We start from the raw sequence: 219,890 nt of genomic DNA, 5'->3' as shown, positions 1-219,890 counted from the left end.
CGGTGCCCTCGATGCCGACGACCAGCAGTAGCCCGAACGAGCGCAGCCAGTCCAGCAAGTCGAGGTAGCCACGCCGCGAGGCCGGGAACTGACGATGCCCCAGGAGCCGGCCGGCGGTGTCGATCACTGCAGCGGTGTGGATGTCCTGGTGGGTGTCAACGCCCGCAGCGACCTCGATTTGGTCTGTCTGGCTCCGGTCCGTCTTCGTGACGGTGTCCTTGCATGCGATGGTGGTCATCGCCGTCCTCTCACTCGACCTGGCAGGGCGGCACGCACCCGCCGAGGTGAGCGGACAAGACAGTGATGGGTGCCTGCTGGCACAGGCTCCTATGAGGTCACGACCCTCGTCTGGTGAGTGCAAACGAGCCCCGCAGCGGATCGACCGACAGATCCTGTTAAAGACCCTCAGTCAGTCAGACGCTGAGTCAGGACGACCGCTGCGGGGCTCACTCACATCATCACTGTCAGCCGTGGGCGCGGCGACGACCGAGACGCACCAGCAGGGCGCCCACCCCGATCGTCCCGAACGCGAGGGCGGACAGCTGCGGCGCCTCGAAGCCCGTCTGCGCCAGCGTGCCCGAGCCGCGGGGTCCCTCGTAGGACTCGCACGCGATGCCGTCACCGTCCCGGTCGAGGTCGGCGCGGTAGAGGGGGTCGCCCGAGGGGATGCTCGAGCGGCCCGACGCCCGCAGCGCGTCGCAGCTCTGGCCGCCCGTGGTGGTGGTCGAGGCTGTCGTGGCGCCGGGCGTGACGGTGGCCTGGTTGGTGGTCTGCGGGGCGGCGTTGACGCGGTTGCCACCGAGGTTCACCGCGCCGTCGGCGCCGTTGCTCTCGCAGGCGATCCCGTCGTTGTCGCGGTCCAGCGCCGCCCGGTAGTCCGAGTCGAGGCGGGACACGTCCGTACGTCCGAGCGCGGTGCAGGAGCTGGTGTCGGCGGCAGGGCGCGACACGGTGGGCAGCCTCAGGGCGCCTGGCGTCGCGGCGCGGGCCGGCGACACGGGCGAGCGGGCCGCGCGCCTCAGGTCAGGAGCCGAGGCGGCCGGAGCCTGCGCCGACGGCGCTGCCTTGGCCGCAGGGGCCTTGGCTGCGGGGGCCTTGGCTGGCGGGGCCTTGGCCGAGGTGGCGACCGTGGCGGCGGGCGCCAGGGGAGCGGCCGGCCGGGTCCGAGGCAGGGGCGCGGACCCGGCGGCGCGCGCCACGACGAGCGCCGGGGTCGCGGAGGTCGCTGCGGCGGCGACCAGGCCTCGGCCTCCGGTGACGTGCAGGACGGCGCCAGAGGGGGCGGCGTCCGGCGACTGGACCCGATAGACGTCCACCTCGCCGGGGGTGGTCAGCGACGCGTCGTCGACGAGGCGGTCCGTCATGGCCCGCAGGAGGGCGGTCTGCCGGGCGTCTGCGGCATACGGCTGGTCTGCGGCGAGCGTGACGCCGCAGGAGAGCCCCCACACGGCCAGCTGGGCCGCCTGCAGGACGAGCCGGTCGACGTCGGCGGGGCTCCCCAGGCTGCCGAGGCCGGCACGCTGCGCAAGCGTCGACCGGGACCGCTGGTCCGCGACCGCGCGGGCGATGCCGGCGACGCGCGGGGCGATCCGGTCCCATGCGGCCGGGTCGGGGACGGCCCGGGCGGACGAGTCGCTGGACCACTCCTGCTCCACGCCCAGGGTGACGTTGGCGCCGGTGGGCACCGGCAGGTCGGCCTCCATGACCAGCGCGGTCGACTCGCGGACGCCGTCGTGGTCACGGTCGAGGGTGTAGGGGAGGGCCAGTACGGCGCGTCGCTCGCCCGTGCCCGGCAGGACGATCGTGACCGGAGCGACGCGTGCGGCCGGCGTGGGCTGCAGGGCGGCGTCCGCCGGGGTCAGGTCGGGGAGCGCGGGCAGCGCCGGAGAAGCGGCGGGGGGAGCGGACGGCGCGGCGGGAGCCGGTGCGCTCGGGCTCGGCGAGCCGGAGGCGGGGGGGATGCCGGTGACGGCGGAGCTGCCCATGACGCTCGCGGGGGTGGGCGACGGGGCCACCGGTGAGGGTGAGGCCAGCGCCGGAGCGGTGCCGGCCGCCGTCAGCGCAACGAGCAGGACGGTGGATCCCAGGGCGGAGCGAGCGCTCAGGGGCTGGTGCATGCGCGTCCTTCGGTCGTCGACGGTCCGTCGCAGGATAGCGGATAGAACGGTCAAACCGTTACGCAAAGTGCGCGTGCTAGGCCGAACGGGTTATCGTCCCCGAGCCCCGGCCATCTCCGGTCTGGCGGGGGCATGCCGTGACTCCCGGCTCACGGCTCGCGGCGTGCCAGCTCCTCGCGGCACCGCTGCTCGAAGGCGTCGAGCTCGCGCATCGACTCCTGCAGGTCCGCCAGCCGCCGCTGCAGGTCGGCGCGCCGGTCGTCGATCTGCTCCAGCACATATCTCAGCTGTGAGGTCGGGCCCTGCGCCTCGTCATACATGTTGACGATCGTCCGGATCTCCTCCAGCGGGAAGCCCAGGCGCTTGCCGCGCAGGATCAGTGACAGCCGGGTGCGGTCGCGACGGCGGTAGACGCGCTGCGTGCCCCGCCGCTCGGGCGCGAGCAGCCCCAGGTCCTCGTAGTGCCGGACGGTGCGGTGGGTCACGCCGAAGTCGTCGGCGATCTGCGCGATCGTCCACTCCTCGGGGGTTGTCATGGGCGCCATCGTGCTTTACGTTTACGTCAACGTCAAGCAGTCGTTCGTATGCCGGCACCGCCCGCCATCGCCCAGCCCCGTTCGCCACCGCCGCCCGAAAGGCCCACCCCGTGTACGAGCTCAGCCAGGACCACGAGGACTTCCGCCGCACCGTGCGCGACTTCGCCGAGGGCGAGATCGCCCCGCACGTCGCCGAGTGGGACCGCGAGCACCACTTCCCGGCGCACCTGATCCCCAAGATGGGCGAGCTCGGGCTCTTCGGCCTCGTGGTCCCCGAGGAGCTCGGCGGCCACAAGGACGCGGACGGGGAGGGAGGCGAGTTCACCTACCTGTGCCTCGCGATCGAGGAGCTCGGCCGCGTCGACCAGTCCATGGGCATCACCCTCGAGGCCGGCGTGGGCCTCGGCATCAACCCGATCCTGACCTACGGCACGCAGGAGCAGAAGGAGCGCTGGCTCCCCGACCTGGCCGCCGGCCGCACACTCGCGGGCTTCGGCCTCACCGAGCCCGACGCCGGCTCGGACGCGGGCGGCACCAAGACCCGCGCCGAGCTCCGCGACGGCGAGTGGGTCGTCAACGGCGCCAAGTCGTTCATCACCAACTCCGGCACCGAGATCACCTCGGTGGTCACCGCCACCGCGCGCACCGGCACCCGCGAGGACGGCAAGCCCGAGATCAGCGCCATCATGATCCCCTCCGGCACACCGGGATTCGAGGTCGCGCCGCCCTACCACAAGCTCGGGTGGAACATCTCGGACACCCACGGGCTGTCCTTCACCGACGTCCGCGTGCCCGAGGACAACCTGCTGGGCGAGCGCGGCAAGGGCTTCGGGCAGTTCCTGGCCACCCTCGACGACGGCCGCATCGCCATCGCCGCCCTCGCGGTCGGCTGCATCGCGCGCATGCTCGAGGAGTCGATCGCCTACTCGCGGTCCCGCCTGGCCTTCGGCAGGCCGATCGCCGTCAACCAGGGCGTGTCCTTCCAGATCGCCGACATGGCCGTCATGCTCGAGAACGCCCGGCTGCTCACCTACAAGGCCGCCTGGCTCAAGGACGAGATGGACGCGGGCCGCCGCAGCCTCGCCGAGGTCAAGCAGGCCGCCTCCATCGCCAAGCTCTACACCTCCGAGGCGGCGGTGACCTCCACCCGGATGGCCACGCAGATCTTCGGCGGCAACGGCTTCATGGAGGAGTACCCCGTCGCGCGCTTCTACCGTGACTCCAAGATCCTCGAGATCGGTGAGGGCACCTCCGAGGTGCAGCGCATGCTGATCGGTCGCGGCCTGGGTCTGCCCACCGCCTGACCCGGCGCGCCCGACATACGACAACCGAAGGGAATCCCATGGCCTATCAACCGGATCCGAAGGTCGCCGACGTCCGGGAGCGGCTCGAGGCGGCGCTCGAGGCCTCGGCCACGCCACCCGACAAGGCCGCCGCCAAGCTCGCCTCGCAGGGCAAGCTCTATGTGCGCGACCGGATCTCGTTGCTGTTCGACGAGGGGAGCTTCGTGGAAGACGGGCGCTACGCCAACGCCACGGCGACCGGCCTGCCGGCCGACGGGGTGGTCACCGGACGCGGTCTCGTGGACGGCCGACCGGCCATCGTCGTCGCGAACGACCCCACCGTCAAAGCGGGTTCGTGGGGTGCGCGGACCGTGGAAAAGATCGTGCGCGCCACCGAGAGCGCGCTGCGCGAGGAGCTCCCGGTCTTCTGGTTCGTCGACTCCGCGGGCGCCCGGATCACCGACCAGGTCGAGATGTTCCCGGGGCGGCGCGGCGCCGGTCGCATCTTTCACAACCAGGTCGCGCTGTCCGGCAAGGTGCCCCAGATCTGTTGCCTCTTCGGGCCGTCCGCGGCCGGGGGCGCCTACATCCCGAGCTTCACCGACATCGTGATCATGGTCGACGGCAATGCCTCGATGTACCTCGGGTCGCCGCGCATGGCCGAGATGGTCGTGGGGGAGAAGGTCTCGCTGGAGGACCTCGGTGGGGCCCGGATGCACTGCACCGTCTCGGGGGTCGGCGACCTGCTGGCGGGCAGCGACGAGGAGGCCATCGAGCTGGCCAAGGAGTACTTCTCCTACATGCCGCTGTCCTGGCGGCAGCCGACGCCGCACTTCCACCCGGAGGAGCCGAGCTCGCCACTGACCCGGGACGACGTCCCCGAGGTCGAGTCGGTCCCCTTCGACATGCACGAGGTCATCGACCGCCTCGTCGACGACGAGCAGTTCTTCGAGGTCAAGCCGATGTTCGCCGCCGAGCTGATCGTCGGCTTCGGCCGGATGGCCGGGCAGACGGTCGGCTTCGTCGCCAACAACTCCGCCGTCAAGGGCGGCGTGCTGTTCAGCGACTCCGCCGACAAGGCGACGCGCTTCATCACCACGTGCGACGCCTACTCGATCCCGCTGGTCTACCTCGCCGACGTGCCGGGCTTCATGATCGGCTCCGAGGTCGAGCGCGGCGGGATCATCCGGCACGGCGCCAAGATGGTGTATGCCGTCTCGGCTGCCACCGTGCCGCAGCTGTGCGTCGTGGTGCGCAAGGCGTATGGCGCCGGCCTCTACGCCATGGGGGGCCCGGGCTTCGCGCCGGACGCGACCATCGCGCTCCCGACCGCCCGGATCGGCGTGATGGGTCCGGAGGCGGCGGTCAACGCGGTCTACGCCAACAAGATCGCCGAGATCCCCGAAGTGCCCGAGCGGGACGCGTTCGTCGCCGACAAGCGCGCGGAGTACGAGAAGGACATCGACCTCGAGCGCCTCGCCGCCGACCTGGTCATCGACGACATCGTCGAGCCGGAGTCCCTGCGGGACAGCATCATCCTCCGTCTCAGCTATGCCGGGGGCCGGTCCCGCCACTTCACCGAGCGCCACACCGGCATCTCGCCGGTCTGACGGCGAGATGCCGGCGCCCAGAGCGCGCCGCGCGGGGCGCTCTGGGCGCTCTGGGCGTAGGAGCGTCAGCGGCGCACCGGCTGCTGCAGCTCGGTGACCCAGCTCGACTGGTCCTCGCCCTCGGCCTGCAGGTAGTCCTCGCGGCAGGGGCCGAGCAGGTCCCAGCCGCTGGTCTCGGCGTGCTGCACGAGCGACTGCCACGCCGCGCCGATCCCCGTCATCGCGCCGAGGTGGACGCAGCAGACCGCCTGCTCGACGGCGGGCAGCTCGACGATGGCGGTGCCCTCGGGAGCCGGCCCGTCGTGGGCGTAGCCCACCGTGATGTGCATGCCGGCAGGCCGCACGTCGTAGGAGGCGATGGCGGTGCGCAGGCTGCCGCCCGCGCGCGCGACGGCCGCCCCCGCCCGCTCGAAGAGCGGACCGACGACCTCGCCGATCGCCTGCCCCTCCTCGAGGTCGGCGCTGCAGGCGGCCAGGCGAACGGCGGGCAGGGACTTGGTGACGTACTCGATGGACATGTCGTGCTCCTTGTCGATGAGGTGGAGGCGCGCCTCGACGCCGGCCAGGCGCTGACGCGCCTGCTCGTGGTCCCGCTCCAGCTCCATCCGCCGCTCGTGCAGCATGACGCGCAGCTCGTCCCCGTCGAGGTCGCCGTCCAGCAGCACGGCCACCTGCGCGAGCGGGAAGCCGAGGTCCTTGAGCGCCACGATGCGGTTGAGCCGGGCCAGCTGGCCGGCGGAGTAGCTGCGGTAGCCCGTCCACGGGTCGACGTGGTCGGGCGTCAGCAGGCCGAGCTGGTCGTAGTGCCGCAGCATGCGCATCGACACCTGACCGAGCCGGGCAAACTCTCCGATGTGGATCATGACCTCAGTCCAGGCCTTGCCACGGTGTGAGGGTCAAGACCCCGGCTGCGAGCGCTCGAGGTCCCACCACCCGATCCCCAGCTCCAGCAGCAGCTCCCGCACGAGCGGCAGCGAGACGCCGACGACGTTGTGGTAGTCGCCCTCGACGGCCGTGACGAACGCCCCGCCCAGTCCGTCGACCGTGAAACCGCCTGCCACGCGAAGGGGTTCCCCGGTGCCGACATACGTCTCGATCTCGGCGTCGGACACGTCGGCGAAGTGCACCACCGTCGACGCGGTGCGCGAGACCTGCTGGCCCGTGCGCAGATCCGTGAGGGCGTGCCCCGAGTGCAGCACCCCGGAGCCGCCGCGCATCCGCCGCCACCGCGCGACCGCGACCTGCGGCGTCTCGGGCTTGCCGTGCACCTCTCCGGCGATCTCCAGCACCGAGTCGCAGCCCAGCACGACCTGCGGACCGTCGTGCGGCGCAAGGGCGTTCGCGACGTCGTCGCACTTGGCGCGCGCCAGGGCGAGCGCGTGCTCCGCCGGCGGCAGGACGCCTCCCCGGGACTCGAGGTCGGCGATCACGGCGGGTTCGTCGACCCCGGACACCTGCACGTGGGGCGCCAGCCCTGCGGCCCGCAAGGTCGCAAGTCGGGCGGGGGAGGCGGAGGCGAGGACGAGCTGGACGGCCATGGCGCCGACCCTACCGGCGGCGAGGGCATCGACCGGCCGTCGTTCGCCAGGCTGATGCCCCTACCCCCGGCGAGGGCATCGACCGGCCGTCGTTCGCCAGGCTGATGCCCCTACCCCCGGTAGGTCTGCGCGGCCCGGTCGAGCAGACCCCGCAGGTGCCTGGCGCATACCTCCGGGTGCGTCAGCGGCAGGAAGTGCGTCGCCCGCGGCACCGTCACCACGCACGCGCCGGGGCAGGCCGCGGCATACGCGCGCACCCCGAGGCGCATCTGGTCCAGCCCACCGTTGAGGAGCAGGACGGGTATGTCGAGCCCGCCGAGCAGGTGAGGACCGCACTGTGCCATCACGGCCGACCAGGCCGCGGGCATCGCCGCGTAGCCCTGCCCGTCGTCGGTGACCTGGCCGATGTCACGCCCACCGGCGAGCCGGCGCATGACGGCGCCCGCGACGCGGGCCACGCGCTCGGCCCCGACCAGCGGCACCAGCTGGGCGAAGCCCCGGTAGACGGCGGCGCCCGCACCGGCCGGGACCCCGGTGGCACCGACGAGCCCGAGGCCCGCGAGACGGGTCGGCTGCGCGGCGGCATACGACATCGCGACATAACCGCCGAGGCTGTGACCGGCGAGGACCACCGGGCCCGCCGGGGGCAGGGCCGACTCGACCGTCGCGAGGGCGGCCTGCCAGGTGAACTCCTCGGAGCCGCGCGCGCCGTGGCCGGGCAGGTCCGGCGTCACGACGCGGACCCCGGGCAGCAGCGCCGGGTAGTCGCGCCAGAAGCCGGCGTTCATGCGGGTGCCGTGCAGCAGCACCAGCGTGGGGGTCGGGGTGGGGCTCATGCGCGCCTCAGTAGCCGGAGGCCAGCAGCCCGTCCACGAAGCACCAGCGCCAGGACTCGCCCGGCTCGAAGGACCGCATCGTCGGGTGCCCGGTCGCCTCGTAGTGGCGGGTCGCGTGCCGGCCCTCGGAGGAGTCGCAGCAGCCGACATACCCGCAGGTCAGGCACAGCCGCATGTGCACGGGCGTCGTGCCCTCGGCCTGGCACCCGATGCACTCGCCGTGGGTGCGGGGCTCGACGAAGGTCGGGGACTGCTCCAGGTGCTCGCACGGCGCGTCAGGCAGGGCGGGGGACAGGGCCCGCAGGCGGCGCACCCGCTGCTCGACGCGCATCAGTGAGGTCTCCTCGAAGTCCAGCGAGGCCAGCACCGCCGAGATCACCTCGGACTCCACCTCGCCCTCGCTGCGCACGCGCAGGACCTCCTCGCGCTCTGCCTTGATCGCGGCGGTCCGGAGCCGACGGTAGGTCTGGCTGGGCGTCTCCTTCTGGTCGTCGGGGCGGCCGAGACGCTCCCAGATGGCGTTGACGCGTCGCTCGGTCTGGTCGCGGAGCGTGGCGATGGTGGCGGCGTCGTCCGGCCCGGCCTCGCGCTCCATGGCGCGGCGGCCGGCCTCGACCGCGCGGGCATAGACGGTGGCCTCCTGCAGGGCGTCCTCGCGAGGGTCGGGGCCGTGCACGTCGAGGCGGCGGGCCAGGACGGGCAGGGTGAGGCCCTGGATGAGCAACGTCCCGGCGGTCACCACGAGGGCGATGAGCACGAGGACGGCCCGGTGGGGCGTGGCGAGCGGCAGGGTGAGCGCGGCGGCCAGGGTCACCACGCCGCGCATGCCGGCCCAAGAGATCAGCGCCGACTCCTGCCACGGCGTCACCCCCTGGCGCTGCCGCACCCGCACGACGAACCTCGTCGCCATGATCCACACGACGCGCAGCAGCATCACGCCGAGCAGCACCAGCAGGCACGCCGCGATGATGCGTCCCCACCCGAGCGGCGAGCTGGACGCTGCCGACACGATCGACCGCGTCTGCAGCCCGACGAGCAGGAAGACGGAGTTCTCCAGCAGGTAGGTGATGGTCTTCCAGTTGATCCGGGTGGTGACGCGCGACTGGGCGGTCTCGACGACCGGTGCCATGTGGCCGATCAGCAGCCCGGCGACGACCACGGACAGCACCCCGGACGCGTGGAAGTGCTCCGCCGGCGCGAACGCGATGAACGGCAGCAGGAAGGACAGCGCCGTGGTCGCGACCGGGTCGCTGGTGCGCCTGAGGACGTATGACGCCGCCTTGGCCACGACCACGCCGACCACGACGGCGATGACCACCGCCTTGGCGAAGTCGAGCAGGACCGCGCCGACGGTGACCGCCGCGGTGAGGGCCCCCGTGGCCGTGCGGAGCGAGACCAGCGCCGTGGCGTCGTTGACCAGCGACTCGCCCTCGAGGATGGTCACGACCCGCCTCGGCAGGCCGATCTGCTTGGCGACGGCGGTCGCGGCGACGGCGTCCGGCGGGGCGACGATCGCGCCCAGGGCGAACGCCGCGGCGAACGGCAGGGGCAGCAGGGCCCAGGCGAGGAGGCCGATCCCGGCCGTGGTGAACAGCACGAGGCCGATGGACAGCCACCCGATCGCGGACAGGTTGTCGCGGAAGTCCATCAGGCTGGTGTTGTGGGCCGCGGTGTAGAGCAGGGGCGGCAGGATCCCGACCAGCACGAGCTCGGGGGACAGCGTCGGCTTTTGGATGAACGGCAGGTAGGACCCGACGAGCCCGACGACGATGAGCACCAAGGGCGCCGACAGGCCCCAGCGGTTGGACAGGGTCGTGACGGCGAGGACGGTCAGGGCGAGGCCGACCACGAGCGTGAGGATCTCCACGGCGCACATCCTCCCACCTGGGCGGCGATGACGCGGTCGGCGCTCATGCCCCTACCGGGGGCGGGATCATCAGCCTGGGGGACGAAGCCCGGCTGATGCCCCTACCGGGGGCGGGATCATCAGCCTGGCGAACGAAGCCCGGCTGATGCCCCTACCCCCGGCGGGATCATCAGCCTGGCGAACGAAGCCCGGTCGATGCCCCTACCCCCGGCCGGATCATCAGCCTGGCGAACGAAGCCCGGCTGATGCCCCTACCCCCGGCGGGATCATCAGCCTGGCGAACGAAGCCCGGCTGATGCCCTTACCCCCGGTAGGTGTGGAGGACGGCGGTGCGGAGCGTGTCCAGGCCGACACCGCCGATGTCCAGCGCACGCCGGTGGAACTCCTTGAGCGAAAAGGCGTCCCCCTCGTGCCGGCGCACCTCGTCGCGCAGCTGCAGCCACAGGCGTTCGCCCACCTTGTAGGACGGGGCCTGCCCCGGCCAGCCGAGGTAACGGTCCAGCTCGAACCGCAGCACCGCCTCCTCCATGTTGGCGTGCGCCGTCAGGTAGGCCCACGCCTTGTCGTAGGTCCACTCGCCGCCACCGACCTCGGCGGGCGCCTCGAAGCCGCAGTGCACGCCGATGTCGATGACCACGCGGGCCGCCCGCAAGGACTGCCCGTCCAGCCATCCCATCCGGTTGCCCGGGTCGTTCATGTGCCCGAAGTCGGCCATGAGGCGCTCGGCGTACAGAGCCCACCCCTCGCCGTGGCCGGAGGTCCAGGAGAACTGCCGGCGCCAGGTGTTGAGCCGCTCGCGGTTGTGCACGGTCTGGGCGACCTGCAGGTGATGGCCGGGCACTCCCTCGTGGTAGACGGTGGTCAGCTCGCGCCAGGTCGTGAACTCGGTGACCCCCTTGGGGACCGACCACCACATGCGTCCGGGCCGCGAGAAGTCGTCGGACGGGCCGGTGTAGTAGATGCCGCCGGTCTGGGTGGGGGCGATGCAGCACTCGATCTCCCGCACGGGTGCGGGGATGTCGAAGTGCTCCCCGTCGAGCAGCCGGACGACCTCGTCGGCCTCGTCCTGCATCCACCGGCGCAGCGCGTCCGTCCCGTCCAGGCGGTAGGCCGGGTCCTCGTCGAGCAGCGCGATCGCCTCGGCCACCGTCGCGCCCGGGCGGACCTGGTGGGCGACGTCTTGCATGGCCGCGGTGATGCGGGCGAGCTCCTCCTGGCCCCAGCGGTAGGTCTCCTCCAGGTCGACCTCGGCGCCGAGGAAGTAGCGCGAGCACAGGGCGTACTCGTCGCGACCCACCGCGTCCTCGGTCGGTGCCTCGTCGAGCAGCTCGTCCCGCAGGAACTCCGCCATGCGGGCGTAGGCGTCGCGCGCCGCCCCCACCTCGCGGGTCAGTCGCTCGCGCAGCTCCGGGGGCAGGGCGCGGTGAGGTGCCAGCGCTCCCTTGAGGAAGCCGTCGAAGTAGCCCTCAGCCTCGACCAGGTCGTGGCACTGCTGGATGCACGCCTCGACCTGACGGCGGGCGGACACGGTGCCCTTGTCGCGGGCGCAGACCAAGGACTCTTGGTACTGCTCCAGCGCGAGGGGGATGCGGCCCATCCGCAGGGCGATGGTCGCCCAGTGCTCCACCGTCTCGGCGGGCATCAGGTCGAAGGCCGCGCGGATGTCCTGCAGCGGCGAGGCGATGACGTTGAGGGAGGACTCGACGATGCCCGCGGCATACATCTCCTCGGCGAGCCCGAGCCGCTCGGTCATGGCGGTGATGGTGATCCGGTCCGCGTCGCTCGCCGGCTCGACCGCGGCCAGCGCGGCCAGGGTGCGGCGCCGCAGCTCGGACTGGGCGCGGAGCCCGTCCGGGGAGAAGTCGTCGATCTGGTCGTCGTGGCCGGGGATGCCGACGTAGGTCGCGGTGAGCGGGCTCAGCTCGAGGCTCTCGCGGACGAACTCGTCGGCGATGCGGTCGACGGCGCTGGGGCGGGAGGCGGGGGCGGTCTCCGGAGCACGGGTCACCCCGCGCACGCTACCCAAGGTCACCCGCTCCGGCTCGTCAGCGCGCAGAGCGCCACCCCCACGACGACCGTCGGCGCGCACCGAGGGAGGAGACCCCGAGGTTGCGGGCCCGGCTCGCCCAGATGCCGGTGGGCTGCTCCTCGGGGGCCGGCTCGCCGCCCGAGGCGGCGGCGACCACCAGCAGCAGGGCGGCGAGCTCCTCGTCGGTCGGGTTGCCCTTGGTCACGGACAGCAGGGGCGGTATGGCGACCGCCGCCGCCTCCTGGGGCGTGGCCACGGCGGCGGACCCGCCGGGGGTCTCGTTGGTCATCGGGTGCTCCTCCTTCGCCGGTCGCCGGACGACGGCAGCCCGGTCACAGCGGGATGTTGCCGTGCTTCTTGGGCGGGTGGTTCTCGCGCTTGGTCTGCAGCGCCCGCAGCGCCTGCACGACGTTGCGGCGGGTCTCCTGCGGGGCGATGACCGCGTCGATGTAGCCGCGCTCGGCCGCGATGTAGGGGTTGGCGAGGTGGTCCTCGTACTCCTTGATGAACTGCGCGCGCGTCGCGTCGACGTCGCGGCCCTCCGCCTCGGCCGCGGCGATCTCCTTGCGGTAGAGGATGTTGACCGCACCCTGCGCGCCCATCACGGCGATCTGCGCGGTGGGCCAGGCGATGTTGACGTCGGCGCCGAGGTGCTTGGACCCCATGACGTCGTACGCCCCGCCGTAGGCCTTGCGGGTGATGACGGTGACGAGCGGGACGGTGGCCTCGGCATACGCGTAGATGAGCTTGGCACCGCGGCGGATGATGCCGTTCCACTCCTGGTCGGTGCCCGGCAGGAAGCCCGGCACGTCCACGAAGGTCAGCACGGGGACGTTGAAGGCGTCGCAGGTGCGCACGAAGCGCGCGGCCTTCTCGGAGGCGTCGATGTCCAGGCACCCGGCGAACTGCATCGGCTGGTTGGCGACGATGCCGACGCTGCGCCCCTCGACCCGCCCGAAGCCGGTGATGATGTTGGGCGCGAACAACGGCTGGACCTCGAGGAAGGCCTGGTCGTCGAGGATCGCCGTGAAGACCTCGTGCATGTCGTACGGCATGTTGGGCGAGTCCGGGATGATCGTGTCCAGGGCGACGTCCAGCTCGTTGATCTCGAGGTCCACCTCGGCCTCGAAGACCGGCGGGTCCTCGTGGTTGTTGCTCGGCAGGTAGGAGAGCAGCTCCTTGACGTAGTCCATCGCGTCGGCCTCGTCGGAGCCCATGTAGTGGGCGCAGCCGGACTTGGAGTTGTGCGACATCGCGCCGCCCAGCTCCTCCATCCCCACGCTCTCGCCCGTGACGGTCTTGATGACGTCGGGACCGGTGATGAACATGTGGGACGTCTGGTCGACCATGACCGTGAAGTCGGTGATGGCGGGGGAGTAGACCGCCCCGCCGGCGCAGGGACCCATGATGAGCGAGATCTGCGGGACGACGCCGGAGGCCAGGACGTTGCGGCGGAAGATCTCGCCATACATCCCGAGGGAGGCGACGCCCTCCTGGATCCGGGCGCCGCCGGAGTCGTTGAGGCCGACGACCGGGCACCCGATCTTCATGGCGAAGTCCATGACCTTGACGATCTTCTCCCCGAAGACCTCGCCCAGGGACCCGCCGAAGACCGTGAAGTCCTGCGCGAACACGCACACCTGGCGGCCGTCGACGGTGCCGTAGCCGGTGATGACCCCGTCGCCATACGGCCGGTTCTTGTCCTGGCCGAAGGCCGTCGAGCGGTGGCGGGCGTACTGGTCCAGCTCGACGAACGAGCCCTCGTCGAGGAAGGCCTCGACGCGCTCCCGAGCGGTCTGCTTGCCGCGGGCGTGCTGCTTCTCGACCGCCTTCTCGGAGGCCCCGTGCAGGACCTGCTCGTTGCGGTGGTGCAGGTCGGCGAGCCGACCTGCGGTCGTGGCCAGGTCGAAGGTGTCCGTCGTCGGAGCGTCAGCCATGGCGACACCATAGCCTTGGGCTCGTGACCTCCGCTCTGCGACAAAGCGCTCTGACCAGGCATGTGACGGACGCCATGTCGCCGTGGCTCGATGTGCGGGTCCGCGACGCGGTCGGCAGCACCAACGCCGAGCTGCTCGCCGACCCTCGGCCATGGCACGTGCTCACCACGGACCACCAGCAGGCGGGACGCGGTCGGCTGGCCCGGTCGTGGGAGACCCCGGCCGGGACGGCCGTGGCCCTGTCCGCCTGCGTGCCGGTCCCATCGGCTCGTATGCCGGACGCGGGGTGGCTGCCCCTGCTGACGGGCCTGGCCGTGCGGGACGCCCTCGCGTCCCTCGCCGGGCCCGGGCGCGCCGAGGCCTTCGTGCTCAAGTGGCCCAACGACGTGCTCGTCGCCACCGACGACGACCGCAAGGTGTGCGGGGTGCTGTGCGAGCTGGCGCCGGCCCCTGGTCCTGGTGATGGGGTCGCCGTGCTCGGGCTCGGGATCAACGTCCACCAGACCCGCGAGCAGCTCCCCGTCGAGACCGCGACCTCCTTGCAGCTGTGCGGCGTCGAGGTCGGGCGGGAGGACGTCGTGGTGGCGGTGCTGCGTGCCCTCGCCCACCGGCACGGCCAGTGGGCGACGCCGTCGCGGATGCCGGCCCTGCGCGCGGACTACACCGCGGCCTGCGCGACCCTCGGGCGCGAGGTCGACATCCACCTGCCCTCCGGTGCGGTGGAGCCGGGCCGGGCGGTGCGGGTCGACGGGGCCGGCCGTCTCGTCATACGCACCGCTGGGGGAGAGCGCACCCACGCCGCCGGTGACGTGGTGCACGCGAGGCTGTCGGGCTGAGGCATCATGGCGGGAGCGGTCGGCGGCGAGCGTCGTCCCGCGGGACGGCGAGGAGGCGACGGTGGCGGACCACGGTGACGAGTCGACCCGGCTGTCGCAGGCCCCGGTGCGGCTGGACCCCCTGGTCGAGCAGGTGCAGCGAGAGCTGCTCGGCGGCCCGCTGGACCTCGACCGGCGCGACGTGTCCCGGACCGTCGGGGTCTCCCTGCGCACCGCCGAGCGCTTCTGGCACGCCCTCGGGTTCCCGGGCAACGAGGACGGCGAGGCGGTCTTCTCCCAGCTCGACCTGACCGCCCTGCGCGGCGTCGCCGCGCTCGTGCGGCGCGGAGAGCTCGACGAGGACTCGGCCCTCAGCCTGACCCGGGCCTTCGCCCGCACCGCGGACCGCCTGTCGGTGTGGCAGTGCTCGGTGTTCGCCGAGTCGCTGAGCCCCTGGGCGCAGGGCGAGGTCGACCTCGGGCGCGTGGCCGTCTCCGACGAGAGCCACGACTCGACCCGCGCCGAGCCCGACGAGGACACCGCGCTGGCCGCTGCGCGCAAGGTCGCCGAGCTGGCCGACGAGCTCGAGCCGTTGCTCGTCTACGCCTGGCGCCGGCACCTGGCCGCCGCCACCGCCCGCATGGTCGCCGACGCCGACCCGTCGGTGGGGGAGCAGGGGCTGCGACGCTGCGTGGGCTTCGCCGACCTCGTGTCCTTCACCTCGCTGGTGCGGCGCCTGTCGGAGCGCGAGCTGGCGACCGTGGTGCAGAGGTTCGAGGCGCTGTGCAGCGACGTCATCACCGGGCACGGCGGCCGGGTCATCAAGACGGTCGGGGACGAGGTCCTGTACGTCGCGAAGGTGCCCGCCGAGGGCGCCCGGATCGCCCTGGACCTGGTCGACGCCATCCGCTACGACGACATGCTGCCTCCCGTGCGGGTCGGCCTCGCCTACGGCCACGTCGTGTCGCGGCTCGGCGACGTCTTCGGCACCACGGTCAACCGCGCCGCCCGCCTCACCGCAGTCGCGCCCTCCGGCAAGGTGCTGGCCGACGAGGGGCTCGTGTCACGGATCGCCGACGCGCCAGACCTCACCGCGGTGCGGCAGCGCACCCGCACCCTGCGAGGGGTGGGCGTCGTCGCCCCCTCCCTGCTGCACCGCACCGTCGCGATCCCCGACGGCCTGCCCGGCGCGTTGCCCCACCCAGCACAGCCGGCGTTCCTCGACTCTGACGACCTGGAGGTCCGATGACCGACTACGACAACGTGACGATCACCCGCCACGGCGAGCACGGCCACGTCGCCGAGCTCGCCCTGGACCGGCCCGAGGCGATGAACGCCGTCTCGACCGCGATGGCGCGCGACCTCGGCGCCGCGACCACGCAGCTGTCCGCGCTGGCGCTGCGCGGCGAGGTGCGGGCGGTGGTGGTGAGCTCGACGCACCCCAAGGCCTTCTGCGTCGGGGCGGACCTCAAGGAGCGCAACGGCTTCACCGACGCCGACCTGATGGCCCAGCGACCCGTGGCGCGCGCGGCCTACGGCGGGGTGCTGGCGCTGCCGGTGCCGGCCATCGCGGCCGTGGACGGCTTCGCGCTCGGCGGGGGCTTCGAGATCGCGCTGTCCTGCGACCTGATCGTCTGCGGGGACGGCGCGACGGTGGGCCTGCCCGAGGTGTCGGTCGGCGTCATCCCCGGCGGTGGCGGCACGCAGCTGCTGACCCGTCGCGTCGGCTGGTCGCGGGCCTCCCGCATCATCTTCGGCGCCGCCAAGATGCCGGCGGCCGAGGCGCTCTCGCTCGGCGCCGTCGACGAGGTGGTCGACGCCGGGACGGCCCGCGAGCACGCCCTGGAGCTGGCGTCCCTGGTCGCGACGCACTCGCCCGTCGGGGTGCGCAACGCCAAGCGGGCCATGCGCCTCGGCTCCGACGTCGACCTGGCGGCCGGGCTGGAGATCGAGGACGGCTGCTGGCGGGCGACGGCCTTCAGCGGGGACCGGCGCGAGGGCGTCGCCGCCTTCGCCGAGAAGCGCCGCCCCGCCTGGCCCGGAGTCTGACGGCGAGGGCGGAGCCGGGCGCCCCCGGCTCCCGCCGGCTCAGACGACGTGTGTGTGCTCCGTCAGCTCGTCGTCCCCGGCGGCCTTGCCCGCAAAGACCCAACGGCGGTAGGTCAGGAACCGGAAGACCGTCCCCAGCCCGATGCCCACGAACCTGGCGACGTTGTCGGCCAGCTGGGAGTGCTGGTCGAGGGCGTACCGCGACAGGTACAGGCAGGCGAACGTGATCACCAGCGCGATCGCGTTGAACAGCACGAAGAGCATGAGCTCGTGGTGCGCCTTGTCGCGCCGCTGGTCGCGGTAGGTCAGGTAGCGGTTGCCCACCCAGGAGAACAACGTGGCGATGGCCGTGGCGGTGACCGACGCGCGCCCGGGGATGCCGTGCATGGGTCCGTCGCCCGGGCCCGGCAGGCCGAACACCAGCAGGTTGTAGCCCCCCATGTCGACCACGAACGCGAGGGCGCCGACGAGCCCGAAGGCGGCGACCTCGCGCCACAGGCGGGCCGCGAGCGCGCGCAGGCGACCGATGAGGGAGGTGGTGGGCACCGCAGCACCGTACCCTGTCGCCTGTGACAACTCCGCGCACCGCACCAGGTGGTTTCCCCGTCGTCGGCATCATCGGGGGTGGACAGCTGGCTCGTATGACGGCCCCTCCCGCCGTCGGGCTCGGCGTCACGCTGTCCGTGCTGGCCGAGTCGGAGTCCGCGTCGGCCGCGCAGGTCATCCCGTCCTCGCCCGTCGGGGATCACACGAGCGTCGAGGACGTCGTGGAGTTCGCCCGCCGCTGCGACGTCGTGACCTTCGACCACGAGCACGTGCCTCCGGAGGTGATCGCCGCCGTGCAGGCCGCCGGGGTCCGGGTCGAGCCGTCGCCGGAGGCTCTCCTGCATGCCCAGGACAAGCTGGTCATGCGGCGTCGGCTGACCGAGCTCGGCATCCCCTGCCCGGACTGGGCCCACGTGACGAGCCGTTCCGACCTCGAGGCCTTCGGCGAGCGGGTCGGCTGGCCGCTGGTGCTCAAGACCCCGCGGGGAGGCTACGACGGCAAGGGAGTCCGGGTCGTCACCGGCCCGGACGACGCCCGCGACTGGCTCGACGCCGTCGAGGCCGCCGGTGCCGGTGGGACCGACAGCGAGCACGGGGCCACGATGGCCGACGGGCTGCTGGCGGAGGCCATGGTCGGGTTCACCCGCGAGCTGGCGGTCCTCGTGGCGCGCTCGCCGTCCGGCCAGGCCGCCGTCTGGCCGGTCGTGGAGACGGTGCAGACCGACGGGATCTGCACCGAGGTGCTGGCTCCCGCACCGGACCTCGACCCGGAGCTGGCCTCGCGAGCGAGCGAGTCGGCGCTGCGCATCGCGGGGGAGCTGGGTGTCACCGGCGTCATGGCGGTGGAGCTGTTCGAGACGCGTGACGGCGACGACCGTCCGACATACCTGGTCAACGAGCTGGCGATGCGCCCGCACAACTCGGGCCACTGGACCATCGACGGCTCGGTCACGAGCCAGTTCGAGCAGCACCTGCGGGCGGTCCTCGACCTGCCGCTCGGCTCGACTCGAGCGAGGGAGCGCTGGACCGTCATGGGCAACGTCCTCGGCGGCGACTATCCCGAGCTCTACGCGACCTACCGCCACCTGATGGCGCGCGACCCCGCGATGAAGTTCCACCTCTACGGCAAGGACGTCCGCCCCGGACGCAAGATCGGCCACGTCGACGTGAGCGGCGACGACCTCGACGACCTGCGGGCACGAGCGCGCCACGCCTGCGACTACCTCCAGGGAGTGATCACCGAATGACCCTGTCCAGCAACGTTTCTCCCGGCATCGCCGTCGGGCTCGTGATGGGCTCCGACTCGGACTGGCCGGTGATGGAGCAGGCGGCGCTGGCCCTCGACGAGCTCGGCATCGCCTACGAGGCCGACGTCGTCTCGGCGCACCGGATGCCGACGGCGATGATCACGTATGGCGAGCGGGCCGCCTCGCGCGGGCTGCAGGTGATCGTCGCCGGCGCCGGCGGCGCGGCCCACCTGCCGGGGATGCTCGCGTCGGTCACCCCGCTGCCGGTGATCGGGGTCCCGGTGCCGCTGAAGCATCTCGACGGCATGGACTCGCTCCTGTCGATCGTGCAGATGCCGGCCGGGGTGCCGGTCGCGACCGTGTCGATCGGGGGCGCGCGCAACGCCGGCCTGCTGGCCGCGCGCATCATCGGCTCCGGCACAGGTGAGGAGGCGCGGCGCGTGCGCGAGGCGATGGTGGCCTACCAGGCGGCGCTGCGCGACGAGGCGCACGCCAAGGGCGAGAAGCTGCGCGAGCGCCGAGCCTGACCAGCAGCCCCGCCGGCGCCGGCCCCACCAGCGCGGTGACGCGGCGGCGGGCACGGCGCGCCCTATGCTGGCCGTCGTGACCTCCGCCCCCCGCATCGCCTGTGTCGTCCCGTGCTACAACGAGGAGTCCGCGATCGCCAAGGTCGTCACCGACCTGCGCGCGTCGCTGCCCGAGGCCGAGATCTACGTCTACGACAACAACTCGACGGACCGCACCGCCGAGGTGGCTCGCGAGGCCGGCGCGATCGTGCGCAGCGAGCCGCGCAAGGGCAAGGGCAATGTCATCCGGCGGGCCTTCGCCGACGTGGAGGCCGACGCGCTGCTGATCATCGACGGTGACGACACCTACGACGCGTCCCGGGCGCGCGACCTAGTGGACCTGCTCTTCGAGGGCCCCTACGACCACGTGCTCGGCGCTCGCCGCGAGACCGTCGAGGGCGCTTACCGCCCCGGGCACGCGACCGGCAACAAGATGCTGACCGGCGCGGTGCGGGTGCTCTTCGGCAACGAGGTCACCGACATGCTGTCCGGCTACCGCGTGTTCTCCCGCCGCTTCGTCAAGTCCTTCCCCGCGCTGTCGCGGGAGTTCGAGACCGAGACCGAGATGACCGTCCACGCGCTCAACCTGCGCATCCCCTCGGCCGAGGTGCCCATCGACTTCAAGGACCGGCCGGCCGGCAGCGAGAGCAAGCTGCGCACCTATCGTGACGGCTGGCGCATCCTGCGGCTGATCATGACCCTCGCCCGTCGCGAGCGACCGTCGCTGTTCCACGGCGTGGTCGCGGGCCTGATCGCGCTTGTCGGACTGGCCCTGGGCCTGCCCGTCGTCGCCGACTTCCTGCGCACCGGCCAGGTCGAGCGCTTCCCGACGGCCTTCCTCGCCTCGGCGGTGATGATCATCGCCGCGCTCGTGCTCCTCGTCGGCTACGTGCTCGACTCGATCATGCACATGCGGCAGGAGCAGACCCGGCTGACCTACCTGTCCTACGACGCCCCCCGTCGTCACCGACAGGCGCGAGACGTCGCCGACGAGCGCGGCTCGTCCCGCCACCCGGCATGACCCTCGGCCGGCGGCTCGTGGCGCTCGGGTGGCCCGCCCTGGCCGTGCAGCTCCTGCTGCCCCTGGTGCTTCTCGTCGGTATGACGGCCGCCATGGCCACGCCCAACCGCGTCGTGGTGCAGAAGCTCTCCCAGGACGTGGCGAGCAGGGTGTACGGACCGAGCTATCTCGGTGACGCCGTCGGTGGCCGGCTCGACCGGTTCACCGAGTGCATCGCGGCGAGCCAGGGGAGCGCCATCCGGGGTGACTACTCTCCCCTCGAGCGCGCCATCTCGAGCCCCCGGCTGCCGTCGTGCGACCAAGGCGCCGGCGTGGTGCGTGAGCTGGCAGCCCATGGGGGCAGCGTCCCGGGGGAGCACGACCACAAGCTCGAGTACTCGCGCTACTGGAACGGCTATGCCCTCGTCTCCCGCCCGGTCATCGCCCTGTGGGGTCTCGCAGGTGCGCGCCTCGTGTCCTTCGGCCTCCTCGCCGCGAGCGTCGTGGGCCTGTGGGAGGCCGTCCGGCGCCGTCGGGGAGGCCTGGCGGCCGTCGCGCTCCTCGCCCCGCTCGTGCTCGGCACCAACCTCGTCACCTCGCCGCTGGCCTACACGCACGCGCTATCGCTCGCGGCGGCCCTCGGCCTGGCCGCCGTCGTGCTCCGCTGGGGCAATCCCGTGCCGAGGCTCCTGGCCCTCACCGTGCTGTCCGGGGGCCTGTACGTCTTCATCGACTTCCTGACCAACCCCGGGCTCGCGTGGAGCCTCACCGCGGCGGCCGCCGTCCTCACCGCCCGCCGCGACGAGACGGCGTGGGGCCGGGTCGGCCGGCTCGTCTGCGGCGGAGCCGGGTGGGCGGTGGGCTACGGCGCCACCTGGATGGCCAAGTGGCTGATCGTCGGGATCCACTCGGGGTTCGGGGCGATCCGTCGTGAGATCAGCGAGGTGGGCGGCAGCCGGCTCAGCGGGACGATGGAGGGCCGCGTCGACCTGAGCCCCGGCGCCGCCGTCCTCAAGAACTGGCGCACCTGGATGGAGGTGCCCACCGCCGGCACCCTCGCCGGGGCCTGCCTGGTCCTGCTGGTCGTCGGGCTGGTCGTGGGCCTCGTCCGGCGCCACGCGTTGCTGGAGCCGCTGCTGCTGGTCGTCTGCGCCGCCATCGTGCCGGTGTGGTACGAGGTGCTCAAGAACCACAGCCAGATCCATGCGTTCTTCACCTACCGCAGCATGGCCGGCGCCGCGGGGATCCTGGCCATGGCCGGCGCGACGCTGCTCGCCTCTCGACGCGTGGGGTCGTCGCGACGGCATACAGCCGTATCGGAGCAGCCGTGAGGCGCGCCCTCCCGCTGCTCGTCGCCCTGGTCATCTCGATCGCGGGCAGCTGCTTCGCCGTGGCCCAGCCCCAGGTCTGGGGCGCGGACGAGGCCGCCCACCTGTTCCGGGCCTACCAGGTCTCGACGGGGGGCTGGGTGCCGCAGCGGCTGGAGGAGCGCGGTCCGATTCCCCGCTACGGCGGCCAGGTGCCTGCGTCCTTCGTCCGGCTCGCCGACTCCGGCACCGCGCGACAGTGGTCCAAGCCCCAGCGCGGTCCGGTCATGGGCAACCCCGACGCGCGCCGCCCCCTGCTGGACGCTCCCGTCGGCACCGAGACCACCGAGGCCAAGTTCGTCAACACGGCGGCCTACGCGCCGACCAGCTATGCGCCGGCCGTGGTCGGGCTGTGGACGTCCAGGCTGGCCGGCCTCGACGTGGGAGGGACCATCCTGGTCGCGCGGCTGCTCGGGGTCCTGACCGCGGCGGTCGCCGGCGCGCTGGCCGTCCGGCTCCTGCGGGGCACAGGCTGGGAGTACCTCGCCGCCGTGGTGGCCTGCCTGCCCAGCGTCATCTTCCAGGCCGCGACCGTCTCCGCGGACACCATGACCAACGCCGTCACCCTCGTGCTGGCGGCGTCCTTCGTGCGGCTCACGCTGACCGACTCCCCGCCCTCGCGCGCCGCCACCTGGGCCCTGGCCCTCAGCGTGCTCCTCGTCGGCGTGGCCAAGCCGACATACGCGCCGATGGCCCTGCTGCTGCTCGTGGTCCCGGCGTCCAGGCTGGCCTGGCGGCGGAGCGCGACCGGGCGCGGCCCCTCCCGAGCCGTAGGTGCCGGGGTCGTGGGGACGTCCCTGGCCGTGTCCGTCGGGTGGCTGTCGCTGGCTGCGGGCACCACAGCGGGGATGGGGGTGGTCTGGGACCCCCGGGACCCGACGGCCGTGCGTCCGGACGACCAGCGCGCCTTCGTCCTGGGGCACCTCCCCGAGATGGTGCGGATCGCGTACCGCACCCTCGCGGACAGCACCCCCAAGTACCTCCGCGAGCTCTTCGTGCAGACCGGCTACCAGGTGGAGGGCTCGGGAGGCGCCATGATCCTGGTGCTGATGGCGCTCGCCCTGGCGTGGTTCCTGGCGCCCCGGCCGGTCGTCAGCCGCGCTCGGCTGGCGACGGTCGCGCTGGTCGTCGCCGCCTCGGGAGCGTTGATCTTCGGAGCGCTGTACCTCTCGTTCACCCCAGTCGGGCTGTGGGCCGTGGCAGGCGTTCAGGGCCGCTACTTCTACCCGCTCCTGCTGCCGGCTCTGCTGTGCCTCCGGGCGCTGCTGCCGGCACGCCTCGTCGGTGATGGCGCGACAGGGGCCGACGACGGGCGGGTCGCCGCCAGATGGGTCGTGGGCCTGGTCGTGGGAGCCTGCGCCCTGGCCGTCCTCAAGTACGTCCTGCTCACCTGGGCCACCGTCTCCTGAGCCCCGCCGGACGGTCAGCTGTCGACCGGGGTCGCCGACCCGCGACCGGGAGGCCGGATGCCGTCCGTGGTCGCGCACGCTCGGAGCCTAGGCGCATGACTTCCACCCCCATCAGCATCGGCCGGCACGTCATCGACCGGGACCACGCTCCCTGCGTGATCGCCGAGATGTCCGGCAACCACAACGGCCAGCTCGAGCGGGCGCAACCTCCACCAGATCTACCAGGAGGCGCACACGCCCTGGGAGTGGCCCCAGCCGATCTTCGACCGGGTCCGCGAGCACGGGATGATCCACTTCTCCAGCCCGTTCGATCCGACCGCCGTCGGATTCATCGCGGGTCACGTCCGCCCGGGACACCCGGGCCCCCGCGCAGGGCGCTCGGGGTCAGGTGGGGTACGCCGCAGGTGGGGCCCGCGCACGTCGCGGGAGCCCCACCTGCGGGTGCCGTCGTCAGGACTGCCAGACGTAGGCCAGGCCCCCCGAGCCCACCTGCTGCTGGTAGCTCGTCCATCCGAGCAGCGATTCGTCGACGAAGGGGACGTCACGAAGGACGCCGTCCTTGGCCATCATCAGGGCGCTCGCGTACCACCCCGTGAATCGCTCGGGGGCGGTGATCTGCGAGAGACCGCCGAGGCTGCCGCCCGGGAGCGGGTCGTACACGCTCTTGAAGGAACCGGCGGCGACCCCCTGAGAGGTGTAGACACGAAGGGTCCCGTCGGCGCGGTTGCGGGCCAGCAGGTCGAAGTGGTTGTCATAGCTCGCGTCGCCGATCCCCAGGATCACGTCGAAGGCGCCCCACCCGCTGGACAGGGCCTTGCGAGGGAGGAACATGCCTGCGCCGGGCGAGCTCACCTTGCCGTTGCCGGGGTACAGCCACAGGACCCCGGCGGCGTCGCGAGCGACGAGGTCGGGCTTGGTGTCGCCGTTCCAGTCGCCCCCGAAGGCCGGGACGTACTGCTGCCAGCCCCCGCCGAGCGACAGTCGCGCCTGCAGGCCACCTGCCGCGTTGCCGCGGTAGAGCCACAGGGCACCGTTGGGCTCACGTGCGGCGAGGTCGCCGTGCCCGTCGCCGTCCCAGTCGCCGACCGAGAACACGTGGTTGTAGATCCCCCAACCCGACCCGAGCGACGTGCGGCCGGCCGACAGCGGCGCCTGGGGGTTGGTGCTGTTGCGGTAGAGCCACAAGGTCCCCGAGGCGTCCTTGGCCACCACGTCGTTGTAGCCGTCCCCGGTGAAGTCGGAGGTCGACTTCGGCGAAGTCTGGCGCACGTCGAAGTACTTGGCGATGGCCTGCGGGTCGGCGACGGAGGCACCGGCCCGGGTCAGCTCGGGGGTGGTGCCGCTCAGCCGGTAGATGCCGGTGTAGGCGTCGCCGTTCCCCGTCTCGGCCGGCGTGGGGTCGGTGTCGATGCGCAGGTAGTAGGCCTGGCGGTCCTGGGTGAGGCGCGGGTTGGACACCTGCTGGCCGACGACGCCCCGCCACCGGACCGTCGCCTCGCCCGTGGCGCTGACGACGACGAGGGAGGACGACCGGCCCGTGTTGCGGACGGCGGCCAGGATCGCGCCGTTCGGGGCGACCGACACGTCATAGGCGCCGGGCGCGCCGAGGGTGGACTGCGCGCCGGTGGCAGTGCTCGTGCGCACCAGGACGCTCGAGCCGTCGGCGGCGTAGCGCACGCCGACCGCGGTGGTGCCGTCCGCGAGGAAGGTGGAGCGTTCCGGCACGACGCTGCCCGTGGGGCGCGGGACGGTGGTCGTGGCACCGGTGTCGAGGACCCGCACCATCGTGCGCAGGGGCATGCCCTGGCTGTCGTACACCGTCCACAGGAGCTTGCGCCCGTCGGGGGAGAAGGACGGCTCGGAGTGGTAGTCCGTCCCGCCGGCGGAGACGGCGGTCACGGCCCCGGTGCCGTCCGCGCGACGCAGGACCAGGTCACCGCCCTGGTCGGCGTTGGCGCGGGTGACCGCGAGCCACATGCCGTCGGGCGAGAACGCCGGGGTCTCCGTGCCGGCGTCGGAGCCCACGGGGATCCCGGCCGAGGTGTCGTTCTGCATGAGCAGGGGGCCGTTGTCCCACGTCGACACGGCGAGGTCGGGCGTGCCGCGACCGGCGTCCTCGAACATCGCCAGGCCGTCGACCGGGGTGCCGCTCGGGTCGGCGAAGACGCAGGTCTGCGTCCCGGTGGAGAAGGGCACCACCAGGCGGTACGCCACCGGGGCGTTCGGGGCCGTGTCTCGGTCGACGGCGATGCCGGTGGCCCCCGCGGCCACCGTCACGGTGCGCCACTGGGTGCCGGTCGAGATGCGGCGCTGCACCGTGATGCTGCCGGTCGGGGCGGCCGAGGGCTTCCACAGCAGCGCGGTGCGGTCGCGCAGCTGGGAGAGGTCGATCTCGAGCGCCGCGCACTGCGGGCTGACCGCCGCGGTGGTGGCGCGGGCCGAGCCCTGCGTGGTGCCGCTCGACTTGCGTGCGGCGGGGCTCTGCTGCAGGCGACCGGAAGTGACGTCGACGGTCTCGGGGGCGGTGGACGGCCGCGCCGGTGCGGGTCGGAGCCGCTCGTGCGACGACGACGTCGTCATCCGGTCCCTGACCTTGTCGTGACCATCGACGGCGGAGGCGAGCCCGACGGTGGGCGCGCCGAGCGCGACGACGAGCGAACCGGCGATGGCGAGGCCCAGGCGGGACCTCCCGCGCTGCAGGCGATGACGCTGATGCATATCTCCCCTTGTTACTACGAGTGATGAATGATTACATAGTGTCATCCCTGGGAGAATTCTGGCAGGCGGCCGGCGAGAGTTGTTGGCCGGGGTGTCGCGGGGCGCTCGTTAGGGTGTCGGCCATGACCTCGGGACTCAGGCACCAGATGAGCTACTTCGACGCGGTCCGGGGTCTGTCCGCGCAGCTCGTCGTCCTGGGCCACGCCGCCGTGCTGGCCTTCCCGGTGCTGTTCGCCGTCCGCGGGACGGACGGCCGGTTGGGCGCCCGCCCGGACCAGTTCCACGTCCAGTCCTACGGCGTCGTGATCTTCCTGGTGCTGTCGGGCTACCTGATCACCATGTCGGTGCAGCGACGGCGTCGGGACCCTGCCTACGGCTTCCGGGCGTACCTGGTGGACCGGTGGGCCCGCATCTTCACCCCGCTGCTGCCCGCCATGGTCGCCGTCGTGCTCATCGACCGGCTCGTCTTCTCCGGCGGGGCCACCTCGCGCTTCATCGTCCTTCGTCACGACCTCACCACCGTGGTGAGCAACCTGCTGATGCTTCAGGACAACGCGGTGCTGCGCCAGGCGGCCGCCGCCACCGGCCAGCCGCTCGCGGCGCGATCCCTCGGCAGCGCCGCCCCCTGGTGGACGGTCGCCCTCGAGTGGTGGATCTACGTCGGGTTCGGGGTGGTCGCCCTGGTGCTGTTGCACCGGCCCACGACCGCTCGCGGCCTGCTGGCCCTGCCCGCGCTGGTCTTCGCGGCGGCGACGGTCCTCGGGACCGTGGAGGGAGGCAGCGGGCTGATGCTCGCCTGGCTGGTCGGCTTCGCGTACGCCTGGTGGGCACCCGCGATGCAGGCGATCCCGCGGTCCGTGCACGCCGGCCTCACGCTGCTGACCGTCCTGTGGTTGTGGTGGTGCTTCGACGTCGTCCACCTCGGCGTCTACGCCCCCACCGTGTGCGTGCTCACCGGCGTCGCCGTCGTGTCGGGCTTCCACATGCTCGACTGGTCCGCGGTCCTCGGCCCCGTGCGCAGGCCGGTGGCCTTCGTCTCGGAGTTCTCCTACTCGCTGTACCTCGTGCACTTCTCGGTCATGATCTGGCTGGTGCACCTCGTCGAGGGGCGCGTGACGGGGCCGGAGCTCTACGTCCTGCTCGTGGCCGCGGGCAACGGGGCGGGCCTGCTCTGGTGGTGGTCGTTCGAGCGCCACTTCGGTCGGGTCCGCAACGCCCTGCGCCCGCTGGTCACCAGGCGGTCCAGCCCCCGTCCACAGCGATCACCTGTCCTGTGACATAGGCTGATTCGTCCGACGCCAGCCAGCGCACGACGCCCCGGAAGTCGCCCTCGGTGGCCATGCGGCGCAACGGGGTCAGGCCCTCGTAGCGCTCCACGAACTCGTCGGCCTGGCCGCGCGCGATCCCGCCCGGCGCGAAGGCGTTGCACCGGACCTCGGGGGCCAGCACGGTGGCGAGATAGCGCGTCAGCTGGGCGATCCCGCCCTTGGAGGCCCCGTATGCCGCGGGGTTGCCCATGACGGTCCCGGCATACAGGCCCATGTTGGGGCCGACCAGGCCGTAGATGCTGGAGACGTTGACGACGCTGCCGTGACCGGTGCGTCGCAGGAGCGGGAGCAGCCGCCGGGTCAGGCTGAAGGGGACGGTGAGGTTGAGCCGCAGGGCCAGCTCGAAGGCGTCATCGGTCTGCTCCTCGAACGGGACGGCGTAGCCGGGCACGCCCGAGGTGCCGGTGAAGGCGGCGTTGTTGACGAGCACGTCGCACGCGCCCAGCCGCTCGACCTGCGACACCACCGACCCCAGGGCGTCGGCGTCGAGCAGGTCCGCCGTGACACCACGGTGGTCGCCGTCAGGCAGCTCGGCCAGGGCCTGGTCGACGAGACCGCCGTCGCGGTCGACCACGACCACCCGGGCACCCCCCTCGGCGAGAGCGGCGCACAAGGTGCGACCGAGCGGTCCGCCGCCGCCCGTCACGACCGCGGTCCGGCCCGTCAGGGCCGAGGCGCCGCCGCTCATCGTCCGGCCTGCTGCTCGTCGTCGGCGTCCAGCCACGGCAGCTCGAGCAGGCCGGCACCGAGCAGCGCCTCGATGAGCCGGAACTCGTACTCGTCGTCGATGGAGAAGGCCTGCGGCTCGGGGATCTCGTACATCCCGTGGCGTCCCTCGTCGAACCAGGACACCTGCAGACGGCGCACGAAGTCCGCGCGCCAGACGTAGAAGTTGCCGTTGATGCGCAGGAAACGACCGGTGTCCTGGCGGCGGGTCACACCCCTGCCCTCGGCGTAGTAGCGCTCCACGGGGCCCGACGGCGTGGTCTCTCGGACCCCGACCCAGGTCGGCTGAAAGGTCGGCTCGGACACGCTGATGACGCCGTCGAGGTCCGGTGACCCGTGCAGCTGCGAGATGGCCTCGGCGATCTGCTGCGGGACCCGCGAGGGGCTGGTCGGGTCGAGCAGGACGAAGACGTCGTAGGGCGAACCCTCCTGCTGCTCCACCGTCTCGAGCGCGTGCTGCATCACCGGGCCCATGGGGGTCCAGTCGGTGGCGAGCCGGTCCGGGCGCAGGAAGGGCACGTCCCCTCCGTGCGCGCGGGCCACCTCGGCGATCTCGGGGTCGTCGGTGGAGACGATGCAGCGGGTGATGCCCGGGCACAGGGCGGCGGCCTTGATGCTGTGGCAGATCAGGGGCAGGCCCGCGAGCTCACGGACGTTCTTGCCGGGCAGGCCCTTGGAGCCGCCCCGTGCGGGGATGACGGCCAGGACGCGCGGCGCCGCCACGCCGACGCCGTCGTCGGCATCTCCGGGGGCGGGGGCGGGGGCGGGAGCAGGGGTCGGGTCGGTCACGAGGTCCTCCGATCGGGACGGGTGGGGGTCGACCGGTGGTCGGCCCCACGGGCGCGGTCGCACAGACGCATGGTCTCGAGCGCCTCGGGGAGCGTGGGGGGCGCTGCGGGGTCCTCCTCGGCGCTGCGGTCGCCGAGGACCGCTGCGGCCTGACGGGCCATGACGACGTTGCGGTCGGCGTCGTCCGCGAACGCGTGCTCGTGCCGCCGTCCGTCGGCGCTGACATGGACCACCGTGTGGGACAGCAGGTCCCAGTCCAGGCGGAGGTCCGGGCCATCGAGGCTCAGGTGCCGGCGACCGGGGCGGGACACGTAGTCGAGCCGGGCCAGGACCCGGTCCTCGTCAGGCGTGGTCCAGGCGAGCGTGGCGGCCTGCTCGGCCGGCATCTGCAGTGGGCCGGATCGGTCCAGCGCCGCCCAGGACAGGTCAGGGGGGCCGAGGAGCGCCGTGGCGTAGTCCAGCTCGTGGACGAGGTCGCGCAGCACCCCGCCCTCGTCGGCGCGCGCCGAGTAGCTCTCGCGGTAGTCCCTGCCGGGCCGCCAGTCGGGGAGCCAGGACTGGCAGGCGACGTGGGCGGACAGCGGCCGGGCGGCCGCGCGCACGAGGCCGAGCACCAGGGCGTACGCCCGGTGGCCGCGCAGGGGGGCGGCCACGCGGACCCGGTCGGCGCGGTCGTGACGCGAGAGGGGGTCGGCGTCGACGGCGGCGGGGGACAGGGGCTTCTCCACCAGGACCCGGGCCGCCCCCGCGTCCAGCGCCACGAGCGCGTCGGCGACGTGCCGCCCGGTGTCGGTGGCCACGACGACGAGGTCGGCCGTGGCGCAGGCTGCCGGCCCGCCGTCGTCGCCCACCACCCCGTCGGCCTCGGGACGCGGCCGGACCGGCCAGAGGTCGACCGACAGACCCAGGGACCGCAGGACCTCGACGTGCCGCGCACCGATCGACCCGCCGCCTCGGACGACTGCGTGCACGGGCACCTCCTGGCTGTGATGTGCGCCCCATGCTGCCATGCGCCTCCGGGGCCGGCCGGGTCACACGCCGCCGCCCGGCGCTCGACCGGGGAGGGGCGCCGTCGCAACTATGCTGGGCGGGTGCCCGCACCCAGCCCTCAGACCGACGCCCGTTGGGCGGTGCTGGGGGCGGGGGGTCACGCGCGCAGCGTGGCGGACGTCCTGCGCCGCAGCGGGAAAGCGGTCGTCGCCGTGAGCGGAGCCCCCTCGGGGCCCTGGCCGGACGACGTCGAGCTGCTGGCCGACGACGCGCAGGCGCTGTCCTACGCCCAGCGCCACGGGGCCGCGCTCGTCCCCGGGATCGGCGCCAACCACGTGCGCCTCCGAGTGGTCGACCGCGCCCGGTCGCACGCCTGCGTGCCGCCCGTCGTGGCCACCACCGCCACCGTGGCACCGGACGCCGTCCTCGGCGACGGCACCGTGGTCCTGGAGCACGCGCACGTCGGTCCCCAGGCATCCCTGGGCCGGGCCGTCGTGGTCAACACGGCCGCTGTCGTGGAGCACGACGTCGTCGTGGGGGACGGGGTGCACGTGGCGCCGGGGGCCGTCGTGCTCGGCGGGGCGAGCGTGGGCGACCTGACCCTCCTCGGCAGCGGGGCGCGCATCCTGCCCGGCGTCCGCGTCGGGGCGGGGTGCGTGGTGGCGGCGGGCGCGGTCGTCATACGCGACGTCCCCGAGGGCGCCCGAGTGGCCGGTATCCCGGCCCGACCCATCCACGACCGGCAGGCCGAGCAGACCGAGGAGCAGCAGTGAGCGTGCGAGCAGCGAGCATCGGGGCGCGAACGATCCCGACCGAGCGGGACGTCTACGTCATCGCCGAGGCGGGGGTCAACCACAACGGCGACCTGGAGATCGCCCACCGCCTGGTGGACACCGCCGCGGACGCCGGTGCCGACGCCGTGAAGTTCCAGACCTTCGACGCGGCCAAGCTGGTGTCGAGCGTCGCGGCCACCACCCCCTACCAGCGGGACCGCGGCGGCGCCCAGGACCAGCGATCGCTGCTGGAGGCCCTGACCCTGCCGATGACCGCGTGGGCGGAGCTGCAGGCCCACACCCACGAGCGCGGGCTGGAGTTCCTCTCGACCCCCTTCGACGTCGACAGCGCCCACGCCCTCGCCGAGCTGGGCCTGCCCGCGATGAAGGTGTCCAGCGGCGAGCTCACCAACCTGCCCTACCTGCGCGAGATCGCCGCCCTCGGCGTCACGATGCTCGTCTCCACCGGGATGGCCACGGCCGACGAGGTCGCGGCCGCCGTGCAGGCCTGCTCCGCGGCCCCCGGGCTCGTGCTCTTCCACTGCGTCTCCGCCTACCCCGCCCCCATCGAGGAGTGCAACCTGCGCGCGATCCCGGCGATGCAGGAGGCCCACGAGGTGCCCGTCGGCTGGTCCGACCACACGCCCGGCCTGCAGACGGCCCTCGGCGCTGTCGCCCTGGGGGCACCCGTCCTCGAGAAGCACTTCACGCTCGACCGCACCATGCCCGGCCCGGACCACATGGCCAGCCTGGAGCCCGCCGAGCTCGCGGACTACGTGCGCTCGACCAAGGCCCTCGCCGTCGGGCTCGGCGACGGGGTCAAGGTGCGCCAGCCGTCCGAGCAGGACAATGCCGTGCTGGTCCGGCGCAGCTGGCACGCCGGGCGCGACCTCCGCGCCGGGGAGCGCCTGGAGGGCGCCGACCTGTCGCTCCTACGTCCCGAGGGGGGCATCAGCCCCGCCGTCGACATCCGCGGACGCGTGCTCGTTCGCGACGTCGCCGCGGGGGCCCAGATCGTCGACGCCGACCTCGCGGACGTCGCACCGCAGGCCGGGGCGGCCCGATGACGCAGGGATCCCGGACGGTGGCCGTCTTCGTCGGCACGCGGGCCGACCTGGGGCCGCTGTCGCCGGTCATCTCGGCGCTCGCCGACGACCCCGACGTCGAGCTGCACATTCTGACGGGCGTGGCCTACGACGTCGGCTCGCTCGCGTCGACGCTGCAGGACGTCGCGCCTCGCGCCCGGACCGAGGGGCGGCTGCACGCCCTCTGCCCCCCGGTCGAGCACCTCGACCCGCACGCCGTGGTCCGGCACGGCGCGCGCCTCGCCGAGGGGGCGGCGCGGCTGCTGCCCGAGCTGCGTCCCGACACGCTCGTGGTCCTCGGGGACCGCTGGGAGCTCCTCTACGTGGTGCCGGCGGCCTTCCTGCTCGGCATACCCGTCGTGCACCTGCACGGGGGAGAGGTGACCGAGGGGGCGGTCGACGAACGCGTCCGGCACGCCGTCACCAAGCTCGCCGACCAGCACTGCGTCGCGTCGCCCGACGCCGCCCGCCGGGTGCGGCAGATGGGGGAGCCCGCGGAGCGGGTGCACGTCACCGGAGCGCCCGGCCTGGACCGGCTGGCCTCCTCGACCGCCCTCAGCGACGCCGAGCTCGCCGACCTGCTCGGGGTGCCGGTCCTGCGGCCGCTCGCGCTGTTCACCTACCACCCGCCCACCGCCGAGGGCGAGGTCCCGGTCGCGCAGTGGGCGTCCGAGGCGCTCCGCGCGACCCTCGACACCTGCGGCACCGTGATCGCGACCCACCCCGGCCTCGACCCCGGCCGCGAGGAGATCCTCGCCGTCCTCGAGCAGGCCGCTCTCGAGCACCCCGAGCTCGTGGTCGTCGAGTCCCTCGGCAGCCGCTACCCCCGCGCCCTGCACGCCGTCGACGTCGTCGTCGGCAACTCCTCGTCCGGCATCATCGAGGCCGCCAGCGCCCACGTGCCCGCTGTCGACGTCGGTGAGCGGCAGCGGGGACGCCTGCGGGGCGACAACGTGATCCACGCCGCCGAGGGCTACGACGCCGTGCGGGCAGCCATCGAGCAGGCCCTGTCGCCCCAGGGGCGGGCGGCGGCAGCGGCGGCGGACAACCCCTATGGTCGGGGGGACGCCGCCGCGCGGGTCCTGGCGGTGGTCCGCCGGGCTCCGACGGGGGGCCGCACCAAGCCGTTCGCCGAGATCGAGGGAGCCGACCGATGACCGCGCGCGACCTGCACCGCACCTGCATCGCCGAGATGGGCACGATCCGTGAGGCCCTCGAGGTGATCGACGCGGCCGCGACCACGGTCGCGCTCATCACCTCTCCCGACGGCGTCCTGCAGGGCCTGCTCACCGACGGAGACATCCGGCGTGCCCTGCTGGCCGGCGCTGCGCTCGACGACCCGGCCCTGCCCTTCGCCACCAAGACCCCGTCCACGGTCAGCGCGGGTTCCCCCCGCGCGCTCGTGCTCGACCTCCTGCGAGCCCGCCACCTCAACGTCGTCCCCGAGGTCGACGAGGGCGGACGGCTCGTCGGGCTGCACACCCTCTTCGACGTGGTCGGCAGCGAGCCGCTGCCCAACGTGGCGGTCATCATGGCCGGTGGCAGGGGCACCCGCCTGGGCGAGCTGACCAGGGACCGGCCCAAGCCGCTCATGACCGTCGCCGGACGCACGATCCTCGAGTGGATCATCCTCAACCTCGTCGGCGACGGCATCCGCGAGATCTACGTCAGCGTCAACTACCTCGCCGAGCAGATCGAGGAGCACCTGGGGGACGGGTCCCGGCTCGGCTGCCAGGTGCACTACCTGCGCGAGGAGCCGCACAACCCCCTCGGCACCGCCGGCTCGCTCACCCTCCTGCGCGACCGCCGCCCGGACCTGCACGACCCCGTCCTGGTGATGAACGGCGACCTCATGGTCCAGTTCGGTGCCCAGGAGCTGATCGACCGGCACGAGCGCAGCGGTGCGCGCCTGACCATGGCGACCCGCAGCTACCAGCACGAGATCCCGTTCGGGGTCGTCGACTGCGACGACGCGGGCTTTGTGACCGGGATCAGCGAGAAGCCGACCATCAGTGTCGACATCAACACCGCGGTGTATGCCGTGGACGCCGACGCCCTCGAGCTCCTCCCGGACGGGCGTCCCAGCACGATGCCGGAGCTCGTGCAACAGTTGCTGGACCGTGGCGACCGCGTCGCCACCTGGACGATGTCATCGGATTGGATCGATGTGGGCACCCCCAAGGACCTTGCCCGCGCGAAAGGACAGGCGTGAAAATGACCGCACCGCAGCAGGACTCGTCCTCCGGGGCCACTCTCAAGGGCAAGCAGGTCCTGGTGACGGGCTCGGACGGGTTCATCGGCTCGCACCTCGTCGAGCGGCTCGTCGCCGACGGGGCTCAGGTCAAGGCCTTCTGCCTCTACAACTCCAACGGGTCCTTGGGCTGGCTCGACGAGTCACCGAGCTTCCAGCAGGCGCTGAAGGACGGTCAGGCCGAGGTGGTCCTCGGCGACATCCGCGACCCCGAGCACGTGCTGGCGTCCGTGGCGGGCATGGACGTCGTCCTGCACCTCGCGGCCCTCATCGCCATCCCCTTCTCCTACGTCGCGCCCCGGTCCTACGTCGAGACCAATGTCATCGGGACGCTCAACGTCCTCGAGGCCGTCCGTCGCCACGGCACGCCGAGGATGGTCAACACCTCCACCTCCGAGGTCTACGGCACCCCCAAGGAGGTGCCCATCACCGAGACCCACGAGCTGCGCGGCCAGTCCCCGTACTCCGCCACCAAGATCAGCGCGGACAAGATGTGCGAGTCCTACGCGTTGTCCTTCGAGACGCCGGTGACGATCCTGCGCCCGTTCAACACCTACGGCCCGCGCCAGTCGACCCGCGCGGTCATCCCGACGGTGCTGTCGCAGATGCTCGTCGGAGCCGAGGAGATCCGGCTCGGGGCCGTCTCGCCGAAGCGCGACTTCACCTTCGCGACCGACACCGCCGACGGCTTCGTGCGCGCCGCGCTCACCGACGTCGCCCCCGGCGAGGTCATCCAGCTCGGCACCGGTCGCACGGACTCCATCGGCGAGATCGTGGAGATCTGCAAGCAGGTCACCGGCTCGACCGCCCGCATCGTCACCGACGAGGACCGCCTCCGCCCGCCCGGCTCCGAGGTCGAGATCCTGCTCTCCGAGCCCCGCAAGGCCAAGGAGCTGCTGGGCTGGGAGCCCACGGTCTCGCTCGAGGACGGGCTGGCCCAGGTGGCCGAGTGGCTGCGTCCCCGGGTCGACGCCGACAAGGCCGCGAGGTACCACCGATGAGCGACGCCGAGACCGCCCGGCACAGCGTGGGCGGGGAGGCCAACGCCCCGAGCGCCTTCGAGCAGGGCTTCGTGCCGCTGTCCGTCCCCAACATCGGCGAGCTGGAGCGGCGCTACGTGCTCGAGGCCGTCGAGTCCGGCTTCGTGTCCTCGGTCGGACCGTTCGTGTCCGAGTTCGAGGAGCGCTTCGCAGAGTATGTCGGCGCCGGCTACGCCGTCGCGACCTCCTCGGGCACGGCCGCGCTGCACGTCGCGCTGATCCTGCTCGGGGTCGAGCGCGACGACGAGGTGATGGTCAGCGACTTCACGTTCGTCGGGTCGATCAACCCGATCGCCTACCTCGGAGCGCGTGCCGTCCTGGTGGACAGCGACGCCTCCTGGGACCTCGACCCCGACCTGGTGGAGCGCGAGCTGCAGCGTCGCGCCGACGCCGCCGAGCCCCTGCCCAAGGCCCTGGAGGTCGTGCACGTCCTCGGGCAGCCGGCCGACATGGGGCGGCTGCTCGAGGTCTGCGACCGCTTCGGCGTCGCCGTCCTGGAGGACGCCGCGGAGTCCCTCGGCGCCACCTGGACGAGCGGGGCGCTGGCGGGCCGTCATACGGGCACCGTCGGTCGGATCGGCTGCTACTCGTTCAACGGCAACAAGGTCGCCACCACCGGAGGCGGCGGGATGATCGTCACCGACGACGAGGCCCTCGCGCGCCGGGCCAAGCACCTCACGACCCAGGCCAAGGTCCCCGACATCGGTTACCTGCACGACGAGGTCGGCTACAACTACCGCCTCACCAACATCGCCGCCGGGCTCGGTCTGGCCCAGCTGGAGCGGCTGCCCGGCTTCCTCGAGGCGAAGCATCGCATCGCCCGTCGCTACGACGAGGCCTTCGCCGACCTGCCGCTCACGCTTCCCCCGCGTATCGAGGGCACCGAGTCCAACGACTGGCTCTACTCCGTCCTCGTGCCCGAGGACAAGGGCGGCCGGGACGCGTTCATCGCGCACCTGAAGTCGCACCGGGTCCAGGGACGCGCCTTGTGGCGCCCCCTGCACGCGCAGCCGCCGTTCGCGGGGTCGAGCACTCTCGGCGGTGCCGTGGGGGACGACCTGTTCGCTCGTGGCGTGTCCCTGCCGTGCTCCACCGACCTGACCGAGGCCGATCAGCAGCGGGTCGTCGAGGCCGTCCTGGCCTTCTTCGCCTGACCCGTCCGCGCGCTGGCCCGTCCGCCATGATGACGGGGCGCCGGAGGCAACCGCTGATCGGGCGAGGTCTCGGGCACCTGCCGCCGGGTCGGGGCCTGAGGAGGGCCGTATGGCGGTCCGCACCCCCATGCAGTGGACCCCCGAGTCGAACGCCGGCTCCAGCACGGCGGGGGTCCGCACGGCAGCGACCCCGACTCGCAGTACGCCTTCGTGCGGGACCTGATCTTCCGCTACCGCCAGCACCCGGAGCTGGGGTGGGGGCTCCACGAGGTCATCGATCGAGGTCGTTCTCTACGGCTACCGGTGGCCCCGGCGTGCACGGCCCGGACGGCCGCCGACTCTACTGATCCGTGCCCTCCCCCTTGCCGCGATCGTGAGGGTCTGGTCCGACATCCTCGGTCCAAACCCTCACGATTTCTGGGGGTGGCGAAGTCAGGCGGGGACGACGACCCCGGCGCGCAGGAGGGCCCGCGCGGCCTCCTGCCCCAGCTCGGCGGCGGTGGTCTCTCCGCCCTCCAGCATGATGTCGACGGCGGGCCGGCCGGTCGCGGCGATCCGCTGCAGCCCGAGGCGGCTGTCCAGCATGATCTGGGCGTCGTCGGCCGGGACCGGGGAGACCGTCACCCGCAGGTGCGGGCGCAGGCGGAGCCGCGACGCGTCGTCGAGGTCGAGCGCGGCCTGCACCTGCGCGATGGGGGAGATCGGCGAGAGTCGGCGGCTCGACTCGTCGCGGCGGGTCAGGGCGCGAGAGATCGCGGCGTCGTCGAGCTGCTCGATCGCGCGCACCAGCGCCTCCCGCGCGACGGCGAACCCGCTCGTGTCCGAGGCGATGTCGACGCCCAGCGCCAAGGACCGCCGGACCTGCAGGTCGGCGGCCGCCCGGTCGAGGGCGAGCTGGCCGATGACCTCGGCGGCGGCATACGGCGTCCAGGTGTGGACCCCGATGGTGACGTGCGAGGAGATCTCGCCGAAGGTCGAGGCCGCGTGGATCGTGCCCCGCGGGAGGTAGAGGACGTCGCCGGGCTCGAGGGTCACGTCGAGGATCGGCTCGGCCCGGGCAGCCTCCTCGACCTCGCTGCGTCGCTCGGCCCACGGGTGGTGCCGCAGCGGGGCCTCCAGCACGGGGGCGTGCAGGACCCAACGCTTGCGGCCGCTGGTCTGCACGACGAAGACGTCGTGGACGTCGTAGTGGTCGGCGAAGCCCTGGCTCTGCGGCGGCGTGATGTAGGCGTTGATCTGGACGGGGTGGCCGAGGTCGACGGCCAGCTGCTGCCCGAGGTCCACGAGTGGCGGCCAGGTGCGGTGCAGGCCCTGCGCGACGATCGTGGCCCCGCCCGCGAACTCGCGGTGGAGCTGGTCGTCCCCGACCTGGTCGCGCACGCTGGCCCCGACACCGCCCGCCGTGGTGAACAGGCTGTCGGGCAGCGGGGACCCGTCCTTGGCCAGCCGCAGGAAGGGCGCCCTCAGACCGCGACGGGACACCATCTCGTCCACCGCGCCGGGACCGAACAGGTCGGTGAAGTCCCGTCCGTCCTCGGCCAGGGCCTCGGCGCCCGTGCGCAGCAGCGGACGACGGCCCCAGACCTCGGCGGCGAAGGTCTCGACGTCGCCGACGAGGCGGGCGAGCGCCGGGCGGGCGCTCGCCTCCTCACCGGCGGGGGTGGTCGTGCGACTCGCGGTGCCGGCCGTCATGCCCCGGGCTCGATCGTGGGACCGCGTCCCTCGGACTGGTCCTCGTCGAGGTCGGCGCCGGCGAGCTCGGGGTCGTCCCCGTCCGTCGAGGGGGTGGTCTCGTCGGCGTCCCCCGACTGACCGGTGCTGCTCTCGTCCTGGGTGGGGTAGAGCCCGGAGCGCGACACCTGGCCGGCGTCTCCGTCCTGGGCCTGGTCCATCACCGAGGGCTCCTCGGGCTGCTGCGTGGTCATGCCTGCCTCCTCGCGTCGCGGATCTGGTGCCTGGACCATACCGAGCCGAGGCCCCCGGCATACGTGGCAGGTGGTGAGGGACACGCCTCCCGGCCGCCGCCGGGAGACCCGGGCGCAGGTAGGCTCGGCCCGTGGCTTCCAACACCGACTTCGACCTGTTCACGACCTCCGAGGAGCACGAGGAGCTCCGCGCGATGCTGCGCGAGGTGGTCGCCGACAAGATCGCCCCCGCTGCCGCCGAGGTGGACGAGCAGGGGGTCTTCCCCCAGGTCGCCTACGACGCCCTGCGCCAGGTCGACCTGCAGGCGCCGCACGTCGCCGAGGAGTACGACGGCGTGGGCCTGGACGCCCTCGGCACCTGCATCGTCATCGAGGAGGTGGCCCGCGGGTGCGCCTCCTCCTCGCTGATCCCCGCGGTCAACAAGCTCGGCTCGATGCCGGTGATCCTGGCCGGCTCGGAGGAGGTCAGGCGCCGCTACCTGCCGCCGATGGCCCGCGGCGAGGCGATGTTCTCCTACGGCCTGTCCGAGCGGGAGGCCGGGTCCGACACGGCCGGCATGCGTACCCGGGCCCGCCGCGAGGGCGACGACTGGATCCTCAACGGCACCAAGGCCTGGATCACCAACGCCGGGGTCTCGGAGTTCTACACCGTCCTCGCGGTCAGCGACCCCGACGGCCGCCGCGGCGCCAACGTCACCGCCTTCGTGGTGGAGAAGGGCGACGAGGGCTTCGGCTTCTCCGAGCCCGAGCGCAAGCTCGGCATCAAGGGCAGCCCCACCCGCGAGCTGCACCTCGACAACGTCCGCATCGGCGATGACCGCCGCGTGGGCGAGGTCGGCGACGGCCTCAAGATCGCGCTGCGCACCCTCGACCACACCCGCATCACGATCGGCGCCCAGGCCGTCGGCATCGCGCAAGGAGCCCTCGACGCGGCCGTGGCCTACGTCAAGGAGCGCAAGCAGTTCGGCAAGGCGATCGCGGAGTTCCAGGGCATGCAGTTCATGCTCGCGGACATGGCCATGGAGCTGGAGGTGGCGCGGCAGATGGTCTACGTCGCCGCCGCGAAGTCCGAGCGCGGCGACGCCGACCTGCCGTTCTTCGGCGCAGCCGCCAAGTGCTTCGCCTCCGACATGGCGATGAAGGTCACCACCGACGCGGTCCAGGCCCTCGGCGGCGCCGGCTACACCAAGGACTTCCCGGTCGAGCGGATGATGCGCGACGCCAAGATCACCCAGATCTACGAGGGCACCAACCAGGTGCAGCGCCTGGTCATGGCGCGTCAGCTGCTCAAGGGCTGACCGGCCGTATGACGCCCGACGCCTCCGTCGTCGCCGTGGTCGTGACCTGGAACCGCCACGACCTGCTCCTCGAGGTGCTGGGGGCGCTGCGCGCCCAGACCCTGCCGGTCTCGCGGGTCGTCGTCGTCGACAACGCCTCCACGGACGGCACCGCCGAGACCCTGCGGTCCCAGGCCGACGACGTCGTGACCGTCACCGCGCGCACCAACACCGGTGGCGCCGGGGGTTTCGCGCTCGGCATACGGCGGGCTCTCGAGCTGGGGTGCGACGCGGTCTGGCTCATGGACGACGACACCGTGCCGGAGCCCGGGGCGCTCGCCGCCCTCGTCCGGGCCCGCGACGAGTTCCCCCTCGGCACACCGGCCGTCGTGGCCAGCCGGGTCGTGTGGACCGACGGGCGCGACCACCCGATGAACACCCCTCGGCCGTCGCCGTTCGCGTCGTCGGGGGAGCGGGAGGCGGCGGCGTCGGTCGGCTGCGTGCCGGTGCGGTCCGCGTCCTTCGTGTCGATCCTGTGCGACGGCGCCGCGGTCCGGGAGCGGGGGCTGCCGGTGGCCGACTACTTCCTGTGGAACGACGACTTCGAGTACTCCACGCGCCTGATCCGGGGTGGTCACGGTCTGGCCTGCCCGGCATCCGTCGTCGTGCACAAGACGCGGACCTTCGGGTCGACCGACGCCGACCCGGGGCCACGCTTCTACTACGAGGTGCGCAACAAGGTGTGGATGTGGACGCGCTCGCGCTCGCTCTCTCCGGTGGAGAAGGCCGTCTACGGCGGCTCCTCGCTGCTGCGGTGGGGGCGGACCGTCGCGCGGTCGCGGGACCGGGGAACGCTGGTGCAGGGCCTGGTCAGGGGCCTGCGCGACGGGGTGGTCCGTGGCCCGCGACGCACGGAGGACGTACTGGCCGAGGCCGTGGGGGAGCAGGCGTGACCGAGGTGAGCGGGCTGCCGTTCAGCGTGCTGATGTGCGTCTACCGCGGCGACGACCCGGAGCACCTGCGCGAGGCCCTCGACTCCGTGACGGTGGAGCAGACGCGGCGCCCCGCGCAGGTCGTGCTGGTGCAGGACGGCCCGGTGCCGACCCCGCTCGACGAGGCGATCCAGCGGCTGGTGGCGGGGGCGGTGGTGCCGGTGGAGCTCGTGCGCCTGCCGGTCAACCGCGGTCTCGGGGTCGCCCTCACCGCTGGGCTCGCGCGATGCGCCCACGACGTGGTGGCCCGCATGGACGCCGACGACATCGCGCTGCCCGAGCGGTTCGCGGTGCAGCTGCCCGTCATCGAGCGGGGCGCCGACGTGGTGGGGTCGGGGATGCTGGAGATCGGGCGCGGTCGCGACGACGTGGTCGGTCGCCGGGTGCCGCCGCTGACCCCCGAGCGGATCGTCGAGTCCTCCCGGATGGCGCAGCCGTTCAACCACCCGACCGTGGTCTACCGCCGGTCTGCCGTCGAGGCCGCGGGGGGCTACCAGGACTTCAAGCAGATGGAGGACTACCTCCTGTTCGCCCGGATGATCCAGGGCGGGGCGCGGGTGGCCAACGTCGCCGACCCCCTGCTGTGCTACCGGGTGGGCGAGGGCGCCTACGCCCGGCGGGGCGGGTGGTCGATGCTGCGCACCGAGCTGGCCCTGCAGCGGCGCTTCCTCCGGATGGGGTTCACGACCCCGGCGCAGTGCGTGCGCAACGTGCTCGTCCGCGGGGTCTACCGCCTGGTGCCCGAGCAGCTGCGGCGTGTGGCCTACGGCGCGATCATGGCGCGCCGCGGCGAGCGCTGACCCGCCTCGGACCGGTCCTCAGGGGAGGGGCTGGTCGTTCTTGATCTTGTCGAAGAACGCCTGCGCCTTGGTCGTGTCCCACTTGACCGCCACGCCGGCCGCCGTGGGGTAGGCCGGGTTGGAGATCGGCACGACCAGCGACTGGCCGTCTGCGCCGGACGAGGCCCGCATGGCCTGCAGGACGCGGGTGAGGTCGGCCGGGGAGGTGCCGTCCCCGATCTTGACGCCCTCGGCCGCGCTGTGCGTGAAGCCCCAGTACCGCCAGGGGAGCAGGACGGTGGCAGGGCTGGCGGCCTTGCGCATGATGGCGCCGAGGAACTGGCGCTGGCGCTTGGCCCGACCGAGGTCGCCCTCGGGGTCGGAGTACCGCGACCGCACGAAGCCCAGCGCCTGCGGCCCGCTGAGCGTCTGCTCGCCCTTCGTGAGGTTGATGCCGGCCTTCTCGTCGACCATGTCGAACGGCACGTTCACGGACACGCCGCCGAGCGAGTCCACGACCCTGGCGAACCCGCCGAAGCCGATCTCGACGTAGCCGTCCACGTGCACGCCGGTCGCCTGCTCCACGGTCTCGACGAGCAGCGTCGGCCCCCCGATGGAGTAGGCGGCGTTGATCTTGTTGCGGTGGTGTCCCGGGATCGGCACGTAGGAGTCGCGCGGCAGCGACACGAGCGCCGACCTCTGCCCGGTCTCGGAGACGTGGACGAGGATGATCGAGTCGGTCCGCTGCCCCGCGTCGTCGCCGGTCGCGAGCTGCTGCTGCTCCTCGGAGCTGAGCCCGGCCCGCGAGTCCGAGCCCACGAGCAGGTAGTTGAAGCCGCTCACCCGCGCGGGACGGTCCCCCGCAGGGGAGGCGTCCACGGTGGACACGGAGCTCCACGCGTGCAGCGGGGTGATGACGAGGAAGGCGATCCAGGCCAGCAGCGCCACGAGCAGCAGCGCCACCACCCGCCGACGGCGGTGCACCCGCCGCGGCGGGCGACCCGGTCGCGCGCCGTGGTGACGCTCCGGGGGCCGGGTCGGCGGCGGCTGGACGGGCCGGGGCGACTGGGCGGGCATCTGCCGGGTGCCGGAGCGGACGTCGTCCCCGTGGTCGTATGCCGCGCCCGCCGGGTAGGCCGGGCCGCCGTGACGGGGTTGGTCCCCCCAGCCGGCGTCGTGCCCGTCGCCCCGCCTGTCGTCAGGCATGTCATCACGGTCGCGGGATTCTTCAGGAGGGCGGCGACCGGTGATGCGACTCGCGCCCCCCAAAGGGTTGCGCGGGCTGGACATCCGGCCGCGACGCTTGCGCGTGTCGACGACGTAGGAATCGGTGTCGTCGTGCGGGTGTCGGTCGTCAGCGGGCGTCATCGGTCGGGCCGGCCTCCGGGTCGGGGACGTCGGTCATGTCTTCGGGACGCATCACCGTAGCCCCAGGTTGCCCCTGGGGCCTGGACGCCACCTCCGGGTGTCGGGCGGCGGCCTCGTCGAGGGCGATGCGGCGGGAGAGCCGGGTGAACCGCACGTCCATCTCGCGGAAGCGCAGGTGGGTGCTCATCATGTAGCCGAGGAAGGCGATCACCAGGATGTAGAGCACCAGGTCGGTGCCACGTCCGACGCCCACGGCCCGGGCCAGGCCGACCCAGACCGACGGGAAGATGATCGAGTACACCGCGAAGGCGGCGAACGCGAACATGCCGAGGCGGCGGATGGCCTGGGTGCGCGCACCCCGCGCCGTGGTCATCCGCAGGAGCACGACGACGACGGCGGCGATCAGCGCGAGCTGGATGAGGGCCTTCACTTGAACATCAGCTCCACGAGGATGTTGACCGAGTTCCACAGGGACTGGCCCTTGGAGACCGAGTAGTCGGTGTAGAGGATGTGGACCGGCTCCTCGGCGTATCGCACGCGTCGGCCGTCGATCTGCAGCGCCCCGATCTGCGCGACGATCTCCGAGGCGTGGGCCATGCGGTTCATCGTGATGTCGAGCCGCTCGACGACAGGCCTGGACAGCACCCGCAGCCCGTTGTGCGCGTCGGTGAGGCGGGTGCCGGTGGAGAGGTTGGTGTAGGCGACGGCCAGGCGCAGCACGAGCTTCTTGAGCGGGCTGGGCTGGGTGCGCTCGTCCAGGAACCGCGACCCGAAGATCACGTCGAGGTCGTCGCGGCGGATGCGGTCGAGCATCCGCAGGACGTCGTCCACCTGGTGCTGGCCGTCCGCGTCGAAGGTGACGACGTACTCCATCCCCGGGTCGGTCAGGGCGAACTCGAAACCGGTCTGCAGGGCGGCGCCCTGCCCCATGTTGACCGGGTGCTGGACGAGTCGGGCCCCGGCCGCGAGGGCGCGTGCCGCGCTCTCGTCCTTGGACCCGTCGTCGACGCACACGATGTTGGGGAAGGTCCGGCGGGCATGCGTGATGACGTCGCCGATCACCGTCGCCTCGTTGTAGAGGGGGACGACCAGCCAGACGTTCTCGTTCACGCGCGCCACGATACGTGCCTTTCCGCGGAGGCGGTCGGCGCCATGCGGGCGGGGAGGCGCGAGCGGTCGCGCACGCCCGTCTAGGGTGGGCGCATGACCGATCGGGCCGTCACCGTCCTGCTGACCGTGTATGCCGGGGTGCGGGCACCTCACCTGCGGGAGGCCCTGGAGAGCGTGGCCGCCCAGACCCGGGTGCCCGACGAACTGGTGGTCGTGGCCGACGGCCCGCTCACTCCCGAGCTCGAGGCCGTGCTCGCGACGCACCGCCCGGCGTGTCGATCGCGGCTGGTCCGCCTGCCCCGCAACCTTGGGTCCGGACCGGCCTCCCAGGCGGGCATGGCGGCCGTCACCGGGGACTGGGTCGCCAGGGCCGACGCCGATGACGTGTCCGTCCCCCACCGCCTGGAGCGTCAGCTCGCGGCGCTCGACGAGGCGCAGGCCGCGGGACGCCCGCTGGACGTCGTGGGTGCCGCGATGACCGAGTTCTCCGACGCGGGAGACCTGGCGGGCGCAGGCGGGGGCAGGCCTGCCGGGCGTCAGGTGCTGGGGGTGCGCAGGCTCCCCTCCGGCCACGACGCGATCGCGGCGTACCTGCGGATCAACAACCCGATCAACAACCCGACCCTGCTCGTCCGCGCGCAGGCCGTGAGGGCGGTCGGCGGGTATCGCGCGGTCCCGTTCATGGAGGACTACGACCTGATGGCGCGGCTCCTCGCCGCCGGCTGTCGCTTCGCCAACCTCGACGAGCCGCTCGTGCTCTTTCGCATGAGCGGCGAGACGATGAAGCGGCGCACGGGGGCCCGCATCCTGCAGGGGGAGTGGCAGATGCAGCGCAACCTCCAGGCGTACGGCATCACGCGGGGGTGGCAGCGCTGCCGTAACCTCGTGCTGCGCCTGGGGTTCCGACTCCTGCCGAGCGGGCTCCTGAACCGCGCGTACTCCGCTCTCTTCCGACGCTGAAGGACCCTCGTGGACATCCAGAACCACCACTACGGCCACGCCTCCGTCATGGCCCGCCACGCCGGCCTGTCCCGGCCCCGGCACGTGCGCGGTCTGCTGCAGCACGGCTGGACAGTGGAGTCACCCATGGCCACCCACTTCGCGGACTTCCCCGACGTCGAGGCGTCGGGACGTCGTGAGCTGTTCGTCTGGACCCACCACGCCCGGGGCTGGGACCCCGCGGAGGAGTCGCGCCGGACGCGGGCGGTCGGCGCGCCATGGGCCTACCTCGTGGCCGACGCCGCCCTGGACCTCACCCCGCCGGGGGAGGGCACGCTGATCTTTCCGCTGCACGGCTCGCACATCGACGCCGTGGTCGGTGACCAGGCCGCCCTGGCGCGCTACTACGCCGAGACCGAGGGGCCGTGCACGATCTCGGTGCACGTCGAGGACCTCGGCCGGCCCGAGGTGATCGAGGCCTGGACCTCGGCCGGTCACACCCTCGTGTCCGCGGGCGCGCGTGGCGACGTCGACTTCCTGCCCAGGATCCTGGCGATGATCCTGCGTCACCGCCGTGTCGTGTCCAACCGGCTCATGACCTCGATCCTGTATGCCGCGTCCATCGGTCGCGAGGTCGCGGTGCACGGTGACCCCCTGTCGTTCGCGTTCGAGAGCGACGCCGCGATCCGCCGGATCGAGGAGCTGTGGCCCGAGCTCCACGGCTCGCGCACCGACGGCGCCACCGTCCAGGCGATCGCCCGGGACGAGCTGGGCTTCCAGCACGTGCTGCCGGCGCGTGAGCTGCGCGAGGCCTTCGGCTGGGCGCGCCCGGTGAGCCCGGGCCCGGCCTTCGACTACTGGCTCCGCGCGCCGCTGCAGAAGGCCCTCAACGTCGTGGGCGTGGGCAGGCGTGACGAGGGGTTCGTGGCGGCCAAGGGACGACCGGACCCGATGCTGTGGCTGAGGCACCCCCTGTCCCACCTGCCCCGGGGGCTCCCGAGGCGCCTGCCCCAGGTGGACCCTTTGCCGGAGCCGCTGCACGTGGGCGACGCCCCGGTCCTGCCCTGAGCTCAGCCGCGCATGACGCGGACGAACCTCGCGCCGGCCAGCGCCACGCACAGCAGCGCCAGGGGCGCTCGGACGTACCACGCGGCGGCCCCCTCGATCGGTGCCAGGGCGCCGGCCACGCACAGCACGGTCCCGGTGGCGACGGCGGGCGCCATGGTCGCGGGCCGCCAGCGCTCCGAAGACACGTGGCGGGAGAGCAGCCAGGCGCCGAAGGCGAGCGCGGCGTAGGTCACGGTCATCCCGGCCGCGGTGACGGGGACGTCGCCGGTCCGGCTCAGGGCCACCGCGGCCAGGGTGCCGAGGATCACGCTGAGCGGCGTCACGACAGCGAGACCCGTGCTGCGACCCTCCGCGAAGACGAGGTGCACGCTGCCGAGATAGACCACGGAGAGAAGTCCCCCGAGCGCCATCCAGGCCACCGCCGGCGTCATGGAGGCCGGGTCGAAGCGCGCATCGGCGAGCACCACCAGCACGAGCGGTGCCACTGCCGACACGAAGCCGGAGGCCGCCGCCGTGATCAGGGCGATGTCGCGCCCGGTTCCCTCGATCAAGGGGGCGCGCTCACCCCTGGGCGCGGCGTAGACGAGCGGCGCCCACGCGTTGTTGAGCGCCGTGGTCAGGACGCTGGGGGCCGATCCGAGGAGGATCGCCAGCTGCATGCGACCGGCGTCGGTCGTCCCGAAGGCATGGTTGACGACGAACACGAGCACGGCCGTCGAGAGGTACAGCCCGACCGCGTGCGGGACGGTGGGGACGCCGATGCGCAGGGCACGGGTCAGGTCTCCCCGCTGGGGCCGTGGGCGGGCGCCCCGGACGGTGAGGGCCAGGCCCAGCACCCCTGCCAGGAGATAGCCTGCGGCCAGGCCCGCGACGTAGTCGACGGCGGTCGCGCGATGGAGCAGCACCAGGCCCAGACCGATGACCGGGCCCCCCAGCGTGGCCACGAGCGCCAGCGCGACGAAGGGCAGCGGCCGGTCGACGACGCGCAGGAAGGCCTGGGCGTTCGCCATACCGGCGAATCCCGCCGCCGCGACGCAGCCCAGCGCCACCAGCCAGGGGTCGTGGACGCGCACGACGAGGTCCAGCGCGGGCGCCGCGACCGCGGCGAGCACGCACAGGCCTGCCGCGATGGCCGAGGCCCGCACGGTGAGGGCCGAGGCCCCAGGCACCCCGGACGCCTCGATCAGACCGTGCCGCGTGATGGCTGCGGCCAGCCCGAGGCTGCAGACCAGCATGGTGACCTGGATGAGCTGGATGAGGAGCGAGACCCGGCCGAACTCCACGCTCCCCACCGCGCGGGTCACCGCCGGCGTCACGAGGGCGTTCGCCAGGATCGGTGCCGCGGTGCCGATGGTGTAGACCATGCCGCGTCCGAGGACCGCCCTGCTGCTGCCGTTCGCGGCCGTCGAGCTCATGGCGCAAGGCAACCACGACCCACGCCTCGGCCTCACCTCGGACACGCGACCGGCAGCCACCGAGCCGACTACAGGGGGTGAAGTAGGGTGAAGCGACACCTCGCCGCACACCTCTTGGGAGTATCGCGTGAACCCAGATCTCGTCGTCGTCGGCGCCGGCCTCTTCGGGCTGACCGTCGCCCAGCAGGTGGCGGAGCGCTTCGGCCGCAAGGTCCTGGTCCTGGACCGTCGCCGCCACGTGGGGGGCAACGCCTACAGCGAGATCGACCCCGAGACGGGGATCGAGGTGCACAAGTACGGCGCGCACCTGTTCCACACGTCCAACGAGCGGGTGTGGGACTACGTCAACCGGTTCACGTCCTTCACGGGCTACCAGCACCGCGTCTACACCAGCCACGGCGGCGAGGTCTACCCCATGCCGATCAACCTCGGCACGATCAACCAGTTCTTCCGCGCCGCTTACTCCCCAGACGAGGCACGGGCCCTGATCCGTGAGCAGTCTGCCGAGCTGGGCGACAAGGAGCCCGAGAACTTCGTCGAGAAGGGCGTCTCGCTGATCGGCCGACCGCTCTACGAGGCGTTCATCGCCCACTACACCGCAAAGCAGTGGCAGACGGACCCGGAGAAGCTGTCGGCCGACATCATCAGCCGCCTCCCCGTGCGCTTCACCTACGACAACCGCTACTTCAACGACACCTACGAGGGTCTGCCCACCCGTGGCTACACCCACTGGCTGCAGACCATGGCCGACCACCCGGGCATCGAGGTGCGCCTCGAGACGGACTTCTTCGACGAGAGCCAGGACCTGTCCAAGGGCAACGTCGTCGGCAACGTCCCCGTCGTCTACACCGGCCCCGTCGACCGTTACTTCGACTACCAGGCGGGCCGCCTCGGCTGGCGGACCATCGACCTGGAGGAGGAGCGCCTGGACGTCGGTGACTTCCAGGGGTGCCCGGTGATGAACTACCCGGACGCAGACGTGCCGTTCACACGCATCCTGGAGTTCCGCCACTTCCACCCCGAGCGGGACATGGCCAAGGACAAGACGATCATCCACCGCGAGTACTCCCGCTTCGCCGGTGACAGCGACGAGCCGTACTACCCGGTCAACACCCCCGAGGACCGCCAGCAGCTGCTGGCCTACCGCGACCTGGGGCGTGCGGAGCAGGGGGTCCTGTTCGGGGGCCGCCTCGGCACCTACAAGTACTTCGACATGCACATGGCCATCGGCGCCGCGCTCAGCATGGTCGACAACAAGCTCGCCCCGCACTTCGAGCGCGGCGAGGCGCTGGTCAGTGGAGGAGTGGACGCGTGAGCGAGGCTGGGACCACCATGACGACCCGACGTCCGATTCGTGGACGTCGCCCCGTCGACGATCTCGCTGGCGAGGGTCGACGCACGGCGATGCGGGTCATCTTCCCGTACGACGGCGACCTGGACACCCTCAACCTGTACATCGACCTGCCGAAAGGTGCCAGCCAGGAGGAGGTCCACCCCGACGACGTCCTGGGACGGCACAGCGTGCGCGTCCGCCCGGGTCGACGACTGTCCATGGGGTCCTACTTCAACGCCTTCCCGGCGTCCTACTGGCGACGGTGGACGGTGGCGACCGAGACCCGCCTGACGGTCCGCACGCGAGGCGAGGGCGCGGTGATCGTCTACCGCTCCAACGCGCGCGGCAACCAGCAGCGTGTGGACTCCGTGCGTGTGGACGGCGAGACCACGTCCACGTTCGACCTGCCGTTCACGACCTTCGGCGACGGCGGCTGGTACTGGTTCGACCTCGTGGCGGGGACCGACGGCATGGTCCTCGAGGGCGCCGACTGGTCCGTCGCCGAGAGCGACCGCCCCTACGGGACGGTCAGCCTGGGTGTCACGACCTTCAACCGGGCCGACTACTGCGTCCGCAACCTCGGCGTGGTCGCCGACGACGAGGACCTGCGCGCCGTCCTCGACGAGATGATCATCGTCGACCAGGGCACCAAGCTGGTCGAGGACGAGCCCGAGTTCCCCGCGCTCGCAGAGCGGATGGGGGAGCAGCTGCGCGTCATCCGGCAGGACAACCTCGGTGGCTCGGGTGGGTTCGCCCGCAACCAGTACGAGGCGGCCGTGGGAGGCAGGAGCGACTACGTCGTCATGCTCGACGACGACATCCAGCTCGAGCCCGAGTCCATCATCCGCATCACGACCTTCGCCGACCTGTGCCGCAGGCCCACCCTGGTGGGCGGCCACATGTTCGACCTGCTCAACAAGTCGGTCCTGCACACCTTCGGCGAGATCGTCGATCCCTACCGCTGGCAGCCCGCGCTGCCGGGGCCCGACCAGTACCTTGGTCACGACTTCGCGCGGACCCCGCTGCGCAAGACGGCCTGGATGCACCAGCGCGTCGACGTCGACTACAACGGCTGGTGGATGTGCCTCATCCCCACCCAGGTCATCCGTGAGATCGGGCTGTCCCTGCCCGTCTTCATCAAGTGGGACGACGCCGAGTACGGCCTGCGCGCGAAGGCGGCGGGCTACCACACGGTCTCGCTGCCGGGGGCGGCCTGCTGGCACGTCTCCTGGATCGACAAGGACGACCTGGTGGGGTGGCAGGCCTACTTCCACACCCGCAACCGGCTCATCTCCGGCCTGCTCCACAGCCCGTACCCCTACGGTGGCGAGCTGGTCCGCCGGGCAGAGATGGACGACGTCAAGCACCTGGTCTCCATGCAGTACTACACGGTCGAGGGGCGTCTGCAGGCGCAACGAGACCTGCTGGCCGGTCCGGACCGTCTCCACGAGATCCTCCCTCAGCGCCTCCCGGAGCTCCGGGCCCGTATGGCGAACCACGACGACAGCACGCTGCGGCCCGAGGTGGACGAGTTCCCGCAGGTGCATGCGCCCAAGCCGCGTCGTCCACGCAGGTGGGGGACCCCGTCGATGAGCCGGATGGTCCTCGAAGGGGGCAAGGCCGTGGCCCGGCAGTTCCTCCCGCTGCGTGAGGGCGCCGAGCACAACCCGCAGACCCTGATCGCCCACAAGGACAACAAGTGGTGGAACGTCGCCCAGTACGACAGCGCGCTGGTGACGAACGCCGAGGGCACCGGCATCGCGTGGTACCGCCGCAAGCCGGAGCTCATGCGGTCCATGCTGCGTGAGTCGGCGACCAACCACGCCAGGATCCTCGCCGAGTTCCCCAGGCTCCGTCAGGCCTACCAGGAGGCTCTGCCCCGCATCACGTCCTTCGAGGCGTGGGAGCGGACCTTCGGCATCGAGCCGCGGGACCGCGGCACCGAGCAGTGAGGACGAGCAGCGCTCCGTGGACAACCCCTCGTCGATCACCGCACAACCCTTCCGGGAGCCCGGCCACAGCGCTGGGCTCCTGGAGATCCCGAAGTGGCGGTTCCTGCTCCGGCTCCTAGTCCGCAAGGAGCTGCGCGTGCGCTACCGCGGCTCCGCCCTCGGGCTGCTGTGGAGCTATGTCAAGCCGGCGGTCCAGATCGTGGTGTTCTACCTCGCCCTCGGCAAGTTCCTCCGGCTCGAGGAGTCGATACCGAACTACGTGATCTATATGTTCGGCGGCATCGTCATGATCAACTTCTTCAACGAGGTCTTCGGCAACACCACGAAGTCCATCGTGTGGAACGCCGACCTCGTCAAGAAGATCTACCTGCCCCGTGAGCTTTTCCCGGTGGCGAGCGTCTGGGTGGCCTTCGTGCACTTCGTCCCGCAGCTGCTGGTACTGCTGGTCGGGGCCCTGATCGCGGGGTGGCGGCCCGGCCCGCTCAACCTGCTGGCCGGCCTCGGGTGCGTGACCATCGTCGGTGTCCTCGCGCTCGGGATGGGGCTGCTCTTCGGGTCGATGAACGTCCTGTTCCGCGACGCCGAGAACTTCGTCGACCTGATCGTCATGGTGGCGACCTGGCTGTCGCCGGTGCTCTACACCTGGCAGAAGGTGCACGACGAGGTGCCGGGGTGGGCCTGGACGATCTACCAGGCCAATCCCCTCACCGCTGCCGTCGAGCTGGCGCACTACGCCTTCTGGATCCCCACGTCCGGCGTCGTGCCCGCCGGGCAGGATGCCGCGGTGCTGATGCCTCCCCACTGGGTGTGGTGGAGCGCGCTCGGCCTGGCGGTGTCGTCCCTCGTCCTGCTGCTCGGTCAGCTCGTCTTCCGCCGGCTCGAGGGCCGGTTCGCCCAGGAGCTGTGACCGTGACCGACACGCCTGCCGACCTCACCGTGGTCCGCGTCGACCACGTCGACAAGCGCTTCACGCTGCGGCACTCCCACTCGCTCAAGGAGTGGGCCATGTGGACCGTGCGCGGACGCAAGGGGGAGCTTTCCGAGACCTTCCTGGCCCTCGAGGACATCAGCCTCCAGATCGAGCGCGGCGAGTCCGTCGGGCTCCTGGGCTTCAACGGTTCCGGCAAGTCCACGCTGCTCAAGCTGCTGTCGGGCGTCATGCTGCCCGACCGGGGCACCGTCGGGATCCGGGGTCGGATCGCCGGGCTGATCGAGGTGGGCGCGGGCTTCCACCCTGACCTCACCGGCCGGGAGAACGTCTATCTCAACGGCTCGATCCTCGGCATGTCCGAGGCGGAGATCGACGCCAAGTTCGACGCCATCGTGGCGTTCAGCGAGATCGAGAAGTTCATCGACACCGAGGTGAAGTTCTACTCCTCCGGCATGTTCTTGCGCCTGGCCTTCGCGGTCGCCGCTCACTCGGAGCCGGACATCTTCCTCATCGACGAGATCCTCGCGGTGGGCGACGAGCCCTTCCAGCGCAAGTGCCTGGACCGCGTCGCCGAGCTCAAGGCCCAGGGGCAGACCCTGGTCGTCGTCACCCACGACCTCGACATGGTCCAGCGGGTGTGCGACCGGGGCGTGGTGCTCGAGCGCGGGCAGCTCGTGCACGACGGTCCCATCGGGTCCGCGGTCGAGCACCTGCGCGGCGGCCGGCCATGACCTGGGTGTCGTTCCTGCCGTCGCTCGTCCTGGCCGGGCTGCTCGTCATGGTCCCGGGGCTTGCGGCGGGAGCCGTCGCCGGTCTGCGACGGGACGCCCTGTGGGGTCTGGCTCCGCTGCTGTCCCTCACCGGCATCGCCCTCGGCGTCCTCCTGGGCCCGAGGCTGGGACTGGCGTGGGGGCTCGCCCCGGTCGCGGTCGGCAGCCTGGTCCTGTGCGCGGTGACCGCCGCGGTCGGGCTCGGCTCTTGGGCCTGGGGCCGCATGCGCGGCCCCGCAGGCGGCGCCGTGAGGGTGGCGCGCAGCCGGTCGTGGAGGGCATTGTTGCCCTCCGGCGCCTACGCCCTGGCGGTCCTGGCGACGAGCGGCTGGATGGCGGCGATCACCGTCCACGCGATCGGGGACGTGTCCTCGATGCCGCAGAACCTCGACGCAGTCTTTCACCTGAACGCCATCGAGCGGGTGGTCGCGCATCGCGACGCATCACCCGCGACGGTGTCCGCCACCGCGGTCAGCACGACCCCCGTCCCGTTCTACCCGCCGCTGTTCCACGCGATGGGTTCGCTCCTGGTCCTGGTGACCGGAGCCACCCCCTTCGCCGCGGCCAACGTCCTGGCCGTGGTGATCGCCGCGGTGGCCTGGCCGGTGAGCGTGCTGCTCCTGACCGGCGCGGTGCACGGTTCTCGGGTCCAGGTGCTGCTTCCAGCCGGTATGGCGGCGGCCACCCTCGCGGTCTTCCCCTATCTGCTGCTGTCCTTCGGCGTGCTGTGGCCCAACAGCCTCGGCCTGGCGGCGGTGCCCGCCGTCGTCGTCCTCGTCGCTGTCGTCCTGGGGCTCGTGCGGGTGCCGGGCCTCGGACGGGGGAGGGCCACGGCTCTCGGCCTGGTGTCGGCGATCGGTCTGGCCTATGCCCACCCCGGCACGGTCTTCTCCGTCGTGGCCCTGGCGGTGCCGATGGGAGCGGCCGCGCTGACCAAGCTCGTCCTGCGGTCCTGGCCGCGAGGTGGCGTGCGTCGCTGGGGTTCCCTGGCGCTCGTCGCCCTCGTGGCCGGCGCCGTGAAGTGGTACTGGCCGGGGATCCTGGACGACCCGCTGTTCAAGCCGGTCCGGTCCTTCGACTGGCCTGCGACCCGCACCCTCGAGCAGGCGTTCGGCGAGGCGATCGCCCTCAGCACGGAGTACTCCCCGGCAGCGTGGCTGGTCGCGGGCCTCGTCGTCGTGGGGGCCGGTCTCAGCCTGCACCGGCACCGGGGACGCTGGCTGGTCCTCACCCACGCGACGCTGGTCTACCTCTATGTGCAGGCGGCCGGCAGCGACGACCAGCTCTCGAGCGACCTGACGATGTTCTGGTACAACGACCGGTTCCGGCTGGCGGCCATGCTCGCCATCACTGCCGTGCCCCTCGCGGCCCTGGCGCTCGGCGAGGCGTTCGACCGCGTGCTGGTTGCGGCGCGTCACCTCTCCCGGCGACGTCCCCTGCCCCTGCCGCTCACGCGATGGGTCGCCCTGGGGCTCGTCGTCGTGGCGCTGGTGGCTCTGACCCCTGGCGACCTGTCGCCGTTCGGTCCGTACATCACGGTGACCAAGTCCTACCGGCCGGCGAGCGCCGACGAGGTCCTGCTGGACCCGCAGGAGCAGCGTCTGTATGCCGAGAAGCTCGCACCCACCGGGCCGCAGGACACCGCCACGGTGGTGGGCAACCCGTGGAACGGGTCCTCCCTCGCCGGCGCGGCCAGCGGGCGCGAGCCGGTCTTCGGGCACCTCGTCACGACGCCGGACGCCGACCGGGCCCTGCTCAAGGAGCGGTTCAACCAGCTGGACTCGGACCCCGCCGTCTGCGCGGCCGTTCGCCGGCTCCACGTGGGCTACGCGACGGAGGACACCGACTACTTCCAGCCCTGGGACCGCCGCACGCGCACCTACCCCGGTCTGGTCGACCTGCAGAAGGTACGCGGCCTGACGCCGATCGCCCACGAGGGCTCGGTGACGATCTATCGGGTGACGGGCTGCGGCCGAGGCTAGCCGTCGGCCGGGTGCGCGTGGGGGCGAGACGGCCGTCTCGCCCCCACCGCGTCGCCGGTCCAGGCGTCCGGGTCCCGTCGGTCAGTACACGTGGACCCGCGTGCCCTGGCCGCTCGCCCAGGTGATGTACCCGCCCTGGAAGTTCTGGCGCACGGCGCCGCGCGCCAGGCGCTTCTCGCCGGACGTGGGCAGGCCCAGGCTGGAGTTGCTCGAGCCCACGGAGTTGTAGGCGGACCGGATGCCCCCTGCCACCGGGTAGCCCGCGGTGCCGGGGATCGTGTAGATCGAGCCGCGCGTGAACGGCTGGGCGGTCCCACCGCGCACCGCTCCGACCGGGCCGGCGGCGGCGCCCAGGGTCGTGTTGCGCGAGCCGCCGCCCTTGAGCCACACCTGCAGGTAGCTGCCCGAGATGATGCCTCCCTGACCGCGGATGCCCCACGAGACGACTCGGCCCTGGGTGGTGGTCATGTAGGCCCCGTCGGCGGCGGGCAACTCGTCGCTGGCCGGGTAGCCCTGGTAGATGCCGCCGTAGCGGCCCCAGACGTTCTCGAGGTCCTGACCCAGGACACGGGTCCCGCCGGGCCCGGAGTAGATCCGTCGGCCGCCGGTGAAGATGGTCTTGAGCAGGCCGTTGGAGACGGTGCTCTCGCCGACGGCCACGCGTCCCAGCGAGCTCATGCCCCCCAGCGCGGCGTACCGCTTGTAGATCGGGCTGTTGAAGCCCGCGCCGTTCCAGCCGGCGAGGGCGGCGGCGCCGTCGCGCAGCTCGCCCATGCGCGGATAGAGGTAGCGACCGGGGCAGGCGGTGTTGCTGGACTCGCGGTGCGCGGCGATGTTCTTGGCGTAGTACGCGCTGCCCTTGGGGTACTTCGACGTGGTGCCGTTGTACTCCGAGTACAGCGTCGTGTTGCCGTAGGGGTTGATGTAGAACTGCGAGATGCGCATGGCGATGCCCTGCTTGAGGGCCCACATGCCCGCATCGGGGACGGGCGTGGTGTCGTAGTTGCCGAGGATCGAGATGCCGAACGTGTAGTTGTTGAACGAGTCGGCGTGCGCGCCCTTGACCGGGCGGTTGAGGCCGCCGTAGCGGCCCTCGAACCTCTGGCCGTACTTGTCGACGATCATGTTGTAGGCGACGTCGCACCAACCGAGGCCCCCCGTGTCGTACGCGTAGATGCCGCGGATGATCGAGGCCGACTGCGCCTTGGTGTAGGCGTTCTGGCCCGCGGTGTGGTGGACCACCACGACCTTGGACGTCTCGCGGGTCGAGGGCACGCAGCCTTTGCGCAGGGACTCGTCGGCTCCCCACCCTGCACGGGTGATCACGGACGGGACGTATGCCGCGTTCGCGGCACCGGGCACGTTTGTGGGGGTGAGCTGCGCGTCGGCCGCCGTCTCCTCGGACCTGACCGCCGCGAGCGACGCGGTCCTCAGCAGGTCCTTGGCCGAGGCGGCGACGCGGACCTGGACGCGGGTGGCGCCGTCGACCCAGATGGGCTCGGTGCCGTACTTGGTGACCTTGCCCGACTGCTGCTCCTTGACGGCGTCGACGGACAGCTCCTGCCAGTCCTGCCAGCCGGCGGCGGTCTGGGCGCGGACCGCGACGGTGGCCTTGGCGGCCATCGCGGTCGTGCCCGGCCAGGTGACGCCGACGAGGTTGCCGGTGGCGGGGAGGTCGACGACGGCGTCGGTCGCGGCGCCGGCCTCGAGGGCGGGGTCCACGGCTGCCTTGCCGGGGGTGGTCACGGGCTTGCCCGCGCCGTCCTTGGGGACGGAGGCGTCCTGCACGACCTTGGTCTGCGGCCCGGCCTGCTGGACGGTGGTGCGGACCTTGTCGCCGAGCGCGTGCTTGGTGACGTCGGGGGTGATCGGTCCGTTCTTGGCGGGCGCGGCGGTGGGGGCGGGACCCTGCACGGCCACGGACGGCAGGGCCACGAAGCCGAAGCTCAGGCCGAGGGTGGCGGAGAGCAGCGTGGTGCCCTTGACGAGGGTGGTGCGAGAGGTCTTCACGAGGGGGTCTCCAGTGGGTCGAGACGAACGGGTCACAGGGAGCTGACGGGCTTGAAGTACGTGGAGCGCAGGGCGGAGCCGCCGACGACGCTGCGCAGGCGGTCGCCGGTGATGTCGACGTATCCGCGGGAGCCCTGCAGCCGGAGCGTGAGGACACGGCCTCCCCACAGGCCCTTGCCGTCGCGCGCGAGCACGGTCAGGCGCTGGAAGGACCCGATGGCGGGGTAGGCCCGCTCGAGGGTGCTGACGGGGACCGAGATGGTCCAGGTGTTGACGGACGGGGCGAGGCCCGTCTCGTAGGGGTCCGCCTGGGCGGGCAGGTAGGACACGTTGCCGTAGACGGTCTGACCACCGTTGGAGGAGCCGAACTCGGTGTGGGCGGGGATGCCCGACCGGGTGAGGATGGTGCCGCTGCTGGCGGCCACGGCGGCGCGGGAGCTCGCCGTCTCTGCGGTGATCCCGCCGAAGACCTGGCACGCGGTGGTGTCGCAGATGTCGTAGGTCGAGGTGCGCGGCGCGCGCAGCCAGCTCGCGGCGTAGGAGCGGGCCGCGACCGACTGCGCGGCGAGGGCCTGGACGGGCCAGCTGCCGGGGCTCTCGAACGGCACGACCTGGCGGACGTAGCTCTCCATCGTCGTGGTGACGACGGGGGAGACGCCGGTGCCCGAGCGGATCCCCGTGAGGGAGCCGAGGTAGGTGGCGACGGGCTTGAGCGTGGACCCGAGCGCGGTGACGGTCCCGTCGGTCGCGCGGATGGTCCACCGACCGGAGGACGTCGAGCGCAGGGCCTTGCGCTGCCCGGTGGCGGTGGTGAACCAGAGCGTGGCGGTGGTGCTGGTGCCACCGGACGTCGGCAGCCCCACCTGCCAGGAGGTGACCGGGGTGGCGCCGTCGACCGTGGACAGGCGCACGGCCTGGCCCTTGCCGTCGTCGGCGACGAGCCCCGGCTCGGCCGCCACGCGGACGGCGTTGCCGAGCCGGCCGGCCACGCCGACGCGGATGGTGGGATCGGACAGGCGCGTCTGCGTCGCGCCCGGGTAGTAGTGGCCGATGATCTGCTGCCACGTGCGGCCCTGCCTGGCGGCGTTCATGGCGCCGTACTGGGACATGCCGCGGCCGTGGCCGAAGCCGCGCCCGGTGATCTCGAGCGTGCCGTCGGCGGGTCGGCTGTAGGTCTCGGCCGCGGACGCGGGCGCTCCGGAGCCGGCGACGACGACGGCCGACATGGTGGCGACGACGGCGGCGCGTCGTGACGCTGGTGTGATGCGCATGGGTCTCCCAGGTCCTGGACGGGGGCTGGTCCTAGAACTCTCCTCGGCCGGTGCCGAGCTGGATGGCTAGTTCGCCCCGGAACGATCCAATTACTAAAAGTAATCGTCTCGTTACTGAGCGTATGTCATCACAGGCACACGCGATCCCGGAACCTTTGACGCCGATGTAGCCCTTTTTGGACTAATTACACGCGTGTGTCTTGTGAGGTTGATGGGGCACTTGTGACAGTTGAGGCGTGTTCGGCCTTCCCTCGGGGCCCAGGCTGACCCGATCGGGCAAACGCAGCATGATCGGGGGTGACTAGCCCGTCGACGGGCGAGTGACTACCTCACGAAGCCCGTCAGGCGTCCCGCCCCCGCACCAGCTCCGCCCGCTCCGCGGCGAGGATGCCGTCGAGCGCCGCCGGTAGGCGGGCGGCGCCGGTGGCGTGCCCCGTCCCCGCGGCCGTGGTGCGGACCAGCACGAGGCTGCCGTCGCCGCACCACGCGCGGACCATCCGGTCCAGGGCGTCCTCCAGGTCCTGGGCCGTATGCCGCCCGCCGGTGCCTCCCACCACCAGGCACGTGCGGCGGTCGTCGCCGGTCAGAGGATCGTCATACCGGCGGGTCCCGTCCCCCCGCCGCCAGGCCACGGCACCCTGGCCGGGAGAGTCGAGGGGATCGAAACGGTCGCCGTAGGTCGCGAGCTCGCGTGCCTCGTCCAGCACGCCGGCGGGCACGGGACCGGGGTGGGCGCGGGCCAGGCCGGCGAGCGTGACCAACGCCGCGTCGCCGGGGGCGTCGGCCGCCAGCGCCGGGTCGTCGGTCACGACGAGGTCAGCGTCGAGCGCCTCGGACCCGGTGACCAGCGTCGCCCCCGTCCACCATGTCGCCAGCGCCCAGTAGCCCGCGCGCCAGTGGGCGGGCAGCGCCAGACCCACGGTGCTGCCCGGCTCGAGGGCCCACTCGTCCTGCAGGGCGTTGCCGGCCTTGCTGGCCCAGGTGAGCAGGACCCGCGCGCTCAGCTCGATCCGCTCGCCGTCGCAGGCGCCCCCGGTGCGGTCGTAGCACGTGATCGCGGGGCGGCTCACGTCACGGGCCTGCAGGGCGGGGAGGAGTGTGCGCAGGGTCGGCATCGGCCCAGCCTAGCGAGGGGACCTACTAGGCTGACGGAGCCACATCTCGAGGACGACGGAGGATGACGGAGGATCACGGATGGCGCTGGGGCAGGTGGCGAGGACGCTGGGGCGGGTGGCCGGCGTCACCGCTGGGGCGGCGATCGCCACGGACGCCGCTCGGCGGCTGCACGCAAGCTCCCGCTGGGGCGTGCGGGCGCGGCTCGGAGCGGCCGGTGACCTGCCCGAGTGGGTGCTGCCGACGGACGTGCTCGCGTCGTACGCCGAGGCCGAGGAGCACCGCGAGGCGGCCGACGACCTGGGGCTCCCCATGGTGCTCGACGAGGTCAACGCGTGGGCGGCCCTGGGGGCGCTGGCCGCCCTGCTGCGTCTGGTCGACGACGGGACGCGCCGCAGCCACGTGGTCGACCTCGGGGGACGTTGGTCCCCGCTGTCCCGGTGGTGCCGCGCGCTGGGCTTCTCCGTCGCGCGCGAGGTCCCGCACGAGCGTGGCAGCGTCGACCTGCTGACCCGGCTGCACCCGGCCGGTGCCGTGGCGGCCGACGTGGACGCCGTGCTGGAGCTGGCCGGGGTGGTCCTGCGGCCGGGCGGGGTCGTCGTGGTGACCGTGCCCGTCGGGGACGCCGACGCCGAGGGCGCCATGGGGCGGGCGGACCTGCGGGCCCTGGAGGCTCGGGCCGACGGCTGGGGGCTCCGCCTCGTCGGCGACCTCGACGGCGAGGTGGGACGACGTCTGACCGCCGCCGTCCGGGTCGCTCGCGAGGACGAGCGGGACCGCACCGACGGCAGCGCCTACGCCCTGGCGCGGCTGACCTTGCGGCGCCGGTGACAGACGCCGGGAGCCGTCCCGTGCGCCGGATCCGGCTCACCCGCCCGCTGGACCTGCGGTCGACCCTCTCGAGGCTCCAGCGGGGCAGCGGCGACCCGACCGGTTGGCCCACCTCGACCGGCGGCTGGTGGCGGGCGATGCGCACCCCCGAGGGCCCGGTGACGATCCACGTCGAGCGACGAGCCGACGAGGTGGTGGCGGAGGCCTGGGGGCCGGGAGGCGGCTGGTCGCTGGATCACCTGCCGGGCCTCGTGGGAGAGCACGACGACCCGACCGGGCTGGTGCCGGTCCACGACGTCGTGCGGGATGCCCACCGTCACCACCCGGGCTTCCGGGTGGCGCGCACCGGCCTCGTCGTCGAGGCCCTCGTCCCGGCCGTCATCGAGCAGAAGGTCACCGGTCAGGAGGCCTTCGGCGGCTACCGCCGCCTCGTGCGGACGTATGGCGAGCCCGCCCCCGGTCCCGGCGAGGCGCTCGGCCTCGTGGTGGCACCCCCCGTGGCCGTCTGGCGCCAGGTGCCGTCCTGGGCGTGGCTGCAGGCCGGGGTCGACGGGGCCCGCTCGGCGACGATCCAGCGGGCGCTCGCGGTGGCGCCGCGCCTCGAGGAGTGCGTCGAGCTCGACCCGCGCGAGGCCCACCGTCGGCTGCGCGCCATACCGGGGATCGGGGTGTGGACGGCGGCCGAGGTGCGCCAGCGCGCGCTCGGGGACGCGGACGCGGTGAGCTTCGGTGACTACCACGTGGCCCGCAACGTCGGGTGGGCGTTGACGGGTCGCGACACCGACGACCAGGGGATGGCCGAGCTGCTCGAGCCCTATCGTGGGCACCGTTTCCGGGTCACCCGGCTGCTCGAGCTGAGCGGGCGGGTGCGCCCGCGCCGGGGGCCGCGCATGGCGCCGCGCACCCACCTGCCCCGCGCCTCCCGCAGGTAGGCACCGCCCCCAGACCTCGCACGCCCCGAGGCCGTCACGTGGCGATGCGCACCACGGTCGGTCGCGTCGAGGTCGGGTACCGCGCGTACCCCAGGTAGGCGCGACCCGGCTCCAGGCCCTGCCACACCAGCCAGGGGGTGGCCGTGACCCCGCCCGTCAGCAGCGAGGTCCGCGGGTTGACGGTGAACGACGCGTCCCGGCCACCCTGGACGGCACAGCTCTCGAGGGTGAAGGAGCCCACCCCCGTCGTCACGGCATATCCCGTCACGACGAACCGGTAGGTCCCGGCGCTCGGGGCGGTGATGTCGAGCCGCTCGTCGGCCGACTCGGTCTCGGCGGTCGCGACGTGGCTCCACTGCCCGGCGACCAGCCGCTCGAGACCCAGGTCCAGGTCGTCGGCCGCCGTGGCGCCGTCCAGGTCGCCGCGCAGCAGGACAGCGCCGGCGGGCACGCTGATCGGGGGAGTCGTCCAGGCCGCGCCCTGGCTCACCGTCCCGGGGTCGCGGCGGATGGTCCCGAGCCCGGTCACGGGGGTGAACCGTCGCGACGCGGGGTTGGCCACGCGGATCGGCAGCCGGCCGGACCGTCCGGAGACCGACAGCTCGCCGGGCTGGCTGAAGCCTGCCCGGGACACGATCGGCAGGTGCAGCGTCGCGCCGCCCGCGGTGGGCGTCAGGGTGACTCGTCCCTTGGCCCAGGCGCCGTTGGTGGACGCGGACGGACGGAGGACGAGCGTGAGCGTCGCGGGCGACCCGGCGGTGGCGGTGATGCTGGCCGGGGCGGTCACGACATACCCGGGGAGGGTGGCGCGGACGGTCCAGGTGCCGCTCCGCGTCGCGGTGAACCGCCGGGTCACCGTGACGTCCCCGCCCTGCAGCGGCACTGCGAGCGAGGCGAGGTTGAGGTCGGTGGGGTCGAGCGGGGTGCGCCCGCTGTCCACGCCCTGGCCCTGCGCGAACCTCGCCATGTCCTCGGGCGTCGCGTCGAGCAGCAGCCCGGGGTCGAGGGCGGCGGCCGGGGCGACATACCCCGCCCCCTGCACGAAGGGGTCGCTCGTGGTCGTGTCGGCGCTGGTCATCATGAGCGCGGACCGGATGGCGCTGGGCGTCCACGCCGCCTCGCGCGCATGGCGAGCCTGCAACAGGGCCGTCAGCCCGGCGACGTGCGGGCTCGCCATGGACGTGCCCGACATCGACTCGTACACCGAGGGCGCCGTGGTCGACCAGCCGGCCTTCCGGGGGACGGATGCCGCCACGATGCCGAGACCGGGGGCGGCCAGGTCCGGCTTGATGATCCCGGACCCCGCGGCGGGGGTGGGCCCACGCCCGGAGAAGTCCTGCACCGCCGTCGGAGAGGTGTGGCTCGCGGCCGCGACCGTGGTCACCCACGGCGCGGCGTGGTCGACCGTCCCGGCCGCCGGGCCGTCGTTGCTGGCCGCAGCGACGACGCTGATGCCGGCGGCGTCCGCACGCTGGAAGGCCAGCGACACGGGATCGGTCACTGCGTCGGAGGCCCCGGAGATCGAGTAGTTGAGCACGTCCACGCCGTCGAGCACGGCCTGGTCGACGGCGCCGACGGCCGCGTCGTCCAGGCAGTAGTTGTCCCACACGCCGTCGCCGTCGGCGTCGACCCCCTGGTAGTCCCAGCAGACCTTGTACGCGGCGACGGCCGCCCCGGGGGCGATGCCCGCGCTGCGCCCCCACGTGCCGCCCATGTCGACCGACAGGCCGGCTGCGGTCGAGGCGGTGTGGCTGCCGTGCCCCTCGTTGTCCCTCGGTGACCAGTAGTCGGGGTTGGCTCCGCCGGGTGCCACCTTGACGAACCCCGGGTCGTGCGTCGGCACGGCCCGGGCGGAGACGAGCTTCTGGTTGCACAGGGTCGGCTGCCAGGCCTCGACGGGGTTCGTGCCCGCCTGCCCCGAGCAGCTGCCGCGGAAGGTGCCGCCGTCGGCCTTGGCCATCGTCGTCGTGGCGCCCCGGTCGAGGCTGTATGCCGTCCCCACCGCACTCGTGGCCGCCGTCGCGAGGGCGGAGCCCCGGAAGCTGGCGTTCTCCGGCCACACCCCCGTGTCGAGCACGCCGACCACGACGCCCAGATCGGCGGCCAGGGTGTTGGTGGTGGCGGGGACCTGGGCAGCGCCGACCTTGGCCCAGACGCCGGACGCGCCGGTCAGGCCGAGGGCGTCGGGGGTCTGGTAGACGGTCGGGCGCCGGCGCTGCACGGGGTCGACGGCGGCGACCTCGGGGTCTGCGTGCAGGGCGGTGACCTGCGCGGCGTCGAGCCGGGCGCTGAAGCCGTTGGTCGCCAGGGTGAACTGGCGCTCGATCCGGACGGCGCGCCGGGCGGCGACGGCGCGGTGGCTGTGCTCCAGCATCGTGCGGTAGTCGCGGACCGCGCTGCTCGTCGCCTGGAAGCGGCCACCCTGGGGCGCCTTCGTCCGCGGCGCCACGGCGGCCGGGGGCGCCTTGAGCGTCACGATGTAGTACCCAGGTGCAGTGCTCGCGCTGGACGCCGGCGCCTGGGTGCGGCTCGGGGCCGCCGGGGTCATCCCCGCCGCCGTGCTGCTCCCCGCCGCGGCGGGCGCGGTGAGCAGCAGGGTCAGGGCGCCGGCGAGGGCGATCCGTGACCACCGTGACAGGAGGGGGACTGGCATGTGGGCTCCGTTCGCAGGGCCGGACGCTACAGAGAATCAGCACGCAGAGTAGTCTGAAACCACCCTCAGTGATCGAATGGCGGCACGGTGCGAGTGGGTCGCCCCCGGGCACGACGAAGGCCCGGTCCTGCAGGACCGGGCCTTCGCGTCGGGCGCCCCCAGTAGGATTCGAACCTACGCACCCGCCTCCGGAGGGCGGTGCTCTATCCCCTGAGCTATGGGGGCCCAGCAGCACGACCGAGCGGCGACTCCTCATGGAGCAGCGACAGGTTCGTGCGGAGATCGACCATAGCAGCCTAGGCTCGCAAACATGGAATGGGACCAGGGGGACGGTGAGCGGCCGGGCACGGTCCTGGTGTGCGACGACGCCGACCAGATCCGGACGCTGATCCGGCTCAACCTCGAGCTCGAGGGCTACGACGTCATCGAGGCGGGCGACGGGGTCGAGGCCCTGGAGATCCTGCGCGACCCGGGCATGCCCCGGCCCGACGTCATCACCGTCGACGCCCTGATGCCGCGCCGGGACGGCTGGTGGATGGTGGGGATGATCCGCGCCGACCCCGCGCTCGAGGACATCCCGATCGTCATGGTCACGGCGTCGGTCCAGCCGCACCACCGCGTCCAGGCCGAGCAGGCCGAGGTGGACGGGTTCATCGCCAAGCCCTTCGAGCCGGACGAGCTGCTGGCCATGGTCGGGATCCTCGCGGCCAGCGGGCGCGCGTGACCAGAAGCCTGCCGGACGGGTCGAGCTTCGCTCTCTCCCAGCAGATCTCCTATGCCGCCACGCACCTCGGTCACGCAGTCGACCCGCAGGCGGTGCCGCTCGCGTCGTCCCGGGACGGCGCGCACGACTGGGTCTCCGCGATGCCGCTGCGCCTGGCCGCGGGCGACCCGGACGCCGCCGCCCACCACGCCACCCGCCTCGCCGGGGCTCTGGGGTCCATCGCCCCGGCGCTCGGGGTCGACGTGCTGCCGCGAGGGCTTGTCGGTCTGCGGCTGGACGACCCCACCCTGGTGACGCTGTCGTTCGCGCTGCCGCGCGGCTGGGCGGACGTCGCCCCCGCTCCCGTCGCCCCCGCCCACCGGCCGTCCTCCCGGCGCAGCCTGCAGGACCCGCGGTATGCCGCCCAGCTCGCTCACGCGCGGCTGTGCCGTCTCGCGGAGCAGCCGCCCGGCGCCGGGCTCCCGCCCCACGACGTCCTGGTCCGCCTGGTCGACGCCTGGCGCGTGCGGGACCGCCTCGTGACGGACGGCCGGGCGCACCACCTGGCGGACTGGCTCGCGGCATACGGCGCGTCTGTGCTGGTCTGGACCCGAGAACCCCGCCCGCGCGACCTCGACCCCCGGGTCGTCGTCGCGGCCCGGGACGCGCTGGCCGACGGCCTGCGCGCGTCCGGGGCCAGGCCCACCGAGAGGTTGTGACCATGCACGCGCACGAGGCCGGCGCCCTGCACGCCGACGGCTACTCCGCCGCCCCCGAGTGGCTCCCGTGGCCGAGCGACGTCAACGAGCTCGAGCCCGGGCTGTGGGCACGCAACGTCACCAAGGACGAGGCGGGCGAGCTGGTGGTCGCGGGCGTGCCCGTGTCCCGGATCCGCGACGAGTTCGGCACCGCCGCCTATGTCATTGACGAGGACGACTTCCGCTCTCGCGCGAGGGAGTTCAAGCAGGCGTATGCCGCGGCCTTCGCCGACCCGGGGCTGGGCGGCGGCGCCGACGTCTACTACGCGGGCAAGGCCTTCCTGTGCACCGCGGTCGCGTCCTGGATCCGCGAGGAGGGGCTCTGCCTGGACGTGTGCACGGGCGGCGAGCTGGCCGTGGCGCTGCGCGCCGGGCTTCCAGGGGAGCGGATCGGTTTCCACGGCAACAACAAGACGGTCGCCGAGATCGAGGCGGCGGTCGACGGCGGCGTCGGGCGGATCATCGTCGACAGCCACGCCGAGATCGACCGGGTCGCCGCCGTCGCCCGCTCCCGCGGCGTCGAGGTCGGGGTCATGGTCCGCGTGACGGCCGGCGTCGAGGCGCACACCCATGAGTTCATCGCCACCTCCCACGAGGACCAGAAGTTCGGCTTCTCGCTGGCCGGGGGAGCGGCCTTCGCGGCGTGCGAGCGCATCGTCGCGCGCCCCGGCCTGCGTCTGCTCGGGCTGCACAGCCACATCGGGTCGCAGATCTTCGAGACCAGCGGGTTCGAGCTGTCGGCGCGGCGCGTCCTGGCGCTGCACGCCCGCGTCCGCGACGAGCTGGGCGTCGCCATGCCCGAGCTCGACCTCGGCGGCGGCTACGGCATCGCCTACACCACCCAGCACACCCCGCTGCCACCCGCCGAGCTCGCCCAGCAGATGGCGGAGATCGTGCGCCGCGAGGTGACCTCCCTCGGCATCGACGCCCCACGCGTCTCGATCGAGCCCGGCCGCGCCATCGCCGGTCCGTCGACCTTCACCCTCTACGAGGTCGGCACCGTCAAGCCCGTCCAGGTCGACCGCGGCGCCACCCGCCTCTACGTCTCGGTCGACGGCGGCATGAGCGACAACATCCGCACCGCCCTCTACGGCGCCGACTACTCCTGCACCATGGCCAACCGCCGCAGCGACGCCGCCCCCGTCATCTCCCGCGTCGTGGGTCGGCACTGCGAGAGCGGCGACGTGGTCGTGCGTGACGAGTACCTCCCCTCCGACGTCATCCCCGGTGACCTGATCGCGGTCCCCGGCACGGGCGCCTACTGCCGCGCCATGGCGAGCCAGTACAACCACACACCGCGGCCCCCCGTGGTGGCGGTGCGCGACGGCGAGGCCCGGCTGGTCGTGCGGCGCGAGACCGTCGAGGACCTCCTCGCCCTGGACGTCGCCGACGCCTGACGGCGGGTGGTGACACCTGGCGTGACAGGTCTCGGGTCGCGAGACACTGACGTCGGCCCCCAGCTGGTGAGGGCGCACCGTGCCTTCGCGGTCGTGGGCTACGGCCTGGGCATCACCGTCGCCAACCTGACAGGTGTCACCGCAGCCGCCGCGGTTGCGGGCGCTAGAACGCCCGCGGCGCGGGGAGTGCTGGTCCTCGTGCAGCGACGCGTCAGTAGGATGGAGCGCGACGTAGGGTCATCCAGCGAGACGATGACAGTCCAAGGCGTGGACGCAGGATCGGTGTGCCCATAGCCCGCAACAACACTGAGGGTGACCTCGGTGCACGTCATACGGGCACGTGGGTCTGTCGACCACCCGGACCATCTGAGGAGCAGCGCACGTGGAGGACAGCGACAAGCAGACCCCGATCCGGGTGGCCCTGCTGGGCTGCGGCGTCGTCGGATCAGCGGTGGCGCGGCTGCTGACCGAGCAGGCCGACGACTTCGAGGCCCGCATCGGCGCCCCGGTCGAGCTGGTCGGCATCGCCGTCCGACGCCTGGGCCGGGACAGGAGCGCCGCGGGCGTGGATCCCGAGCTGTTCACCACCGATGCCGAGGAGCTCGTGACCCGGGCCGACGTCGTCGTCGAGGTCATCGGCGGGATCGAGCCCGCCCGCAGCCTCATCCTGCGAGCCTTCGAGCACGGCGCCGGGGTCGTGACGGCCAACAAGGCGCTCCTCGCCGAGAGCGGTCCCGAGCTCTACGCCGCGGCCGAGGCCGTCGGCGTCGACCTCTACTACGAGGCCTCGGTGGCGGGCGCCATACCCCTGCTGCGTCCGCTGCGCGAGTCCCTGGCGGGCGACGACGTGCGCAAGGTCCTCGGGATCGTCAACGGCACCACCAACTACGTCCTCGACAAGATGCACACGACCGGGGCCGGCTTCGGCGAGGCCGTGGAGCAGGCCCAGGCCCTGGGCTACGCCGAGGCGGACCCGACCGCCGACGTCGAGGGCTTCGACGCGGCCGCGAAGGCCGCGATCCTCGCCTCGCTCGCCTTCCACAGCCGCGTGAGCGGCAACGACGTCTACCGCGAGGGCATCACCGAGGTGACCGCCGCCGACGTGCAGGCCGCCGAGGCGATGGGCTGCGTCGTCAAGCTGCTCGCGATCTGCGAGCGCGTCGAGGCCACCCCCGAGCGACCCTCGGGCATCAGCGTGCGGGTCCACCCGGCCATGATCCCGACCTCGCACCCGCTGGCCGGCGTCCGCGAGGCCTTCAACGCCGTCTTCGTCGAGGCCCGATCCGCGGGCGAGCTCATGTTCTACGGTCGTGGGGCCGGGGGCGATCCCACCGCGAGCGCCGTCCTCGGTGACGTCGTCGCCGTCGCCCGTCACCGCGTGCTGGGCGGGCGCGGACCGGGGGAGTCGGCCTACGCCGACCTGCCCACGCTCGACATGGGCGACGCCCGCACGCGCTACTTCATCAGCCTCGACGTGGCCGACGAGCCCGGCGTGCTCGCCGCCGTCGCAACGGAGTTCGCGCGTCACCAGGTGTCGATCGAGACGGTCCGGCAGCAGCAGCTGGCCGACGAGGACCACGACGTCGAGGAGCGCGCCGAGCTGGTCATCGTGACCCACGCCGCGCCCGACGCGGCCCTCGGCGCGACGGTCGAGGCGCTCGCCGCCCTGCCGCAGGTCCGTGAGGTGTCGTCCGTCATGCGCGTCGAAGGAGAGTGACATGGCCCACCAGTGGCAGGGCGTGATCGAGGAGTACCGCGAGCGGCTGCCGATGCTGGCCGGCGCGCCCACGGTGACCCTTCACGAGGGCGGGACCCCCCTGATCGAGGCCCGGCACCTCTCCGAGCTCGTCGGGGCGCAGGTCTACCTCAAGTACGAAGGCCTCAACCCCACCGGCTCGTTCAAGGACCGCGGGATGACGACGGCGATCTCCGTGGCGGCCCGCGCCGGGGCCAAGGCCGTCATCTGCGCCTCGACCGGCAACACGTCCGCGTCGGCCGCGGCCTACGCCACCAAGGCCGGCATGACCTGCGCCGTACTGGTCCCCGACGGCAAGATCGCCATGGGCAAGCTGTCCCAGGCCATCGCCCACGGCGCCACGCTGCTGCAGGTCGACGGCAACTTCGACGACTGCCTGACGGTGGCGCGCAAGCTCGCCGAGGCCTACCCCGTCGAGCTCGTCAACTCGGTCAACCCCGCCCGCATCGAGGGGCAGAAGACCGCAGCGTTCGAGGTCGTCGACGCCCTCGGCGACGCCCCCGAGATCCACTGCCTGCCCGTCGGCAACGCCGGCAACATCACCGCCTACTGGCGGGGCTACCGGCAGTATGCCGAGATCACCGACGGCCTCGCGCCGGTCGCCACGCGGCGCCCTCGCATGTGGGGCTTCCAGGCCGAGGGGGCCGCCCCGATCGTCAAGGGTCACCCCATCGACCACCCCGAGACCGTGGCCACCGCCATCCGCATCGGCAACCCCGCCTCCTGGCAGCAGGCCGAGGCCGCGCGCGACGAGTCCGAGGGGCTCATCGAAGCCGTGACCGACGACCAGATCCTCGCCGCGCACCGCCTGCTGTCGTCGCGCGAGGGCGTCTTCGTCGAGCCGGGGTCGGCCGCCTCCGTCGCCGGACTGCTGAAGTCCGCCGAGGCGGGCCTGGTCCCGCGCGGCGCCAGCATCGTGTGCACCGTCACCGGGCACGGCCTCAAGGACCCCCAGTGGGCCCTGCGCATGGCGGACGGCTCCGAGGTCGAGCCGGTCAAGGTGTCCGTCGACGCCGTCTCCGTCGCGTCGGCGCTCGGGCTGGAGGGGTGACGTGGCCTCGGTGACCGCCCTGCCCGAGGGTGCCGCAGTCCGGGTGAACGTCCCGGGCAGCAGCGCCAACCTCGGACCGGGCTTCGACGCGATCGGGCTCGCGCTCGGCGTGTGGGACTCCTACGACGTGGTCGTCGAGGGCGACGCGCTGGTCATCGACGTGACGGGGGAGAGCGCCGACGAGGTGCCCCGCGACGCCTCCCACCTGGTCCACCGCTGCCTCGCCTCCGGCCTGGCCCGGCTGGGGGTCGACGTGCCCGCCGGCCTGCACCTGGTGTGCCGCAACGGCGTCCCCCACTCGCGGGGGCTGGGGTCCTCCGCCACCGCCGTCGTGGCCGGGTATGCCGCCGCCACGGCGCTCGTCGACCTCGCCCGCGGTGGCGAGGGTGCCGTCGACCTCGACCTCGTCAACCAGCTGGCCGGCGAGCACGAAGGTCACCCCGACAACTCCTCCGCCAGCGTCTACGGCGGGATGACGCTGTCGTGGTCGACCCGGCCCCCGGCCATGGCGCCCGTCCGCACCGTGCAGGTCGAGGTGCACCCCGACGTGGTGCCCGTGGTGCTCGTGCCCGACCTCACCCTGTCCACCTCGACCGCGCGCTCCGTGCTGCCGCAGCAGGTGCCGCTCAAGCACGCGGCGCTCAACTCCGCCCGCGCCGCCCTCCTCGTGGAGGCCGTGTCGCGCCGCCCCGAGCTGCTGCTGGACGCGACCGTCGAGTGGCTGCACCAGGAGCAGCGCCGGGAGGCCTACCCCGCGTCCATGCGGCTGCTGGACCAGCTGCGCGAGCTCGGCCACGCGGCCGTGGTCTCGGGGGCGGGTCCGACGGTCCTGGTGCTGACGACCGCGGACCGGGTCGGCGAGGTCCGCGCCCTGCCGCTGCCGCAGGGATGGCGGTCGGCGACCCCCGGCATACCGACCGTCGGCGTCAGTGCCGTCCGGCTGGGGGTGAGCCGCGGCGCGCCGCCCGTCTGACGCAGTCTTGGCGTCACCTGCGCACCCCGGGTGATAGGTTGGGTCTGCATCGAGCACGACGGTGGTTCGGCCCGATGATCCCGGATCTGCAGGACGCACGTTCCTGCGCCCAGGCCCTCATCGCTTCCCGGCCGACCCGCGACGTCGCGGCTCCGACCTCATCGCCCACCACACCTGTGGGTGCGGCGCCGAGCGCGCGGGGACCCGACACGATGCGATCCCACCGACCGACCAGCGGTCAGAGGCCACCGGCCGCGGCGCGAGCGCTGCGAGGCGGGCTGAGCCGCCAGGTGGACCGAGCGCCGAGAGCTGTTCTCGGCTACATCACCTGCCCAGGCGCGGATGCCGGGCAGACGACGAGGGGGAAGGAACCTTCGTGACCGACAACACCGAGACCACCGTGACCGGTGGGACTCAGCGACGCACGACCGCGCTGTCGGCGATGCGTCTGCCCGAGCTGCAGGCCGTGGCCTCCGAGATGGGCATCCCCGGCACCGCCAAGATGCGCAAGAGCGACCTGGTCGTCGCCATCCGCGAGCGCCGGGGCGGCGGTCGCACCGCCACCGCCACCGCCACCGCCACCGACGCCACCGGCCCCGCCGACACGTCCGGGGCAGAAGGCTCCGGCCCGGTGGCCACGGCGCCCGCCGCGGCAGCGACGGCCCCCGCCGCGCAGGCTCGAGGGGCTGGCAGCGAGGAGGCCCCGCAGCTGCGTCGCGACGAGGGCCAGGACCAGCCCCGCCGGGACGAGGCCCAGCGGCTGCGCCGCGACGAGGGCCACAAGGTCGTTCGCGACGAGGCTCCGCCGAGGGGCGCGCAGGTCGGGGACCGCCCCGAGGACCCCGAGCGCAACGACCGCGCCGACCGTAACGGCCGCGACGAGCCGGGGGAGCGCCCCGAGCGCCGGACCCGCCGGGGTCGCCGTGTCGCCTCGTCCCCGAGCGCGGCGCCGCAGGGTGAGCGCGGCACCGAGGCGGACCGCCGCACCGCCGACCTCGCCGCCGAGCTGCGGCGTCAGGCCGAGAGCCAGCAGGCAGGGGGCGACGTCGACGGGTCCGGCACCCCGGGCCGCGACCAGCGTGACGCCGGTGGACGCGACGACCAGCGGCCCCGCCGGGACCGTGACGGCCGGGACCGCGACAACCGGGAGGGCGGCAGCCGCGACCGCGACAACGCCGGGCGCGACAACGTCGGGCGCGACAACGTCGGTGAGCAGCGTGACGCCAATCGCGACCGCGGAGGGCGGGACAACGGCGGGCGGGACCAGCGTGACGGCGGCCGCGACAGCAGCAACCGTGACCGCTCCGCCCGCGACAACGGCGGTCGGGACAACCGTGACGGCCGTGACGACAACCGGTTCGACGACGAGCAGGGCGGTCGGCGGCGCGGTCGCCAGCGCAACCGTGACCGCAAGCGGCGCGGACGCACGGACGACCTCCGCGTGGGTGAGGACGTGTCCTACAACGACGAGGACGTGCTGCTGCCCGTCGCCGGCGTGCTGGACGTGCTCGACAACTACGCCTTCCTGCGCACGAGCGGCTACCTGCCCGGCTCGGGCGACGTCTACGTCACGCTCGGGATGGTCAAGAAGTTCGGCCTGCGCAAGGGCGACGCCGTCCAGGGCGTCATCAAGGACCCGGGCGAGGACGGCACGGGTCAGCACCAGCACGGCAAGCAGGGCAAGTTCAGCGCGCTGGTGCGGGTGGACGCGATCAACGGCCAGACGCCTGACGAGGCGCGCAGCCGCGTGGACTTCGCCAAGCTCACGCCGCTCTACCCGCAGGAGCGTCTGCGTCTGGAGACCCAGCCCAACGTCCTCACGACGCGCATCATCGATCTGGTGTCGCCGATCGGCAAGGGTCAGCGCGGCCTGATCGTCGCTCCGGCCAAGGCCGGCAAGACGATGGTCATGCAGGCGCTGGCCAACGCGATCACGACCAACCACCCCGAGTGCCACCTGATGGTCGTCCTGGTCGACGAGCGTCCCGAGGAGGTCACCGACATGCAGCGCGCCGTGCGCGGCGAGGTCATCTCCTCGACCTTCGACCGGCCGGCGTCGGACCACACGACGGTCGCCGAGCTGGCCATCGAGCGGGCCAAGCGCCTCGTCGAGATGGGGCAGGACGTCGTCGTGCTCCTCGACTCGATCACCAAGCTCGGGCGCGCCTACAACCTGGCCGCCCCGGCGAGCGGGCGCATCCTGTCCGGTGGTGTGGACTCGGCCGCGCTGTACCCGCCCAAGCGCTTCTTCGGTGCGGCGCGCAACATCGAGCACGGCGGCTCGCTCACCATCCTCGCGACGGCTCTGGTCGAGACGGGCTCCAAGATGGACGAGGTGATCTTCGAGGAGTTCAAGGGCACCGGCAACATGGAGCTCAAGCTCGACCGGCAGCTCGCCAACCGCCGCATCTTCCCGGCGGTCGACATCAACGCCTCGAGCACGCGTCGCGAGGAGATCCTCCTGTCCAGCGAGGAGCTCAAGATCATGTGGAAGCTGCGCCGGGTGCTGGCCGCCCTCGACCAGCAGGCCGGTATCGAGCTCCTCCTCGACCGCCTCAAGAAGACCAAGAGCAACGTCGAGTTCCTGATGCAGGTGCAGTCCAACTCCCCCTTGAAGGGCGACGACGACTGAGCCGAGGACACGAGCGAGGGACGAGCGAGGCCCGCAGGCGAGGCAGAGTCGGCGCCGTCGAGCACGACGACGACTGAGCCGAGGACACGAGCGAGGCCCGCAGGCGAGGCAGAGTCGGCGCCGTCGAGCACGACGACGACTGAGCCGAGGACACGAGCGAGGGCCCCAGGTGACGCAGCACGCGTCCTCTGGGGCCCTCGATCGTGCCGGGACCCACGCCTGGTCGCGGCCAACCGCCAGAGCGAGCAGCCGCTCCGGGCGCGGGTCACGGCGTCGGTCAGGCGCACCTCGTCGGGGTTGAGGACACCGGCATCGGCATACCCGAGGAGGACCTGCGCGACGTCGGGCGACGGTTCTTCCGCGCCAGCAGCGTGACGGCGCAGACGACCCCCGGGACGGGGCTCGGGCTGTCGATCGTGCAGTCCATCGCGGCGGCCCACGGGGGGCGGATGAGCCTGGACTCGGCCCCCGGGCAGGGCACGATCGTCACCCTCCACCTCACCTCGGTGGCCGAGGGAGAGGCCCCCGAGGACGAGCACCACGGCGCCTCTTGACCCCGTCCGACCAGGAGCAGGAATGCCCGCGGCCGGGCCTGCGTTAGGTCAGGTGTGCCGCCGTCTGGCACAATGGAGAGGTTGCCGGTTCACGAGAACACGCTCGACCCGGCGCACGAGATCTCAGAGGGAGACCACCATGAAGAAGGACATCCACCCGGAGTACGTCGAGACGCTGGTCACCTGCACCTGCGGCTCGCAGTTCACCACCAGGAGCACGGCGACGTCCGGCAAGATCAGCGCCGACGTCTGCTCGCAGTGCCACCCGTTCTACACCGGCAAGCAGAAGATCCTCGACACCGGTGGTCGCGTCGCCCGCTTCGAGGCGCGCTACGGCAAGCGCCAGAAGTAAGCACCTCGCCTGGGCCGGTCCCATCCGACGTCACGTCGGGGGACCGGCCCTTGGCGTCCCACCCCGTCCTCGACAGGAGTGCTCATGCTGGAGTCCGCCCGCTCGATCGTCGACGAGCACGCCGACCTCGAGCGTCAGCTGGCCGACCCCGCGGTCCACGGTGACCAGGCCGCGTTGCGTCGCCTCAACAAGAGGTATGCCGCCCTGGCGCCCACCGTCGCGGCCTACCACGCCTGGCGCGCCGCGACCGAGGACGTGGGCGCCGCCGAGGAGCTGGCGGCGGACGACCCGAGCTTCGCGGAGGAGCTGCCCGCCCTGCGGGACGCCCGCGACCGGGCCGAGGACAGGTTGCGCCGCCTGCTGATCCCGCGCGACCCCGACGACGACCGGGACGTCATCCTCGAGGTCAAGGCGGGGGAGGGCGGGGAGGAGTCGGCGTTGTTCGCCGGCGACCTGCTGCGCATGTACCTCCGGTTCGCCGAGCGGCGCGGCTGGCGCACCGAGATCATCGACGCGACCGAGTCCGACCTCGGCGGCTACAAGGACGTGTCCGTGGCGGTCAAGGCCAAGGGCACGCTCGAGCCGGGTGACGCGCCCTGGGCGCTGCTCAAGTACGAGGGTGGGGTGCACCGCGTGCAGCGTGTCCCCGTCACCGAGTCGCAGGGCCGCATCCACACCTCCGCCGCGGGCGTGCTCGTCATGCCGGAGGTGGAGGACGTGGCCGAGGTGGAGATCCACGACAACGACCTCAAGATCGACGTCTACCGCTCGTCGGGGCCGGGCGGGCAGAGCGTCAACACGACCGACTCGGCCGTGCGGATCACCCACCTGCCGACCGGGACGGTGGTCTCCTGCCAGAACGAGAAGTCCCAGCTGCAGAACAAGGAGTCTGCGATGCGCGTGCTGCGCGCCCGGCTGCTGCAGGTGGCCCGGGACGAGGCGGCGGCCGCGGCGTCGGACGCGCGACGCTCCCAGGTCCGCACGGTGGACCGCTCGGAGCGGATCCGCACCTACAACTTCCCCGAGAACCGCATCGCCGACCATCGCACCGGCTACAAGGCCTACAACCTCGACCACGTCCTGGACGGCGACCTCGACCCGGTCGTGGCCTCCGCGGTCGAGCTGGACGAGGCCTCGCGGCTGGCCGCGGTGGCGGGGTCCGAGGCGTGACCGACCTGCGCGGCGTGGTCAGCGCGGCGACGGACCGCCTGGCGGTGGCCGGGGTGCCGTCACCGCAGGTCGACGCGGTGGCACTGGCGGCATACGTCCTCGGTTGCGACCCCGGCGAGGTGCACCGGGGCCTGGTCCTCGGGACCAGGCTGACCGAGGAGCAGAGCAGCCGGTATGCCGAGCTGCTCGACCACCGCGCCGCCCGTGTCCCCCTCCAGCACCTCACGGGCCGCGCGGGCTTCCGGCGGCTGGAGCTGTCCGTCGGGCCGGGGACCTTCGTGCCGCGCCCCGAGACCGAGCTCGCCGTCGAGCTGGTGCTGGGCGAGCTCGGGGCCACTGGGGCGACCGTCCACGGGAGAGCGCCTGTCGTCGTCGACCTGTGCACTGGCTCCGGGGCGATCGCGTTGGCCGTCAAGGACGAGCACCCGCGAGCGCGGGTCCATGCCGTAGAGGCCTCTGACCAGGCCTTTCGTCGAGCCCGCCACAATGCAGGGAGGCTCGACCTCGACGTGACGGTGACCCTTGCGGACGCCACCGGGGACCCGCGCCACGCCGTCGACCTGGCGCCGCTGGAGCCGCTCGTGGGGCGCGTCGACGTGGTCGTGTCGAACCCGCCGTACGTCCCCGAGGACGCCGTGCCGCGCGAGCCCGAGGTCCGTGACCACGACCCCGCCATGGCGCTCTACGGCGGGGCGGGGGACGGGCTCGGCACACCGCTCCAGGTGGCGCGCACCGCGGCCGTCCTGCTGCGCCCCGGCGGCCTGCTCGTCATGGAGCACGCGGACACGCAGGGGGAGACCCTGCCCGCCGCCCTGCGTGCCACGCGGGAGTGGGTGGACGTGCGCGACCACCTCGACCTGGCCGGTCGGCCGCGCACCACCACCGCTCGTCGTGCCGGACGCCTCGACGAGGGGGAGACCTCGGGCCGATAGGCTCACAGGCATGAGCGACAGCCCTGCGCACTTCGACTGCACGACGCCCGAGGGGCGACAGGAGGGCGTGGCCGCGGCGGCCGACGCCGTGCGACGCGGTGAGGTCGTCGTGCTGCCGACCGACACCGTCTACGGCGTCGGGGCCGACGCCTTCAACCCGGACGCGGTCGCGGCGGTGCTGGCGGCCAAGGGGCGCGACCGGCACATGCCCCCGCCCGTCCTCGTGCCGCACGCGCGCACCGTCGACGGCCTCGCCATCGACGTCCCGTCCTACGCCCGTGACCTCATGGACCGGTTCTGGCCTGGCCCGCTCACCCTCGTGCTGCTGGCCCAGCCGTCCCTGATGTGGGACCTCGGCGAGACCAACGGCACCGTGGCCCTGCGCATCCCGCGGGACGAGACCGCCATCGCCCTGCTGAGCGAGGTGGGTCCGATGGCCGTGACCAGCGCCAACCTCACCGGCGAGCCGGCCGCGATGACGGCCCGGGAGGCCGAGGCCATGCTCGGCGACGCGGTGGGGGTCTACCTCGACGGGGGCCCCTGCGAGGACGGCGAGGCCTCCACCATCCTCGACTGCACCCAGGAGCGGCCGCGCGTCCTGCGCGACGGGGCCGTCGACGAGGACGCCCTGCGCGAAGCGCTGGGCTCGGTGCGCCTCGAGGGCGACGACGCACCTGACGCGCCCGAGGGCCCCGGCACGCCGACCGAACGGCCCGGCGGCGCCACCCTCTAGGCTGAGGCCGAGGCACCGTCGCCCGTCACCGCCCACCCCTCGCACCCGGGAGCACACGCATGTCCGACACCCCGTTCTACGGCTCCGACTACGAGGCCCTCGAGGCTCTCGACCCCGAGATCGCCGGCGTCCTGCAGTCCGAGCTGACCCGCATCCGCAGCGGGCTGCAGCTGATCGCCAGCGAGAACCTCTCGAGCCCGGCCGTGCTCACCGCCCTGGGGTCCACCCTCTCCAACAAGTACGCCGAGGGCTACCCGGGTCGCCGCTACTACGGCGGCTGCTCCGAGGTCGACAAGGCCGAGCAGATCGCGATCGACCGGTGCAAGGAGCTGTTCGGCGCCGAGCACGCCAACGTCCAGCCGCACTCCGGCGCGAGCGCCAACCAGGCGGTCTACGGCGCGTTCTGCCAGCCCGGTGACAAGCTCCTCGGCATGTCGCTGCCGCACGGTGGCCACCTGACCCACGGCGCCAAGGTGTCCTTCTCCGGCAAGTGGTTCGACATCGCGCACTACGGGGTCGACAAAGACACCGAGGACATCGACTACGACCAGGTCCGTGACCTGGCGCGGCAGCACCGCCCCAAGGTGATCCTCGCGGGCGGCTCGGCGATCCCGCGCCTCATCGACTTCCAGGCCTTCCGCGACATCGCGGACGAGGTCGGCGCGATCTTCTGGGTCGACGCCGCGCACTTCATCGGTCTCGTGGCAGGCAAGGCGATCCCGTCGCCGGTGCCGTATGCCGACGTGGTCACCTTCACGACGCACAAGGTGCTGCGCGGCCCCCGCTCGGGCGCGCTGGTCTGCAAGGAGGAGCACGCCGCCAAGCTCGACAAGGCCGTGTTCCCGCTGATGCAGGGCGGTCCGCAGATGCACACCGTGGCGGCCAAGGCCGTCAACTTCAAGGAGTGCATGCAGGCCGACTACCAGCAGTACGCCAAGGACGTCATCGCCAACGCGCAGCGCCTCGCGGCCGGGCTGGCCGAGCGCGACATCCGCCCGACGACCGGTGGCACCGACACGCACCTGGCGCTGCTCGACCTGCAGAAGGTCGGGGTCACCGGGGCGGACGCCGAGGCCCGCTGCGACGCGGCCGGGATCGTCCTCAACAAGAACGCCATCCCCTTCGACCCGCAGAAGGCCAACGTGGCCTCCGGCGTCCGCGTCGGGACCCCCTCGGTGACGACGCAGGGCATGGGGCTGCCGGAGATGGACGTGATTGCCGACGTCATCCACCGGGCCGTCACCCAGACCGACGGCGACCCCGAGCACGCGGTGGCCAAGGAGATCCGGGCGACGGTCGAGGACCTCTGCACGCGCTTCCCGGCCTACCCGCGCTGACCCGGCCGAGGGCGAGCCGGCGTGCGTGAGTACCTCTTCGTCATGGTGGTCGCAGCGGCGATCACCTTCCTGACGACGCCTCTCGTGCGCTGGCTCGCCGTCCGCACCGGGGCCATGACCGCGGTCCGGGACCGGGACGTCCACGTCGTCCCGATCCCGCGGCTCGGGGGAGTGGCGATCCTGCTGGGCTTCCTCGGGGCGGTGCTGCTGGCCTGGCGCCTGCCCTTCCTCGGGGGGCACGTCCAGGGGCGGGCGGCGGCCGAGAGCGTCTTCAGCGACGGCCGTATGACGGGGGTGGTCGTCGGCGCCGTCCTCGTGTGCCTGGTCGGTGCCGTGGACGACGTGCGCGAGCTCGACTGGCTGACCAAGCTCGCCGGGCAGGTCCTCGCGGCCGGGATCATGGCCTACCAGGGCCTGCAGCTGCTCTCGGTCCCGGTCTTCGGGCAGACGGTCCTGCCGCTCGCGGTGATGATCGCCCTCACCATCCTGGTGGTGGTGGTGACGACCAACGCCGTCAACTTCGTGGACGGCCTCGACGGGCTGGCCGCGGGCATCGTGGGCATCGCCGCGCTCACCTTCTTCGTCTACAGCTATGTCGTGTCCATGTCCTACAACCCGCCCAACGTCTTCTCCTCGGCGACGCTCATCTCCGCGGCCCTGGTCGGCTGCTGCGCCGGCTTCCTGCCCCACAACTTCCACCCCGCGCGGCTGTTCATGGGCGACAGCGGGGCGCTGCTGCTCGGCCTGCTGCTCGCCGCCGCCACGATCTCCATGACCTCCCTGGACCCCACGCAGGTGGGCATGGCGGCGGGCCGCTCGACGGAGGTGCTGGCGTGGCTGCCGCTCGTGCTGCCCCTCGCGATCCTCTCGCTGCCGCTGCTCGACGTGGTGCTGGCGGTCGTGCGGCGCACCCGCGCCGGCATCCGGCCCTGGCACCCCGACGCCCACCACCTCCACCACCGGATGCTGCGCGCCGGGCACAGCCACCCCCACGCGGTGCTGCTGCTCTACCTCTGGGCCGCGATCGTGTCGGTCGGCGTGCTGGCGGTCGCGATGTTCGACGGCTGGGCCCCCGTCATCGCCGTCGCGGCGGCCGTTCTCGTCGCGAGCTTCCTCACGTTCAGCCGTCGCAGCTCCCTGCGGCGACCGACCTTGTGATAGCGTTCACAAGCGCTCGACGGCGAGTGCGCGGAGGCTGATCACCCGCCCCGCCACCCCGTTGCTCGAGCCCCAACCGACCCGAGGACAGCCCCTTGCCCGCACGGCGCCCCCGCACCCCCAGCCCGGACGTCTCGTCCGCGATGCTGCGCACCGCGGTCCTCGGCTCCGTGGCGGCGCTGCCCCTCGTCGCCGGGGCCGGCGCGCTCTACCGCGGCTGGCGCGGCCTGGCCAGCGCCTCCCTCGGGGCCGCCACCACCACCGCCTTCTTCGCCGCCGGCGTCGTGGCCGTCTCGGCGCTCGTCAAGGGGCCTGCTGCAACGGTCCTGCCCGGCGCCTTCGTGGTCTACGCCACCCAGCTGGGCCTGCTGCTCCTCGTCCACGCGCTGCTGCGCGAGGCCGGGTTCATGGAGCCGATGGCCTTCGCCGGCGGGGCCGTCGCCGGCGTGCTGGTGTGGCAGGTGTGCCACACGGTCGCGTTCGCCCGGGGGCGTCACGAGATCTACCCTGGCCTGGGTGAGGGGGACCGCCGATGAGCGACCCCGACCAGCGCGAGCCGGCCGGCGAGCAGCACACCCCGCGCACCGCAGACGCCCTGGCGCACTCGACCGCCACCGACGTGACCTCCTACCTCATCTCGGGCCCCGTCGCCTTCGGTCTCATCGGCAAGGGCCTCGACGTCTGGTGGGGCACGGGGTTCGCCCTGCCGGTGGGCATCGCCGTCGGGTTCACCCTTTCTCTGTATGTCATATGGGTCCGGTACGGTAGGGCCTGACTGTGATGACGAGTCCACGCCCCGCCGCCGTTCGCGTCCACATCGTCCTGTTCAGCATCAACGAGGAGACACAGTGATCGTCACCGCCAGGCCTGCCGTCGGTAGCCTCCCGGCGTCCAGCGGCGAGGGATTCACCCCGCCCTCTCCCGGCGACTTCTACGTCCCGCTGATCGGTGACTGGTTCACCCGCCCGATGCTGCTGGCCCTGCTGTCGGTCGTCCTCCTGGTCGGGTGGCTCCTGTGGGCCTCCAGGCGCGTGGCCGTCGTCCCCACCAAGCGCCAGTGGTTCCTCGAGCAGGCCTACGACTTCGTCCGCAACGGCGTGGCCCGCGACATGATCGGCTCCCGCGACTTCAAGCGCTTCACCCCGCTGCTGTTCGCGCTGTTCCTGTTCATCATCGTCAACAACTGGTTCGGCTCCACGCCGTTCACCAACTTCCCGACGCTCAGCCGCATCGGCATGGTGATCCCGCTCGTCGCGATCGTCTACATCGGCTACCACTACGCCGGCATCAAGAAGCACGGCCTCGGCGGCTACTTCAAGATGCTCGTCCCCGCCGGCGTCCCGATCTTCCTCGCGCCGATCATCTTCATCCTCGAGTTCGCGAGCTTCTTCCTCATCCGGCCGCTCACGCTCACCCTCCGTCTGTTCGGCAACATGTTCGCCGGCCACATGCTGATGGGTGTGTTCATCCTCGGCGGTGCCTACCTCCTGCTGTCCGGCAACCCGGGCTTCATGGTCGCCGGCGTCGGCGCCTTCGTCATGGGCTTCCTCATGCAGCTCCTCGAGCTGCTGATCCAGGCCATCCAGGCCTACGTCTTCGTCATGCTGGCCGCCTCCTACTTCGGTGGCGCCGTGGCTGACGAGCACTGATCCACCGGCCCAGCGCCGTTCGACCACAACCAAATACACCCCACAGACTCCCGGGCGGGCAGCCTCCCGGGTCACCCACAGAGAGAGAAATCTAGAGATGCAGCACTTCCTGGAGATCAGCGGCTCGATGTCCCTCGTCGGCTACGGCATCGCGACGCTCGGCCCGGCCATCGCCATCGGTCTCATCTTCGCCGCCCTGATCAACGGCATCGCCCGCCAGCCCGAGGCCGCCGGTCTCCTGCGTCCGCAGGCCATCTTCGGCTTCGCCGTGGCCGAGGCCCTCGCGATCCTGGGCTTCGTCCTCTTCTTCATCAACAACTGACGACCTCGCGCGTCACCCGCTCGAAGTCCGTCGTCTAGGTAGGAGAAGAACGTGCAGCTAACTGCCACGTCGCTCGTCGCGGCCGTGCCTGCCGCCGAGGGCGGCAACGACATGCCGCTGATCCCGCACATCCCCGAGCTCATCTTCACCATCGTGGTGTTCGCGATCCTGTGGTTCGTCGTCGCCAAGAAGGTCGTGCCCAACCTCGAGCGTGCGTATGCCGAGCGCACCGCCGCGATCGAGGGCGGTATGGACAAGGCCGAGGCCGCGCAGCGCGAGGCCGAGGCCGCCCTGGCGGAGTACAAGTCGCAGCTCGCCGAGGCTCGTGACGAGGCCGCTCGCATCCGCGAGGAGGCCAAGGAGCAGGGCGCGGCGATCGTCGCGGAGATGCGTGGTCAGGCCCAGGCCGAGGCCAACCGGATCACCGAGTCGGCGCACAAGCAGATCGAGGCCGAGCGCCAGCAGGCGGTCGTCTCGCTGCGCTCCGAGGTGGGCCGCATCTCGACCGACCTGGCGAGCCGCATCGTCGGCGAGTCGCTGCACGACGAGACCCGCCAGAAGGGCATCGTCGACCGCTTCCTCGCCGAGCTCGAGTCCGGTGACATCCGTCCCCAGGCCGTCGGCAGCGGTGCCGCCACCGGCTCGTCCCGCGCCGGCGAGCAGACGGACGGGGCGTTCTGATGCAGGGCGCGTCGCGCGGAGGACTCCTCGAGAGCCGCAAGGCCCTGCAGGGCGTCCTGGAGACGGGGGCCGACTGGTCCGCCGTGTCCGAGGACCTCTTCTCGGTCGCTGGGGTCATCGACGGGTCCGCCACCCTGCGCCGCGCGCTCGCCGATCCCTCGCGGGACGCGGAGAGCAAGCGGGGCCTGGTGCGCCGCCTGCTCGAGGGCAAGGTCCAGCCCGGCACGCTCGACGTGCTCGGTGCGGTCGCCTCCCAGCGCTGGACCAGCGAGCGGGACCTGTCTGACGCCGTGGAGCGGCTGGCCGTCGAGGCCCAGGTCGCCATGTCGGAGAGCGCGGGCCGTGCGGACGACGTCGAGGAGCAGCTGTTCCGCTTCGAGCGGGCGGTCGCCGGCTCGCCCGAGCTCCGCGAGGCGCTCGGCGACCCCCAGCTCCCGGCCGAGCGCAAGGGGCAGGTCGTCGACCAGCTCCTGGCGGGCAAGGCCCACCCCGAGACGCGCCGGCTGGTCCACCAGGCCGTCGTCGCGGGACGTGGGCGCAAGGTCTCCACGGCGATCGAGGAGTACCTCGCCGTCGCCGCCACACGGCGGGAGCAGCTGAGCGCGGTAGTCACCGTCGCCAGCCCCCTCTCGCAGGAGCAGCACGACCGCCTGGCCGCGGCGCTGGGCAAGACCTACGGCCGCCCCGTCCTGCTCAAGGTCGTCCTCGACCCGCAGGTCGTCGGCGGCATCCGGGTGCAGGTCGGCGACGAGGTCGTCGACGGCACCATCGTCACCAAGCTCGACGCAGCGCGCCGCCACTTCGGCGCCTGAGTGCGGGTCCGACGCACCACCAGACACACCAACGTCGGTCCGCGCGACCGCTACGAGGAGAGAAGTTAGAGATGACGGAGCTTTCGATCCGTCCGGACGAGATCCGGGACGCCCTGGACAGCTTCGTGCAGTCGTACCAGCCTGGTGCGGCCTCGCGCGAAGAGGTCGGCCGTGTCGTCGACGCCGGTGACGGTATCGCCCACGTCGAGGGCCTGCCCTCGGCCATGACCAACGAGCTGCTCGAGTTCGAGGACGGCACGCTCGGCCTCGCGCTCAACCTCGACGTGCACGAGATCGGTGTCGTCATCCTGGGTGACTTCTCCGGGATCGAGGAGGGCCAGCCGGTCAAGCGCACCGGTGAGGTCCTGTCCGTGCCCGTGGGCGACGCCTTCCTGGGTCGCGTGGTCAACCCGCTGGGCCAGCCCATCGACGGGCTCGGCGAGATCCAGGCCGAGGCTCGCCGCGCGCTGGAGCTGCAGGCCCCCAACGTCGTGTCGCGCAAGTCGGTCCACGAGCCGATGCAGACCGGCATCAAGGCCATCGACTCGATGATCCCGATCGGTCGTGGCCAGCGTCAGCTGATCATCGGCGACCGCCAGACCGGCAAGACCACGGTCGCGGTGGACACGATCATCAACCAGCGCGCCAACTGGGAGTCCGGCGACCCCGACAAGCAGGTGCGCTGCATCTACGTCGCCATCGGCCAGAAGGGCTCCACGATCGCCTCCGTGCGCGGGACCCTCGAGGAGGCCGGCGCGATGGAGTACACCACGATCGTCGCGGCCCCCGCGTCCGACGCCGCGGGCTTCAAGTACCTCGCGCCCTACACCGGTTCGGCCATCGGCCAGCACTGGATGTATGACGGCAAGCACGTCCTCATCGTCTTCGACGACCTGTCCAAGCAGGCCGAGGCCTACCGCGCCGTGTCGCTGCTGCTGCGCCGCCCGCCGGGCCGCGAGGCCTACCCCGGCGACGTCTTCTACCTGCACAGCCGCCTGCTGGAGCGTTGCGCCAAGCTGTCCGACGACCTTGGCCACGGCTCGATGACGGGTCTGCCGATCATCGAGACCAAGGCCGGTGACGTGTCGGCCTACATCCCGACCAACGTCATCTCCATCACCGACGGGCAGATCTACCTGCAGGGCGACCTGTTCAACGCCAACGTCCGCCCGGCCGTGGACGTGGGCATCTCGGTGTCCCGCGTCGGTGGCTCCGCGCAGATCAAGGCAATGAAGGAGGTCTCTGGCCGCCTCAAGGTGGACCTGGCGCAGTTCCGCGCCATGGAGGCCTTCGCGATGTTCGCCTCGGACCTCGACCCCGCCTCGCGCCAGCAGCTGGCCCGCGGGGCCCGTCTGGTCGAGCTGCTCAAGCAGCCGCAGGCGTCCCCGATGGCCGTCGAGGACCAGGTCCTGGTCGTGTGGGCCGGCACCTCCGGCAAGCTCGACGACGTCGAGGTCGACGACGTCCGCCGCTTCGAGGCGGAGTTCGTCGACTACGTCAAGCGCGAGCGCGGCGGCATCCTCGACGCGATCCGCGAGACCAAGAAGCTCGACGACGACACCAAGTCGGCGATGGACGACGCCATGACGGCCTTCAAGCAGCAGTTCCGTCCGGGCACCGAGCACGCGGGCATCCACCCCGGCCACGAGGAGTTCGACTCCATCGAGGACGACGAGATGGACCGCGCGCAGATCGAGCGCCACTGACCTGACGCGCGCGTCGGTGCCGGGGGAGACCCCGCGGGGACACCCCGGCACCGGCCACCGTCACCAGCGGCACACCGGACACCAGACACTCCAGGCAAGAACCCCAGGAAGGCGGCAACTACATGGGTGGGCAGATGCGGGTCTACCGCCAGCGCATCCGGTCCGTCAGCGCGACCAAGAAGATCACCAAGGCGATGGAGCTCATCGCCGCCTCCCGCGTGGTCAAGGCCCGCGAGGCCGTCATGAGCGCAGCCCCCTACACCCACGCGCTGACGCGTGCGGTGTCGGCGGCGGCGTCATACGCAGGCGAGGATCACCCGCTGACCACACGCACGAGCGAGGGCCGACGGGCCGGCGTCCTCATCATCACCAGCGACCGCGGCCTGGCCGGGGCCTACTCGGCGTCTGCGCTCAAGACCGCCAACGAGCTCATGGAGCGCCTGCGCTCCGAGGGCAAGGAGGTCGTCCCCTACCTCGTCGGTCGCAAGGCCGTGGCGTGGTTCAAGTTCCGCGACCGCCAGTACGCCGAGGCGTGGGAGGGCTTCACCGACGCGCCGAAGTTCGAGCACGCCCGGGAGATCGGCGAGCGGGTCATGCGGGACTTCCTGCGGGACAGCGAGGACGGGGAGGGCGTTGACGAGATCCACGTCGTCTACACCCGCTTCCGCACGATGGTGACGCAGCAGCCTCGCGCGCTGCGGCTCCTGCCCCTGGAGGTCGTCGAGAAGGGCCAGCGTGTCGAGGTCGACGAGGGCTTCATGGAGGAGCCTGACGACGAGGGCCTGCAGCCGCAGTTCAGCTTCGAGCCGGACGCCGAGACGGTGCTGGACGCCCTGCTGCCCAAGTACGTCACGTCGCGCATCTACACCTGCCTGCTGGGTGCGGCCGCCTCCGAGCTCGCGTCGCGCCAGCGCGCGATGAAGTCGGCGACGGACAACGCCGAGGAGCTCATCAAGACCTACACCCGCCTGGCCAACCAGGCGCGTCAGGCCGAGATCACCCAAGAGATCAGCGAAATCGTGGGCGGCGCGAACGCCCTCGCGGACGCCAAGTAAGCCGCCCAAGACAAGAAGGTAGAGACAGCCATGACTGCCACCATGAACGAGGCCCAGCAGGGCGCCCCCGCCGAGGGCGGCGTCGGCCGGGTCTCCCGCTCCATCGGCCCCGTCGTCGACGTGGAGTTCCCCGTCGACGCCATGCCCGACATGTACAACCTGCTCAAGGTCGACGTCGAGCTCGGCGGCGAGACCAAGGCGCTGAACCTCGAGGTCGCCCAGCACATCGGTGACAACCTCGTGCGCGCCGTGTCCCTGCAGCCGACCGACGGCCTCGTCCGCGGCGCGACGGTGCGCGACACCGGCGGCCCGATCACCGTCCCCGTCGGCGACGTGACGCTCGGCAAGGTCTTCAACACCACCGGCGAGGTGCTCAACCTCGCCGAGGGCGAGCGCTTCGAGGTCAACGAGCGCTGGGGCATCCACCGCCAGGCGCCGGCCTTCGACCAGCTCGAGTCCAAGACGCAGATGTTCCAGACCGGCATCAAGGTCATCGACCTGCTGACGCCGTACGTGCAGGGCGGCAAGATCGGCCTGTTCGGCGGCGCCGGCGTGGGCAAGACGGTCCTCATCCAGGAGATGATCGCCCGCGTCGCCCGCGACCACGGTGGCGTGTCGGTGTTCGCCGGGGTCGGCGAGCGCACCCGCGAGGGCAACGACCTCATGGTCGAGATGGAGGAGGCCGGCGTCCTCGGGCAGACCGCCCTCGTCTTCGGCCAGATGGACGAGCCGCCGGGTACCCGCCTGCGGGTCGCCCTGTCCGCGCTGACGATGGCGGAGTACTTCCGCGACGTCCAGAAGCAGGACGTGCTGCTCTTCATCGACAACATCTTCCGCTTCACGCAGGCCGGCTCGGAGGTCTCCACCCTCCTCGGCCGTATGCCGTCCGCCGTGGGCTACCAGCCCACGCTGGCCGACGAGATGGGTGTGCTCCAGGAGCGCATCACCTCGACGCGCGGCCACTCGATCACCTCGATGCAGGCGATCTACGTGCCCGCCGACGACTACACCGACCCGGCCCCGGCCACGACCTTCGCCCACCTGGACGCGACCACCGAGCTCTCTCGCGACATCGCCTCCATGGGCATCTACCCGGCCGTGGACCCGCTGACGTCGACGTCCCGCATCCTCGACCCGCGCTACATCTCCCAGGACCACTACAGCACCGCGGTCCGCGTCAAGGGGATCCTGCAGCGCAACAAGGAGCTGCAGGACATCATCGCGATCCTCGGCATGGACGAGCTCTCCGAGGAGGACAAGATCCTCGTCAACCGGGCTCGCCGCATCCAGCGCTTCCTCTCGCAGAACACCTACGTCGCCAAGCAGTTCACCGGCATCGAGGGTTCGACGGTCCCGCTGGAGGACACCATCGAGGCGTTCACCAAGATCTGCGACGGCGACTACGACCACGTCGCCGAGCAGGCCTTCTTCATGTGCGGTGGCCTCGACGACGTCGAGCGCCAGTGGGCGGAGATCCAGAAGAACCTCTGACCTCCAGCCGTCAGCACGACGGCGGGCCATCTCCTCCAGGGAGATGGCCCGCCGTCGTCCTTTGCTAGGGCGCACCAACGTGCACGGGTGAGTGGTCGCATGGGACTTGATGAACGGGTCCGCGGCCCATCGTTGGGTCCGTACACTGGGTGAGCCAAGATCCTCGTGGAAGGCGATCCATGTCTGCTTCCCGTCCGGGACAACTCCGTGTGGCCTATCTGGTCAGCAAGTACCCCGCTCTATCGCACACGTTCATCGAGCGAGAGATCGACGGTTTGCGTGGCCAAGGCATCGATGTGGTCACCTTTACCGTGCGCCCCTGTCCCGAGGGCGAGCTGTCGTCGTCGACCATGCGCTCGGAGGCGACCCGAACCCGCCCCATCATTGGCGCCCCAAAGTGGCATTGGGCGCGAGCGCACCTGGGTTTGATGAGACGACGCGGCGATGTGTGGTGGAAGGGCTTGCGAATCGCATTGTCCACGGGGCGTCTTGAACCCAGGTCGAGGCTGTGGCAGCTGTTTTACTTTGGCGAAGCCGTTGTGTTGTATGACTACATGCGCCGAGACGGCCTGCGCCACCTGCACGTTCACATGGCGAACGTTGCCGCTGATGTGGCCCGGCTCGTCACTGCGCTCGGTCAAGCTGAGGATGGCCCGACGGGTGGGTGGCGATGGTCTCTGACCATCCACGGTCCCGGGGAGTTCGAGATGGTGGAGCAGTGGGACGTACCGGCCAAGTTGCGGGCAGCTCAAGGTGTTTCCGTCATCAGCGATTTTGGCCGTAGCCAACTTATGCGACTCGTGGAGCCAGAACACTGGGCCAAGATGAGCAAGGTCAGAATGACGGTCGAGCCGACCGTGTTCAAGGGACTTTCAGCCGAACGAGCCCATCGCTCCGGCCCCCTGCGGGTGCTCTACGTCGGCAGGCTCGTGCCCCAGAAGGGGGGCCCTGTCCTCGTCGACGCGCTGGCCCTCCTTAGCGAGCGAGGCGTTGACTTTACGGCTCGTCTCATCGGCACTGGTGAACTCCTCGAGACACTACAGAGGCAGATCTCGGCTGCCGGTCTGGCCGATCGGGTGCACCTGGTAGGTCCCGTCGGGCAGGACGATATCCTTGAACAGTACGCGTGGGCCGATGTCTTTGCTCTTCCCTCGTTCCAGGAAGGGCTACCGGTCGTTCTCATGGAAGCGATGGCTACCGAACTGCCCGTCGTGACCACGCGGATCGCCGCAGTCTCTGAGCTGGTTGAGGATCACCTGTCCGGGCGGGTGGTTCACGCTGGCCGCGCCGACCTTGTCGCAGATGCTCTCACCGAGTTGGCTGACCACCCCGACCGTCGCCTGGAGATGGGGAAGCGAGGTCGGCAGGCCGTACTTGCCGGGTTCACTCCTGCCACCGCCAGCCCTGCGATGGCGGCATTCATGCGCGAAGTGCAGCAAGCTTGACGGCGTCACAGGCCGAAACTGACTCCAAACCTCTCTGGCGGGTCATCGCTCGATCAAACGAGCGGGGACACCGACGTAGGTACCACCTGGTTCGGTGCTCTTAGTGAGCACGGCATTGGCGCCGATCTTGGTTCCACGAGCCACCGTGATCGGGCCGAGCAGTTGTGCGCCCGCACCGATGTAGCAGTCGTCCTCGATCGTGGGGCCATTCCCAGTGTCGCCAACCAGCCCGAGTGTTGTGTGGTGATAGATCGTGCAGTTGGAACCAATGACGACGCTGTGGTGCATGATGACGCCCCTTACGGAATGGGGTAGCCAGAGCCCGGGACCGGCAGGGATGCTCGTGGGGATTTCTGCCCCCATGATGCCCCGAAACCACACCGCGTTGGCTACCTGCTGCAGCATCCGGCAAAGTCGGGCGACGGGGTGGCGCTGCCCGTACGTGGCCTGGCCCAGGCGCCATACCGCGAGGGTGATTCGTTGCGACAGGGTGGGATTCTTTGCAAAGTCGATGCGCAAACATTCCCGCATACGTGTCTTCGCGTCCCCCCAACTGGGGGCCGGGGTTCGACGCTGACCAATACTCGCGCGCTCGTCCATAACCCTGTCCTTCGTTAGAATGCGATACGGCTCTGAAATAGATTCCCAGTGAGTCAGCGAGTGGACGCGTCTCGCTCCCACGCCCCTGCCTTCGCACGCTGGGCGCGAGCACGGGCTACGAGGGTCACTGCCAGATACACGAGGACGGATGGAGTCGTTGTCGGGCGACTCCGCACCAAGCCCAGGAGGGCAGTGGCCGTGCCGCCCGTGCTCGGGGAGAAGTCGCCCCGGGCAGAATCATCGCCCTCGCGGGCAAGCTGACGGTTTCCCTTTGCCACGCGCACGCGCACCGCAATCAAATTGCTCAAGGTCCGAGGGACCTGCACCTCGAAGGTGCTCGGGACCACGATGCGCTCGTCCGGCGCGAAGAGCCGCTGCACGAAGAGGTCATCACTGGTTAACGCCGGGAATCGTTCGAAGCGAGCTCGCCCGCTGCGAGATAGGCCGTAGACACCGAGCCCAACCAGCTGGTCGCGAACGTAGGGCAGTTCCCTGAATACGTCGTAGAAGGCGCGCACCGGCCAGGACGCCGCATCCGTTGCGAAGCGGACCTGCGGGGCCGCCGCGATCGCACGGTCCGTGTCAAGGGCGCGGACGAGATCGGCCAGAGCGGTGGGCGATAGAGAGATGTCCGCATCGAGGTAGACGCGCGGGTATGCCACTGCTGCCGCATCGCCGGAGTTGAGCGCGGCGACCTTAGAGGGCTCAGGCAGGTCTAGGACCGTCACGCCAGCGAACGAGCTCGCGACCTCCACAGTGCTGTCGGTGCAGCCGTTGGCGGCGACCACGATGTCCAGGGGCAGGCCCGAGTCCTCGAGGGACTGCAGGCACCGGTGTATAACCCTGGCCTCGTTGTGTGCAGGGATGATCACAGACGCCCGGGGCGTCGGGGGGCGCATAGCTGTCACGAGCTGGTGTCCTCGAAGGTTCGTCCGGTCTCCCGGTCCTTGGTGGCCAGGCGACGAGCGTAGACCGACCCGGCCGCGGGGAGGCGCCGCAGCAGCTCGGCCTTGAGCCTGATCCGGCGCGAGCTCGGCATGAGCCGGGCTGCCAGGGCGAAGTGGTGGGCGGCGGTCGCCCGGTCCCCGCGGCGCAGCGCGTGCTCACCTAGGTCGACCTGCCGCACGGCGGAGCCCTGCGCGAGCCGCAGCTCGACGAAGGCCCGCTCCTGCGCGCTCAGCGAGTCGGCGTACTGCTCGGCGATGTGCCGCAGCACCTCCTGCTCCCCGGCATACATCCGCTCGCTCTGCGTGGACAGGGTGCCGGACACCCGGCGGTACAGCGCGTGCTGCGCGGTGACATACTCCGCGCGCCAGCCGCCGTAGATCGCGCGAGCCCAGAAGTCGTAGTCCTCGCAGACCCGCATGGACTCGTCGTAGCCGCCGACCTCCTCCCACATGCGGCGGGGGAAGACCGCGAAGCCCGACACGAAGTTGTTCTCCAGGATGTGCTGTCGCTGCCGGTCGGGGGAGGGGGTGCCGGAGGGCAGCACGGTGCGCCCCGGCACGATCCCGGCCGCGCTCATCAGCAGCGCGTCGCACGTGACGAAGGCCCGTGGCGACCCCGCCGCCGCCCACACGTCGACGGCCGCCTGGACGTAGGGCGGCAGCAGGATGTCGTCGGCGTCGAGGAGGCAGATCAGCTCGCCCCGGGCCTCGTGGATCGCCGCGTTGCGGGCGCCCGGCAGGCCCTTGTTGTCCTGGGTCACGACCCGCACGAGGTCGCCGTAGGCGGCGAGCAGCTCCGGCGTGCGGTCGCTGCTGCCGTCGTCGGTCGCCACGACCTCGATGTGCGGGTAGGTCTGCGTCAGGGCACTCGTGACCGCCGCTCCGAGGAAGCGCTGCGCCTGGTAGCAGGGGATGACGATCGACACGAGCGGCTGGCTCGGTGAAGGCATGGGTACTCCGTTCCTGGTCCGCCCCCAACCCTACGGGCGTGGAGCGGGTCGGGAAGGGCGTTGGCGGGATTCTGGAGCAGGCGTCATCGCGCTGCGGTAACGTCCGCGCACGCACGGTGAGGCCGGTCTGGTCCCCCTGGGTGGAGCCGGACCCCATGCCTCGGAGCGCACTCTCAAGATCTCGGAACGTAACCGAAGGCCCGGGACCCGACCGTAGGATGACGGGGTGCCCTTCACCCTCCGTGTCCGTCCCGCTGCCCTGCTGCCGCGCCCGCAGGGGTGCGCGCGTGACTGAGGGGACGACGGACACTCCTGCGACGCCGGCCGGGTCGAGCTCTGCAGCCCGGGTGCTGGTGCGTGGGGCCAGCTGGCAGACCCTGGCCCAGGTGGCCCCGTTGGCGCTCAACCTGGTCCTGACCCCCTTCGTCTTTCACGGGCTGGGTCTGGAGGCCTACGGCAAGTTCCTGGTCGTCAACAGCCTCGCGGCCGCGATGGGGACCTTCGACGGGGGGATCGGAGCGAGCGCCCAGCGCTACTTCACCATCTATGCCGGCCGGGGCGCGCGCGAGCAGATGACCAAGCTGCTCGTCTCGCTCATCGGCATCGTGACCGCCGTCTCGGCGGTGGTCTTCACCGCTCTGTGGATCGCGTCGCCGGCCATCGTCCGCTTCTTCAAGACCTCCGCCGCCCTGCAGGACCAGACGACCTTCCTGCTGCGCACAATGGTGGTCGTGGTCGGGGTCGCGCTGGCCCGCCAGCTCTTCGCCTGCGTGCTCTACAGCATGCAGAAGTTCTCCGTCCCCAGCCTGACCGGGCTCCTCGGGCACGCCGTCTACGCCGCCGGCATGATCTGGACCGTGAAGTCAGGCGTGGGCCTCTACGGCGTCGCCTACACGTTCATCGCTCAGCAGATCCTCAGCACGGTGCTGATCGTCCCGTCGGCGATGCGCTTCCTGTCCCGCGACGGCGTCCGCTTCATCACCATGGCGGAGCTGAAGGACTTCTTCACTTACGCCTGGAAGGCGCAGATCGCGAGCGTCCTGGAGATGGCGGGGCTGCAGGGCGACATGCTCATCGTGGGGCGCTTCGCCGCGGCCCAGGTCGGGATCTTCGGGCCCGGCTCGCAGTTCGCCTTCCAGCTGCGGTCGCTGCCTGCCAACGCGGCCGGCACGCCTATGCAGGCGCTCATCGGGCGGTGGGTCGGCGCCGACGGCGCGGAGGTCTCGCTGCCGCGCTTCGAGCGGCTGCAGAGCCTGTGGGTGAAGTTCGTGTCGGGCTGGGTGGCCGTCGGCGTGCCGGCTTGCTTCTTCGGCGTCGTGCACTGGCTGCACATGGACACGCCGCTGCCGGGCCAGGTCGCCGCGCTGGCGCTGCTGGGCCACTTCTTCCCGCTGCTCGCCATCCCGCTGATCCTGTGGGTGCTCACGCTCGGGCGCCCCGAGATCGACATGAGGTACGGCATCGTCAACGTGACGCTCAACCTCGCCCTGACGGTGGCCTTCATCATCCCGTTCGGGGTCCTCGGGTCCGTCGCCGCCACCGTCGCGGCACAGCTCGTCGCCTTCGTCTTCCTGCTGCGCCACGTCGCCAAGCACCTCCCGCAGGCTCCGCGCTCCTCCTTGCAGGAGGTCCCGGTGCTGGAGATGCTCTTCACCGCGTCCATCGCCTACCTGTCCGTCTACGGAATGAGCCTGCTCATCGGCGCCGGCTACATCAAGGAGGGAGCACTCTCGCTGCTGGCCTGCGGCGTCGCTGCGGCTCCGGCCGGGATCGTCTACGTCCTGCTGACCGTTGGACCTCGAGAGCTCAAGGCGATGATCGACCGCCGCCGCCGCGGCGCGGACCTGGTCACCTGAGCGCCGCCGCACCAGCCACCTGATCGAATGACCACCTGACCACCTGGGGGATCACAACGATGACGACCACGCGCACGCGGGCCTCGCTGTCCGCCGCCGCTGCCGTGCTGCTGCTCGGCGCGGCGGCCTGCTCGGGGGAGCCCGACAAGACCTCGCCGACCTCTGGCGCGCCCACCTCCTCGGGGGCGCCCTCGGCCTCCACCTCCGCCTCGCCGGGGGGCACGACGCGCACGCAGATGGCCCTGACGACGCCGCCCACCACCGTGGCCTCGCCCAAGGCTGCCGACACGCCGCCCAGCCAGCTCTTCGCCCCCGACAACGTCTTTCGCGTCGACGTCAGCAAGGCACCGAAGGACCAAGACAGCGCGGCGATGATCAAGAACCTCCAGGGGCAGATCACGCCTCACTGGGGAGGCGTTGCCGCCTTCAATACGCACCAGTACAACCCGAGCTTCTACGTGGTCGATAACTCTGTACCCAAACAGGACGTGGCGTTCTACGACTGCCAGAAGAAGGGTGCCGCTCCAGCTGGCCTCCTCAACGGCCCCGCGATGTTCAAGCAGGTGCCCGTGCCTCGGAACGCTCAGCCGGCCTCAGGGACGGACAAAGCTCTGTCCATCTACAACAAGGACACCGACCAGCTGTGGGAGTTCTGGGTGATGGAGCCCACCAAGGGCGCCAAGCCCGGGTGGCGGGCCTGCTGGGGCGGTCGTATCGACAACGTCTCGACCGCTCCTGGCTACTACGATCAACCGTTCGGTGTCGCCGCGTCGGGACTGGCACATGTCGGTTACATGATTTCTTTGCAGGAAGCGCGCACCCGGAAGATCGAACACGCCATGGGAATCGGGTTGATCGCCACGAGGGATGCAAGCCAGATCTGGTATCCCGCCAACCGCAGTGACGGTAACTCAAACGATCCCACCGCCATCCCCGAAGGGGCTCGGCTAAGGCTCGATCCCTCCGTCGACGTCGAGAAGCTCCAGCTGTCCCCAATTGGTAAGGCTGTTGCACGCGCAGCCCAAAAGTACGGCTTCATCGTCGTGGACACCTCGGGCGCTGTGGCCTTGTATGCCGAGTCGGGTCAGCCGGAGAAGGCCCGGACGGGCAAGGATCCGTGGCCCGAGATCCTCGGCGGCCAGCCCAACTACAAGGTCCTGGAGGGCTTCCCCTGGGACAAGGTGCAGGTCGTGCAGCGGGAGTACGGCAAGCCCGGCTCCTGAGCCACGAGACGCAGGCGGGCCCCGCTCCCCCCAGGGGGGAGCGGGGCCCGCCTGCCTGTGCCGTATGCCGAGATGCCCGCCTCGGGCCTCACCGCGCTCGCTGGCGACCTGCGGGGCTCAGCCCTCGCGGCTGCGGAGCTGCCGGGCGGGGGCGCCCGCCACGATGGCGCCGGGCTCCACGGTGCCGCGCACGACGGAACCGGCGGCCACCACGGCCCCGTCGCCGATCCTGGCGCCCGGCAGGATGGTGCACCCGGAGCCGATCCACACGTCGTCGCCGATCTCGACCCCGTCGCCGGACCAGGGCTGGCTGACGATGGTGCGGCCCGCGGCGACCCCGTGGTTGGAGCCGACGATCGTGATGTGCTGGCTGATCAGGCAGTCGGAGCCGATCACGATGGAGGCACCCGCGCAGCGGATGTTGTTGAACTCGCCGATGTAGGTGCGGTCGCCGACGCTGAGCCGACCACCTGTGAGGCCGCCGCCGTCGTCGCAGACCAGGACCGTGGGGCCGGCCACGTAGACCTCCGCCCCCAGGTGGACGCGGGTGGGGTCTCCGCGAAAGATCGCCCGGGTGGTGACGTAGGCGCCCGGGTTGCGCCGACGCAGCTGCTCCTTGGGGAGCCACTCGTCGCGTGCCAACCGATAGACGTCCTTCAGGCCCATGGTCATGCCTCTCTGGTCGATGTCGCAGGCCGCAGCTCGTCCAGGGCGGCCGCGGGCTGCGGCTCCGCCGTACGGGACCCGGTCGTGCGCACGATGAACTCGCGCCCGGCGATGCCCGCGATCATCCAGGTGAGGGTGTTGGGCAGGGGGAAGGGGTTGGGGCTGGTCATGGTCGGCACGAGCCACGCGAAGAAGGCCATGACGGTGAACAGCCACCAGCCGTAGCGCTCCGGCGTGCGACGGTCGGGGCGCAGCAGCACGATGAAGGGGCCGAAGAGGCAGATGACGGCCCACAGCACACCACCGATGACCCCGGTCTCCACGGCCCGCGACAGGAAGACGTTGTGGATCTCGATGGTCACGGTGGTGATGGGGTACTCCGGTGACTGTCGCACCCAGTCCACGCCGTGGTCGATGAAGGTGGACCACCCGACGCCGAAGAGCGGGTGCTGGTCCAGGGCGCGCCACCCCGCCTCGTAGGTGTTGGCGCGGTCGTAGAGCGACCGTTGCGTGCCGAAGCGGGACAGGACCAGCTCGGACACGGTGGGGACCGCGACGAGTGCGGCCGCGCCGAGCGCCACGAGCGCCACCCCCGCGGGGATCAACCAGCGGCGCAGCACGGGAGTAAGCAAGGAGACGGCCACGAGCCCGAGGGCAGCCGCGAGCCATGCCGAGCGCGTCGCCGTGAGGACGACACCCATCAGGCAGGCGGGTATCGTCGCCAGCGCGAGCCAGCGCCACAGGCCACGGAACCGATAGACGGCGAAACCGGCTGCGAAGAGGCAGAGGTTCATCGTGAAGCCGCTGCCCTCGCCGGTCAGGAACGGACCGACCGCACGGCTGTCGTTGGCCGCCAACGGGTTGGTGTCGAGGAAGGTGATGATGTAGCGCGGCCACACCAGGGAGCGCGGACCGACGATGGTGAACCACGACGTCAGCCCGAGGTAGAGCCCCATCGGGACCAAGGTCTTGAGCAGCAGGTCTCGACGCCGGGGGGTGGTGAAGACCAGGGCGCCCACCAGCAGCATGACCATGGGCACGATGATCCGGTCCAGCAGGGCGTAGAAGCCCTTGTCGGTCAGGAGGGTGCCTGCCGTGAGGGCTGACCAGGTCGTCCACAGGACCAGGAAGATCATGACGCCGTAGATCGGCCGCCAACGGGCGCGGTCGCGCTCCGGGTCGAGGTACAGCAGGGTGAGCGCGGCCAGCAGGATGGCTCGGTCCAGCGGGGCCGGGATGCCCAGCTCGCTCCAGTGGCCGGAGAACATGTTGGTCACCAGGTAGGCCAGCATCAGCCATACGTAGACCGGGATCGACTCGCGCTCACGGGCCTCGCCCGGCGTGCCGGTCGCGAGAGGAGAGGCTTTGGCGTCGACGGTCACGCGCGCTCGCTCCGCACGGTGGCGCCCCGCTCCTCACCCGCTCCCGGCACCGGGGCCTCGATGACCTCCGGGTCGGTCACCGGGGCGCGGTGGCGGCGCCCGTCCTGAGCGGCCCGCCCACGGCCGACGCGCGCCTGCCGACGGTCCAGCAGGACGGCGAGGAGCAGCGCGAGGGCCAGGCCGACGACGAGGCCACCGAGGGCGTAGCGCTGCTGGTTGCCGGCCTTGGTGGAGGCGCTGAGCTCGGCGGGCTTGACGACCACGAGGTTCGCGGCCTGCGACCCCTGGGAGATCTGCTGCTGGTACTTCTGCCCGACGGCGTCGAACTGCACGCGCAGGGTGGCTTCCTTGGCGTGCGCCCGCGCGGCCGCGCTGCGGGTGCTCGTGATAGCAGCCTGGCTGGTGGCCCGTCCGGCGGCCTGCCCGGCGGCGGTGTCGGCCGCGTCGGACGCGGCCTTGGCGGCGCCCCACTCGTCACCGAGCTTCTTGAGCTGGGCGAGGGTCACCTCGGGGTCGCTGTCCGCCTTCTTGGAGTTCACGGCCTTGACGAGGTCGTCGGCGGCCTTCTGCGCCGCGGTGACGACCCCGGCCTTGTCGGGGCCCTTGGCCTCGATCCGGATGACGTTCGAGTCAGGGACGGGGGAGGCGCTCACCTCGGTGCCGGCCGGCACGTCGCCCTTGCCCTCGATGCCCCGGTCGTTGACCCAGCGGGAGTAGTTGGCCGCCATCTCGGTGGTTGCCTGGGGGAAGCCCGCGATCTGACCCGCGGAGATGTTGCCGGTGCCCACGGAGGTCCGTGCCTCCGCGGTGTAGGTGGGGGTCTTCGCAGCCCCTGCCAGGTAGCCGAGCACCGCGAGCACGAGGGGCAGGGCGAGCGCCAGCCACCAGCGCCGGGCCAGGGCCGACAGCGGTGAGGACGGGGCAGTCTGAGGATGAGCAGTGGTCACGAGACTCCTTCGGAGGGACGGTGGGACCGTCGTGGTGCTGTCTAGGTGCTGTCTGGCTGCGGATCAGTTGTCGACGGCGGTGGGCGGCCTGGTGGCTGCCCGTCGCTCTGCGGCGCCGAGGTAGGCGGCGCGGCGACGCCGGCTCACCGCGGTACCGAGGCCGCGGGGCAGGAGGCTGAGCGCGGCGGCCGCGGCGGCCGCTCGCGTCGGGTGGACGCGGAGGCTCCTCAGCGCACGCCGGAGCGCGCGACCGTTGTCGCCGCTCAGGAGATACTCCCGCGCCAACCTGGCATCACCCTGAGCCATGCGCTCCCGGAAGGGCCGGGGGTTCCCGTGACGACCCGAGGTCAGCGCCTCCCGGAGGATGAACTGGGACGCCTCCAGGCTCGGGATGACGTTCTTGACGCTGTCGTTCGCCCCGTGGATGCGGTATCGCACGAGCGGACGGTGCGAGTACCACGCGGCCGCACCGTCCCGGGCGGCGGCGACCGTGAGGTAGAGGTCGTAGGAGGTCCCCGCCTGCTCCGGGACGTCCAGCCAGTCGATGGCCGTCCGCCTCAGCAACGCACCGGAGAGGCTCACGGCGCCCTGGACCGCGATGGTGCTGGATGGTGCGTGCAGTCCCTCCGGCAGCGACTCGCGGTGGGTGTCGTGCTGCAGCTTCGCGGTCGCCTCGACCAGGGGCCGGCCGGCGACGTCGACGAGCTGGAGGTCGCAGAACGACGCGGTCAGCTCGGGGCGGCCCGCGAAGGGTGCCGCGAGCGTCTCGAGCGCGTCCGGCTCGAAGGCGTCGTCGTCGTCGAGCTTGATCACCAGCTCGCCGCTGGCCCGGCGGAAGCCGTCGATCGCGTTGGCCATCATCCCGATGTTCTCCGGACGGCCGACGTAGGTGACGCGGTCGTCGTCGAACGAGGTCACCACCTCGCGGGTCTCGGGGTCGTTGGCGTTGTCGCAGACGATGACCTCCAGGTCCTGCAGGGTCTGTCCGAGGACCGACCCCAGGGCCTCGCGCAGCATCGCGGGCCGCTTGTACGTCGGCACGACGATGGAGACCAGTGGCGGTCTGTCGTTCGCGGTCATGGTCGTCTCCCCCCAGAGGTGCTGGCACCACCCAGCGGCGACTCGCTCGAGCCGCATGCCTGGCTGGTCTTGGCATTCAGCGTCCAGGTTACCCAGCGTGGTCGTCTGACGGCAGCCTCTTGTCGAAGCCCACTCCATGTGTGGAATCAGGTGCTTCGTAGTAGTCGGAAATTACGCAATGTGTAAGGACTAGATGGGCATCTAGTCACCTTTCACCATTCTTTCGGACTAGTCACCACGCAACGGACAGCATCGTGGATTTCGTCCTCCCGGCGCGGTCCGTGGCTCCTCGTCCGGGCTTGTAGCATGAGACGAATCGTCCCCGAGGGTGGAGGAGCCTTCCGTGCCACTGCAGGTCCAACTCGTCTCCGCGGATCGTCCGGTCTGGGAGGGCGAGGCCTCCGCCGTCACCGCCCGCACCACCGAGGGCGAGCTCGGCATCCTGCCGGGCCACGCACCGCTGCTGGGTGTCCTGGTCGAGGGTCAGGTCTCCATCACCTCCGGCGAGGGGCGCCAGGTCGTCCAGATCGACTCCGGCTTCCTCTCCGTGCACGACGACAAGGTGACGTTGGTCGCGGAGCACGTTGACACCGACGCGGCACCTCGCGCCGAGCGCCACTAGGTCGCGACGGTGGCGGGCATGGAGGTCGCGGAGTTCGCGGTCGCCGGTGCCCTCCTGCTGCTCGGCGTGCTCACGACGCTGGTCTTCGTACGTCGGCGCCTGATCTCCGACGGCGCACCGATGTTCCTCTGTGCCGTCCGTCCCACGCGTGAGGATCCGTGGCGCCTGCGCCTGGCGCGCTACGACACCGACGCTCTGCTCTTCTTCACCCCCTCCGGGGTGTCCCTCGCCCCGAGCCACGTCATGCCGCGAGCGGGGGTCGAGGTGCTGGGCGTCCACACGCCGTCCCGTGGAGAGTCCCCGTCCCTGATCGACGACCCGCTCGTCATGCGGTGCGCCCAGGGCGAGGTGGCCTTCGACCTGGCTCTGCCTCGTGACGACTGCACCGCGGTCCGGTCCTGGCAGGAGGCGCGGCCACCAGGGCGTCCCCCGCGCGCAGCCTGAGCTCACCTCGCGCGCGGGGGCCACAGAGCCCGTCAGCCGTGACTGGACGATCAGCTGGAACGACCCCCGCCCGGCTGCCAGAGGACGTCGCCACCTGCGTCGAGGTTCGCGACGCGGGCGAGGATGAACAGCAGGTCCGAGAGGCGGTTCAGGTACTTCGCGGTGAGCACGTTGACGCCGCCCTCGCCCTTGTCGGCTCCCTCGGGTGCGGGCTGGTCGCCATACCGCTCGAGGGCCGCCCAGGTGCTCCGCTCGGCCCTCCTCACGACGGTGCACGCGAGGTGCAGGTAGGCCGATCCGGGCGTCCCGCCCGGGAGGATGAACGACCGGAGCTTGTCGAGCTCGCCGTTGTAGCGGTCGCAGTCGGCCTCGAGCTCGTCGATCCACGGCGCCTGGACCCGCAGGGGCGGGTACTCCGGGGTCTCGCTCCGCAGCGGGTTGCACAGGTCCGCTCCGACGTCGAAGAGGTCGTTCTGGATCCGCGTGAGGGTGGAGACGACGTCCTCGCGCAGCGACCCGGCGGCGACCGCAATCCCGAGGGCCGCGTTCGCCTCGTTGCTGTCCGCGTAGGCCTGCAGTCGCGGGTCGGTCTTGCTGGTGCGCGAGAAGTCGCCGAGGTGGGTGGTGCCGTCGTCGCCGGTCCGGGTGTAGATGCGCGTGAGGTTGACCATGACGTCATCGTCCCACGCGGGCCTCCTCCGACCTGGACGGGGAAGCGACGCACTCCCACCGCGGACCGCGTCCGTGGTGTTCAATGGGTGACGACACATCACTTTGAGTATCCGGTCTGTCGGCGACGCACCGGCCGACCACGTGGGGGCCCGATGGTCAGAGCTCGTACGCACCCCTCGGTGACGACGGTGGAGGTCGTCGTGCCCGGGGCCGAGCTGCGGGTCACGGGGCGCCTGGACGCGGGCAACGACCACGCCCTGCGCGAGGAGCTGCACCGGGCCATCGTCTTCGGTGAGGGCGAGCTGATCCTCGACCTGGCGGGAGCCGAGATCCACGACTCGACGGCGCTGGCCCTGGTCGCGGGCGTGCACCATCGGGCCGCGCGCGCAGGACGGACCCTGGTCATCGTCGACCCTTCCGACCGTTTCGAGCGGGTGGTCGCCGCGATGCGGCTCGGCAAGGTCCTCCAGCGCCGCCGCCGCCCGGTGCCCGAGCCTGTGGCCACCGTCACCGTCGGCGGCCCTCCCGCCAGGGGCTGACGCGCCGGTAGTTTGCCGACATGGCTGACGAGCAGATGACCGAGCGCCCCAAGGACCGACCGTGGGTGATGAGGACCTACGCCGGCCACTCCTCGGCCGCCGCCAGCAACGCGCTCTACCGCCGCAACCTCGCCAAGGGACAGACCGGCCTTTCCGTGGCCTTCGACCTCCCCACCCAGACGGGGCACGACCCCGACCACGTGCTGGCGCGGGGCGAGGTCGGCAAGGTGGGCGTCCCCATCAGCCACGTCGGCGACATGCGGGCGTTGTTCGACGGCATACCGCTGGCCGAGATGAACACCTCGATGACGATCAACGCCACGGCCATGTGGCTGCTCGCGCTCTACGACGCGGTGGCCGAGGAGCAGGCCGAGGAGGCCGGAGCCGATCCCGTCGAGGCCCGGCGCCGACTGGCCGGGACCACGCAGAACGACATCGTCAAGGAGTACCTCAGCCGGGGGACCCACGTCTTCGGCCCGGGGCCGTCGCTGCGCCTGATCACCGACATGATCGCCTACACGGTGACCGAGATCCCACGCTGGAACCCCATCAACATCTGCAGCTATCACCTCCAGGAGGCGGGCGCGACGCCCGTGCAGGAGCTCGCCTACTCGCTGTCGACGGCCACGGCCGTGCTCGACGCCGTCGTCGCCGCGGGTCAGGTGCCTCAGGAGAGCCTGGGCGACGTCGTCGGCCGCATCTCCTTCTTCGCCAACGCCGGCGTGCGCTTCGTCGAGGAGATGTGCAAGATGCGGGCGTTCGTCCAGCTGTGGGACGAGCTGACGCAGGAGCGCTACGGAGTGCAGGACCCCAAGCAGCGCCGCTTCCGCTACGGCGTGCAGGTCAACAGCCTGGGTCTGACGGAGGCGCAGCCGGAGAACAACGTGCAGCGCATCGTCCTGGAGATGCTCGCCGTCACCCTGTCCAAGGACGCCCGCGCCAGGGCCGTGCAGCTGCCGGCCTGGAACGAGGCTCTCGGCCTGCCGCGGCCGTGGGACCAGCAGTGGTCGCTGCGGATCCAGCAGGTGCTGGCCTACGAGTCGGACCTGCTCGAGCACGATGACATCTTTGCCGGCTCCACCGTGGTCGAGGCCAAGGTCGCCGAGCTGGTCGCCGGGGCCAAGGAGGAGATGGCGCGCATCGAGGCGATGGGGGGCGTGATCGAGGCGGTGGAGTCCGGCTACCTCAAGTCCGCGCTCGTCGCCTCGCACGCCGAGCGACGCCGGCGCATCGAGGCCGGCGTCGACAAGGTCGTCGGCGTCAACTGCTTCCAGGGCACCGAGCCCAGCCCGCTCACGGCGGACCTGGACACGGCCATCCACGTGGCCGACCCCGACGTGGAGGAGCGAGCCGTCGAGGCGGTGCGCCGCTGGCGGGACGAGCGCGACGCTGACCCGGACCGACGTGCGGCGGCCCGGGACGCGTTGGAGCGGCTGCGCGCCGACGCGGCCTCCACGACCAACCTGATGGCCGCGTCCATCGAGTGCGCCAGGGCCGGCGTCACCACGGGGGAGTGGACCGACGCGCTGCGGGAGGTCTTCGGCGAGTACCGCGCGCACACGGGCGTCTCCTCCGCGCCAGTGGCGGGCGGTCCTGACCGTATGTCGACCGCCGAGGACAGTGGGGTCACCGACTGGCGCGGTGAGCTGGCCGACGTCCGGGACGCGGTGCGGCGCACCGGCGACGAGCTCGGCACGCACCTGCGCTTCCTCGTGGGCAAGCCGGGGCTGGACGGGCACTCCAACGGCGCCGAGCAGGTGGCGGTGCGAGCTCGAGACGCGGGGTTCGAGGTCGTCTACCAGGGGATCCGGCTCACCCCCGAGCAGATCGTGGCTGCCGCTGTCGCCGAGGACGTGCACGTCGTGGGCCTGTCGATCCTGTCCGGTTCGCACATGTCGCTCGTGCCCGAGGTGCTGACGGGCCTGCGTGAGGCCGGGGCGACGGACGTGCCCGTCGTCGTCGGGGGAATCATCCCGGACGCCGATGCCCGGCGGCTGCGCGAGCTCGGCGTCGCGGCGGTGTTCACGCCCAAGGACTTCGGGCTCAACGACATCATGGGTCAGGTGGTCGAGGTCATCCGTCGGGCGCGGGGCCTGGACTCGCGGCCAGAGTGAGGGACCATGAGCGACCTGCAGTGCCCTGCAACGCTGCTCGTCGCCCGGGATGGTCATGCGGCCTTTGCCCATCCGGGTCTGCTCACCGATGACGGCGGCTGGCTCACCGACGTCGGCGCGACCCAGATGGTCGTCCTCGCCGATCGACTCGCCGCGGACCCCTCGGTGCGCATCGCTGCCGTCTACACCAGCCCCCTGGCACGCTCGGTGCAGAGCGGGCGACTCGTCTCCGAGACCCTCGGCGTGCCGCACGAGGTCGTGGGTGGGCTGGAGGAGCGGTCCGTCGGCGAGCTGGTCGGACAGCGGGTGGGCCACCCCGTCATGGCCCACGTGATGCACGCCTGGCTGACGGGCGACCTCAGCGCCACCGTCCCCGGGGCCGAGGACGGCCACCAGGTGGTGTGGCGGGCCCGCCAGGCGATGGAGGCCATCGCCGACCAGCACCGCGGGGAGTCCGTGCTCGTGCTCGCGCACCGGTGGATCATGGCAGTGGTCCTGCCCCGGCTGTGCCACAACGTCCGGGACGACCTGGCGGTCGATCACGTGGTGCCGCACGGCGTGCCTGCGCGGGTGCGCGTCGACGCCGACGGCTGGGTCATGGACGACTGGCCGGGTCATCCGCCCCCCCAAGGGAGCAAGGGCTAGCGGCGAGCAGCCTCGTCCAAGGCTGCGAGGACCTCTGGGCCGGCGTCAGGGTGCAGCTTGCGCGCAAACGGTGGCCCAGCCTCCCGGGCCTCGCGCACGTGCTGAGGCGTCAGCCACTCCGGGCTCGAGCCGTCCTCAGGGAAGTGGGTGAAGGTCGTGGGAGCCTCTGCCACGTCCACCCCCGCCGCGGTGAGCGTCGAGGCCACGTACAGCTCGTCCGGAACCTTGCAGCTGGCAAAGAACGCCCTCTCCTGCGGGTCTTGGCGATAGTGCTGCAGCAGCACCTCGACGGCGTGGCGGGACAGCACCTTCCACTGGCTCGCCTTGCGGACCAGGCGACGTTCGCCGCGGCGCGGAACGCCGATCCACCACCGGTGATCCGCCCGCTTTGGAGAGTCATTGAGGTAGAGGCGGCCCCGGGCGGCCAGGGTGATCCTCCAGGCAACGGCGACCGCGGCCCGGTGCAGTGGGCGCGGAAGCGCCGGACCTCGAACGATGCGCCATGTGTTGTCGACGGTCACCGGGTCGGGGTCGTGCAGCGCAAGCATGGCGTCGGCCCCCCGTTGCGCCACCCGCCGCTCCCACGCCGCCAGGTCGGCGATGGGGTAGTCCTGACCGGACACGAGCACCACGTAATCAGGGTCGAACAGGCGCAGGGCCGCGGCGTAGCACTCCAGCTCGGCGTCGACGAGAGACCAGTCGCCCCACCAGGTCGGGATGTCGCTGACAAGCACGGTGGCGCCGGCCTCTTCCAGCATGGCGCGGTCCAGTGCCGCCGCCGAGCTGTAACGGACCAGGACAGCAGCGTCGGGGGACAGCTGTCGAATTCTGCGCACGAGCCTGGCGACAGCGTCGGCCCGGGTGTGGCAGAGGACGACGTAGCAGAATCGGGGCTCGGTCACGTCACTTGACTCTACCGGGCGGTGAGGGTTGTGGTGGCCGTTCCCGGGTGAGTGCGAGGTCAGAACAGGCGGGAGGCCGAGGTGTCGATGCCCTTGAGGTCGTCGTAGTCCAGGGTCACGCAGCGGATGCCCCGGTCGGTGGCCAGCGTCCGGGCCTGCGGCTTGATGAGCTGGGCGGCGAAGACGCCGGTGACGGGAGCGAGGGCGGGGTCGCGGTTGAGCAGCTCGAGATAGCGCGTCAGCTGCTCGACGCCGTCGATCTCTCCGCGCCGCTTGATCTCGACCGCCACGTGGCCGCCGCCCTCGTCCTTGCACAGGATGTCGACGGGGCCGATCGCGGTCATGTACTCCCGTCGCACCAGGGAGTAGCCGTCGCCGAGGGTGTGGATGTGCTCGGCCAGCAGCCTCTGCAGGTGCGCCTCGACCCCGTCCTTGACCAGTCCGGGGTCCACGCCGAGGTCGTGGGAGCTGTCGTGCAGCACCTCGTGGATCACGATGCGCAGGGCGTCGCCCGACTTCGCGTTGCGGACGACCCACACGATGGTGGCGCCCTCGGCGGCCTCGGTCTCCTCGGGCGCGACCTCGGCGAGCGCGCACGGCGGCGTCATCCAGTTGAGCGGCTTGTAGCTGCCACCGTCGGAGTGCACCAGGACCGAGCCGTCCCCCTTGATCATCAGCAACCGGGTGGCCAGGGGCAGGTGGGCGGCGAGCCGACCCTCGTAGTCGACGGAGCAGCGGGAGATGACGAGTCGCACGACAGGTCACCCTAGTCCGCGGACACCGTCGAGGCCGCATGCCGCGTGGCCCCGCGTGGCCGCGAGCGCCGGGCGACCGGCATACCCGCCAGTAGTTTTGTGACCAAGCCCGCAGTCCGTCAGTCTTGCCACCGACATCACCCCCCTCAAGACTTCCAGGCATGGAGCGATCGTTGGACACCATCGGAGTGGTCGGGCTCGGCACCATGGGTGCGGGCATCGTCGAGGTCTGCGCACGGCACGGCCTCCCCGTCGTCGCCGTCGACATGGACGACGCCGCCGTCGCCCGTGGGCGTGGGCACGTCGAGCGCTCGACGGGTCGCGCCGTCGAGCGCGGCAAGATGTCGGCCGAGGAGCAGCAGGAGGTCCTGGCGCGGGTGACCTTCGCCGCGGACCTCGAGGCGGTCGCGGACTGCGACCTGGTGGTCGAGGCCGTGCCGGAGATCCTGGCGATCAAGCGGGAGCTCTTCGCCCGTCTCGACGGCATCGTCAAGGAGTCCTGCGTCCTTGCGACCAACACCTCGAGCCTGTCGGTCACCGAGCTCTCCGTGGCGACCAGCCACCCCGAGCGGGTGCTGGGCCTGCACTTCTTCAACCCCGCTCCGGTGCAGAAGCTCGTCGAGATCATCTCCACCGTGGTCACGGACCCCGACATCGTCACGGCCGCCCGTGAGCTCGCCGAGCGGCTGGGCAAGACCCCCGTCGTGGTCGGCGACAAGGCCGGGTTCATCGGCAACTACCTGCTCTTCGGCTACCTCAACCACGCGATGAGCATGTACGAGTCGCGCTACGCCACCCGCGAGGACCTCGACGCCGCCATGCAGTACGGCTGCGGCTACCCGATGGGACCGCTCGCCCTGCTCGACCTGATCGGCCTGGACACGGCCTATCAGGTCCTCGACACGATGTATCGCGAGGGCCGGGACAAGCTGCACGCCCCCAGCCCGATCCTCAAGCAGATGGTCACGGCCGGGCTCCTCGGTCGCAAGACGGGGCGCGGCTTCTACACCTACGAGGCACCCGGCTCCGGCACGATCGTCGCGGACGCGCTGACCCCCGTCGAGTCGGCGTCCCCCCGCCCCACCCGCGACGTCGCCACGGTCGGCGTGGTCGGCACCGGCACCATGGCCGCCGGCATCGTCGAGGTGTTCGCCAAGGCCGGCTACCCGGTCACCGTGGTCGGCCGCTCCGAGGACAAGGCCGCCGGCGTTGCCGCGGCGATCGGCGCGAGCCTGGACCGGGCGATCAGCAAGGGCCGGGCGACGGAGGAGACCAAGGCCGAGGCGCTCGGCCGGATCACGTCCGCGACCGACGTCGCGGCGCTGGCCGACGTCGACCTGGTCGTCGAGGCGATCGCCGAGGACGTCGAAGTCAAGACCGAGATGTTCCGCCGGCTCGACGGGGTCTGCAAGCAGGGGGCGATCCTCGCCACCACGACGAGCTCGCTGCCCGTGATCCAGGTGGCGGCGGCCACCACCCGCCCTGCCGACGTCATCGGCATGCACTTCTTCAACCCCGCCCAGGTGATGAAGCTCGTCGAGGTGGTCACCACCGTCTCGACCGCCGGGGACGTCGAGGAGACCGTGCTGCAGCTGTGCAAGGCCATCGGCAAGGTGCCCGTCCGCTGCGGCGACCGGGCCGGGTTCATCGTCAACGCGCTGCTGTTCCCCTACCTCAACGACGCGGTCAAGATGCTCGAGGCGCACTACGCCACGGCCGACGACATCGACACCGCGATGAAGAACGGCTGCGCCCTGCCCATGGGGCCGTTCGAGCTGCTCGACGTCGTCGGGCTCGACGTGTCCTACGCCATCCAGCGCCAGCTCTACCTGGAGTTCCGCGACCGCGGCTACGCCCCGGCGCCGCTGCTCGAGCACATGGTCACCGCGGGCTACCTCGGCCGCAAGACCAAGCGGGGCTTCCGCACCTACTGACCATCGTCGGTATGCCGACGCGCCCTCCCGCCCGTCCCGGCGGAGGGAAGGCGCGATCTTTGCGACAATGGAGCCATGCCCAGAGCCAACCGCCGCAGCGAGCAGCACGTGCCGCTGGCGCTGGGGCGCCTCTCGGGCATGGAACGCCGTGAGGTGCACCCCGACGGCGCCTGGATCGTGCGCCGCGTCCGGGGCGCCGCTACCGGCAAGGTCTATCGCTGCCCCGGGTGCCAGCAGACGCTGAGCGACGCGATCGCCCATGTCGTGGCGTGGCCCGCCGACGGGCTGCGCGGGCTGCCGGACCGGCGCCACTGGCACGGCCAGTGCTGGTCCGCGCGCGACCGGCGCCACTAGCCCCGTCATACAGCCCGAGGGCCCGGTCCGAGGGCCCGGACCGCACTGCCGGTGCGACCCGCCCACACTCCACAGCCCACTGTCCACTGTCCGAGGAGTCGAGCTCGCTTGCCCAGCCACGAGATCCGTGCCAACACCGTCCTGCCGTCCCGCCGCGAGGAGATCGAGCTGCACACCGCCGACGGCCTGCGGCTCGTGGGCGAGCTGGCGCTCCCCGTCGACCGCGACCCCGTGGCGACCCTGGTGACGCTGCACCCCCTGCCGACCCACGGCGGGTTCATGGACAGTCACGTCTACAAGAAGGCCGCGAACCGGCTGCCGGCGCTCGCCGACATCGCCGTCCTGCGCTTCAACACCCGCGGCACGAGCTCTCCGCGGGGCACCAGCGAGGGAGAGTTCGACCACGCCGAGGGGGAGCGCTTCGACGTCGCCGCGGCCATCGAGTACGCCGAGTTCCACGAGACGCCGCCGCTGCCGCACCGGTGGCTGGTGGGCTGGTCCTTCGGCACGGACCTGACCCTGATGTACGGCCTCGACCCCGCCGTCGAGGGGGCGATCCTGCTGAGCCCGCCCCTGCGGTGGACCGGGGACCAGCACCTGCGGGAGTGGGCGGTCGACGGTCGGCCGCTGGTGGCGCTGGTGCCGGAGCACGACGACTACCTGCAGCCGGAGCAAGCGCGAGAGCGGTTCGCCGTCGTCCCCCAGGCGGAGGTCGTCGGGGTCGACGGGTGCAAGCACCTGTGGGTGGGCGAGACCTACGTGCGGCGGGCCCTGGACGAGATCGTCGCCCGGGTGCGGCCGGGCTTCGGTCCGCTGCCGACGCAGTGGGATGGCGAGGTCGAGGAGGGCTGACGGCCCGCGCTACGCCGGCGGCTCCACCGGCTCGGGTGCGGGGCCGTAGCCCAGCGCGGCGACGAGATGTTGCACGTAGTGCTCGGGCATCCGCCGGCCGAGCACCTCGGCGCGGGCCCGGGCCCCCATCCGGCGGTAGTGCTCGGCGTTGGCCGGGTCCATGACGTGGTCCAGGGCCTCCCGCAGGCGGGCCGGGTCCGGCGGGACGACCACCCCGGTGACGCCGTCCTCGACGTAGTCCCGCACGCCCATGGCGTCCGTCACGATCACTGGCTTGCCGAGGACCATCGCGTTGAGGAAGGTCTGCTGGCCCGCGCTGCGGGAGGACCGCTCCAGCGGCAGCACCATCGCCCGGCACCCGAGCAGCAGCTCGGTGAACTCGTCGTGGGAGGTGGGGCGCGCGTGCAGCCCCGGCACGGGGGTGGGGGGCGTCCAGCGGCTCGCGACGTGGGCCTCATGGCCCGACCCTGCCAGGGCGGTCGCCAGCAGGTCGTAGTCGCGCAGCGAGTTGCCGCCCGCGAACAGGTAGCCGCCGTCGTGCGTCTGCCGGTCGTACTCGGCGTACAGGGTCATCGGGAAGGGGGTGAAGACCACGCGCTCGACCGGCACCCCCCAGGTCCGGGCGAAGACGGCTCGCTCCTCCTGCGACAGCACGGCGTAGTGCACGTGCGGGCCGTCCAGCGCGCGGATCATCAACCGCGCGATCTGGGGGAGGTGGGGCTGCAGCCACGGCAGCCGTGCCGCCAGCGTCCGGCTGCCCGGCTCCCAGGTCGCGTCCGTGACGAGCGTCCGGGGGCGGCGCCGGCGGTGCCGCAGCGCCAGGGCGAAGACCAGGTCGCGGTAGAGGTCGCGGGCCGTGACGGATCCCCGCAGCACCAGCGCCTCCCGGCGGTACGACCCGGCCCACAGCTCCAGCAGGGACAGCAGGGGACGTCCCGGGCGGGGGTGGGAGGCTTCCATGAGCCCGCGCCAGGCGGGCTCCTGCGGGTCTCCGACGGTGGACAGGATCGGCGGGCGGGCCGTCGTCACTGGGCCTCGACTCCTCGTCGCGGTGGGGGTTCGGCTGCGGGGCGTCGACCCATCCTCGCACCGAGCAGGGGGCCCGCTCGAATCGGGTCACCACTCGGCACCCGCTCGTCACCCCCTCGTCGCTGCCTCGTCGCCGCCTCGCCGGCGTCGATCAGAGGCGACGCTGTCGAGGGACCAGGACCTCCTCGTAGAGCAGGAGGAGGGCAGCCGCGGTCGGGATCGCCAGCAGGGCGCCCAGCATGCCCAGCAGGGTGCCCCCCGCCAGGGCCGCGACCACGGTGATGGCGCCGGGCACCGCCACGGTCCGCTGCATGATCCGCGGCACGATGATGTAGTTCTCGACCTGCTGGTAGACCACGTAGTAGACGAGTAGGACCAGGCCGGTCTGCGGGCTCTGGATCAGGCCGGCGGCCGTGACGAGCGCGCCGCCGAGGGTCGCTCCGACCATCGGGATCAGGCCGAGGAAGGCCACGGTGACGGCGAGCACCTCGGCGTACGGCACGCCGAGGACCCTCATCGCGATCCAGCTGAGCAGGCCGTTGATCGTGGCTACGCCCACCTGGCCGATGGCATAGCTGCCGACCCGGCGCATCATCTCCTCGGAGAGGTAGACCACGCGGGCACGGCGGGACGCGGGGACCACGGCGTAGGCCGCCTTCTTGGTCGTGGGGAGGCTGGCGAGGAAGTACAGCGTGAGGATCAGCACCGTGAAGGTCTGGAAGATGCCGCTCCCGAGGGCCTGCCCGGCCCCGATGATCCCGCCCGCCACCGTGGACAGGAAGATCTGGTCGCGCAGGCGCTCGGTGAGCTGCTGCTGGATCTGGGCCGTGAGGTTGTAGTCCTTGTCGAGGTTCTGGACCCAGGGCTGCCCGAGGAGCTGGTTGACGTAGTCGGGAGCGTTCTGGATCAGGGCGGAGGACTGCTCGACGACGGGCGGGACGACGAGCCCCGCCAGGAGGGCGAACACCACGAGCAGGCCGAGGAAGACGATCCCGACCGCCGTGCCGCGGCGCAGCCCGCCCGTCACGAGGCGCTGGACCAGGGGGTCCAGGGCGAGGGTGAGGAAGAACGCCACCGTCAGCAGTGTCAGCGTGAGGCTCAGCGCGTCGATCATGTTCCACAGCGTCACGGCCGCCAGCACGCCGATGGCGCCGGCGAACCCGATGGCGAAGGGCGACTGGTGGAGCAGCGGGACCCGGTCGCGCGCGTCCGCCGTGGCCCCCTCCGGCGCCGCCTCGTCCGCCGTGACGGCCCGAGGCTCGGCCTCGGTCCCGTCCGCGACGTGGGTCGTGACGTCGGCCGTGATGTCGGCGGCGGGCTCCATCCGGTTGCTCTCGGCCAGGGCCGCGCGCTGCCGTTCTCGATAGGCGTGCCAGCGGCGTCGTGCGGCGACCGTCCGGTCGACCAGGGGGATCCTCACGCTCCGAGCGTATGCCGGGGGCCCGGCCGCCACGTGGGTCCCACGCGGGCGGCCGGGCCCCGGCATACGTCCGCTGCCGACGGCCGAGGGCTCAGACGTTGCGGAACCGGTCGATCTGCTCCTGCAGCTCGGCCCGCATCTGCGGCTTGGAGACGCCGAGCCCCGCCTCGGGGGCGAGGGTGAGCACACCGACCTTGCCCTGGTGGGCGTTGCGGTGGACGTCGAGCGCGGCCTGGCCGACCTCGTCCATCGTGTAGGTCTTGGACAGGGTCGGGTGGATCAGGCCCCGGCGGATCAGGGAGTTGGCCTCCCACGCCTCGCGGTAGTTGGCGAAGTGCGACCCGACGATGCTCTTGAGGTTCATCCACAGGTAGCGGTTGTCGAACTCGTGCAGGTAGCCCGACGTCGAGGCGCACGTGACGATCGTGCCTCCCTTGCGGGTGACGTAGACGGACGCGCCGAAGGTCTCGCGGCCCGGGTGCTCGAAGACGATGTCCGGGTCGTGGCCGTTGGTCAGCTCGCGGATCGTGGACCCGAGACGCTTCCACTCCTTGGGGTCCTGGGTGCGCTCGTCCTTCCAGAACCGGTATCCCTCGGCATTGCGGTCGATGACCAGCTCGGCGCCCATCTTGCGGCAGATCTCGGCCTTCTCCGGGGAGGAGACGACGCAGATCGGGGTGGCGCCGCCGGCCAGGGCCATCTGCGTGGCGTAGGACCCCAGGCCACCCGAGGCGCCCCAGATCAGGACCCGGTCACCGAGCTTCATCCCGGCGCCGTTGCGCGAGATGAGCTGACGGTAGGCCGTGGAGTTGACCAGGCCGGGGGAGGCGGCCTCCTCCCAGGTGAGGTGCTCCGCCTTGGGCATCAGCTGGTTGGCCTTGACGATCGCGAGCTCCGCGAGGCCGCCGAAGTTGGTCTCGAAGCCCCAGATGCGCTGCTCCGGGTCGAGCATCGTGTCGTTGTGGCCGTCGTGGTGCTCCAGCTCGACGGACAGGCAGTGCGCGACGACCTCGGTGCCGGGCGCCCAGATGTTCACCCCGGGACCGGTGCGCAGCACGATCCCGGCGAGGTCCGACCCGACGACGTGGTAGGGCAGGTCGTGGCGCTTGGCGGTCTCGCTCGTGCGGCCGTAGCGCTCGAGGAAGCCGAACGTCGAGACGGGCTCGAAGATCGAGGTCCACACCGTGTTGTAGTTGATCGAGCTCGCCATGACGGCGACCAGCGCCTCGCCGGGCGCGAGCTCGGGGAGGGCGACCTCGTCCAGGTGGAGGCTCTCGCGAGGGTCCTTGTCGCGGCTCGCCCGGCCCTCGAAGATCCCGACCTCGTCCTTGTGCACCGTCACGGCGCGATAGGACTCCGGGACGGCTAGACCGGCATAGGTCTCGGCCGACCGGTCCCCGCTCATGATGGCGTCGCGGATGGCGGTCATGGCGTCGTTCGTCATGTCTGCTCCTGGGGCGTGGGGCACCACTGCGTGCCGCCTCACCAGCGACGCTACTGGCGGGTCACGTCGTGGCGGTAGGGGTCTGAGACATCCGACACAGGCGTGACGTGCCTCACTCGGGGGCTAGCATGGCGGGGCGCGGACGAGCCGGGCGCGGCGGGGCAGGCGTTGGACGTCGTGCCCCGGGGATGCGGGGGACCATGCGGGTGGGCAGGACCGGGCCGGCGGCTCCGGCGGAACTCGTCGTCTCGCGGCGTACGGCGTTGACCGGCACCCTGCTCTGCGCCGTCTCCGGCACCGGCCTCGCCGTCGCGGACGACGGTCGCGTGGAGCTGGCACTCGGCCCCACGTCCTCGCCGCAGGCGCGCCGCGCGGCCGACCGTGACTGCGTCAACCACGTCCGGACCCACCGGCCCGTCCTGTCCCTTACCTTCGACGACGGGCCGGACCCCCGCTACACCCCCGCGGTCCTGGACCTCCTGCGCCGGTATGCCGCCCGCGCCACCTTCTTCGTCGTCGGCGCCAACGCCGCGGCCCACCCCGGGCTGGTGGCGCGCATGCGGGCGGAGGGCCACGAGGTGGCCAACCACACCCACGACCACGCCCACCTGACCGAGATCGGCGACGCCGAGGTCCGCGACCAGATCGTCCGCGGTCGTCGTGTCGTCGGTGACGTCGGCCCGCGGCTGCTGCGGCCGCCGGTGGGCCGGACGAGCGCATCGGTGTCGCGGGTCGCCCGGTCGCTGGGGGAGCGCCAGGCCTTCTGGAGCTCCTGCCTCGAGGCCTGCCTGCACGACGGCGCGCGGGTCGGTGGCACGGGCCTCGGCGAGGCGCTCGAGCCCGGTGCGGTGGTGCTGGCCCACGACGGAGGTCGGGTCGAGGGGCGCTGGGCCCAGGAATACCCCCGCGACCAGACGGTCGAGGCCCTCCCGCACCTGCTGGAGGCGCTGGCCGGTCGTGGGCTGAGCTCGGTGCCGGTGAGCGAGCTCGTGCGAGTGGGCCGCGTCCGCTGAGTCTGTGGTCGCCGCGCCCGGCGTGCCGTCCGTCGTCTGGGAGGAGAACTCGCGGGCGAGCAGGGCTGTCGGGATCGGCATGCCCACCACCATGGGGCCGTCGCGCCGGCGGCGACGCGAGCGCCCGGCCCCGCACGGGGTCGGGCGCTCCGGCATACGGCCAGGGCAGGCTCAGTGCATGCCACCCGGCGCGGGCTCGACGAGCTCGACCAGCACGCCCCCGGCGTCCTTGGGGTGGATGAAGTTGATGCGCGAGCCGGCGGTGCCGCGCCTGGGCTCGGGGTAGAGCAGGCGCAGGCCGCGCTCCTTGAGCGTGGCGCAGACGTCGTCGATGGACTCCACGCGGTAGGCCATCTGCTGGATTCCGACACCGGACTTGTCGATGAACTTGGCGATGGTGCTGTGCTCGTCGAGCGGGGCGAGCAGCTGGATGTGCGAGGTGGAGTCGCCGACGGCCATCATCGCCTCGGCGACGCCCTGCTCCTCGTTGACCTCACGGTGGGCCATGGTCATGCCGTACCTGGTCTCGTAGAACTCGATCGCCTCGTCGAGGTCGCGGACGGCGATGCCGACGTGGTCGATGTGCGTGAACAGTCCCTGCAGCGTGTTGTCAGCCATGCCTCCAGCCTAGGACCGGGGCTCGTGGGGACTCACCCGGGGGTCGACCGACGGCGCGGTATGACGAGGCTCACGCCGCACCGAGGCGCGACGCCGGTCACCCTCCGCCGGGCGGTGCCCCGGGACCCCGATAAGGTGGGCGGGCACCGAGCCCGACCCACCACCGCTGCTGGAGGCCTTCACATGTCCGCAACTGCCAGTCCGTCCGTCATCGTGGCCGGCGCCCGGACCCCGATGGGGCGGCTCATGGGCTCCCTCAAGGGGTTCTCCGGAGCCGACCTCGGCGCCGTCGCCATCAAGGGCGCCCTCGACAAGTCCGGCGTGGCCCCCGAGCAGGTCGAGTACGTCATCATGGGCCAGGTCCTCGGCGCCGGCGTCGGCCAGATCCCCGCCCGCCAGGCCGCCGTCAAGGCCGGCATCCCGATGACCGTCCCCGCCCTGACCGTCAACAAGGTCTGCCTCTCAGGGCTCGCCGCGATCGCCCTGGCCGACCAGCTGATCCGCGCGGGCGAGTTCGACATCGTCGTGGCGGGCGGCCAGGAGTCCATGACCAACGCACCGCACCTGCTCGCCAAGTCGCGTGACGGGTTCAAGTACGGCGACGCCACGCTCGCCGACTCGATGGTGGTGGACGGCCTGTGGGACGTCTTCACCGAGCAGCCGATGGGCCTGCTGACCGAGGCGGAGAACTCCGGCGACAAGGCCGTGTCCCGCGAGGAGCAGGACGCCTTCGCCGCGCGCTCGCACCAGCGGGCCGCGGCCGGGTGGGAGGCCGGGCGGTATGACGAGGAGGTCGTCCCCGTCACGATCCCGCAGCGCAAGGGCGACCCGATCGAGTTCCGGACCGACGAGGGGGTGCGGGGTGACACCACCGCCGAGTCCCTCGCCACGCTCAGGCCGGCGTTCAGCAAGGACGGCACCATCACCGCGGGCACGGCCTCGCAGATCTCCGACGGCGCCGCCGCCGTGGTCGTCATGAGCAAGGCCAAGGCCGAGGAGCTCGGCCTCACCTGGCTCGCCGAGATCGGTGCCCACGGCAACGTCGCCGGCCCGGACTCCTCGCTGCAGCAGCAGCCGGCCAACGCCATCGCCGCGGCCTGCCGCAAGGAGGGCATCGAGCCCACCGAGCTCGACCTCGTGGAGATCAACGAGGCGTTCGCCGCCGTCGGCATCGCCTCGGCCCGCGAGCTCGGCCTCGACGAGGAGCGGATCAACGTCGACGGCGGGGCGATCGCCCTTGGTCACCCCCTCGGCATGTCCGGCGCCCGCATCGTGCTGCACCTCGCGCTGGAGCTCAAGCGCCGGGGCGGCGGCACCGGCGTCGCCGCGCTGTGCGGTGGCGGTGGCCAGGGCGACGCGCTGATCGTCAAGGTCGCCAACTAGCAGACCCGCCGGGGGCGGGGGCATCGACCGGCCTTCGCACCGCAGGCTGATGCCCCTGCCCCCGGTAGGTACGACCACGCCGCTCGCCAGGCCGAGCGGCGCACCCCCAGGAGGAGCTGACAATCGTGTCCCGCCAGGTCGACATCCCGTCCCTCGTCGAGCAGGCCCGCGCCGGTCGTCCCCGCGCGGTCGCCCGCCTCATCTCGATGGTCGAGGACGCCCATCCGGCCCTTCGCGAGGTGATGGCGGCGCTCGCGCCCCACACCGGTCACGCGCACGTCATCGGCGTCACGGGATCGCCCGGCGTCGGCAAGTCGACCTCCACCAATGCCCTGGTCACCGCCCTGCGCCAGCGTGACCTCCGCGTCGGCGTGCTCGCCGTGGACCCCTCGTCGCCGTTCTCCGGGGGCGCGCTGCTCGGCGACCGCATCCGCATGTCCGACCACGTGCTCGACCCGCAGGTCTACATCCGCTCCATGGCCTCCCGCGGGCATCTCGGGGGCCTGTCGTGGACCACGCCGCAGGCGCTGCGGGTGCTCGACGCCGCGGGCTGCGACGTGGTACTCGTCGAGACGGTCGGCGTGGGGCAGAGCGAGGTCGAGGTGGTCGGGCTCGCCGACACGACCATCGTGCTGCTGGCGCCCGGCATGGGCGACGGCATCCAGGCCGCCAAGGCCGGCATCCTCGAGATCGGTGACGTCTTCGTCGTCAACAAGGCCGACCGCGACGGTGCCGACAACACCGTCCGCGACATCCGTCACATGATCTCCCTCGGCGACCGCACCGAGGCGGGCCTGTGGCGCCCGCCGGTGCTCAAGACCGTCGCCCACAGGCACGAGGGCGTCGACGAGGTCGTCGAGGCGTTCGACAAGCACGTCGCCTGGATGACCGACCGGGGCGTCCTGCGACAGCGGCGCCTCAAGCGAGCGACCGACGAGATCGAGTCGATCGTCATCAAGAACCTGCGCGAGCGGATGGGCGACCTGCGGGGCGATCACGGCATGGAAGCCCTCGCCGCGGCCGTCGTCGATGGTCGCAGCGACCCCTATGCCGCCGCGGACCAGGTCATCGGCGACCTCACCTGAGCGCGGGGCCAGCTCGTCGGGCGGGCTTGTTGGGCGGGCGCGTGGGTCGCGCCGGTGGGCCGCGTCCGTGGGCACCGTCACGATGTCCGCTCCGTCACGTGGTGCCGACACGCCGTTGCGTACAGTGGTGAGGTGCCGTTCACGCTCGCCCATCCCGCCCTGGTGCTGCCGCTGCGCCGCAGCGGGCTGCCGCTGACCGCGCTGGTGGCGGGCTCCCTGTCGCCAGACCTCCCGCTCTACGTCCCGGGGGGTCTGCTCGGCAGCCGGGACGAGGGACACTCGTGGACGCACACGTGGTTCGGTCTCGTCGCCTTCGACCTGCCCGTGGGGATCCTGCTGGTCCTCGCGTGGACCTACATGCTCAGCGAGCCTCTGCACGACGCCGCACCGGACGCGCTGCGGGACCGGCTGCGACCGCGCCGCGCCCGCCCGCGCTCGCGCTCGGTGTGGTGGTCGGTGCCCGTGGCCGTGCTGCTGGCCAACCTCGGGCACCTCGGCTGGGACCAGCTCACGCACGAGCCGAGCTGGACGACGGCCCGGCTGCCCGTGCTCGAGCAGGACCTCGCGGGCCTGCCGGTCGCGCGCTGGCTCATGTACGCCTTCTCCGTGCTCGGACTGGCCGCCATCGCGTGGGTGGTGTGGCGCGAGCTGCGGGACCGACCGGCGCGCCGCACGCCCCGCGTGAGTCCGGACCTGGCGCCGTGGATCGTGCGGGCACCGCTGGTCGTCGCGGTCGCGCTCGCGATCCGCACGATGATCACGATCGGCCCCTACCTGGGCACGCACGCCCTGCTCTACTACATGCTCACCTCGGGCATCGCCGCCGGCGTCGCGGTCCTGCTGGTGGTCTGCGTGGTGTGGCAGATGCTGGCCCCGGTGGACCGGCCGGAGGCGGTGTGATCGCCGAGCCCGACCAGCTCGCCGACGCCTTCGTCGAGGCGTGGAACCACCACGACCCCGACGCGCTGGCCGCGATGTTCACGGCGGATGCCGACTTCGTCAACGTCGTGGGCCTCTGGTGGCGCGACCGGGCCGGCATCCGTGGAGCCCACGCCTACGGCTTCGAGCGGATCTTCGGACAGAGCCGTATGACGCTCCGCCGTCGTCGCGTCCGCCGTCTCGGCGAGGTCGCCGTGGTCGTGGCGCAGTGGTCGCTGACCGGTCAGCTCTCGCCGACCGGGGACCCGGTCGGTGAGCGTCGCGGCGTGCTGACCCTGGTCGGACGCCGCGGCGAGGACGGGTGGTGTGCCGTCAGCGCGCACAACACCGACACCGTCCCCGGCATGGAGACGCACGTCGCGCGAGACGGAGGCCTCGCCCAGGCCGACTATCGGTAGCGACGGCGCACGCCGGGCGGCGGACGCGCCGGCACACGGCCCTCTATCCTGCCCAGGTGAGCACCCCCCTCAACCTGCCGTTCGACCCGATCGCTCGCGCCGAGAGCTCCTGGCGCGAGCGCTGGGGCGAGTCGGCGCCGTCCCGGCAGATGGCCACGGCCACGAGTCTGCTGCGGGTGGCGCAGATGCTGACGATCGCCTTCGACCAGGCGTGCGCGCAGCACGGGTTGACCTTCGCACGCTACGAGGCGCTGGTGCTCTTGGCCTTCGGCCGGGACAGCGGCCTGCCGATGAGCGTCATCGGGGAGCGGCTCATGGTGCACCCCACGAGCGCGACGAGCATCGTGCAGCGGCTCGAGGCGCAGGGTTTCGTGCGGCGCGTGCCCAACCCGGCGGACGGCCGGGGGACGCTCGCGCAGATCACCGACGCCGGGCGCGCGGTGATGGAGGCGGCCACGCAGGACCTGCACCGGCTGGGCTTCGGGCTGGACGTGCTGACCACGCCCGAGCACGAGCAGCTCTTCGCCCTGCTGCGGCGGGTGCGCGTGGCGGCCGGGGACTTCACCGGCTGACGCCAGGGCTGGGTCTGGCGCGATCGGCGCTGGCAGCCTGGTGACAGATACTAGGACGTCCTAGTAAATTGGTGACCATGACGATCCAGGAGACCCAGCGCAGCGCCTCCGCGGCCCCCACCCCCGACTCGGCCGAGCGCCGCCGCGACGGGCGTCGCCGCTGGCAGCAGCGGTATGACGAGGCGGTCGCCAAGGGCCGCATCCGGGGCGGCGACTTCACCACCCTGTCCGGCGTCGAGGTCGACCCCGTCTACGGCCCCACCGACGAGCAGGCCGCCGCCGACGAGCGCATGGACCGCATCGGTTGGCCCGGCGAGTTCCCCTACACCCGAGGCCTGCACGCCACCGGCTACCGCGGCAAGAGCTGGACGATCCGGCAGTTCGCGGGCTTCGGCAACGCGGTGCAGACCAACGAGCGCTACAAGATGATCCTCGCCCGCGGGGGCGGCGGGCTGTCCGTGGCCTTCGACATGCCGACGCTCATGGGGCGCGACTCCGACGACCCGATGAGCCTCGGCGAGGTCGGCCACTGCGGCGTCGCGGTGGACTCCGCGGCCGACATGGACATCCTCTTTCGCGACATCCCGATGGGCGACACGACCACCTCGATGACCGTGTCCGGTCCTGCGGTGCCGGTCTTCTGCATGTATCTCGTCGCCGCCGAGCGTCAGGGCGTCGACATCTCCACCCTCAACGGCACGCTGCAGACTGACATCTTCAAGGAGTACATCGCGCAGAAGGAGTGGCTCTTCGCCCCCGAGCCGCACCTGCGGCTCATCGGCGACCTGATGGCCTACTGCGACGAGCACATCAAGGCCTACAAGCCGCTGTCCGTCTCGGGCTACCACATCCGCGAGGCCGGGGCGACGGCCGCCCAGGAGCTCGCCTTCACCCTCGCCGACGGCTTCGGCTACGTCGAGCTCGGGCTCTCCCGCGGCCTCGACGTCGACTCCTTCGCGCCCGGCCTGTCCTTCTTCTTCGACGCCCACGTCGACTTCTTCGAGGAGATCGCCAAGTTCCGCGCCGCCCGGCGCATCTGGGCGCGCTGGATGCGCGACGTCTACGGCGCCACCTCCGACAAGGCCATGCAGCTGCGCTTCCACACGCAGACCGCCGGGGTGTCGCTGACCGCCCAGCAGCCCTACAACAACGTCGTGCGGACGGCGATCGAGGCGCTCGCAGGCGTCCTCGGCGGCACCAACTCGCTGCACACCAATGCCCTCGACGAGACCCTCGCGCTGCCGACCGAGCAGTCCGCCGAGATCGCCCTGCGCACCCAGCAGGTGATCATGGAGGAGACCGGCGTCACCAATGTCGCCGACCCGCTGGGCGGTTCGTGGTACGTCGAGGCCCTGACCGACACGATCGAGGCCGAGGCGGAGGCGATCTTCACGCGCATCCTGTCGATGGGCCAGGTCCCGGTCGACTCCGCCGACAAGGCTCGCCTGGCCGAAGTCGTGCGCGACAACGTCGGCAAGGCCGAGGGCGGTGTCTGGCCCATGACCTCCGGCATCCTGCGCGGCATCGAGGAGGGCTGGTTCATGTCCGAGATCGGGGACGCCGCCTTCACCTACCAGCTCGCGCTGGAGTCCGGTCACAAGAGGATCGTCGGCGTCAACTGCCTCACCGAGTCGGTCAGCTCCGAGCTGGACATCCTGCGCGTCTCGCACGAGGTGGAGCGCGAGCAGGTCGCGACGCTCTCGCAGCGTCGTGCCGGTCGCAACGAGGACATCGCCGCGGACGCGGTCAAGCGGATGGTCGAGGTCTCCCGCACGCAGGACAACATGATCCCCGCCATGCTCGACGCGGTCCGCGCCGAGGCGACCCTCGGCGAGATCTGCGACGCGCTGCGCGAGGAGTGGGGCATCTACCGCGAGCCCGCCCGCTTCTGATCCGGTCTCGCCCGACCGCGGGCGTCGTTCGGTTACCCGGCGTCGGTCCGGGTGCGACACAATGCCCGTATGACGTCGCAGCCGTTCTCCACCGCCGCCGCTCGTGGCGCGGTCGACCTGTCCGGACTCAGCCAGCCGCAGCCCACGGGCACCCGTGCCCCCGCGCCCGCCCCCGACCAGGGTGGGGGCGCACGTCCGGGCTCACCGGTCGTGGTCGAGGCCACCGAGGCCACGATCCAGCAGATCATGCAGCAGTCGGTCAGCGTGCCGTCGGTGCTGCTGGTGTGGAGCGCCACCCGTGGCGGGCGTGAGGTCGTCGCCGACTTCGCGGCGGTGGCCGAGGCGAGCGGCGGCCGGTTCGTGCTCGCGACGGTGGACGTCGACGCCAACCCCGGTCTGGCGCAGGCCCTGCAGGTGCAGCAGATCCCGATGGCGGTCGGTCTGCTCCAGGGTCAGCCGGTGCCGCTGTTCGTCGGCAGCCAGCCCAAGGACGTGATCCAGCAGTACGTCGACGAGCTGCTCAAGGTCGCCGTGGCCAATGGCATCACCGGCCGCGTGGACGTGGGGGAGCAGGCCGACGCCGAGGGCGAGGTCCCCATGTCGCCCGAGCACGAGGAGGCCTTCACCGCCCTCGAGCGCGGCGACTTCGAGGGCGCGCGGGCGGCATACGACAAAGCCCTGGCCAAGGACCCCAAGGACCGGGACGCCCAGGTGGGCAAGGCCCAGGTCGACCTGCTGGAGCGGACCACCGGCGTCGACCTGCAGGTGGCTCGCACGGCCGCTGCCGACAACCCCGCCGACGTCGAAGCCCAGCTGCTCGTCGCGGACCTGGACGTCATGGGCGGGCACGTCGAGGACGCCTTCCTGCGGCTCGTCGACCTCGTCCGCACGCTGGCGGGCGATGACCGCGAGAGGGTCCGTGTGCACCTGATCACGCTCTTCGACGTCGTGGGCAGCGAGGACCCCCGCGTCAAGAAGGGGCGCACGTCCCTCATGTCCGCACTCTTCTGACCAGCGCGCGAACCGGCCGGGGTCGTCCCAGGCCGGTTCGTCCCAGCAGACCAACGCGTCCGCATCGCTTCGCGCCGCGACGATCACGTCGCGGTCGTCCGCTGACACGGGGCGCAGATGCGTCGCCGGTCTCCAGCATGGCGAACGCGAGGGCCACCCCCACCATGCTCCTCCCGGGCCAGGAGACGGGCCGCGCCGTGGAGTACCACGCGAAGGATGGCGGGCGCAGGACCTCGAGGGTGGGCGTGCGCCCAACCAGGGGGGGCGCACGACAACCGTCAAGCAATTGTCTGGGGGTCAGCGCGTGGCGTGCCCGCCGTCCCACTCCAGCATCGTCGTGCCGTTGGACTCGCGGGCACCGAGCGCGCGGTAGGTCGCGAGGGCGGCCTGGTTGTCGGTCTCGGTGAGGGTCCACACGGCGTGGCACCCGCGCTCGGCCGCGACGGCCTGCAGCTCCCGCAACAGGGCGCTGCCGATGCCGCGGCGCTGCTGCGCCGGGTCCACCGCGAGCTCGTAGACGAACATCTCGGTGCCCTTGTCGGGGTGGCACATCTCGACGCCGGTGACGAACCCGACCGGCCGATAGCCCTCGATCGCAAGGACGAGGTGGTGGCCGGGCATCGCGAGGAAGCGTCGTGCCCCCTCCTCGGAGGGAGGGGTGTCGAACAGGTCCCCGGCGGCCAGCACCAGCAACGCGTCGCGGGGTCCGAGGCGCGTCAGCCGCAACGCGCTCATCGGGCGGCGGCCTCGCGCTCGTCGCGGGGCAGGCACTGGATCATCGCGTCGGCCACCTGGCCGACGGCGGTGGGGGAGCCGGCGAGGTGCCAGGTGTGCCCGCCGACCGGCACGAGCCGGGTGACCCCGCCGGCCGCCTCGACGAGCGCCTGCCCGGGGTACCAGTCCCAGGGGTGGCAGTCCGCCTGGTACCACACGCCCACGCGACTGTCGGAGGTCCACGCAAGGTCCACCGACGCCGAGCCCAGCATCCGCACGGTGGCGCACAGCCGGGTCGCCTCGGCCCACGGCGCGATCATCTCGGGCCGCCCGAACCTCGTGGGGTGCAGGTAGGTCGCCGCGCTGACCAGGTCGAGCGGGAGGTCGCGGACCGGGTCCACGGGCACGCCGTTGCAGGTCGTGGGGTGGTCGCGGCCGCCGAGCCACAGCTGGTCGCTCTCGGGGTGGTAGACCGCGCCGAGGATTGGTCCGTCGTCGTCGACCAGGGCGAGGGCCGAGCACCAGTGCGTCATACCGTGCAGGAAGTTGTAGGTGCCGTCGACGGGGTCGATGAACCAGGTGCGCCCGCTCCCGGCCGGCGCGCTCGTGCCCTCCTCGCCGACGAGACCGTCGTTCGCGCGCTCACGGCGCAGCCGGGTGCCCACGAGCTCCTCGGCAGCGTGGTCGGCGGCGGTCACCACGTCCGAGACGGAGGTCTTGCGGGTCCCCTCGAGACCCGCCGCGCGCATCTCCAGCGCCAGGGTGCCGGCGGAACGGACCAGGTCGGCGGCGAGAGCGAGGTCGTCGGCAGAGGTCATGGGGGCCAGCCTAGTGGTGCTCCCCGGGCGGTCCGCCTACCCGCCCAGCGCGGCGGAGACCACGGCGCGGGCCTCCTCCTGGACCTGGGCGAGGTGCTCGGGGCCCTTGAAGGACTCGGCGTAGATCTTGTAGACGTCCTCGGTGCCGGACGGGCGCGCTGCGAACCACGCGGACTCCGTCGTCACCTTGAGCCCGCCGATCGCCGCCCCGTTGCCGGGAGCCTCGGTCAGCTTGGCCGTGATCGGCTCTCCGGCCAGGGACTCCGCGGTGACGTCCGCGGGGGAGAGGGCCTTGAGCTTGGCCTTCTGGTCGCGGTCGGCGGGGGCGTCGACGCGGGCGTAGGCCGGGTCTCCGTGGCGCGCCACCAGCTCGGCGTAGTGCTGCGAGGGGCTCTTGCCGGTCTTGGCCTGGATCTCGCTCGCCAGCAGCGCGAGGATGATGCCGTCCTTGTCGGTCGACCACACCGAGCCGTCGAAGCGCAGGAAGGAAGCACCCGCCGACTCCTCGCCGCCGAACGGCCCGGAGCCGTCGAGCAGCCCCGGCACGAACCACTTGAAGCCCACCGGCACCTCGACGAGCCGCCGCCCGAGGTCCGCCGCGACCCGGTCGATCATGGACGACGACACCAGCGTCTTGCCGATGAACCCGTCGGCGGGCCACTGCGGGCGCGCGCCGCCGTAGAGGTACTGGATCGCCACGGCGAGGTAGTGGTTGGGGTTCATCAGCCCACCGTCGGGGGTGACGATCCCGTGCCGGTCGGCGTCGGCGTCATTGCCCGTCGCGATGTCGTAGCGGTCCTTCTGCGCGATGAGCGAGGCCATGGCGGACGGGGAGGAGCAGTCCATCCGGATCTTTTCGTCCCAGTCCAGGGTCATGAACCGCCAGGTCGGGTCGACGAGCGGGTTGACCACGGTCAGCTCGAGGCCGTAGTGCTCGCCGATGGCGCCCCAGTAGTCGACCGCCGCGCCGCCGAGGGGGTCGGCGCCGATGCGCACGCCCGCCTCCTTGATGGCGGCCAGGTCGATGACTTCGGCCAGGTCCTCGACGTAGATGCGCTTGAACTCATAGGGCTCGCACTGCGCCCGCGCCTCGGCGAAGGACACGCGCCGGACGCCCTCGAGCCCGGCCTTGATGTAGTCGTTGGCGCGCGCCGCGATCCACCCGGTCGCGTCGGTGTCGGCCGGGCCACCGTGCGGCGGGTTGTACTTGAAGCCGCCGTCGCTCGGCGGGTTGTGCGAGGGGGTGACGACGATGCCGTCGGCGAGTCCGCTGTCGGCGGGCAGGTCGTCGACCCCGCCGACCTTGCCCTTGTTGGCCCGCAGGATCGCGTGCGACACGGCGGGGGTGGGGGTGTAGCGGTCCTCGGCGTCCACCATGACGTGCACACCGTTGGCGACGAGCACCTCGAGCGCGGACGCCCACGCCGGCTCGGACAGGCCGTGGGTGTCGCGCCCGATGAACAGCGGCCCGTCGAAGCCCTGCTCGGTGCGGTAGTCCACGATCGCCTGCGTCGTCGCCAGGATGTGGTCCTCGTTGAACGCGGTCCGCAGGCTGCTGCCGCGGTGCCCCGACGTCCCGAAGGCGACCTGCTGGTCGACGTCGTCCGGGTCCGGCTTGCCGGTGTAGTAGGCGGTGACGAGGTGGGCCACGTCGACCAGGTCGCGGGGCTCGGCGGGCTGTCCTGCACGGTTCGCGGTCATGGGCTCATCCTTGCACCCGTCGGCCGGGGTGGCACCTGGCAGGCTCGCCAGGTGACGCACCCGGCCGGCGGGTCGCCGCAGCCGGATTCGCCGTACGACGGGCCGCGGGTCCGATCAGTAGGCGCCGCAGTTGGGCAGCTGCGTGAGCCCGTTGAACCGCGACTCGAAGAAGGTCGTCGCGTACGCCGCCGTCGGGATCGCTCCGCCCAGGTGGGTGGGGGTGATGATGGGCTGGAACCACACGTTGGCGCCCCGGGAGCACCAGTCCTTGGCCAGCTGCCGGGGGACGGCATACGGGATGACGTCGTCGGTCAGCGAGCTCGTGACGAGCACCGGCGCGTTGGGCTTGGTCCGCCCGATGCGGTTGTCGGCCACCAGGGAGCGCAGCGGCTCCTCGGTGAAGGCCTGGTCCATCGGGCGGCCGTCCTTGGTGAGGGTGCTGCTGCGGATGAAGGCAAGGTCGAACAGGTTGATGACGCAGTTGCCCTCCACCTTGGGCAGCAGCGCCACCCCCTTGGCGTTGAGGTAGGTCGAGGGGTTGACGTGGTAGGCCGAGAACAGCCCGGCGGTGGCGTAGAGCTCGAAGGCGGAGTAGAGCGACCCGTCGATCTGCTTGGAGACCGGCGCGAGGTCGGCGGGCGGAGCACCCGCCACCGTGCCCTTGACGTCCAGCTCGGGAGCGTAGCTGCCCGCCAGCTCGGCCGCGGCCGCCGCGGCGCCACCGCCCTGGGAGTAGCCGGACAGGCCCACCGGCGTGCGGGTGTCGGTGCCGGGCAGGCCGACCCGTTGCGTGGCGCGGGCGAGGTCGAGGACGGCGTGCCCCTGGGCCTCGCGGACCATGTAGGTGTGGGTGCCGGGGGTGCCGAGGCCCTGGTAGTCGGTCAGCGCCACCGTGTAGCCGCGGAACAGCAGGTCCTTGAAGAAGATCGTCTCGTACTCCGTCATGGCCTTGAGCTGGCGGGACGGGGCGCAGGCGTCGGCCATGCCCTGGGTGCCGGCCGCGTAGCTGATGATCGGGCGCTTGCCCGGGCCGACCCAGGGGGCCTTCGGCGAGACCACGACGGCCGTGACGGCGATCGGGGTGCCCTCGCGGTCCGTGGAGGAGTACATGACCCGCCGCGCGTCGTAGGACAGGGACGAGGCGTCGAGGGGGTCGAGGACGTTGTCCGCCTTCTCCTGGCGGATGACCGTGCCGGGCGTGCTGGGGATCTGGGCGGGCGGCTCGTAGAACGCCGGGCGCGCGGGCTCCGGGGTGTCGCTGAGGGTGCTGGCTCCGGCCGTGCCGGGGATGGCGTGCTCGTCGGCGGAGGCGGCCGGGGCGATGGCGCACAAGGACGCGAGGGAGGCGGCGAGGACGGCGGTCGCGACGGTGCGACGGCGGGGCAGGGCAGAGGACAACGGTGTCTCCTGTCGGGAGGTGAGGTGCCGCGAGGCTACCCACGGGTAGCACCCTTTGCCTAGACCCTGTTGCTCACGGGATCGCATGCCCATGCGGTGGCGTCCCGCCGCCGTCGTGGCCTCCGAGCACGCCGAGGGGGTCCCACCTCGGGTGGTGGGACCCCCTCGGGTCGTATGCCGCGCCGGCGTCCGTCAGGCCTGGGTCTCGCCCGGCGTGGCGTCCAGCTCGGGGCGGGACGCCGCGTCGGCCCCCACCTCGTCGGGGCTCGGGGCGCCCGTCCCGGCGCCCTCGTCCTGGGACGACGTCGAGGTGGAGGACAGCTCGGGGCGCGCCTGGCGCAGCGCCGCGGCCCGCTCGGAGGGGGCGGGCTCCTGCGCGCTGAACCACACCGTCGCGAACGGCGGCACGGTGATCTCGGCGGAGCAGGGCAGGCCGTGCCAGGGGATCTCCTCGGCGACGACCTGCCCGAGGTTGCCGACCCCGGAGCCGGCCCATTCGGTGGCGTCGGTGTTGAGCACCTCGCGCCAGATGCCGGGGTGGGGCAGGCCGATGCGGTACTGGTGGTGGGGGCCTCCGGAGAAGTTCGACACGCACGCCATCGCGGGCCGGCCCTCGCCCTCGTCCTTGCCGTAGCGCAGGAACGAGAAGACGTTGCCCTGCGCGTCGTTGGCGTCGATCCAGCGGAATCCCTCGCCGGACGTGTCCAGCTGCCACAGGGCGGGGGACTCGCGGTAGGTCGCGTTCATCGACTTGACCATCTGGTGCACCGCGAGGTGCCAGGGCTGGTCCAGCAGCCACCAGTCCAGGCTCTGGGCGTCCGCCCACTCGGCCTCCTGGGCGAACTCCTGGCCCATGAACAGCAGCTGCTTGCCGGGGTGGGCCCACATGAAGCCGAGGTAGGCGCGCAGGTTGGCCAGCTGCTGCCAGCGGTCCCCGGGCATCTTGCGCAGCAGGGAGCCCTTGCCGTAGACGACCTCGTCGTGCGAGATCGGCAGCACGAAGTTCTCGCTGAAGGCGTAGACCAGGCCGAAGGTCATCTCGCCGTGGTGGTACTGCCGGTAGATGGCCTCGTGCTCGACGTAGTCGAGGGTGTCGTGCATCCAGCCCATGTTCCACTTGAAGCCGAACCCCAGGCCGCCGATCTCGGTCGGCCGGGTGACGCCGGGCCAGGACGTGGACTCCTCGGCGATGACCATGGCGCCCGGGTGGTGCTTGTAGACCGTGGCGTTGGTCTCCTGCAGCAGCTGGACCGCGTCGAGGTTCTCCCGGCCGCCGTACTGGTTGGGCAGCCACTCGCCGTCGTTGCGGGAGTAGTCCAGGTAGAGCATCGAGGCGACCGCGTCGACCCGCAGCCCGTCGACGTGGAACTCCTCCAGCCAGTAGAGGGCGTTGGCGACGAGGAAGTTGCGCACCTGCGGGCGACCGAAGTCGAACACGTGCGTGCCCCAGTCGGGCTGGTCCCCGCGGCGGGGGTCCGGGTGCTCGTAGAGCGCCTCGCCGTCGAACTTGGCCAGGGCGAAGGCGTCCTTGGGGAAGTGCGCCGGGACCCAGTCGAGGATGACCCCGACGCCGGCCTGGTGCAGCGTGTCCACGAGGTGCCGGAACTCGTCCGGCGACCCGAAGCGCGAGGTCGGGGCGTAGTAGCCGGTGACCTGGTAGCCCCAGGACGGGCCGTAGGGGTGCTCGGCGACGGGGAGGAACTCCACGTGGGTGAAGCCGAGGTCCTTGACGTAGGCGACGAGCTGGTCCGCGAGCTCGGTGTAGGTCAGCCCCTGCCGCCACGAGCCGAGGTGGACCTCGTAGATGCTCATGGGCTGCTCGTGGCGCTGCGTGGCGTCGCGCTCGGCGATCCAGGCGTCGTCCGACCACGCGTAGGTCGACTCGTCGACCACCGAGGCGGTGGCCGGCGGGATCTCGGTGCGCCGGGCCAGCGGGTCGGCCTTGGCGCGCCACTGCCCGTCCTTGCCCAGGATCTCGTACTTGTAGCGCGCGCCCGGCTCGACGCCCGGGACGAAGAGCTCCCACAGGCCCGAGCCGCCGAGCGAGCGCATCGGGTGCCCCTGGGAGTCCCAGGTGTTGAAGTCGCCGGCGACGCGGACGGTGCGGGCGTTGGGTGCCCACACTGCGAAGCTCGTGCCGCGCGTCGTGCCGAGCGGGCCGTCGTAGGACCGGACGTGCGAGCCGAGGACGTCCCACAGCTGCTCGTGGCGGCCCTCGGAGATGAGGTGGATGTCGACCTCGCCGAGCGTCGGCCAGAAGCGGTAGGGGTCGTCGACGGTGTGCTTGAACCCGTCGCCGTAGTCCACCGCCACGCGGTAGTCCGGGACCTGGTCGGCCTCGATCGTCGCGGTCCAGACACCCTCGTGCTCGTGCTCGAAGGGCACGACGCGGCCGTCCAGGACCAGGTCGACCGAGGCCGCGCGCGGCTTGAGGGTGCGCACGGTGACGACGCCCTCGCCCTGGTGCGGCCCCAGCACCGAGTGCGGGTCGTGGTGGTGGCCGTGGACGAGCCGGTCGATCTCGTCGGTGTGCACGGGGACCGGCTGCGGGCCGGACGGCTTGGCGGACGGGGCCGGCGCCGCCGGGGTCGGCGACGCCTCGGGTGCCGCGGCCGTGACGGGCGAGGGGAGGGGTGCCTCGGGGGCGACGGGCGGGACGACCGGCACCGTCGGGGCCCCCTGCGCCTCGGGGCCTGGGGCAGAGGTGTCGGGGCTCTCGGTGCCGCGGGCCGCGGCGCGCGAGCGGACCTCCTGGACGGCCGACCCGGCGGCGTTGCGGGCGACCTCGGCGACCTGCGAGGCCACCGCGGCGCCGACGGCGCCCACGACGCCGGACACCGCGCCCAGCAGTCGCGAGGGACGCTCGCCGTGCCCGCCGTGCTCGCCGTGGTCGTCCTCCTTGGACGGCTGCTCGTGCCGCGTGCTGCCGGAGCCGGTGGTGCCGGCGTCGGCGCTGCTCACGGTCGAGGCGTTGGTGCGGGGTTCGTCGTGGTCCTTCATCGGTGTTCCCTTCGCTGCAGCCACCAGGCGCTCGACGGCGCCGATGGGGATGGGGAGCCACGAGGGACGGTTACGTGCCTCGTAGACCACTTCGTACAGGGCCTTGTCGAGCTCCATGGCGCGCAGCACCTCGGGCTCGTGGCGGGGGTCTTGATCGGTGGCCTCGGCGTAGCCGTCGAGGAAGGCCTCGCGGGCGGCGTGCGCCCACGCGGCGGCCGTCTCGGACCGGCCCGCGTCCTCCTGCGCGACGGAGCCGGCCGCGTAGTCGAAGGACCGGAGCATGCCGGCCACGTCGCGCAGGGCCAGGTCGGGGACGGTGCGCTCGGCGAGAGGCCGCAGCGGCTCGCCCTCGAAGTCCAGGAGCACCCAGCCGCGGCCGGGCACGTCGAGCACCTGCCCGAGGTGGTAGTCGCCGTGGATGCGCTGCAGACGAGGCCAGACGGCGTCGCGGGCCGCGGCCAGGATCTCGTCGACCTCGGCCTCCATCGCGCGCAGCGGCGCGTGGGCCTCGGCGGCCAGGACCCAACGGCTGCGCATCGACAGCGCGAGGGTGCGGTGGTCCTCGTCGGTGGCCTCGGCGGTCTCCATGGCCTCGGCGAGCGTGCGGTGCACCTCTCCGGTCGCCCGGCCGAGGGCGCGGGCGCGCTCGGTGAAGTCCGTGCCCCGGCTCGCGGCCTCGAGCGCCACGCGCCAGGCGTCCCGCACGTCGGGCAGGAACTCCTGGGCGAAGGCGAGATGCCCGCGCAGGTCGTGACCGCCGTCGGACCAGCTGCCCCGCAGGGAGCCGAGGGGGCGCGGGACCAGCGTCGAGCCGGCCCCGGCCAGGGCCGTCTGCACGGTCACGTCCGGGTTGTCACCGGCGGACAGCACGCGAAAGACCTTGACGATCAAGGGGGACGGTGCACCGGAGGCGTCGTCCGCCTGGACGACGACCGAGGTGTTGGACTGCTCGCCGGACAGTACCTTGGCGCTGCGTATGTCGACGTGCCCGACGCCGTCCACGGGGCTGCCCTGTGCGCCGGCGTCGGCCTTGCCGTGGTCCGGGGTGGCCTCGGTGTCGCCCTCGACGATGGTGCGGACGAGCTCGGCGACGTAGACCGGGTCGTGCGGCGCGTCGTAGACGTAGCGGGTGCCGAGCACTGAGTGCTCCACCGTCGCGACGAGCGCGTGCTCGCCGCCCTCGAGCGGCGCCGCGCGGTAGGTGAGGGGCACCTGGTAGAGCACGGGAGGCTCGGCCGCGGTGTCCTTGACCAGCAGCGTCTCGATGCCGACCTCGCCCTCGGGGTCCTGGAAGCGGTAGCTGCCGACCCGCGCGAGCGCGGGGCCCTGCCCGGACCCCTTGCTGGTGTACCACCGCTGCTCGCCGATCCAGGCCTGGACGGCGTCGAGCTTGCTCGGCGTGATGCTGGCTCCCGCCTCGATCTTGGACGTGCCTGCCATGTCAGTCCTCGTTCCCGGTCCTGCGGACCAACTTGAGCCAGAAGAAGTCTCGCGAGCCCATGGTCACCGTGAAGCGTGCCTGCTCGTCGACGGGGACGAAACCGCTGCCGCCGAACAGGTCCTGGACCTGGGCGTCGGCATACTCGCTGGGGAGCTGGACCCGGGTGCCCTGGGGGCGCGGCGAGAGGTTGTTGACGCACAGGACGGTCTCGGCGGGGGTGTCCTCGTCGGCCTCGTCCGGGGTCACCTCGCGCAGGAACGCGAGGATCGCGTCGTTGTCGCTCGGCATGACGGTGAAGGTGCCCATCCCCATCACGGGGTGGTGGCGCCGCACCTGCAGCATCCCGCGCATCCAGTGCAGCAGCGAGGAGCTGGACGCCATCGCCGCCTCGACGTTGACGTTGTTGTGGTGGTAGACGAGCGACTGGATGACCGGCAGGTAGAGCTTGCCGGGGTCGGCGCTGGAGAAGCCGGCGTTGCGGTCGGGCGTCCACTGCATCGGCGTGCGCACGGCGTCGCGGTCGTTGAGCCAGATGTTGTCGCCCATGCCGATCTCGTCGCCGTAGTAGAGGCACGGCGACCCCGGCAAGGACAGCACCAGGGCGTTGATCAGCTCGATCTCGGCGCGCGAGTTGTCGAGCAGGGGCGCGAGCCGGCGCCGGATGCCGACGTTGGCCTTCATGCGGGGGTCGGGGGCGTACCAGCCGTACATCGCGGCGCGCTCCTCGTTGTCGACCATCTCGAGGGTGAGCTCGTCGTGGTTGCGCAAGAAGGTGCCCCACTGCGTGCCAGTCGGGATCTCGGGGGTGTCCTCGAGGACCTTGACGATGGGCGTGGCCTTGCCCTCGCGCAGCGCGTAGTACAGCCGCGGCATCACCGGGAAGTGGAAGCACATCTGGCACTCCGGCGCCTCCTCGGTGCCGAAGTAGTCCACCACCTCGTGCGGCATCTGGTTGGCCTCGGCCAGCAGGATCCGCCCGGGGTACTCCTCGTCCACCATGCGCCGCAGCTGCGCCAGGAACTCGTGGGTCCTCGGGTGGTTCTCGCCGTTGTGCCCGTCCTCCTCGAACAGGTAGGGGACGGCGTCGAGCCGGAACCCGTCGATGCCCATGTCCATCCAGTAGCGGACGATGTCGAACATCTCCTCCTGGACCTTGGGGTTCTCGAAGTTGAGGTCCGGCTGGTGGGAGAAGAAGCGGTGCCAGAAGAACTGCCGGCGCACCGGGTCGAAGGTCCAGTTGGACACCTCGGTGTCGACGAAGATGATGCGCGCGTCGGAGTACCTGGTGTCGTCGTCGGACCAGACGTAGTAGTCGCCGTAGGGGCCGTCCGGCTCGGAGCGGCTCGCCTGGAACCACGGGTGCTGGTCGCTGGTGTGGTTCATGACGAAGTCGGTGATGATCCGGATGCCGCGGGCGTGGGCCTGCGAGATCAGCTCCTTGAACTCCGGCAGCGTCCCGAACTCCGGCAGCACGGCGCGGTAGTCCGCGATGTCGTAGCCGCCGTCGCGCAGGGGCGACGCGTAGAACGGGGGCAGCCACAGGCAGTCGACGCCGAGCCACTGCAGGTAGTCGAGCTTGCCGAGCAGGCCGGTGAAGTCACCGGCGCCCGACCCGTTGCTGTCGGCGAAGGCGCGAACGAGCACCTCGTAGAAGACAGCCTTGCGGAACCAGCGCGGGTCGTGCTTGAGCCCGGGCTGGGCGAGGTTGAGGCCGTGCACCTGTCAGAACCTCCGGACGTGGATGATGTGGGCGGGTTCGGCGTCACGACCGAGTCGGACGAAGTTGTCCTGACCCCAGTGCCAGGACTGCTGGGTCATCTCGTCGTGCGCCACGAACCCATCACCGTAGCCCAGCCCGAGGGCCGGCATGTCCAGGTGGACCCAGGACTCCCGGGTCGAGTGCGGGTCGAGGTTGGCGACCACGATGACGGTGTCGTCGTGACCGCTGAGGGTGCGGGCGGTCTTGGAGAACACGATGATGTTCTCGTCGTCGCAGTGGTGAAAGGTGATGTTGCGCAGCAGCCGCAGCGAGGGGTGCCAGTGGCGGACCTGGTTGAGGGTGCGCAGGTAGCCGTCGAGCGACTGCCCCTCCTTGGCGCCGCCGGGCGCGTAGTCCGCCCAGCGGCGGTCCTTGAGCTGGTACTTCTCGTTGTCGACCTGCTCCTCGGCGCCTGGTCGGGCGACGTGCTCCATGAGCTCGTAGCCCGCGTAGATGCCGTAGGTCGGCACCAGGGTCGCCGCGAGCGCCGCCCGGACCTTCCAGGCCGCCGGGCCGCCATACTGCATGTAGGGCGTCAGGATGTCGTGCGTGGTCGGCCAGAAGGACGGGCGCATGTACGCGGCGGCGTCCCCGGCCAGCTCGCGGACATACTCCTCGATCTCCCACTTCTCGTTGCGCCAGGCGTAGTAGGTGTAGCTCTGCTGGAAGCCGATCTTGCCGAGCGTGTGCATCATGGCCGGCTTGGTGAACGCCTCGGCCAGCCAGATGATGTCCGGACGTGACGCCGCGACATCACTGATCAACCATTGCCAGAACTCCACGGGCTTGGTGTGCGGGTTGTCCACGCGGAACGCCGTCACGCCGTGGTCGATCCACACCTGGATCACGTCGCGGACGGCCTGGTAGATGCCGTCCGGGTCGTTGTCGAAGTTCAGCGGGTAGATGTCCTGGTACTTCTTGGGCGGGTTCTCGGCATACGCGATGGTCCCGTCCGCGCGGGTCGTGAACCACTCCGGGTGCTCGGTGACCCAGGGGTGGTCCGGGGAGCACTGCAGAGCGATGTCGAGGGCGACCTCCAGCCCCAGCTCGCGCGCCCGCGCCACGAAGGCGTCGAAGTCCTCGAAGGTCCCGAGGGACGGCTCGATCGCGTCGTGCCCGCCGGCGGCGGAGCCGATGGCATAGGGGGAGCCCGGGTCCAGCGGACCCGCGGTCAGGGTGTTGTTGGGGCCCTTGCGGTTGGTCGTGCCGATGGGGTGGACCGGGGTGAGGTAGACGACGTCGAAGCCCATGTCCCGGATGGCGGGGAGCCGCTCGGCCGCGGTGCGCAGCGTGCCGGTGTGCCAGGTGCCGTCCTCGTCCTGGTAGGCGCCCTCGGAGCGGGGGAAGATCTCGTACCACGCCCCGGCCAGCGCCAGCGGACGCTCGACCAGCCAGCTCTGCTCGGGGGAGGGAGACACGAAGTCGCGCAGCGGGCGGGCCGTGAGCTCACGAGCGACCGCGTCGCCCGCTCCGGCATACAGCCGCTCGGGGACCGGCCTGGAGGTGTCCCGCAGGGCGGCCACGGCCTCCCGCAGGACCTGCTGCTGCTCGTGGGAGCGCTCCACCTCGGCGAGGGCCCGCTCGAGGACGAGCGCGCCCTCCTCGAGCATGAGCTCGACGTCCACGCCGGCCTCGACCTTGATGACGGCGTCGTGGTGCCAGGTGCCGTACGGGTCGGACCAGCCCTCGACCCGGAAGGACCACAGGCCCTCCCGGTCGGCGGCCACCTGCGCCTCCCACAGGCTCAGGCCGACGTTGGTGGAGCGCATCGGGACGTATGCCGTGCGCCCGTCCGGATCGGTGATCGCCACGGAGGCGTTCACGGCGTCATGACCCTCGCGGAAGACCCGCGCGGTCACGGGGAACGGCTCGTGCACGACGGACTTGGCGGGGCGGAGGCCCCCGTCGACGCTGGGGGTGACGTCGAGCACGGGGATGCGGCCGATGGGGGTCTGGGGGGCTGATGACAGTCGAGGGGCGGTCACTCGCGTCACGGTACCCAAAGAGTGTGTCCGGCTCGCACCCGAGAGGCTGGCGTATCACCCAGCGGAGCGATTCCCGGGCCGTTCTCGCGGATGACGGCGCGGCGCGGCGAAGGTGGTCTCCGGAGGGGGCCCGTCCACTAGAGTTGGGCGCAGTCCCGGACCGCCCCAGGCCGCGCTGCAGCGGACCGTCGGATTCTTCGCGTCCGGGTGGACCACGACCCCGGAGGCGACATGACGCAGGACGCGACCCCGCTCGACCCCAGCTTGAGCTGGCTGGCGGACGAGACCCCCCTGCCTTACGACACCACGACGACCGGGCCGGCGCTCGAGCCGGCCAACCCGCTGGCCAAGGCCCCCGTCGGGCGCCCGCCGCGGACCGTGGACGGCTTCGCCCGCGAGTTCTTGCGCGAGCTCAACTTCGGCGAGGGCGTGGCCCTGTCGCGGTCCTCGCAGAACGACCAGTACCTCGCGCTCGCCCGCACGATCCGGCACTACCTCATGGCGGACTGGCTGGAGACGGCGCGGCGACGCCGTGAGCACCCGACCAAGATGGTGGGCTACCTGTCCGCGGAGTACCTCCTCGGACGGCAGATGGGCAACGCGCTGCTCGCGACCGACCTCGGCGCGATCGCCGACCAGGCGCTCAGGAGCCTCGGCCTGGACCTGCGGACGCTGCGCGCCCAGGAGGTCGAGCCCGGCCTCGGCAACGGCGGCCTGGGCCGCCTCGCCGCGTGCTTCGTCGACTCCCTCGCCACGATGGACGTCCCGTGCATCGGCTACGGCATCCGCTACGAGTACGGCATCTTCCGGCAGACCTTCGAGGGAGGGCGCCAGGTCGAGGTGCCCGACTCGTGGCTCTCGCTCGGTGGTCCGTGGGAGTTCCCGCACCCCGACCGTGCCGTGACGGTCGGCTTCGGCGGCAGCACCGAGACCTTCGTCGAGGAGACCGCCGACGGCTCCGGCCACCAGATCACGCGCAGCCGGTGGGTGCCGGCGTGGAACGTCCTCGGCGTGCCATACCACTACATGGTCCCGGGCTACCAGAACGGCGTCGTCAACACCCTGCGCCTGTGGAGCGCCCGGGCCACCCAGGCCTTCGACCTGCAGATCTTCAACTCCGGCGACTACGCCACGGCCGTGCGCGCCCAGACCTTCGCCGAGAACATCTCCAAGGTGCTCTACCCCGAGGACTCGACCCCGCAGGGCCGCGAGCTGCGCCTGCAGCAGCAGTACTTCTTCGTCGCGTGCTCGCTCAAGGACTTCATCGACCGCACGCTGGAGAAGGACTTCGACCTCCACCGCCTGCCCGAGCGGATCATCTTCCAGCTCAACGACACCCACCCCGTCATCGCCATCCCGGAGATGATGCGCCTGCTGATGGACGAGCACGGCATGGAGTGGGACGAGGCGTGGTCGGTCACCCAGCGGTGCTTCGCCTACACCTGCCACACCCTGCTGCCCGAGGCCCTCGAGGTCTGGCCGGTCGAGCTCGTCGGGCGCCTCCTGCCGCGCCACCTCGAGATCATCTACCGCATCAACGAGGAGTTCCTCGAGACGGTCCGCGAGACCTTCCCCGGCGACGAGCTGCGGGTGCGTCGTATGTCGATCATCCAGGACCACCCCGAGCGCGCCGTCCGCATGGCCAACCTGGCCACCGTCGCCGGGGTCAAGGTCAACGGCGTCGCCGAGCTGCACTCCCAGCTGCTGCGGGACAAGGTGCTGCCGGACTTCTCCGAGCTGTGGCCGGACAAGTTCACCAATGTCACCAACGGCGTGACCCCGCGGCGCTTCATCCGGCTGGCCAACCCGACGCTCTCCCAGCTCATCACCGACACCATCGGCGTGGGCTGGGAGACCAAGCTCGAGCGCCTGGAGAGCCTCGAGCCCTACGCCGAGGACGAGGAGTTCCGGGAGCGCTTCGCCGCGGCCAAGCAGGCCAACAAGACGCGGCTGCGGGAGCTGCTCGCGGTGCGGGACGGCATCGAGCTGCCCGAGCACGGCATGGTCGACGTGATGGTGAAGCGGCTGCACGAGTACAAGCGCCAGACGCTGAAGCTCCTGCACATCGTGTCGCTCTACGAGCAGATCATCTCGGGCAAGGTCGCCAAGGACGCGATCGTGCCCCGCACGTTCGTGTTCGGCGCCAAGGCGGCCCCCGGCTACCACATGGCCAAGGAGATCATCTACCTCATCAACTCCGTTGCCGCGACGGTCAACGCGGACGAGCGGGTCAAGGGTGTGCTGACGGTGGCCTTCCCGGCCAACTACAACGTCACCCTCGCCAACAAGCTCATCCCCGCGGCGGACCTGTCCGAGCAGATCTCGCTCGCGGGCAAGGAGGCGTCCGGCACCGGCAACATGAAGTTCGCCCTCAACGGGGCGCTCACGATCGGCACCGACGACGGCGCCAACGTCGAGATCCGCAAGCTCGTGGGCGACGACAACTTCTTCCTGTTCGGGATGGATGAGCCGCAGGTCGCGGCGCTGCAGGCCAAGGGCTACGTGCCCAGCGCGGTCTACGAGTCCAACCCCCAGCTCAGGAGCGCCATCGACCTGATCGCCTCCGGGCACTTCACCGGCGGCGACCGCGGCCTGGCGGCGACGGTCGTGGACGACCTGCTCTACAACGACCGGTTCATGACGCTCGCGGACTTCCAGTCCTACATCGACGTGCAGGGCGAGGTCGACGAGGCCTATCGCGACCAGGAGCGCTGGACGCGCTCGGCGATCCTCAACGTCGCCCGCAGCGGGTTCTTCTCCTCCGACCGGTCGATGAAGGACTACCTGCGGCGCATCTGGATGCCCACGCACGACTGACCGCCCGGACGCCGCGCCGCCGACCCCCACCCCCGACCCTCACGATCGTGGGGGGGGGTGGGGGGCTGCCGCGTCTCGGTCACCGTCCTGCGTCAGGGCGAGGTGCCTGAGGTCGAGGTGGCGCAGGCCGGGCCGGCGGCGGCCGTGGTCGCCCGGATCGCCCTGGGGTGAACGGCCCCGCGCGATCCGCGGAGGCCGCTCGCGATCCGCCGAGGGGTGCGAGGGTGCGGTCAGCGGATCGCGCGGAAGATCTGCATCGACGGCCCCGCGGCGACGCGCTCCTCGCCGGGGACCAGGCGCTCGCCGGCGGCGTCAGGGCGCTCCCACGTGCTGTCCCACATCAGGCGGTAGGCCTTGACCGCGTCCACGTGGGGGAGCGTCACCGTGACGTCGTGCGCCGACCCGTGGAAGCACAGGAGGAAGGACTCGTCCTCCACGCAGTCGCCGTCGACGTACGCGAGCAGGGTCGCGTTGCCGGGGTCGTCCCAGCGCGACGCCGTCATCGGCTCCCCGTTGACGCCGAACCACATGAGGTCCGCCGTCCCGTCGGGGTGCCCGGGACGCACCCCGAAGAAGTGCCGCTGCCGCAGCGCCGGGTGCTCGCGACGCAGCCGCGCCAGCCAGGCCGTCGTCGCGACGAGGTCCTCCTGCCAGGGCTGCAGCGACCAGTCGACCCACGAGGCGCCGTTGTCCTGACAGTACGCGTTGTTGTTGCCGCGCTGGGAACGCCCCAGCTCGTCCCCCGAGCCCAGCATGGGGATGCCGGCGGCGACGAAGAGGGTGCCGAGCAGGTTGCGCATCGAGCGGTGCCGCAGCGCCTGGGTGGCGGGGTCGGCGGGGCCCTCGGCGCCGTGGTTCCAGGACCGGTTGTTGTCGGTGCCGTCGCGGTTGTTCTCGCCGTTGGCGCCGTTGTGCTTGACGTCGTAGGCCGTCAGGTCGGCCAGGGTGAAGCCGTCGTGCGCCGCGACGAAGTTGACCGAGGCGACGGGGCTGCGGTCGTGGTGGCAGAAGAGGTCCTCCGACCCGGCGAGGCGCGTGGCGAGGTGCGAGACGCCGTGCCCGGACTGGCCGTGGGCGCTGCGGGCCTGGTCGACGAGCCAGAAGGTGCGCACGTCGTCGCGGAAGCGGTCGTTCCACTCGGCGAACGGCGGCGGGAACTGCCCCGTGCGCCACCCGTTGAAGCCGATGTCCCAGGGCTCGGCGATGAGCTTGGTCCGGGACAGCACGGGGTCCGACCGCAGGGCCATGAGGAAGGGGTGGTCGGGGTCGTAGCCGTCGTCCTTGCCGCGCCCGAGCGCGACGGCGAGGTCGAAGCGAAAGCCGTCGACGTGGCACTCGGTCACCCAGTAGCGCAGGGAGTCCAGCACCAGGCGCAGGGGCACGATGTGGCGGGTGTCGAGGGTGTTGCCGCAGCCCGTGACGTCGACGTCCCGGCCGCGTCCGTCGAGGCGGTAGTAGGTCGCGGCGTCCAGCCCCCGCAGCGACAGCGTGGCGCCGTCGACGCTCTGCTCGCACGTGTGGTTGTAGACGACGTCCAGGATGACCTCGATGCCCGCACGGTGCAGGGCCTTGACCATCCCCTTGAGCTCGGCGAGCACGCCCTGGGGGTTGGTCGCGGCGGCGTACGGCGCGTGAGGGGCGAAGAAGCCGAGCGTGTTGTATCCCCAGTAGTTGGCGAGGCCGCGCTGGACGAGCTGCGGCTCGGACTCGAAGGCGTGCACGGGCAGCAGCTCCAGGGCCGTCACGCCGATGCGCGTGAGGTGGGCGATGGTGGCGGGGTGGGCGATCCCGGCATACGTGCCCCTCAGGTGCTCGGGGACCCCGGGCAGCCGGGCGGTGAGGCTCCGCACGTGGGCCTCGTAGATGACCGTGGAGGAGATCGGGTTGCGCGGGTGGGTGTCGCCCTCCCACTCGAACCGGCCGTCGACGACCACCCCGCGGGGCACGTAGGGCGCGCTGTCGCGGGAGTCGATCACGTCGATGTCTCCGTGCAGCGAGGCGTCGACGCTGTGGCCGTAGACCTCGGGCCGCCAGGTGACCGAGCCCTCCACGGCCCGGGCGTAGGGGTCGAGCAGCAGCTTGGCGGGGTTGTGCCGGTGCCCCTCCCAGGGCCGCCAGGGCCCGTGCACCCGGTAGCCATAGCGCTGCCCCGCCCGCACCCCGGGGATGGTGTCGAACCACGTGCCGAAGGCCCTGTGCCGCAGCGGGATCCGTCGCTCCGACGCGCCCGTGCGGTCCTCGGGGTCGAACAGGCACAGCTCCACGGCGTCAGCGTGGCCGGCGTGGACCGCGACGTCCGCCACGTCCACCCCCGAGAGCGGATCGGCCCGCAGGGTGACGCCGAGCGCGGGGGTGTGGTCGGTGGTCGTCGGGGCCATGGCGCCGAGTGTAGGGCGGCCGCCGCTGCCGCCCCCTCACGTGGGCCGGTCGCGCGGGGCGGCGGGGGTGCTTCGCGTCTCCCCGTGCCGTTACGGTGGAGGTATGACGGATCCCACCTCCCTCCCCAGCTTCCCGCCGCCCGCCGACGAGCACCCCCTGCGCGGCCAGGTCCTCTCCGCCCTCCACGACGACGGCCTCATGGCGGACCTCGACGCTGACGGCGACGTCTCCTACAAGGTGCAGGGTCAGCAGCTGTTCGTCCGGTGCATCGAGGGCGACGTCACGATCATGCGCGTCTTCGGCCAGTGGCAGATCGGCGAGGACGTCCCGGCCGACGAGCTGACCCAGCTGCGCGCCTGCAACGAGCTGTCGCTGCGCATGAGCGTCGTCAAGGCCGGTCTCGCGGGCGGCACCCTCGTCGTGACCGCCGAGCACGTCATGCTGCCGGGCATGGACGTCAAGGTCCTGCTGCCCATGACGACCTCGGTCGTGCTCGCCGCCGTGCAGACCTGGCACCAGATCGCCACCGGCCAGGCGAGCTTCGAGGAGGACGTCGACGGCCAGGGCGGTTCCCAGCAGCCCTGAGCCAGGCCGTGCGCCTTCGCGCCCCTGCCCTCCCTCGTGAGGGGAGGGGCGCGCCCGTCCTCGCCCGGATCGTCCACGGACGAAGTTACCTGCGGGTAATATGGTGGGGAGAGGCCCTGGCGCGACGCGCCGCGGTGTGGTGGCCACCACTGCGCCGGAGCGTCCCGTCAGGGCACAATGCCAACCGTGCGGCGTCGCCGTCCTGGCGCACGCCGCGAGCACCGAGAGAAGAGGACCCGCACGCATGGACATCGTTGTCTGCGTCAAGCACGTGCCGGACGCCCAGGGCGACCGCGGCTTCGACGACACCGACTGGACCACCGACCGCCAGGCCGTCGACGGCCTCATGTCCGAGCTCGACGAGTACCCCGTCGAGGAGGCGCTGCGGATCATCGAGGCCGGCGAGGGCACGCTGACCGTCATCACGATGGGCCCGGACGCCGCCGCCGACGCCGTCAAGAAGGCCCTGCAGATGGGCGCCGACAAGGGCGTCCACGTCAACGACGAGGCGCTGCACGGCAGCGACTCGGTCGCCACCTCGCTCGTCCTCGCCGAGGCCATCAAGAAGGTCGGGCAGCCCGACCTCGTGATGTTCGGGATGGCCTCGACCGACGGCGGCATGAGCGTCGTCCCGGCCATGGTCGCCGAGCGCCTCGGCCTGCCGCAGGTCACGCTGGCGTCCGAGCTGAGCGTCGAGGGGTCGTCCGTCTCGATCCGCCGCGACAGCGACACCGCCACCGAGCGCATCGAGGCCTCCCTGCCCGCCGTCGTCTCCGTCACCGACCAGACCGGCAACGAGCCGCGCTACCCCTCCTTCAAGGGGATCATGGCGGCCAAGAAGAAGCCCGTCGAGACCTGGTCGCTCGCCGACCTGGGCATCGACCCGGCGCAGGTGGGGCTGGACGCCGCGGCGACCAAGGTCGAGCAGGCCACCCCCCGCCCGCCGCGCGAGCAGGGCACGATCGTCAAGGACGAGGGCGAGGGCGGCAGCCAGCTCGCGGAGTTCCTCGCGTCCAAGAAGTTCATCTGAGCCGGCCACGGCGACAAAGGAGTTCACTGACATGGCTGAAGTTCTCGTGCTGGTCGACCACACCGACGGCAAGCTCAAGAAGACATCCGCCGAGCTGCTGACGCTGGCGCGCCGCATCGGCGAGCCGAGTGCCGTCTTCCTCGGCAAGGGCGTCCAGACCGCCCTGCCCGTCCTCGCCAAGTACGGCGCGGAGAAGGTCTACGTCAACGACGACGAGCAGATCGGGCAATACCTCGTCGGCCCGACGGTCGACGCGCTGGCCGCGGTCGTCACGCAGGCGTCCCCGGTGGCGGTGCTCATGACGACCGGCACCGACGCCAAGGAGGTCGCCGGTCGCCTCGCGGTCCGCTGCGGGGGTGGCGTCCTCACCGACGCGACCGACGTGCAGGCCGGCGGGGGCGGCGTCCTCACGACACAGTCCGTCTTCGCCGGCAACTGGACCGTCCAGGCCACCGGCACCAAGGGCCCCACCTTCGTGACGGTCAAGCCCGGCTCGACCGCTCCCGAGGCTGTCCAGGGCGCCGCCGCCCAGGAGTCCGTCGCCGTGGAGATCTCCGAGGCCTCCAAGGGCGCGCGCATCGTCGACAGCCAGCCCAAGCAGTCGACGGGTCGACCCGACCTGTCCACCGCGCAGATCGTCGTCTCCGGCGGTCGCGGCACCGGCGGCGACTTCTCCAAGGTCGAGGAGCTCGCCGACTCGATGAAGGCGGCCGTCGGCGCTTCCCGCGCGGCCGTCGACGCCGGTTGGTACCCGCACTCCTCGCAGGTCGGCCAGACCGGCAAGCAGGTCTCGCCGCAGCTCTACGTCGCGTGCGGGATCTCCGGCGCCATCCAGCACCGGGCGGGGATGCAGACGTCCAAGACGATCGTCGCGATCAACAAGGACGAGGAGGCGCCGATCTTCGAGCTCGTCGACTTCGGCGTCGTGGGCGACCTGTTCACGGTCCTGCCGCAGGCGACCGAGGCGATCCGCAAGCGCTGATCGATGCAGGGAGGGGCCCGGGGCCGTCGCCGCGCACGCGTGGGGGCGGCCCCTTCCCGTCATACGGGCTCTAGGGTGGGAACCACCCGGCGGGGTGCCGACGTCCACGGGAGGGCGCGGGCAGCAGCACATGCAGCGGTGCAGAGGGGGAGATGCATGACCACGCGACGGTCCCAGGTCGTCGTGCTCGGGATGACGGCCGTCCTGGCGAGCACCCTCACCGGGTGCTCCCAGGAGACGCGCCGCACCAGCGCCGGCGTCTGCGTCGACGCCCAGACCAACGAGCGGCTGCCCGACAGCGAGTGCGACGGCCGCCGCACCCGAGCGGGGTTCGTGGGAAGCCCCGCGCGGTGGTACTACTACAACGACGGGGCGCGCGTGCCGGGGGTGGGGCAGCGGGTGAGCGGTGGGTCGTTCAGCGCCCCCAGCAACCACAGCTATGTCACCGGCGGCGTCGACCCCAAGGGCACCTCCACGCTCTCGTCCGCGTCGGTCAAGGGCGGCAAGGGGACGACGATCTCGCGAGGCGGCTTCGGCGGGTCCGGCGGCAAGGGCAGCAGCTGATGCGCCGCGTCCCCTCCGAGCCCCGGACCGGCTGGCGCGAGACGGTCGAGTCCCAGGGCCTGGTCTTTCCCGTCACCGTCCGACCCGACGGCACCGAGCGGCCGTACTGGAACGAGAACGCGTACTACGAGCTCGGCGCCGCGGAGGTGGACCAGCTCGAGGAGGCCACGGAGCAGCTGCACGGCATGTGCCTCGAGGCCGCCCGCCACCTGGCGTCCGGGGCCATGGGTCCCCTCGGGCTCCCGGAGGGGTCGCTGCGGCTCGCCCAGGCCTCCCTCGACGCGGGCACCCCGTCCCTCTACGGCCGGTTCGACCTGCGGTACGCCGGGGTCGACGAGGGGCCGCCCAAGCTGCTGGAGTACAACGCCGACACGCCCACGGGCCTGCTCGAGTCCGCGGTCGTCCAGTGGTTCTGGCTCGAGGACACCCACCCCGACCGCGACCAGTGGAACTCCCTGCACGAGAGGCTGGTCGCGGCGTGGCAGGACCTGGCGCCGCGCCTCACCCAGCCCGTCTGGTTCGCCCACCACGAGGGGGAGGCCACGGGCGAGGAGTGGATGACCGTGACCTACCTGCGCGACACGGCCGAGCAGGCGGGGCTCGCCACGCAGGGCATCACGATGGGGCAGATCGGCTACAACGAGGCCGCGGAGTACTTCGTCGGCCACGAGGCCCAGATGCTGCGCACCTGCTTCAAGCTCTACCCCTGGGAGGACATGCTCCGCGAGCCGTTCGGTCGGTGGGTCGAGCCGCGCCCCAACCCGATGTACGGCACCACCTGGCTCGAGCCGCCGTGGAAGGTCCTGCTGTCCAACAAGGCCCTGCTCGCCGCGCTCTGGCACCTCTACCCGGGGCACGAGCTGCTGCTGCCCGCGTACCTCGACGAGCCGCACGGCCTGACGGAGTGGGTCGCCAAGCCGCTGCACGGGCGCGAGGGCGCAAGCATCCGCGTCCACGCCGAGGGGATCGAGCACGAGCAGCCCGGCGGCTACGGCGCCGAGGGCTGGTGCTACCAGCAGTGGTGCCCGCTGCCGCAGCTCGACGGCAACAAGGTCGTGCTCGGCAGCTGGGTCGTGGACGGCCGCGCCGCGGGCGTCGGCATCCGGGAGAGCGACGGCTGGATCACCGACGACGACGCGCGCTTCGTGCCGCACCTGATCGACACCGCATCACCCAGCGAGGCCCAGCGTGCCGCCTGGGTCGACGACGACCGGAGGGGACCCGGCCGATGAGCGAGCTGCTCGAGTCACTGCTGTATGCCGCCCTCTACTGCCTCGCCGGGATCGCCCTGCTGGCCGGGGGATTCGTCACGATGGACCTCCTCACGCCGGGGCGGCTCGGCGCCCGCATCTACACCGAGCGGTCCATCAACGCCGCCCTCATCGTCGGCGCCGAGTTCCTCGGGCTCGGGGCGATCGCGTTCACGACCATCTGGACCAACGGCAGCGCCGGCGTCGGGGCGGCGCTGGCCTGGACGTTGGCGTTCGGTGTCCTCGGGATCGCGCTGCAGGCCGTGAGCTTCCTCGTGCTCGACGCCATCACGCCGGGGTCGTTGCGGGCCATCGCGGTCGAGCAGGCGCTGCACCCGGGCGCGATCGTCGCGGCGTCGGCGATGCTGGCGGTGAGCGCCATCGTGTGCGCGTCGATAGCCTGACCGGGTGACGGACGACACCCGCCGCGCCTGGCGGCCCCTGCCCACCGACCGACCCGTCCGCGTCGCCCTGCTCGGCCACGGTCTCGCGGGCAGCGTCTTCCACGGCCCCCTGCTGGCCGCCGACCCCCGGTATGCCGTCGCCGTCGTCATGACCTCGTCGCCCGAGCGAGCCGAGGCCGCCCGCGCCGCCCACGCCGACGTCGAGATCGTCCCGGACGCCGACGCCGTGTGGGAGCGGGCCGACGACCTGGACCTCGCGGTCGTGGCCACCCCCGGCGAGACCCACGCGCGGTTCGGCATACGGGCCCTGGAGTCCGGGCTCGCGTGCGTCCTCGACAAGCCGGCCTGCACCACGGACGTCGAGGGAGCGGAGCTCCTCGCGACCCGCGACCGGACCGGCGTGCCGCTCACCGTCTTTCACAACCGCCGCCTGGACGGGGACTTCCTCACGGCCGTGCGGCTGCTGCGGGAGGGCCGGCTGGGCGCGCTGGTGCGTCTCGAGTCCTCGTTCGAGACCTGGAAGCCCACCGTCACCAAGGCCTGGAAGGCCGGCGCGAGCCCCGCCGAGGGTGGCGGCGTGCTCTACGACCTCGGACCGCACCTGATCGACCAGGCGATCCGGCTCGCAGGCCCGGTCGAGGAGTCGTATGCCGAGCTGCGCGCGCTCCGCGCGGGAGCCGTCTCGGACGACGACGCCGTCGTGGTGCTGCGGCACGCGTCCGGCGTCGTGAGCCACCTGACCATGAGCACCCAGGCCCGCCGCCCGGGGCCGCGGATGCGGGTCCTCGGCACCGAGGGCGCCTGGAGCTGCTACGGCGTGGACGGGCAGGAGGGCGCCCTCGGTGCGGGCGCCTCGCCGCTCGACGCGGACTTCGGGCTCGCCGGGGCCGGGCGGGGGAGCGTGCTCACCACCGACGCAGGCGACAAGGCGGTGCCGATGGAGCGGGGGGACTACCCGCGGTTCTACGCCGAGCTGGCCGATGCGCTGCAGGGACGGGGCACGGTGCCGGTCGATCCCGCCGACGCCGTGGGCGTGGTGGGTCTCATCGCAGACCTGCATCGTCGTCACCCGGTCCGATCACGCCCGTAGACTCGATGGCGTGCTGCCGGATCACGCTGACCTCGCCTACCTCGACCATGCCGCCACGACCACCGTCCGCCCCGAGGTGATCGAGGCGGTCGCCGCACGCCGATCCGTGGTCGGCAACCCGTCCAGCCTGCACACGGCAGGCCGGGCCGCGCGGCGCGTGGTCGAGGAGTGCCGCGAGCAGATCGCCGAGGCGGCGGGGGCGCGCCCGTCCGAGGTCGTCTTCACCTCCGGGGGGACCGAGGCCGACAACCTGGCGGTGGTCGGCGGCTACCGCGCACGCCGCGCCGCGGACGCCCGACGACGCCGCGTCCTGGCCAGCCCGGTCGAGCACCCTGCCGTGCTCGATGCCGTCGAGCACCTGGTCACCCACGAGGACGCCGAGGTGACCTGGCTGGAGGTGGACGAGGTCGGCCGGGTGCGGCTCGACCAGGCCCGGGCGGCCCTCGAGGAGGACCCCGCGTCCGTCGCTCTGGCGAGCCTCATGTGGGCCAACAACGAGGTCGGCACGATCCAGCCGGTGCGCGAGCTGGCCGAGGCGGCCGCTGCCCACGCCATCCCCGTCCACACCGACGCCGTGCAGGCGGTGGGGCACGTGCCGGTGGACTTCGGGTCGTCCGGGGTGACCCTGCTGTCCCTCACCGCGCACAAGCTCGGCGGGCCCGTGGGGGTGGGCGCCCTCCTCGTGCGACGCGACGCGGCCGTGTCGCCGCTCACCCACGGCGGAGGTCAGGAGCGGCAGATCCGCTCCGGCACGCTGGACACCGCCGGCATCGTCGGCCTGGCCACGGCGCTCGAGATCGCCTGCCACGAGCGGGAGCCCGAGACCGAGCGACTCGTGGGGCTGCGCGACCAGCTGCTGCAGGGGGCACTGGGGCTCGGTCTCGGCATCCGCGTCGGGGGCGACTGGGAGCCCGGAGACGCGACCCGCCGACTGCCCGGCAACGCCCACCTGCTCGTGCCCGGCTGCGAGGGCGACTCGTTGCTCTATCTCATGGACGCGGCCGGCGTGCTCTGCTCCACGGGCTCGGCCTGCCACGCCGGCGTGCCGCAGCCCTCGCACGTCCTGCTCGCCATGGGGCTCAGCGAGACCGAGGCCCGTGGGGCCCTGCGGCTCACCCTCGGCCACACCTCGACCGAGGCCGACGTGGCTCGGGCGCTGGGGGCGCTGCCGGCCGCCGTCGAGCGGGCCCGACGCGCCGGGTCGCTCTCGGTCTCGGGGGAGGTCGCGAGCTGATGCGTGTCGTCGCCGCGATGAGCGGAGGCGTGGACTCGGCCGTCGCGGCCGCCCGCATGCTCGACGCCGGGCACGACGTCGTGGGCGTCCACCTGGCCCTGTCCACGTCCGCCGCGACGCTGCGCGAGTCCGCGCGCGGCTGCTGCACCCTCGAGGACGCCGGCGACGCCCGCCGGGTGGCCGACCGGCTCGGGATCCCGTTCTACGTCTGGGACATGGCCGCACGCTTCAGGGCCGATGTCGTCGAGGACTTCGTGCAGGAGTATGCCGCCGGCCGCACCCCCAACCCCTGCCTGCGCTGCAACGAGCGGATCAAGTTCGCGGCGCTGCTCGACAAGGCCCTGGCGCTCGGCTTCGACGGCGTCGCGACGGGGCACTACGCGCAGGTGGTTGAGGAGGTCGGCGCCGACGGGACGGTGCGGCGCGAGCTGCACCGCGCCGTCGACCCTGCCAAGGACCAGAGCTATGTGCTCGGTGTGCTCGACGCGGACCAGCTCGCGCGCTCGTTCTTTCCGCTCGGCGACTCCACCAAGCCGCAGACCCGCGAGGAGGCGGCGGACCGCGGCTTCGCGGTGGCCAAGAAGCCCGACTCGCACGACATCTGCTTCATCGCGGACGGCGACACCCGCGGCTGGCTGGCCGGGCGGCTGGGGGAGCAGCCGGGCGAGATCGTCGACGAGACGGGGTCGGTCGTCGGCAGCCACCAGGGCGCCTACGCCTACACCGTCGGGCAGCGACGCGGCCTGGGCCTCGGCCGGCCGGCCGCGGACGGTCAACCGCGGTATGTCGTGGACGTCGACGTCCCCCGCAACCAGGTGGTCATCGGCCCGGCGGACCTGCTCGGCATCGATGCCATCCGCGGCGACCATGCGCGGTGGTGCGGCGAGCCGCCCGCCGGCGAGGTCGAGGTCGGCGCGCAGCTGCGGGCCCATGGCGAGGAGCTGCCGGCCCGGGCCTGGGTCGACGGCGACGACGTGCAGGTCCGGCTGCAGGAGCGCACCCGGGGCGTGGCCCCCGGGCAGTCCGTCGTGCTCTACGACGGCACCCGGGTCGTGGGGTCGGCCACGATCGCCGAGACCTGGCGCACCTGAGACATCCGCGGCATGAGGGCCGCCGGGGCCGGGTATGCGACGTACCCCATCAGCGGTCGGCACCCACGACGTCGGCCGCACGACCGCCAAGGAGACGACCATGACGGACATCGATCCGCAGAGCACGGAGCTGCGCAACCACGAGCTCGCCGACGAGGACACCCGCCAGCACACCGAGACCGCCGTCGAGGGTGACACGCAGGACCAGCAGGACACCGAGCGCGCGCACGCGGAGGACCCCGCCGAGGGCTGAACCTCCCTGGTGAGAGGCGACGAATGGGGGTCATCCGCGACGGGTGACCCCCATCTGTCGCCTCTCGGACGAAGTGCGAGGTGGGAGCCGGATCGCGCTACCGTCGGGGCGTGACGAGAGCGACAGGGATGGGTTCGTGGCCGGGCACCGACGTGCGCGAGACGCAGCGTGGGGTGCGCGAGCTCTTCGCCGAGCACGGCCTGCCCTACCTGCCCGAGCTGCCGGACCGCGGTCCTGGCGCCGACATGATCGGGCGCGCCGCGGCGCTCCTCGTGGACCTGCACGTCGACCTGCAGCCGATGGGCTGGCGGTTCGTCGACCGTCCCGGCCGCGACGCCGAGCGTGCGCGCACCTGGTGGCGCCAGGACCTCGACGAGCTGGCCGAGACCTTCGACGGCTACGAGGGCGAGCTCAAGGTCCAGGTCGCCGGGCCGTGGACCCTCGCGGCGTCGGTGTGGCTGCACCGCGGCGAGCGCAGCGTCGTCGACCCGGGCGCCGTGCGTGACCTGGCGGGCTCGCTCGCCGAGGGCATCAGGGGCCACGTGGCCGAGGCCGAGCGCCTCGTGCCGGGGGCCCGCGTCGTGCTCCAGCTCGACGAGCCGTCGCTGCCCGGGCTGCTCGCGGGCCGCCTGCCCACCGCCAGCGGCTTCGGCCGGATCCCCGCCGTCGACTCGTATGTCGCCGCCAACCTCGTGGGGGAGGTGCTGCAGGCGGCGGGGGATCGGCATACGGCCGTCCACTGCTGCGCCAAGGGCACGCCCCTGGCCATGCTGCGCACCACCGGCGCGTCCGCGCTGGCCGTCGACGCCACGGTGCTCGGCCCCAAGGGCTGGGAGTCCTTGGCGGCGACGCTGGAGTCGGGCACCGACGTGTGGCTCGGCAGCTATGCCTCGGCGTCGCCGCTGCCGACCGTCGCCGCCGTCCACGACGGGTTGGTGCGTCGTTGGCACGAGCTCGGCCTGGCCGCAGCCGATCTCGCGGAGGTGACGGTCTCCCCGGCGTGCGGGCTCGCGGGCCTGTCGCCGTCCGACGCGGTCGCCGCGCAGCGCCTCGCCGTGCAGGTCGCGGAGGCGGTCACCGAGACGGCCCTCGGATGAGTGCTCCCCGGATCCCCTGGCAGCTCAAGTGGATCGGGCTCGTGCTCATCTGGGGATCCAGCTTCCTGCTGATGAAGGTCGGGCTCGACGCCCTGGCGCCCCTGCAGATCTCGACGCTGCGGGTGCTGTCCGGGGCGCTCGTCGTCGTCACGCTGCTGCACCTCGGGCGGGGCCGGCTGCCCAGCCAGCGCCGCGCCTGGCTGCACCTGCAGGTCGTCGGATTCTTCCTGTGCACGGCGCCGTTCACGCTCTTTGCGCTCGGCGAGACGCGAGTCAGCTCGGCGCTCGCCGGCATCGGCAACGCGGTCACGCCCATCGCCACCGTCGTCCTCACCATGCTCTTCGTCCGGGACGAGCACTACTCGCTGCCGCGCCTGCTCGGGGTGGTGCTGGGCTTCCTGGGGGTCGTGGTGATCATGCAGCCGTGGGCGGTGCACGAGCGGCCGGACCTCCTGGGTTTCGGGATGACCTTGGCCGCAGGCATGTCCTACGGCGTCGGCTGGACCTGGCACCGCCTGCACCTCAAGCGCTACGACCCGGGTGGGCTCAGCATCCCGGCGGGCCAGCTCGTGAGCGCCTCGGGGCAGCTCGTGCTGCTGCTGACGGTGTGGTGGGCGCTCGGCGGTTCCGGGCTGGCGGCACCGTGGTCGGCGCGACTGGTGCGGCCCGAGGGGTCGGCGACGTGGTCGCTGCTCGCCGTGCTCGTGCTCGGGGCGGTCGGCACCGGGTGGGCGTTCACCGCGCAGTTCGACGTGGTGCGGGCGGCCGGGGCGACCGTGGGGACCTCGGTCACCTATCTCATCCCGGTCGTGTCGGTGCTCCTCGGGGTGCTCGTGCTGGGCGAGCACGTGACCGCGTGGACGTTGGTGGGATTCGCGTTCGTGCTCGCGGGTGCGCTGCTGATCGGCCTCGGCAACCGATGGGCCACGGCATACGGGGCCCGCCGAGGCGCGGGGCGCACCATCGGCTGATCACTTCGCGGGCAGGGACCGCGCGAAGTCCAGCCCCACCTCGAGCCAGCCTCGCAGACCCTCGTCCGTCGCCAGCGTGCGCTCGTCGACGACCAGCCAGTTGTGCAGCGCCCGGCCCTGCATCACCATGCGGTTGGTGCCGGGCTCGGTGGCCAGGCGGTCCGCCTCCTCCGGGTCGCAGCGCAGCATGAGGCTGCCGCGGCTGGTGGCGGCGACCGCCAGGTTGCCCGATGCCAGGAAGGCCAGCCCGCCGAACATCTTCTTCTCCGTCACGTCCAGGTCGTCCTGCACGTGCGCCCGGATGCGGGCGGCGAGGTTCTCGTCATACGCCATGACACCGATCATGACCCAGCGGGGCGCAGGCAGGGGCCTGTCGGACCTGTCTGGCACGATGCTCGTATGGCGAGGAGCAAGCCCCCCACCAGCGGGGTCACCGATGACGAGGCGGACATCCCGACGAGCGGCACCGAGGTCGCCGACGCGTCGGTCGCGGCTCGTCACGAGTGGACCGACCTGGCCCAGCGCGTGGTGGAGGCGCAGGAGGCCTACTACGGCCAGGACGCCCCGACGATCTCCGACGCCGAGTACGACCAGCTGATGCGTCGCCTCCAGGCGCTCGAGGACCAGTTCCCTGACCTGCGGACGCCGGACAGCCCGACCCAGCGGGTGGGGACCTTCCACCAGGCGACGGACTTCGCCCCGGTCACGCACCGGGAGCGGATGCTCAGCCTCGACAACGTCTTCTCCGCCGACGAGCTCGCCGAGTGGCTGGCGCGGGTCGAGCGGGGGCTGGAGGGGGCGCCGCACTACCTGTGCGAGCTCAAGATCGACGGGCTCGCGATCAACCTGCTCTACGAGGGCGGTCGTCTGACGACGGCGGCCACGCGCGGCGACGGCCGGGTGGGGGAGGACGTCACCCCCAACGTCCGCACGGTCGAGGGGATCCCGCACCGGATCACCGGCGACGACGTGCCGGACGTGCTGGAGGTGCGCGGCGAGATCTTCTTCCCGATCGAGGCCTTCGGCGACCTCAACGCGAGCCTGGTCGAGCAGGGCCGGGCGCCGTTCGCCAACCCGCGCAACGCGGCGGCAGGATCCTTGCGGCAGAAGGACTCTCGTATCACCGCGACGCGCCCGCTGCACATGCTGGTGCACGGCATCGGCGCGCGGTCGGGCTTCCCGATCACCCGCCAGAGCGAGGCCTACGAGCTGCTCACGGCGTGGGGCTTCCCGACGTCCAGCCACTACCGGGTCTTCGGCAGCCCGCAGGAGGTGCTGGACTTCGTCGCCCACTACGGCGAGCACCGGCACGACGTCGAGCACGAGATCGACGGTGTCGTCGTCAAGGTCGACGAGATCGCGCTGCAGGGGCGGCTCGGGACGACCTCGCGGGCACCTCGGTGGGCCATCGCCTACAAGTACCCGCCCGAGGAGGTCAACACGACCCTGCTCGACATCCGGGTCAACGTCGGCCGGACGGGCCGGGTGACGCCCTACGGCGTGATGGAGCCGGTCAAGGTCGCCGGGTCGACCGTCGAGATGGCGACCCTGCACAACGCCTTCGAGGTCGTGCGCAAGGGCGTGCTCATCGGCGACACCGTCGTGCTGCGCAAGGCCGGCGACGTCATCCCCGAGATCCTCGGCCCGGTCGTGGACCTGCGCGACGGGTCCGAGCGGGAGTTCGTCATGCCGACCCACTGCCCGGCGTGCGGGACCGAGCTCGCCTACGAGAAGGAGGGTGACAAGGACATCCGCTGCCCCAACGCCCGGTCCTGCCCGAGCCAGCTGCGCGAGCGCATCTTCGGCCTGGCCTCGCGGGGAGGTTTCGACATCGAGGCGCTCGGGTGGGAGGGCGCGATCGCGCTCCTCGACGCGGGCGTGATCGCCGACGAGTCCACGCTGTTCGACCTCACCGCCGCCGACGTCGCCCGGGTGCCGCTCTACACCCGCGCCGCCACCAAGAAGGAGCTGGCCGATCCGGAGGCCGTGCCCGCGCCGGGCGTCGTGGACGGGCGCGTGCTGTCGGCCAACGGCCGCAAGCTCGTGGACAACCTCGCCCACGCCAAGGAGCAGCCCCTGTGGCGCGTCCTTGTGGCGCTGTCGATCCGACACGTCGGACCGACGGCGGCCCGGGCGCTCGCCACGCACTTCGGGTCGATGGACGCCATCCGCGCGGCGTCGGTGGACGAGCTGGCGGACGTCGAAGGGGTCGGGGGCGTGATCGCCGAGTCGGTCGTGCAGTGGTTCGAGGTCGACTGGCACCGCGAGATCGTCGACCGGTGGGCGGCGGCCGGGGTGCGCATGGCGGACGAGCGGGACGCCTCCGTCGAGCGCACCCTCGAGGGTCTCACCGTCGTCGTGACCGGCTCGCTCGAGGGCTTCACCCGTGACTCCGCCAAGGAGGCGATCATCGCGCGCGGCGGCAAGGCGGCCGGTTCGGTCTCCAAGAAGACCGATTTCGTCGTGATCGGCGAGGGCGCGGGCAGCAAGGCCGCCAAGGCCGAGGAGCTGGGACGCCCGATCCTGGACGAGGCCGGGTTCGTGCGCCTGCTCGGGGAGGGCCCGGACGCGGTGTCCTGACGGGGCGTTGCGCCGGTTGCCTGATCCCCTCCATCTGGGGGCCCCTCGGCAGCCCACCCCGCCGAGAGCGCCGGGAGAAGGCTTGAGGGCCAGCGTCACGATCCGGCCACGCAGGCCGCGGAGGTCGAGGGACTCACCCGTTCAGCGGCATACTCGTGCGCACCGGCGCGGCAGGAGCAGGCGCCCTGAAGTGAGACTGGAGTCTCGGCCATGAGCGACCAGACGTGGCAGATCATCTCGATGGTGATCTACCTGATCGGCATGATCTACATCGGCTACTGGGCCTACCGGCGAACGGCGGGCCTCGGCGACTACATGCTCGGCGGGCGCGGCCTCGGCCCCGCCGTCACCGCCCTGTCCGCCGGAGCCGCCGACATGTCCGGCTGGCTGCTCATGGGTCTGCCCGGCGCGATCTACAAGACCGGGCTGGTCGAGGCCTGGATCGCCGTCGGCCTGACGATCGGCGCCTGGCTCAACTGGAAGCTCGTGGCACCCCGCCTGCGGGCCTACACCAAGGTGGCGAGCGACTCGATCACCATCCCGAGCTTCCTGGAGAACCGCCTGCGCGACCGCTCACGCCTGCTGCGGGTCGCCTCCGGCATCATCATCCTCGTCTTCTTCACGTTCTACGTGTCCTCCGGGATGGTCGCGAGCGGCGTCTTCATGGAGAAGTCCTTCGGGATGGAGTACCACGTCGGGATGCTCCTGATCGTGGCGGTGACGGTCGGCTACACCCTGTTCGGCGGCTTCCTGGCGGTGAGCTACACCGACTTCGTCCAGGGGCTGATGATGTTCCTGGCCCTGATCGCCGTGCCGCTGCTCGGGCTGTTCGCGGTCGGCGGGCCGTCCGGGGCGATGGAGTCCATCCGACAGGCCAACCCCGACGCCCTGTCCATGGTCAAGGGGGCCACCGCCGTCGGCGTCATCAGCTCGCTCGCCTGGGGCCTCGGCTACTTCGGGCAGCCGCACATCATCGTGCGCTTCATGGCGATCCGCACCGTCGAGGAGACCAAGCAGGGCCGCCGCATCGGCATCGGGTGGATGGTCCTGTCCTGCCTCGGTGCCATCGCGACCGCGTTGATCGGCCTCGCCTACTTCCAGCAGCACCCGGCCGACAAGATCACCAACCCCGAGACGGTCTACATCGCGATGGGGCAGATCCTCTTCCACCCGATCGTCGCCGGGTTCATGCTCGCCGCGGTCCTCGCCGCGATCATGAGCACCATCTCCTCGCAGCTGCTCGTGACCTCGTCCGCGCTGGTCGAGGACCTCTACAAGATCATCGCGCGCCGCGAGGGGTCGGACTCGTCATACGTCCTGCTCGGTCGCCTGGGCGTGCTCGCGATCTCGGTCATCGCCGCGGCCCTCGCCTGGACGACGGACTCGCCGATCCTCGCGCTCGTGGCCTTCGCCTGGGCCGGCTTCGGCGCGGCCTTCGGGCCGACGATCCTCATGGCGCTCTTCTGGCGCAAGCTCACCGCGCAGGGCGCCATCGCCGGGATGGTGACCGGTGCCATCCTCGTCGGCATCTGGGGAACGCGCGACGGTGGCATCTTCGACCTCTACGAGATCCTGCCCGGCTTCGTCGGCAACCTGGTCGTCACCACCGTGGTCAGCCTGATGACCCACCGGCATGACGCGGAGATCCACGCCGAGTTCGACGAGACAGTCCGTCAGGTGCGTCGCGAGGAGCGTGCGGCCGCCTCAGAGGCCTGACCGGCAGGAGGGGCGGCGGCGCGCCACTAGACTGGCGACCATGTCTTCCCTGTCCCGTGACCAGGTCGCGCACCTGGCCAACCTCGCGCGCATCGAGATGACGGACGCCGAGCTCGACACGATGGCCGGGGAGCTGGCCGTCATCCTCGACTCGGTGGCCCAGGTGGGCGAGGTCGCCGCCGCCGACGTCCCCCCGATGTCGCACCCGATGCCCCTGACCAACGTGACCCGCCCTGACGTGGTCCGCCCCGGCCTGACCCGCGAGCAGGCTCTGTCCGGCGCGCCGGAGCAGGAGCTCGACCGGTTCCGGGTGCCGCGCATCCTGAGTGAGGACTGATCTCCCGTATGACGACCACCGACCTCACCCGCCTCACCGCTGCCCAGATGGCCGACGGCCTCGCGGCCGGTGACTTCACCTCCTTGCAGCTCACGCAGGCCCACCTCGACCGCATCGCCGCCGTCGACGGCTCCGTCCGGTCCTACCTGCACGTCGACGCCGAGGGCGCCCTCGCCACGGCCCGCGAGGTCGACGAGGCCCGCGCCGCCGGCGAGCCGCTGCACCCCCTCGCGGGCGTGCCGATCGCCGTCAAGGACGTCATGACGACCGTCGGGCTGCCGACGACCTGCGGCTCCAAGGTGCTCGAGGGCTGGATTCCACCGTACGACGCCACGGTGGTCAGCAAGATCAAGGCCGCGCGCCTGCCGATCCTCGGCAAGACCAACATGGACGAGTTCGCGATGGGGTCCTCCACCGAGCACTCGGCCTACGGCCCGTCGCACAACCCCTGGGACCTCGAGCGCACCCCCGGCGGCTCGGGCGGGGGCTCGAGCGCCGTGGTCGCGTCCTTCCAGGCGCCCCTCGCGACCGGCACCGACACCGGCGGCTCGATCCGCCAGCCTGCCTCGCTCACCGGCACGGTCGGTGCCAAGCCGACGTACGGCGGCGTCTCCCGCTACGGCCTCGTCGCGCTCGCCTCGTCCCTCGACCAGGCCGGCCCCTGCGCCCGCACCGTCCTGGACACCGCCCTGCTGCACGAGCTGATGGGTGGTCACGACCCGCGCGACTCGACGTCCATCGACCAGCCGGTGCCGCCGGTCGTCGAGGCCGCCCGCAGCGGCGACGTCTCCGGCCTGCGCGTCGGCATCGTCAGGGAGCTCACCGGCGAGGGCTACCAGGCGGGCGTCCAGCAGCGTTTCGACGAGGCCGTCGAGCTGCTCCGCGCCGGTGGCGCCGAGATCGTCGAGGTCTCCTGCCCCCACTTCGACTACGCCCTCGGCGCCTACTACCTGATCCTGCCGAGCGAGGCGTCGTCCAACCTCGCCAAGTTCGACGCCATGCGTTACGGCCTGCGCGTCGCCCCGGCCGGGGTTGAGGCGCCCAGCGCGGAGCAGGTCATGTCCGCCTCCCGCGAGGCGGGCTTCGGCGACGAGGTCAAGCGGCGCATCATCCTCGGGACCTACGCCCTGTCCAGCGGCTACTACGACGCCTACTACGGCCAGGCGCAGAAGGTCCGCACGCTCATCGCGCGCGACTTCGAGGCCGCCTTCGCACAGTGCGACGTGCTGATCTCCCCGACGATGCCGACCACGGCCTTCCGGCTGGGGGACAAGCTCGACGACCCGATGGCGATGTACCTCAACGACGTCGCCACCATCCCCGCCAACCTCGCCGGCATCCCCGGCATGTCGGTGCCCGTGGGGCTCGCGCCCGAGGACGACCTGCCCGTGGGGCTGCAGGTGCTCGCGCCGGCCATGGCCGACGACCGGCTGTACCGCGTGGCGGCCTACGTCGAGCGCGAGCTGGAGAAGGCCTGGGGCGAGCCGCTGCTCGCCAACGCGCCCGACCTGGGAGCCGCGACGCCTGCCCCCGGCACGCCCGACCAGACCTCCGAGACGCGGAAGGACGGCTGACCCATGGCCACCACGCACGTCGAGCCCGTCCTCGACTACGACGAGGTGCTCGAGCGCTTCGACCCGGTGATGGGCCTCGAGGTCCACGTCGAGTTGAGCACCGCGACCAAGATGTTCTGCTCCTGCGCGACGACGTTCGGCGCCGAGCCCAACACCCAGGTGTGCCCGGTCTGCCTCGGCCTGCCCGGCGCGCTGCCCGTCGTCAACGCCAAGGGCGTCGAGTCGGCGATCCGGATCGGCCTGGCGCTCAACTGCGAGATCGCGCAGTGGTGCCGGTTCGCGCGCAAGAACTACTTCTACCCGGACATGCCCAAGAACTTCCAGACCTCGCAGTACGACGAGCCCATCGCGTTCGACGGCTACCTGGACGTGGAGCTCGAGGACGGCACGACCTGGCGGGTCGAGATCGAGCGGGCGCACATGGAGGAGGACACCGGCAAGTCGCTGCACATGGGCGGCGCGACCGGTCGCATCCACGGCGCCGACTACTCGCTGCTCGACTACAACCGGGCGGGGATCCCCCTGATCGAGATCGTCACCAAGCCGGTGGTCGGCGCGGGGGAGCGTATGCCGGAGGTCGCCAAGGCCTATGTCTCGGCGATCCGTGACCTCATGCGGGCGCTCGACGTGAGCGACGCGCGCATGGAGCAGGGCTCGATGCGCTGTGACGCCAACGTCTCGCTGATGCCCAAGGGGTCGACACAGCTCGGCACCCGCACCGAGACCAAGAACGTCAACTCGCTGCGGTCGGTCGAGCGGGCCGTGCGCTACGAGATGACCCGGCACGGCGCGATCCTGTCGTCCGGCGGCACGATCCTGCAGGAGACGCGGCACTGGCACGAGGACACCGGGGTCACGACCTCGGGGCGAGAGAAGTCCGACGCCGAGGACTACCGCTACTTCCCCGAGCCCGACCTGGTGCCCGTCGCCCCGAGCCGCGAGTGGGTCGAGGAGCTGCGCGCCACCCTGCCCGAGCCTCCCGGCCGGCGGCGCAAGCGGCTGCAGGGGGAGTGGGGCTACTCCGACCTGGAGATGCGCGACGTCGTCAACGCCGGCGCGGTGGAGCTGATCGAGTCCTCCGTCGCCGCCGGCGCCACGCCCGCCGCCGCCCGCAAGTGGTGGATGGGTGAGGTGTCCCGTCGCGCCAACGACCAGGTCCGTGACCTCGCCGACATGGGCGTCACGCCGGAGCACGTCGCCGAGCTGGACGGGATGGTCCGGGACGGCCGGCTCAACGACTCGATGGCCCGTCAGGTCATGGACGGCGTGCTGGCCGGCGAGGGGTCGCCTCGCGAGGTGGCCGACGCGCGGGGCCTCGAGCTGGTGCAGGACGACTCCGCGCTCGAGGCCGCGGTGGACGAGGTGCTCGGCCGCAACGCCGACATCGTCGCGAAGATCAAGGACGGCAAGGTGCAGGCCGCCGGGGCCCTGATCGGTCAGGTCATGAAGGCTATGAAGGGCCAGGCCGACGCCGGCAAGGTCCGCGAGCTGATCATGACCAAGTGCCAGTGACCGGGCGCGCGTAGCCATCGCAGCCGGGGTCACCCACCGAAGGTGACCCCGGCTGGGGCATACCGGCCTGCTAGGAGGCCCGCTGCGCCCGGGTTGGGCTGGCCGAGCCAGGCGGTGAACAACGCCTGCGAGGTGGCGGTGCGCATGGCCGAGCCCAGCGACGAAGTGCGGTCGGACCTCACGCACCCGCTCGTCATAGCTGCGGACGTCGAGCAGCAGCACCGCGCGGTCAGGGGTGACATTGCTCCTGGCCCAGGACTGGAGGGGCAGCGCGTCGGTGTCGGCGCGGAAGAGCACGCACGGGCCCCTCGCCGTTGCGCAGCACGCCCACCACGTCGCTGGCCAGGACGTCGGCGACGGCGACCGCGACGGCTCTCGTGGTCGCTGCGTCCTCAGCGGCGGCCGGCGCCGAGCAGCCCGCCCAGCACGTCCCGGATGATCGTGCCCGTGTCGAAGCCCCGGGCCTCGCGCTGGTCGGCGTTCTGCTGGGTGCCCATCCCCGTCTGCCCGGTGGCTGAGCCGAGCACCGAGCCGAGGATGTCGCCGAGGACGGTGTCGCCCACGCCCCCACCCTGCGCCTGTCCCAGGCTGCCGCCGGCGCCGGCCTGGCCGAGGACCTGCTTGGCGAGCCAGGACATGACGATCGGGGCGAGGATCGGGATCAGGCGCTGCACGAGCGGCCCGCCGACGCCCTGCAGGCCGCCGAGCTGCTGGGCCACCTGCTCCTGGTTGCCCCCGAAGATGTGGGCGGCGATGGCCTCGCCGTCGCGGGTGTCCACGGCCCCCAGGTCGACGGGGCCGTCCGTCAGCCGGGGGTCGTGCTGGCTGAGGGCCCCGGAGATCGACCGGGCGCCCGCGGGGTCGGCCGCGTTGGCCTGCAGGCCCCCCAGCAGCGCGGGCAGGACCGCGGCGGCGGCGTGCTGCACGTCCTCGGGCCGGGCGTCGAGCTGCTGGGCCAGGTCGGCCACGGGAAGCGTGCGCAGGATCTCGTCGACGGCGGTCATGGGGGCTCCTCGGGATAGGGGTCGGGGTGGTCCACCGCCAACCTACGACAGGCGGGGGCCCGTGGGAGCACCCGCACCGCCCGCAGTGGAGCGAGGGCTTCGGCGGGGGGGGGGGGGGGTGATCCACACGGTCCTGCCGCACCGACGGGGCCGACCTCGCCGCCGCCCTCGACGCGCTGCGTTCCTCACCCGCGCCACTTCCCCTGGTGGAGAGCAGGATCCGTGACGAGACGGATGAGCTGCGCAAGCACGTCAACGTCTTCGTGGACGGGGTCGACGTCGAGCGGGGCGCAGGCACCGGCACGGTGCTGCGTGAGGGGGCCACGGTGATCATCCTGTCCGCCGTCTCGGGCGGGTGAGCGAGCCTCGGCGGAACGACATACGGTGGGGGGCATGACCCTCGTGACCCTTGCCGACCAGGACTGGATCGACCGCGTGGGCCCGGTGCCCGGGGTCGAGATGATCCCGTGGGACCTCACGGGCCCGTGCCCGCGGGCGGACGAGGTGGAGATGGTCGTCGCCCCCTACACCCTGTCGGCGGACGGGTTCGAGCGGCTCGCCGACCTGCCGCGGCTGCGGGCCTTCCAGCTGCTGTCGGCCGGCTACGAGCACGCCGTCCCCTTCGTCCCTGAGGGGGCGAGCCTGCTCAACGCCCGTGGCGTCCACGCCGCCGGCACCTCCGAGCTCGCCCTCACGCTGACCCTGGCGGCGCAGCGTGGCGTCCCCTGGATGCTCGAGGGCCACCGCCGGCAGCACTGGCAGGACAAGCACTTCGAGCCCGGGCTGGCCGACCAGCGCGTCCTCGTGGTCGGCTACGGCGACATCGGGCAGGCCATCGTGCGCCGGCTGCAGCCGTTCGAGCCCGAGATCACCGTGGTCGCGAGCCGGGCCCGCGCCGGGGACGACCTCGTCGAGCGGGTGCACGGCATCGACGAGCTCGACGCCCTCGTGCCGCACCAGGACGTGATCATCCTCATCGTCCCGCACACGGACGCCACCGACCGGCTGGTGGACGCCGACTTCCTGGCCTCGATGCGCGAGGGGGCGCTCCTGGTCAACGTCGCCCGCGGGCGCGTCGTCGACACCGACGCCCTCGTCGCCGCGACGCGGTCGGGGCACGTGCGCGCCGCCCTGGACGTCGTCGACCCGGAGCCGCTGCCCGACGGTCACCCGCTGTGGTCCACCCCCGGGGTCCTGATCGCGCCGCACGTCGGCGGTCTGGCGCACGGGTTCTGGCGCCGCGCGAGCGATCTCGTCCGCCGACAGCTGCACCACATCGCGTCGGGCGAGCCCTTCGACAATGTCGTGGAGATCGCGCGGTGAGACACTGTACGCATGGCTGAGCACATCACCGTGACCCGCGAGGACAGCCGGCACCGCTACGAGGTGCGTCTGGACGGCGAGCTCGCAGGCTTCGCCGACGCCTACGTCGAGGGTGACGAGGCCGGTGGGAGTGGGGTGGTCGTCGTGCCGCACACGGAGGTGGACCCCGCCTTCGGCGGGCAGGGGGTCGGCTCGGCCCTCGTCCAGGGGCTGCTCGAGGACGTGCGCGCTCGGGGTCTGGTCGTGCGGCCGCTCTGCTCCTTCGTGGCGGCCTACCTCGACAAGCACCCGGAGTACGCCGACCTGCGGGCCTGACCGGTCCGCCGAGCCGGGTGGATCAGGCGGGTGATGCCGTGCCGTCGGTGTCGTCGTCCCGGGTCAGCGCCGCCTCCAGCACCGCCACCAGATGGTTCTCGAGGTCGTCCGGGCCGACCTGGGCCGGGTCCAGCAGGTGCTGCAGGGCGCCCCCCTGAAAGGCCGCGAAGAGCAACCGGGCGAGCTCCAGGCTGCTGACCGGCAGCCGTATGCCGTGCCGCCGCAGGTAGCCCTCCAGCGTGGCCGCCGTCTCCTGATGGCCGCGGGCGACGACCTCGCGCCAGGCCGCCCCCGCCTCGGGGTCGCGGATGGCGTGCAGCATGAGCTCGGTCTGCAGCAGCAACCACTGCTGGCGCTCGCCGGGCTGGTCGGACCACAGGGTCAGCACCCCGTGCAGCAGCTCGCGTGGCGTGAGGTCGTCCTCCTCCGACAGCTCGCGGACCCGGTCGCGCAGCCGGGCGGTGCGCTGCGCGACGAGCTCGACCACCAGCTCGTCTCGGGACGCGAAGTTGGAGTAGAACGCCCCGCGTGTGAATCCCGCACGGTCGCAGACGTCCTCGACGCTCGTGCCGTGGAACCCCCGCTCCGCGAATGCCTGGGACGCCGCGGCGAGGATCCGCTGACGGGTGGCCTCGCGACGTGCGGACCGCGGCGGGGCATCACTGCGAGTGGTCATGCCCTCACGATACACCTGTGAATTGAATACGGGAATGAACCCGGATACGCTGGTGTATCAGAAGATGTCCCCAGTCCTCCCCGCAGGACGACCCGAGCCCGGTCGATCCCGGGCACCAAGGAGCAGTGCGTCATGGCGCTCATCGCCCACGCAGCAGCCGTCGACGGGCCGCACGGCCCGTTGCTCCTGCCGACCTCGCTGGCCGCCCGCAAGGGAGAGGTGACGGTCGTCGCCGGTGACCCGGGGCCTGCGGCCACCACCCTCGCGCTGGCCCTCGGCGGTCGCGTCCGTCTCGACGACGGGAGCATCACCTGCAACGGCGACCCCGAGCCGCACGTCCGTCGCCGTCGCGTCGCCCTCGTCGACGTCCCCGGCGTGACCGAGCCCGAGCCCGGTCTGCCGATCGAGGTCGTCGTGGGGGAGGAGCTGGCCCTTGCCGGCCTACCGTCCCGGCGAGCCGACATCCGCGCCTTCCTTCGTGAGCGTGGCGCCGAGGAACGCTCGGCGCAGCGGTGGGAGTCCCTCGAGCCGTCCGAGCACGTCCGCTGGCTGGCCGAGATCACCGCACAGCGTGAGGACGTCACCGCCGTCGTGCTGACCAGCCCGGACCGGTGGGGCGGCTCCCCGCACGCCTGGCACGGCGTCGCCCAGGTGCTGGCGGACCAGGGTCTGGTCGTCGTGGTCCTGGCGACCCACTCGAGCGTCCGTCTCCTCGGCCTCGAGAGCACCTACGAGCTGGGGGTGTCCGCATGAGGGCCCATCGTCTCGCCATGGCCGAGCTGCGACGGCTGACCAGCGGGCCGCTGCTCCGCCTCGCCCTCGCCGCCATGCTCGTCATACCGAGCCTGTATGCCGGCCTGTACCTCTATGCGAACCGTGACCCCTATGCCAACCTGCGCAACGTCCCCGCCGCCGTCGTGGTGGAGGACGCCGGGACCACGCTGGCCTCCGGGGAGCGCCTGGCGGTGGGGGACCAGGTCGCACGGACCCTCCTCGACGGTCACACCTTCGACTGGCACCGCGTCTCGCGCGCGGACGCCGTCGCGGGCGTCGACGACGAGCACTACGACTTCGCGCTGATCATCCCGGCGGGATTCTCCGCCGACCTGGCCTCGGCGGGATCCACCTCGCCGCGGCAGGCCCACCTCGAGCAGTACACCAACGACACCAACGGCTATCTCGCCCGCACCATCTCCAGCACGGTCGTCGCGGAGGTGACGAAGTCCGTGGCCTCCCAGGTCAGCTCGACCGCCGCGGCCCAGCTGCTCGACGGGATGAGCACCATCCACGGCAAGATGCAGCAGGCCGTCGACGGCGCGGGGCAGCTCGCGACGGGCGTGGGGCAGCTGGGTGACGGGGCGGGACGGCTGTCCACCGGAGCCTCGTCGCTGCGCGACGGTGCGGTCCAGCTGCGGGACGGGGCGAACCGCCTGGCCAGTGGGGCGGACTCGGCCCGCTCCGGTGCGTCGGCGCTCGCCGACGGGGCCGGGCAGCTCGACGACGGCCTGGCGACGCTGGACACCAAGACCGCGGCGCTGCCGGGACAGACGGCACAGCTCGCCTCCGGCGCCCGTCAGGTCGCCGACGGCAACGCCGCCCTCGCCAAGGGTGCGACCCAGCTCGCGTCCGGCGCCACGGCGGCGTCCACGGGAGCCGGACAGCTCAAGGCCGGTGCGGACACCCTGCACAGCGGTGCGGCCAAGGTCGCGGCGGGCGCCCACCAGGTCGCCGCCGGCAACGCCAAGGTCGCCGAGGCGGGGTCGCTCGCCAAGGACGGCGCCGCCCAGATCGACCGGGCCCGCAAGCAGCACAAGGGTGAGCTCCAGGGGCAGATCGACGCCCTCAGGCAGCAGGTCGCGGCGCTGGGCGAGGCGATCGACGCGCTGCCCGCCGACGACCCCGCCCGCGCGCGCCTGCAGCGCATCCACGACACCCTGCAGACGCGCCTCGGGAGCGCCGACGACGACCTCGCGTCCCTCGACGCGGCTCTGGACCGGGCGTCCGCCACCGTCACGAGCGCGTCGGGCAAGCTCACGACCCTGGCCGAGGGGTCCCAGCAGGTCGCGGCGGGTGCTGACCAGCTCACGTCGGGCAGCGCCACGCTCGCCGACAAGCTGGGCGAGCTGCAGGCCGGGACGGGCCGGCTCGCCACGGGCGCCACCACGCTGTCGGCCGGCGCCGCCAAGGCGGCCACCGGTGCCGGCCAGGTCGCCGACGGTGCGGACCGGCTGGCCGCCGGGTCCGTCCAGCTGCATGACGGGATCGCCGCGGCGCACGCCGGCAGCACCAAGCTCGACGACGGGGCCACGCGGCTGAGCGCGGGCCTGGACACCCTCGCCACCGGAGCCCACACCCTGGCGTCGGGCGAGGACAAGGCCGTCGCCGGGGCACAGCAGCTCGCCGCCGGGGCCGGGCAGCTCCGCGACGGCGCGACCAAGGCCCAGCAGGGTGCCCAGCAGCTGCACGACCAGCTGGCCGCCGGGGTCAAGCAGGTCCCGGCCTACACCCAGCAGCAGCGTGAGGCCGCGGCGCAGACGGTCGGCAACCCCGTCGCGGTGCGGGCGAGCAACCCCGCCCAGGCCGCGAACTACGGCGCCGGGCTGGCCCCGTTCTTCGTCAGCCTCTCCCTGTGGATCGGTGCCTACGTGCTCTTCCTCCTGGTCAAGTCCCTGTCCACCCGGGCCCTCGCCGCGCAGCAGCCGGCCTGGCGGGTCGCCCTCAGCGGGTGGATGACCCCCGCCCTGGTCGCCGGCGGCCAGTCCTTCCTGGTCTACTGGCTCGTGCTCCAGGGCCTCGGCTTCCACGTCGAGCACCCGCTGTGGGCCGTCCTGTTCATGGCCTTCGTCTCCATCACGTATGCCGCGGTCCTGCACGCCCTCACCGCCCGGTTCGGAGCCGTCGGCAAGTTCCTCGGCCTCGTGCTCCTGGTGGTGCAGCTCGTCTCAGCGGGCGGGACCTTCCCCTGGCAGACCCTCCCCGGGCCGCTCCGGGTGCTGCACCACCTCCTGCCCATGAGCTACGCCATCGACGGGCTGCGCCACCTGATGTATGGCGGCCGCATGGCCTTCGTCGCCCTCGACGTCGCCGTGCTGGCGGCATACCTCGGGGTCGCGCTGGCGGCCGCCAGCTGGGCGGCCCACCGGGCCCGCATCTGGACCCCGGCGAGGATCAAGCCCGACCTGGTCCTGTGATCTCGGCCGGCACCACCGCAAGACCCCGAACTGCGGGTGGGTCCGGCACGCTGTAGCCAGCACCGGACCCACCCGCGCGCTCACCCCCACCAGCAGGAGAGCCCATGTCGGCCAGCCCGTTCGCCATCGATCCCTGGCGCCTCGTCGAGGAGCACGTCGACCCGCAGCGCCTCGGGCTTACCGAGGCGCTGCTGACCGTCTCCAACGGCGTCATCGGTCTGCGCGGCGCCCTCGAGGAGGGGGACCCGGCGTTCGAGACCGGGGTCTTCGTCAGCGGGGTCCACGAGACCTTCCCGCTGTCCTACCCGGAGAAGAGCTACGGCGACCCGGACCAGGGTCAGGCGCTGGTCAACGTCCCCGACGGGATGCGGGTCCGGCTGCTCGTCGGCGACGCGCCCCTGGACATCACGGCCGGCACCGTCCACGAGCACCGCCGGGTGCTGGACATGCGCACCGGCACCCTCACCCGCGAGCTGGACTGGAGCGCACCGGGCGGCGACCGCATCCGGGTCACGACGGGCCGGCTCACGTCGCTGGTGGAGCGTTCGCTCGCGGCCGTGCGCTACGAGGTCGAGGCGGTGCAGGGGCCGGTGCGGCTGGTCGTGCAGTCGGACCTCGCCGCCAACGACACAGAGCCCATCATCGACAACGACGACCCGCAGGTCGCCGCGGCGCTGCGCCGGCCCTACCGCGGCGTGCGACGCACCGCGTGCGGGGACGGTGGTGTCCTCGTCCACGAGACCATCCGCAGCGGCGTACAGGTCGGCTCGGGCTGCGACCACGTGATCACGGTCACCCGCGCGAACGGTCGGGTCGAGCGGGTCCACCCGCGGGTCGTCGTCGACGAGGACCACGTCCGCACCACCGCCGTCATAGAGCTCGAGGCGGGGGACCGCCTGACCATCCTCAAGCTGCTGGCCTACGTCCGCGACGGGGACCGCCCCGACGGCGTGCTCGGCGACCACGTGCGCGCCCACCTGGCCGTCGGGCACGACCTCGGGTGGGAGCAGCTGGTCGCCGGCAACCGCGAGCACCTCGACGCCTTCTGGGACGACGTGCACCTGGAGGTGGAGGGGGACGACGAGCTGCAGCAGTCGCTGCGCTACGCGCTCTTCCAGGTCTACCAGGCCAGCGCGCTGATCGAGGACGCCCCCATCGGCGCCAAGGGGCTCACGGGCGGCGGCTACAGCGGCCACACCTTCTGGGACATCGAGGGATTCGTCGTCCCGACGCTGACCATGGTCGCCCCGCGAGCGGCCCACAACCTCCTGCGCTGGCGGTCCTCCACGATCGGCGCAGCCCGCGAGCGCGCCGAGCAGCTGGGGCTGCGCGGCGCCTCCTTCCCCTGGCGCACCATCGACGGGCACGAGGCGTCGGGCTACTGGCCCGCAGGGACCGCCGCGATGCACGTCAACGCGGACATCGCCCGCGCGTTCGATCTCTACCGCCACGTCCGGGGCGAGCTGCAGTTCGAGCGGGCGCACGGCCTGGAGGTGCTCGTAGAGACGGCGCGGCTGTGGATCTCCTTGGGGCACAACGACCGCCAGGGACGCTGGCACCTCTACGGCCTCACCGGTCCGGACGAGTACACCGCCGTCGTCGACGACAACGTCTTCACCAACCTCATGGCGGCGCGCAACCTGCGGGCCGCGGTCGCCTCGTGCGGGCGGCACCCCGACCGGGCGCGCGAGCTGGGCGTGGGCAGCGAGGAGACGGCCACCTGGGCCCGGGCCGCCGACGCCGTGCACGTGCTCTACGACGAGCACCTCGGGGTCCATCCGCAGTGCGAGAGCTTCACCGAGTACGACGAGTGGGACTTCGCGTCGTGGGGCGACCGCTACCCGGTGCAGGAGCACGCGCCCTACGTCCAGATCTATCGCCACCAGATCGTCAAGCAGGCGGACCTGGTCCACGCCCTGTGGTGGTGCGGGGACGACTTCACCGACGAGCAGACCGCCCGCGACCTCGACTACTACGAGGCCCGCACCGTCCGCGACTCCTCCCTCTCGGCCGGGATCCAGTCGGTGGTCTGCATCCAGACCGGCCACCTCGGACTCGGCCTGGACTACCTGCGCGAGGCCGTGCAGGTCGACCTGCACGACCTGCAGGGCAACACCGAGCAGGGTCTGCACCTCGCGTCGCTGGCCGGGGCCTGGCTCGCCCTCACCGCCGGGCTCGGCGGCCTGCGCGAGGACGGTCCGCTGGTCCAGCTGTCCCCCCGCCTGCCCGACGGTCTGACGGGCTATCGCTTCAGGTTCCTGTGGCGGGACGCCCGGATCGAGGTGCACGCCCGCGAGCAGGTCACCGTGAGCGTGGCCGGCGTGGACTCCCTCGACGTCGTCCTCTACGGCGACCAGGTGACCATCACGCCCGACGAGCCGGCCGTGGTGCCGGTCCGGTCGGTCGAGCCGCTGCTGTCCACGCCGCGTCAACCGGTCGGACGGTCGCCCCGCGACCTCGCCGGTGCGTGAGGATGGCGGTATGACGGACACCTCCCGCACCCTGCTGCTGATGCGTCACTCCGAGGCCGGCCACGGCGGCGGAGGCGACCACGCCCGCACCCTGACCAGCGGGGGCCGGGACGACTCGCGCATCGCCGGTCGGTGGATCGCCGAGCACGTCGGGGCCCTGGACCTCGCGGTCGTCTCGAGCGCGACCCGCACGCGCCAGACCTGGGAGGCGGCCACCGAGGGAGGCGCCCGGGCGGCGGCGGTGGACCTGTCGGACGAGGTCTACGACGCGGGTCTCGCCGAGCTGCTGGCCCTGCTCACGCACCTGCCCGACGAGGCTCGCACCGTCCTCGTCCTCGGGCATGCCCCCGGCATCCCCGCCCTCGCACGCACCATCGCCTCCAAGGACGGCCCGCGCGACGTGGCCGATGCCCTCCAGCGGGGGTTCCCGACCACCACGCTGTGTCGCTTCGAGGTCGAGGGGGACTGGCTCGACGTCGGGGCGGCCACCGCCGACCTCGTCGACGTGGTCGTGCGCCAGGACTGACCGGTGCGGCTCCTGGTCACCGGAGGCACGGGGTGGGTCGGCCGGCACGTGGTGCGGGCGGCGCGGGCTGCGGGGCACGACGTGGTGCACGCGTCGCGCACCCCCGGGCCGGACGGCGTGCGCCTCGACGTGCGGGACGGCGCCGAGGTCCTCCGGTGCCTCGAGACGGTCCGCCCCGACGCACTCGTGCACACGGCATACGACCAGCAGGACTGGGGCACGACGACCACCGGCACCGTCCACGTCGTGCGCGGCTGCGGGCTGGTCGGGGCGCGGCTGGTGGCACTGTCCACCGACCTGGTCCTGCCGAGCCGCGAGGCCTGGTCGGACGAGAGCGTGCCGCCCGCGCCCACCACGCCGTATGCCGCCGCGAAGGCCGCCTGCGAGGCCGCCGTGGCCGCCGCGCTCGACGACGCCGTGGTCGTCCGCACCTCGCTCGTCGTCGGGCGAGGCAGCACGCACCACGCGCTGGTGCACGCCGTCGCGGCGGGGCAAGGCGCGCTGCGCGACGACGAGATCCGGTGTCCCGTCCACGTGCTCGACCTGTCCGCCGCCCTGGTGGAGCTGGCCACCGAGGCCCGCGGCGTGCGGGGTCTGGCCCACGTCGCCGGGGCGCAGGCGATGAGTCGCCACGACCTCGGCCTCCTGGTGGCCCGTCACGAGGGGCTGGACCCGGCCCGGCTGCCGGTCGCGTCGAGGGGGGACGCGCCCGGCCCGGCGTGCGTCCGCCTGGACTCCACCCGCGCGGCGTCCTTGCTGCGCACCAGGGTCCGCCCGGTCGCGGAGGCGCTGGCGGCCGAGGCCACGATCACGACGGCGGCAGGATGACGATCCGGTCGTCGCCGTCGCGCTCGTCCCCGCGAAAGGTGTTGCTCGTGATGATCCACAGCCGGCCGTCCGGGGCGCGCTCGACGGTCCGCAGCCGGCCGTAGGTCCCCTCCAGCAGCGCCTGCGGCTCCCCGGTTTTGCCGCCCTGCAGGGGAACGCGCCACAGGCGCTCGCCGCGCAGCGCTGCGACGTAGGCCGCGCCGTCGGTGCCGATCGCCAGCCCGCTGGGGGAGGCCTCGTCCGTGCGCCAGACCACGAGCGGGTCCGTGAAGCGCGTGTCGCGACCGCCTCCGTTGTCCTCCTGCCGGCCCTCGACCGTGGGCCAGCCGTAGTCGCGGCCCTCCTGGATCAGGTTGAGCTCGTCCCAGGTGTTCTGCCCGAACTCCGTGGCCCACAGGCGCTGCTCGGCGTCCCAGGCCAGGCCCTGCACGTTGCGGTGGCCGCGCGACCACACCGAGGACGAGGGGTCGGGGTTGCCGGGGGCGGGGGCGCCGTCGGCGGTGACCCGTAGGATCTTGCCGCCGAGCCAGGAGGCATCCGGGGCCCGGTCGCGCTCCGAGGCGTCCCCGGTCGGCACCCAGATCATCCCGTCCGGGCCGACCTTGATGCGACCGCCGTTGTGGATCCCGCCCGCCGGGATGCCCGACAGGACGACGCGCTCCGGCATCAGCCGGTCCCCCTCCAGGCGCAGCCGCACCACCCGGTTGTCCTGCCTGGTGGTGTGGTAGACGAAGACCCTCTGGTCCGTGGCGAACTCGCGCGACACGGCGATGCCCAGCAGCCCACCCTCGCCGTTGGCCTCGACGTCGTCGATGCGCCCGACCTCGACCGGCCGGGCGCCCTCCCGGACCCGCAGCACGCGCCCCTCGTCCCGGAGCGTGACGAGAGCCGATCCGTCGGGCAGGAAGGCCAGCCCCCACGGGACGTCGAGGCCGGTCGCCACCTCGACGGGGCTGCTGGCGGGGGCGGGGGCGGCGGGCGAGGCGGGTGCCGGAGCCGTGCTCGAGGTCGCCGGGGCCGAGGTGCCGGACGTGGCGGTCGAGATGGCGGGGGAGGATGAGAAGGTAGCGGTGGAGCTGGCGGTGGTCTGCGTCGAGGCGGTGCAGGCCGTGACGGCGGTCAGGCCGACGAGCAGCGGCAGGGCGAGTCGGCGGGGCGTCGTCATACGACCAGTCTGCGACCCCGGCCAGGGAGGGACCACCCGGCCGCTGTCCGTGACCTGGGACATGATGCCCACATCGCGAGACTGCCGCGCGCCCCCTTTGACGCGGGGCCTCCCCTGGGGGACTGTTGACCCGTGGCCCGAATCCTCGTACTTCCCTAGCGCGCCGTCGACCTGCGACAGCGCGCCACCCCTGCGTCCCGGCACCCGGGTCAGGGGTTTTTTCATGGGTGGCCACGAGCGCACCGGACCCGCACAGGGTCGGCACCCGCCGACCCGACGACGATGTCATCCCGAAAGTGGTGAGACACAGTGACCGACACCACGTCGACCGCTGCCACGCCCGCTCCGCGTCCCGATGGCGCCCTTCCCGCCCCCAGCCCCTCCAGCGTCGCCGCAAACGTGCGGCACCGGACGCCGGTCCAGGTCACGGGTGCGCAGAGCCTGGTCCTCGCGCTCGAGGCGCTCGAGGTAGACACCGTCTTCGGCATCCCGGGCGGGGCGATCCTCCCGGCCTACGACCCGCTCATGGACTCCAGCTCGGTGCGCCACGTCCTGGTGCGCCACGAGCAGGGCGCGGGCCACGCCGCCCAGGGCTACGCCTCGGCGACCGGCAAGGTGGGTGTGTGCATGGCGACGAGCGGGCCGGGAGCCACCAACCTCGTCACGCCGCTGCTCGACGCCTACATGGACTCCGTCCCGATGGTCGCGATCACGGGCCAGGTCGGCAGCGCCTCGATCGGCACCGACGCCTTCCAGGAGGCCGACATCCGCGGCATCTCGATGCCGATCACCAAGCACAACTACCTCGTGACCGACCCGGCCAAGATCCCGCAGGCGCTGGCCGAGGCCTTCCACATCGCCGGCACCGGCCGCCCCGGTCCGGTCCTCGTCGACATCACCAAGGACGCGCTCCAGGCGAGCACCACGTTCTCCTGGCCGCCGACCTTCGAGCTGCCGGGCTACCACCCGGTGACCCGGCCGCACCACAAGCAGATCCGCGAGGCCGCGCGCCTCATGCGCACCTCGCGCCGTCCGATCTTCTACGTCGGGGGCGGCGTGATCCGCGCCGAGGCGCACGAGGACCTGCGCCGCCTGGTGGAGCTGACCGGCATCCCCGTCGTCACCACGCTGATGGCCCGCGGCGCCTTCCCCGACTCGCACCCCCTGCACCTGGGCATGCCCGGCATGCACGGCTCGGTGGCCGCGGTCACCGGCCTGCAGAAGGCCGACCTGCTGATCACCCTCGGCGCGCGCTTCGACGACCGGGTCACCGGCCAGCTGTCGACCTTCGCGCCGGGCGCGGCGGTCATCCACGCCGACATCGACCCCGCCGAGATCGGCAAGAACCGCGTCGCCGACGTGCCGATCGTGGGCGACGCCAAGGAGGTCATCCGCGACCTCATCGACACCATCAAGGCCGACCAGGCCGCGGGCGACGTCGCCGACTACAGCGAGTGGGTCGCGACCGCGCAGGGGTGGAAGGAGACCTACCCCGTCGGCTACGTCCACGAGGACGAGGCCACGATCGCCCCGCAGGCCGTCGTCGAGCGGCTCGGCGAGATCGTCGGCCCCGACGCGATCTACTGCGCCGGCGTCGGCCAGCACCAGATGTGGAGCTCGCAGTTCATCCGCTACGAGCGACCACGCCAGTGGCTCAACTCCGGTGGCGCCGGGACGATGGGCTACGCCGTGCCAGCCGCCATGGGCGCCAAGGCCGGCGACCCCGATCGCGTCGTCTGGGCCATCGACGGCGACGGCTGCTTCCAGATGACCAACCAGGAGCTGGCGACCTGCGTGGTCAACGACATCCCGATCAAGGTTGCCATCATCAACAACTCGAGCCTCGGCATGGTGCGGCAGTGGCAGACGCTCTTCTACAACGAGCGCTACTCCAACACCGACCTGCACACCTCCCACGACCAGATCCGCATCCCCGACTTCGTCAAGCTGGCCGAGGCCTACGGCTGCGTCGGGCTGCGGTGCGACGACCCCGCCAAGATCGACGAGACGATCCAGGCCGCCATGCAGATCAACGACCGACCGGTCGTCGTCGACTTCGTGGTCAGCCGGGACGCCATGGTGTGGCCGATGGTCCCCGCGGGCGTGAGCAACGACGAGATCCAGATCGCCAAGGGCATGGCCCCGAAGTGGAGTGATGACGAGTGAGCAAGCACACCCTGTCCGTGCTCGTGGAGAACAAGCCTGGCGTCCTCACCCGCATCGCCGCGCTGTTCTCCCGCCGCGGCTACAACATCGAGGCGCTGGCGGTCGGTGAGACCGAGCACCCCGAGATCTCCCGCATGACGATCCGCGTCGACGTGGACGTGCTCCCGCTCGAGCAGGTCACCAAGCAGCTCAACAAGCTCGTCGAGGTGCTCAAGGTCGTCGAGCTGCAGGCCGACCAGGCGGTGGAGCGGCACATCATCCTGGTCAAGGTCCGCGCCGACGCCGCGCACCGCGGCCAGGTGATGGAGGTCGTCGAGATGTTCCGCGCCAAGGTGGTCGACGTGGGGCCCGACACGCTCGTCGTCGAGGCCACCGGTAACGTGCTCAAGCTGGAGGCGCTGCTGCGCACCCTCGAGCCCTTCGGCGTCAAGGAGCTGGTGCAGTCCGGCCTGGTCGCCATCGGGCGCGGCTCCCGCTCCATCACCGACCGCAGCAACCGCGGCTGACCGTCCATCGGTCGTATGCCGAGACGCCGGGTCTCGGCATACGACCCCTCCCCGTTAGATAGACGCACGACCACCCACGAAGGAGACCAGCCCATGGCTGCTGAGATGTTCTACGACGACGACGCCGACCTGTCCCTGATCCAGGGGCGCAAGGTCGCGGTCATCGGCTACGGCTCGCAGGGTCACGCCCACGCGCTCAACCTGCGTGACTCCGGCGTCGACGTCCGCGTCGGCCTGGCGGAGGGCTCGCGCAGCCGCGCCAAGGCCGAGGCCGAGGGGCTGCGCGTCCTCACCGTCGCGGAGGCGGTCAAGGAGGCGGACGTCGTCGTCATCCTCACGCCGGACCAGGTGCAGCGCACCGTCTATGCCGAGGAGATCCAGCCCAACCTCAACGAGGGGACCGCGCTGGTCTTCGGCCATGGGTTCAACATCCGCTTCGGCTACATCACGCCCGAGCCCGGCTCCGACGTGCTGATGGTCGCGCCCAAGGGCCCCGGCCACCTCGTGCGCCGCGAGTACACCGACGGCCGCGGCGTCCCCGTGATCGTCGCGGTCGAGCAGGACCCGTCCGGCCAGGCCTGGGACCTCGCGAAGTCCTATGCCAAGGCCATCGGCGGGCTGCGCGCCGGCGGGATCCGGACGACGTTCACCGAGGAGACCGAGACCGACCTGTTCGGCGAGCAGGCCGTGCTGTGCGGCGGCGCCTCCCAGCTGGTGATGTACGGCTTCGAGACGTTGACCGAGGCGGGCTACCAGCCCGAGGTCGCGTACTTCGAGTGCCTGCACGAGCTCAAGCTGATCGTCGACCTCATGATCGAGGGCGGCATCGCCAAGCAGCGCTGGTCGATCTCGGACACGGCGGAGTTCGGGGACTACGTCTCCGGGCCGCGCGTCATCTCCCCGGAGGTCAAGGACAACATGAAGGCGGTCCTGGCGGACATCCAGGACGGGACCTTCGCCAAGCGCTTCATCGACGACCAGGACGCCGGTGCCCCGGAGTTCACGCGCCTGCGCGAGCAGGGCGCCCAGCACCCCATCGAAAAGACCGGCAAGCAGCTGCGCTCGCTGATGAGCTGGATCAAGGACGGCGCCTCCGACTCGGACTACGTCGAGGGCTCCGCCGCTCGCTGACCACCCGGCTGATCCGGCAGGGTCGGTGGGTCGATCGAGCGCGGCACCGAGGGCGCCTCACCCGTCGTGGGTGGGGTGCCCTCGGCCGTATGCCGACGCGAGCGGTCCCGTTCCTGGGCGGGCGTCCGCCATACGTCTGGTCGTCTGGTGCTGCGTCCCCCGTCTGGTGCTGCAGCCCAAGACGGACGATGGCCGCGCAGACGGCAGACGCTGGCCGAGACCGTGAACGCCGCCGCCCGCCCGTCCCGCACCTACCGGGGGTAGGTACATCGGCCTGGGGGACGAGGGCCGGCTGATGCCCTACCGGGGGTAGGTACATCGGCCTGGGGGACGAGGGCCGGTCGATGCCCCTACCGGGGGTAGGTGTGTGGGTCAGGCCCAGGTGAGGTCGTCCAGCACGTCCTGCACCAGCGCGCGACCGGCCATGGTCGCCCCGTCCAGCCGTATGCCGCGACGCTGCGCGTCGAGCGCCCGGCGCACGACCACCTCATGCTCGGGGCGCTGCTCGAGCAGCCACTCGGCGCCGTCGACCTTGCTCACCAGCTCGCCGGTCTCGGCGAACCTCAGCGCCCGGCAGGCGTTGAGCACGGCATAGCCCTCGTCGGCGTTGTCGACGCCCCACCTCAGCTCGTCGACGAGCTGCGCGAGGACCTCGTCCCGGTCGATCGCCCCGACCAGCTCGGCGGGCGCCGGGCCGTGCAGGGCGATGCCGGCCGCCCGCACGACCGCGAGGTGCAGGAGCAGGTCCGGGTCGCCGTCGCCGCGGTCGAGCACGACCCGCGAGTCCGGCTGCGCCCCATCGGAGGCCGTCACGTGCACCGCGAAATCCCACGGTTCGTGCGGTGACTCGGCCAGGGAACGACGGATCACGCTGAGCTCCAAGGGGGTCCACTCGTCCCCGACGGTCGAGACGGCGGCGCCCACGGCCGCCCAGTCACGCTCGTGGGGCTGGCCCTCGCCCTCGCCCTCGCTCACCACGGCCAGCACGTCCAGGTCGCTGCGCCCCCGGACGAAGCCTCCGAGCGCTGCGGAGCCGTGGACATAGACGCCGACCAGGTCGTCGCCGAGCTGCTCTCGCAGCGCCGCCAGGACGCGGTCGGCCAGAGGCTGCCAGGGGGTCGTCATGGGCCCCACTCCATCATGGCGGCGGCAGCCTGACCGCATCGGCGGGGCCACCGACGCAACCGGCGCAGCGGAGCCTGTCCTACGTCGACGGATGGAGGGTCACCTGCCCTCCATCGTTCACCCGGATGCAGCCTGGGCGGGCGCCACCTGCTCGTCATCAACAACGGCCAGGGCGTGCAGAGCCTGCAGCTCGTGCACGCCCAGACCGGCACGCTCACCCAGACATTGGAGCACCCCACGCCTCCCCCAGACGACGACCGAGCGTCGCGGCGCGCCTGCGCCTCGGGTCCGGGCGGTATGCCGAGTCGGTGGTCAGCACCTCGGCATGCCGCCCGTCGCCGTGCGGTCAGGCGAAGGGGTAGGTGGCGTGCTCGACGTGGCGGGCACGGCCACCGGCGCCCTGGCCGAGGTGCGACTCCACGAGCGTGAGGGTGTCCACGGTCCACGTCGGTCCGGCATACGTGTCCAGGACCTGCAGCCAGCGACGCACGTCGCGCGCGATCCCGAGCCGGGCCAGGGTCAGGTGCGCCCGGAAGGGCCCGCCCTCGACCTGCGTGCCCGCCGCGTTGGCGCTCGAGCGGCACAGACGGGCCAGGGGAGCCAGGCCGTCGAGCGGGTCGTCGACGCCCAGCCAGAGCACGCGGGCGTCCGCCGTGCCGGGGAAGGCCCCGCCCCCGGTCAGCCGCAGGTCGAAGGCCTCCGTCTGCAGGGTCAGCTCGTCGAGCCGCTCCTCGAGCCGCTCCAGGGACGAGGGGGACACCGACGGCAGGAAGGCCAGCGTCAGGTGCCACTGCTCGGGCCGCGCCCACCGCAGGTCGGGGTCGGCGTCCAGGCGGGGCTCGAGGAAGGCCTCGAGGTCCGCGAGCACCTCCTCCGGCGGGGTCACGGCGAGGAACATCCGGCGTCCACGGGGCATCCCCCCAGCATGCCAGCGCACATCCGCGCGAGCATCGTGGCACGGTCCCGGAATTCGTCGTAGGGTGAGCGCAACCAAGGAGGCCCCATGGACGTGAAGAAGACCTTCCTGTCATGGCCGGTGGTGCGTCAGCTCGCCGGCGGAGACCCGCTCGGTCGCGGCGCCGCCGCCCAGTCAGCCCGGACCGCGGCCCTGCAGCCCCGCACCGTCACCGCGGACTCGGTCGCCCACAGCGTGTGCCCCTACTGCGCCGTCGGCTGCGCGCAGAAGGTCTTCGTCAAGGACGGCAAGGTCGTCCAGATCGAGGGCAACCCCGACTCGCCCGTCTCGCGGGGCAAGCTCTGCCCCAAGGGGTCGGCGAGCGAGCAGCTCGTCAACTCCCCGACCCGGCAGACCCAGATGCTCTACCGCCGTCCCTTCGGGACGCAGTGGGAGTCGATCGAGCGGGACAAGGCCATCGACATGGTCGTGGACCGGCTCCTCGACACGCGACGGCGCACCTGGCAGGACCACGACGACGACGGTCGTCCGCTGCGCCGCACGATGGGCATCGCCGCCCTCGGAGGAGCGACCCTCGACAACGAGGAGAACTACCTCATCAAGAAGCTGTTCACGGCCATGGGTGCGATCCAGATCGAGAACCAAGCCCGTATTTGACACAGCGCCACGGTTCCCAGTCTGGGAGCCTCGTTCGGTCGTGGCGGTGCCACGAACTACGTGCAGGACCTGGCCAACTCCGACTGCATCGTGATCCAGGGCTCCAACATGGCGGAGGCCCACCCGGTTGCGTTCCAGTACGTCGTCGAGGCCAAGCGCCGCGGCGCGACGGTGATCCACGTCGACCCGAGGTTCAGCCGGACCTCGGCGCTGGCGCACCGGCACGTCGGCATCCGCGCGGGCAGCGACATCGTGTTCCTCGGCGCGATCATCAATGCCATCCTGTCCAAGGACCTGCACTTCGAGGAGTACGTCCGCGCCTACACCAACGGGCCGGTCATCCTGCGCGAGGACTTCCAGGACGTCGACGAGCTTGACGGTGTCTTCTCGGGGTACGACCCGGAGACCGCCAGCTACGACAACGACACCTGGATGTATGCCGACATCGGTGACGGCACGGAAGAGTCGCAGGCGTCCAAGCAGGAGCGCGCAGCCGGGGATGAGCACGGCTCGGGCGGACCGACCCTGCCCAGTGCGCACCGGGTGCGTCGCGACGAGTCCATGCAGGACCCGCGCTGCGTCTTCCAGGTGCTCAAGCGGCACTACGCCCGCTACACCCCTGAGGTGGTCGAGCAGACCTGCGGCATCTCCCGCGAGGACTTCGACTACGTCGTCCAGGCGATGACGCGCAACTCGGGCCGGGAGCGGACCACGGCGTTCTGCTACGCCGTCGGCTGGACCCAGCACTCGGTCGGAGCGCAGTACATCCGGACCGCCTGCATCATCCAGCTGCTGCTCGGCAACGTCGGCCGTCCCGGTGGTGGCGTCATGGCCCTGCGCGGCCACGCGTCGATCCAGGGCTCGACCGACATACCGACGCTGTTCAACCTGCTCCCGGGGTACCTGCCGATGCCCAAGGCCGGGGTCCACGAGTCGCTGAAGGACTACCTGGGCACCATCTCCACCCACGACCAGAAGGGCTTCTGGACCAAGGCCGACACCTACACGGTGAGCCTGCTCAAGGCGTGGTGGGGCGAGGCGGCCACGGCCGACAACGACTGGTGCTACGACTACCTGCCGCGCCTCACGGGCGACCACGGGACCTACCGCACGACCATGGACATGATCGACGGCAAGGTCGAGGGCTACTTCTTGCTGGGGCAGAACCCCGCGGTGGCCTCCGCCCACGGTCGGCTGCAGCGTGACGGGCTGGCCAACCTCAAGTGGCTGGTCGTGCGGGACCTGCGTCTGATCGAGTCGGCCACCTTCTGGCACGACTCGCCCGAGATCGAGTCGGGGGAGCGCAGTCCCGAGACGATCGGCACGGAGGTCTTCTTCTTCCCCGCGGCCTCGCACGTCGAGAAGGCCGGCACCTTCACGCAGACGCAGCGCATGCTGCAGTGGCGCGAGCAGGCGGTGCTGCCGCCGGGGGATGCCCAGAGCGAGCTGGACTTCTTCCACGAGGTGGGGGTGCGGCTGCGCCGGCGCCTCGCGGGCTCGACCGACCAGCGGGACCGCCCGCTGCTCGACCTCACCTGGGACTACCCGGTCGACGAGCACGGCGAGGTCGACGGTGAGGCCGTCCTGATGGAGATCAACGGCCGCTATCTCACGGGGGACAAGGCCGGTCAGCCCCTGCCGCTGTTCACCGAGATGCAGGCCGACGGCTCCACCGAGGGCGGGTGCTGGATCTACACCGGCGTCTTCAAGGACGGGGTCAACCAGGCCAACCGTCGCAAGCCGCGCTTCGACCAGGACGAGACCGCGCTGGAGTGGGGCTGGTGCTGGCCGGCCAACCGGCGCATCCTCTACAACCGCGCCTCGGCCGACCCCGAGGGCAGGCCGTGGTCCGAGCGCAAGAAGCACCTCTGGTGGGACGCCGAGGCGGGTCGCTGGGCGGGGCCGGACGTGCCGGACTTCCCCGCGGACCGGGACCCGGCCTACCGCCCGCCCGAAGGTGCCACCGGGCCCGCCGCCATCGCCGGTGACGACCCGTTCATCATGCAGGCCGACGGCAAGGGCTGGCTGTTCGCCCCCAAGGGCCTGCTCGACGGGCCGCTGCCCTCGCACTACGAGCCGCAGGAGGGTCGCGTCCGCAACCCCTTCTACAGCCAGCAGGCGAGCCCGACCCGCAAGGTCTACGAGCGGCCGGACAACCTCACCGCGCCGTCCCGCGGGCGGCCGCCGGAGGACGAGGTGGCCCGGGAGCATCCCGGGGTCTACCCCTTCGTCTTCACGACCTACCGGCTCACCGAGCACCACACGGCGGGCGGCATGAGCCGCTGGTTGCCCTACCTGGCCGAGCTGCAGCCCGAGATGTTCTGCGAGGTGTCGCCCGAGCTGGCGGCCGAGCGAGGGCTGGAGCACCTGGGCTGGGCCACGTTGGTGTCGCCGCGGTCGGCGATCGAGACGCGGGTCCTCGTGACCTCGCGCATGAAGCCGCTGACCGTCGACGGGCGTACCTTCCACCAGATCGGCCTGCCCTACCACTGGGCGACGGGTGGCACGGGCGCCGTCGTCAGCGGCGACTCCGCCAACGACCTGATGGGCGTCACGCTCGACCCCAACGTGCTCATCCAGGAGTCCAAGGTCGGCGCCTGCGACATCCGTCCCGGGCGTCGACCGCGCGGCCCCGAGCTGCTGGAGCTGGTCGACTCCTACCGGCGGCGGTCCGGCGTCACCGAGGAGACCGGCAACGAGCTGCGCTCCGGGGTGGACGCGGACCACGTCGAGCAGGAGCGCGAGACCAAGGTCAAGGAGCGCGACGACAGCGGCGCCGACGTCAAGGGCGCCTCCGAGGTCGGACACGACGACAAGAACGGTGACCGCTGATGCCCAACTCCCTCTTCGGCCCGCTGGACCCGGCGCCCGACGCCGGCTGGCAGGATGCGCCGGACCGCAAGGGCTTCCTCACCGACACGTCGGTCTGCATCGGCTGCAAGGCCTGCGAGGTCGCGTGCAAGGAGTGGAACCAGCTCCCCGAGGACGGCCTGGACCTGCTCGGGTCGTCCTTCGACAATTCCAAGAGCCTCGGGGCCAGCACCTGGCGTCAGGTCAAGTTCATCGAGCAGCCGGGCCGGGCCGACGACACCGTGCTGGGTCGCCAGCCGGTGGACCTTGGTATGCCGGGCCTGCGGCCGAACGACGCGTCGCTGCCCGGCGCGCTCGACGCCGCTCCCGCGGCCGACGGCAAGCCGGACTTCCGCTGGCTGATGAGCTCGGACGTGTGCAAGCACTGCACCCATGCCGGCTGCCTGGACGTGTGCCCGACCGGCTCGTTGTTCCGCACGGAGTTCGGCACCGTGGTCGTGCAGGACGAGATCTGCAACGGCTGCGGCTACTGCGTGGCGGCGTGCCCGTTCGGCGTGATCGAGCGACGCCCCGGCAGCAAGGGCGAGGTCACCAATGCCGGTGTCGCCCAGAAGTGCACGCTGTGCTACGACCGGATCGGGGCGGGTCAGACGCCCGCGTGCGCCCAGGCCTGCCCGACGGAGTCCATCCAGTTCGGTGACGTGACCGAGCTGCGCGAGCGGGGCCGGGCCCGGGTGGCGACGCTGCACGAGCAGGGCTACACGTCCGCCCGGATGTACGGCGACGACCCACGCGACGGCGTCGGGGGGACGGGCGCGATGTTCCTGCTCCTCGACGAGCCCGAGGTCTACGGCCTGCCGCCGGACCCGGTCGTGACGACCAAGGACCTCGCCGACATCTTCCGCAAGGGCGGCGTCGGTGGTCTGACCCTGCTCGTCGGCGTCGCCCTGTCCTTCCTCGGAGGCCGTCGATGACCAACCCTGCCCAGCAGGAGACGCGCGAGGGCCTGTGGCCCGACGAGCCTCGGGACCGCGGTCCGCGCAAGGCGCGCCGTGGATCAGGCGTGTTCGGGGTGCGCCGGTTCGCCGGCAACGGCCGCGGCGAGGAGTCGATGGTCCCCGAGGCCGAGTTCACCTCCTACTACGGCCGACCCATCGTCAAGCCCGCCCCGTGGTCGGACGAGATTCCCGCCTACCTGTTCGTCGGAGGGCTCGCGGCGGGCTCGTCGCTGCTCGCCGCGGGCGCCGACCTGGCCGACCTGCCCGGCCTGCGTCGCCAGTCGCGCTGGACGGCTCTCGGCTCGATCGGGCTGGCGACCTACTTCCTGGTCGCCGACCTCGGCCGGCCCGAGCGGTTCCTCAACATGCTGCGCATGGTCAAGCTGACCTCCCCCATGAGCGTGGGCTCGTGGATCCTCGCGGGCTACGGCCCGCTGGCCGGGGTCGCCGCCGTGGCCGAGCTGGCCGGGCCCGTCGAGGAGGTGCTGCCGCAGACCCTCAAGCCCGCCGCGCGCCTGCTCGGCCGGGCCGGTCGTCCTGCCGGCCTCGGAGCGGCCTTCTTCGCCCCGCCGCTGGCCGCCTACACCGCCGTGCTGCTCGGCAACACCGCCACCCCCGCCTGGCACAGCGCCTACAAGGAGCTGCCCATGGTCTTTGCGGGCTCGGCGGCGGCCGCCGCGGCCGGGGCGGCGATGATCGCCGCGCCCCACGAGCAGGCTTGGCCCGCAGGGCGGCTCGCCGTCGGGGGCGCCCTGTGGGAGCTCGGCTCGGCCCAGGTCATGGAGCACTCCATGGGCCTGAGCGCCGAGCTGCTCCACGAGGGCGAGGCGGGGCGGTGGTGGACCGCGAGCAAGGCCCTGACCCTCGGCGGGGCTGCGCTGTCCCTCGTCGCCGGACGGCGCGGCAAGCCCGCTGCCGCCGTGGCCGGAGCTGCGCTGCTCGCCGGGTCGGTGTGCACCCGGTTCGCCATCTTCCGCGCCGGGATCGCCTCGGCCAAGGACCCCAAGTACACCGTCGTCCCGCAGCGCGCCCGGCTCGACCGCGGCGAGCGCACCCTGGGGTGACCCCTCTGCACGCCATCCGACCTCGCTCCATAGACAGGAACCCACGATGAGCTCGACCACTCGGGAGGCGGCCCCCGCACCCACCGCGACCCCCAACCGCTGGCTGCTGCTGCTCGGCGGCGTGCTCGTGCAGATGGCCATCGGTGCCGTCTATGCGTGGAGCGTCTTCGGCAAGGCCCTGCAGTCGGACTCGTCGCTGCTGCACCTGAGCAAGACGCAGGCCGCGATCCCGTTCGAGGTCGCCATCGGCATGATCTTCGTCGGGTCCTTCATCGGCGGGCGCATCCAGGACCGCAAGGGCCCGCGCGTGGTCGCCCTGACCGGCGTGGTCATCTACGCGATCGGCATCATCCTCAGCTCGTTCGCCCGCGACGAGGGCCAGTTCTGGCTGCTCGTGCTGGGCTACGGGCTGCTCTCGGGGTTCGGTCTGGGGATGGCCTACATCGTCCCCATCGCCATGCTGCAGAAGTGGTTCCCCGACAAGGCCGGGCTCATCACCGGCCTCGCCGTCGGCGGCTTCGGCTTCGGTGCCGTCATCACCGCGCCGCTCGCGACCAGGCTCATCGCGGGCGACCCGGCGCACCCGACCTCGCCCTTCCTGTGGCTCGGCATCGCCTACCTGATCGCCGGCGTCCTCGGCGCCTCGGTCTTTCGCAACCCGCCCCAGGGCTACGCGGTGGGTGGGGCCCCCGCCGCGAGTACCGCCAAGACCGCCGCCTCGGCTCCGGCCGGCGGGCACGCTGACTTCACGCAGAACGAGGCGCTGCGCACGCCCCAGTGGTACCTCCTCACCCTGATCCTCACCATCAGCGTCACCGCGGGCATCTCGCTGATCTCGGTCGCCGCGGGCAGCGCCACCGACATCGCCGGGTACTCCGCGGCGGGCGCCGGTGCCCTCGTGGGCATCATGGGGCTGTTCAACGGGGTCGGGCGCATCCTGTGGGCGTCGCTGTCGGACCGGATCGGCAAGATGACGGCCTTCGTCGGCATCCTCGGCCTGCAGGGGCTGGCGCTGATCGCGCTGCCGCACGTAAGCAGCGCCGCCATGTTCGCCGTGCTCGCCGCGATCATCTACACCTGCTACGGCGGTGGCTTCGGCACGATGCCCTCCACGGCGGGGCGCTTCTTCGGCATCAAGAACGCCGGCGGCATCTACGGCCTCATGCTCATCGGCTGGAGTATCGGCGGGGTGGCCGGGCCGCTGCTCGCGACCGCGCTCATCGGCAACGACAAGAACTACACCCTGGCCTTCACCACGCTCGGCGTCATCGCGCTCGTGGGCGCGGTGATCCCGTTGATCACCAAGGCTCCTCGTCGACACTAGGTCCCCGGCCGGTATGCCGACCGGCCCCGACCGCCGACGCCGCTCCGCAGCGGGCCGGCCGGGGCCGGTCTGGCCATCAGCGGCGCACGTCGGCCCGCTCGGTGGTGGTGGGCAGCCCCGCGGCCATCCAGGCCTCGACGCCGCCCACGACGTCGGACGCGTTGCGCAGCCCCAGGTCTCGCAACGACCGGACCGCCAGGCTCGAGCTGTAGCCCTGGCGGCAGAGCAGGACATACGGGACGTCCCAGCCCGTGGCCTCGGGGATGCGCCACGCGAAGGTCGGGTCGAGCCGCCACTCCAGCACGGTCCGGTCGATCACGAGCGCGCCGGGGACCTCGGCGGTCTCGGCCCGCTGCTCGGGCGTGCGGGTGTCCACGAGGATGGCGCCGGCCCGCTGGGCGGCATACGCCTCCTGCGGCGTCAGCCGCGTCCAGCCCTGCCGGGAGCGCGCGAGGTGCCCGTCGACGCCGACCGGCTCGGTCATCGCACCCGGATGGTGTGCTGGCCGCCCGCCACGACCTCGCCGATCACCGGGGCACCCGGCACCTCGCCGACCACCAGCAGGCCCCCGCTGGTCTGCGCGTCCGCGAGCAGCAGCAGCTCGTCCTGATCGACGGACGCCTCGAGGTGCGGGCGCACCCAGTCGAGGTTGCGGCGCGTCCCGCCGCTGACGTAGCCGTCGCGCAGCGCCTCGCGCGCGCCCTCGAGGTAGGGGACGGCGGCGGCGTCGAGGACGGCCGACACCCCCGAGGCCCGCATCATCTTGTGCAGGTGCCCGAGCAGCCCGAACCCCGTGACGTCGGTGGCCGCCTCGACCCCCGCCTCGACGGCGGCCCGCCCGGCGTCGGCGTTGAGGGTCGTCATGGACGCGATCGCCTGCGGAAACAGCTCGCCGGTCGCCTTGTGGCGGTTGTTGAGGACCCCGACCCCGAGGGGCTTGGTCAGGCTGATCGGGAGGCCCGCGCGGGCCCGATCGTTGCGCAGCAGCCGGTCGGGGTCGACCAGACCGGTGACGGCGAGGCCGTACTTGGGCTCGGGGTCGTCGATCGAGTGACCGCCGCCGACGGGGCAGCGCGCCTCGCGGGCGATGTCGAGGCCACCGCGCAGGACCTCGCGCAGCAGCTCGGCGGGCAGCACCTCGCGCGGCCACCCCACCAGGTTGACGGCCACGATCGGGCGCCCGCCCATGGCATAGACGTCGGACAGGGCGTTGGCCGCCGCGATCCGTCCCCAGTCGTAGGCGTCGTCGACGACGGGCGTGAAGAAGTCGGTGGTGACGACGACGGCCTGACCGGGGCCGATGCGGACGACCGCAGCGTCGTCCCCGTCGTCCAGACCGACGACCATCTCGGAGCCCTCGGGGCTGTCCACGCCGACGAGACCGCTGACGATCTCCTCGAGCTCGCCAGGGGGGATCTTGCACGCGCAGCCGCCTCCGTGGGCGGTCTGGGTCAGCCGGACGGGGGCGGTGGTCGTCATACGATCCACTGTAGATCGACGACCCGCCTCTCAGTGCTCGCGCAGGGCGTCGATCAGCTCGTCCTTGTTCATCGAGGACCGGCCCTCGATGCCGACCTCACGGGCCCGGTCGAGCAGCTCGTCCTTGGTCCAGTCGTCATAGCTGCCGTGCTCGCCGCCCCGCGCCCCGACCGTCGAACGGCCCTGGGCGGCGGCGGCATTGGCGATGCGCGCCGACTTCTCCTTGCTGTTGCCCTCGTCGCGGAGCGTCTCGTAGAGCTCCTTGTCCCTGACGCTGGGCCCTGGGTCGTCCTGGCGCTGGTCCTTGCTCGCGTCTTCGCTCGGTGCCATGGCTCGACGATACCCCGAGGGTGCGTCTGAGGTGGTCTGGCGGCGGGTAGGATCTGCCGCGGAGGCGTACAGGTGCCTGGTGGTCCTCCCGGTCTTCAAAACCGGTGTGCGGCGGCATCCGTCGCAGGCGGGTTCGATTCCCGTCCGCCTCCGCCACATTCGTGGTGTCGTCGAGATGGGTGGTCCGCCGGGCGGCTAGGCCTTGACGACGATGACCGGACGGCGCGCCGGGTCCAGCCACCGCACCGTGGCGGTCAGCTCGGACATGCTGTCGATGCCGACGCAACCTCCGGTGTAGGACCGGGCGTAGTGCAGGAAGATGCCGGCGCCGGAATGGGCGCCGTGGCGGTCGGGGGTCGTGTAGTTGTAGCGAATCACGACGGCCTGGCGGTAGAGCCCGCTGTCGACGTAGGACTGCAGCCGCTCGGACGAGCGCGCGACGGACGCCGGGACGGAGCACGACTCGCGCCACCGGTTGTAGTCGCGCTGGCCTGGGTCCTGGATCCACCAGCTGCAGCCCGTGACGCGGCGGTAGTGCAGGCGGGTGCCCGGGTTGCCGGCGCCGAAGGCGTGCACGAGCGAGAAGGTCCCGGCAGGGGTGGTGCTGGTGCCCTGGCGTCGTTGCGCGCTCGGGACGACGCCCCCGCGGCCAAAGACGGCGGTCGCGGGGGCGTTGACCCGGACCCAGCGAGCTCCGTTCCAGGAGTAGCGGGCCCAGGTCCCCTTGGTGCCCGCGGTGCGGTCCGCGACCATGACCTGGGTGGACTGGAGCTGGCTGACGGACGTGCCGGGGGCGTAGACCGGTCGTGGCGCGGCGGCGGCGGAGGGGAGGGCGGGCGAGGCGGGGGAGGCCGGCCCGAGGGCGACGGCCGTGACGGCCGCGGCGAGGGCGGCGACGGAGGTGCGGAGGGGACGGCGGCGGCGGGGGTGTCGGGTCACGCGCACACCCTGCCCCAAAAGACTACGAAAAGTGAGTATTGGTGACGGAATGTCACGTGATGGATGCCGGGCGTTCTGGTCACGGTTGCGCGGCGTAGAGGTCGTACTCCCGGCGGTAGCGCTCGTAGTCCTCGCGGTAGCGGGCCCAGGCCAGGTCGTAGGCCTGCTCCTCCAGGGCGTGGGCCCTGCGCGCCGACACCTCCGCGCCGAAGGCTGCCTCCAGGTCCTCGCAGCTGAGCCGGTAGCCGTAGCGCGGGTTGTCCGCACCGTGGCAGCGCGCCCACGTGGAGGCCCCGGCCTCGACGACGCGCGCGAAGTACGGCCCGTCGTTCCAGGCCCCGCGGCTGCTCCCCATGGCCCGGGCCAGGGCATCGCCGCAGGTCCAGGTGTCGCACCGTTGGCGCAGCTCCTGGTGCCCGCGCTCGTGCATGGCCACGAGGTAGGTGTCCTCGGTGCTCATCCCGCGCTCCACGTGGACGACCTGGTGCTCGTCCGTCAGGCCCACCGTGGACTCGCCGGCCACCACCGTCTGGGCGCGCAGGGCCGGGTCGCCGGGCTCTGCGCAACGGGCGGCCGAGCCGTTGACGGCCTGCACCAGCTGGTCGCACGACCATCCCTGCACCGCCGCGCGCGACGGCACCTTCGGCAGGGGTGCGGGGGGAGGGGCCGGCGTGTGCAGGGGGGTGGGGCGGGGGAGCGCCGGGGGCCGCGGCGCCGCGGGGGCGGTCCGCGTGGGGGTGGGTGAGCCCGGGTCCACGGGCCGCCCTGCGACGGTGCGCGCTGCGGGGGCGGGGGACGTCGTCCCGGGCGGGGCGCCCGAGACCGACAGCACGGGGGCCACGCATCCGGCCAGCCACGCCGTGCCGGTGAGCAGCCCGACCACCCGGACCACGAGCGCTTCCCGCCGGGTGGCCGACGGGCGACGGCGGATGGCGGTCGCGTGCCCGTCCATCTGCCCCTCCGATCCCGGCCTTCCTGCCCGACCTCCTCATGGTGGTCGCTGAGCGTAATCAGATCATTACTAAGGAATGTCGGGTCACCCTTTCGGAGTGACTTGGTGGGCTGTCCGCCAGAGCTCCACCTGACGCGCGGGCGGCATAGGGTCGAGACATGGCCACCACCGACCCGCGCCGCCGGGTGCCCCGCACCGATGCCGTGCTGGCCGACCCGCTGCTCGCCGACCTGCAGTCCTCGCTGGGGCGCGACCGGGTCCGGGACGTGGTGCGCGAGGTGCAGGACCAGGTCCGTCGTGGCGACCTCGCCCCGGAGGACGTCGTGGCGGCGGTGCGCGACGACCTGCGGCGGCGCGTCCGGCATACCCAGGTCCTCAACGCGACCGGGGTGGTCCTGCACACCAACCTCGGCCGGGCTCAGCTGGCTCCCGCCGCCGTCGAGGCGCTGGTGGCCTCGGCCGGGTGCACGGACGTCGAGCTCGACCTCGTCACCGGCGTGCGCGCGCGCCGCGGTCGCCGCGCCCTGGACGCCCTCGGCCGCGCGGTGCCGGCCGCCGGTGGTGCCCTCGTCGTCAACAACGGCGCCGCCGCGCTCAGCCTCGTGCTCACCACGCTGGCCCAGGGGCGGGAGGTGCTGGTCAGCCGCGGCGAGATGGTCGAGATCGGTGACGGCTTCCGGCTCCCCGACCTCATCGAGTCCACCGGCGTGCGGCTGCGCGAGGTCGGCACGACCAACCGCACGCGGCTCGCGGACTACGCCGGCGCCGTCACGGAGCGGACCGCCGCGATCCTCAAGGTCCACCCGAGCAACTTCCGGGTCGAGGGCTTCACGAGCGAGGCGACGGTGGCCGAGCTGGCCGGGTTGTCTCGCGACACCGGGCTGTCCCTGGTGGTCGACATCGGCAGCGGCCTGCTGCAGCCCGACGCCCTGCTCCCCGACGAGCCCGACGCCGACACTGCCCTGCGCGCGGGGGCCACCCTCGTCACGTGCAGCGGGGACAAGCTCCTCGGCGGTCCTCAGGCCGGCATCGTCCTCGGCGCGGCCGACGAGGTGGAGCGCGTGCGCCGGCATCCGCTGCAGCGCGCCTTCCGCGCCGACAAGCTCACGCTGGCCGCGCTGGCCGCCACGCTCGGGTCGGCGACGACGCCGACCTACGAGGCCGTCCACGTCCCGGAGGGCGAGCTGCGCACGCGTGCCGAGGACCTCGGCCGTCGGCTGGCGGCCCCGGTCGTGCCCTCGGTCGGCCGGGTGGGTGGGGGATCGGCGCCGGGGCTGGACCTGCCCGGGTGGGCCGTCGTCCTGCCCGAGCCGTATGCCGAGCGACTGCGGCTCGGCAGCCCCGCCGTGGTCGCCCGGGTGGAGGGCGGACGCACGCTGCTCGACGTGCGCTGCCTGCCGACGGAGCGACTGGACGAGGTGACCGCGGCGGTCCTGGCGGCGCGCGACCACCTGGCCGACGCCGGGGGGTCGAGCGGCGCATGATGCACATCGTCGCCACCGCCGGGCACGTCGACCACGGCAAGTCCCGCCTCGTGCGACGGCTCACGGGCATGGAGCCCGATCGCTGGGCCGAGGAACGACGCCGGGGGATGACGATCGACCTCGGTTTTGCCTGGACCTCGCTCGACTCGGGGGAGCGGGTCGCGTTCGTCGACGTGCCCGGGCACGAGCGCTTCATCGGCAACATGCTCGCGGGGCTGGGTCCGGCCCCGGCGGTGCTCGTCGTGGTCGCGGCCGACGAGGGCTGGCGCGAGCAGAGCGAGGAGCACCTCGAGGCGGTGAACGCCCTCGGCCTGCGGCACGGTGTCCTCGTGGTGGCCCGCAGCGACCTGGCCGACCCCGCGCCCGCGCTCGCCCAGGCCCGGGAGCGCGTGGCCCGCTCGAGCCTGGGGGCGTGCGAGGCCCTGGCGGTGTCCGCCGAGACGGGCGAGGGCATCGACGAGCTGCGCTCCGCCTTGCGGCGTCTCGTGGCCCGCCTGCCCGAGCCGGACCACGGGGCACGGGTGCGGCTGTGGGTCGACCGGTCCTTCACCATCCCGGGCGCGGGCACGGTGGTCACGGGCACCCTCGGTGAGGGCTCGTTGCGGGTGGGGGACGCCCTGGAGCTGGGTCGTCGCCCGGTGCGGGTGCGGGGGCTGCAGTCGCTCGGCGAGGACCACGACGCGGTCCCGGCGCGGGCGCGGGTCGCGGTCAACCTGCGGTCCACGCCGGTCGACGCGGTGGGCCGCGGCGACGTGCTCGTCACCCCGCACGCCTGGCACTGGACGCGTGAGGTCGACGCCTCCCTGCACGGCTGCGTGGCCGCCGACCTGCCGGGCGAGCTGACCGCCCACGTCGGATCGGGATCCTGGACGGCGCGGGTCCGGCCCCTCGGTGACGGGTTCGTCCGGCTGCGCCTGCCCGAGCCCCTCCCGCTGCAGGCGGGGGACCGCCTCATCCTGCGCGACCCCGGTCGTCGCGCGGTGCTGGCTGGCGCCACCGTCCTCGACGTCGACCCGCCCGCGCTGCGACGACGCGGCGCCGCGGCCAGGCGCGCGGGAGACCTCGCGTCGACCGAGCCGCTCGGCCCCTCGGGCCCGCGCCGGGTCGACATCGCCCGCGAGGTCGAGCGTCGAGGCGCCATGCGCCCCCGTGACCTCGCGGTCCTCGGCGTGCCGCCCCAGGACCTCCTCGCGGACGTCCTGGGCGTCCGGCACGTGGGGGAGTGGCTGGTGAGCGAGTCCGCCTGGCAGCATTGGCAGTCCGAGCTGCTCGCCGCGGTCCACCGCCGCATCGCAGAGGTCCCCTTGGACCCCTGGCTGCGCCTGGAGGAGGCGCGGCGCCTCACCGGTGCCCCGGACGTCGCAACGCTCACCGCCGCCGCTCGCGACGCGGGGCTCGAGGTCGGCGAGGGCAAGGTCTCGCGCCCCGGCGTGCGGCCCAGCCTCGGCGCCGCCGAGCCGGGGCTGCAGGCTCTCGAGCGGCAGCTGTCCGAGCACCCCTTCGCCGCGCCCGAGCGGGGCCAGCTCGACGCCTGGGGGCTGGGAGCGCGCGAGCTGGCCGCCGCCGAGACCGCCGGGCGCCTCGTGCGGCTCGTCGACGACATCGTGCTGCTGCCCCGCGGGCCGGCGCTGGCGATGCGCGAGCTGGCGGCCCTGGACCAGCCCTTCACCACGAGTGCCGCGCGGCAGGCACTCGGCACGACGCGGCGGGTCGTCATACCGCTCCTCGAGCACCTGGACGCGCGAGGCTGGACCCGCAGGGTCGACCCGACCCACCGGGAGGTCGCGCGCTGAGGCACCGTGCCGACCGGGCCGCCGCCATGGGCCGGGCAGACGGCGCCGCACGACAGATCCTGAGACGCCGTTTCGCTGGGTGAGATCGCTGCCTAGCCTCGGGCCTATGACGAGCCAGCCCACCGCCGCGCCCACCAGCCTCGACCTCGCCGTCGTGGGGGGTGACGGCATCGGCCCCGAGGTCGTGGCCGAGGGCCTGCGCGTCCTGCGGACGGTGACGCAGGCCGAGGGGGTCCAGGTCCGCACCACGGACTACGCTCTCGGCGCGCAGCGCTGGCACGCGACCGGCGAGACGCTCACCGACGCCGACCTCGAGGCGCTGCGCGGGCACGACGCCATCCTGCTCGGCGCGATCGGTGACCCCAGCGTCCCCTCCGGCGTCCTCGAGCGTGGCGTCCTGCTGCCGCTGCGCTTCGCGCTCGACCACTGCGTCAACCTGCGCCCCTCCACGCTGTACCCCGGCGCGCAGAGCCCCCTGGACCTGCCGCGCGTCGCGCCCGACGGCTTCGACTTCGTGGTGGTGCGCGAGGGCACCGAGGGGCCGTACGTCGGCAACGGCGGCGCCCTGCGCGTCGGCACCCCCCACGAGATCGCCACGGAGGTCAGCGTCAACACGGCGTTCGGCGTCGAGCGGGTCGTGCGCGACGCCTTCGCCCGTGCGCAGGCCCGCCCCCGCAGGAAGCTCACGCTGGTCCACAAGCACAACGTCCTGGTCCACGCCGGGCACCTGTGGCGTCGGACCGTCGAGGCCGTCGCGCCCGAGTTCCCCGAGGTCACCGTGGACTACCTGCACGTCGACGCGGCCACGATCTTTCTCACGACAGACCCCGCGCGGTTTGACGTGATCGTGACGGACAACCTGTTCGGCGACATCCTGACCGACCTGGCCGCCGCGGTCTCGGGCGGCATCGGGCTCGCGGCGAGCGGCAACATCGACCCCTCCCGCACCAACCCGTCGATGTTCGAGCCGGTGCACGGCTCGGCGCCCGACATCGCCGGGCAGGGCAAGGCCGACCCGACCGCCGCGATCCTGTCCGTCGCGCTGCTGCTGCGCCACGTCGGCCTGGTCCAGGCGGCCGAGCGCGTCGAGGCGGCGGTGCTGGCAGACCTCACCGAGCGCGGCGCGGCGGCGCGTTCCACCCCCGGCTCCACGCCCCGATCGACGCAGCAGGTCGGCGAGGCCATCACCGCGCGCCTGGCCTGACGTCCTCGACCCTGGCCCGTCCGCCGGGGTCCGCAGGCCAGGTCGATACGTCCCCCTCTGGTGGATCCCGACGATCGATGGCGCGGTAGCCTTCGAGGCGAAAACCGTGCGACAAGGAGCACCCCATGACGACGCCGTCCCTGTCCTTCCCGCTGGACCGCACCACCACCCCGGTGCCCGACGCCGACCGCGAGCAGATCCTCGCCAACCCCGGCTTCGGCAAGACCTTCACCGACCACATGGCCGTGGCGACGTGGACCGCCGACGCCGGCTGGCACGACGACGCGGTCCGCCCCTACGGCCCCTTCCAGCTCGACCCCGCCGCGGCCGTCCTGCACTACGGCCAGGAGGTCTTCGAGGGGCTCAAGGCCTTCCGCCACGCGGACGGCTCGGTCTGGAGCTTCCGTCCCGAGGCCAACGCCGAGCGCATGCAGCGCAGCGCGCGCCGCCTCGCGCTGCCCGAGCTGCCCGCCGAGGACTTCCTCGAGTCGGTCCGCGCGCTCGTCTCCGCCGACGAGGTCTGGGTGCCGGCCGCCGGGTCCGGGGAGACCTCGCTCTACCTGCGTCCCTTCATGTTCGCCTCGGAGCCCTTCCTCGGGGTGCGCCCCGCCCGGGAGGTCACGTATGCCGTGATCGCGTCCCCCGCGGGCGCGTACTTCTCCGGCGGCCTGGAGCCGGTCACGCTGTGGATCTCCACCGACTACGCCCGGGCCGGCGCCGGCGGCACGGGCGCCGCCAAGTGCGGGGGCAACTACGCCTCCAGCCTCGCCGGCCAGCTCGAGGGCATCGAGAACGGCTGCGACCAGGCGGTCTTCCTCGACTCCGAGACGCACGAGTACATCGAGGAGCTCGGCGGCATGAACCTCTTCCTCGTCTACCGCGACGGGCGCCTCGTGACGCCGGAGCTCACCGGCTCGATCCTTGAGGGCGTCACCCGCAGCTCCATCCTGCGGCTCGCCACGGAGCTCGGCCTGACCCCCGAAGAGCGCCGCATCCCGATCCAGGAGTGGAAGGACGCCGCCGAGTCCGGTGAGCTGGCCGAGGTCTTCGCCTGCGGCACGGCCGCCGTCATCACGCCCGTCGGCGAGCTGCGCTGGAACGGCGGTTCGGTCAACCACCGCACAGCCGCCACCGACGACAAGGTCGCCCTGTCCATCCGCAACCAGCTCCTGGACATCCAGTACGGCCGCGCCGAGGACCCCCACGGCTGGATGACCCGACTGGTCTGAGCCCTCGGCGGAGGTCGCCACAAAAGGTTTGACACCAGACCATTGACGCGGCCCGGGGCATCCGGTTCACTGGGTCCACCCGCCCCTCAGGGCGAGGTCCCCTGAGCCAGAAGGGATGCCCCGTGGCTGCTCGACGACTGTTCGCCCGCCGGGACGACACCGACTACAGCGAGGACGACGCCGCGCAGCTCGCGGCCCTGGGCTACAAGCAGGAGCTCAACCGGACGATGTCCGGCTTCAGCAACTTCGCGGTGTCGTTCTCGATCATCTCCATCCTGTCCGGCTGCATCACGTCCTTCGGCATCGCCATGAATGCCGGTGGCCCCGTGGCGATCTCGCTCGGGTGGCCGCTGGTGGGCGTCTTCGTCATGTGCGTCGCCCTGGCCATGGCCGAGGTCTGCTCGGTCTACCCGACCGCGGGCGGGCTCTACTTCTGGGCCGGTCGGCTGGCGCGGACGCACAAGCGCGAGTGGGCCTGGGTGGTGGGCTGGTTCAACTTCCTGGGCGAGGTCGCCGTCACGGCCGCCGTCGACTTCGGGGCCGCCACGACGTGGATGGCCTTCCTGGACCTCACGATCGGCGTCGACGTCACGCCGCTCACGACCTTCGTCTGCTTCTGCGTCATCCTGCTGCTCCACGGCCTGCTCAACGCCTTCGGGGTCGGGCTGGTCCAGATCCTCTCGGCGGTCTCCGCCTGGTGGCACCTCGCCGGCGCCGCGGTGATCTTCGTCGTCCTCGCCCTGGTGCCGGACCACCACCAGTCGCCGGGCTGGACGCTCACCCACTTCGTCAACAACACCGGCTGGGGCAACCCCCTCTACGTCTTCCTCATCGGTCTGCTGATGGCCCAATACACCTTCACCGGCTTCGATGCCTCCGCGCACGTCGCGGAGGAGACGCGCAACGCCTCCGTCAACGCCCCCAAGGGCATCGTCAACTCCGTCCTGGTCTCCCTCGTCGCCGGCTGGATCCTGCTCCTCGCGGTGACCTCGGCGATCCAGGACTACGACAAGGCGGTCGGCACGGAGATCGGCCTGCCACCGGCCCAGATCTTCATCGACGCCACGGGGCACGCGGTCGGCCTGATGCTGGTCTTGATCTGCGCGGTGGCCCAGTTCTTCTGCGGTATGGCGTGCGTGACCTCCGCCTCGCGAATGTCCTTCGCCTTCAGCCGTGACAACGCGCTCCCGGGGTCCCGGTGGTGGTCCAGGGTCAACCCGCGCACCGGCACCCCGACCAACTCGATCTGGCTCGTGACGGCCATGGCGATCGTGCTGACCAGCCCCTCGTTGGTCTCCACCACGGCCTACCTCGCGGTCACCTCCATCGCCGTGATCGGGCTCTACATCGCCTACGTCACGCCCGTCCTGCTGCGGCGCATCAACCCGGACTTCGTCCCCGGCAGGTGGAACCTCGGCCGCTGGAGCGCCCTCATCGGGTGGGTGGCGGTCGGCTGGGTGGCGTTCATCGTGGTGCTCTTCATGCTGCCGCCCGCCTCGCCGGTGACCATCGACACCTTCAACTACGCCCCCGTGGCCGTCGCCATCGTGCTCGTCTTCGCTGGGGCCACCTGGCTGCTCGGCGGCCGCAAGCACTTCATGCGCGAGGACCCGGGCCACCACGACACGGTGCAGCCGACGGAGATCTTCCGTTGACCCAGCCGACGGCCGTGCCGGCGCAGGACCTGGTCCCCGAGGTGGTGCTCCGTCCGGTCCGGGAGGGGCAGGCCTTCGAGGCGACCCTGGAGCAGCTCGCCACCGCCGTGCGGCTCGGCGTGCTGCCCGCCGGCTCCCAGCTGCCCCCGGAGCGCGAGCTCGCGGCGCGGCTCGGGGTCTCCAGGGTGACGCTGCGGGAGGCCATCGCGACGCTGCGGGACCTCGGGATGGTGGAGACCCGGCGCGGTCGCGGTGGCGGCAGCTTCATCACCTACGACTGGGCCGTCCACGACGCCGGGTCGGCCGACCTCGCCGGGGTCACGGCGGACCTGGAGGATGTCCTGGGCTTCCGGCGCGTCGTCGAGCCGGGCACGGCCTACCTCGCCGCGTCGCGCGCGCTGCCCGCGGCGGACCGGGGGTGGCTCAAGGAGTGCCTGCGCGACGTCGCCGAGGCGAGCGGCCGGGACACCGCCGAGCACCGGCAGGCCGACTCGCGCCTGCACCTCGCGATCGCGGGGCTGTCGGGCAGCGCCTCGCTCGTGGAGGCGGTGAGTCGTTCCCGGTCGGTGCTGCACCAGCTGCTGGCCGCCATACCGGTCCTGGCCCGCAACATCGAGCACTCCAACGCCGACCACGCGGCCATCGTGGACGCGATCCTGTCCGGCGAGCCCGAGGACGCCCGCGAGCTTGCCGAGGAGCACTGCGACAAGACGGCGGCGCTGCTGCGCGGCCTGCTCGCCCACCCGACCACGCCCGCGCCCACCCAACCAGGAGGCACCCCGTGAAAGCACCCACCCTCACGCTGGACCAGCTGCGGCAGGAGTGCGAGGACGGCAGCATCGACACGATCGTCGTCGCCTTCCCCGACATGCAGGGCCGCCTCCTCGGCAAGCGGCTGCACCCGCAGTTCTTCCTCGACCACGTGCTGGAGGACGGCACCGAGGGGTGCAACTACCTGCTCGCGCTGGACGTGGAGATGAACACCGTCGAGGGCTACGCCATCTCCTCCTGGGAGAAGGGCTACGGCGACATGATGTTCGACCTCGACCTCGCCAGCCTGCGCCGCACCCCGGGCTGCCCCGGCTCGGCGACGATCCTGTGCGACCTGTCCTGGCTGGACGGGACGGGGAGGGTGCGGCAGGCCCCACGGACCGTGCTGCGCGCCCAGCAGGACGCCGCGGCCGAGCTCGGCTACCGCGCCTACGCCGGCACCGAGCTGGAGTTCATCGTCTTCGAGGACACCTACGAGCAGGCCTGGGACGCCCGCTACCAGGGGCTGACGCCCGCCAACCGCTACAACGTCGACTACTCCATCCTCGGCGGCGCCAAGGTCGAGCCGCTGCTGCGCGACATCCGCAACGCGATGTACGCCAGCGGCGCCGTCGTCGAGAGCGCCAAGGGGGAGTGCAACCTCGGCCAGCACGAGATCGTGTTCCGCTACGAGGAGGTCCACCGGACCTGCGACACGCACACCGTCTACAAGACCGCGGCCAAGGAGATCGCCGGCCAGCACGGCCAGTCGCTCACCTTCATGGCCAAGTATGACGAGCGCGAGGGCAGCTCCTGCCACATCCACCTGTCGCTGCAGGACGAGGCGGGGCGCAACGTCTTCGCCGACCCCGACCGCGAGGGTGGACGCAGCGAGGTGTTCGAGCACTTCATGGCCGGGGTGCTGGCGACCATGGCGGACCTGACCGTCCTCTACGCGCCGAACATCAACTCGTACAAACGGTTCGCCGAGGGCTCCTTCGCCCCCACGGCCATCGCCTGGGGCACCGACAACCGCACCTGCGCGCTGCGGGTGGTCGGTCACGGGCAGGGCATCCGGGTCGAGAACCGCGTGCCCGGCGGCGACGTGAACCCCTACCTGGCGACCGCCGCCATGCTCGCGGGCGGCCTGCACGGGATCCGCGAGCAGCTCACGCTGGCACCGGCGCTCGTGGGCAACGCCTACACGTCGGGGGCCGAGCGCGTGCCTGCCACGCTGCAGCAGGCGCGCGACCGCTTCGACGGGTCCGAGGTGGCCCGGCGGCTGCTCGGGGACGACGTGGTGGACCACTACGTCCACGCGGCAGACGTCGAGATCGCGGCGTTCGGGGCCGCTGTGACCGACTGGGAACGCATCCGAGGATTCGAGAGGCTGTGACGTGACGACCCACGAGATCATCAACCCCGCCACCGGCGAGCGGCTGCGGGAGGTCGAGCTCGTCGACGAGGAGGCGACCGACGAGGCGATCGCCCGGGCCGTCACCGCCCAGCGCGCCTGGGCCGGTATGCCGCCGGCCGACCGCGGACGCCTGCTGCGGCACTTCGCCGACGTGGTGGACGACCACGTGGAGGAGCTGGCCCGGCTGGAGGTCGCCAACGCCGGCCACACGATCGGCAACGCCCGCTGGGAGGCGGGCAACGTCCGCGACGTCCTGCACTACTACGCCGCCGCCCCAGAACGCCTGTGCGGCAGGCAGATCCCTGTGGCCGGCGGTCTCGACGTGACCTTCAAGGAGCCGCTCGGCGTCGTCGGGGTCATCGTCCCGTGGAACTTCCCCATGCCCATCGCCGGATGGGGCCTCGCGCCGGCCCTCGCCGCGGGCAACGCCGTCGTCCTCAAGCCGGCCGAGCTGACCCCGCTGACCGCCATCCGGATCGGCGAGCTCGCCCTGCAGGCCGGGCTCCCCGAGCACGTCCTGACGATCCTGCCCGGCAAGGGCTCGGTCGTGGGGGAGCGGTTCGTCACCCATGACGACGTCGCCAAGGTCTGCTTCACCGGGTCGACCGCCGTGGGGCAGCGCATCATGCGCGGCGCCGCCGACCGGATCAAGCGCATCACCCTCGAGCTCGGCGGCAAGTCCGCCAACATCGTCTTCGCGGACGCGGACCTCGACCAGGCCGCCGCCAGCGCCCCGATGGGTGTCTTCGACAACGCCGGCCAGGACTGCTGCGCCCGCAGCCGGATCCTGGTGCAGCGCAGTGTCCTCGACGCCTTCATGGAGCGTTTCGAGCCGGCGGTGAAGGGCGTCGTGGTGGCCGACCCGGGCGACGAGGCCACGCAGATGGGTCCGCTCGTCAGCGCCGAGCACCGCGACCGCGTCTCGGCCTACGTCGAGGGGGCGGACGTCGACGTGGCCTTCCGGGGCACGCGCCCCGACGGCGGGGGCCACTGGTACGCCCCGACCGTCGTCCTGCCGCGCGCCACGACCGACCCTGTGTGGCAGGAGGAGATCTTCGGCCCCGTCGTGGCGGTGCTGCCCTTCGACGACGAGGCCGACGCGATCCGCATGGCCAACGACACGGCCTACGGCCTGTCCGGGTCCATCTGGACCCGCGACGTGGGCCGGGCGCTGCGGGTGTCCCGCGCGGTCCAGGCCGGCAACCTGTCGGTGAACTCCCACTCCAGCGTGCGCTACTCGACGCCCTTCGGCGGCTTCAAGCAGTCCGGGCTGGGCCGCGAGCTCGGCCCGGACGCGCTCGACTCCTTCACCGAGGTCAAGAACGTCTTCATCGCCGACGCGTGACGCCGGCTCCCGGCACGGCATACGACCTGATCGACCCGCTCACCACCAGCCATCCCAGGCATCGACGAAAGGAACTGCCCACCATGGGTGCTCGACTCCAAGGAAAGGTCGCCGTGATCACCGGCGGCTGCAGCGGCATCGGACTCGCCACCGTCCGGCGGTTCGCCGAGGAGGGGGCCCGCGTCGTCGTCGGCGACCTCGACACCACCCACGGCCCGCGCGTGGCGCAGGAGGTCGACGGGCTCTTCGTGGAGTGCGACGTGACGGACGCCGAGCAGGTGGAGGCACTGTTCCGCACCGCGTTCGACACCTACGGCTCGGTCGACGTGGCCTTCAACAACGCCGGGATCTCCCCGCCCGAGGACGACTCGATCCTCACCACCGACCTCGACGCGTGGCGCAAGGTGCAGGAGGTCAACCTCACCAGCGTCTACCTGTGCTGCAAGGCCGCGCTGCCCTACATGCTCGAGCAGAAGCGCGGATCCATCATCAACACAGCGTCTTTCGTCGCCGTGATGGGGGCAGCGACCTCCCAGATCTCCTATACCGCCAGCAAGGGCGGGGTGCTGTCCATGTCCCGCGAGCTCGGCGTGCAGTTCGCCCGTGAGGGGGTGCGCGTCAACGCGCTGTGCCCCGGCCCGGTCAACACCCCGCTGCTGCAGGAGCTCTTTGCCAAGGACCCCGAGCGGGCCGCCCGGCGGATGGTCCACATCCCCATGGGCCGGTTCGCCGAGCCGGAGGAGCTCGCCGACGCCGTGGTCTTCCTCGCCAGCGACGAGTCCTCCTTCATCACCGCGTCGCAGTTCCTCGTCGACGGCGGGATCTCGGGCGCCTATGTCACCCCGCTCTGACGCGCCGATCGTCGCGCTGACGACCTATGTCGAGGAGGTCTCGCGGCCGCCCTGGGTCGACCAGCCGTCCGCGGTGCTGCCGCGGGACTACACCCTCGCGGTCGAGCGGGCGGGCGCCCTGCCCGTCCTGCTCGTGCCACGGTTCGACGTCACCCCGCAGGTGGTCGGGGGCTGGCTGGACCGCGTGGACGCCCTGATCATCAGCGGTGGCGTCGACGTGGAGGCGAGCCGGTATGGCGCGCAACCGCATCCGTCGGTGCAGGAGGCCCGCCCGGACCGCGACGAGACCGAGCTGCTGCTGGTCGCCGAGGCCCGCCGGCGCGGCCTGCCCCTGCTCGGGATCTGCCGCGGGATGCAGGTCATGGCGGTCCAGGCGGGTGGGACGCTCGAGCAGCACGTCCCCGACCGGGTCGGGCACGACGAGCACTCGCCGGCACCAGGGGTGTTCGGGACGCATCCCGTGTCGCTGCGACCCGGGTCGCGGCTCGCGCGGCTGGTCGGGGAGCAGGCGGAGGTGCCGACCTACCACCACCAGTCGGTGCTGACCCACCCCGGCTACGAGGCCACGGCGTGGGCGGCGGACGGCACCCTCGAGGGCATGGAGGACCCGGACGCGGACTTCTGCCTCGCCGTGCAGTGGCACCCCGAGGCGGGGACCGACCCCGCCCTCTTCGACGCCCTGGTGGCGGCCGCGAGGCGGTGAGACGAGGAGGCGGGGGAGCGGCATACGCCGTCATCATGGGCCGGACCACCGCCCCCTGCCCGAGAGGACGAGCCATGGGAGACCGGCCCGCACTGCAGGTCTACGACACCACCCTGCGCGACGGCGCCCAGCAGGAGGGGCTGCACCTGACGGTCCAGGACAAGATCGCGATCGCGCGGCACCTGGACGAGCTGGGCGTGGGGTTCATCGAGGGCGGCTGGCCCGGCGCCAACCCGCGAGACACCGAGTTCTTCGCCGGGGCAAAGGATCTGCGGCTGCACAACGCGGTGCTGACCGCCTTCGGCGCCACGCGCAAGGCGGGCGGACAGGCGCACAGCGACGCGCAGGTGCGAGCGTTGCTCGACTCCGGTGCGCCGGCGATCACCCTCGTCGCCAAGGCGCACACCCGGCACGTGGAGCAGGCGCTGCGCACCACGCTCGAGGAGAACCTCGCCATGATCCGCGACACGGTGACCTTCCTCGTGGGGGAGGGTCGGCGCGTGTTCCTCGACGCCGAGCACTTCTTCGACGGCTACCAGCTGGACCGCGCCTACGCGCTGGAGGCGGTGCGGGCCGCGGTCGAGTCCGGGGCCGAGGTGGTGGCGCTGTGCGACACCAACGGCGGGATGCTGCCCTCGCAGACCGCCGACGTGGTCGACGACGTCACCCGCACCACGGGCGCGCCCCTGGGCATCCACTGCCACAACGACACCGGCTGCGCCGTCGCCAACTCCCTCGCGGCGGTCGACGCGGGCGTCGTGCAGGTGCAGGGCACCGTCAACGGGTATGGCGAGCGCACCGGCAACGCGGACCTGCTCACCATCATCAGCAACCTGCAGCTCAAGCTCGCCCGCCCCGTCGTGGCCGACGCCCAGCTCGCCGAGGCCTCGCGGATCTCCCACTCCATCAGCGAGATCACCAACATCACCCCCTACGGCCGACAGCCGTACGTCGGGTCGTCCGCGTTCGCGCACAAGGCGGGGCTGCACGCGTCGGCGCTCAAGGTCGACCCCGACCTCTACCAGCACGCCGACCCCTCCTCGGTCGGCAACCGGATGCGAACCCTGGTGTCCGACATGGCCGGTCGGGCGTCCATCGAGCTGCGGGCGCGCGAGCTCGGGCTGGACCTGGCCGGCCAGGGGGAGGTGCAGGCGCGGATCGTGGCGCTGGTCAAGGACCTCGAGCTGCGCGGCTGGACCTTCGACGCCGCCGACGCGTCCTTCGAGCTGCTGCTGCGCCGCGAGGTCAGCGGGGAGCCGATCTCCTACTGCGAGGTCGAGTCCTGGCGGGTCATCGCCGAGGCGCGCGGCGATGGGGTGGCCGTGTCGGAGGCGACCGTCAAGCTGCGCGCCGGCGGGCGCCGGCTCGTCGCCACCGGTGAGGGCAACGGCCCGGTCAACGCGCTCGACGAGGGGCTGCGCCACGCCCTCGTCGGCGTCTACCCCGAGATCGACGGTGTCGAGCTCGTGGACTACAAGGTCCGCATCCTCGACTCCGCGCACGGCTCGGACGCCGTGACCCGCGTGCTCATCGAGATGGCCGACGACAACCAGTCGTGGACCACGGTGGGCGTCGCCGCCAACATCGTCGAGGCGTCCTGGATGGCGCTGCTGGACGGGCTGACCTATGGCCTGCACAGCGCCGGCGTGCCCGTCCGCTGACGGCCAGGCTGCACAGCGCCGCCTCGGGGGCCGAGCACGAGCATCACGGGCGGGCCGCCCGGTGGATGGCGCAGGTGGCGGCTCAGCCACAGCCACGGCCACGCGGCTCAGGTCGGGGCGATCAGGGCGTCGCACGCCGCGATCAGTCGCTCCCGCACCGGCGCCGCGGCCTCGCTGATGGCGCGCTGCCGGTGCACGTGCTCCGCCTTGCCCTGGGGCGTCTCGATCGCGATGTTGGGCAACCCCAGAGACTCCGTGTCGTAGGGCGAGCTCATCATGTCCAGCAGCCTTGCCTCGCGGGCGATCTCGAAGCAGTCGAGGACCAGGTCACCCGGGATGCCGGGCGCCAGCTTGAACGCCCAGCGGTAGAGATCCATCGCCCCGCCGTGCAGGCAGCCGGGCTGCTCGTGGTCCCGGACCGTCTCGCGGGTGGGGCGGATCTCGTTGCGACCCACCGCGGCCGGGGTGAAGAAGCGGTAGGCGTCGAAGTGCGAGCAGCGGATGTCGTGGGCCTCCACCACCGCGTCGGTGCCGGCGTGCCCGAGCCGCAGCGGCAGCGAGCCGTGCCGCACCTCGTCCCGCGGGATGCGGTAGACCATCGCCCACTCGTGCAGCCCGAAGCACCCGAAGCGGGCCTCGCGCCCGTGGGTGCGGGCCAGCAGGTCGCGGACGAATCTCACGGTGGCGCCACGCTTCTCGGCATACGACGGCACGTCGAGCGAGGTGAGCCCCGCCGAGGTGACGTAAGAGGACCAGGCCGCGTGCTCCGGCGAGTCCGTCAGCGCCACACCAGGACCCGGGTGCCAACGCGCGAGATGGCCTGGGCGGAAACCGTAGTACTCGAACAGGAAGTCCTCGACCGGGTGCTTCTCGCCTCGTGCACGTCGCGCCAGGTGCGGCGACGTCGCCGCTTCGGCCCGCGCCCGGTGGGCGGCGGCGAGCGGCTCCCACTCGGCCCGGGTCAGCACGTCCACCCGCCGATCCTAGGTGCGCGCCGCGTCGGTGGGACAATGGGCCGATGGACCCGCACCACGTCGAGACCATCGCGGAGAGGCGCATCCGGGAGGCCCAGGAGCGTGGGGAGCTCGACAACCTTCCCGGCGCGGGCAAGCCGCTGCCCAGCCTCGACCGGCCCTACCACGAGGACTGGTGGATCAACGGGTTGATCGAGCGCGAGCAGCTCGACCTGACCGGCGCGATGAACCCGACCATGGCGCTGCGCAAGGAGGCTCACGACATGCCGGCCACGCTGCGGGACGTGCCGCGCGAGGAGTCGGTGCGCGCGATCGTCGAGGACTACAACCGGCGGGTCAAGCTGGACCGACTGCGTCCCGCGGCCGGCCCGCAGATGCCGCCCATCGCCAAGGTCCTCGACGTCGAGGAGACGGTGGCCGTATGGCGCGAGCACCGCCGCCAGGTGGAGGAGCAGGCACGGGCCCGGGCGGAGGACGAGCGGCGAGGGTGGGAGCAGGCCGAGGCGGAGCGTCGGGCCGCGGTGTGGTGGCGGCGCCTGCTGCGCACCTACCGGGGGTAGGTTGGGGTTGTGCGTATCGCGAGATTCACCCTTGGGGAAGATCCGGCCTTCGGCGTCGTCGAGCAGGAGGGTGACGACCTCGTCGTCGCCCAGATCGGCGGCGACCCGATCTACCAGCAGATCACCTACACGGGGCAGCGCTACCCGCTGGACGACGTCCGGCTGCTCGCCCCGGTGATCCCGCGCAGCAAGGTGATCGGCATCGGCCGCAACTATGCCGAGCACGCCAAGGAGATGGGCAACGACCTGCCCACGGAGCCCCTGATGTTCCTGGTGCCCAACACCGCGGTGAGCGGGCCGGGTGACCCGGTGCCGATGCTGGCGACCAGCAGCAACATCCACTACGAGGGCGAGCTGGCCGTCGTCATCGGCAAGATGGTGCGCAACGTCGAGCCCGAGCTCGCGCTGGCGACCGTCTTCGGCTACACGTGCGCCAACGACGTCACCGCCCGCGACCACCAAAAGTCCGACGGGCAGTGGTCGCGCGCCAAGGGGTTCGACGGCTCGAAGCCGCTGGGCCCGTGGATCGAGACCACGCTGGACCCGAGCGACCTGCGGGTGCAGACACGCCTCGACGGGCGGACGGTGCAGGACGGATCGACCCGCGACCTGATCTTCGACGTCGCGACGCTGATCTCCTATGTCTCCCAGTCGTTCACGCTGCTGCCGGGGGACGTGATCCTGACCGGTACCCCTGCCGGCGTCGGGCCGGTGCAGGAGGGGCAGCGCGTCGAGGTGGAGGTCGAGGGGATCGGGACGCTGTCCAACCCCTTCGTCCGCGCCCGCTGAGACCCTCCCCGACTGGTGGGCGGGGTGGGTCGTGTCAGAGGGTGGCGAGCCAGAGGCCGGCGGCGGCCGCCAGCACCGAGGCCACCAGCGTGCCCAGCCCGTTGAGCAGGGCCGCCCCGCGCCGTCCGTCGGCGGCCAGCCGGACCGTCTCCAGGCTCGCCGTCGAGAACGTCGTGTAGCCCCCGCACAGCCCGGTTCCCAGCACCAGCGCCCACGGCGCGCCCAGCGCGTGCCGGGCCGCGAGCCCGGAGACGAGCCCCAGCAGCAGCGAGCCGGTCACGTTGATCAGCAGGGTGCCGAGCGGGTACGCCGATGCCACCCGCTCGCGCACCACCGCGTCGAGCACGAACCGCAGCGCCGCACCCACGCCGCCCCCGACCGCCACCCCGAGGAAGACCAGCGGCGTCACGCTGGCCGCCGGCGTCCGAGGGCGGCCCCGCAGCGGATGCCCGCCACGCTCGCGACCGCCCCGAGCAGCACGGTGGTGAGACCGTAGGCGATCGCCATACCGACCTCGCCGCGCTGCAGGAGGTGCACCGTGTCCAGCGCCAGGGTCGAGTAGGTCGTGAAACCGCCCAGCACGCCGGTGCCGAGGAGCAGCCGGGCCGCGCGCCGCCGGCCCCGGTCGGGCCCGGCGAGCAGCAGCCGCTCCAGCAGCAGCCCCAGCGCGAAGGCCCCGACCAGGTTGATCATGAGCACGACGGTGTCGAACCCCTCGGCCGGGACGGCCAGCACCAGGGCTTCCCGCGTCGCCGCTCCGGCGCCGCCGCCCGCGGCGACGAGGGCGACATACCGCCCCTGCAGGTGTATCGGGCGCGCCGGGGAGGTGCCGAGGTCGACGTCGGGGTCCGGCGGCAGCACCGGCTCCGACGCGCTCGGGGGCCGTCGCGGTGGGGGAGGGCTGGGAGGCATCGCCACCCATGATGCCTCCTCGCGGCCGATAGGCTGTGCCCACCATGACTGACGCTGCTCTCACCCCTGCCCGCACCCGCGTCGCCCCGTCGCCCACCGGCGACCCGCACGTGGGGACCGCCTACATGGCCCTGTTCGACCTCGCCTGGGCCCGCAAGACCGGCGGCCGGTTCGTCCTGCGGATCGAGGACACCGACCAGGCGCGCTATGTCGAGGGCAGCGAGCAGCAGATCTACGACACGCTCGGCTGGCTGGGGCTGTCCGCGGACGAGGGGCCGGACGTGGGTGGCCCCTACGCCCCCTACCGACAGAGCGAGCGGCTCGACACCTACAAGCCGTATGTCGATCAGCTCGTCGAGGCCGGCCACGCGTACTACTGCTGGTGCTCGACCGAGCGCCTCGCCGAGATGCGCGAGCTGCAGCAGAAGGCCAAGCTGCCGACCGGCTACGACCGCCTCTGCCACGGCAAGACGCGCGAGGAGCGCGCCGCCCTGCCGGGATTCACCGACAAGCCCGTCGTGCGCATGCTCGTCCCCGAGGACGTCGAGACCCGCTTCGAGGACGTCATCCGAGGGTGGGTCAACGCCCCCAGGCCCGACGACCAGGTGATCCTCAAGGCCGACGGCTTCCCGACCTACCACCTGGCCGTCGTCGTGGACGACCACCTGATGGGGATCACCACCGTCGTGCGGGGCGAGGAGTGGATCTCCTCGACCCCCAAGCACGTCCTGCTCTACCGCTGGCTCGGCTGGGACGTGCCGCAGTTCGCGCACATGCCGTTGCTGCGCAACCCCGACAAGTCCAAGATCTCCAAGCGCAAGAACCCCGCCGCCCGCCTCACGTGGTTCCGCGAGGAGGGCTACCTGCCGGAGGCGCTGCTCAACTTCCTGCAGCTCGTGGGCTACCCGCCGGTGGCGGACGGCCAGGAGGTCAGCTCCTTCGAGGAGTTCGTCGAGCGGTTCGACTGGACCAAGGTCAACACGGTCGGCCCGATCTTCGACATGGACAAGCTCAACTGGCTCAACGGGCACTACATCCGCGCGCTGTCGCCGCAGGACCTGGCGGGGCGGATCGTCGCCCACCTCGTCCGCACCGGCGAGCTGCCGGGCGAGCCGACCCCGGAGCAGATGGACCTGGTCACCAAGGCCACGCCGCTGGTGCAGGAGCGCATGCAGCTGCTCGGGGAGGCCGGGCCGATGCTGGGCTTCCTCTTCGTCACCGACGACGAGCTGGCCTTCGACCCCGACTCCGTCGCCGCGCTCAAGGACGACGCCCCGCAGGTGCTCGACGCCTCTATCGCCGCCCTGGAGGCTCTGGACGACTTCACCGCCGAGCCGATCCAGGCGGCCCTGCGCGCCGCGATCGTCGACGGGCTCGGCATCAAGCCGAAGTTCGCCTTCGCCCCCGCCCGCGTCGCCGTCACCGGGCGTCGGGTCTCGCCGCCGCTCTTCGAGTCCATGGAGATCCTCGGCCGCGACTCCACGCTGGCCCGCCTGCGCCGGCTGCGCGCCACGCTGTGAGGGGGGCGCGCCAGGCCGAGACGGCGCAGGGCGGGGCGTCGTCGACCCGGATCACCGCCCTGCTGCTGGACATCGACGACACCCTGCTCGACACCCGGTCGGCCATGCGTCGTGCGGCCGCCCGCTGCATCGCGCAGGTGTGGCCCGAGGCGACGGACCGCGCGGAGGAGCTCGGCGTGCGCTACCACGCCGACCCGGGGGGCTTCTTCGGCGGCTACACGCGGGGGGAGCTGACCTTCGGCGCGATGCGGGAGTCACGCCTGCGGGAGGTGGCGACGCACGGCGGGCTGCCCTGGGGTGCGGAGGCGTTCGCGGGGTTCGAGCAGGGGTGGCCGGCCGCCTTCCGCGCCGGGACCCGCGCCTTCGACGACGTGGCCGGGCTGCTCGACCGGGCCCGCGCCGACGGGATCCTCGTCGGGGCCCTGACCAACTCGTCGACGGAGTTCACCACCCTCAAGCTCGAGGTCGTGGGGCTGAGCGACGCCTTCACGGCCATCGCGACGACGGACACGTTGGGCTACGGCAAGCCCGACGCCCGCGCCTTCTGGCGGGCCCGCGAGCTGCTCGGGTCCGCGCCCGAGCAGACGGTGTATGTCGGGGACGACCTCGCCGTCGACGCGCAGGCGGCGGTCGCGGCGGGGCTGCACGGCGTCTGGCTGGACCGTCGCGGGCAGTGGGGCGGCAGCGACGTCGGGGTGCCCGTCGTGGCCTCCTTGGACGCCGTGTCCTGGTGAGTTCGGCGGTCGGGTCCCGGCATACGGCCGATTTGGGGAGGGGCGCCGCCCTCCGGTAGAGTTCTCTCTTGGTTCGCCCGCGCGTCAGAGCCTGTCCTCAGGCTCCTGATGACGGGGTGAATTCCCTTGGGGTATGGTGTAATTGGCAGCACGACTGATTCTGGTTCAGTTAGTCTAGGTTCGAGTCCTGGTACCCCAGCCAATCGCCGGTCGGTCCGACAGGGTCCGGCCCGATTGGGAGAAATCCCGAGCTTCGGCTAGAGTTTCTCCTCGTTGCTCACCGCCCCGCAAGGGATCGGAGCAGCTGTTCGCCCCCGTTGTGTAGTGGCCTAGCACGCCGCCCTCTCACGGCGGTAGCGCCGGTTCGAATCCGGTCGGGGGTACGTCGACAAGGTCCCTCTCCCACTCGGGAGGGGGACCTTTCGCGTGATCTGGCGCGGGGCCGGCGGGTGTGGTGGTGTGGTCCGCATGAAGAAGTTCCTGAACGACGCCGACAGCTTCGTCCGAGAGAGCCTCGAGGGCCTGGCCCTCACCCAGCCCGGGCTCGCGCTCCTCGAAGGCCGGACCGTCGCGGTGCAGGCGGACCGGGTCGTGACGGGTGCCGCTGGCCCGGGTGCCGCAGGCCGTGACTGCGTGCCCGTGGCGCTGATCTCCGGCGGGGGAGCCGGGCACGAGCCCGCGCACGCCGGCTTCGTCGCCGACGGGATGCTGACGGCGGCGGTCAGCGGCGGGGTGTTCGCCTCGCCGAGCGTCGACGCCGTCCTCGACGGCATCCGCGCCGTCACCGGGACGGCCGGGGCGCTGCTGATCGTCAAGAGCTACACCGGGGACCGGCTCAACTTCGGTCTCGCCGCCCAGCTCGCCCAGGACGAGGGGTATGCCGTGGAGACCGTCGTCGTGGGCGACGACATCGCCCTGGGCGACGCCGACACGCATGCCGGGGCTCGTGGGCTCGCCGGGACGGTGCTGGTGCACAAGATCGCCGGCGCCCTCGCGGCCTCCGGCGCGGACCTCGCCGAGGTGTCCGGACGCGCCCGCTCGGTCGCGAGCAGGCTGGCCACGATGGGGGTCGCCCTGCGGCCGGGCACCATGCCGGGGTCGGGGGAGGCGACCTTCGAGATCGACGAGGACCGGATCGAGCTGGGTCTGGGGATCCACGGCGAGTCTGGCGTCGAGCAGGTCGGGCACCGCCCGGCCGACGACCTCGCGGCCGAGCTGGTGGACCGGGTCCTGGCTGCTCGCCCGCTGGACGACGGGGCGCGAGTCGCCCTGCTGGTCAACGGGCTCGGCGGCACGCCGCCGGCCGAGCTGGCGGTGCTCACCCGGGCGGTGCACCGGCTCCTCGGTGAGCGTGGACTGACCGTGGAGCGCGCCTATCAGGGGTCGGTGATGACGAGCCTGGAGATGGCGGGCGCCTCGGTCACGGTCCTGCCCCTCGAGGACGGAGAGACGGAGCTGCTCGACGCACCCACCGCATCCCTGGCCTGGCCCGGTGGTGGAGGTCCGGTCGCGCACCATGCCGACGTGGCCGTCCCCGACGCCGACGCGGGCCAGGTCGACCCCGGGGAGCCCGACGAGCGGGCGCGGGCCGCGATCGACGCCGCCTGCCAGGCCGTCCTCGACGACGAGCACCGGCTCACCGAACTGGACCAGGTCGTGGGCGACGGTGACCTAGGGGAGGCGCTGGCGCGGGGCGCCCGAGCCTGGCAGGACGACCCGGCCGACGGCTCCGCGGCCTCCCTCCTGCGCGTCCTGTCCGCCCGCTGCCGGCGGGCCATCGGCGGCACCAGCGGCCCGTTGTATGCCGCGGGCCTCGTGGCGGCGGCCCAGGCGCTCGAGGACGGCGCCGACTGGCCCCGCGCCCTCGCGGCGGGGGTCGATGGCATCCAGGACCTCGGCGGTGCCTCGCCCGGCGACGGGACGATGGTCGACGCGCTGCGACCCGCCGCCGACGCCGCGCCGGACGGGTGGGAGGCCGTCCTGGCCGCGGCCGAGGAGGGGGTGCGCGGCACGGTGGAGGGTGTCTCGCGCAAGGGCCGCGCCAGCTATGTCGGTGCGCGGGGCCAGGGCCACGCCGACCCGGGCGCCGAGGCGGTGCTCACCTGGTTGCGGGCGGTCCGTGAGGCGGTCCGCGTCGGATAGCGGCGGTGTGGCGGCGGTGGCGGACGCGGGACGGCATACGTGGCCGGTGTGACTTGGGACACGCACCCCGGTGGTTGAGGGATAAATCGGCCAGGGCAGAGTTGAGTCACAACCGGCCAACCGACCGGCGCAAGCACCCAGCTAGGAAGCATCATGCGTCGCAAGACCCTCGACACCCTTCTGTCCGCCACCGGCCTGCTGCTCGCCCTCGTCCTGCTGGTCGCGGGCGGGCTGCTCACCTGGGCCTCGACCTTCGCGCAGGGTCAGGTCCACGACCAGCTCGCCGCGCAGAAGATCACGATGCCGTCCGGCAAGGCCCTCGAGGATCCGCAGATCAAGCCTTACCTCGAGAAGTACGCCGGGCAGGAGATGACCACCGGCGACCAGGCCAAGGCCTTCGCCGACCACTACATCCTCGTCCACATGAACAAGTCCTCCCAGGGCCGCACCTACGAGGAGGTCTCGGGCGAGTTCATGAAGAAGTCCAAGGACCCCGCCGCGGACAAGACCGAGGTCGCCCAGCTCGGCGAGCTGCGGCAGAGCCTGTTCATGGGCAACGCGCTGCGCAGCATGCTGCTCACCGCCTACGCCTTCGGCACCATCGGGCTCATCGCCAAGATCGCCTCGATCGTCGCGTACGTCGGCGGCGCGCTCCTGCTGCTGCTCGGCCTGCTCGGCCTGCGGCACGCGAAGCTGGCGGGCGACGCCGTCGTCTGACCCCCTGCGAGCCGGGATGCGCTGTCCGGCAGATCACACCGGGCGCCGGTGCCGCACGATTGCGGCGCCGGCGCCCCGGCGATTGGATGATGCACGACCTTCGAGGACGCCTATCGGCGCAGGCTCGCCAGCCCCCACGACGCGGTCCGTCCGGAGCCACGTCGTGACCGATCACGGCGTGGCTCACCTGCGGGGCAAGACCGACGCCGAGCGGGCCGAGGCGCTCATGGCGCTCGCCGACCCGGCCTTCCGCGCGCAGCTGGGGGAGCAGGCCCAGGAGATGCACCTCCTCTGACCCCCGTGGCCACCAACCACCTCTCCCGAGATCGTGAGTGCTCGGTCAACATTCTTGGACCAGACACACACGATCTCTTGGTGAGGGCGTCGCTTTTCGAGCGATCGGATGACGAGACGAGCGTCCCGGAACGTGGAACGGCGGGTCACAGTGTGTGGTCCGTCCTAGGAGGTCCCCATGTCCAGCCCCGCGTCCACCCAGCAGAGCGACCCGTCCACCGCAGCCGAGGACCGCTCGGCCCGGATGGCCGTCACCCTCTTCCCGATCCTGATCCTGGCGGCCGCAGCGTTCGGCTATCTGGCCCCGTCGTCGGCCAAACCCCTTCTGCCACACGTCAACACGTTGCTGGGGATCATCATGTTCGGGATGGGGCTCAGCCTGCGCGGGCAGGACTTCGCGCTCGTGGCCCGCCGGCCGCTTCCCGTCCTCATCGGTGTCGTCGCCCAGTACCTCGTGATGCCCCTGCTCGGCTGGGCGCTGGCCAAGACGCTCGGGCTGTCCCCGGAGCTGGCCGCCGGTGTCATCCTCGTGGGCTGCGCGCCCGGCGGCACCGCCTCCAACGTGGTGAGCTATCTCGCCAAGGCGGACACCGCGCTGTCGGTGGCGATGACCTCGGTGTCGACCCTGCTGGCCCCGATCCTCACCCCGCTGCTGACGTTGTGGCTCGCGGGGACCTACCTCCCCGTCGACGCGCGCAGCATGGCCTCCAGCATCCTGTGGATCGTGCTCGTCCCCGTCGTGCTGGGCCTGCTGGTGCGCACCTTCCTCGGCCGGGCCGTCGAGCGGGTGCTTCCCGCCCTGCCCTGGGTGTCCGTCGTCGCCATCTCGCTGGTCGTGGCCGCCGTCGTCTCGGGCTCGGCGTCCAAGGTCGTCGCTGCCGGCGGGATCGTCCTGCTCGCCGTCGTCCTGCACAACGGTCTCGGCTACCTGCTGGGCTACGGCCTTGCCGCCCTCACCGGACAGCGTGAGCGGGCCCGGCGCACCGTCGCCATCGAGGTCGGGATGCAGAACTCCGGTCTGGCCGCCGGCCTTGCGTCGCAGTACTTCTCGCCGACGGCCGCCCTGCCGGGCGCCGTGTTCTCGATCTGGCACAACCTCTCCGGCGCCATGCTCGCGGCGTACTTCCGGCGCCGCCCGATCCGGGACTGACCACCAACGCCCCCACCCAGGATCGTGAGTGCTCGGTCCAAGAATCCTGGAAGGACACTCACGATCTTGCGAGGGGGCGGCCGTCTGTCAGTGATCCGTGACGAGGCGGAGGAGCTCGTCCCAGGTCGACACCTTGACCCGCTCGCGACCCTCGCCGCGGCCGAGCTCGATCTCGGCCGCGTCGATGGCGCGCCAGTCGGCCAGGGTGCTCGGGTGGTGGCCGCGGGCGCGCAGGACGGGGCCGACACCGTCTCGAGACGCGACGGGTCGATGACCCTCGCCGGTCCGAGGGTCCGCGACGGAGCCAGGCTCCTCGACCCACCCACCCTGCAGGTCCCGTGGAGCGTCCTCGGCTGCCTGCAGGTCGGCGAGCACGTGCGCCACGGTCTGGGCGGCGTCGGACTTGTTGGTGCCGATGACGCCGATCGGTCCGCGCTTGACCCAGCCCGTGCAGTACTCCCGCGGCTGCCTCGCGCCCGCCTCGTCGACGACGCGGCCCTCGACGTTGGGGATGATCGCCCGCGTCCCGTCGAACGGCACGTCGGGCAGCGGGCTCCCGCGATAACCCACCGCGCGCAGCACGAGCTGCACGTCGAGCGTCTCGAGCGAGCCCGTCCCCTCGACCGATCCGTCGGGAAGCAGCCGGGTGCGTTCGACCGTCAGACCGTCCACCCGCCCGTCACGCTCGGTCATCTCCACCGGCCGGGCGTAGAACGCGAAGTGCAGCCGTCGCCGGCCCCCGTCCGATGCGGGGGCGCCGTCGCCCTCGATGGGCAGGCCGCGCAGCAGCTCGACGTTGGCGCGCGTGCGGCGGTCGAGGGCGTCCTCGTCCAGCCCGTCGAAGGCCCCGGACGAGACGGTGACGTCGATCCCGGGGGTGGCCACCAGCTCGCGCAGCTCCTTGGTGGTGTAGCTCGCGTGCTGCGGACCCCGCCGCCCGACGATCCACACGTCACGGACCTCGCTGCGGGCGAGCTCCTCCAGCACGGGCTCGGCCATGTCCGTCACCCGCAGGGCCTGGGCCTGCTTGAGCAGGATCCGGGCCAGGTCGACGGCGACGTTGCCGACACCGACCGTCGCGACCGCCCGCACACCGTCGAGCGGTTGAGGTCGCGCGTCGGGGTGCCCGCCATACCAGGCGACGAACTCGCGCGCGGAGCGGCTGCCGCTCAGGTCCTCCCCGGGTATGCCGAGGCGCACGTCCTCGCTCGCCCCGACCGCGTAGATCACCGCGTCGTAGGCCTCGAGCAGCTCGGCCCGGGACACGTCCCGACCCACCTCCACGAGCCCCCAGAAGGTGACGGCCTCCAGGTCGAGGGTGCGGGCGAGCGCCGTCGCCACCGAGCGGATGCTCTCGTGGTCCGGGGCGACGCCGTAGCGCAGCAGGCCGAAGGGCGTCGGCATCCGGTCGAGCAGGTCCACGTGGACCGGCAGCTCGTCCTGACCGGCCAGCGCCTGGGCGGCGAAGAGCCCAGCGGGTCCGGCGCCGACCACGGCGACCCGTCGGACGCGGTGCGCGTTCGTCATACGGTCCGGGTCCACGCTCAGCCGCGCAGCTCGGGGAAGTCGTCCTCGTGGAAGTCCCCGCTCGGACGGGCGTCCGCCGTGGCGTAGCCGGCGTCCTCGGCCTGACGCAGCTCCACCCGGCGGATCTTGCCCGAGATCGTCTTGGGCAGCTCCGAGAAGGACAGGCGCCGGATCCGCTTGTAGGGCGCCAGGTGTGCCCGGGAGTGGCGGAAGATCTCGCGGGCGGTGTCGGCGTTCGCCTCGACGCCCGGCACGAGCACCACGACCGCCTTGGGTACGGCGAGACGCACCGGGTCGGGGGAGGGGACCACGGCCGCCTCGGCCACGAGGTCGTGCTCCAGCAGGACGGACTCGAGCTCGAACGGCGAGATGCGGTAGTCCGAGGCCTTGAAGACGTCGTCCGCGCGCCCGACGTAGGTCAGGTAGCCGTCCTCGTCGATGCTCGCCACGTCGCCGGTGTGGTAGAAGCCGTCCCGCATGACCTCGGCGTTCTTGTCCGGGTCGCCGTTGTAGCCGACCATCAGGCCGAGGGGGCGGTGAGCCAGGTCGAGGCAGATCTCGCCCTCCTGCACGCCGACCTCGCCGGTCGCGGGGTCGACGAGCCGCACGACGTAGCCGGGGGAGGGCCGTCCCATGGCGCCGGGCTTGACCGGCTGGCCGGGGGAGTTGGACACGGCGAGCGTCGTCTCGGTCTGGCCGAAGCCGTCGCGAACCGTTGCGCCCCAGCCCTTCTCGACCTGCTCGATGACCTCGGGGTTGAGCGGCTCGCCGGCCCCGACCACCTTGGTCGGGGGTGTGCGCAGCGACCTCAGGTCGGACTGGATCAGCATGCGCCACACGGTCGGCGGGGCGCAGAAGCTGGTCACGCCGCACCGGTCCATGTGGTGCATGAGGGCCGCTGGGTCGAACCGCGTGTAGTTGTAGATGAACACGCACGCCTCGGCGTTCCAGGGGGCGAAGACGTTGGACCAGGCGTGCTTGGCCCACCCCGGCGAGGAGATGTTGAGGTGGATGTCGCCGGGCTCCAGCCCGACCCAGTACATCGTCGTGAGGTGCCCGATGGGGTAGGACGCCTGCGTGTGCTCCACCAGCTTGGGCTTGGAGGTCGTCCCCGACGTGAAGTAGAGCAGCATCGACTCGTCCCCGCGAGTGGACACCTCGGGCGTGTAGGTGTCGGGGGAGGCGGCGGAGTCGGCATACGACGACCACCCCTCGACCGGCTCACCGACGGCGATGCGGGTGTAGTCGCCGGTCACGCCGTCGAAGATGCCCGCGTCCTGCGAGCGGACGATCGCGTGCTGCGCGCCGCCGCGCTCGATCCGGTCGCGGACGTCGGCCGGGCCGAGGAGGGTCGTGGTCGGGATGATGACGGCGCCGAGCTTGATGCACGCGAGCATCGACTCCCAGAGCTCGACCTGGTTGCCGAGCATGACGATCACGCGCTCGCCACGCCGCACCCCCTGGTCGCGCAGCCAGCAGGCCACCTGCGACGAGCGACGGGACATCTCGGCGAACGAGACCTTGGCCTCCGACCCGTCCTGCTCGACGATCCACAGGCAGGGCGCCTCGTTGCCGAGCGCGACCTGGTCGAACCAGTCCAGGGCCCAGTTGAACTCCTCGATCTGCGGCCAGGTGAACCGCTCCTTGGCGGCGGCGTAGTCGGTGCGCAGGTCCAGGAGCAGGTCCCGGGCCTCGCGGAAGGTCTCGGTCGCAGCGGTCATCGTCTCTCCTCGTCGAGTCGGATGGACGGCGGAAGCCTGCGACCAACGTAGGACGGGAGGGCGTGAGGTGCGGTGGCTGAATCGCCCAGCGGTCGAGGTGACCCGCCGGGCGGCTCGCTCCGCGTCAGGAGGAGGAGGTGCGGCGCAGGATCTCGGTCAGCTTGTTGGCGCCGGCGACGACGGTGGCGGCGTGCAGCCGTCCCGGCTGGCGCGAGATGCGCTCGATGGCTCCCGAGATGGAGACGGCGGCGACCACGCGGCCGGACGGGCCGCGGACGGGGGCGGAGACGGACGCGACGCCGAGCTCGCGCTCGCTGACGCTCTGGGCCCAGCCGCGGCGACGGACGCCGGACAAGGTGGTGGCGGTGAACTTCGCGCCCTGCAGGCCGCGGTGCAGCCGGTCCGGCTCCTCCCACGCCAGCAGGACCTGCGCGGCGGACCCGGCGAGCATGGACAGCGAGGCGCCGACGGGGATGGAGTCGCGCAGCCCCATCGGGCGCTCGGCCGCGGCGACGCAGATGCGGTGGTCGCCCTGGCGGCGAAAGAGCTGGGCGCTCTCCGAGGTGTGGTCGCGCAGCGCGCCCAGCACGGGGCCGGCGGCCGCGAGGAGACGGTCCTCGCCGGCGGCGCTGGACAGCTCCCCGAGGCGGGGCCCCAGCACGAAGCGTCCCTGCATGTCGCGGGCCACCAGGCGGTGGTGCTCGAGGGCGACGGCCAGGCGGTGGGCGGTGGGTCGGGCCAGTCCGGTGGCCGCGACGAGCTGGGCCAGGGTGGCCGGTCCGGCCTCGAGCGCCCCCAGCACGACGGCGGCCTTGTCGAGAACACCGACCCCAGAAGAGTTGTCCATAGGATGATACTGCCGTCTCGCTGCCTGAGACGCAAATCCGAGCGGTGCCGATATGAGAAAGCCTGCCACTCAGCCGGGCGCTCAGCCCGTCGACGCACGCTCGAAAGCGTCGTCACAGCCAGCACCAGCCGGAGGAATCTCATGAGCGGCACCCTTGCCGAGAAAGTGTGGGACGCCCACGTCGTCCGCCGTGCTGACGGCGAGCCCGACCTGCTCTACATCGACCTGCACCTCCTGCACGAGGTGACCAGTCCTCAGGCCTTCGACGGGCTGCGGCTCGAGGGGCGCCAGGTGCGCCGCCCGGAGCTGACGCTCGCGACCGAGGACCACAACGTCCCCACCACACCGGGCCCCATCACCGACCCGGTGAGCCTGACCCAGGTCAACACCCTACGCCGCAACTGCGAGGAGTTCGGCATCCGCCTCTATCCCATGGGGGACGCCGAGCAGGGGATCGTCCACGTGGTGGGCCCTCAGCTCGGCCTCACGCAGCCCGGGATGACGGTGGTGTGCGGGGACTCGCACACCTCGACCCACGGAGCCTTCGGGGCGCTGGCCTTCGGCATCGGCACCTCCGAGGTCGAGCACGTCCTGGCCACCCAGACGTTGCCGCTCAAGCCGTTCCGCACGATGGCGATCACCCTCGAGGGCGAGCTGCCGGACGGCGTCACCGCCAAGGACGTGATCCTCGCGGTCATCGCCGAGATCGGCACCGGCGGCGGCCAGGGCTACGTGCTGGAGTATCGCGGCTCCGCCATCCGCGGCCTGTCCATGGAGGCGCGGATGACCATCTGCAACATGTCGATCGAGGCGGGCGCCCGCGCAGGCATGATCGCCCCCGACGAGGTGACCTTCGACTTCCTGCGCGACAAGCCGCACGCCCCGCAGGGCGCCGACTGGGACGCCGCCGTCGAGGCCTGGACCGCGCTGCGCACCGACGACGACGCCACCTTCGACCGCGAGGTCACGATCGATGCGAGCACCCTCACCCCCTACGTGACCTGGGGGACCAACCCCGGCCAGGGGCTGCCGCTGTCGGCGTCCGTCCCCGACCCGGACCAGCTGGGGGACGACAACGACAAGGCCGCCGCGCAGCGGGCCCTGGACTACATGGGCCTGCGCGCCGGCCAGCCGCTCAAGGAGATCGCGGTCGACACCGTCTTCGTCGGGTCCTGCACCAACGGCCGGATCGAGGACCTGCGCGAGGTCGCGGGCATCCTGCAGGGCCGGCGGGTCGCCGAGACCGTGCGGATGCTGGTCGTCCCCGGGTCGGCCCGCGTGCAGCTGCAGGCCGAGGCCGAGGGCCTCGACGCGGTGTTCACCGAGGCCGGTGCCGAGTGGCGCCTCCCGGGCTGCTCGATGTGCCTCGCCATGAACCCCGACAAGCTCGCGCCGGGGGAGCGCAGCGCCTCCACGTCCAACCGCAACTTCGAGGGGCGCCAGGGCAAGGGCGGTCGCACGCACCTCGTGTCGCCGGCCGTGGCCGCCGCCACCGCCGTGCGCGGCACCCTGTCCAGCCCCGCCGACCTGGAGCCGGTCCGTGAGCCGGCCGCCCGCTGAGGAGCCCGCCATGGATGCCTTCACCACGCACACCGGCGTCGGAGTCCCGTTGCGTCGCAGCAACGTCGACACCGACCAGATCATCCCGGCGGAGTACCTCAAGCGGGTCACGCGGTCGGGCTTCGAGGACGGCCTCTTCGCGGCCTGGCGCGGCGACCCCGGCTTCGTCCTCAACCAGGAGCCGTATGCCGAGGGCTCGGTCCTGGTCGCCGGCCCCGACTTCGGCACCGGCTCGTCGCGCGAGCACGCGGTCTGGGCGCTGATGAACTACGGCTTCCGCGTGGTGATCTCCAGCAGGTTCGCCGACATCTTTCGTGGCAACTCCGGCAAGGCGGGGCTGCTCACGGCCGTCGCGTCCCAGGGGGACGTCGACCTGCTCTGGAAGGCGCTGGAGAACGAGCCCGGCACCGAGATCACCGTCGACCTGCAGGACAAGACGATCACCTGCGGCGACGTGGTTGCCCCGTTCGACGTCGACGACTACACCCGCTGGCGCCTGCTGGAGGGGCTCGACGACATCGGCCTGACGCTGCGGCACGAGGACGCGATCGAGGCCTACGAGGCGCGCCGGCCGGCCTACAAGCCTCGGACGACCGTCTAGGGGACCCGGCCCGGCGCTCGTCGAGGACGCTGCTCACCCGGACGGCGTAACGCCACGCCCGATGGCGGACAACGGATCTCGGCCTCTTGGGGACCCCTCACGAGGCGCTGCTGCGGTGCCGTCCGGCTCGTCCTGGCGCGCTCGTGCGGCCTGCCTGGATCCCGGTCGCGTCGCGTGGCAAGGACGAACTCCTGTGTGAAGCAACGGCCTTCGGCGGGAGCTGCCGGGCGCGGCCCAGCCGCGGGACGACCCGGACCGACCCGGACCGGCTCGGGCCGGCCGGTGCGCCTGCTGACCGGCGACCGGGTCCGATGCCCAATGTCGTTGCCGCGCAAGGCTGCCAAGTTCGACAAACCGTAGACGCCGCGACCGGTTACCCCTACCGTCGATGCCAGGTCGAACGTCGTTGCCGTGCAGGCCTGTTGCGGCGAGCTGACCTGCGACGACCGGTAACCGCCGGGCGTTCATCGGGATTCGTGGAGGAATCGTGAACAAGGCAGATCTGCTCGACGCCCTCGAGGACCGTCTCGGCAGCCGCAAGGCCGCGTCCGACGCGGTCGAGGCCCTCGTCGACGTCGTCATCCGTGAGGTGGCCAAGGGCGGCAAGGTCGGCATCACCGGCTTCGGCACCTTCGAGCGCGCCGCGCGGGCGGCCCGCACCGGCCGCAACCCGCGCACCGGCGAGTCCGTGCGCATCAAGAAGACCAACGTCCCGAAGTTCCGCCCGGGTACGCAGTTCAAGGAGGTCGTGTCCGACCCCAAGAAGCTGCCGAAGTCCGGTGTCGCGGGTGCTCGCGCCAACTCGGCCTCGGCGCTCGGTGCCAGCACGACCTCCGCGCCGGCCAGGAAGGCCGCCACCAAGAAGGCGACGACGAGCACGACCAAGGCCGCCTCCGCCAAGCGCACCGCCAAGGCGACGACGACCAAGAGCACGACGGCCAAGAGCACGACCGCCAAGAGCACGACGGCCAAGAAGACGTCCGCCGCGAAGGTGGCGACCCCGCGCCCCGCGGCCCGGTCCACCGCCAAGAAGGCCGCGCCCAAGAAGTGACGGGCGCCTAGCCCGAGGACTCCAGGAGGGGACGCCACGACCGTGGCGTCCCCTCCTCTCGTCGTCGCCGGTGGCGACGCACGTCCGGCACCGCACCTGGCTCGCCTGGCTGCTCTTCGCGGGGTTCTCGGTCGTCTGCACGGTCTGTCTCTCGCTGGGCACGACCGCCTTGCTGCTGACCCCGGCTCGCCCTCGCGGGTGGTGCGTGCGCTGTCCTCGCGGTCGCCCTCGTCAACGGTGACCCTGGGGCTGCTCGGCGGCTGACGGCGCGGGGGTGCCCAGCGAGAGGACCATGGCCGTATGCCGACCCACCCCCATCGCCGCCACGCGGGCCAGCGACGCACGGTCGTCGACGTCCAGGCGTAGGCGGTCCGGCACCGGCCCGAGCGTCGTCAGGTCCACCGCCCCCGCGCCGTGCCGGCCCGCCGAGCCCGCACCGAACGCCGGGTCCAGCGCCACACCGGGACGCGCCGTCAGCAGCACGGTGCCCGTGCCCTCGTGATCGGGGACGTAGCCACGCTCGACGCCCTCCGCCAGCCGCAGCACGGCCGCGAGGTCGTCCGGGTGGAGGCCGGGCAGGTCCCCCAGCAGGGCGGCGACCGCCGGGGCGGGCAGCCCCGAGGCGGCGGCGCGCTCCTCGGCATACGACGCCCCGGCCCGCAGGGCCGCATCCAGCCCTGCGCCCGGGTCGGCGAGGACGGGGACCTGCCACGACCTGGCGTGCGACGCGACCGCGTCGTCGGAGGTGACGACGACGACCGCGGGGCCACCCAGGCAGTGCCGGGCGGCGTTGATGGTGTCAAGGGCGAGGCTCATGGCCAGCAGGTTGCGGGGCACCCCGTCGGGTGGCTGGAGGCGGGACTTGCCCCGTCGGGTGTCCTTGACGGGGATGACGAACCGCCAGGAGACGGGGTGTGCGGGGCAGACGTGACCGGACATCGCCTGCAGTCTTGCAGGCGCGGCGCGCGGTGCGCTGAGGTCGACAGCACGCGGGACGCTCCGCGAAGATGTGTCGGCGGGCCACCTGGCCGGGAGCTCCGGCCAGCCCGCGTGTCGAAGGGACTGACGTGGGTCGATCGCCGAAGGTTCGGCTGCCGTGGGCCTATCGCGTGTGCGTCGCGATCGCCAAGTCCGGCGTCGTGCCGCTGACCAGGCGCGACTGGCGTGGGGCCGAGCACCTCGACCGGCCCGGTGGCGTGGTCGTCTGCTGCAACCACGTGTCCCACCTGGACTTCATCATGCTGGCGCACTTCCTCTACGACAACGGCCGGCCGCCGTTCTTCCTCGCCAAGGACGCGGCCTTCCGGGTGCCCGTCCTCGGGCGGCTGATCGGCCTGGCCGGCCAGATCCCCGTCTACCGCAACACCGGTCGGGCGGTCGAGGCCTACCGGGCGGCCACCAGGGCCATCCAGCAGGGCAAGACCGTGCCGATCTATCCCGAGGGCACCATCACCCGTGACCCGCGGATGTGGACGATGACGGGCAAGACCGGTGCCGCCCGGGTCGCCCTCGAGACCGGGTGCGCGGTGATCCCCGTCGCCCAGTGGGGCGTCCAGGAGCTGCTCGCGCCCTACTCCGGGCGGCTGCGCCCCTTCCCCCGCAAGACGATGCGGGTGCTCGCCGGGCCGCCGGTGGACCTCTCCGACCTGCAGGGCCGGCCGGTCACCGGCGAGGTCGTCCGCGAGGCGACCGACCGCATCATGCGCGACGTCGTGGGCCTGCTCGAGCAGCTGCGCGGCGAGCAGGCTCCCGAGACGCGCTACGACATGCGTCGTCACGGGGAGTCCGAGTGAGCACCACCGGGACGTCCCGCCGGGTCGCGGTGCTCGGCACGGGCAGCTGGGGGACGGCCTTCTCGATGATCCTGGCCGACGCCGGCAACGACGTCACCATGTGGGGTCGCCGCGCCGAGGTCACCGACGAGATCCGCCGGCAGCACACCAACGGGCAGTACCTCCCCGGCCTGACCCTCTCGCGTCGCATCACCGCGACCCAGGACGTGGCCGAGGCCCTCGACGGGGCGCAGGTGGTGGTGCTGGCGGTCCCGTCGCAGAGCCTGCGCGCCAACCTCGAGCGGTGGCGCCCGCACCTGCCCGGCGACGCGCTGCACGTCTCCCTGATGAAGGGCATCGAGCTCGGCACCGGTCGGCGCATGTCAGAGGTGATCTGCGAGGTTGGGGACGTCGACCCGGAGCGCGTGTCCGTCGTGACCGGCCCCAACCTGGCGCGCGAGATCGTGCGTCGCGATCCCGCCGCCAGCGTGGTCGCCTCCGCCTCCAAGGACACGGCCGAGGCGGTGGCGCACGCCTGCGCGACCCCCTACTTCCGTCCCTACACCGAGACCGACGTCGTCGGGTGCGAGCTCGGCGGTGCGACCAAGAACGTCGTCGCGCTCGCCGTCGGCATGGCCGAGGGCCTCGGCATGGGCGACAACTCCAAGGCCTCGATCATCACCCGCGGCCTCGCCGAGACCACGCGCCTCGGCGTGCGGCTCGGCGCCAAGCCCCTGACCTTCTCCGGGCTCGCGGGGGTTGGCGACCTCATCGCCACGTGCATGTCACCGCTGTCGCGCAACCACTCCTTCGGCGTCAAGCTCGGTCAGGGGATGACCGTCGACGAGGTCGTCGCCGAGACCCGTCAGGTGGCCGAGGGCGTGAAGTCGGCCGAGTCGATCCTGGCGCTCGCGGGCAGCGTCGGGGTGGACATGCCCATCGTCGAGCAGGTCGCGGCAGTCGTCCACGACGGGCGCGACCCGAGCGAGGTCGTCACGCAGCTGATGTCGCGCGCTCGCAAGGAGGAGCGCCGCTAGCGCCTGACGGGGCGGCGCGCGGGCGGGGCTAGATCCCGCGCAGCGCCTGGTCCAGGTCGCGCCACAGGTCGTCGACGTCCTCGATGCCGACCGACAGGCGCACGAGCTCCGCCGGCACGACGAGCGGCTCGTTGGGGTGACGCCGGCGTCGCTCGAGCAGCGACTCCACGCCGCCGAGGCTCGTGGCGTGCGTCCACAGTTGCGTGGCCGCGCACACCCGGTCCGCCGCCTCGGGTCCCCCCGCCACCTCGATCGACACGATCGCCCCGACGCCCGGATAGCGCACCCGGCTCACCGCGGGGTGCCCCCGCAGCCGTCGGGCCAGCTCGGCGGCGTTCGCCGACGCTCGCTCGACCCGCAGGGCCAGGGTGCGCATGCCACGCAGCGCCAGCCAGGTCTCGTGCGGTCCGGGGATCGCCCCGTGCAGGGTCCGGTGCGTGCGCAGCCTCTCGGCCAGCTCGGGGTGGTCGGTGACGGCGGCCCCGAGGAGGACGTCGGAGTGGCCCGCGAGGTACTTCGTGACCGAGTGGACGGTCACGTCGACGCCCAGACCGAGCGGACGCTGCCCGACGGGAGTGGCAAAGGTGTTGTCGCACACGACGATCGCGGCGGCGTCGTGCGCTGCCGCGGCGATCCCGGCCAGGTCGGCCACCTCCAGGAGCGGGTTGGTGGGCGACTCCAGCCACACCAGGTCCGCGCCGGGCAGGGCCCCCACCACCGCGTCCAGGTCCGCCGGGTCCACCCGCCGCAGCTCGCGCAGCGTCCCGTCGGACTCGAACGACTCGAGCAGCGAGAGCGTCGTGTTGTAGGCCCCGTCCGGCGCCACCACCACCCCGCCGCGCGGGACGAGGGACAGGACGGCGGCCACGGCCGCCATACCGCTGGCGAAGGCGAGGCACCGCCCACCCTCGAGCGCCCCCAGGGTCTGCTCGAAGGCGTCCCACGTGCGGTTGCCCGCGCGGCCGTAGACCGGATCCCCGCCGGCGACAAAGGTGCTCGACAGCTCCAGCGGGGGGTTGACCGGCGCGCCCGGCTCGTGCGCCGGGCGGCCGAGCGCGACGGTGCGGGTGGCCAGGGTCCAGTCCTCGTCCATGCCCACACCGTATGCCGAAGAGCGCCGTGGTCCCCGTCAGGTGATCAGGAGGGCTGCCCGCGGTAGTGGTAGCGGTGGTGCCGCCGCCAGCCGAGCGCGTCGTAGAGGCCGGTGGCCGCGGCGTTGGTCTGGAGCACCTGCAGGTAGCCGAAGCGCGCCCCCGCCGCGCGTCCGGCCCGGGTCAGCTCGCCCATCGCCCGGCGGCCGGTCCCGCGCCCGCGCGCGCCCTCGTCCACCACGAGCTCGGTGATGCCGCACCAGTCCTCGGTGACCACCAGGCGCGCCCGAGCCACGAAGTCCCCGTGGGAGCGCAGCGTGAGGTAGCGAGCGGGGCACGCGGTGATCACGTCCACCGCCCGGGGGTGGCGGCCGTGCAGGGGGCTCTCGGGGGCGAGCCACTCCTCGTCGGGCTGCTCGGACCAGGAGGCGGTCAGGCCGTCCAGCGGCGCAGGCTCGAGGGATCGCAGGTCTGCCACGTAGGTGAAGGTCGGCGTCACCACCTCGTAGCCGCGGGCGGCGAGGAGCGCGTCCACGGCGCCGGCGGGGTCGTCGGGACCAGTCATCGGATAGGCCACCTGGAAGCGCGCTCGCGTCCCGCGCTCGGCGTAGAAGGCCTCCACGCGCGCCACGGCGTCCTCGACCGGCAGGCCGGGATCTCCTGCGACCAGAGCGGAGTTCGCGCGCCCCGTGTAGCCCGCGCCCGCCCGCAGCAGCCACCCGCCCAGGCGGTGCTGCTCGAGGCCCGGCCAGCCGCGCGCGGCGAGGCGCTGCACGTCGTCGACGGACGAGCTCGGACGCACGACGCGGGGCGGCACCTCGCGCGCAGCCCGCACGTCGGCGACCGCCACCGTCTCGGGGGCGCGGTCCTCGGGCAGCAGCGTCCAGGTGCTCGTGTCCGCGGCGACCAGGACGCCCACCACGTCCCGCGCCCCGGACCCGGTGACGGGGTGGCCGGTGACGGGGTGGCCGGTGGCTACGCGGACGGCATACCGCCGCCCGGGGCGGACCTGGGGGAGAGGCATGGGCTCACTCTCCCACGGTGCCGCTCGGCCGGGCGGCACCCGCCTCAGCCGAGCGGCACCCGCACGTAGGACAGGACGTCCTGGGAGCCCTTCTTGGCCTTGGGGTCCACCGTGACCTTGAGGTAGTCGTCCGCGGCGTCCGACCCGTCGACCGTGATGCGGTGCAGCCGGGGGGCCGGGGTGGTCAGGCCGTAGCGCTGCAGCCACACCGAACCGGGGGCCAGCGGGTGATCGTCGTTGTACTTGTGCGAGTCGCCGTCGAGCAGGTAGCTGGCGCCCTCGAACCGGTTGGACTCGTCGGTGAGCGCCTTGATGACGGGGATGAACGCGGAGTTCTGGTCGAGGGACCAGCCGTCGTACGTGCCGTCGAACATGTCGGCCTGG

At 72.1% G+C, this 219,890-nt stretch carries 195 protein-coding genes, 4 tRNA genes and 2 pseudogenes (1 of these 201 cut by a window edge); 132 read left to right on the top strand and 69 right to left on the bottom strand.

From position 1 onward, the window contains the following. The 3 genes from GGG17_RS10220 to GGG17_RS10210 all read right to left on the bottom strand — a co-directional run. On the bottom strand, positions 1–238 hold a 238-nt coding region (locus GGG17_RS10220), incomplete at its 3' end, for an IS110 family transposase (RefSeq protein ID WP_375804516.1). Positions 239–464: 226 nt separating this feature from the next. Beyond that, a complete protein-coding gene (locus GGG17_RS10215) occupies positions 465–2,117 on the bottom strand; it encodes an excalibur calcium-binding domain-containing protein (RefSeq protein WP_154593572.1) in 1,653 nt (550 codons plus the stop codon). Positions 2,118–2,266: 149 nt separating this feature from the next. Further along, positions 2,267–2,653 carry a MerR family transcriptional regulator gene (locus GGG17_RS10210; protein WP_154593571.1) on the bottom strand — a complete coding sequence of 129 codons (387 nt, stop codon included), beginning with the start codon at positions 2,651–2,653 and terminating at the stop codon, positions 2,267–2,269. Positions 2,654–2,763: 110 nt separating this feature from the next. On the opposite strand from GGG17_RS10210, the gene GGG17_RS10205 reads away from it, so the two are divergent. Together GGG17_RS10205 and GGG17_RS10200 are read left to right on the top strand one after the other, a co-directional pair. After that, positions 2,764–3,957, top strand: a complete 1,194-nt coding sequence (locus tag GGG17_RS10205) for an acyl-CoA dehydrogenase family protein (protein WP_288799502.1) — start codon at positions 2,764–2,766, stop codon at positions 3,955–3,957. A gap of 38 nt (positions 3,958–3,995) precedes the next feature. Further along, positions 3,996–5,546, top strand: coding sequence for an acyl-CoA carboxylase subunit beta (locus GGG17_RS10200; RefSeq protein WP_154593569.1), 1,551 nt, complete (start codon positions 3,996–3,998; stop codon positions 5,544–5,546). A gap of 65 nt (positions 5,547–5,611) precedes the next feature. On the opposite strand, the gene GGG17_RS10195 is transcribed toward GGG17_RS10200, so the two are convergent. From GGG17_RS10195 to GGG17_RS10165, 7 genes are all read right to left on the bottom strand, one after another. After that, on the bottom strand, positions 5,612–6,409 hold the full coding sequence (locus tag GGG17_RS10195) for a MerR family transcriptional regulator (RefSeq protein WP_154593568.1): 798 nt from the start codon (positions 6,407–6,409) through the stop codon (positions 5,612–5,614). A 33-nt stretch (positions 6,410–6,442) separates the two neighbouring features. Continuing rightward, positions 6,443–7,084 carry a Maf family protein gene (locus tag GGG17_RS10190; protein WP_154593566.1) on the bottom strand — a complete coding sequence of 214 codons (642 nt, stop codon included), beginning with the start codon at positions 7,082–7,084 and terminating at the stop codon, positions 6,443–6,445. A gap of 110 nt (positions 7,085–7,194) precedes the next feature. Further along, positions 7,195–7,920, bottom strand: a complete 726-nt coding sequence (locus tag GGG17_RS10185; protein ID WP_154593564.1) for an alpha/beta fold hydrolase — start codon at positions 7,918–7,920, stop codon at positions 7,195–7,197. Between the two features lie 7 nt (positions 7,921–7,927). Then, positions 7,928–9,787: a Na+/H+ antiporter gene (locus tag GGG17_RS10180; RefSeq protein WP_311966593.1), complete on the bottom strand. Its 1,860-nt coding sequence runs from the start codon at positions 9,785–9,787 to the stop codon at positions 7,928–7,930. A 301-nt stretch (positions 9,788–10,088) separates the two neighbouring features. After that, on the bottom strand, positions 10,089–11,795 hold the full coding sequence (locus GGG17_RS10175; RefSeq protein ID WP_311966592.1) for a DUF885 domain-containing protein: 1,707 nt from the start codon (positions 11,793–11,795) through the stop codon (positions 10,089–10,091). Positions 11,796–11,832: 37 nt separating this feature from the next. Continuing rightward, positions 11,833–12,105, bottom strand: coding sequence for an acyl-CoA carboxylase epsilon subunit (locus tag GGG17_RS10170; protein WP_154593562.1), 273 nt, complete (start codon positions 12,103–12,105; stop codon positions 11,833–11,835). Positions 12,106–12,148: 43 nt separating this feature from the next. Continuing rightward, the gene (locus GGG17_RS10165; RefSeq protein ID WP_154593560.1) at positions 12,149–13,753 is read right to left on the bottom strand and encodes an acyl-CoA carboxylase subunit beta; all 1,605 of its coding nucleotides are present in this window, start codon (positions 13,751–13,753) and stop codon (positions 12,149–12,151) included. A 23-nt stretch (positions 13,754–13,776) separates the two neighbouring features. Here GGG17_RS10165 and GGG17_RS10160 point away from each other — a divergent pair, with 23 nt between their 5' ends. The 3 genes from GGG17_RS10160 (at position 13,777) to GGG17_RS10150 (ending at position 16,617) form a co-directional block, all read left to right on the top strand. After that, positions 13,777–14,589, top strand: a complete 813-nt coding sequence (locus tag GGG17_RS10160) for a biotin--[acetyl-CoA-carboxylase] ligase (protein ID WP_311966591.1) — start codon at positions 13,777–13,779, stop codon at positions 14,587–14,589. A gap of 61 nt (positions 14,590–14,650) precedes the next feature. Continuing rightward, positions 14,651–15,817: an adenylate/guanylate cyclase domain-containing protein gene (locus tag GGG17_RS10155; protein ID WP_288797870.1), complete on the top strand. Its 1,167-nt coding sequence runs from the start codon at positions 14,651–14,653 to the stop codon at positions 15,815–15,817. Next, positions 15,814–16,617, top strand: a complete 804-nt coding sequence (locus tag GGG17_RS10150) for an enoyl-CoA hydratase/isomerase family protein (RefSeq protein WP_154593558.1) — start codon at positions 15,814–15,816, stop codon at positions 16,615–16,617. The genes GGG17_RS10155 and GGG17_RS10150 overlap by 4 nt, the downstream gene beginning before the upstream one ends. Positions 16,618–16,656: 39 nt before the next feature. Here GGG17_RS10150 and GGG17_RS10145 read toward each other — a convergent pair whose 3' ends face one another. After that, entirely contained in the window at positions 16,657–17,163 is a 507-nt protein-coding gene (locus GGG17_RS10145) for a GtrA family protein (RefSeq protein ID WP_288797872.1), read from the bottom strand. A gap of 23 nt (positions 17,164–17,186) precedes the next feature. Here GGG17_RS10145 and GGG17_RS10140 point away from each other — a divergent pair, with 23 nt between their 5' ends. From GGG17_RS10140 to GGG17_RS17185, 6 genes and pseudogenes are all read left to right on the top strand, one after another. Beyond that, positions 17,187–18,410 (top strand): 5-(carboxyamino)imidazole ribonucleotide synthase, encoded by a 1,224-nt coding sequence (locus GGG17_RS10140; RefSeq protein WP_288797874.1) that lies wholly within the window; start codon positions 17,187–17,189, stop codon positions 18,408–18,410. Then, entirely contained in the window at positions 18,407–18,937 is a 531-nt protein-coding gene (gene purE / locus GGG17_RS10135; protein ID WP_154593556.1) for a 5-(carboxyamino)imidazole ribonucleotide mutase, read from the top strand. The genes GGG17_RS10140 and purE overlap by 4 nt, the downstream gene beginning before the upstream one ends. 76 nt (positions 18,938–19,013) lie before the next feature. Continuing rightward, positions 19,014–19,997: a glycosyltransferase gene (locus GGG17_RS10130; RefSeq protein WP_288797878.1), complete on the top strand. Its 984-nt coding sequence runs from the start codon at positions 19,014–19,016 to the stop codon at positions 19,995–19,997. Next, positions 19,994–21,307 (top strand): hypothetical protein, encoded by a 1,314-nt coding sequence (locus GGG17_RS16025; RefSeq protein WP_195849195.1) that lies wholly within the window; start codon positions 19,994–19,996, stop codon positions 21,305–21,307. Before GGG17_RS10130 ends, GGG17_RS16025 begins: the two co-directional genes overlap by 4 nt. Next, positions 21,304–22,752: a DUF2142 domain-containing protein gene (locus GGG17_RS10125; protein ID WP_195849194.1), complete on the top strand. Its 1,449-nt coding sequence runs from the start codon at positions 21,304–21,306 to the stop codon at positions 22,750–22,752. Before GGG17_RS16025 ends, GGG17_RS10125 begins: the two co-directional genes overlap by 4 nt. Before the next feature lie 216 nt (positions 22,753–22,968). After that, positions 22,969–23,028, top strand: a pseudogene (locus tag GGG17_RS17185) (hypothetical protein); the annotation flags it as partial. A 174-nt stretch (positions 23,029–23,202) separates the two neighbouring features. On the opposite strand, the gene GGG17_RS10115 reads toward GGG17_RS17185, so the two are convergent. Further along, entirely contained in the window at positions 23,203–25,470 is a 2,268-nt protein-coding gene (locus GGG17_RS10115; protein WP_154593553.1) for an FG-GAP-like repeat-containing protein, read from the bottom strand. A gap of 122 nt (positions 25,471–25,592) precedes the next feature. Between GGG17_RS10115 and GGG17_RS10110 the strand changes: the two genes are divergently transcribed. Further along, entirely contained in the window at positions 25,593–26,747 is a 1,155-nt protein-coding gene (locus tag GGG17_RS10110) for an acyltransferase family protein (RefSeq protein ID WP_195849193.1), read from the top strand. On the opposite strand, the gene GGG17_RS10105 is transcribed toward GGG17_RS10110, so the two are convergent. Genes GGG17_RS10105 through GGG17_RS16920 form a run of 3 tightly spaced genes read right to left on the bottom strand, consistent with a single transcriptional unit; the run spans position 26,701 to position 29,284 of the window. Beyond that, positions 26,701–27,486 carry an SDR family oxidoreductase gene (locus tag GGG17_RS10105; protein WP_154593551.1) on the bottom strand — a complete coding sequence of 262 codons (786 nt, stop codon included), beginning with the start codon at positions 27,484–27,486 and terminating at the stop codon, positions 26,701–26,703. The two genes, GGG17_RS10110 and GGG17_RS10105, sit on opposite strands and share 47 nt — an antisense overlap. Further along, positions 27,483–28,313, bottom strand: coding sequence for an acylneuraminate cytidylyltransferase family protein (locus tag GGG17_RS10100; RefSeq protein WP_311966590.1), 831 nt, complete (start codon positions 28,311–28,313; stop codon positions 27,483–27,485). Before GGG17_RS10100 ends, GGG17_RS10105 begins: the two co-directional genes overlap by 4 nt. After that, positions 28,310–29,284: a Gfo/Idh/MocA family oxidoreductase gene (locus GGG17_RS16920; protein ID WP_288797888.1), complete on the bottom strand. Its 975-nt coding sequence runs from the start codon at positions 29,282–29,284 to the stop codon at positions 28,310–28,312. The genes GGG17_RS10100 and GGG17_RS16920 overlap by 4 nt, the downstream gene beginning before the upstream one ends. Before the next feature lie 120 nt (positions 29,285–29,404). Here GGG17_RS16920 and GGG17_RS10090 point away from each other — a divergent pair, with 120 nt between their 5' ends. Genes GGG17_RS10090 through GGG17_RS10065 form a run of 6 tightly spaced genes read left to right on the top strand, consistent with a single transcriptional unit; the run spans position 29,405 to position 35,606 of the window. Further along, entirely contained in the window at positions 29,405–30,076 is a 672-nt protein-coding gene (locus tag GGG17_RS10090) for a NeuD/PglB/VioB family sugar acetyltransferase (RefSeq protein WP_311966589.1), read from the top strand. Continuing rightward, positions 30,073–31,143 carry an N-acetylneuraminate synthase family protein gene (locus tag GGG17_RS10085; protein ID WP_311966588.1) on the top strand — a complete coding sequence of 357 codons (1,071 nt, stop codon included), beginning with the start codon at positions 30,073–30,075 and terminating at the stop codon, positions 31,141–31,143. The genes GGG17_RS10090 and GGG17_RS10085 overlap by 4 nt, the downstream gene beginning before the upstream one ends. Then, on the top strand, positions 31,140–32,318 hold the full coding sequence (gene neuC, locus GGG17_RS10080) for a UDP-N-acetylglucosamine 2-epimerase (RefSeq protein ID WP_154593548.1): 1,179 nt from the start codon (positions 31,140–31,142) through the stop codon (positions 32,316–32,318). The genes GGG17_RS10085 and neuC overlap by 4 nt, the downstream gene beginning before the upstream one ends. After that, positions 32,315–33,373, top strand: a complete 1,059-nt coding sequence (locus GGG17_RS10075; protein WP_154593547.1) for a sugar phosphate nucleotidyltransferase — start codon at positions 32,315–32,317, stop codon at positions 33,371–33,373. The genes neuC and GGG17_RS10075 overlap by 4 nt, the downstream gene beginning before the upstream one ends. A 2-nt stretch (positions 33,374–33,375) precedes the next feature. Then, on the top strand, positions 33,376–34,413 hold the full coding sequence (locus GGG17_RS10070) for a GDP-mannose 4,6-dehydratase (protein ID WP_154593546.1): 1,038 nt from the start codon (positions 33,376–33,378) through the stop codon (positions 34,411–34,413). Next, on the top strand, positions 34,410–35,606 hold the full coding sequence (locus tag GGG17_RS10065) for an aminotransferase class I/II-fold pyridoxal phosphate-dependent enzyme (protein ID WP_154593545.1): 1,197 nt from the start codon (positions 34,410–34,412) through the stop codon (positions 35,604–35,606). The genes GGG17_RS10070 and GGG17_RS10065 overlap by 4 nt, the downstream gene beginning before the upstream one ends. 432 nt (positions 35,607–36,038) lie before the next feature. On the opposite strand, the gene GGG17_RS10060 is transcribed toward GGG17_RS10065, so the two are convergent. Beyond that, entirely contained in the window at positions 36,039–37,298 is a 1,260-nt protein-coding gene (locus GGG17_RS10060) for a cupin domain-containing protein (protein ID WP_154593544.1), read from the bottom strand. Next, positions 37,295–37,531: a hypothetical protein gene (locus tag GGG17_RS10055; protein ID WP_154593543.1), complete on the bottom strand. Its 237-nt coding sequence runs from the start codon at positions 37,529–37,531 to the stop codon at positions 37,295–37,297. Before GGG17_RS10055 ends, GGG17_RS10060 begins: the two co-directional genes overlap by 4 nt. A gap of 131 nt (positions 37,532–37,662) precedes the next feature. Here GGG17_RS10055 and GGG17_RS10050 point away from each other — a divergent pair, with 131 nt between their 5' ends. From GGG17_RS10050 to GGG17_RS16015, 3 genes are read left to right on the top strand one after another with little or no spacing between them, the layout of a single operon-like run. Next, the gene (locus GGG17_RS10050; protein ID WP_311966587.1) at positions 37,663–38,829 is read left to right on the top strand and encodes an acyl-CoA dehydrogenase family protein; all 1,167 of its coding nucleotides are present in this window, start codon (positions 37,663–37,665) and stop codon (positions 38,827–38,829) included. Positions 38,830–38,837: 8 nt separating this feature from the next. Further along, entirely contained in the window at positions 38,838–39,761 is a 924-nt protein-coding gene (locus GGG17_RS16020) for a glycosyltransferase family 2 protein (RefSeq protein WP_195849192.1), read from the top strand. After that, positions 39,758–40,600, top strand: a complete 843-nt coding sequence (locus GGG17_RS16015) for a glycosyltransferase (protein ID WP_311966586.1) — start codon at positions 39,758–39,760, stop codon at positions 40,598–40,600. Before GGG17_RS16020 ends, GGG17_RS16015 begins: the two co-directional genes overlap by 4 nt. 18 nt (positions 40,601–40,618) lie before the next feature. Here the strand turns inward: GGG17_RS16015 and GGG17_RS10040 are convergent, their stop codons facing one another. The 3 genes from GGG17_RS10040 to GGG17_RS10030 form a co-directional block, all read right to left on the bottom strand. After that, positions 40,619–41,785: an LCP family protein gene (locus GGG17_RS10040; protein ID WP_230082856.1), complete on the bottom strand. Its 1,167-nt coding sequence runs from the start codon at positions 41,783–41,785 to the stop codon at positions 40,619–40,621. Positions 41,786–41,933: 148 nt separating this feature from the next. Next, entirely contained in the window at positions 41,934–42,377 is a 444-nt protein-coding gene (locus GGG17_RS10035) for a DUF2304 domain-containing protein (RefSeq protein WP_286959036.1), read from the bottom strand. Continuing rightward, positions 42,374–43,057 carry a glycosyltransferase family 2 protein gene (locus GGG17_RS10030; protein ID WP_288798609.1) on the bottom strand — a complete coding sequence of 228 codons (684 nt, stop codon included), beginning with the start codon at positions 43,055–43,057 and terminating at the stop codon, positions 42,374–42,376. Before GGG17_RS10030 ends, GGG17_RS10035 begins: the two co-directional genes overlap by 4 nt. 93 nt (positions 43,058–43,150) lie before the next feature. Between GGG17_RS10030 and GGG17_RS10025 the strand changes: the two genes are divergently transcribed. Next, on the top strand, positions 43,151–44,017 hold the full coding sequence (locus tag GGG17_RS10025) for a glycosyltransferase (protein WP_154593542.1): 867 nt from the start codon (positions 43,151–43,153) through the stop codon (positions 44,015–44,017). Between the two features lie 9 nt (positions 44,018–44,026). After that, positions 44,027–45,064: a hypothetical protein gene (locus tag GGG17_RS10020; RefSeq protein ID WP_154593541.1), complete on the top strand. Its 1,038-nt coding sequence runs from the start codon at positions 44,027–44,029 to the stop codon at positions 45,062–45,064. Between the two features lie 2 nt (positions 45,065–45,066). Here the strand turns inward: GGG17_RS10020 and GGG17_RS10015 are convergent, their stop codons facing one another. After that, complete coding sequence (locus GGG17_RS10015) at positions 45,067–46,479, bottom strand: lipopolysaccharide biosynthesis protein (protein WP_154593540.1); 1,413 nt, start codon at positions 46,477–46,479, stop codon at positions 45,067–45,069. A gap of 127 nt (positions 46,480–46,606) precedes the next feature. Between GGG17_RS10015 and glf the strand changes: the two genes are divergently transcribed. The 5 genes from glf to GGG17_RS09990 are packed head-to-tail and all read left to right on the top strand — an operon-like array spanning position 46,607 to position 53,447. After that, complete coding sequence (gene glf / locus GGG17_RS10010) at positions 46,607–47,794, top strand: UDP-galactopyranose mutase (RefSeq protein ID WP_311966585.1); 1,188 nt, start codon at positions 46,607–46,609, stop codon at positions 47,792–47,794. After that, positions 47,791–49,764, top strand: a complete 1,974-nt coding sequence (locus tag GGG17_RS10005; protein WP_311966584.1) for a glycosyltransferase — start codon at positions 47,791–47,793, stop codon at positions 49,762–49,764. Before glf ends, GGG17_RS10005 begins: the two co-directional genes overlap by 4 nt. A 16-nt stretch (positions 49,765–49,780) precedes the next feature. After that, positions 49,781–50,671, top strand: a complete 891-nt coding sequence (locus tag GGG17_RS10000; RefSeq protein ID WP_288798615.1) for an ABC transporter permease — start codon at positions 49,781–49,783, stop codon at positions 50,669–50,671. Between the two features lie 2 nt (positions 50,672–50,673). After that, positions 50,674–51,426, top strand: coding sequence for an ABC transporter ATP-binding protein (locus tag GGG17_RS09995; protein ID WP_311966583.1), 753 nt, complete (start codon positions 50,674–50,676; stop codon positions 51,424–51,426). Further along, complete coding sequence (locus tag GGG17_RS09990) at positions 51,423–53,447, top strand: DUF6541 family protein (protein ID WP_154593539.1); 2,025 nt, start codon at positions 51,423–51,425, stop codon at positions 53,445–53,447. The genes GGG17_RS09995 and GGG17_RS09990 overlap by 4 nt, the downstream gene beginning before the upstream one ends. 81 nt (positions 53,448–53,528) lie before the next feature. Here GGG17_RS09990 and GGG17_RS09985 read toward each other — a convergent pair whose 3' ends face one another. From GGG17_RS09985 to GGG17_RS09975, 3 genes are all read right to left on the bottom strand, one after another. Beyond that, on the bottom strand, positions 53,529–55,457 hold the full coding sequence (locus GGG17_RS09985; protein WP_154593538.1) for an N-acetylmuramoyl-L-alanine amidase: 1,929 nt from the start codon (positions 55,455–55,457) through the stop codon (positions 53,529–53,531). A 32-nt stretch (positions 55,458–55,489) separates the two neighbouring features. After that, entirely contained in the window at positions 55,490–56,728 is a 1,239-nt protein-coding gene (locus GGG17_RS09980; protein WP_154593537.1) for a SpoIID/LytB domain-containing protein, read from the bottom strand. 341 nt (positions 56,729–57,069) lie between these two features. Continuing rightward, on the bottom strand, positions 57,070–57,843 hold the full coding sequence (locus tag GGG17_RS09975) for a TIGR03089 family protein (protein WP_154593536.1): 774 nt from the start codon (positions 57,841–57,843) through the stop codon (positions 57,070–57,072). Positions 57,844–57,922: 79 nt separating this feature from the next. Between GGG17_RS09975 and GGG17_RS09970 the strand changes: the two genes are divergently transcribed. Both GGG17_RS09970 and GGG17_RS09965 read left to right on the top strand, forming a co-directional pair. Further along, positions 57,923–58,672 (top strand): hypothetical protein, encoded by a 750-nt coding sequence (locus tag GGG17_RS09970; protein WP_154593535.1) that lies wholly within the window; start codon positions 57,923–57,925, stop codon positions 58,670–58,672. Positions 58,673–58,692: 20 nt separating this feature from the next. Continuing rightward, positions 58,693–59,604, top strand: a complete 912-nt coding sequence (locus GGG17_RS09965) for a DNA-3-methyladenine glycosylase family protein (RefSeq protein WP_311966582.1) — start codon at positions 58,693–58,695, stop codon at positions 59,602–59,604. 34 nt (positions 59,605–59,638) lie between these two features. On the opposite strand, the gene GGG17_RS09960 is transcribed toward GGG17_RS09965, so the two are convergent. Both GGG17_RS09960 and GGG17_RS09955 read right to left on the bottom strand, forming a co-directional pair. Continuing rightward, positions 59,639–62,257, bottom strand: a complete 2,619-nt coding sequence (locus tag GGG17_RS09960) for a S8 family serine peptidase (RefSeq protein WP_154593534.1) — start codon at positions 62,255–62,257, stop codon at positions 59,639–59,641. 153 nt (positions 62,258–62,410) lie between these two features. Further along, a tRNA-Arg gene (locus GGG17_RS09955) sits at positions 62,411–62,482 on the bottom strand. Positions 62,483–62,567: 85 nt separating this feature from the next. On the opposite strand from GGG17_RS09955, the gene GGG17_RS09950 reads away from it, so the two are divergent. The 24 genes from GGG17_RS09950 (at position 62,568) to GGG17_RS09835 (ending at position 86,924) form a co-directional block, all read left to right on the top strand. Continuing rightward, complete coding sequence (locus tag GGG17_RS09950) at positions 62,568–62,981, top strand: response regulator (RefSeq protein WP_154593533.1); 414 nt, start codon at positions 62,568–62,570, stop codon at positions 62,979–62,981. After that, on the top strand, positions 62,978–63,679 hold the full coding sequence (locus tag GGG17_RS09945; RefSeq protein WP_154593532.1) for a hypothetical protein: 702 nt from the start codon (positions 62,978–62,980) through the stop codon (positions 63,677–63,679). Before GGG17_RS09950 ends, GGG17_RS09945 begins: the two co-directional genes overlap by 4 nt. Positions 63,680–63,681: 2 nt before the next feature. Further along, a complete protein-coding gene (gene lysA, locus GGG17_RS09940; RefSeq protein WP_154593531.1) occupies positions 63,682–65,115 on the top strand; it encodes a diaminopimelate decarboxylase in 1,434 nt (477 codons plus the stop codon). A 382-nt stretch (positions 65,116–65,497) separates the two neighbouring features. Continuing rightward, positions 65,498–66,832 (top strand): homoserine dehydrogenase, encoded by a 1,335-nt coding sequence (locus GGG17_RS09935; protein ID WP_288799350.1) that lies wholly within the window; start codon positions 65,498–65,500, stop codon positions 66,830–66,832. Position 66,833: 1 nt separating this feature from the next. Beyond that, the gene (gene thrC, locus GGG17_RS09930; RefSeq protein WP_154593530.1) at positions 66,834–67,922 is read left to right on the top strand and encodes a threonine synthase; all 1,089 of its coding nucleotides are present in this window, start codon (positions 66,834–66,836) and stop codon (positions 67,920–67,922) included. Position 67,923: 1 nt separating this feature from the next. Next, a complete protein-coding gene (gene thrB, locus GGG17_RS09925) occupies positions 67,924–68,895 on the top strand; it encodes a homoserine kinase (RefSeq protein ID WP_311966581.1) in 972 nt (323 codons plus the stop codon). Between the two features lie 442 nt (positions 68,896–69,337). Further along, on the top strand, positions 69,338–71,527 hold the full coding sequence (gene rho, locus GGG17_RS09920) for a transcription termination factor Rho (RefSeq protein WP_230082884.1): 2,190 nt from the start codon (positions 69,338–69,340) through the stop codon (positions 71,525–71,527). Positions 71,528–71,730: 203 nt separating this feature from the next. Further along, positions 71,731–72,081, top strand: coding sequence for an ATP-binding protein (locus GGG17_RS16915; RefSeq protein ID WP_195849191.1), 351 nt, complete (start codon positions 71,731–71,733; stop codon positions 72,079–72,081). Positions 72,082–72,220: 139 nt separating this feature from the next. Further along, complete coding sequence (gene rpmE, locus GGG17_RS09910; RefSeq protein WP_050349057.1) at positions 72,221–72,433, top strand: 50S ribosomal protein L31; 213 nt, start codon at positions 72,221–72,223, stop codon at positions 72,431–72,433. Positions 72,434–72,517: 84 nt separating this feature from the next. Continuing rightward, positions 72,518–73,603 carry a peptide chain release factor 1 gene (gene prfA / locus GGG17_RS09905; RefSeq protein WP_154593528.1) on the top strand — a complete coding sequence of 362 codons (1,086 nt, stop codon included), beginning with the start codon at positions 72,518–72,520 and terminating at the stop codon, positions 73,601–73,603. Then, complete coding sequence (gene prmC, locus GGG17_RS09900; RefSeq protein WP_311966580.1) at positions 73,600–74,535, top strand: peptide chain release factor N(5)-glutamine methyltransferase; 936 nt, start codon at positions 73,600–73,602, stop codon at positions 74,533–74,535. The genes prfA and prmC overlap by 4 nt, the downstream gene beginning before the upstream one ends. A gap of 10 nt (positions 74,536–74,545) precedes the next feature. Further along, positions 74,546–75,268 (top strand): L-threonylcarbamoyladenylate synthase, encoded by a 723-nt coding sequence (locus GGG17_RS09895; protein ID WP_154593527.1) that lies wholly within the window; start codon positions 74,546–74,548, stop codon positions 75,266–75,268. A 59-nt stretch (positions 75,269–75,327) separates the two neighbouring features. Further along, positions 75,328–76,605, top strand: coding sequence for a serine hydroxymethyltransferase (gene glyA / locus GGG17_RS09890; protein WP_154593526.1), 1,278 nt, complete (start codon positions 75,328–75,330; stop codon positions 76,603–76,605). Positions 76,606–76,626: 21 nt separating this feature from the next. Then, positions 76,627–77,763 (top strand): MraY family glycosyltransferase, encoded by a 1,137-nt coding sequence (locus tag GGG17_RS09885; protein ID WP_311966579.1) that lies wholly within the window; start codon positions 76,627–76,629, stop codon positions 77,761–77,763. Between the two features lie 95 nt (positions 77,764–77,858). Then, on the top strand, positions 77,859–78,299 hold the full coding sequence (locus GGG17_RS09880) for a Cg1360 family ATP-synthase-associated protein (protein WP_154593525.1): 441 nt from the start codon (positions 77,859–77,861) through the stop codon (positions 78,297–78,299). Then, positions 78,296–78,538 carry a hypothetical protein gene (locus GGG17_RS09875; protein WP_230082855.1) on the top strand — a complete coding sequence of 81 codons (243 nt, stop codon included), beginning with the start codon at positions 78,296–78,298 and terminating at the stop codon, positions 78,536–78,538. Before GGG17_RS09880 ends, GGG17_RS09875 begins: the two co-directional genes overlap by 4 nt. Before the next feature lie 73 nt (positions 78,539–78,611). After that, entirely contained in the window at positions 78,612–79,412 is an 801-nt protein-coding gene (gene atpB / locus GGG17_RS09870) for a F0F1 ATP synthase subunit A (protein WP_311966578.1), read from the top strand. A gap of 109 nt (positions 79,413–79,521) precedes the next feature. Next, the gene (locus GGG17_RS09865) at positions 79,522–79,734 is read left to right on the top strand and encodes an ATP synthase subunit C-like protein (protein WP_205621819.1); all 213 of its coding nucleotides are present in this window, start codon (positions 79,522–79,524) and stop codon (positions 79,732–79,734) included. 51 nt (positions 79,735–79,785) lie between these two features. After that, positions 79,786–80,415, top strand: a complete 630-nt coding sequence (locus GGG17_RS09860; RefSeq protein WP_288798526.1) for a F0F1 ATP synthase subunit B — start codon at positions 79,786–79,788, stop codon at positions 80,413–80,415. Then, positions 80,415–81,227 carry a F0F1 ATP synthase subunit delta gene (locus tag GGG17_RS09855; protein ID WP_154593523.1) on the top strand — a complete coding sequence of 271 codons (813 nt, stop codon included), beginning with the start codon at positions 80,415–80,417 and terminating at the stop codon, positions 81,225–81,227. Before GGG17_RS09860 ends, GGG17_RS09855 begins: the two co-directional genes overlap by 1 nt. Positions 81,228–81,298: 71 nt before the next feature. Continuing rightward, positions 81,299–82,933: a F0F1 ATP synthase subunit alpha gene (gene atpA / locus GGG17_RS09850; protein ID WP_154593522.1), complete on the top strand. Its 1,635-nt coding sequence runs from the start codon at positions 81,299–81,301 to the stop codon at positions 82,931–82,933. A gap of 122 nt (positions 82,934–83,055) precedes the next feature. Further along, a complete protein-coding gene (locus tag GGG17_RS09845) occupies positions 83,056–83,988 on the top strand; it encodes a F0F1 ATP synthase subunit gamma (protein ID WP_154593521.1) in 933 nt (310 codons plus the stop codon). 30 nt (positions 83,989–84,018) lie between these two features. Further along, a complete protein-coding gene (atpD, locus tag GGG17_RS09840) occupies positions 84,019–85,479 on the top strand; it encodes a F0F1 ATP synthase subunit beta (RefSeq protein WP_154593520.1) in 1,461 nt (486 codons plus the stop codon). Positions 85,480–85,688: 209 nt separating this feature from the next. Further along, complete coding sequence (locus GGG17_RS09835) at positions 85,689–86,924, top strand: glycosyltransferase family 4 protein (protein ID WP_311966577.1); 1,236 nt, start codon at positions 85,689–85,691, stop codon at positions 86,922–86,924. Between the two features lie 42 nt (positions 86,925–86,966). On the opposite strand, the gene GGG17_RS09830 is transcribed toward GGG17_RS09835, so the two are convergent. The 3 genes from GGG17_RS09830 to GGG17_RS09820 all read right to left on the bottom strand — a co-directional run bounded on the left by GGG17_RS09830 (position 86,967) and on the right by GGG17_RS09820 (position 89,421). Then, a complete protein-coding gene (locus GGG17_RS09830) occupies positions 86,967–87,443 on the bottom strand; it encodes a serine O-acetyltransferase (RefSeq protein ID WP_195849190.1) in 477 nt (158 codons plus the stop codon). 134 nt (positions 87,444–87,577) lie between these two features. After that, a complete protein-coding gene (locus GGG17_RS09825; protein ID WP_230082882.1) occupies positions 87,578–88,423 on the bottom strand; it encodes a glycosyltransferase family 2 protein in 846 nt (281 codons plus the stop codon). 5 nt (positions 88,424–88,428) lie between these two features. Next, positions 88,429–89,421: a glycosyltransferase family 2 protein gene (locus GGG17_RS09820; protein ID WP_154593516.1), complete on the bottom strand. Its 993-nt coding sequence runs from the start codon at positions 89,419–89,421 to the stop codon at positions 88,429–88,431. A gap of 287 nt (positions 89,422–89,708) precedes the next feature. On the opposite strand from GGG17_RS09820, the gene GGG17_RS17180 reads away from it, so the two are divergent. Together GGG17_RS17180 and GGG17_RS09810 are read left to right on the top strand one after the other, a co-directional pair. Further along, the gene (locus GGG17_RS17180; protein ID WP_154593515.1) at positions 89,709–91,277 is read left to right on the top strand and encodes a polysaccharide biosynthesis C-terminal domain-containing protein; all 1,569 of its coding nucleotides are present in this window, start codon (positions 89,709–89,711) and stop codon (positions 91,275–91,277) included. Positions 91,278–91,336: 59 nt separating this feature from the next. Further along, on the top strand, positions 91,337–92,500 hold the full coding sequence (locus GGG17_RS09810; RefSeq protein ID WP_154593514.1) for a hypothetical protein: 1,164 nt from the start codon (positions 91,337–91,339) through the stop codon (positions 92,498–92,500). 117 nt (positions 92,501–92,617) lie between these two features. On the opposite strand, the gene GGG17_RS16910 is transcribed toward GGG17_RS09810, so the two are convergent. The 4 genes from GGG17_RS16910 to GGG17_RS09790 all read right to left on the bottom strand — a co-directional run bounded on the left by GGG17_RS16910 (position 92,618) and on the right by GGG17_RS09790 (position 96,575). Beyond that, complete coding sequence (locus tag GGG17_RS16910; RefSeq protein WP_283809786.1) at positions 92,618–93,172, bottom strand: acyltransferase; 555 nt, start codon at positions 93,170–93,172, stop codon at positions 92,618–92,620. After that, complete coding sequence (locus tag GGG17_RS17175) at positions 93,169–94,548, bottom strand: O-antigen ligase family protein (protein ID WP_154593513.1); 1,380 nt, start codon at positions 94,546–94,548, stop codon at positions 93,169–93,171. Before GGG17_RS17175 ends, GGG17_RS16910 begins: the two co-directional genes overlap by 4 nt. Then, positions 94,545–95,495 carry a YveK family protein gene (locus GGG17_RS09795; protein WP_154593512.1) on the bottom strand — a complete coding sequence of 317 codons (951 nt, stop codon included), beginning with the start codon at positions 95,493–95,495 and terminating at the stop codon, positions 94,545–94,547. Before GGG17_RS09795 ends, GGG17_RS17175 begins: the two co-directional genes overlap by 4 nt. A gap of 63 nt (positions 95,496–95,558) precedes the next feature. Continuing rightward, positions 95,559–96,575, bottom strand: a complete 1,017-nt coding sequence (locus tag GGG17_RS09790; RefSeq protein WP_195849188.1) for a glycosyltransferase family 2 protein — start codon at positions 96,573–96,575, stop codon at positions 95,559–95,561. A gap of 343 nt (positions 96,576–96,918) precedes the next feature. Between GGG17_RS09790 and GGG17_RS09785 the strand changes: the two genes are divergently transcribed. Together GGG17_RS09785 and GGG17_RS09780 are read left to right on the top strand one after the other, a co-directional pair. Next, on the top strand, positions 96,919–97,197 hold the full coding sequence (locus tag GGG17_RS09785; protein ID WP_019285651.1) for a F0F1 ATP synthase subunit epsilon: 279 nt from the start codon (positions 96,919–96,921) through the stop codon (positions 97,195–97,197). A gap of 18 nt (positions 97,198–97,215) precedes the next feature. Further along, positions 97,216–97,641: a DUF2550 family protein gene (locus tag GGG17_RS09780; protein WP_154593510.1), complete on the top strand. Its 426-nt coding sequence runs from the start codon at positions 97,216–97,218 to the stop codon at positions 97,639–97,641. A gap of 50 nt (positions 97,642–97,691) precedes the next feature. Here GGG17_RS09780 and GGG17_RS09775 read toward each other — a convergent pair whose 3' ends face one another. Beyond that, positions 97,692–98,312, bottom strand: coding sequence for a cob(I)yrinic acid a,c-diamide adenosyltransferase (locus GGG17_RS09775; RefSeq protein WP_154593509.1), 621 nt, complete (start codon positions 98,310–98,312; stop codon positions 97,692–97,694). Between the two features lie 180 nt (positions 98,313–98,492). Between GGG17_RS09775 and GGG17_RS09770 the strand changes: the two genes are divergently transcribed. The 3 genes from GGG17_RS09770 to GGG17_RS09760 are packed head-to-tail and all read left to right on the top strand — an operon-like array spanning position 98,493 to position 101,611. Beyond that, positions 98,493–98,852: an STAS domain-containing protein gene (locus GGG17_RS09770; RefSeq protein ID WP_195849187.1), complete on the top strand. Its 360-nt coding sequence runs from the start codon at positions 98,493–98,495 to the stop codon at positions 98,850–98,852. A 20-nt stretch (positions 98,853–98,872) separates the two neighbouring features. Then, positions 98,873–100,966 (top strand): ethylmalonyl-CoA mutase, encoded by a 2,094-nt coding sequence (locus tag GGG17_RS09765; RefSeq protein WP_512698684.1) that lies wholly within the window; start codon positions 98,873–98,875, stop codon positions 100,964–100,966. A 6-nt stretch (positions 100,967–100,972) separates the two neighbouring features. Next, entirely contained in the window at positions 100,973–101,611 is a 639-nt protein-coding gene (locus tag GGG17_RS09760; RefSeq protein ID WP_154593507.1) for a histidine phosphatase family protein, read from the top strand. Here the strand turns inward: GGG17_RS09760 and GGG17_RS09755 are convergent. Together GGG17_RS09755 and nucS are read right to left on the bottom strand one after the other, a co-directional pair. Then, positions 101,608–102,513, bottom strand: a complete 906-nt coding sequence (locus GGG17_RS09755) for a beta-1,6-N-acetylglucosaminyltransferase (RefSeq protein ID WP_154593506.1) — start codon at positions 102,511–102,513, stop codon at positions 101,608–101,610. The genes GGG17_RS09760 and GGG17_RS09755 overlap by 4 nt on opposite strands. A 59-nt stretch (positions 102,514–102,572) precedes the next feature. Then, the gene (gene nucS / locus GGG17_RS09750; protein ID WP_311966576.1) at positions 102,573–103,268 is read right to left on the bottom strand and encodes an endonuclease NucS; all 696 of its coding nucleotides are present in this window, start codon (positions 103,266–103,268) and stop codon (positions 102,573–102,575) included. A gap of 161 nt (positions 103,269–103,429) precedes the next feature. On the opposite strand from nucS, the gene GGG17_RS09745 reads away from it, so the two are divergent. The 3 genes from GGG17_RS09745 (at position 103,430) to GGG17_RS09735 (ending at position 106,408) form a co-directional block, all read left to right on the top strand. Beyond that, a complete protein-coding gene (locus GGG17_RS09745) occupies positions 103,430–105,202 on the top strand; it encodes a 3-hydroxyacyl-CoA dehydrogenase family protein (RefSeq protein ID WP_154593505.1) in 1,773 nt (590 codons plus the stop codon). Positions 105,203–105,277: 75 nt separating this feature from the next. After that, complete coding sequence (locus GGG17_RS09740) at positions 105,278–105,556, top strand: Rv1322 family protein (protein ID WP_154593504.1); 279 nt, start codon at positions 105,278–105,280, stop codon at positions 105,554–105,556. 108 nt (positions 105,557–105,664) lie between these two features. Further along, the gene (locus tag GGG17_RS09735) at positions 105,665–106,408 is read left to right on the top strand and encodes an alpha/beta hydrolase (protein ID WP_154593503.1); all 744 of its coding nucleotides are present in this window, start codon (positions 105,665–105,667) and stop codon (positions 106,406–106,408) included. A gap of 9 nt (positions 106,409–106,417) precedes the next feature. Here the strand turns inward: GGG17_RS09735 and GGG17_RS17170 are convergent, their stop codons facing one another. The 3 genes from GGG17_RS17170 to ccrA form a co-directional block, all read right to left on the bottom strand. Continuing rightward, positions 106,418–107,437, bottom strand: coding sequence for a glycosyltransferase (locus GGG17_RS17170; protein WP_154593502.1), 1,020 nt, complete (start codon positions 107,435–107,437; stop codon positions 106,418–106,420). A gap of 151 nt (positions 107,438–107,588) precedes the next feature. Beyond that, positions 107,589–108,857: an AI-2E family transporter gene (locus GGG17_RS09725; protein ID WP_311966575.1), complete on the bottom strand. Its 1,269-nt coding sequence runs from the start codon at positions 108,855–108,857 to the stop codon at positions 107,589–107,591. A 91-nt stretch (positions 108,858–108,948) separates the two neighbouring features. Further along, a complete protein-coding gene (gene ccrA / locus GGG17_RS09720; protein WP_154593613.1) occupies positions 108,949–110,286 on the bottom strand; it encodes a crotonyl-CoA carboxylase/reductase in 1,338 nt (445 codons plus the stop codon). 278 nt (positions 110,287–110,564) lie between these two features. On the opposite strand from ccrA, the gene GGG17_RS09715 reads away from it, so the two are divergent. Next, the gene (locus tag GGG17_RS09715; RefSeq protein WP_195849186.1) at positions 110,565–111,314 is read left to right on the top strand and encodes a polysaccharide deacetylase family protein; all 750 of its coding nucleotides are present in this window, start codon (positions 110,565–110,567) and stop codon (positions 111,312–111,314) included. Between the two features lie 171 nt (positions 111,315–111,485). Here GGG17_RS09715 and mce read toward each other — a convergent pair whose 3' ends face one another. Then, entirely contained in the window at positions 111,486–111,932 is a 447-nt protein-coding gene (mce, locus tag GGG17_RS09710) for a methylmalonyl-CoA epimerase (protein WP_154593500.1), read from the bottom strand. A 183-nt stretch (positions 111,933–112,115) separates the two neighbouring features. Here mce and GGG17_RS09705 point away from each other — a divergent pair, with 183 nt between their 5' ends. The 7 genes from GGG17_RS09705 to GGG17_RS09675 all read left to right on the top strand — a co-directional run bounded on the left by GGG17_RS09705 (position 112,116) and on the right by GGG17_RS09675 (position 119,212). Then, positions 112,116–113,315, top strand: coding sequence for an acetyl-CoA C-acetyltransferase (locus GGG17_RS09705; protein ID WP_154593499.1), 1,200 nt, complete (start codon positions 112,116–112,118; stop codon positions 113,313–113,315). 122 nt (positions 113,316–113,437) lie between these two features. Next, complete coding sequence (meaB, locus tag GGG17_RS09700; RefSeq protein ID WP_311966594.1) at positions 113,438–114,400, top strand: methylmalonyl Co-A mutase-associated GTPase MeaB; 963 nt, start codon at positions 113,438–113,440, stop codon at positions 114,398–114,400. 132 nt (positions 114,401–114,532) lie between these two features. Then, a complete protein-coding gene (locus GGG17_RS09695; RefSeq protein ID WP_154593498.1) occupies positions 114,533–115,300 on the top strand; it encodes a DUF4184 family protein in 768 nt (255 codons plus the stop codon). Next, positions 115,297–115,737, top strand: a complete 441-nt coding sequence (locus GGG17_RS09690) for a YybH family protein (protein WP_311966574.1) — start codon at positions 115,297–115,299, stop codon at positions 115,735–115,737. The genes GGG17_RS09695 and GGG17_RS09690 overlap by 4 nt, the downstream gene beginning before the upstream one ends. A gap of 56 nt (positions 115,738–115,793) precedes the next feature. Further along, on the top strand, positions 115,794–116,309 hold the full coding sequence (locus GGG17_RS09685; RefSeq protein ID WP_311966573.1) for a MarR family winged helix-turn-helix transcriptional regulator: 516 nt from the start codon (positions 115,794–115,796) through the stop codon (positions 116,307–116,309). A 71-nt stretch (positions 116,310–116,380) separates the two neighbouring features. Further along, positions 116,381–118,201 carry a coenzyme B12-dependent isobutyryl-CoA mutase large subunit gene (gene icmA / locus GGG17_RS09680; protein ID WP_375804515.1) on the top strand — a complete coding sequence of 607 codons (1,821 nt, stop codon included), beginning with the start codon at positions 116,381–116,383 and terminating at the stop codon, positions 118,199–118,201. Between the two features lie 69 nt (positions 118,202–118,270). Further along, entirely contained in the window at positions 118,271–119,212 is a 942-nt protein-coding gene (locus tag GGG17_RS09675) for a tetratricopeptide repeat protein (RefSeq protein WP_154593496.1), read from the top strand. Positions 119,213–119,509: 297 nt separating this feature from the next. Here GGG17_RS09675 and GGG17_RS09670 read toward each other — a convergent pair whose 3' ends face one another. From GGG17_RS09670 to GGG17_RS09640, 7 genes are all read right to left on the bottom strand, one after another. Beyond that, positions 119,510–119,947: a GNAT family N-acetyltransferase gene (locus GGG17_RS09670; RefSeq protein WP_154593495.1), complete on the bottom strand. Its 438-nt coding sequence runs from the start codon at positions 119,945–119,947 to the stop codon at positions 119,510–119,512. Beyond that, complete coding sequence (locus tag GGG17_RS09665) at positions 119,944–120,744, bottom strand: inositol monophosphatase family protein (protein WP_154593494.1); 801 nt, start codon at positions 120,742–120,744, stop codon at positions 119,944–119,946. The genes GGG17_RS09670 and GGG17_RS09665 overlap by 4 nt, the downstream gene beginning before the upstream one ends. A gap of 36 nt (positions 120,745–120,780) precedes the next feature. After that, entirely contained in the window at positions 120,781–122,445 is a 1,665-nt protein-coding gene (gene pgm, locus GGG17_RS09660; protein ID WP_154593493.1) for a phosphoglucomutase (alpha-D-glucose-1,6-bisphosphate-dependent), read from the bottom strand. Between the two features lie 114 nt (positions 122,446–122,559). Further along, positions 122,560–123,843 carry a lipase family protein gene (locus GGG17_RS09655; protein ID WP_230082854.1) on the bottom strand — a complete coding sequence of 428 codons (1,284 nt, stop codon included), beginning with the start codon at positions 123,841–123,843 and terminating at the stop codon, positions 122,560–122,562. A 192-nt stretch (positions 123,844–124,035) separates the two neighbouring features. Next, the gene (glgB, locus tag GGG17_RS09650) at positions 124,036–128,283 is read right to left on the bottom strand and encodes a 1,4-alpha-glucan branching protein GlgB (protein ID WP_154593491.1); all 4,248 of its coding nucleotides are present in this window, start codon (positions 128,281–128,283) and stop codon (positions 124,036–124,038) included. A 1-nt stretch (position 128,284) separates the two neighbouring features. After that, on the bottom strand, positions 128,285–130,003 hold the full coding sequence (treS, locus tag GGG17_RS09645; RefSeq protein WP_311966572.1) for a maltose alpha-D-glucosyltransferase: 1,719 nt from the start codon (positions 130,001–130,003) through the stop codon (positions 128,285–128,287). 3 nt (positions 130,004–130,006) lie between these two features. After that, positions 130,007–132,028: an alpha-1,4-glucan--maltose-1-phosphate maltosyltransferase gene (locus GGG17_RS09640; RefSeq protein WP_311966571.1), complete on the bottom strand. Its 2,022-nt coding sequence runs from the start codon at positions 132,026–132,028 to the stop codon at positions 130,007–130,009. Positions 132,029–132,259: 231 nt separating this feature from the next. Between GGG17_RS09640 and GGG17_RS09635 the strand changes: the two genes are divergently transcribed. Further along, positions 132,260–134,845 carry a glycogen/starch/alpha-glucan phosphorylase gene (locus GGG17_RS09635; protein ID WP_154593489.1) on the top strand — a complete coding sequence of 862 codons (2,586 nt, stop codon included), beginning with the start codon at positions 132,260–132,262 and terminating at the stop codon, positions 134,843–134,845. Positions 134,846–135,075: 230 nt separating this feature from the next. Here the strand turns inward: GGG17_RS09635 and glgX are convergent, their stop codons facing one another. Then, positions 135,076–137,223 carry a glycogen debranching protein GlgX gene (gene glgX, locus GGG17_RS09630; RefSeq protein ID WP_154593488.1) on the bottom strand — a complete coding sequence of 716 codons (2,148 nt, stop codon included), beginning with the start codon at positions 137,221–137,223 and terminating at the stop codon, positions 135,076–135,078. A 103-nt stretch (positions 137,224–137,326) separates the two neighbouring features. Between glgX and GGG17_RS09625 the strand changes: the two genes are divergently transcribed. The 12 genes from GGG17_RS09625 (at position 137,327) to GGG17_RS09570 (ending at position 147,775) form a co-directional block, all read left to right on the top strand. Continuing rightward, positions 137,327–137,809, top strand: a complete 483-nt coding sequence (locus GGG17_RS09625) for a hypothetical protein (protein WP_154593487.1) — start codon at positions 137,327–137,329, stop codon at positions 137,807–137,809. A gap of 244 nt (positions 137,810–138,053) precedes the next feature. After that, positions 138,054–138,839, top strand: a complete 786-nt coding sequence (locus tag GGG17_RS09620; RefSeq protein WP_154593486.1) for an electron transfer flavoprotein subunit beta/FixA family protein — start codon at positions 138,054–138,056, stop codon at positions 138,837–138,839. Between the two features lie 31 nt (positions 138,840–138,870). Next, on the top strand, positions 138,871–139,821 hold the full coding sequence (locus GGG17_RS09615) for an electron transfer flavoprotein subunit alpha/FixB family protein (RefSeq protein WP_154593485.1): 951 nt from the start codon (positions 138,871–138,873) through the stop codon (positions 139,819–139,821). Between the two features lie 156 nt (positions 139,822–139,977). After that, positions 139,978–140,385 carry a tRNA-dihydrouridine synthase gene (locus tag GGG17_RS09610; RefSeq protein WP_154593484.1) on the top strand — a complete coding sequence of 136 codons (408 nt, stop codon included), beginning with the start codon at positions 139,978–139,980 and terminating at the stop codon, positions 140,383–140,385. Further along, entirely contained in the window at positions 140,385–141,617 is a 1,233-nt protein-coding gene (locus tag GGG17_RS09605) for a glutathionylspermidine synthase family protein (RefSeq protein WP_154593483.1), read from the top strand. The genes GGG17_RS09610 and GGG17_RS09605 overlap by 1 nt, the downstream gene beginning before the upstream one ends. Further along, positions 141,614–142,039 carry a DUF350 domain-containing protein gene (locus tag GGG17_RS09600; RefSeq protein WP_230082853.1) on the top strand — a complete coding sequence of 142 codons (426 nt, stop codon included), beginning with the start codon at positions 141,614–141,616 and terminating at the stop codon, positions 142,037–142,039. The genes GGG17_RS09605 and GGG17_RS09600 overlap by 4 nt, the downstream gene beginning before the upstream one ends. 4 nt (positions 142,040–142,043) lie before the next feature. Next, a complete protein-coding gene (locus GGG17_RS09595; RefSeq protein ID WP_311966570.1) occupies positions 142,044–143,129 on the top strand; it encodes a Gfo/Idh/MocA family protein in 1,086 nt (361 codons plus the stop codon). Positions 143,130–143,139: 10 nt separating this feature from the next. After that, positions 143,140–144,363 carry a cysteine desulfurase family protein gene (locus tag GGG17_RS09590; protein ID WP_311966569.1) on the top strand — a complete coding sequence of 408 codons (1,224 nt, stop codon included), beginning with the start codon at positions 143,140–143,142 and terminating at the stop codon, positions 144,361–144,363. After that, positions 144,363–145,454 carry a tRNA 2-thiouridine(34) synthase MnmA gene (gene mnmA / locus GGG17_RS09585; RefSeq protein ID WP_154593481.1) on the top strand — a complete coding sequence of 364 codons (1,092 nt, stop codon included), beginning with the start codon at positions 144,363–144,365 and terminating at the stop codon, positions 145,452–145,454. Before GGG17_RS09590 ends, mnmA begins: the two co-directional genes overlap by 1 nt. A gap of 100 nt (positions 145,455–145,554) precedes the next feature. After that, a complete protein-coding gene (locus GGG17_RS09580) occupies positions 145,555–145,707 on the top strand; it encodes a hypothetical protein (protein WP_154593480.1) in 153 nt (50 codons plus the stop codon). Between the two features lie 110 nt (positions 145,708–145,817). Further along, on the top strand, positions 145,818–146,804 hold the full coding sequence (locus GGG17_RS09575; RefSeq protein WP_311966568.1) for a uroporphyrinogen decarboxylase/cobalamine-independent methonine synthase family protein: 987 nt from the start codon (positions 145,818–145,820) through the stop codon (positions 146,802–146,804). Continuing rightward, positions 146,801–147,775 carry a DMT family transporter gene (locus GGG17_RS09570; protein ID WP_154593479.1) on the top strand — a complete coding sequence of 325 codons (975 nt, stop codon included), beginning with the start codon at positions 146,801–146,803 and terminating at the stop codon, positions 147,773–147,775. Before GGG17_RS09575 ends, GGG17_RS09570 begins: the two co-directional genes overlap by 4 nt. Here the strand turns inward: GGG17_RS09570 and GGG17_RS09565 are convergent, their stop codons facing one another. Next, positions 147,776–148,108: a TfoX/Sxy family protein gene (locus GGG17_RS09565; protein ID WP_154593478.1), complete on the bottom strand. Its 333-nt coding sequence runs from the start codon at positions 148,106–148,108 to the stop codon at positions 147,776–147,778. Between the two features lie 66 nt (positions 148,109–148,174). On the opposite strand from GGG17_RS09565, the gene ligA reads away from it, so the two are divergent. The 5 genes from ligA to gatB all read left to right on the top strand — a co-directional run bounded on the left by ligA (position 148,175) and on the right by gatB (position 155,494). After that, positions 148,175–150,355, top strand: a complete 2,181-nt coding sequence (gene ligA / locus GGG17_RS09560) for an NAD-dependent DNA ligase LigA (protein WP_154593477.1) — start codon at positions 148,175–148,177, stop codon at positions 150,353–150,355. A gap of 210 nt (positions 150,356–150,565) precedes the next feature. After that, positions 150,566–152,071, top strand: a complete 1,506-nt coding sequence (gene putP / locus GGG17_RS09555; RefSeq protein WP_154593476.1) for a sodium/proline symporter PutP — start codon at positions 150,566–150,568, stop codon at positions 152,069–152,071. A 40-nt stretch (positions 152,072–152,111) separates the two neighbouring features. Continuing rightward, entirely contained in the window at positions 152,112–152,408 is a 297-nt protein-coding gene (gene gatC, locus GGG17_RS09550) for an Asp-tRNA(Asn)/Glu-tRNA(Gln) amidotransferase subunit GatC (RefSeq protein WP_154593475.1), read from the top strand. Positions 152,409–152,416: 8 nt separating this feature from the next. Continuing rightward, a complete protein-coding gene (gatA, locus tag GGG17_RS09545) occupies positions 152,417–153,982 on the top strand; it encodes an Asp-tRNA(Asn)/Glu-tRNA(Gln) amidotransferase subunit GatA (RefSeq protein ID WP_154593474.1) in 1,566 nt (521 codons plus the stop codon). 3 nt (positions 153,983–153,985) lie between these two features. After that, positions 153,986–155,494 (top strand): Asp-tRNA(Asn)/Glu-tRNA(Gln) amidotransferase subunit GatB, encoded by a 1,509-nt coding sequence (gene gatB, locus GGG17_RS09540; RefSeq protein WP_154593473.1) that lies wholly within the window; start codon positions 153,986–153,988, stop codon positions 155,492–155,494. Between the two features lie 392 nt (positions 155,495–155,886). On the opposite strand, the gene GGG17_RS09535 is transcribed toward gatB, so the two are convergent. Then, positions 155,887–156,498: a DUF937 domain-containing protein gene (locus GGG17_RS09535; RefSeq protein WP_154593472.1), complete on the bottom strand. Its 612-nt coding sequence runs from the start codon at positions 156,496–156,498 to the stop codon at positions 155,887–155,889. A 155-nt stretch (positions 156,499–156,653) separates the two neighbouring features. Here GGG17_RS09535 and GGG17_RS09530 point away from each other — a divergent pair. From GGG17_RS09530 to GGG17_RS09520, 3 genes and pseudogenes are all read left to right on the top strand, one after another. Continuing rightward, positions 156,654–156,857, top strand: a pseudogene (locus tag GGG17_RS09530) (MoaD/ThiS family protein); the annotation flags it as partial. A 34-nt stretch (positions 156,858–156,891) separates the two neighbouring features. Beyond that, a complete protein-coding gene (locus GGG17_RS09525; RefSeq protein ID WP_154593470.1) occupies positions 156,892–157,821 on the top strand; it encodes a 2-hydroxyacid dehydrogenase in 930 nt (309 codons plus the stop codon). Positions 157,822–157,833: 12 nt separating this feature from the next. Then, positions 157,834–158,136: a GNAT family N-acetyltransferase gene (locus GGG17_RS09520; protein ID WP_019287852.1), complete on the top strand. Its 303-nt coding sequence runs from the start codon at positions 157,834–157,836 to the stop codon at positions 158,134–158,136. A gap of 22 nt (positions 158,137–158,158) precedes the next feature. Here the strand turns inward: GGG17_RS09520 and GGG17_RS09515 are convergent, their stop codons facing one another. Continuing rightward, entirely contained in the window at positions 158,159–158,812 is a 654-nt protein-coding gene (locus GGG17_RS09515; protein WP_154593469.1) for a TetR/AcrR family transcriptional regulator, read from the bottom strand. 132 nt (positions 158,813–158,944) lie between these two features. Here GGG17_RS09515 and GGG17_RS09510 point away from each other — a divergent pair, with 132 nt between their 5' ends. The 5 genes from GGG17_RS09510 to GGG17_RS09490 all read left to right on the top strand — a co-directional run bounded on the left by GGG17_RS09510 (position 158,945) and on the right by GGG17_RS09490 (position 165,828). Continuing rightward, positions 158,945–159,565 (top strand): ATP-binding cassette domain-containing protein, encoded by a 621-nt coding sequence (locus tag GGG17_RS09510; protein WP_154593468.1) that lies wholly within the window; start codon positions 158,945–158,947, stop codon positions 159,563–159,565. A 17-nt stretch (positions 159,566–159,582) separates the two neighbouring features. Further along, on the top strand, positions 159,583–162,003 hold the full coding sequence (locus GGG17_RS09505; RefSeq protein ID WP_195849185.1) for a YhgE/Pip domain-containing protein: 2,421 nt from the start codon (positions 159,583–159,585) through the stop codon (positions 162,001–162,003). 104 nt (positions 162,004–162,107) lie between these two features. Then, positions 162,108–164,474: a glycoside hydrolase family 65 protein gene (locus GGG17_RS09500; RefSeq protein WP_154593466.1), complete on the top strand. Its 2,367-nt coding sequence runs from the start codon at positions 162,108–162,110 to the stop codon at positions 164,472–164,474. Between the two features lie 10 nt (positions 164,475–164,484). Continuing rightward, positions 164,485–165,000: a SixA phosphatase family protein gene (locus GGG17_RS09495; RefSeq protein ID WP_154593465.1), complete on the top strand. Its 516-nt coding sequence runs from the start codon at positions 164,485–164,487 to the stop codon at positions 164,998–165,000. Positions 165,001–165,003: 3 nt separating this feature from the next. Then, positions 165,004–165,828 carry a sugar nucleotide-binding protein gene (locus GGG17_RS09490; protein WP_311966567.1) on the top strand — a complete coding sequence of 275 codons (825 nt, stop codon included), beginning with the start codon at positions 165,004–165,006 and terminating at the stop codon, positions 165,826–165,828. Here the strand turns inward: GGG17_RS09490 and GGG17_RS09485 are convergent. Continuing rightward, positions 165,809–166,993 carry a PQQ-dependent sugar dehydrogenase gene (locus GGG17_RS09485; RefSeq protein WP_154593464.1) on the bottom strand — a complete coding sequence of 395 codons (1,185 nt, stop codon included), beginning with the start codon at positions 166,991–166,993 and terminating at the stop codon, positions 165,809–165,811. The two genes, GGG17_RS09490 and GGG17_RS09485, sit on opposite strands and share 20 nt — an antisense overlap. A 309-nt stretch (positions 166,994–167,302) precedes the next feature. On the opposite strand from GGG17_RS09485, the gene GGG17_RS09480 reads away from it, so the two are divergent. The 3 genes from GGG17_RS09480 to ilvC are packed head-to-tail and all read left to right on the top strand — an operon-like array spanning position 167,303 to position 170,796. Continuing rightward, positions 167,303–169,159: an acetolactate synthase large subunit gene (locus tag GGG17_RS09480; protein WP_375804514.1), complete on the top strand. Its 1,857-nt coding sequence runs from the start codon at positions 167,303–167,305 to the stop codon at positions 169,157–169,159. Continuing rightward, the gene (ilvN, locus tag GGG17_RS09475; RefSeq protein WP_288797437.1) at positions 169,156–169,665 is read left to right on the top strand and encodes an acetolactate synthase small subunit; all 510 of its coding nucleotides are present in this window, start codon (positions 169,156–169,158) and stop codon (positions 169,663–169,665) included. Before GGG17_RS09480 ends, ilvN begins: the two co-directional genes overlap by 4 nt. 15 nt (positions 169,666–169,680) lie before the next feature. Next, positions 169,681–170,796 carry a ketol-acid reductoisomerase gene (ilvC, locus tag GGG17_RS09470; protein ID WP_154593463.1) on the top strand — a complete coding sequence of 372 codons (1,116 nt, stop codon included), beginning with the start codon at positions 169,681–169,683 and terminating at the stop codon, positions 170,794–170,796. 372 nt (positions 170,797–171,168) lie between these two features. Here the strand turns inward: ilvC and GGG17_RS09465 are convergent, their stop codons facing one another. Together GGG17_RS09465 and thpR are read right to left on the bottom strand one after the other, a co-directional pair. After that, on the bottom strand, positions 171,169–171,921 hold the full coding sequence (locus GGG17_RS09465; protein WP_195849184.1) for an aminoglycoside adenylyltransferase domain-containing protein: 753 nt from the start codon (positions 171,919–171,921) through the stop codon (positions 171,169–171,171). A 346-nt stretch (positions 171,922–172,267) separates the two neighbouring features. Then, the gene (thpR, locus tag GGG17_RS09460; protein WP_154593461.1) at positions 172,268–172,837 is read right to left on the bottom strand and encodes an RNA 2',3'-cyclic phosphodiesterase; all 570 of its coding nucleotides are present in this window, start codon (positions 172,835–172,837) and stop codon (positions 172,268–172,270) included. An 87-nt stretch (positions 172,838–172,924) separates the two neighbouring features. Here thpR and fdh point away from each other — a divergent pair, with 87 nt between their 5' ends. From fdh to GGG17_RS09435, 4 genes are read left to right on the top strand one after another with little or no spacing between them, the layout of a single operon-like run. Beyond that, positions 172,925–176,326 carry a formate dehydrogenase gene (fdh, locus tag GGG17_RS09450; protein ID WP_195849183.1) on the top strand — a complete coding sequence of 1,134 codons (3,402 nt, stop codon included), beginning with the start codon at positions 172,925–172,927 and terminating at the stop codon, positions 176,324–176,326. Beyond that, a complete protein-coding gene (locus GGG17_RS09445) occupies positions 176,326–177,279 on the top strand; it encodes a 4Fe-4S dicluster domain-containing protein (protein WP_154593458.1) in 954 nt (317 codons plus the stop codon). Before fdh ends, GGG17_RS09445 begins: the two co-directional genes overlap by 1 nt. After that, complete coding sequence (gene nrfD / locus GGG17_RS09440) at positions 177,276–178,367, top strand: NrfD/PsrC family molybdoenzyme membrane anchor subunit (RefSeq protein WP_154593457.1); 1,092 nt, start codon at positions 177,276–177,278, stop codon at positions 178,365–178,367. Before GGG17_RS09445 ends, nrfD begins: the two co-directional genes overlap by 4 nt. A gap of 46 nt (positions 178,368–178,413) precedes the next feature. Beyond that, positions 178,414–179,691 (top strand): L-lactate MFS transporter, encoded by a 1,278-nt coding sequence (locus tag GGG17_RS09435; protein ID WP_154593456.1) that lies wholly within the window; start codon positions 178,414–178,416, stop codon positions 179,689–179,691. 76 nt (positions 179,692–179,767) lie between these two features. Here GGG17_RS09435 and GGG17_RS09430 read toward each other — a convergent pair whose 3' ends face one another. The 3 genes from GGG17_RS09430 to GGG17_RS09420 are packed head-to-tail and all read right to left on the bottom strand — an operon-like array spanning position 179,768 to position 181,500. Next, entirely contained in the window at positions 179,768–180,175 is a 408-nt protein-coding gene (locus tag GGG17_RS09430) for a rhodanese-like domain-containing protein (protein WP_154593455.1), read from the bottom strand. After that, positions 180,172–181,170 (bottom strand): selenide, water dikinase SelD, encoded by a 999-nt coding sequence (gene selD / locus GGG17_RS09425; RefSeq protein ID WP_154593454.1) that lies wholly within the window; start codon positions 181,168–181,170, stop codon positions 180,172–180,174. The genes GGG17_RS09430 and selD overlap by 4 nt, the downstream gene beginning before the upstream one ends. Before the next feature lie 30 nt (positions 181,171–181,200). Continuing rightward, positions 181,201–181,500, bottom strand: a complete 300-nt coding sequence (locus tag GGG17_RS09420) for a Rho termination factor N-terminal domain-containing protein (RefSeq protein WP_154593453.1) — start codon at positions 181,498–181,500, stop codon at positions 181,201–181,203. A gap of 60 nt (positions 181,501–181,560) precedes the next feature. Here GGG17_RS09420 and GGG17_RS09415 point away from each other — a divergent pair. Beyond that, positions 181,561–181,656: transfer RNA gene (locus GGG17_RS09415), tRNA-Sec, on the top strand. Positions 181,657–181,695: 39 nt separating this feature from the next. Here the strand turns inward: GGG17_RS09415 and GGG17_RS09410 are convergent. Both GGG17_RS09410 and GGG17_RS09405 read right to left on the bottom strand, forming a co-directional pair. After that, a complete protein-coding gene (locus tag GGG17_RS09410) occupies positions 181,696–182,439 on the bottom strand; it encodes a hypothetical protein (protein ID WP_154593452.1) in 744 nt (247 codons plus the stop codon). A gap of 79 nt (positions 182,440–182,518) precedes the next feature. Beyond that, positions 182,519–183,391: a hypothetical protein gene (locus GGG17_RS09405; protein WP_154593451.1), complete on the bottom strand. Its 873-nt coding sequence runs from the start codon at positions 183,389–183,391 to the stop codon at positions 182,519–182,521. Positions 183,392–183,549: 158 nt separating this feature from the next. Here GGG17_RS09405 and selA point away from each other — a divergent pair, with 158 nt between their 5' ends. From selA to cimA, 11 genes are all read left to right on the top strand, one after another. Further along, complete coding sequence (selA, locus tag GGG17_RS09400) at positions 183,550–184,875, top strand: L-seryl-tRNA(Sec) selenium transferase (protein ID WP_154593450.1); 1,326 nt, start codon at positions 183,550–183,552, stop codon at positions 184,873–184,875. After that, positions 184,872–186,668, top strand: coding sequence for a selenocysteine-specific translation elongation factor (gene selB / locus GGG17_RS09395; RefSeq protein ID WP_311966565.1), 1,797 nt, complete (start codon positions 184,872–184,874; stop codon positions 186,666–186,668). Before selA ends, selB begins: the two co-directional genes overlap by 4 nt. Positions 186,669–186,774: 106 nt before the next feature. Beyond that, positions 186,775–187,872, top strand: a complete 1,098-nt coding sequence (locus GGG17_RS09390; protein WP_154593449.1) for a 3-isopropylmalate dehydrogenase — start codon at positions 186,775–186,777, stop codon at positions 187,870–187,872. Positions 187,873–187,997: 125 nt separating this feature from the next. Further along, complete coding sequence (locus tag GGG17_RS09385; RefSeq protein WP_154593448.1) at positions 187,998–189,101, top strand: branched-chain amino acid aminotransferase; 1,104 nt, start codon at positions 187,998–188,000, stop codon at positions 189,099–189,101. 122 nt (positions 189,102–189,223) lie between these two features. After that, complete coding sequence (locus tag GGG17_RS09380; RefSeq protein ID WP_288798226.1) at positions 189,224–190,756, top strand: amino acid permease; 1,533 nt, start codon at positions 189,224–189,226, stop codon at positions 190,754–190,756. Further along, the gene (locus GGG17_RS09375; RefSeq protein ID WP_195849182.1) at positions 190,753–191,541 is read left to right on the top strand and encodes a FadR/GntR family transcriptional regulator; all 789 of its coding nucleotides are present in this window, start codon (positions 190,753–190,755) and stop codon (positions 191,539–191,541) included. Before GGG17_RS09380 ends, GGG17_RS09375 begins: the two co-directional genes overlap by 4 nt. Then, entirely contained in the window at positions 191,538–192,902 is a 1,365-nt protein-coding gene (locus GGG17_RS09370; RefSeq protein ID WP_311966564.1) for a glutamine synthetase family protein, read from the top strand. The genes GGG17_RS09375 and GGG17_RS09370 overlap by 4 nt, the downstream gene beginning before the upstream one ends. A 1-nt stretch (position 192,903) precedes the next feature. After that, positions 192,904–194,268 carry an aldehyde dehydrogenase family protein gene (locus tag GGG17_RS09365; protein WP_288798220.1) on the top strand — a complete coding sequence of 455 codons (1,365 nt, stop codon included), beginning with the start codon at positions 192,904–192,906 and terminating at the stop codon, positions 194,266–194,268. Positions 194,269–194,351: 83 nt separating this feature from the next. After that, the gene (locus GGG17_RS09360) at positions 194,352–195,119 is read left to right on the top strand and encodes a 3-oxoacyl-ACP reductase (protein ID WP_154593447.1); all 768 of its coding nucleotides are present in this window, start codon (positions 194,352–194,354) and stop codon (positions 195,117–195,119) included. Then, entirely contained in the window at positions 195,103–195,822 is a 720-nt protein-coding gene (locus GGG17_RS09355) for a gamma-glutamyl-gamma-aminobutyrate hydrolase family protein (protein ID WP_154593446.1), read from the top strand. Before GGG17_RS09360 ends, GGG17_RS09355 begins: the two co-directional genes overlap by 17 nt. A gap of 74 nt (positions 195,823–195,896) precedes the next feature. Further along, positions 195,897–197,483 carry a citramalate synthase gene (cimA, locus tag GGG17_RS09350; protein WP_230082851.1) on the top strand — a complete coding sequence of 529 codons (1,587 nt, stop codon included), beginning with the start codon at positions 195,897–195,899 and terminating at the stop codon, positions 197,481–197,483. Between the two features lie 107 nt (positions 197,484–197,590). On the opposite strand, the gene GGG17_RS09345 is transcribed toward cimA, so the two are convergent. After that, the gene (locus GGG17_RS09345; RefSeq protein WP_311966563.1) at positions 197,591–198,457 is read right to left on the bottom strand and encodes a 3-methyladenine DNA glycosylase; all 867 of its coding nucleotides are present in this window, start codon (positions 198,455–198,457) and stop codon (positions 197,591–197,593) included. 44 nt (positions 198,458–198,501) lie between these two features. Between GGG17_RS09345 and GGG17_RS09340 the strand changes: the two genes are divergently transcribed. Continuing rightward, positions 198,502–199,017: a DnaJ family domain-containing protein gene (locus GGG17_RS09340; protein WP_154593444.1), complete on the top strand. Its 516-nt coding sequence runs from the start codon at positions 198,502–198,504 to the stop codon at positions 199,015–199,017. A 9-nt stretch (positions 199,018–199,026) separates the two neighbouring features. Then, positions 199,027–199,806, top strand: coding sequence for a fumarylacetoacetate hydrolase family protein (locus tag GGG17_RS09335; RefSeq protein WP_311966562.1), 780 nt, complete (start codon positions 199,027–199,029; stop codon positions 199,804–199,806). Positions 199,807–199,840: 34 nt separating this feature from the next. Here GGG17_RS09335 and crcB read toward each other — a convergent pair whose 3' ends face one another. Together crcB and GGG17_RS16470 are read right to left on the bottom strand one after the other, a co-directional pair. Further along, entirely contained in the window at positions 199,841–200,215 is a 375-nt protein-coding gene (gene crcB / locus GGG17_RS16475) for a fluoride efflux transporter CrcB (protein WP_311966561.1), read from the bottom strand. Next, positions 200,212–200,718 carry a fluoride efflux transporter FluC gene (locus GGG17_RS16470; protein ID WP_230082850.1) on the bottom strand — a complete coding sequence of 169 codons (507 nt, stop codon included), beginning with the start codon at positions 200,716–200,718 and terminating at the stop codon, positions 200,212–200,214. Before GGG17_RS16470 ends, crcB begins: the two co-directional genes overlap by 4 nt. Positions 200,719–200,762: 44 nt before the next feature. On the opposite strand from GGG17_RS16470, the gene gltX reads away from it, so the two are divergent. The 8 genes from gltX to GGG17_RS09290 all read left to right on the top strand — a co-directional run bounded on the left by gltX (position 200,763) and on the right by GGG17_RS09290 (position 207,275). Next, positions 200,763–202,238: a glutamate--tRNA ligase gene (gene gltX, locus GGG17_RS09325; RefSeq protein WP_154593442.1), complete on the top strand. Its 1,476-nt coding sequence runs from the start codon at positions 200,763–200,765 to the stop codon at positions 202,236–202,238. Continuing rightward, positions 202,235–202,972, top strand: coding sequence for an HAD family hydrolase (locus GGG17_RS09320; protein ID WP_154593441.1), 738 nt, complete (start codon positions 202,235–202,237; stop codon positions 202,970–202,972). Before gltX ends, GGG17_RS09320 begins: the two co-directional genes overlap by 4 nt. A 127-nt stretch (positions 202,973–203,099) precedes the next feature. Then, positions 203,100–203,174: transfer RNA gene (locus GGG17_RS09315), tRNA-Gln, on the top strand. Between the two features lie 108 nt (positions 203,175–203,282). Beyond that, positions 203,283–203,355, top strand: a tRNA-Glu gene (locus GGG17_RS09310). Between the two features lie 85 nt (positions 203,356–203,440). Beyond that, positions 203,441–205,114 (top strand): dihydroxyacetone kinase family protein, encoded by a 1,674-nt coding sequence (locus tag GGG17_RS09305; protein WP_154593440.1) that lies wholly within the window; start codon positions 203,441–203,443, stop codon positions 205,112–205,114. A 153-nt stretch (positions 205,115–205,267) separates the two neighbouring features. Further along, the gene (locus GGG17_RS09300; protein ID WP_154593439.1) at positions 205,268–205,831 is read left to right on the top strand and encodes a hypothetical protein; all 564 of its coding nucleotides are present in this window, start codon (positions 205,268–205,270) and stop codon (positions 205,829–205,831) included. A 16-nt stretch (positions 205,832–205,847) separates the two neighbouring features. Then, on the top strand, positions 205,848–206,126 hold the full coding sequence (locus tag GGG17_RS09295) for an acetyl-CoA hydrolase/transferase C-terminal domain-containing protein (protein WP_154593438.1): 279 nt from the start codon (positions 205,848–205,850) through the stop codon (positions 206,124–206,126). 177 nt (positions 206,127–206,303) lie between these two features. Next, positions 206,304–207,275 carry a bile acid:sodium symporter family protein gene (locus tag GGG17_RS09290; protein ID WP_154593437.1) on the top strand — a complete coding sequence of 324 codons (972 nt, stop codon included), beginning with the start codon at positions 206,304–206,306 and terminating at the stop codon, positions 207,273–207,275. Positions 207,276–207,362: 87 nt separating this feature from the next. Here the strand turns inward: GGG17_RS09290 and GGG17_RS09285 are convergent, their stop codons facing one another. From GGG17_RS09285 to GGG17_RS09275, 3 genes are all read right to left on the bottom strand, one after another. Further along, positions 207,363–208,802: an FAD-dependent oxidoreductase gene (locus GGG17_RS09285; RefSeq protein ID WP_154593436.1), complete on the bottom strand. Its 1,440-nt coding sequence runs from the start codon at positions 208,800–208,802 to the stop codon at positions 207,363–207,365. Positions 208,803–208,819: 17 nt separating this feature from the next. After that, positions 208,820–210,523 carry an AMP-binding protein gene (locus GGG17_RS09280; protein ID WP_154593435.1) on the bottom strand — a complete coding sequence of 568 codons (1,704 nt, stop codon included), beginning with the start codon at positions 210,521–210,523 and terminating at the stop codon, positions 208,820–208,822. Between the two features lie 124 nt (positions 210,524–210,647). Continuing rightward, complete coding sequence (locus GGG17_RS09275) at positions 210,648–211,370, bottom strand: IclR family transcriptional regulator (RefSeq protein ID WP_154593434.1); 723 nt, start codon at positions 211,368–211,370, stop codon at positions 210,648–210,650. Positions 211,371–211,511: 141 nt separating this feature from the next. Between GGG17_RS09275 and leuC the strand changes: the two genes are divergently transcribed. The 3 genes from leuC to GGG17_RS09260 all read left to right on the top strand — a co-directional run bounded on the left by leuC (position 211,512) and on the right by GGG17_RS09260 (position 214,582). After that, positions 211,512–212,930, top strand: a complete 1,419-nt coding sequence (leuC, locus tag GGG17_RS09270) for a 3-isopropylmalate dehydratase large subunit (protein ID WP_154593433.1) — start codon at positions 211,512–211,514, stop codon at positions 212,928–212,930. Positions 212,931–212,940: 10 nt separating this feature from the next. Continuing rightward, the gene (gene leuD / locus GGG17_RS09265; protein ID WP_154593432.1) at positions 212,941–213,531 is read left to right on the top strand and encodes a 3-isopropylmalate dehydratase small subunit; all 591 of its coding nucleotides are present in this window, start codon (positions 212,941–212,943) and stop codon (positions 213,529–213,531) included. A gap of 487 nt (positions 213,532–214,018) precedes the next feature. Further along, positions 214,019–214,582 (top strand): HU family DNA-binding protein, encoded by a 564-nt coding sequence (locus GGG17_RS09260; RefSeq protein ID WP_311966560.1) that lies wholly within the window; start codon positions 214,019–214,021, stop codon positions 214,580–214,582. A gap of 231 nt (positions 214,583–214,813) precedes the next feature. Here the strand turns inward: GGG17_RS09260 and cofC are convergent, their stop codons facing one another. Beyond that, complete coding sequence (cofC, locus tag GGG17_RS09255) at positions 214,814–215,521, bottom strand: 2-phospho-L-lactate guanylyltransferase (protein ID WP_154593431.1); 708 nt, start codon at positions 215,519–215,521, stop codon at positions 214,814–214,816. A gap of 128 nt (positions 215,522–215,649) precedes the next feature. Between cofC and GGG17_RS09250 the strand changes: the two genes are divergently transcribed. After that, positions 215,650–216,375 (top strand): lysophospholipid acyltransferase family protein, encoded by a 726-nt coding sequence (locus GGG17_RS09250; protein WP_311966559.1) that lies wholly within the window; start codon positions 215,650–215,652, stop codon positions 216,373–216,375. After that, the gene (locus GGG17_RS09245; protein ID WP_311966558.1) at positions 216,372–217,391 is read left to right on the top strand and encodes an NAD(P)H-dependent glycerol-3-phosphate dehydrogenase; all 1,020 of its coding nucleotides are present in this window, start codon (positions 216,372–216,374) and stop codon (positions 217,389–217,391) included. The genes GGG17_RS09250 and GGG17_RS09245 overlap by 4 nt, the downstream gene beginning before the upstream one ends. Before the next feature lie 28 nt (positions 217,392–217,419). Here GGG17_RS09245 and GGG17_RS09240 read toward each other — a convergent pair whose 3' ends face one another. The 3 genes in view from GGG17_RS09240 to GGG17_RS09230 are tightly spaced (at most 44 nt apart) and all read right to left on the bottom strand, a layout consistent with a single transcriptional unit that may run on beyond the window. Beyond that, complete coding sequence (locus GGG17_RS09240) at positions 217,420–218,484, bottom strand: trans-sulfuration enzyme family protein (RefSeq protein WP_154593429.1); 1,065 nt, start codon at positions 218,482–218,484, stop codon at positions 217,420–217,422. 44 nt (positions 218,485–218,528) lie between these two features. Next, complete coding sequence (locus tag GGG17_RS09235) at positions 218,529–219,506, bottom strand: GNAT family N-acetyltransferase (RefSeq protein ID WP_154593428.1); 978 nt, start codon at positions 219,504–219,506, stop codon at positions 218,529–218,531. A 44-nt stretch (positions 219,507–219,550) separates the two neighbouring features. Further along, positions 219,551–219,890, bottom strand: the 3' portion of a protein-coding gene (locus GGG17_RS09230; RefSeq protein WP_154593427.1) for a metallophosphoesterase family protein. Its footprint extends 734 nt past the window's final position; only the last 340 of its 1,074 coding nucleotides appear in the window; its start codon lies beyond the right edge, outside the window — the gene reads right to left on this strand; it ends in the stop codon at positions 219,551–219,553.

The sequence above is a fragment of the Arsenicicoccus cauae genome (genome assembly GCF_009707125.1).
Taxonomy (GTDB): Bacteria; Actinomycetota; Actinomycetes; order Actinomycetales; family Dermatophilaceae; genus Arsenicicoccus; species Arsenicicoccus cauae.
This window is presented reverse-complemented; position numbering and strand designations above follow the sequence as displayed.

Coding starts and splice junctions, on each gene's coding strand:
- GGG17_RS10215 (WP_154593572.1), bottom strand. CDS start 2,117: ATGCACCAGCCCCTGAGCGCTCGCTCCGCCCTGGGATCCACCGTCCTG.
- GGG17_RS10210 (WP_154593571.1), bottom strand. CDS start 2,653: ATGACAACCCCCGAGGAGTGGACGATCGCGCAGATCGCCGACGACTTC.
- GGG17_RS10200 (WP_154593569.1), top strand. CDS start 3,996: ATGGCCTATCAACCGGATCCGAAGGTCGCCGACGTCCGGGAGCGGCTC.
- GGG17_RS10195 (WP_154593568.1), bottom strand. CDS start 6,409: ATGATCCACATCGGAGAGTTTGCCCGGCTCGGTCAGGTGTCGATGCGC.
- GGG17_RS10190 (WP_154593566.1), bottom strand. CDS start 7,084: ATGGCCGTCCAGCTCGTCCTCGCCTCCGCCTCCCCCGCCCGACTTGCG.
- GGG17_RS10185 (WP_154593564.1), bottom strand. CDS start 7,920: ATGAGCCCCACCCCGACCCCCACGCTGGTGCTGCTGCACGGCACCCGC.
- GGG17_RS10170 (WP_154593562.1), bottom strand. CDS start 12,105: ATGACCAACGAGACCCCCGGCGGGTCCGCCGCCGTGGCCACGCCCCAG.
- GGG17_RS10165 (WP_154593560.1), bottom strand. CDS start 13,753: ATGGCTGACGCTCCGACGACGGACACCTTCGACCTGGCCACGACCGCA.
- GGG17_RS10150 (WP_154593558.1), top strand. CDS start 15,814: ATGACCGACTACGACAACGTGACGATCACCCGCCACGGCGAGCACGGC.
- purE (WP_154593556.1), top strand. CDS start 18,407: ATGACCCTGTCCAGCAACGTTTCTCCCGGCATCGCCGTCGGGCTCGTG.
- GGG17_RS16025 (WP_195849195.1), top strand. CDS start 19,994: ATGACCCTCGGCCGGCGGCTCGTGGCGCTCGGGTGGCCCGCCCTGGCC.
- GGG17_RS10115 (WP_154593553.1), bottom strand. CDS start 25,470: ATGCATCAGCGTCATCGCCTGCAGCGCGGGAGGTCCCGCCTGGGCCTC.
- GGG17_RS10110 (WP_195849193.1), top strand. CDS start 25,593: ATGACCTCGGGACTCAGGCACCAGATGAGCTACTTCGACGCGGTCCGG.
- GGG17_RS10105 (WP_154593551.1), bottom strand. CDS start 27,486: ATGAGCGGCGGCGCCTCGGCCCTGACGGGCCGGACCGCGGTCGTGACG.
- neuC (WP_154593548.1), top strand. CDS start 31,140: ATGACGCAGGGATCCCGGACGGTGGCCGTCTTCGTCGGCACGCGGGCC.
- GGG17_RS10075 (WP_154593547.1), top strand. CDS start 32,315: ATGACCGCGCGCGACCTGCACCGCACCTGCATCGCCGAGATGGGCACG.
- GGG17_RS10070 (WP_154593546.1), top strand. CDS start 33,376: ATGACCGCACCGCAGCAGGACTCGTCCTCCGGGGCCACTCTCAAGGGC.
- GGG17_RS10065 (WP_154593545.1), top strand. CDS start 34,410: ATGAGCGACGCCGAGACCGCCCGGCACAGCGTGGGCGGGGAGGCCAAC.
- GGG17_RS10060 (WP_154593544.1), bottom strand. CDS start 37,298: ATGACGGCCGGCACCGCGAGTCGCACGACCACCCCCGCCGGTGAGGAG.
- GGG17_RS10055 (WP_154593543.1), bottom strand. CDS start 37,531: ATGACCACGCAGCAGCCCGAGGAGCCCTCGGTGATGGACCAGGCCCAG.
- GGG17_RS16020 (WP_195849192.1), top strand. CDS start 38,838: ATGACGCCCGACGCCTCCGTCGTCGCCGTGGTCGTGACCTGGAACCGC.
- GGG17_RS10040 (WP_230082856.1), bottom strand. CDS start 41,785: ATGCCTGACGACAGGCGGGGCGACGGGCACGACGCCGGCTGGGGGGAC.
- GGG17_RS10025 (WP_154593542.1), top strand. CDS start 43,151: ATGACCGATCGGGCCGTCACCGTCCTGCTGACCGTGTATGCCGGGGTG.
- GGG17_RS10015 (WP_154593540.1), bottom strand. CDS start 46,479: ATGAGCTCGACGGCCGCGAACGGCAGCAGCAGGGCGGTCCTCGGACGC.
- GGG17_RS09990 (WP_154593539.1), top strand. CDS start 51,423: ATGACCTGGGTGTCGTTCCTGCCGTCGCTCGTCCTGGCCGGGCTGCTC.
- GGG17_RS09980 (WP_154593537.1), bottom strand. CDS start 56,728: ATGCGCATCACACCAGCGTCACGACGCGCCGCCGTCGTCGCCACCATG.
- GGG17_RS09975 (WP_154593536.1), bottom strand. CDS start 57,843: ATGCCGACCCTGCGCACACTCCTCCCCGCCCTGCAGGCCCGTGACGTG.
- GGG17_RS09970 (WP_154593535.1), top strand. CDS start 57,923: ATGGCGCTGGGGCAGGTGGCGAGGACGCTGGGGCGGGTGGCCGGCGTC.
- GGG17_RS09960 (WP_154593534.1), bottom strand. CDS start 62,257: ATGCCAGTCCCCCTCCTGTCACGGTGGTCACGGATCGCCCTCGCCGGC.
- GGG17_RS09950 (WP_154593533.1), top strand. CDS start 62,568: ATGGAATGGGACCAGGGGGACGGTGAGCGGCCGGGCACGGTCCTGGTG.
- lysA (WP_154593531.1), top strand. CDS start 63,682: ATGCACGCGCACGAGGCCGGCGCCCTGCACGCCGACGGCTACTCCGCC.
- thrC (WP_154593530.1), top strand. CDS start 66,834: ATGGCCCACCAGTGGCAGGGCGTGATCGAGGAGTACCGCGAGCGGCTG.
- rho (WP_230082884.1), top strand. CDS start 69,338: ATGCGTCTGCCCGAGCTGCAGGCCGTGGCCTCCGAGATGGGCATCCCC.
- rpmE (WP_050349057.1), top strand. CDS start 72,221: ATGAAGAAGGACATCCACCCGGAGTACGTCGAGACGCTGGTCACCTGC.
- prfA (WP_154593528.1), top strand. CDS start 72,518: ATGCTGGAGTCCGCCCGCTCGATCGTCGACGAGCACGCCGACCTCGAG.
- GGG17_RS09895 (WP_154593527.1), top strand. CDS start 74,546: ATGAGCGACAGCCCTGCGCACTTCGACTGCACGACGCCCGAGGGGCGA.
- glyA (WP_154593526.1), top strand. CDS start 75,328: ATGTCCGACACCCCGTTCTACGGCTCCGACTACGAGGCCCTCGAGGCT.
- GGG17_RS09875 (WP_230082855.1), top strand. CDS start 78,296: ATGAGCGACCCCGACCAGCGCGAGCCGGCCGGCGAGCAGCACACCCCG.
- GGG17_RS09855 (WP_154593523.1), top strand. CDS start 80,415: ATGCAGGGCGCGTCGCGCGGAGGACTCCTCGAGAGCCGCAAGGCCCTG.
- atpA (WP_154593522.1), top strand. CDS start 81,299: ATGACGGAGCTTTCGATCCGTCCGGACGAGATCCGGGACGCCCTGGAC.
- GGG17_RS09845 (WP_154593521.1), top strand. CDS start 83,056: ATGGGTGGGCAGATGCGGGTCTACCGCCAGCGCATCCGGTCCGTCAGC.
- atpD (WP_154593520.1), top strand. CDS start 84,019: ATGACTGCCACCATGAACGAGGCCCAGCAGGGCGCCCCCGCCGAGGGC.
- GGG17_RS09825 (WP_230082882.1), bottom strand. CDS start 88,423: ATGCGCCCCCCGACGCCCCGGGCGTCTGTGATCATCCCTGCACACAAC.
- GGG17_RS09820 (WP_154593516.1), bottom strand. CDS start 89,421: ATGCCTTCACCGAGCCAGCCGCTCGTGTCGATCGTCATCCCCTGCTAC.
- GGG17_RS09810 (WP_154593514.1), top strand. CDS start 91,337: ATGACGACCACGCGCACGCGGGCCTCGCTGTCCGCCGCCGCTGCCGTG.
- GGG17_RS16910 (WP_283809786.1), bottom strand. CDS start 93,172: ATGACCATGGGCCTGAAGGACGTCTATCGGTTGGCACGCGACGAGTGG.
- GGG17_RS09790 (WP_195849188.1), bottom strand. CDS start 96,575: ATGACCGCGAACGACAGACCGCCACTGGTCTCCATCGTCGTGCCGACG.
- GGG17_RS09780 (WP_154593510.1), top strand. CDS start 97,216: ATGGAGGTCGCGGAGTTCGCGGTCGCCGGTGCCCTCCTGCTGCTCGGC.
- GGG17_RS09775 (WP_154593509.1), bottom strand. CDS start 98,312: ATGGTCAACCTCACGCGCATCTACACCCGGACCGGCGACGACGGCACC.
- GGG17_RS09765 (WP_512698684.1), top strand. CDS start 98,873: ATGGCTGACGAGCAGATGACCGAGCGCCCCAAGGACCGACCGTGGGTG.
- GGG17_RS09760 (WP_154593507.1), top strand. CDS start 100,973: ATGAGCGACCTGCAGTGCCCTGCAACGCTGCTCGTCGCCCGGGATGGT.
- GGG17_RS09745 (WP_154593505.1), top strand. CDS start 103,430: ATGGAGCGATCGTTGGACACCATCGGAGTGGTCGGGCTCGGCACCATG.
- GGG17_RS09740 (WP_154593504.1), top strand. CDS start 105,278: ATGCCCAGAGCCAACCGCCGCAGCGAGCAGCACGTGCCGCTGGCGCTG.
- ccrA (WP_154593613.1), bottom strand. CDS start 110,286: ATGACCGCCATCCGCGACGCCATCATGAGCGGGGACCGGTCGGCCGAG.
- mce (WP_154593500.1), bottom strand. CDS start 111,932: ATGGCTGACAACACGCTGCAGGGACTGTTCACGCACATCGACCACGTC.
- GGG17_RS09705 (WP_154593499.1), top strand. CDS start 112,116: ATGTCCGCAACTGCCAGTCCGTCCGTCATCGTGGCCGGCGCCCGGACC.
- GGG17_RS09675 (WP_154593496.1), top strand. CDS start 118,271: ATGACGTCGCAGCCGTTCTCCACCGCCGCCGCTCGTGGCGCGGTCGAC.
- GGG17_RS09670 (WP_154593495.1), bottom strand. CDS start 119,947: ATGAGCGCGTTGCGGCTGACGCGCCTCGGACCCCGCGACGCGTTGCTG.
- GGG17_RS09665 (WP_154593494.1), bottom strand. CDS start 120,744: ATGACCTCTGCCGACGACCTCGCTCTCGCCGCCGACCTGGTCCGTTCC.
- pgm (WP_154593493.1), bottom strand. CDS start 122,445: ATGACCGCGAACCGTGCAGGACAGCCCGCCGAGCCCCGCGACCTGGTC.
- glgB (WP_154593491.1), bottom strand. CDS start 128,283: ATGGCAGGCACGTCCAAGATCGAGGCGGGAGCCAGCATCACGCCGAGC.
- GGG17_RS09635 (WP_154593489.1), top strand. CDS start 132,260: ATGACGCAGGACGCGACCCCGCTCGACCCCAGCTTGAGCTGGCTGGCG.
- glgX (WP_154593488.1), bottom strand. CDS start 137,223: ATGGCCCCGACGACCACCGACCACACCCCCGCGCTCGGCGTCACCCTG.
- GGG17_RS09625 (WP_154593487.1), top strand. CDS start 137,327: ATGACGGATCCCACCTCCCTCCCCAGCTTCCCGCCGCCCGCCGACGAG.
- GGG17_RS09620 (WP_154593486.1), top strand. CDS start 138,054: ATGGACATCGTTGTCTGCGTCAAGCACGTGCCGGACGCCCAGGGCGAC.
- GGG17_RS09615 (WP_154593485.1), top strand. CDS start 138,871: ATGGCTGAAGTTCTCGTGCTGGTCGACCACACCGACGGCAAGCTCAAG.
- GGG17_RS09610 (WP_154593484.1), top strand. CDS start 139,978: ATGACCACGCGACGGTCCCAGGTCGTCGTGCTCGGGATGACGGCCGTC.
- GGG17_RS09605 (WP_154593483.1), top strand. CDS start 140,385: ATGCGCCGCGTCCCCTCCGAGCCCCGGACCGGCTGGCGCGAGACGGTC.
- GGG17_RS09600 (WP_230082853.1), top strand. CDS start 141,614: ATGAGCGAGCTGCTCGAGTCACTGCTGTATGCCGCCCTCTACTGCCTC.
- mnmA (WP_154593481.1), top strand. CDS start 144,363: ATGCGTGTCGTCGCCGCGATGAGCGGAGGCGTGGACTCGGCCGTCGCG.
- GGG17_RS09580 (WP_154593480.1), top strand. CDS start 145,555: ATGACGGACATCGATCCGCAGAGCACGGAGCTGCGCAACCACGAGCTC.
- GGG17_RS09570 (WP_154593479.1), top strand. CDS start 146,801: ATGAGTGCTCCCCGGATCCCCTGGCAGCTCAAGTGGATCGGGCTCGTG.
- GGG17_RS09565 (WP_154593478.1), bottom strand. CDS start 148,108: ATGGCGTATGACGAGAACCTCGCCGCCCGCATCCGGGCGCACGTGCAG.
- ligA (WP_154593477.1), top strand. CDS start 148,175: ATGGCGAGGAGCAAGCCCCCCACCAGCGGGGTCACCGATGACGAGGCG.
- putP (WP_154593476.1), top strand. CDS start 150,566: ATGAGCGACCAGACGTGGCAGATCATCTCGATGGTGATCTACCTGATC.
- gatC (WP_154593475.1), top strand. CDS start 152,112: ATGTCTTCCCTGTCCCGTGACCAGGTCGCGCACCTGGCCAACCTCGCG.
- gatA (WP_154593474.1), top strand. CDS start 152,417: ATGACGACCACCGACCTCACCCGCCTCACCGCTGCCCAGATGGCCGAC.
- gatB (WP_154593473.1), top strand. CDS start 153,986: ATGGCCACCACGCACGTCGAGCCCGTCCTCGACTACGACGAGGTGCTC.
- GGG17_RS09535 (WP_154593472.1), bottom strand. CDS start 156,498: ATGACCGCCGTCGACGAGATCCTGCGCACGCTTCCCGTGGCCGACCTG.
- GGG17_RS09525 (WP_154593470.1), top strand. CDS start 156,892: ATGACCCTCGTGACCCTTGCCGACCAGGACTGGATCGACCGCGTGGGC.
- GGG17_RS09520 (WP_019287852.1), top strand. CDS start 157,834: ATGGCTGAGCACATCACCGTGACCCGCGAGGACAGCCGGCACCGCTAC.
- GGG17_RS09515 (WP_154593469.1), bottom strand. CDS start 158,812: ATGACCACTCGCAGTGATGCCCCGCCGCGGTCCGCACGTCGCGAGGCC.
- GGG17_RS09510 (WP_154593468.1), top strand. CDS start 158,945: ATGGCGCTCATCGCCCACGCAGCAGCCGTCGACGGGCCGCACGGCCCG.
- GGG17_RS09505 (WP_195849185.1), top strand. CDS start 159,583: ATGGCCGAGCTGCGACGGCTGACCAGCGGGCCGCTGCTCCGCCTCGCC.
- GGG17_RS09500 (WP_154593466.1), top strand. CDS start 162,108: ATGTCGGCCAGCCCGTTCGCCATCGATCCCTGGCGCCTCGTCGAGGAG.
- GGG17_RS09495 (WP_154593465.1), top strand. CDS start 164,485: ATGACGGACACCTCCCGCACCCTGCTGCTGATGCGTCACTCCGAGGCC.
- GGG17_RS09485 (WP_154593464.1), bottom strand. CDS start 166,993: ATGACGACGCCCCGCCGACTCGCCCTGCCGCTGCTCGTCGGCCTGACC.
- ilvC (WP_154593463.1), top strand. CDS start 169,681: ATGCCGAGACGCCGGGTCTCGGCATACGACCCCTCCCCGTTAGATAGA.
- GGG17_RS09465 (WP_195849184.1), bottom strand. CDS start 171,921: ATGACGACCCCCTGGCAGCCTCTGGCCGACCGCGTCCTGGCGGCGCTG.
- thpR (WP_154593461.1), bottom strand. CDS start 172,837: ATGCCCCGTGGACGCCGGATGTTCCTCGCCGTGACCCCGCCGGAGGAG.
- GGG17_RS09445 (WP_154593458.1), top strand. CDS start 176,326: ATGCCCAACTCCCTCTTCGGCCCGCTGGACCCGGCGCCCGACGCCGGC.
- nrfD (WP_154593457.1), top strand. CDS start 177,276: ATGACCAACCCTGCCCAGCAGGAGACGCGCGAGGGCCTGTGGCCCGAC.
- GGG17_RS09435 (WP_154593456.1), top strand. CDS start 178,414: ATGAGCTCGACCACTCGGGAGGCGGCCCCCGCACCCACCGCGACCCCC.
- GGG17_RS09430 (WP_154593455.1), bottom strand. CDS start 180,175: ATGACCGAGCCGGTCGGCGTCGACGGGCACCTCGCGCGCTCCCGGCAG.
- selD (WP_154593454.1), bottom strand. CDS start 181,170: ATGACGACCACCGCCCCCGTCCGGCTGACCCAGACCGCCCACGGAGGC.
- GGG17_RS09420 (WP_154593453.1), bottom strand. CDS start 181,500: ATGGCACCGAGCGAAGACGCGAGCAAGGACCAGCGCCAGGACGACCCA.
- GGG17_RS09405 (WP_154593451.1), bottom strand. CDS start 183,391: ATGGACGGGCACGCGACCGCCATCCGCCGTCGCCCGTCGGCCACCCGG.
- selA (WP_154593450.1), top strand. CDS start 183,550: ATGGCCACCACCGACCCGCGCCGCCGGGTGCCCCGCACCGATGCCGTG.
- selB (WP_311966565.1), top strand. CDS start 184,872: ATGATGCACATCGTCGCCACCGCCGGGCACGTCGACCACGGCAAGTCC.
- GGG17_RS09390 (WP_154593449.1), top strand. CDS start 186,775: ATGACGAGCCAGCCCACCGCCGCGCCCACCAGCCTCGACCTCGCCGTC.
- GGG17_RS09385 (WP_154593448.1), top strand. CDS start 187,998: ATGACGACGCCGTCCCTGTCCTTCCCGCTGGACCGCACCACCACCCCG.
- GGG17_RS09360 (WP_154593447.1), top strand. CDS start 194,352: ATGGGTGCTCGACTCCAAGGAAAGGTCGCCGTGATCACCGGCGGCTGC.
- GGG17_RS09355 (WP_154593446.1), top strand. CDS start 195,103: ATGTCACCCCGCTCTGACGCGCCGATCGTCGCGCTGACGACCTATGTC.
- cimA (WP_230082851.1), top strand. CDS start 195,897: ATGGGAGACCGGCCCGCACTGCAGGTCTACGACACCACCCTGCGCGAC.
- GGG17_RS09340 (WP_154593444.1), top strand. CDS start 198,502: ATGGACCCGCACCACGTCGAGACCATCGCGGAGAGGCGCATCCGGGAG.
- GGG17_RS16470 (WP_230082850.1), bottom strand. CDS start 200,718: ATGCCTCCCAGCCCTCCCCCACCGCGACGGCCCCCGAGCGCGTCGGAG.
- gltX (WP_154593442.1), top strand. CDS start 200,763: ATGACTGACGCTGCTCTCACCCCTGCCCGCACCCGCGTCGCCCCGTCG.
- GGG17_RS09305 (WP_154593440.1), top strand. CDS start 203,441: ATGAAGAAGTTCCTGAACGACGCCGACAGCTTCGTCCGAGAGAGCCTC.
- GGG17_RS09300 (WP_154593439.1), top strand. CDS start 205,268: ATGCGTCGCAAGACCCTCGACACCCTTCTGTCCGCCACCGGCCTGCTG.
- GGG17_RS09295 (WP_154593438.1), top strand. CDS start 205,848: ATGCGCTGTCCGGCAGATCACACCGGGCGCCGGTGCCGCACGATTGCG.
- GGG17_RS09290 (WP_154593437.1), top strand. CDS start 206,304: ATGTCCAGCCCCGCGTCCACCCAGCAGAGCGACCCGTCCACCGCAGCC.
- GGG17_RS09285 (WP_154593436.1), bottom strand. CDS start 208,802: ATGACGAACGCGCACCGCGTCCGACGGGTCGCCGTGGTCGGCGCCGGA.
- GGG17_RS09280 (WP_154593435.1), bottom strand. CDS start 210,523: ATGACCGCTGCGACCGAGACCTTCCGCGAGGCCCGGGACCTGCTCCTG.
- GGG17_RS09275 (WP_154593434.1), bottom strand. CDS start 211,370: ATGGACAACTCTTCTGGGGTCGGTGTTCTCGACAAGGCCGCCGTCGTG.
- leuC (WP_154593433.1), top strand. CDS start 211,512: ATGAGCGGCACCCTTGCCGAGAAAGTGTGGGACGCCCACGTCGTCCGC.
- leuD (WP_154593432.1), top strand. CDS start 212,941: ATGGATGCCTTCACCACGCACACCGGCGTCGGAGTCCCGTTGCGTCGC.
- cofC (WP_154593431.1), bottom strand. CDS start 215,521: ATGTCCGGTCACGTCTGCCCCGCACACCCCGTCTCCTGGCGGTTCGTC.
- GGG17_RS09240 (WP_154593429.1), bottom strand. CDS start 218,484: ATGGACGAGGACTGGACCCTGGCCACCCGCACCGTCGCGCTCGGCCGC.
- GGG17_RS09235 (WP_154593428.1), bottom strand. CDS start 219,506: ATGCCTCTCCCCCAGGTCCGCCCCGGGCGGCGGTATGCCGTCCGCGTA.